At 70.3% G+C, this 229,168-nt stretch carries 201 protein-coding genes and 1 other RNA gene (2 of these 202 running past the window's edge); 87 read left to right on the top strand and 115 right to left on the bottom strand.

Going from position 1 to position 229,168, the window contains the following annotated elements:
* Positions 1–495, top strand: the 3' portion of a protein-coding gene (locus AC1DXT_RS07465; protein ID WP_477060828.1) for a class II glutamine amidotransferase. Its footprint begins 336 nt before the window's first position; the window shows 495 of its 831 coding nt (coding positions 337–831); the start codon falls outside the window, past its left edge; the stop codon is at positions 493–495.
* 4 nt (positions 496–499) lie between these two features.
* Here AC1DXT_RS07465 and AC1DXT_RS07460 read toward each other — a convergent pair whose 3' ends face one another.
* Positions 500–883 (bottom strand): VOC family protein, encoded by a 384-nt coding sequence (locus AC1DXT_RS07460; protein WP_477060691.1) that lies wholly within the window; start codon positions 881–883, stop codon positions 500–502.
* 62 nt (positions 884–945) lie between these two features.
* On the opposite strand from AC1DXT_RS07460, the gene AC1DXT_RS07455 reads away from it, so the two are divergent.
* The gene (locus AC1DXT_RS07455) at positions 946–1,746 is read left to right on the top strand and encodes an FAD binding domain-containing protein (protein ID WP_477060690.1); all 801 of its coding nucleotides are present in this window, start codon (positions 946–948) and stop codon (positions 1,744–1,746) included.
* The gene (locus AC1DXT_RS07450) at positions 1,743–4,436 is read left to right on the top strand and encodes a molybdopterin-dependent oxidoreductase (RefSeq protein ID WP_477060689.1); all 2,694 of its coding nucleotides are present in this window, start codon (positions 1,743–1,745) and stop codon (positions 4,434–4,436) included. The genes AC1DXT_RS07455 and AC1DXT_RS07450 overlap by 4 nt, the downstream gene beginning before the upstream one ends.
* 71 nt (positions 4,437–4,507) lie before the next feature.
* On the opposite strand, the gene AC1DXT_RS07445 is transcribed toward AC1DXT_RS07450, so the two are convergent.
* The 3 genes from AC1DXT_RS07445 to AC1DXT_RS07435 form a co-directional block, all read right to left on the bottom strand.
* Positions 4,508–5,509, bottom strand: coding sequence for an XdhC family protein (locus tag AC1DXT_RS07445; protein ID WP_477060688.1), 1,002 nt, complete (start codon positions 5,507–5,509; stop codon positions 4,508–4,510).
* 57 nt (positions 5,510–5,566) lie between these two features.
* A protein-coding gene (locus AC1DXT_RS07440) for an IS5 family transposase (protein ID WP_477060827.1) occupies positions 5,567–6,465 on the bottom strand; the annotation gives its coding sequence in 2 pieces (ribosomal slippage) (positions 5,567–6,375 and positions 6,375–6,465; 900 coding nt in all).
* 102 nt (positions 6,466–6,567) lie between these two features.
* Entirely contained in the window at positions 6,568–7,320 is a 753-nt protein-coding gene (locus AC1DXT_RS07435; RefSeq protein WP_477060687.1) for a class I SAM-dependent methyltransferase, read from the bottom strand.
* Positions 7,321–7,537: 217 nt separating this feature from the next.
* Here AC1DXT_RS07435 and pucL point away from each other — a divergent pair, with 217 nt between their 5' ends.
* On the top strand, positions 7,538–8,431 hold the full coding sequence (gene pucL, locus AC1DXT_RS07430) for a factor-independent urate hydroxylase (protein ID WP_477060686.1): 894 nt from the start codon (positions 7,538–7,540) through the stop codon (positions 8,429–8,431).
* Positions 8,432–8,471: 40 nt separating this feature from the next.
* On the top strand, positions 8,472–8,945 hold the full coding sequence (locus AC1DXT_RS07425) for a nucleoside deaminase (RefSeq protein ID WP_477060685.1): 474 nt from the start codon (positions 8,472–8,474) through the stop codon (positions 8,943–8,945).
* A 24-nt stretch (positions 8,946–8,969) separates the two neighbouring features.
* On the opposite strand, the gene uraH is transcribed toward AC1DXT_RS07425, so the two are convergent.
* Together uraH and AC1DXT_RS07415 are read right to left on the bottom strand one after the other, a co-directional pair.
* Entirely contained in the window at positions 8,970–9,302 is a 333-nt protein-coding gene (uraH, locus tag AC1DXT_RS07420; protein WP_477060684.1) for a hydroxyisourate hydrolase, read from the bottom strand.
* Positions 9,299–9,760 carry a 2-oxo-4-hydroxy-4-carboxy-5-ureidoimidazoline decarboxylase gene (locus tag AC1DXT_RS07415; RefSeq protein WP_477060683.1) on the bottom strand — a complete coding sequence of 154 codons (462 nt, stop codon included), beginning with the start codon at positions 9,758–9,760 and terminating at the stop codon, positions 9,299–9,301. Before AC1DXT_RS07415 ends, uraH begins: the two co-directional genes overlap by 4 nt.
* A 53-nt stretch (positions 9,761–9,813) precedes the next feature.
* Here AC1DXT_RS07415 and AC1DXT_RS07410 point away from each other — a divergent pair, with 53 nt between their 5' ends.
* Together AC1DXT_RS07410 and AC1DXT_RS07405 are read left to right on the top strand one after the other, a co-directional pair.
* Positions 9,814–10,362 carry a nucleotidyltransferase family protein gene (locus tag AC1DXT_RS07410; protein WP_477060682.1) on the top strand — a complete coding sequence of 183 codons (549 nt, stop codon included), beginning with the start codon at positions 9,814–9,816 and terminating at the stop codon, positions 10,360–10,362.
* 52 nt (positions 10,363–10,414) lie between these two features.
* Positions 10,415–10,795: a YciI family protein gene (locus AC1DXT_RS07405; RefSeq protein ID WP_477060681.1), complete on the top strand. Its 381-nt coding sequence runs from the start codon at positions 10,415–10,417 to the stop codon at positions 10,793–10,795.
* 180 nt (positions 10,796–10,975) lie between these two features.
* Here AC1DXT_RS07405 and AC1DXT_RS07400 read toward each other — a convergent pair whose 3' ends face one another.
* A complete protein-coding gene (locus tag AC1DXT_RS07400) occupies positions 10,976–11,350 on the bottom strand; it encodes a VOC family protein (protein ID WP_477060680.1) in 375 nt (124 codons plus the stop codon).
* A 41-nt stretch (positions 11,351–11,391) separates the two neighbouring features.
* On the opposite strand from AC1DXT_RS07400, the gene dinB reads away from it, so the two are divergent.
* Positions 11,392–12,573 (top strand): DNA polymerase IV, encoded by a 1,182-nt coding sequence (dinB, locus tag AC1DXT_RS07395; protein ID WP_477060679.1) that lies wholly within the window; start codon positions 11,392–11,394, stop codon positions 12,571–12,573.
* A 25-nt stretch (positions 12,574–12,598) separates the two neighbouring features.
* On the opposite strand, the gene AC1DXT_RS07390 is transcribed toward dinB, so the two are convergent.
* Complete coding sequence (locus tag AC1DXT_RS07390) at positions 12,599–13,645, bottom strand: class I SAM-dependent methyltransferase (RefSeq protein ID WP_477060678.1); 1,047 nt, start codon at positions 13,643–13,645, stop codon at positions 12,599–12,601.
* A gap of 121 nt (positions 13,646–13,766) precedes the next feature.
* Between AC1DXT_RS07390 and AC1DXT_RS07385 the strand changes: the two genes are divergently transcribed.
* From AC1DXT_RS07385 to AC1DXT_RS07365, 5 genes are all read left to right on the top strand, one after another.
* Positions 13,767–16,598, top strand: a complete 2,832-nt coding sequence (locus AC1DXT_RS07385) for an AfsR/SARP family transcriptional regulator (protein ID WP_477060677.1) — start codon at positions 13,767–13,769, stop codon at positions 16,596–16,598.
* A gap of 107 nt (positions 16,599–16,705) precedes the next feature.
* Complete coding sequence (locus tag AC1DXT_RS07380; protein ID WP_477060676.1) at positions 16,706–18,487, top strand: family 43 glycosylhydrolase; 1,782 nt, start codon at positions 16,706–16,708, stop codon at positions 18,485–18,487.
* A 65-nt stretch (positions 18,488–18,552) separates the two neighbouring features.
* Positions 18,553–19,425, top strand: coding sequence for an alpha/beta fold hydrolase (locus tag AC1DXT_RS07375; protein ID WP_477060675.1), 873 nt, complete (start codon positions 18,553–18,555; stop codon positions 19,423–19,425).
* Positions 19,426–19,453: 28 nt separating this feature from the next.
* Positions 19,454–19,756 carry a DUF5808 domain-containing protein gene (locus AC1DXT_RS07370; RefSeq protein WP_477060674.1) on the top strand — a complete coding sequence of 101 codons (303 nt, stop codon included), beginning with the start codon at positions 19,454–19,456 and terminating at the stop codon, positions 19,754–19,756.
* A gap of 61 nt (positions 19,757–19,817) precedes the next feature.
* On the top strand, positions 19,818–20,642 hold the full coding sequence (locus AC1DXT_RS07365; RefSeq protein ID WP_477060673.1) for an alpha/beta fold hydrolase: 825 nt from the start codon (positions 19,818–19,820) through the stop codon (positions 20,640–20,642).
* Positions 20,643–20,693: 51 nt separating this feature from the next.
* Here the strand turns inward: AC1DXT_RS07365 and AC1DXT_RS07360 are convergent, their stop codons facing one another.
* The 8 genes from AC1DXT_RS07360 to AC1DXT_RS07325 form a co-directional block, all read right to left on the bottom strand.
* On the bottom strand, positions 20,694–21,971 hold the full coding sequence (locus AC1DXT_RS07360; RefSeq protein ID WP_477060672.1) for an alkaline phosphatase: 1,278 nt from the start codon (positions 21,969–21,971) through the stop codon (positions 20,694–20,696).
* Positions 21,972–22,114: 143 nt separating this feature from the next.
* Positions 22,115–23,101 carry a class I mannose-6-phosphate isomerase gene (locus AC1DXT_RS07355; protein ID WP_477060671.1) on the bottom strand — a complete coding sequence of 329 codons (987 nt, stop codon included), beginning with the start codon at positions 23,099–23,101 and terminating at the stop codon, positions 22,115–22,117.
* Complete coding sequence (locus tag AC1DXT_RS07350; protein WP_477060670.1) at positions 23,101–24,042, bottom strand: DUF4432 family protein; 942 nt, start codon at positions 24,040–24,042, stop codon at positions 23,101–23,103. The genes AC1DXT_RS07355 and AC1DXT_RS07350 overlap by 1 nt, the downstream gene beginning before the upstream one ends.
* The gene (locus tag AC1DXT_RS07345; RefSeq protein WP_477060669.1) at positions 24,039–25,229 is read right to left on the bottom strand and encodes an ADP-dependent glucokinase/phosphofructokinase; all 1,191 of its coding nucleotides are present in this window, start codon (positions 25,227–25,229) and stop codon (positions 24,039–24,041) included. Before AC1DXT_RS07345 ends, AC1DXT_RS07350 begins: the two co-directional genes overlap by 4 nt.
* A 37-nt stretch (positions 25,230–25,266) precedes the next feature.
* A complete protein-coding gene (locus AC1DXT_RS07340) occupies positions 25,267–26,127 on the bottom strand; it encodes a ketose-bisphosphate aldolase (RefSeq protein ID WP_477060668.1) in 861 nt (286 codons plus the stop codon).
* Positions 26,128–26,179: 52 nt separating this feature from the next.
* Positions 26,180–27,064, bottom strand: coding sequence for a carbohydrate ABC transporter permease (locus tag AC1DXT_RS07335; RefSeq protein WP_477060667.1), 885 nt, complete (start codon positions 27,062–27,064; stop codon positions 26,180–26,182).
* A gap of 1 nt (position 27,065) precedes the next feature.
* A complete protein-coding gene (locus AC1DXT_RS07330; protein WP_477060826.1) occupies positions 27,066–28,031 on the bottom strand; it encodes a carbohydrate ABC transporter permease in 966 nt (321 codons plus the stop codon).
* A gap of 80 nt (positions 28,032–28,111) precedes the next feature.
* The gene (locus AC1DXT_RS07325) at positions 28,112–29,398 is read right to left on the bottom strand and encodes an ABC transporter substrate-binding protein (protein WP_477060666.1); all 1,287 of its coding nucleotides are present in this window, start codon (positions 29,396–29,398) and stop codon (positions 28,112–28,114) included.
* 273 nt (positions 29,399–29,671) lie between these two features.
* On the opposite strand from AC1DXT_RS07325, the gene AC1DXT_RS07320 reads away from it, so the two are divergent.
* A complete protein-coding gene (locus tag AC1DXT_RS07320; protein ID WP_477060665.1) occupies positions 29,672–30,490 on the top strand; it encodes a DeoR/GlpR family DNA-binding transcription regulator in 819 nt (272 codons plus the stop codon).
* On the opposite strand, the gene AC1DXT_RS07315 is transcribed toward AC1DXT_RS07320, so the two are convergent.
* The 8 genes from AC1DXT_RS07315 to AC1DXT_RS07280 form a co-directional block, all read right to left on the bottom strand.
* The gene (locus AC1DXT_RS07315; RefSeq protein WP_477060664.1) at positions 30,468–31,508 is read right to left on the bottom strand and encodes a LacI family DNA-binding transcriptional regulator; all 1,041 of its coding nucleotides are present in this window, start codon (positions 31,506–31,508) and stop codon (positions 30,468–30,470) included. The genes AC1DXT_RS07320 and AC1DXT_RS07315 overlap by 23 nt on opposite strands.
* A gap of 34 nt (positions 31,509–31,542) precedes the next feature.
* On the bottom strand, positions 31,543–33,825 hold the full coding sequence (locus tag AC1DXT_RS07310) for a beta-xylosidase/alpha-l-arabinosidase (RefSeq protein WP_477060663.1): 2,283 nt from the start codon (positions 33,823–33,825) through the stop codon (positions 31,543–31,545).
* Between the two features lie 22 nt (positions 33,826–33,847).
* Complete coding sequence (locus AC1DXT_RS07305; protein ID WP_477060662.1) at positions 33,848–34,225, bottom strand: tautomerase family protein; 378 nt, start codon at positions 34,223–34,225, stop codon at positions 33,848–33,850.
* Entirely contained in the window at positions 34,225–35,298 is a 1,074-nt protein-coding gene (locus tag AC1DXT_RS07300) for a Gfo/Idh/MocA family protein (protein WP_477060661.1), read from the bottom strand. The genes AC1DXT_RS07305 and AC1DXT_RS07300 overlap by 1 nt, the downstream gene beginning before the upstream one ends.
* A 72-nt stretch (positions 35,299–35,370) precedes the next feature.
* A complete protein-coding gene (locus AC1DXT_RS07295) occupies positions 35,371–36,126 on the bottom strand; it encodes an SDR family NAD(P)-dependent oxidoreductase (protein WP_477060660.1) in 756 nt (251 codons plus the stop codon).
* Positions 36,127–36,170: 44 nt separating this feature from the next.
* Entirely contained in the window at positions 36,171–36,959 is a 789-nt protein-coding gene (locus AC1DXT_RS07290) for a carbohydrate ABC transporter permease (protein ID WP_477060659.1), read from the bottom strand.
* Positions 36,960–36,963: 4 nt separating this feature from the next.
* Positions 36,964–37,827, bottom strand: coding sequence for a carbohydrate ABC transporter permease (locus tag AC1DXT_RS07285; protein WP_477060658.1), 864 nt, complete (start codon positions 37,825–37,827; stop codon positions 36,964–36,966).
* A gap of 146 nt (positions 37,828–37,973) precedes the next feature.
* Positions 37,974–39,491: an ABC transporter substrate-binding protein gene (locus tag AC1DXT_RS07280; RefSeq protein ID WP_477060657.1), complete on the bottom strand. Its 1,518-nt coding sequence runs from the start codon at positions 39,489–39,491 to the stop codon at positions 37,974–37,976.
* Positions 39,492–39,608: 117 nt separating this feature from the next.
* Here AC1DXT_RS07280 and AC1DXT_RS07275 point away from each other — a divergent pair, with 117 nt between their 5' ends.
* On the top strand, positions 39,609–40,622 hold the full coding sequence (locus AC1DXT_RS07275; protein ID WP_477060656.1) for a LacI family DNA-binding transcriptional regulator: 1,014 nt from the start codon (positions 39,609–39,611) through the stop codon (positions 40,620–40,622).
* A 24-nt stretch (positions 40,623–40,646) separates the two neighbouring features.
* On the opposite strand, the gene AC1DXT_RS07270 is transcribed toward AC1DXT_RS07275, so the two are convergent.
* The 6 genes from AC1DXT_RS07270 to AC1DXT_RS07245 form a co-directional block, all read right to left on the bottom strand.
* A complete protein-coding gene (locus AC1DXT_RS07270; protein WP_477060655.1) occupies positions 40,647–42,167 on the bottom strand; it encodes an alpha/beta fold hydrolase in 1,521 nt (506 codons plus the stop codon).
* 179 nt (positions 42,168–42,346) lie between these two features.
* Positions 42,347–43,150: an HpcH/HpaI aldolase/citrate lyase family protein gene (locus AC1DXT_RS07265; RefSeq protein WP_477060654.1), complete on the bottom strand. Its 804-nt coding sequence runs from the start codon at positions 43,148–43,150 to the stop codon at positions 42,347–42,349.
* Positions 43,138–43,605: a MaoC family dehydratase gene (locus AC1DXT_RS07260; protein ID WP_477060653.1), complete on the bottom strand. Its 468-nt coding sequence runs from the start codon at positions 43,603–43,605 to the stop codon at positions 43,138–43,140. The genes AC1DXT_RS07265 and AC1DXT_RS07260 overlap by 13 nt, the downstream gene beginning before the upstream one ends.
* On the bottom strand, positions 43,602–44,792 hold the full coding sequence (locus tag AC1DXT_RS07255; protein WP_477060652.1) for an acyl-CoA dehydrogenase family protein: 1,191 nt from the start codon (positions 44,790–44,792) through the stop codon (positions 43,602–43,604). Before AC1DXT_RS07255 ends, AC1DXT_RS07260 begins: the two co-directional genes overlap by 4 nt.
* On the bottom strand, positions 44,789–46,708 hold the full coding sequence (locus AC1DXT_RS07250; RefSeq protein WP_477060651.1) for an acetyl/propionyl/methylcrotonyl-CoA carboxylase subunit alpha: 1,920 nt from the start codon (positions 46,706–46,708) through the stop codon (positions 44,789–44,791). Before AC1DXT_RS07250 ends, AC1DXT_RS07255 begins: the two co-directional genes overlap by 4 nt.
* Before the next feature lie 5 nt (positions 46,709–46,713).
* Positions 46,714–48,312 (bottom strand): carboxyl transferase domain-containing protein, encoded by a 1,599-nt coding sequence (locus AC1DXT_RS07245; protein ID WP_477060650.1) that lies wholly within the window; start codon positions 48,310–48,312, stop codon positions 46,714–46,716.
* Between the two features lie 109 nt (positions 48,313–48,421).
* Here AC1DXT_RS07245 and AC1DXT_RS07240 point away from each other — a divergent pair, with 109 nt between their 5' ends.
* On the top strand, positions 48,422–49,012 hold the full coding sequence (locus AC1DXT_RS07240; protein WP_477060649.1) for an SACE_7040 family transcriptional regulator: 591 nt from the start codon (positions 48,422–48,424) through the stop codon (positions 49,010–49,012).
* 33 nt (positions 49,013–49,045) lie between these two features.
* On the opposite strand, the gene AC1DXT_RS07235 is transcribed toward AC1DXT_RS07240, so the two are convergent.
* Genes AC1DXT_RS07235 through pdhA form a run of 3 tightly spaced genes read right to left on the bottom strand, consistent with a single transcriptional unit; the run spans position 49,046 to position 52,586 of the window.
* Complete coding sequence (locus AC1DXT_RS07235; protein WP_477060648.1) at positions 49,046–50,461, bottom strand: dihydrolipoamide acetyltransferase family protein; 1,416 nt, start codon at positions 50,459–50,461, stop codon at positions 49,046–49,048.
* Positions 50,458–51,465: an alpha-ketoacid dehydrogenase subunit beta gene (locus tag AC1DXT_RS07230; RefSeq protein WP_477060647.1), complete on the bottom strand. Its 1,008-nt coding sequence runs from the start codon at positions 51,463–51,465 to the stop codon at positions 50,458–50,460. Before AC1DXT_RS07230 ends, AC1DXT_RS07235 begins: the two co-directional genes overlap by 4 nt.
* Positions 51,465–52,586, bottom strand: a complete 1,122-nt coding sequence (pdhA, locus tag AC1DXT_RS07225; RefSeq protein WP_477060646.1) for a pyruvate dehydrogenase (acetyl-transferring) E1 component subunit alpha — start codon at positions 52,584–52,586, stop codon at positions 51,465–51,467. The genes AC1DXT_RS07230 and pdhA overlap by 1 nt, the downstream gene beginning before the upstream one ends.
* Positions 52,587–52,744: 158 nt before the next feature.
* Between pdhA and AC1DXT_RS07220 the strand changes: the two genes are divergently transcribed.
* Genes AC1DXT_RS07220 through AC1DXT_RS07210 form a run of 3 tightly spaced genes read left to right on the top strand, consistent with a single transcriptional unit; the run spans position 52,745 to position 55,340 of the window.
* Positions 52,745–53,509, top strand: a complete 765-nt coding sequence (locus AC1DXT_RS07220; protein WP_477060645.1) for a CoA transferase subunit A — start codon at positions 52,745–52,747, stop codon at positions 53,507–53,509.
* Positions 53,506–54,147, top strand: coding sequence for a CoA transferase subunit B (locus AC1DXT_RS07215; RefSeq protein ID WP_477060644.1), 642 nt, complete (start codon positions 53,506–53,508; stop codon positions 54,145–54,147). The genes AC1DXT_RS07220 and AC1DXT_RS07215 overlap by 4 nt, the downstream gene beginning before the upstream one ends.
* Positions 54,144–55,340, top strand: coding sequence for an acetyl-CoA C-acetyltransferase (locus tag AC1DXT_RS07210; protein ID WP_477060643.1), 1,197 nt, complete (start codon positions 54,144–54,146; stop codon positions 55,338–55,340). The genes AC1DXT_RS07215 and AC1DXT_RS07210 overlap by 4 nt, the downstream gene beginning before the upstream one ends.
* Positions 55,341–55,393: 53 nt before the next feature.
* Here the strand turns inward: AC1DXT_RS07210 and AC1DXT_RS07205 are convergent, their stop codons facing one another.
* Positions 55,394–55,837: a hypothetical protein gene (locus tag AC1DXT_RS07205; RefSeq protein WP_477060642.1), complete on the bottom strand. Its 444-nt coding sequence runs from the start codon at positions 55,835–55,837 to the stop codon at positions 55,394–55,396.
* Positions 55,838–55,998: 161 nt separating this feature from the next.
* On the opposite strand from AC1DXT_RS07205, the gene AC1DXT_RS07200 reads away from it, so the two are divergent.
* Positions 55,999–57,717 (top strand): phospholipase D family protein, encoded by a 1,719-nt coding sequence (locus tag AC1DXT_RS07200; RefSeq protein WP_477060641.1) that lies wholly within the window; start codon positions 55,999–56,001, stop codon positions 57,715–57,717.
* A gap of 58 nt (positions 57,718–57,775) precedes the next feature.
* On the opposite strand, the gene AC1DXT_RS07195 is transcribed toward AC1DXT_RS07200, so the two are convergent.
* Complete coding sequence (locus AC1DXT_RS07195; protein WP_477060640.1) at positions 57,776–58,393, bottom strand: CGNR zinc finger domain-containing protein; 618 nt, start codon at positions 58,391–58,393, stop codon at positions 57,776–57,778.
* Between the two features lie 88 nt (positions 58,394–58,481).
* On the opposite strand from AC1DXT_RS07195, the gene AC1DXT_RS07190 reads away from it, so the two are divergent.
* Together AC1DXT_RS07190 and AC1DXT_RS07185 are read left to right on the top strand one after the other, a co-directional pair.
* Positions 58,482–58,679 (top strand): hypothetical protein, encoded by a 198-nt coding sequence (locus tag AC1DXT_RS07190; RefSeq protein WP_477060639.1) that lies wholly within the window; start codon positions 58,482–58,484, stop codon positions 58,677–58,679.
* Positions 58,680–59,183: 504 nt separating this feature from the next.
* Positions 59,184–63,485 carry an nSTAND1 domain-containing NTPase gene (locus tag AC1DXT_RS07185; RefSeq protein ID WP_477060638.1) on the top strand — a complete coding sequence of 1,434 codons (4,302 nt, stop codon included), beginning with the start codon at positions 59,184–59,186 and terminating at the stop codon, positions 63,483–63,485.
* Positions 63,486–63,546: 61 nt separating this feature from the next.
* On the opposite strand, the gene AC1DXT_RS07180 is transcribed toward AC1DXT_RS07185, so the two are convergent.
* Positions 63,547–64,443, bottom strand: coding sequence for an SDR family oxidoreductase (locus AC1DXT_RS07180; protein WP_477060825.1), 897 nt, complete (start codon positions 64,441–64,443; stop codon positions 63,547–63,549).
* A 154-nt stretch (positions 64,444–64,597) separates the two neighbouring features.
* Here AC1DXT_RS07180 and AC1DXT_RS07175 point away from each other — a divergent pair, with 154 nt between their 5' ends.
* From AC1DXT_RS07175 to AC1DXT_RS07165, 3 genes are read left to right on the top strand one after another with little or no spacing between them, the layout of a single operon-like run.
* A complete protein-coding gene (locus tag AC1DXT_RS07175; protein WP_477060637.1) occupies positions 64,598–65,293 on the top strand; it encodes an MSMEG_4193 family putative phosphomutase in 696 nt (231 codons plus the stop codon).
* A 10-nt stretch (positions 65,294–65,303) separates the two neighbouring features.
* Positions 65,304–65,831 (top strand): DUF3090 domain-containing protein, encoded by a 528-nt coding sequence (locus AC1DXT_RS07170; protein ID WP_477060636.1) that lies wholly within the window; start codon positions 65,304–65,306, stop codon positions 65,829–65,831.
* Positions 65,822–66,580 carry an SCO1664 family protein gene (locus AC1DXT_RS07165; protein WP_477060635.1) on the top strand — a complete coding sequence of 253 codons (759 nt, stop codon included), beginning with the start codon at positions 65,822–65,824 and terminating at the stop codon, positions 66,578–66,580. The genes AC1DXT_RS07170 and AC1DXT_RS07165 overlap by 10 nt, the downstream gene beginning before the upstream one ends.
* Here the strand turns inward: AC1DXT_RS07165 and AC1DXT_RS07160 are convergent.
* Complete coding sequence (locus tag AC1DXT_RS07160; protein ID WP_477060634.1) at positions 66,577–67,797, bottom strand: ROK family transcriptional regulator; 1,221 nt, start codon at positions 67,795–67,797, stop codon at positions 66,577–66,579. The genes AC1DXT_RS07165 and AC1DXT_RS07160 overlap by 4 nt on opposite strands.
* A gap of 75 nt (positions 67,798–67,872) precedes the next feature.
* On the opposite strand from AC1DXT_RS07160, the gene AC1DXT_RS07155 reads away from it, so the two are divergent.
* The 4 genes from AC1DXT_RS07155 to AC1DXT_RS07140 are packed head-to-tail and all read left to right on the top strand — an operon-like array spanning position 67,873 to position 72,717.
* Positions 67,873–69,534 (top strand): glycoside hydrolase family 13 protein, encoded by a 1,662-nt coding sequence (locus tag AC1DXT_RS07155; RefSeq protein WP_477060824.1) that lies wholly within the window; start codon positions 67,873–67,875, stop codon positions 69,532–69,534.
* 44 nt (positions 69,535–69,578) lie between these two features.
* Positions 69,579–70,862: an ABC transporter substrate-binding protein gene (locus AC1DXT_RS07150; RefSeq protein ID WP_477060633.1), complete on the top strand. Its 1,284-nt coding sequence runs from the start codon at positions 69,579–69,581 to the stop codon at positions 70,860–70,862.
* Positions 70,863–70,891: 29 nt separating this feature from the next.
* Positions 70,892–71,818, top strand: a complete 927-nt coding sequence (locus AC1DXT_RS07145) for a carbohydrate ABC transporter permease (RefSeq protein WP_477060632.1) — start codon at positions 70,892–70,894, stop codon at positions 71,816–71,818.
* Positions 71,818–72,717, top strand: coding sequence for a carbohydrate ABC transporter permease (locus tag AC1DXT_RS07140; protein WP_477060631.1), 900 nt, complete (start codon positions 71,818–71,820; stop codon positions 72,715–72,717). The genes AC1DXT_RS07145 and AC1DXT_RS07140 overlap by 1 nt, the downstream gene beginning before the upstream one ends.
* A gap of 10 nt (positions 72,718–72,727) precedes the next feature.
* Here AC1DXT_RS07140 and AC1DXT_RS07135 read toward each other — a convergent pair whose 3' ends face one another.
* Together AC1DXT_RS07135 and AC1DXT_RS07130 are read right to left on the bottom strand one after the other, a co-directional pair.
* Positions 72,728–74,704 (bottom strand): vWA domain-containing protein, encoded by a 1,977-nt coding sequence (locus AC1DXT_RS07135; protein WP_477060630.1) that lies wholly within the window; start codon positions 74,702–74,704, stop codon positions 72,728–72,730.
* Positions 74,697–76,082: a MoxR family ATPase gene (locus tag AC1DXT_RS07130; RefSeq protein WP_477060629.1), complete on the bottom strand. Its 1,386-nt coding sequence runs from the start codon at positions 76,080–76,082 to the stop codon at positions 74,697–74,699. The genes AC1DXT_RS07135 and AC1DXT_RS07130 overlap by 8 nt, the downstream gene beginning before the upstream one ends.
* A 99-nt stretch (positions 76,083–76,181) precedes the next feature.
* Here AC1DXT_RS07130 and AC1DXT_RS07125 point away from each other — a divergent pair, with 99 nt between their 5' ends.
* A complete protein-coding gene (locus AC1DXT_RS07125; RefSeq protein WP_477060628.1) occupies positions 76,182–76,634 on the top strand; it encodes a hypothetical protein in 453 nt (150 codons plus the stop codon).
* Here the strand turns inward: AC1DXT_RS07125 and AC1DXT_RS07120 are convergent.
* Positions 76,616–77,770: a class I SAM-dependent methyltransferase gene (locus tag AC1DXT_RS07120; protein ID WP_477060627.1), complete on the bottom strand. Its 1,155-nt coding sequence runs from the start codon at positions 77,768–77,770 to the stop codon at positions 76,616–76,618. The two genes, AC1DXT_RS07125 and AC1DXT_RS07120, sit on opposite strands and share 19 nt — an antisense overlap.
* Before the next feature lie 75 nt (positions 77,771–77,845).
* Between AC1DXT_RS07120 and AC1DXT_RS07115 the strand changes: the two genes are divergently transcribed.
* Positions 77,846–79,387 (top strand): carboxylesterase/lipase family protein, encoded by a 1,542-nt coding sequence (locus AC1DXT_RS07115; protein ID WP_477060626.1) that lies wholly within the window; start codon positions 77,846–77,848, stop codon positions 79,385–79,387.
* Between the two features lie 2 nt (positions 79,388–79,389).
* Positions 79,390–80,169, top strand: a complete 780-nt coding sequence (locus AC1DXT_RS07110) for a 2-oxo acid dehydrogenase subunit E2 (protein WP_477060625.1) — start codon at positions 79,390–79,392, stop codon at positions 80,167–80,169.
* 244 nt (positions 80,170–80,413) lie between these two features.
* Here the strand turns inward: AC1DXT_RS07110 and AC1DXT_RS07105 are convergent, their stop codons facing one another.
* The 3 genes from AC1DXT_RS07105 to AC1DXT_RS07095 form a co-directional block, all read right to left on the bottom strand.
* Positions 80,414–81,832, bottom strand: a complete 1,419-nt coding sequence (locus AC1DXT_RS07105) for a tetratricopeptide repeat protein (RefSeq protein WP_477060624.1) — start codon at positions 81,830–81,832, stop codon at positions 80,414–80,416.
* Between the two features lie 101 nt (positions 81,833–81,933).
* On the bottom strand, positions 81,934–82,611 hold the full coding sequence (locus AC1DXT_RS07100; protein ID WP_477060623.1) for a hypothetical protein: 678 nt from the start codon (positions 82,609–82,611) through the stop codon (positions 81,934–81,936).
* Positions 82,612–84,320: 1,709 nt separating this feature from the next.
* On the bottom strand, positions 84,321–87,395 hold the full coding sequence (locus tag AC1DXT_RS07095; RefSeq protein WP_477060622.1) for an eCIS core domain-containing protein: 3,075 nt from the start codon (positions 87,393–87,395) through the stop codon (positions 84,321–84,323).
* A gap of 407 nt (positions 87,396–87,802) precedes the next feature.
* Between AC1DXT_RS07095 and AC1DXT_RS07090 the strand changes: the two genes are divergently transcribed.
* On the top strand, positions 87,803–88,765 hold the full coding sequence (locus tag AC1DXT_RS07090) for an outer membrane protein assembly factor BamB family protein (RefSeq protein WP_477060621.1): 963 nt from the start codon (positions 87,803–87,805) through the stop codon (positions 88,763–88,765).
* Positions 88,766–89,026: 261 nt separating this feature from the next.
* Here the strand turns inward: AC1DXT_RS07090 and AC1DXT_RS07085 are convergent, their stop codons facing one another.
* Both AC1DXT_RS07085 and AC1DXT_RS07080 read right to left on the bottom strand, forming a co-directional pair.
* Complete coding sequence (locus AC1DXT_RS07085) at positions 89,027–89,668, bottom strand: class I SAM-dependent methyltransferase (protein ID WP_477060620.1); 642 nt, start codon at positions 89,666–89,668, stop codon at positions 89,027–89,029.
* Positions 89,669–90,318: 650 nt separating this feature from the next.
* On the bottom strand, positions 90,319–90,795 hold the full coding sequence (locus AC1DXT_RS07080; RefSeq protein ID WP_477060619.1) for a DUF6841 family protein: 477 nt from the start codon (positions 90,793–90,795) through the stop codon (positions 90,319–90,321).
* A 155-nt stretch (positions 90,796–90,950) separates the two neighbouring features.
* Between AC1DXT_RS07080 and AC1DXT_RS07075 the strand changes: the two genes are divergently transcribed.
* Positions 90,951–91,772: an alpha/beta fold hydrolase gene (locus AC1DXT_RS07075; protein ID WP_477060618.1), complete on the top strand. Its 822-nt coding sequence runs from the start codon at positions 90,951–90,953 to the stop codon at positions 91,770–91,772.
* Between the two features lie 23 nt (positions 91,773–91,795).
* Here AC1DXT_RS07075 and AC1DXT_RS07070 read toward each other — a convergent pair whose 3' ends face one another.
* The 5 genes from AC1DXT_RS07070 to AC1DXT_RS07050 all read right to left on the bottom strand — a co-directional run bounded on the left by AC1DXT_RS07070 (position 91,796) and on the right by AC1DXT_RS07050 (position 96,174).
* Positions 91,796–92,311: an MmyB family transcriptional regulator gene (locus tag AC1DXT_RS07070; RefSeq protein ID WP_477060617.1), complete on the bottom strand. Its 516-nt coding sequence runs from the start codon at positions 92,309–92,311 to the stop codon at positions 91,796–91,798.
* Positions 92,312–92,341: 30 nt separating this feature from the next.
* Positions 92,342–93,196: a helix-turn-helix domain-containing protein gene (locus AC1DXT_RS07065; RefSeq protein ID WP_477060616.1), complete on the bottom strand. Its 855-nt coding sequence runs from the start codon at positions 93,194–93,196 to the stop codon at positions 92,342–92,344.
* 83 nt (positions 93,197–93,279) lie between these two features.
* On the bottom strand, positions 93,280–94,137 hold the full coding sequence (locus AC1DXT_RS07060) for an alpha/beta fold hydrolase (RefSeq protein WP_477060615.1): 858 nt from the start codon (positions 94,135–94,137) through the stop codon (positions 93,280–93,282).
* Between the two features lie 118 nt (positions 94,138–94,255).
* Positions 94,256–94,954 carry an SDR family oxidoreductase gene (locus tag AC1DXT_RS07055; RefSeq protein ID WP_477060614.1) on the bottom strand — a complete coding sequence of 233 codons (699 nt, stop codon included), beginning with the start codon at positions 94,952–94,954 and terminating at the stop codon, positions 94,256–94,258.
* Positions 94,951–96,174, bottom strand: a complete 1,224-nt coding sequence (locus tag AC1DXT_RS07050) for an MFS transporter (protein ID WP_477060613.1) — start codon at positions 96,172–96,174, stop codon at positions 94,951–94,953. Before AC1DXT_RS07050 ends, AC1DXT_RS07055 begins: the two co-directional genes overlap by 4 nt.
* Positions 96,175–96,258: 84 nt before the next feature.
* On the opposite strand from AC1DXT_RS07050, the gene AC1DXT_RS07045 reads away from it, so the two are divergent.
* Positions 96,259–96,777, top strand: a complete 519-nt coding sequence (locus tag AC1DXT_RS07045; RefSeq protein WP_477060612.1) for a winged helix-turn-helix transcriptional regulator — start codon at positions 96,259–96,261, stop codon at positions 96,775–96,777.
* A gap of 253 nt (positions 96,778–97,030) precedes the next feature.
* Here the strand turns inward: AC1DXT_RS07045 and AC1DXT_RS07040 are convergent, their stop codons facing one another.
* The 3 genes from AC1DXT_RS07040 to AC1DXT_RS07030 all read right to left on the bottom strand — a co-directional run bounded on the left by AC1DXT_RS07040 (position 97,031) and on the right by AC1DXT_RS07030 (position 100,078).
* Complete coding sequence (locus AC1DXT_RS07040) at positions 97,031–97,816, bottom strand: SGNH/GDSL hydrolase family protein (protein WP_477060611.1); 786 nt, start codon at positions 97,814–97,816, stop codon at positions 97,031–97,033.
* Between the two features lie 100 nt (positions 97,817–97,916).
* Positions 97,917–98,978, bottom strand: coding sequence for an alpha/beta hydrolase (locus AC1DXT_RS07035; RefSeq protein ID WP_477060610.1), 1,062 nt, complete (start codon positions 98,976–98,978; stop codon positions 97,917–97,919).
* A gap of 605 nt (positions 98,979–99,583) precedes the next feature.
* Complete coding sequence (locus AC1DXT_RS07030) at positions 99,584–100,078, bottom strand: hypothetical protein (protein ID WP_477060609.1); 495 nt, start codon at positions 100,076–100,078, stop codon at positions 99,584–99,586.
* 232 nt (positions 100,079–100,310) lie between these two features.
* Between AC1DXT_RS07030 and AC1DXT_RS07025 the strand changes: the two genes are divergently transcribed.
* Together AC1DXT_RS07025 and AC1DXT_RS07020 are read left to right on the top strand one after the other, a co-directional pair.
* A complete protein-coding gene (locus AC1DXT_RS07025) occupies positions 100,311–101,270 on the top strand; it encodes a hypothetical protein (RefSeq protein WP_477060608.1) in 960 nt (319 codons plus the stop codon).
* Positions 101,271–101,754: 484 nt separating this feature from the next.
* Entirely contained in the window at positions 101,755–102,354 is a 600-nt protein-coding gene (locus AC1DXT_RS07020) for an SRA domain-containing endonuclease (protein ID WP_477060607.1), read from the top strand.
* Positions 102,355–102,429: 75 nt separating this feature from the next.
* Here the strand turns inward: AC1DXT_RS07020 and AC1DXT_RS07015 are convergent, their stop codons facing one another.
* Positions 102,430–102,636, bottom strand: coding sequence for an IS3 family transposase (locus AC1DXT_RS07015; protein WP_477060606.1), 207 nt, complete (start codon positions 102,634–102,636; stop codon positions 102,430–102,432).
* Positions 102,637–102,788: 152 nt separating this feature from the next.
* On the opposite strand from AC1DXT_RS07015, the gene AC1DXT_RS07010 reads away from it, so the two are divergent.
* Both AC1DXT_RS07010 and AC1DXT_RS07005 read left to right on the top strand, forming a co-directional pair.
* Positions 102,789–103,109, top strand: a complete 321-nt coding sequence (locus AC1DXT_RS07010; protein WP_456788336.1) for a hypothetical protein — start codon at positions 102,789–102,791, stop codon at positions 103,107–103,109.
* A gap of 226 nt (positions 103,110–103,335) precedes the next feature.
* Complete coding sequence (locus AC1DXT_RS07005; protein WP_477060605.1) at positions 103,336–104,226, top strand: hypothetical protein; 891 nt, start codon at positions 103,336–103,338, stop codon at positions 104,224–104,226.
* Positions 104,227–104,362: 136 nt separating this feature from the next.
* Here the strand turns inward: AC1DXT_RS07005 and AC1DXT_RS07000 are convergent, their stop codons facing one another.
* Positions 104,363–105,064 (bottom strand): hypothetical protein, encoded by a 702-nt coding sequence (locus tag AC1DXT_RS07000; RefSeq protein ID WP_477060604.1) that lies wholly within the window; start codon positions 105,062–105,064, stop codon positions 104,363–104,365.
* Positions 105,065–105,117: 53 nt separating this feature from the next.
* Entirely contained in the window at positions 105,118–105,384 is a 267-nt protein-coding gene (locus tag AC1DXT_RS06995) for an NrtR DNA-binding winged helix domain-containing protein (RefSeq protein ID WP_477060603.1), read from the bottom strand.
* Positions 105,385–105,645: 261 nt separating this feature from the next.
* Here AC1DXT_RS06995 and AC1DXT_RS06990 point away from each other — a divergent pair, with 261 nt between their 5' ends.
* Positions 105,646–106,308: an HAD-IA family hydrolase gene (locus AC1DXT_RS06990; protein WP_477060602.1), complete on the top strand. Its 663-nt coding sequence runs from the start codon at positions 105,646–105,648 to the stop codon at positions 106,306–106,308.
* Between the two features lie 76 nt (positions 106,309–106,384).
* Here AC1DXT_RS06990 and AC1DXT_RS06985 read toward each other — a convergent pair whose 3' ends face one another.
* Positions 106,385–107,701, bottom strand: coding sequence for an ISL3 family transposase (locus tag AC1DXT_RS06985; RefSeq protein ID WP_477060601.1), 1,317 nt, complete (start codon positions 107,699–107,701; stop codon positions 106,385–106,387).
* Between the two features lie 97 nt (positions 107,702–107,798).
* Here AC1DXT_RS06985 and AC1DXT_RS06980 point away from each other — a divergent pair, with 97 nt between their 5' ends.
* The gene (locus tag AC1DXT_RS06980; RefSeq protein WP_477060600.1) at positions 107,799–108,635 is read left to right on the top strand and encodes a class I SAM-dependent methyltransferase; all 837 of its coding nucleotides are present in this window, start codon (positions 107,799–107,801) and stop codon (positions 108,633–108,635) included.
* Between the two features lie 193 nt (positions 108,636–108,828).
* Here AC1DXT_RS06980 and AC1DXT_RS06975 read toward each other — a convergent pair whose 3' ends face one another.
* From AC1DXT_RS06975 to AC1DXT_RS06920, 12 genes are all read right to left on the bottom strand, one after another.
* Positions 108,829–109,185, bottom strand: coding sequence for a hypothetical protein (locus AC1DXT_RS06975; RefSeq protein ID WP_477060599.1), 357 nt, complete (start codon positions 109,183–109,185; stop codon positions 108,829–108,831).
* A 444-nt stretch (positions 109,186–109,629) separates the two neighbouring features.
* Positions 109,630–114,525 (bottom strand): ATP-binding protein, encoded by a 4,896-nt coding sequence (locus AC1DXT_RS06970; RefSeq protein ID WP_477060598.1) that lies wholly within the window; start codon positions 114,523–114,525, stop codon positions 109,630–109,632.
* Positions 114,522–116,141: a methylation-associated defense system protein MAD7 family protein gene (locus tag AC1DXT_RS06965; RefSeq protein ID WP_477060597.1), complete on the bottom strand. Its 1,620-nt coding sequence runs from the start codon at positions 116,139–116,141 to the stop codon at positions 114,522–114,524. The genes AC1DXT_RS06970 and AC1DXT_RS06965 overlap by 4 nt, the downstream gene beginning before the upstream one ends.
* The gene (locus tag AC1DXT_RS06960) at positions 116,138–119,929 is read right to left on the bottom strand and encodes a protein kinase domain-containing protein (RefSeq protein WP_477060596.1); all 3,792 of its coding nucleotides are present in this window, start codon (positions 119,927–119,929) and stop codon (positions 116,138–116,140) included. Before AC1DXT_RS06960 ends, AC1DXT_RS06965 begins: the two co-directional genes overlap by 4 nt.
* 2 nt (positions 119,930–119,931) lie before the next feature.
* Complete coding sequence (locus AC1DXT_RS06955; RefSeq protein WP_477060595.1) at positions 119,932–121,581, bottom strand: 3'-5' exonuclease; 1,650 nt, start codon at positions 121,579–121,581, stop codon at positions 119,932–119,934.
* 844 nt (positions 121,582–122,425) lie between these two features.
* Complete coding sequence (locus AC1DXT_RS06950; RefSeq protein ID WP_477060594.1) at positions 122,426–123,661, bottom strand: TIGR02679 family protein; 1,236 nt, start codon at positions 123,659–123,661, stop codon at positions 122,426–122,428.
* Positions 123,658–127,611: a TIGR02680 family protein gene (locus tag AC1DXT_RS06945; protein ID WP_477060593.1), complete on the bottom strand. Its 3,954-nt coding sequence runs from the start codon at positions 127,609–127,611 to the stop codon at positions 123,658–123,660. Before AC1DXT_RS06945 ends, AC1DXT_RS06950 begins: the two co-directional genes overlap by 4 nt.
* Positions 127,611–128,975, bottom strand: a complete 1,365-nt coding sequence (locus tag AC1DXT_RS06940) for a TIGR02678 family protein (protein WP_477060592.1) — start codon at positions 128,973–128,975, stop codon at positions 127,611–127,613. The genes AC1DXT_RS06945 and AC1DXT_RS06940 overlap by 1 nt, the downstream gene beginning before the upstream one ends.
* Complete coding sequence (locus tag AC1DXT_RS06935) at positions 128,972–130,537, bottom strand: TIGR02677 family protein (protein WP_477060591.1); 1,566 nt, start codon at positions 130,535–130,537, stop codon at positions 128,972–128,974. The genes AC1DXT_RS06940 and AC1DXT_RS06935 overlap by 4 nt, the downstream gene beginning before the upstream one ends.
* A 459-nt stretch (positions 130,538–130,996) precedes the next feature.
* Complete coding sequence (locus AC1DXT_RS06930) at positions 130,997–131,299, bottom strand: helix-turn-helix domain-containing protein (protein ID WP_477060590.1); 303 nt, start codon at positions 131,297–131,299, stop codon at positions 130,997–130,999.
* Positions 131,300–131,684: 385 nt separating this feature from the next.
* Positions 131,685–132,143, bottom strand: a complete 459-nt coding sequence (locus tag AC1DXT_RS06925; RefSeq protein WP_477060589.1) for a hypothetical protein — start codon at positions 132,141–132,143, stop codon at positions 131,685–131,687.
* 322 nt (positions 132,144–132,465) lie between these two features.
* Positions 132,466–132,657: a hypothetical protein gene (locus tag AC1DXT_RS06920; RefSeq protein ID WP_477060588.1), complete on the bottom strand. Its 192-nt coding sequence runs from the start codon at positions 132,655–132,657 to the stop codon at positions 132,466–132,468.
* A 482-nt stretch (positions 132,658–133,139) separates the two neighbouring features.
* Between AC1DXT_RS06920 and AC1DXT_RS06915 the strand changes: the two genes are divergently transcribed.
* The 22 genes from AC1DXT_RS06915 (at position 133,140) to AC1DXT_RS06810 (ending at position 155,047) form a co-directional block, all read left to right on the top strand.
* A complete protein-coding gene (locus AC1DXT_RS06915; protein ID WP_477060587.1) occupies positions 133,140–134,090 on the top strand; it encodes a hypothetical protein in 951 nt (316 codons plus the stop codon).
* A gap of 363 nt (positions 134,091–134,453) precedes the next feature.
* Positions 134,454–134,882 (top strand): hypothetical protein, encoded by a 429-nt coding sequence (locus AC1DXT_RS06910; protein WP_477060586.1) that lies wholly within the window; start codon positions 134,454–134,456, stop codon positions 134,880–134,882.
* Positions 134,876–135,769, top strand: coding sequence for a hypothetical protein (locus tag AC1DXT_RS06905; RefSeq protein WP_477060585.1), 894 nt, complete (start codon positions 134,876–134,878; stop codon positions 135,767–135,769). The genes AC1DXT_RS06910 and AC1DXT_RS06905 overlap by 7 nt, the downstream gene beginning before the upstream one ends.
* Before the next feature lie 165 nt (positions 135,770–135,934).
* Complete coding sequence (locus AC1DXT_RS06900) at positions 135,935–136,486, top strand: SAF domain-containing protein (protein WP_477060584.1); 552 nt, start codon at positions 135,935–135,937, stop codon at positions 136,484–136,486.
* Between the two features lie 38 nt (positions 136,487–136,524).
* A complete protein-coding gene (locus AC1DXT_RS06895; protein WP_477060583.1) occupies positions 136,525–137,244 on the top strand; it encodes a hypothetical protein in 720 nt (239 codons plus the stop codon).
* A 104-nt stretch (positions 137,245–137,348) separates the two neighbouring features.
* Entirely contained in the window at positions 137,349–138,689 is a 1,341-nt protein-coding gene (locus tag AC1DXT_RS06890) for a CpaF family protein (RefSeq protein WP_477060582.1), read from the top strand.
* Positions 138,686–139,546 (top strand): type II secretion system F family protein, encoded by an 861-nt coding sequence (locus tag AC1DXT_RS06885; RefSeq protein WP_477060581.1) that lies wholly within the window; start codon positions 138,686–138,688, stop codon positions 139,544–139,546. Before AC1DXT_RS06890 ends, AC1DXT_RS06885 begins: the two co-directional genes overlap by 4 nt.
* Positions 139,543–140,439, top strand: coding sequence for a type II secretion system F family protein (locus tag AC1DXT_RS06880; RefSeq protein WP_477060580.1), 897 nt, complete (start codon positions 139,543–139,545; stop codon positions 140,437–140,439). Before AC1DXT_RS06885 ends, AC1DXT_RS06880 begins: the two co-directional genes overlap by 4 nt.
* A gap of 29 nt (positions 140,440–140,468) precedes the next feature.
* A complete protein-coding gene (locus tag AC1DXT_RS06875) occupies positions 140,469–140,669 on the top strand; it encodes a hypothetical protein (protein ID WP_477060579.1) in 201 nt (66 codons plus the stop codon).
* A 2-nt stretch (positions 140,670–140,671) separates the two neighbouring features.
* A complete protein-coding gene (locus AC1DXT_RS06870; RefSeq protein ID WP_477060578.1) occupies positions 140,672–141,064 on the top strand; it encodes a TadE/TadG family type IV pilus assembly protein in 393 nt (130 codons plus the stop codon).
* Positions 141,061–141,489, top strand: coding sequence for a TadE/TadG family type IV pilus assembly protein (locus AC1DXT_RS06865; protein ID WP_477060577.1), 429 nt, complete (start codon positions 141,061–141,063; stop codon positions 141,487–141,489). The genes AC1DXT_RS06870 and AC1DXT_RS06865 overlap by 4 nt, the downstream gene beginning before the upstream one ends.
* Positions 141,486–141,941, top strand: a complete 456-nt coding sequence (locus AC1DXT_RS06860) for a pilus assembly protein TadG-related protein (protein ID WP_477060576.1) — start codon at positions 141,486–141,488, stop codon at positions 141,939–141,941. The genes AC1DXT_RS06865 and AC1DXT_RS06860 overlap by 4 nt, the downstream gene beginning before the upstream one ends.
* Positions 141,938–144,904, top strand: coding sequence for a LysM peptidoglycan-binding domain-containing protein (locus AC1DXT_RS06855; RefSeq protein WP_477060575.1), 2,967 nt, complete (start codon positions 141,938–141,940; stop codon positions 144,902–144,904). The genes AC1DXT_RS06860 and AC1DXT_RS06855 overlap by 4 nt, the downstream gene beginning before the upstream one ends.
* A gap of 143 nt (positions 144,905–145,047) precedes the next feature.
* Positions 145,048–145,350, top strand: coding sequence for a DUF6112 family protein (locus AC1DXT_RS06850; RefSeq protein ID WP_477060574.1), 303 nt, complete (start codon positions 145,048–145,050; stop codon positions 145,348–145,350).
* Position 145,351: 1 nt separating this feature from the next.
* Positions 145,352–146,467 carry a hypothetical protein gene (locus AC1DXT_RS06845; protein WP_477060573.1) on the top strand — a complete coding sequence of 372 codons (1,116 nt, stop codon included), beginning with the start codon at positions 145,352–145,354 and terminating at the stop codon, positions 146,465–146,467.
* Positions 146,468–146,529: 62 nt separating this feature from the next.
* Positions 146,530–147,894: an SCO6880 family protein gene (locus tag AC1DXT_RS06840; protein WP_477060572.1), complete on the top strand. Its 1,365-nt coding sequence runs from the start codon at positions 146,530–146,532 to the stop codon at positions 147,892–147,894.
* Complete coding sequence (locus tag AC1DXT_RS06835) at positions 147,891–149,198, top strand: ATP-binding protein (RefSeq protein ID WP_477060571.1); 1,308 nt, start codon at positions 147,891–147,893, stop codon at positions 149,196–149,198. The genes AC1DXT_RS06840 and AC1DXT_RS06835 overlap by 4 nt, the downstream gene beginning before the upstream one ends.
* Before the next feature lie 5 nt (positions 149,199–149,203).
* On the top strand, positions 149,204–150,301 hold the full coding sequence (locus AC1DXT_RS06830) for a DnaB-like helicase N-terminal domain-containing protein (RefSeq protein WP_477060570.1): 1,098 nt from the start codon (positions 149,204–149,206) through the stop codon (positions 150,299–150,301).
* A 47-nt stretch (positions 150,302–150,348) separates the two neighbouring features.
* Entirely contained in the window at positions 150,349–152,106 is a 1,758-nt protein-coding gene (locus AC1DXT_RS06825) for a type IV secretory system conjugative DNA transfer family protein (protein ID WP_477060569.1), read from the top strand.
* The gene (locus AC1DXT_RS06820) at positions 152,103–153,317 is read left to right on the top strand and encodes a lytic transglycosylase domain-containing protein (protein WP_477060568.1); all 1,215 of its coding nucleotides are present in this window, start codon (positions 152,103–152,105) and stop codon (positions 153,315–153,317) included. Before AC1DXT_RS06825 ends, AC1DXT_RS06820 begins: the two co-directional genes overlap by 4 nt.
* A gap of 3 nt (positions 153,318–153,320) precedes the next feature.
* Complete coding sequence (locus tag AC1DXT_RS06815) at positions 153,321–154,295, top strand: ArdC-like ssDNA-binding domain-containing protein (RefSeq protein WP_477060567.1); 975 nt, start codon at positions 153,321–153,323, stop codon at positions 154,293–154,295.
* Positions 154,296–154,483: 188 nt separating this feature from the next.
* Complete coding sequence (locus AC1DXT_RS06810) at positions 154,484–155,047, top strand: wax ester/triacylglycerol synthase domain-containing protein (RefSeq protein WP_477060823.1); 564 nt, start codon at positions 154,484–154,486, stop codon at positions 155,045–155,047.
* Here AC1DXT_RS06810 and AC1DXT_RS06805 read toward each other — a convergent pair.
* Complete coding sequence (locus tag AC1DXT_RS06805) at positions 154,941–156,110, bottom strand: hypothetical protein (RefSeq protein WP_477060566.1); 1,170 nt, start codon at positions 156,108–156,110, stop codon at positions 154,941–154,943. The genes AC1DXT_RS06810 and AC1DXT_RS06805 overlap by 107 nt on opposite strands.
* Before the next feature lie 342 nt (positions 156,111–156,452).
* Between AC1DXT_RS06805 and AC1DXT_RS06800 the strand changes: the two genes are divergently transcribed.
* The gene (locus AC1DXT_RS06800; protein ID WP_477060565.1) at positions 156,453–157,172 is read left to right on the top strand and encodes a hypothetical protein; all 720 of its coding nucleotides are present in this window, start codon (positions 156,453–156,455) and stop codon (positions 157,170–157,172) included.
* A 94-nt stretch (positions 157,173–157,266) separates the two neighbouring features.
* Here the strand turns inward: AC1DXT_RS06800 and AC1DXT_RS06795 are convergent, their stop codons facing one another.
* From AC1DXT_RS06795 to mobF, 3 genes are all read right to left on the bottom strand, one after another.
* The gene (locus AC1DXT_RS06795; protein WP_477060564.1) at positions 157,267–158,133 is read right to left on the bottom strand and encodes a hypothetical protein; all 867 of its coding nucleotides are present in this window, start codon (positions 158,131–158,133) and stop codon (positions 157,267–157,269) included.
* A 589-nt stretch (positions 158,134–158,722) separates the two neighbouring features.
* Positions 158,723–159,118, bottom strand: a complete 396-nt coding sequence (locus AC1DXT_RS06790) for a hypothetical protein (RefSeq protein WP_477060563.1) — start codon at positions 159,116–159,118, stop codon at positions 158,723–158,725.
* On the bottom strand, positions 159,115–162,666 hold the full coding sequence (gene mobF / locus AC1DXT_RS06785) for a MobF family relaxase (protein WP_477060822.1): 3,552 nt from the start codon (positions 162,664–162,666) through the stop codon (positions 159,115–159,117). The genes AC1DXT_RS06790 and mobF overlap by 4 nt, the downstream gene beginning before the upstream one ends.
* 303 nt (positions 162,667–162,969) lie before the next feature.
* On the opposite strand from mobF, the gene AC1DXT_RS06780 reads away from it, so the two are divergent.
* Together AC1DXT_RS06780 and AC1DXT_RS06775 are read left to right on the top strand one after the other, a co-directional pair.
* Positions 162,970–163,395 carry a hypothetical protein gene (locus AC1DXT_RS06780; protein ID WP_477060562.1) on the top strand — a complete coding sequence of 142 codons (426 nt, stop codon included), beginning with the start codon at positions 162,970–162,972 and terminating at the stop codon, positions 163,393–163,395.
* Positions 163,392–164,750 carry a hypothetical protein gene (locus tag AC1DXT_RS06775; RefSeq protein ID WP_477060561.1) on the top strand — a complete coding sequence of 453 codons (1,359 nt, stop codon included), beginning with the start codon at positions 163,392–163,394 and terminating at the stop codon, positions 164,748–164,750. Before AC1DXT_RS06780 ends, AC1DXT_RS06775 begins: the two co-directional genes overlap by 4 nt.
* A gap of 233 nt (positions 164,751–164,983) precedes the next feature.
* On the opposite strand, the gene AC1DXT_RS06770 is transcribed toward AC1DXT_RS06775, so the two are convergent.
* The 26 genes from AC1DXT_RS06770 to AC1DXT_RS06645 form a co-directional block, all read right to left on the bottom strand.
* Positions 164,984–167,686 carry a hypothetical protein gene (locus tag AC1DXT_RS06770; protein ID WP_477060560.1) on the bottom strand — a complete coding sequence of 901 codons (2,703 nt, stop codon included), beginning with the start codon at positions 167,684–167,686 and terminating at the stop codon, positions 164,984–164,986.
* On the bottom strand, positions 167,683–170,181 hold the full coding sequence (locus tag AC1DXT_RS06765) for a site-specific DNA-methyltransferase (protein ID WP_477060559.1): 2,499 nt from the start codon (positions 170,179–170,181) through the stop codon (positions 167,683–167,685). The genes AC1DXT_RS06770 and AC1DXT_RS06765 overlap by 4 nt, the downstream gene beginning before the upstream one ends.
* A 150-nt stretch (positions 170,182–170,331) precedes the next feature.
* Positions 170,332–171,522, bottom strand: coding sequence for a tyrosine-type recombinase/integrase (locus AC1DXT_RS06760; protein ID WP_477060558.1), 1,191 nt, complete (start codon positions 171,520–171,522; stop codon positions 170,332–170,334).
* Positions 171,523–171,598: 76 nt separating this feature from the next.
* Positions 171,599–171,965, bottom strand: a transfer-messenger RNA (tmRNA) gene (gene ssrA / locus AC1DXT_RS06755).
* Positions 171,966–172,044: 79 nt separating this feature from the next.
* Entirely contained in the window at positions 172,045–173,232 is a 1,188-nt protein-coding gene (locus tag AC1DXT_RS06750; protein ID WP_477060557.1) for a S1C family serine protease, read from the bottom strand.
* Positions 173,233–173,395: 163 nt separating this feature from the next.
* A complete protein-coding gene (locus AC1DXT_RS06745) occupies positions 173,396–174,292 on the bottom strand; it encodes a methyl-accepting chemotaxis protein (protein WP_477060556.1) in 897 nt (298 codons plus the stop codon).
* The gene (locus AC1DXT_RS06740; protein WP_477060555.1) at positions 174,289–174,840 is read right to left on the bottom strand and encodes a PAS domain-containing protein; all 552 of its coding nucleotides are present in this window, start codon (positions 174,838–174,840) and stop codon (positions 174,289–174,291) included. The genes AC1DXT_RS06745 and AC1DXT_RS06740 overlap by 4 nt, the downstream gene beginning before the upstream one ends.
* 72 nt (positions 174,841–174,912) lie before the next feature.
* The gene (locus AC1DXT_RS06735) at positions 174,913–175,968 is read right to left on the bottom strand and encodes an ATP-dependent DNA ligase (RefSeq protein WP_477060554.1); all 1,056 of its coding nucleotides are present in this window, start codon (positions 175,966–175,968) and stop codon (positions 174,913–174,915) included.
* Between the two features lie 11 nt (positions 175,969–175,979).
* Positions 175,980–177,827, bottom strand: a complete 1,848-nt coding sequence (locus tag AC1DXT_RS06730; RefSeq protein WP_477060553.1) for a DUF2207 domain-containing protein — start codon at positions 177,825–177,827, stop codon at positions 175,980–175,982.
* On the bottom strand, positions 177,824–178,294 hold the full coding sequence (gene smpB, locus AC1DXT_RS06725; protein WP_056096649.1) for an SsrA-binding protein SmpB: 471 nt from the start codon (positions 178,292–178,294) through the stop codon (positions 177,824–177,826). The genes AC1DXT_RS06730 and smpB overlap by 4 nt, the downstream gene beginning before the upstream one ends.
* A gap of 70 nt (positions 178,295–178,364) precedes the next feature.
* Entirely contained in the window at positions 178,365–179,660 is a 1,296-nt protein-coding gene (locus tag AC1DXT_RS06720; protein WP_477060552.1) for a peptidoglycan DD-metalloendopeptidase family protein, read from the bottom strand.
* Positions 179,661–179,662: 2 nt separating this feature from the next.
* Complete coding sequence (ftsX, locus tag AC1DXT_RS06715) at positions 179,663–180,577, bottom strand: permease-like cell division protein FtsX (protein WP_477060551.1); 915 nt, start codon at positions 180,575–180,577, stop codon at positions 179,663–179,665.
* The gene (ftsE, locus tag AC1DXT_RS06710; protein ID WP_056096656.1) at positions 180,577–181,266 is read right to left on the bottom strand and encodes a cell division ATP-binding protein FtsE; all 690 of its coding nucleotides are present in this window, start codon (positions 181,264–181,266) and stop codon (positions 180,577–180,579) included. Before ftsE ends, ftsX begins: the two co-directional genes overlap by 1 nt.
* 169 nt (positions 181,267–181,435) lie before the next feature.
* The gene (locus AC1DXT_RS06705) at positions 181,436–182,221 is read right to left on the bottom strand and encodes an ATP-binding cassette domain-containing protein (RefSeq protein WP_477060550.1); all 786 of its coding nucleotides are present in this window, start codon (positions 182,219–182,221) and stop codon (positions 181,436–181,438) included.
* Positions 182,222–182,294: 73 nt separating this feature from the next.
* Positions 182,295–183,506 carry an ROK family transcriptional regulator gene (locus AC1DXT_RS06700; protein WP_477060549.1) on the bottom strand — a complete coding sequence of 404 codons (1,212 nt, stop codon included), beginning with the start codon at positions 183,504–183,506 and terminating at the stop codon, positions 182,295–182,297.
* 45 nt (positions 183,507–183,551) lie between these two features.
* Positions 183,552–184,784, bottom strand: coding sequence for a multiple monosaccharide ABC transporter permease (mmsB, locus tag AC1DXT_RS06695; RefSeq protein ID WP_477060548.1), 1,233 nt, complete (start codon positions 184,782–184,784; stop codon positions 183,552–183,554).
* Complete coding sequence (mmsA, locus tag AC1DXT_RS06690; protein ID WP_056096667.1) at positions 184,781–186,328, bottom strand: multiple monosaccharide ABC transporter ATP-binding protein; 1,548 nt, start codon at positions 186,326–186,328, stop codon at positions 184,781–184,783. The genes mmsB and mmsA overlap by 4 nt, the downstream gene beginning before the upstream one ends.
* A gap of 94 nt (positions 186,329–186,422) precedes the next feature.
* A complete protein-coding gene (gene chvE, locus AC1DXT_RS06685; protein ID WP_477060547.1) occupies positions 186,423–187,550 on the bottom strand; it encodes a multiple monosaccharide ABC transporter substrate-binding protein in 1,128 nt (375 codons plus the stop codon).
* Between the two features lie 237 nt (positions 187,551–187,787).
* The gene (prfB, locus tag AC1DXT_RS06680) at positions 187,788–188,903 is read right to left on the bottom strand and encodes a peptide chain release factor 2 (RefSeq protein WP_477060546.1); all 1,116 of its coding nucleotides are present in this window, start codon (positions 188,901–188,903) and stop codon (positions 187,788–187,790) included.
* 54 nt (positions 188,904–188,957) lie between these two features.
* The gene (locus AC1DXT_RS06675) at positions 188,958–189,422 is read right to left on the bottom strand and encodes a pilus assembly protein TadG-related protein (RefSeq protein WP_477060545.1); all 465 of its coding nucleotides are present in this window, start codon (positions 189,420–189,422) and stop codon (positions 188,958–188,960) included.
* Positions 189,419–189,847, bottom strand: a complete 429-nt coding sequence (locus tag AC1DXT_RS06670; protein WP_477060544.1) for a pilus assembly protein — start codon at positions 189,845–189,847, stop codon at positions 189,419–189,421. Before AC1DXT_RS06670 ends, AC1DXT_RS06675 begins: the two co-directional genes overlap by 4 nt.
* Entirely contained in the window at positions 189,844–190,194 is a 351-nt protein-coding gene (locus AC1DXT_RS06665; protein WP_477060821.1) for a TadE family protein, read from the bottom strand. The genes AC1DXT_RS06670 and AC1DXT_RS06665 overlap by 4 nt, the downstream gene beginning before the upstream one ends.
* 20 nt (positions 190,195–190,214) lie before the next feature.
* Positions 190,215–190,409, bottom strand: a complete 195-nt coding sequence (locus tag AC1DXT_RS06660; RefSeq protein WP_477060820.1) for a hypothetical protein — start codon at positions 190,407–190,409, stop codon at positions 190,215–190,217.
* A 123-nt stretch (positions 190,410–190,532) separates the two neighbouring features.
* Entirely contained in the window at positions 190,533–191,465 is a 933-nt protein-coding gene (locus tag AC1DXT_RS06655; protein ID WP_477060543.1) for a type II secretion system F family protein, read from the bottom strand.
* Entirely contained in the window at positions 191,462–192,325 is an 864-nt protein-coding gene (locus AC1DXT_RS06650; RefSeq protein ID WP_477060542.1) for a type II secretion system F family protein, read from the bottom strand. Before AC1DXT_RS06650 ends, AC1DXT_RS06655 begins: the two co-directional genes overlap by 4 nt.
* On the bottom strand, positions 192,325–193,551 hold the full coding sequence (locus AC1DXT_RS06645; RefSeq protein WP_477060541.1) for a CpaF family protein: 1,227 nt from the start codon (positions 193,549–193,551) through the stop codon (positions 192,325–192,327). Before AC1DXT_RS06645 ends, AC1DXT_RS06650 begins: the two co-directional genes overlap by 1 nt.
* A 340-nt stretch (positions 193,552–193,891) precedes the next feature.
* Between AC1DXT_RS06645 and AC1DXT_RS06640 the strand changes: the two genes are divergently transcribed.
* Together AC1DXT_RS06640 and AC1DXT_RS06635 are read left to right on the top strand one after the other, a co-directional pair.
* Complete coding sequence (locus tag AC1DXT_RS06640) at positions 193,892–194,848, top strand: hypothetical protein (RefSeq protein WP_477060540.1); 957 nt, start codon at positions 193,892–193,894, stop codon at positions 194,846–194,848.
* A 64-nt stretch (positions 194,849–194,912) separates the two neighbouring features.
* A complete protein-coding gene (locus AC1DXT_RS06635) occupies positions 194,913–195,833 on the top strand; it encodes an aldose 1-epimerase family protein (protein ID WP_477060539.1) in 921 nt (306 codons plus the stop codon).
* 16 nt (positions 195,834–195,849) lie between these two features.
* On the opposite strand, the gene AC1DXT_RS06630 is transcribed toward AC1DXT_RS06635, so the two are convergent.
* The 3 genes from AC1DXT_RS06630 to AC1DXT_RS06620 form a co-directional block, all read right to left on the bottom strand.
* Positions 195,850–197,055, bottom strand: coding sequence for a M15 family metallopeptidase (locus AC1DXT_RS06630; protein WP_477060538.1), 1,206 nt, complete (start codon positions 197,053–197,055; stop codon positions 195,850–195,852).
* A 250-nt stretch (positions 197,056–197,305) separates the two neighbouring features.
* A complete protein-coding gene (locus AC1DXT_RS06625) occupies positions 197,306–198,349 on the bottom strand; it encodes a hemolysin family protein (RefSeq protein ID WP_477060537.1) in 1,044 nt (347 codons plus the stop codon).
* Positions 198,346–199,665 carry a hemolysin family protein gene (locus AC1DXT_RS06620; RefSeq protein ID WP_477060536.1) on the bottom strand — a complete coding sequence of 440 codons (1,320 nt, stop codon included), beginning with the start codon at positions 199,663–199,665 and terminating at the stop codon, positions 198,346–198,348. The genes AC1DXT_RS06625 and AC1DXT_RS06620 overlap by 4 nt, the downstream gene beginning before the upstream one ends.
* Before the next feature lie 257 nt (positions 199,666–199,922).
* On the opposite strand from AC1DXT_RS06620, the gene AC1DXT_RS06615 reads away from it, so the two are divergent.
* From AC1DXT_RS06615 to AC1DXT_RS06595, 5 genes are all read left to right on the top strand, one after another.
* Positions 199,923–200,705 carry a response regulator transcription factor gene (locus tag AC1DXT_RS06615; protein ID WP_477060535.1) on the top strand — a complete coding sequence of 261 codons (783 nt, stop codon included), beginning with the start codon at positions 199,923–199,925 and terminating at the stop codon, positions 200,703–200,705.
* Entirely contained in the window at positions 200,702–201,778 is a 1,077-nt protein-coding gene (locus tag AC1DXT_RS06610) for a sensor histidine kinase (RefSeq protein ID WP_477060534.1), read from the top strand. The genes AC1DXT_RS06615 and AC1DXT_RS06610 overlap by 4 nt, the downstream gene beginning before the upstream one ends.
* Positions 201,779–201,816: 38 nt before the next feature.
* Positions 201,817–202,731 carry an ABC transporter ATP-binding protein gene (locus AC1DXT_RS06605; RefSeq protein WP_477060533.1) on the top strand — a complete coding sequence of 305 codons (915 nt, stop codon included), beginning with the start codon at positions 201,817–201,819 and terminating at the stop codon, positions 202,729–202,731.
* Positions 202,731–203,540, top strand: coding sequence for an ABC transporter permease (locus tag AC1DXT_RS06600; protein ID WP_477060532.1), 810 nt, complete (start codon positions 202,731–202,733; stop codon positions 203,538–203,540). Before AC1DXT_RS06605 ends, AC1DXT_RS06600 begins: the two co-directional genes overlap by 1 nt.
* A gap of 275 nt (positions 203,541–203,815) precedes the next feature.
* Entirely contained in the window at positions 203,816–207,565 is a 3,750-nt protein-coding gene (locus AC1DXT_RS06595) for a multifunctional oxoglutarate decarboxylase/oxoglutarate dehydrogenase thiamine pyrophosphate-binding subunit/dihydrolipoyllysine-residue succinyltransferase subunit (protein ID WP_477060531.1), read from the top strand.
* A 51-nt stretch (positions 207,566–207,616) separates the two neighbouring features.
* On the opposite strand, the gene AC1DXT_RS06590 is transcribed toward AC1DXT_RS06595, so the two are convergent.
* The gene (locus AC1DXT_RS06590) at positions 207,617–208,573 is read right to left on the bottom strand and encodes a GlxA family transcriptional regulator (RefSeq protein WP_477060530.1); all 957 of its coding nucleotides are present in this window, start codon (positions 208,571–208,573) and stop codon (positions 207,617–207,619) included.
* A gap of 93 nt (positions 208,574–208,666) precedes the next feature.
* Between AC1DXT_RS06590 and AC1DXT_RS06585 the strand changes: the two genes are divergently transcribed.
* A complete protein-coding gene (locus tag AC1DXT_RS06585) occupies positions 208,667–208,837 on the top strand; it encodes a hypothetical protein (RefSeq protein ID WP_477060529.1) in 171 nt (56 codons plus the stop codon).
* 116 nt (positions 208,838–208,953) lie between these two features.
* Complete coding sequence (locus AC1DXT_RS06580; RefSeq protein WP_477060528.1) at positions 208,954–209,553, top strand: GDSL-type esterase/lipase family protein; 600 nt, start codon at positions 208,954–208,956, stop codon at positions 209,551–209,553.
* Positions 209,554–209,573: 20 nt separating this feature from the next.
* Here the strand turns inward: AC1DXT_RS06580 and AC1DXT_RS06575 are convergent, their stop codons facing one another.
* The 3 genes from AC1DXT_RS06575 to AC1DXT_RS06565 all read right to left on the bottom strand — a co-directional run bounded on the left by AC1DXT_RS06575 (position 209,574) and on the right by AC1DXT_RS06565 (position 212,238).
* Positions 209,574–210,185, bottom strand: a complete 612-nt coding sequence (locus tag AC1DXT_RS06575; protein ID WP_477060819.1) for a PadR family transcriptional regulator — start codon at positions 210,183–210,185, stop codon at positions 209,574–209,576.
* Between the two features lie 2 nt (positions 210,186–210,187).
* Positions 210,188–211,003 carry a DUF4097 family beta strand repeat-containing protein gene (locus AC1DXT_RS06570; protein WP_477060527.1) on the bottom strand — a complete coding sequence of 272 codons (816 nt, stop codon included), beginning with the start codon at positions 211,001–211,003 and terminating at the stop codon, positions 210,188–210,190.
* A gap of 146 nt (positions 211,004–211,149) precedes the next feature.
* The gene (locus AC1DXT_RS06565) at positions 211,150–212,238 is read right to left on the bottom strand and encodes a type IV pilus twitching motility protein PilT (protein ID WP_477060526.1); all 1,089 of its coding nucleotides are present in this window, start codon (positions 212,236–212,238) and stop codon (positions 211,150–211,152) included.
* 120 nt (positions 212,239–212,358) lie between these two features.
* Between AC1DXT_RS06565 and AC1DXT_RS06560 the strand changes: the two genes are divergently transcribed.
* Positions 212,359–212,433 (top strand): 50S ribosomal protein bL37, encoded by a 75-nt coding sequence (locus AC1DXT_RS06560; protein WP_155859599.1) that lies wholly within the window; start codon positions 212,359–212,361, stop codon positions 212,431–212,433.
* A gap of 71 nt (positions 212,434–212,504) precedes the next feature.
* On the opposite strand, the gene rsrA is transcribed toward AC1DXT_RS06560, so the two are convergent.
* Complete coding sequence (rsrA, locus tag AC1DXT_RS06555; protein ID WP_056096731.1) at positions 212,505–212,777, bottom strand: mycothiol system anti-sigma-R factor; 273 nt, start codon at positions 212,775–212,777, stop codon at positions 212,505–212,507.
* Positions 212,774–213,577 carry a sigma-70 family RNA polymerase sigma factor gene (locus AC1DXT_RS06550; RefSeq protein ID WP_477060525.1) on the bottom strand — a complete coding sequence of 268 codons (804 nt, stop codon included), beginning with the start codon at positions 213,575–213,577 and terminating at the stop codon, positions 212,774–212,776. The genes rsrA and AC1DXT_RS06550 overlap by 4 nt, the downstream gene beginning before the upstream one ends.
* Before the next feature lie 86 nt (positions 213,578–213,663).
* On the opposite strand from AC1DXT_RS06550, the gene AC1DXT_RS06545 reads away from it, so the two are divergent.
* Genes AC1DXT_RS06545 through AC1DXT_RS06520 form a run of 6 tightly spaced genes read left to right on the top strand, consistent with a single transcriptional unit; the run spans position 213,664 to position 218,747 of the window.
* Positions 213,664–214,209, top strand: coding sequence for a ferritin (locus AC1DXT_RS06545; protein WP_477060524.1), 546 nt, complete (start codon positions 213,664–213,666; stop codon positions 214,207–214,209).
* Positions 214,210–214,220: 11 nt separating this feature from the next.
* Complete coding sequence (locus tag AC1DXT_RS06540) at positions 214,221–214,733, top strand: DoxX family protein (RefSeq protein WP_477060523.1); 513 nt, start codon at positions 214,221–214,223, stop codon at positions 214,731–214,733.
* Between the two features lie 53 nt (positions 214,734–214,786).
* A complete protein-coding gene (aroA, locus tag AC1DXT_RS06535; protein ID WP_477060522.1) occupies positions 214,787–216,067 on the top strand; it encodes a 3-phosphoshikimate 1-carboxyvinyltransferase in 1,281 nt (426 codons plus the stop codon).
* On the top strand, positions 216,067–217,143 hold the full coding sequence (gene rsgA, locus AC1DXT_RS06530; protein ID WP_477060521.1) for a ribosome small subunit-dependent GTPase A: 1,077 nt from the start codon (positions 216,067–216,069) through the stop codon (positions 217,141–217,143). Before aroA ends, rsgA begins: the two co-directional genes overlap by 1 nt.
* A gap of 31 nt (positions 217,144–217,174) precedes the next feature.
* A complete protein-coding gene (gene hisN, locus AC1DXT_RS06525; protein WP_477060520.1) occupies positions 217,175–217,978 on the top strand; it encodes a histidinol-phosphatase in 804 nt (267 codons plus the stop codon).
* A 28-nt stretch (positions 217,979–218,006) separates the two neighbouring features.
* Positions 218,007–218,747: a class I SAM-dependent methyltransferase gene (locus tag AC1DXT_RS06520; RefSeq protein ID WP_477060519.1), complete on the top strand. Its 741-nt coding sequence runs from the start codon at positions 218,007–218,009 to the stop codon at positions 218,745–218,747.
* Here the strand turns inward: AC1DXT_RS06520 and AC1DXT_RS06515 are convergent.
* The 4 genes from AC1DXT_RS06515 to AC1DXT_RS06500 form a co-directional block, all read right to left on the bottom strand.
* Positions 218,744–219,472 carry an HAD family hydrolase gene (locus tag AC1DXT_RS06515; protein ID WP_477060518.1) on the bottom strand — a complete coding sequence of 243 codons (729 nt, stop codon included), beginning with the start codon at positions 219,470–219,472 and terminating at the stop codon, positions 218,744–218,746. The genes AC1DXT_RS06520 and AC1DXT_RS06515 overlap by 4 nt on opposite strands.
* Complete coding sequence (gltX, locus tag AC1DXT_RS06510; RefSeq protein WP_477060517.1) at positions 219,472–220,968, bottom strand: glutamate--tRNA ligase; 1,497 nt, start codon at positions 220,966–220,968, stop codon at positions 219,472–219,474. The genes AC1DXT_RS06515 and gltX overlap by 1 nt, the downstream gene beginning before the upstream one ends.
* Before the next feature lie 74 nt (positions 220,969–221,042).
* Complete coding sequence (locus AC1DXT_RS06505; protein WP_477060516.1) at positions 221,043–221,828, bottom strand: fumarylacetoacetate hydrolase family protein; 786 nt, start codon at positions 221,826–221,828, stop codon at positions 221,043–221,045.
* A gap of 14 nt (positions 221,829–221,842) precedes the next feature.
* Positions 221,843–222,664 (bottom strand): methyltransferase domain-containing protein, encoded by an 822-nt coding sequence (locus AC1DXT_RS06500; RefSeq protein ID WP_477060515.1) that lies wholly within the window; start codon positions 222,662–222,664, stop codon positions 221,843–221,845.
* Positions 222,665–222,756: 92 nt separating this feature from the next.
* Here AC1DXT_RS06500 and AC1DXT_RS06495 point away from each other — a divergent pair, with 92 nt between their 5' ends.
* Complete coding sequence (locus tag AC1DXT_RS06495; RefSeq protein ID WP_477060514.1) at positions 222,757–223,821, top strand: DUF418 domain-containing protein; 1,065 nt, start codon at positions 222,757–222,759, stop codon at positions 223,819–223,821.
* On the opposite strand, the gene AC1DXT_RS06490 is transcribed toward AC1DXT_RS06495, so the two are convergent.
* From AC1DXT_RS06490 to AC1DXT_RS06480, 3 genes are all read right to left on the bottom strand, one after another.
* Positions 223,806–225,191 carry a hypothetical protein gene (locus AC1DXT_RS06490; protein ID WP_477060513.1) on the bottom strand — a complete coding sequence of 462 codons (1,386 nt, stop codon included), beginning with the start codon at positions 225,189–225,191 and terminating at the stop codon, positions 223,806–223,808. The two genes, AC1DXT_RS06495 and AC1DXT_RS06490, sit on opposite strands and share 16 nt — an antisense overlap.
* Positions 225,181–225,735, bottom strand: coding sequence for an RNA polymerase sigma factor (locus tag AC1DXT_RS06485; RefSeq protein ID WP_477060512.1), 555 nt, complete (start codon positions 225,733–225,735; stop codon positions 225,181–225,183). The genes AC1DXT_RS06490 and AC1DXT_RS06485 overlap by 11 nt, the downstream gene beginning before the upstream one ends.
* Before the next feature lie 73 nt (positions 225,736–225,808).
* Positions 225,809–226,195, bottom strand: coding sequence for a DUF1304 domain-containing protein (locus AC1DXT_RS06480; protein WP_477060511.1), 387 nt, complete (start codon positions 226,193–226,195; stop codon positions 225,809–225,811).
* Positions 226,196–226,230: 35 nt separating this feature from the next.
* Here AC1DXT_RS06480 and AC1DXT_RS06475 point away from each other — a divergent pair, with 35 nt between their 5' ends.
* The 4 genes from AC1DXT_RS06475 to AC1DXT_RS06460 all read left to right on the top strand — a co-directional run.
* The gene (locus AC1DXT_RS06475) at positions 226,231–227,130 is read left to right on the top strand and encodes a 3-methyladenine DNA glycosylase (RefSeq protein ID WP_477060510.1); all 900 of its coding nucleotides are present in this window, start codon (positions 226,231–226,233) and stop codon (positions 227,128–227,130) included.
* A gap of 78 nt (positions 227,131–227,208) precedes the next feature.
* The gene (gene pnuC, locus AC1DXT_RS06470; protein WP_477060818.1) at positions 227,209–227,904 is read left to right on the top strand and encodes a nicotinamide riboside transporter PnuC; all 696 of its coding nucleotides are present in this window, start codon (positions 227,209–227,211) and stop codon (positions 227,902–227,904) included.
* Complete coding sequence (locus AC1DXT_RS06465; protein WP_477060509.1) at positions 227,901–228,980, top strand: AAA family ATPase; 1,080 nt, start codon at positions 227,901–227,903, stop codon at positions 228,978–228,980. Before pnuC ends, AC1DXT_RS06465 begins: the two co-directional genes overlap by 4 nt.
* A protein-coding gene (locus tag AC1DXT_RS06460) for an NUDIX hydrolase (RefSeq protein WP_477060508.1) crosses the window boundary here: on the top strand, positions 228,977–229,168 show its 5' portion. Its footprint extends 474 nt past the window's final position; only the first 192 of its 666 coding nucleotides appear in the window; its start codon is at positions 228,977–228,979; its stop codon lies beyond the right edge, outside the window. The genes AC1DXT_RS06465 and AC1DXT_RS06460 overlap by 4 nt, the downstream gene beginning before the upstream one ends.

The raw sequence follows: 229,168 nt of genomic DNA, 5'->3' as shown, positions 1-229,168 counted from the left end.
AACGGGCTGCTCGCCGGGTTCTCCGCCATGAAGCGCGACCTCGTGCTGGCCATCGACCCCGAGCTGTTCCCCCTCGTCGAGGGGTCGACCGACTCCGAGGTCCTCTTCTACCTCGCGCTCACGTTCGGCCTCGAGGACGACCCGCCCACCGCGGTCGCCCGTGCGGTCGGGCTGGTCGAGGAGGTCGGCCGGACGCACGGCATCGCGTTCCCGGTGCAGATGACGGTCGCCACCAGCGACGGGACCCGGGTCTGGGCGTTCCGGTACTCCACGGAGGGCCAGAGCCGTTCTCTCTTCCGGAACACCGACGTCGCGGTGCTGCGGCAGCAGTACCCGGAGAACCCGGTGCTGCACCGCCTCGCGGACACGACCCGGATCGTCGTCTCCGAGCCGCTGGGTGACCTCAAGGGCGCGTGGCACGAGGTGCCGGAGAGCAGCTGCCTCGTCATCGAGGACGGACGCGAGGAGCTGCAGCCGTTCCAGCCCGCGGTGTAGCGGCTCAGCGGTCCAGGCACAGGCAGAAAGGGTGCCCGGAGGGGTCCGCGTAGACGCGGAACGGGTCCTCCGGGTGCCCCTCCTCCTCGGGCGTGCCGGTGAGCGGCCGCGCGCCGAGCCGCACCGCCTCCTCGTGGCCGACGGCGAGGTCGGTGACCTCGAGGTCCAGGTGCACGATCGCGCCAGCACGCCACGCCGGGACGGTGGCGTCCGAGCGCTGGAACCCGATCCGGACCGGCCGCGCGGGGTCGACGATCAGGAGGTACTCGTCACCCTCGGGGTCCGGCTCCTCGTGTCCCGGCGCCCACTCCCAGCGCAGGAGGCGTCGGTAGAACTCGGCGAGCTCGCGGGGGTCGGCGCAGTCCACGGTCGGTTGGCGCAGGTGCATGCGTCCGACGCTAAGGGCTACGTCACACGCCGGACACCTGTATACGGTTCACTCGGCAGACCATGGACCTGACCTCGCTGGACCGCATCCGAGCGGCGCACGACCGGACCGAGCTCGCGCTCGGCCCCCGCAGCGCGCCCCTGGCCGGCGGCACGTGGCTGTTCTCCGAGCTGCAGCCGCACCTCGAGGAGCTGGTCGACCTCACGACCCTCGGCTGGCCGGCCGTCGAGGTGTCCTCCTCCGGGCTCGTGCTCGCTGCCACCTGCACCATCCGGACTCTCGTGGACCTGCCCCCGGTGCCGGGATGGCGCTCGCAGCACCTGGTCGCGCGGTGCGCCCGGTCGCTGGTGGCGTCGGAGAAGATCTGGGACTGGGCCACGGTCGGCGGGAACCTCTGCGTGGCGCTCCCGGCGGGCGCGATGACGTCGCTCACCGTGGCGCTCGACGCCACAGCGGTGGTGTGGACGCCGGACGGCGGGGAGCGTCGGGAGCCCGTCGCGTCGTTCGTCACGGGGGTGCGGACCACGACGCTGGGACCCGGTGAGGTGCTCCGCGCGGTGACGGTCCCCGCGGAGGTCCTCGCGCAGCCGACCGCGTTCCGCCGCGTCGCGCTGACCAGGCACGGGCGCTCCGGGGCGATCGTCGTCGGGCGCCGCGAGCCCGACGGGGGCCTCGTCGTGACGCTCACCGCGGGCGTGACGCATCCCCACCGGCTCGCGTTCCCGGGTCTGCCGGGGGCCGACGAGCTCCGCGCCGCGATCGAGCAGGTCGACGACTGGTACGACGACCCGCACGGCGCCCCGGACTGGCGTCGGGCGATGACGCTCCGGCTGGCCGAGCAGATCCGGGAGGAGCTCGCATGAGGTTCGAGGTGAACGGCGCACCCGTCGAGGCGGAGCCGGCCCCCGGTCAGGTGCTGCGGACCCTGCTGCGCGAGCAGGGGCACGTCGAGGTGAAGAAGGGCTGCGACTCGGGCGACTGCGGCGCCTGCACGGTCCTGCTGGACGGCAGGCCCACCCACTCCTGCCTGGTCCCCGCGTACCGGGCGGAGGGTCGCGCCGTGACCACGGTGTCCGGGCTGGATCCATCGGTCGGCCAGGCGTTCGTGGACGCCGCCGCGTTCCAGTGCGGGTTCTGCACGGCCGGCCTGGTCACGACGGTCGCCGGGCTGGACCTCAGGACGGACGACGAGGAGACCGCGCGGCTGCTCAAGGGCAACCTCTGCCGCTGCACCGGCTACCGCTCGATCTGCGACGCCGTGGCCCGCCGGTGCAACACCGTGGACCCGCTGGCCGGTCAGGACGCCGGCCGCTCGGTGCGCTCCCCCGCGGCGCACCGGATCGTCACCGGCCGCGAACCGTTCACCCTCGACGTGCCGGCCACCGACCTGGCGCACCTCGCCGTGCTGGGCAGCCCGCACGCGCACGCCCGGATCGTGTCCATCGACGCCTCCGCCGCCCTGCGCGCGCCCGGCGTCCTCGCCGTGCTGACCCACGAGGACTCCCCCGCGACGCTCTTCTCGACCGCCCGGCACGAGTCCCGCCTCGACGACCCCGACGACACCCGCGTGCTCGACCCCGTGCTCCGGTTCCACGGCCAGCGGGTGGCCGTCGTGGTGGCCGAGTCCCTGCGGGAGGCATCGCGGGCGCTGGCCCTGATCGAGGTCGAGTACGAGGTCCTCCCCGCGGTCGTCGACCCGGCGGCCGCGCGGGAGCCGGGCGCGCCCCTGGTCCACGGCGACAAGGGGCCCGAGTCGCGGATCTCCGAGCCGGGACGCAACGTCGTCGCGCAGCTGCACGCCGAGATGGGGTCCGTGAGCGCCGCGCTGGCGTCGTCGGCGCACCGCGTGAGCGGCACCTTCCGCACCAGCCGCGTGTCGCACACGGCCATGGAGACGCACGCGACCCGCGGCTGGCTCGACGAGGACGGCCGGCTCGTCCTGCGCACCAGCACGCAGGTGCCGTACCTGGTCCGCGACGAGATCGCGCACATCTTCGACCTCGATCCCGCGCGCGTCCGGGTGCTCACGGGTCGCGTCGGCGGCGGGTTCGGCGGCAAGCAGGAGCTGCTCACGGAGGACGTCGTCACGCTCGCGGTCCTGCGCACCGGCCGCGCGGTCCAGTACGAGATGAGCCGCGCCGACGAGTTCACCATCGTGCCCACCCGGCACCCGGTCCGCGTCGAGGTGGAGCTCGGTGCGGATGCCGACGGCGTGCTGACCGCCATGCGCATCGACGTGCTGAACAACACCGGCGCGTACGGCAACCACGGACCGGGCGTGATGTTCCACGGCGTCTCCGAGTCGATGGCCGTGTACCGGTGCGCGAACAAGCGGGTCGACGCCGAGTCCGTCTACACCCACACAGTGCCGTCAGGAGCGTTCCGCGGGTACGGCCTGGGACAGATCATCTTCGCGATCGAGTCGGCCATGGACGATCTCGCGCGGTCCGTCGGCATCGACGCGTTCGAGCTGCGGCGCCGCAACGTCGTCGTCCCCGGGGACCGCCTGCTGGTGGTCGACGCCGAGGAGAAGGGCGACCTGGACATGCACTCGTACGGCATGGACCAGTGCCTCGACCTGGTGCAGGCGGCGCTGGCCGACCGGTCGGCGGACCTTCCCGCGCCGCCCGGCACGCTCGTCGGCTCGGGGATGGCCGTCGCCATGATCGCGACCATCGCGCCGCGCGGGCACTACGCCGAGGCGACGGTCCGGCTGCTCGACGACGGCCGGTACCAGGCGAGCATCGGCACCACCGAGTTCGGCAACGGCACCACGACCGTGCACGGCCAGCTGGTCGCGCAGGCGCTCGGCACCACCGTCGACCGCATCGTCATCGCACAGTCCGACACCGACGTGGCCGGGTACGACACCGGCGCCTTCGGGTCCGCCGGCGTCGTCGTCGCCGGGCTCGCCCTGCACCGCGCGGCGCTGCAGCTGCGCGCCAAGATCCTGTCCGCGGCGGCCGCGCTGCGCGACCACCCCAGCGACGAGCCCCGCACCTGGGACTCGAAGGACCTCGCCCCGGACTCGGCGAGCGGCGTGTCGCTGACCGAGATCGCGCGGGCCGTCCCCGGGCTCACGGGCCAGGGCAGCCACGACGGCACGCCCCGGTCGGTCGCGTTCAACGTGCACGGCTTCCGGGTCGCCGTCGACCCGTCGACGGGCGAGGTGACCATCCTGCGCTCGGTTCAGGCGGTCGACGCCGGCACGGTCCTGCACCCCGAGCAGCTGCGCGGTCAGGTCGAGGGCGGCACCGGCCAGGCGATCGGCACGGCGCTGTACGAGGAGATGCGGCTCGACACCGAGGGCCGCGTGACCACCGCCTCGTTCCGCAGCTACCACGTGCCGCAGATGGTCGACCTGCCCCGCACCGAGGTCCTCTTCGCGCAGACCAGCGACGACCTCGGACCCCTGGGCGCCAAGTCCATGAGCGAGGCCCCGTACAACCCGGTCGCCCCCGCCCTCGCCAACGCCATCCACGACGCCCTGGGCATCCGCCCGCACGAGCTCCCCATGTCCGCCGACCGCCTCTGGCGCCTCCTGCAGCACTGACCCTCGCGGTGGAGGACCCTGTCCGTCCGCACGTCCGCGCGTCCGGACGACCGAATCCGCGGACGTTCCGGTCAGGAGTGCGGTGCTCGGGGGCGGTGGATCGGGCCGGCCAGGTCGGTCAGCGGAAGGCCCGTGGCTCCCGCGCGCGACGCCAGCACCTCCGCGAGCACCGACACCGCGGTCTCGCCCGGCGTCGACGCACCGACATCCAGCCCGATCGGCGCGCGCAGCCGGCTGAGCTCGTCGTCGGTGACGCCCCGCTCCACCAGCTCCGCCAGCCGCCGGTCCTGCGTCCGCCGCGACCCCATCGCGCCCACGTAGCCGGCGCCGGACCGCAGCGCGGCGAGCACCAGGTCGGCGTCGAACCGGTCGTCGTGCGCCATCACGCAGACCACGTCGCGACCGCCGAGACTCTGCTGCGCGAGGTGCCGGACGGGCCAGTCGACGATCACCTCGTCGGCAGCCGGGTGGCGCCGCGGGGTGGCCAGCACCGCGCGGGCGTCGCACACCGTCACGCGGTAGCCCGCGGCCCGGGCCACGACGGCGAGCGCGGCGGAGAACTCGAGCGCTCCGTAGACGACCATCCGCGGCGGGGCCGACGCGACCTCGACGAACACCTCGACGCCGCCGTCGGGACCCATGACCCGCACGAGGCCCGACCGCTCGACGTGCGGCAGCCGATCGGGCAGCGGCCCGTCGAGGGCGGTCGCCATGACGGCGTCGTCCCCGCGCGCCGCCGCAGCCAGCAGCGGCACGTCCTCGGGACCGACCAGGCGGGCGTGCACGCGGAGCACCCCGCCGCAGGTCAGACCGACGGCGAACGCGTCCTCGTCGGTCACGCCGAACTCCTGGAGCCCGGGCGCGCCACCATCGAGCACGGAGGTACAGAGCTCGTACAGCGCGCCCTCGACGCACCCGCCGGCGACGCTCCCCACGGCCGCGCCCGTGTCGTCCACCGCCATCGATGTCCCGACGACCGTCGGGGCGCTGCCCGTCATCGACACGACCGTGGCGACCGCGACCCGGTGGCCGGCACTCAGCGTGGCCAGCAGGCGGTCTGCGATCTCGAGCACGGCCGTCACCTCCCGGACTCAGGGCGCTCGCGGGTGCGCTCGCAGGGTGCGACGAGCCTAGGACGTGTCTCCGAAAGGTGCGCGCAGCCAGGCAAGGATGGCCGCAATGACTGCGCCGCCGCGGTAGACGGTGGCGAGTTTGTCGTAGCGGGTCGCCAGACCGCGCCAGTGCTTCAGGGCGTTGAACGACCGTTCGACGACGTTGCGGCCGCGGTAGGCGAGGGCGTCGTAGGTGACCGGCCGGCCGCCGCGTGAGCCGCGGGGCTTGCGATTTCCCTGCTGGTCGCAGGGCTCTGGGATCACCGCGATGATTCCGCGACGGCGGACTTCGGCGCGGCTCGCCCGTGAGGAGTAGGCCTTGTCTGCGAGCACCGAGTCGGGGCGGGTCCGCGGTCGGCCCGGCCCCAGGCGCGGGACCCGGATCGCGTTCAAGACCGGCAGGCACATCGGAGCGTCGTCGCCCTGCCCCGGCCCGACGAGCACCACCAGCGGGCGGCCCATGCCGTCGACGGCGTGGTGGACCTTGGTGGATAGCCCGGCCCGGGAGCGGCCGATCGCATGGTCAGGCGGCTCGAGTCTCTGATTCATGTGATTCGCCTGGGCCCCCGTGGTGCGGGGCAGGGTCGCGGCGTGTTGATGGGTGCGGTTGATCGTGGAGTCGATGCTCACCGACCAGTCGATCTGACCGGCTGCATCGGCCTGCGCAAGCAGCCGGGTCAAGACTGAGTCCCAGGTCCCATCGATGCTGAACCGCCGGTGACGCTTCCAGACCGTTTGCCATGGCCCGAACTCAGCCGGCAGATCGCGCCACGCGACCCCGGTTCGATACCGGTAGACGATCCCCTCTAGGAGCTGACGGTGATCACGAACGGGCGGCCCTGCCGGCCGTCAATGGACGGGAGTAGAGGCGCGATCTGCTCCCACTGGGCATCACTGAGCGCTGCGCGACGAGACACCACGACAGCAGCAGCGAGCTCGAGGCCGAAGTCACGGGGGCTCGCGGCCTCGACCCGCCGCCGGTGACCCGTTCGGCTCGACCACGTCCGGTCTGGCCGCTGCTATGCGTGCGCCAGGAAGGCGGTGAACTCCTCACCGGGCTCGCCTTCGGCAAAGGCCCTCGGTGGCTCGATATTCCGAACGGTTAAGCCAGCCTCCGACGCGAGCTCGGTGATGGTGCGCCTGGTCTGCCAGTGGATCACCCATTCACGGTCGACTCGCTCCGGCGGACCGGTGGTGGGGATCCGCTCGTAGGTCACTGCGGTCCGTCGGGTACGAGTTGGCAGGTCGTAGTCCTCGGACACCGGTGTGTAGCGAAGGACGGCGCCGGTGTCGTCGAAGGCTTCGCGGGCTGTCCCGAGCTGTTCGACGGGCGTGGGCCCTGCAACCCACAGGGGAACCATGACCGTGCCGTCCGGCGCAAGGTGGCGACCGAAGACCTGGAGCGCGCGCAGCGCCACCTTGTCATCGGGGAGCAGCTGGAAGGTCGGGCCGGCCAGGTATATCGACCGGTACTGCCGGTCGAGGTCCATCTCTTCCATCCGCGCCACGGAGAGCCTGACGTCCAGTCCCTGCTGCCGGGCCGCCGCCCGCGCTTGGTCGATCATGTCCCGCGAGGAGTCGACGCCGTCGACGTCGAGCCCCTCGTTGACCAGGTCGAGCAGTGGCTGACCGGCGCCGCACCCAACTTCCAGACCTGGCTGGCCGTGCGCCCGTACGAACGCGGCGTACCGGGCGGGATCGAAGGTCTGAGCCTTCAGTGCCGAGTAGGCCTGAACGACAAGGCCGGTGTAGAAGTCTGCGGGATCGGTCACGCGGTGGTACCTCCACGGGTTGGTAGTCGAGCGCGCATCATCGAAGCATCCCAAGCCGTCGAGCAAGCCGGAGTGCCTATCTGGACGAGTTGGGAGACACGTCCTAGACCGCCGTCGAACGGCCGCGAGTACCGTCGACTGCGCGGGGCACCTCGTCCTCACCGGCGTCCCGGGAGGAGGAAACGCGCGTGTCACATCACCCAGGCACACTGCGGCAATGACCGCCCGACTACACGCCCACCAGTACGGCAAGGCCGAGACGCGCGTGGTGCGGATCGAGCGCGACTCGCCGCGCCACGAGATCCGCGACCTGAACGTCTCGACGGCCCTGCGCGGCGACTTCGCGGCCGCCTACCTCGACGGCGACCAGTCGGCGGTGCTGCCCACGGACACGCAGAAGAACATGTCGTTCGTCTTCGCCAAGACGCACGGGATCGACTCGCCGGAGCAGTTCGCGACGCTGCTCGCGCGGCACTTCGTCGACCACGTCGCTCCCGTCTCCGGTGCTCGGGTGGACGTCGAGGAGTACGCCTGGGTGCGCGCCGTGGTGGACGGCGCCGAGCACGACCACACGTGGGTCCGCAGCGGGCAGGAGGTGCGGACGGCGTCCGTCACCACCGACGACGCCGGCGCGACCGTCATCGCCGGCCTGCGCGACCTCACGGTGCTGAAGTCGACGGCGTCGGAGTTCCGGGGGTTCCTGCGCGACGAGTTCACGACGCTCGTCGACGCCGACGACCGCGTGCTGGCCACGTCGCTGACCGTGCAGTGGCGCTACGCGAGCACCGACCTCGACTTCGACGCGACCTACGCCGCCGTCCGTTCCGTGATCCTCTCGACGTTCGCGTCGGAGCACTCGCTCGCCCTGCAGCAGACCCTCTGGCAGATGGGCGAGGCGGTGCTCCACACCGTCGCCCAGGTGGTGGAGGTCCGCATCGCCGCACCCAACAAGCACCACTTCCTGGCCGACCTGAGCCCGTTCGGGCTCCCGAACCCGGGCGAGGTCTTCTTCGCCGCCGACCGGCCGTACGGCCTGATCGAGGCGGTGGTCGTGCGCGAGGGCGCCCCCGATGCGGGCGATGCATGGATCCGTTCGGTGGGCGCACCGTGACGCGCACCAACCGTCCCACCGCGACCCTGGGAGGTGGCGCATGAGCCCCGACGACGAGAGCTGGCTGTCCCAGGCGGTCGCCCTCGCGACCGCCAACGTGGCCGACGGCGGCGGTCCGTTCGGCGCGGTCGTCGTGCGCGACGGCGAGGTGATCGCGGTCGGCCAGAACCGCGTCACACGCGACAACGACCCCACCGCGCACGCCGAGGTCCAGGCGATCCGTGCGGCGTGCCGAGCGATCGAGAACTTCTCACTCGCGGGCGCCACGGTCTACTCCTCGTGCGAGCCGTGCCCCCTGTGCATCGCCGCCTGCCTCTGGGCCCGGGTCGACCGGGTCGTCTTCGCCGCCGACAGGACCGACGCCGCGCGTGCAGGATTCGATGACCGGGCCTTCTACGAGCTGTTCGCCAGCCACCGCGACACCTGGCCGATGCCCGTCGACAACCACCGGGTTCCCAACGCGTCCGAGCCCATGGACGCCTGGCTGGCCCGCGGCGCGCGCATCGAGTACTGACCTCGGGCCGCTCGGCTGCCCGCCCTAGCTCCCCCGGTACGTCGAGTACGCGAACGGGCTCAACAGCAGCGGCACGTGATAATGCCCGCCATCCACCACGTCGAACACCACCACCACCTCCGGGTGGAACCCCACCTGCCCGGTCGCCGCGAAGTACGCAGCGGTGTCGAACGTGAACCGGTACCGCCCGGGCGCGACGTGATCAGGCCCCAGGGATCGGGCGCGCCCGTCGTCGTCGGTGACCCCCGAGGCCAGGTCCGTCCACTGCCCGGCGTCGAACGCCGAGAGACGGACCGGCACCCCCGCCGCGGGCCGCCCGAGCGCAGTGTCCAGGACGTGCGTCGTCAGCTGGCTCATGACGCGAACAGGGTGCGCAGGCGCAGGAGCGCGATCTGGCGGAGCTGGTCGGCGACCTCGGCGGACTCGGCGCCGTCGGTGAGCTGGAGCCGTCGGTGGAGCTCGGCCAGGATCTCGGGCCGGCTGCGACCGGCGGCGCGGATCAGGAAGATGCGACCGAACCGCTCCTCGTAGGCACGGTTGCCGTCGGCCATCGCGGCGACGAGTGCGGGGTCGTCGGTGGTGGACGCGGCCTGCTCGGTTGCGGAGAGCCCGGTCGACCTCTCCCCGATGCGGGGGTGGGCGCCGAGCGCCTCGTCGACCTCGGCCGGGCTCAACGAGCGAGCCGCGAGGTCACCGACCCCGACGAGCGCGTCGACCGAGGGGTACGGGCAGCCCGACGCGACCTCGTCGACCCACCGGGCGACGTGCAGCGCGGTGGCGAGCCGCTCGCGGGTGTCAGGTCCGTCGTCGATCATCCAAGCCGCCCTCCGGTAGCGCTCCGCACTCGCGCACTGGCACCGTACGGGACGTGCCTCCCACCCACGCAAGCCTCTGCGGGATCGTGCTCGCCGCGGGCGCGGGCACGCGGCGTGGCGGCCCCAAGGCCCTGGTGGTCCCCTGGCTCGCCGACGCCACCCACCTGCTGCTCGACGGAGGCTGCGACCACGTCGTGGTGGTCCTCGGCGCGGCGGCACACGAGGCGCGGGCACTCGTGCCCGACGACGAGCGGGTCATCGTGGTCGTCGCCGAACGCTGGGCGGACGGCCTCGCGGAGTCGCTGCGCACCGGGCTCGCTCACGCCACCGGCGACGCGGCCGTCGTGACCCTGGTCGACCTGCCGGGCACCCCGGTCGACGTGGTCCGTCGGCTGCTGGCCGCCGACGGGGAGCTCAGGCAAGCCGTCTACCAGGGCAGGCCCGGACATCCGGTGGTCATCGCCGCCGACCACTGGCTGCCCCTCGCGGCCACCCTGCGCGGCGATCGCGGCGCCCGCGGCTACCTGGTGCGGCACGGCGTCGTCGAGGTCGAGTGCGGCGATCTGCACGACGGACTCGACGAGGACGTGTCGAGAACGTGAGGCCCCGCGCGTCAACCCCCCGACAGCACCCCGCAACCCCAGGAGGCACCCCGTGAAGTACCTCATCCTCATCCACTCGAACCCCAAGCCGTGGGCGCACCCGACGTCCCGGTTCACCGACGAGGGCCGCGCGCTGCCCGTCGCCGAGCACGAGGCGGCCGACCGGCAGTTCGACTCCCTGCTCGGCGAGCTCTCCGCCAGCGCCGAGCTGGTCACCGCGGAGGCCCTGGCCGACCCCGGGTCCGCCACGGTCTACCGCTGGCGCAGCGGTAGCTCGCTGGCGAGCGAGGGGCCCTACGCGGAGACGCAGGAGCACCTGGCGGGGTTCTTCCTCGTCGACTGCGCGTCCCGCGAGCGCGCGGAGGAGGTCGCCGCGCAGTTCGCCGGGCCCGGGAGCGTCGCGGAGCTGCGGCCGGCGTACGTCTGGGAGTGACGGGGGGCCCTTCGTCCCACCTGTCGAGACACCGGCAGGTGGACGATCGGGAGCGTGAACGCACCGTGGTGGCGACTGGCAGCAGAACGTGAGCAGACGAAGGAGTGCGGGACCGTCGTGGTCGACCGCACGGACGACGCCTCGGACCTCCTCCCCCCGTTCTACGACTGACCCGTCGCGTCACACGGTCTTCGAGCGCGTCTCGAACTCCTCGGAGACCGGCGGCAGCAGGCAGAACACCAGGCCGACCGGGTCCGCCATGACGGCGTAGTCGTCGTAGCGCGTGCGCAGGGTGGCGCCGAGCCCCTCCAACCGCGCGATCTCGGCCTCGAGGTCGTCCGTCTCGATGTCGAGGTGGTAGCGCGGCGTCGGGTCGTCCCCGATGTCCTGGGTCGCCACGTGCGGCAGCGAGGCGGCGTCCCGGAGCCCGACGAAGGGCTCGTCCGGGACCGGGTGGGGCGTCGCGGCGAGGGCGCCCGACCAGAACGCCGTGACCGCGTCGACGTCCTTCGAGGGAGCGTCGATGATGACCTCCCGGAGCATGATCCGGTGCATGACGGCACCCTAGTGTCAGAGGTACGTTCGAACATGTGTTCGTGCGCTCCACGATCCTGCATGCCGACCTCGACGCGTTCTACGCGTCCGTCGAGCAGCGCGACGACCCCCGCCTGCGCAACCGCCCGATCGCGGTCGGCGGCGGGGTGGTTCTGGCCTGCTCGTACGAGGCCAAGCGCCGCGGCGTGAAGACCGCGATGGGCGGTCGGCAGGCGCGCGCGCTGTGCCCGGACCTCATCATCGTGCGGCCGCGGTTCGACGCGTACGTCGAGGCGAGCAAGGCCGTGTTCGAGCTCTTCCGGCAGACGACCCCGATGGTCCAGGGCGTCTCCATCGACGAGGCGTTCCTCGACGTCGCCGGCCTGCACCGGATCGACGTCGCACCGGTGGACATCGGGGCACGGCTGCGCGCCCAGGTCCGCGACGTCGTCGGGCTCCCCATCACCGTCGGGGTGGCACGGACGCCGTTCCTGGCCAAGGTGGCGTCGCGGGTGGCCAAGCCGGACGGGCTGCTGCTGGTGCTCCCGGCCGACGAGGACTCCTTCCTGCACCCGTTGCCCGTCGAGCTGCTCTGGGGCGTCGGTGCGGTGACCGCCGCGAAGCTGCACGCGTACGGGCTGTTCACCGCCGGCGACGTCGCCGCGCTCCCGCGCTCGGTGCTCACCGGCACGCTCGGCCCGGCCGCCGGTGCCCACCTGTACGCGGTGGTGCACGGTCTGACCCCGGCGCGCGTGGTGGTGGGCCAGTCGCGCGGGTCGATCGGGGCGCAGCGCGCGATCGGGCACGGTCCGCACGATCCCACGTTCGTCCGGGCGGCCCTGCTCGGGCTCGTCGACCGGGTGTGCCGGCGGATGCGCAAGGCGGACCGGATCGCGCGGACGGTGGTGCTCCGGCTGCGTTTCGAGGACTACACGAAGGCCACGYGCTCGCGCTCGTTCGCCACCGGCACGGACTCCTCGGAGGACATCGCGGCCGCGGCCCTCGGCCTCCTGGACGCCGCCGGTCCGCTGATCCGCGAGCGCGGGATCACGCTGGTCGGCGTCGCGCTGACGGGCCTCTCGTCCGACGAGTTCGTGCAGCTCGCGCTGCCGCTGGACCACCCCGACCACGGCGGGCTCGACGAGGCCGTGGACGCCGTCGCCCTGCGCTTCGGCACGCAGGCGGTCGTGCGCGCGAGCCTGCTGCGCCGGGGCGAGGGGATCGCGGTGCCGCTCCTCGAGTGAGGACGGCCCCACGATCCCCCCGGTGTCACGGCCGGATCTCGTACGCGACGTTCAGCGCGCTCGTCGCGGCCCGACGGAAGCGGGTGAACCCCGCCGCCGCGGCGATCTCCCGGATCGCGGTCTCCCCCGCCTGCGCACCCAGCGCGTAGCCACCGGGCTGCGAGAGGCTGTTCGGCACGCACAGGAACAGCGACCCGGCGTAGTACAGCCGACCGACCGGGTGGAGGTTCTCCTCCAGCGCGTCGGACGCGGCGGGCTCCACCACCAGCCACGTGCCGTCCTCCGCGAGCGCGGACCGCACCCGCCGGGCGGCGGCGACGGGGTCGCCCATGTCGTGCAGGGCGTCGAACGTCGTCACGAGGTCGTACCCGGAGCCGCTGAAGTCCTGCGCGGTCGCCACCTCGAAGCCGACGCGACCGGTCACCCCGGCCTCGGCCGCCTTCTTGCGCGCGAGCTCGACGGACTCCCGGTGGTAGTCGGACCCGAGCACCCGGGTCCGCGGGAACGCCTGCGCCATGAGCACCGACGTCGAGCCGAGCCCGCAGCCGATGTCGGCGACGCGTCCGCCGTCGACCAGCTTCTGCTCGACGCCCTCGAGCGCCGGGATCCACGTCGGGATCAGCTCGGCCACGTAGCCGGGGCGGTAGAACGCGTCGCAGCCGACGAACACGTCCTCGTGGTGCTCGTGCCAGCCGACACCGGCGCCCGTGCGGAACGCCTCGGTGAGCTGCGGCTCGGCGCGCAGGTACCCGACCCCGGCGACGAACGCAGCCGACACGTTCGGGCCGTCGGGGTCTGCGAGGCAGTACGCCTGCTCCTCGGTGAGCGAGAACTGCGCGGTTGCCGGGTCGTACGTGACGTAGCCGCCGGCCGCCTGGTTGCGCAGCCACTCGGTCAGGTAGCGCTGGTCGTACCCGGTCCGCTCGGCGAACCCCTCGGCCGTCGCGGGGCCGTCGGCCAGCGCGCCGTACAGCCCGAGCCGGTGGCCGATCACGACCGCGCCCGCGGAGCCCGTCGCCCCCATGTCCGTGATGACCTGGCCGAGGAAAGCCCGCACCTTGTCGTGGTCCATCTGTCCTTCTCCTTCGTCTGTGCCCGGCCGGTCGCCGGGATGGGACGAGGCTCGCGGGAGCCGCTGTCACCGCGCTGTCACGGCCTGTCTCCGCGCTGACAGGCCGGGCATACTGGCGTCCATGAGCGCGACGGTCCCGTCGGTGCCGTTGCGGGTGGACGTGCTCGGCCCCCTCCAGGTGCAGGTGGACGGCGTCGTGGTGGACGTGCCAGGGCCCCGGCGCCGAGCAGTCCTCGCCCTGCTCGCCCTGGCCGAGGGACGCGCGATCACGGCCGACCTCCTGGTCGACGCCCTGTGGCCGACCGAGCCGCCGGAGTCCGCGCGCCAGGCGATCCAGACCCACGTCTCCCGGCTGCGCGCCCACCTCGGACCCGCCGCGGACAGGCTCGAGACGAGTCCGGGCGCGTACCGGCTCCGGCTCGGCGCCTCCGAGCTCGACCTCGCGCACGCGCGTTCGCTGCTGTCGAGCGCCAGGTCCCGGTCGACGCACGACCCGGGCGGCGCGCTGGCCCAGCTGCGCGAGGCGCACGCCCTGTGGCGAGGACCGGTCCTGGCCGACCTCGCGGACGTGGCGCCGGTCGCCGTGTCGATCGAGGAGTGCGCACGGTTGCGGCGGGAGGTCACCGACGCCCTCGTGGCGAGCGCGGTCGATGCGGGCCGGGCCGCCGACGTCGTCGACCTGGCGACCAGCACGTATGCCGCGGACCCGTTGCGCGAGTCGGCGGCGGTGCAGCTCATGCGGACGCTGGCCGCCGTCGCGCGGCCGGCGGAGGCGCTCCAGGTCGGCCGTGAGCTGCGGCAGCGGCTGGCGGACGAGACCGGCCTCGACCCCTCACCGGCGGTCGGGGAGCTCGAACGCGTGATCGCGGGCGGCGGCCCCGGGCGTGCGCCGGGTCCCTCGCTCGCCGCGCGACCGCCGACCCGGCTCATCGGACGCGCCGCCGAGGTGGCCGCACTCCACCGCGTGCTGGCCGACGAGCGCCTGGTCACGCTCGTCGGCACCGGTGGCGTCGGCAAGACGCGGGTGGCCCTCGAGGTCGTCACCCGCGCGCCRGCGGTGACCGTCCTGCTCCTTGCCCCGGTGACCGACCCGGAGGCCCTGCCCAGCGCCCTGGCGGCTGCGCTGCAGCTCGACGTCGTGCAGGGCGACGTGCTCGAGGCGTGCACGGCCGTGCTCAACAGCCAGCCCGGGATCCTCCTCGTCGACAACTGCGAGCACCTGCTCGACGCGGTGCGGGACCTGCTCGCCGTCGTCCTGCCCGCCTGCCCCCGGCTGACCGCGCTGGCCACGAGCCGCGAGCCGCTCGGCCTGCCCGGCGAGCACACGGTGCGCCTCGCTCCCCTCCCGCTGCCGGGGGCAGACGGCGACCCCGCGCACGTCGCGTCCGTCGCCCTCTTCCTCGAGCGGGCGGCCCGGGTGCGCGCCGATCCCGCGGGCTCCGCAGCGGAGCTGGCTCTGGTGGCCGACATCGTGCGACGGCTGGACGGCGTACCCCTCGCCATCGAGCTGGCCGCCAGCCGCCTGTCGGCGTTCTCGCTGCGCGACCTCCACGACCGCCTGGACCGTTCCCTGGACCTGCTGGGCTCGGGACGACCCTCCGGGGACGCCCGGCACCGCACCCTGCGCTCGACCGTGGAGTGGTCCTACCGGCTGCTCACCCCGGACGAGCAGCGACTGTTCCGGCACGTCGCGCCGTTCGTCGACGGGCTGGACCTCGAGTCCGCGGAGTGGCTGGCCGGCGACCTCGGGCTGCCCGGCGACCCCGGCGCCATGCTCTCCCGGCTGGTCGACGCCTCGATGGTCGACGCCCACTTCGAGGTGCGGACGCGCTACCGGATGCTGGAGACGCTGCGGGCGTTCGGTCTCGACCGGATCGGCGCGGCCGGGGAGGACGACGAGTCGGCTGACCGCATGCTGCGCTGGGGCGTCCGGCTCGCCACGAGCATCGAGGCCGGCCTGGCCGGGGAGGACGAGCCCGACGCGGACGCGATGCTGCGCCGCGAGCGTGCCAATCTGCGTGCGGTGTGGCAGCTGGCGCGCGGCCGAGGGGCGGTGGACGCGGCCGCCCACGTCGTCGTCTCCCTGTACGGCGCGATCGCCTACCGCGACCTCCTCGAGATCCGCGCCTGGGCCGAGGAGCTGGCTGCCGACCCGGTCCTCACCGGCCACCCGCGCGCCTCCGGCGTCCTCGGCGCCGCGGCCGAGGCCGCCTACCAGCGCGGCGACCTCGAGAGGGCCGCCACCCTCGCTCGCACCGGTGTCGAGCAGGCGACGGACGACCTCGGCCGCTGGTACTGCCACGTCCCGTGGTCGGTCGTCGCCCTGGCCCGGGGCAGCTTCGCCGAGGCCATGGAGCACGCCCGGGCCGCGACGGACCTCTCGCCGCGCCCCGACCCGTCGGGCGTGGCGGCGCTCGCCGCGCTCTACTCCGGCGACCCGGCGCGAGCACGCTCGCTGCGCGACGACGCCCTGGCCGGCGCGGTCTCCCCCACCGAGCGCGCGTGGGCCACCTACGTCGCCGGGGAGATCGAGAACGCCACCGACCACGCCGATGCGGCGGAACACCACTACCGCCACGCCGTCGAGCTGGCCCGCGGCTCGGGCGCCACCTTCCTGGTCGGCGTCGCGACCGTCGGCCTGCTCACCGCCCTGTCGGACCAGGGACGGGTCGAGGACGCGCTGCGCGGCTACCGCGACGTGATCCGGTACTTCGCGCGGACGGGCAACTGGACGCACCTGTGGGCCACTCTGCGGAACCTCGCCGACCTCCTGCGCCAGACCGGCGACGACGATGCCGCACGCCTGCTCTCGACCGCCGCCGACGCAGCCCCGGACGCGCCGGCCGTCGGGCCGGCCGCGGCCGCCATCCCCTCGGCGGGTGCCGGGACGCCCGTGACCCGAGCAGCCGTGCTCGACGCGGCTCTGACGGCGATCGCCGGGCGCGTCGGCTAGCGGAACCGGTCCGCGATCCACATTCCGGACATCATGTACATCGTTGTAGAACGGTGCCAGGATGAACGCGGCCGACCCCACGACGATGTGGAAGACGAGGATTTCCGATGAGACGCACGCCCCTGTCCCTGGTCCTGCTGGTGATCGCCGCCCTGCTCGGGCTGGTCGCCCCCGCCACCGCGGCGACCGCCGGTGGACACACCCCGTCGCCGGCCACCCGCCCGGTCGACCCCATCGCGCACGACCCGACGATGGTCAAGGAGAAGGGCTGGTACTACGTCGCGATCACCGGTGACGCCGCGTTCGACGACACCTACCTCCCGCTCAAGCGCTCCCGCGACCTGGTGCACTGGGAGGAGCTCGGGCCCGTGCTCACCGAGCTGCCGGCCTGGGTCCTCGAGTCGCTCGGCGTGACGGAGGCGCCGCGCGACGCCTGGGCGCCCGACCTCAGCTGGTCCGGCACCGAGTGGCGGCTGTACTACGCAGTCTCCCAGTTCGGCACCAACAACTCGGTCATCGGACTGCTCACCTCGCCGACCTTGGCGAACCCGCGGTGGGAGGACCAGGGCCTCGTCGTCCGCTCGCAGCCGGGCGTCGACACGTTCAACGCCATCGACCCGAACCTCGTCACGGACGCCGACGGCGGCACCTGGCTCTCGTTCGGCTCGTTCTTCTCCGGCATCCACCTCGTGCCGCTCGACGCCACGACCGGCACGCCGGTCGCCGGCGAGCAGCCCGTCGCGATCGCCCGTCGCGCGTTCCCGCCGAACGCCGAGGAGAACCCGACGATCGCGTTCCACGACGGCTACTACTACCTGTTCGTGTCCTGGGACTACTGCTGCCGCAGCGTGGAGAGCGACTACCGGACCATGGTCGGCCGCTCGCCGAGCCTGACCGGCCCGTACGTCGACGCCGACGGCGTGCCGCTGCTCGACGCCAAGGGCGGCACCGAGGTCCTGCGCGGCTACAACGAGTTCGTCGGCGCCGGCGGCGGCGACCTGCTGATGGACAAGAACGGCCGCACCGGGTACTTCGTGAACCACTACTACGACGCGACGGACGGCGGCGCACCCCGCCTGAACGTCCGGAAGCTCACCTGGGGACGGGACGGGTGGCCGGTGATCAGCGACCCGATCAACCCGAGCCGCGCGATCGGCCACGGCGATCCCTTCGTGCAGATCGTCCCGCGCGACGGCACCGCGGTCGTCGAGAACGCCGGCTGCGGCTACGAGGGCGCCAACATCGCGCTCTGGACCGACCTCGACAACGCGTGCCAGCAGTGGCAGCTGTCCGACCGTGGCACCGGCACCCGGATCCTCAACCGGTTCAGCAACAACGTGGCCGAGGTGGGCGCCTGCACCAACGTCGACGGTGGCAACGTGGCCCAGTGGGGCTGGCTCGGGTTCCTGCCGAACAACTACTGCCAGCGCTGGAGCTTCTCCGCCGCGGGCGACGGCTGGACCACCGTGGCCAGCATCCTGCCCGGCAACCGGGCGTGGACGGTCCAGGGCGGTCCCGTCGCGGGCAGCAACCTCGCGATCAGCTCCCCGACCGGCGGCGCGGACCAGCAGTTCCGGTTCGAGCCCGTCGGCGAGGTGCTGCTGGCCGACCCGACGGACCAGACGACCCTCACCGCGCCGCGCGCGCACACGGGTGCGGTCACGTTCCGGCCGCGCGACGAGCGCGCCCGTCAGACGTGGGTCCTCGAGCCGGTGGCCGGGACCGCCGGGTACACCGTGCGCACCACCGAGCGGGGCGGTTGCCTCGGCACGGACCTCCGGCTCGTCCACACGGGGTGCGGCACCTGGACCCTGAGCCCGACGGACGACGGCACATGGTCGCTGAGCAGCGCCGGAACCACCCAGGCGGTGCGGCTGCTGCTGCCCTGACCCTCGACCGGACGCGGTCGGGGCCCCGATACTGGCAGGGGCCTCGACCGCATCCGGAGGATCACATGACGACCGCCACGACCCACACCCTGGACGTGCCCGGAGCCACGCTCACCTATGACGTCCGCGGCCCGCTCCCCCCGGCGGACGGCCGCCCGCCGCTGCTGCTCATCGCGCAGCCCATGGACGCGTCCGGGTTCGGCACGCTCGCCTCGTACTTCCCGGACCGGACCGTGGTCACGTACGACCCGCGTGGCCTCGGCCGGAGCACGCGCAGCGACGGTGAGACCGCGAACACCCCGCAGCAGCAGGCCGACGACCTGCACCGGCTCATCGCCGAGCTCGGCGGGACCGTCGACCTCCTCGGCAGCAGCGGGGGCGCGGTCACCGGGCTGCACCTGGTCTCCGCGCACCCCGACGACGTCCGCACCTTCGTCGCGCACGAGCCGCCCCTGCTGGGCGTGCTGCCGGATGCCCAGGAGGCGTTCTCCGCGGAGAAGAAGGTCCAGGACGCGTACCACCAGCGCGGCTGGGGCGCGGGCATGGCGGCGTTCATCGCGCTGACGTCCTGGGAGGGCGAGCTCACCGACGACTTCGGCTCCGAGCTGCCCGACCCGGCCGGCTTCGGTCTGCCGACCGGCGACGACGGGTCCCGCGCCGACCCGCTGCTGTCCGGCATCTCCAACGCGATCACGGCCTACCAGCCGGACGTCCCGGCGCTCACCGCGGCGTCGACGCGCGTGGTGGTCGCCGCCGGCATCGAGAGCACGGGCACGCTCACCTGGCGCACCTCGTCCGCGCTCGCCGACGAGCTCGACCAGGAGCTCACCGTCTTCCCCAGCAACCACGGCGGGTTCCTGGGCGACGAGTACGGGCAGCCGGGGCAGCCGGAGGCGTTCGCCGCCAGGCTGCGCGAGGTGCTCGAGGCTGCGCGCTGATCAGGAGAGGTCCAACGAAGGAGTCGACATGGCAACGCACGACGAGGACAGCAGTGGGCTCGACCTCCAGAAGCTGATCCGCCTGATCACCCTGGCCCTGGCCGTCGCCGCCGTGGTCAAGGAGCTGCGGCGCCCCGCGGAGGAGCGCGAGTGGCACGGCCAGGTGGCGGGGTTCGTCCCCTACGACTTCCGGGTGCCGACGGTGGCGCGGTTCAAGGAGCGCATGTGGGACCCCGAGGGCGCCCACGTGATCAGCCCGCGCGTGTTCGGAGTCGGCTGGACGCTGAACGCCGGCCGCATCGTGGAGCTCGTCCGGCAGCGGGTGACCTAGGCAACCGGGCGGTGCCCGCTTAGTCTCGGATGACCGTTCCCGAGCTCCCGGAGGGTCACCCATGGGCACGATCACGACGACCGACGGCACCAAGATCTTCTACAAGGACTGGGGGTCAGGACAGCCGCTCGTCTTCAGCCACGGCTGGCCGCTCTCGGCCGACGACTGGGACACCCAGCTGCTGTTCTTCCTCCAGCACGGCTACCGCGTCATCGCGCACGACCGCCGCGGCCACGGCCGGTCCACGCAGACGAGCGACGGCCACGACATGGACCACTACGCCGACGACCTGGCCGCCCTGACCGAGCACCTCGACCTGCACGACGCCGTCCACATCGGCCACTCCACCGGCGGCGGCGAGGTCGTGCACTACATCGCCCGGCACGGCGAGAGCCGCGTCGCCAAGGCGGTCCTGATCAGCGCGGTGCCGCCGATCATGGTCCAGACCGACGCCAACCCCGGTGGCCTGCCGAAGGCCGTGTTCGACGGGCTGCAGGAGCAGGTGGCCACCAACCGGTCGAACTTCTACCGGGCCCTGGCCGCCACCGAGTTCTACGGCTTCAACCGGCCCGGCCGCGACCCGTCCGAGGCGATCATCGAGAACTGGTGGCGCCAGGGGATGATGGGCGGCGCCAAGGCGCACTACGACGGCATCGTCGCGTTCTCGCAGACCGACTTCACCGAGGACCTGAAGAAGATCACCGTCCCCGTGCTCGTCATGCACGGCGACGACGACCAGGTGGTCCCCTACGCCGACTCCGCACCGCTCTCAGCGCAGCTGCTGCAGAACGGCACCCTGAAGACCTATCCCGGGTTCCCGCACGGTATGCCGACCACCGAGGCCGCGACGATCAACGCGGACCTGCTGGAGTTCCTCCAGTCCTGAGCACGGACGACGAGGGCGGCTGCACGTCTGCACAGCCGCCCTCGTCGTGCGTCAGCGCCGGCCGCGCATCGCGTCCAGGACCACCGTGAACACGTCGGTGTTGTCCTGCGACCGCGCCAGCCGCTCGGCCCCCGGCCCCTCGGCGGTCAGCGGCGTCGCGGCGCCCGTGTGCCCGCTCGTCGTCCAGTCGATCGTGAACTGCAGGTCGCTGTTCGCGATCGGGAACGGCCCGTCCTCGAGACTCTGCAGGACGCCGGGGACGGTGCTCGTCGGGTCGCCCGACTCGTCGCTCGACGAGACGTTCTCGATGGCCAGCCCACCGGTCTCGTGGTCACCGACCACGACGACCAGGGTGCCGGGGTGCGACGCGGCGAACTGCCGGACCAGGGCCACCGTGGCGTCGAGGGCCTGACCGGCCTTCAGGGTGAGCGCGGCGTTGTTGGCGTGCTCCATCTCGTCGATGGCCTCCTCCTCGACCAGGAGGAAGAAGCCCCGCCGGTCCTGGGAGAGCACCTCGAGGGCCTTCGCCGTCATGTCCGTCAGCGGCACCACCGGCGCGTACTCGTCGCCCTGCCCCTCGGGGAACTGCTCGAACATCTCCTCGTTGGCGAACAGCCCGAGGATCTTCTCGGAGTCCGTCGCCGCGAGCTCCGCAGGGGTGCTGACGTAGTCGTAGCCGGCACCCTCGGCCAGCTCGACCAGGTTGCCGATGGTGCTCTTGCTCACCTCCGGACGCGGGTCCGCCGGGTCGTCCGGGTAGGCCCCCGGATCGCCCACGGGGTACCACCAGTCCTCGCCGCCGCCGAGGATGACGTCCGGCTGCGTGACCTCGATGAACTGGCGCGCGATCTCGCTCTGGTCGCCGCGGTCGGGCACGTGCGAGCCGAACGCGGCGGGTGTGGCGTCCGTCACCTGCGCCGTCGACACCAGTCCCGTCGACTTGCGCAGATCGTTCGCGTACTCGAGCAGCGTCTTCACCGGGGTGCCGTCGACATCCACGGACACGGCCCCGTTGTACGTGCGCACGCCCGCGGCGAACGCCGTCGCACCGGCGGCGGAGTCGGTGACCGCCTCCTCCGGGTCCGCCGAGTCGGTGTGCGTCCACCCCGCGTACCGCAGCGAGTCCATCTCCAGCTGGCCGTCCTGACCGACGGTCGCGAGCCGCGTGGCCTCCCTCGCCGCGATGCTCAGGCCGTCGCCGACCATGAAGATCACGTTCTTGGCCACCACGCGGTCGTTGCCGCGTCCGCGGTCGACGCCGTCACCGCCCGTCGCGACCCCGCCCGTCACCAGCCCGGCCGCAAGCACCGCGGCGCCGCCGGCTCCCATCCATGTGCGTCGTGAGCTGAGCATCTCTGCCGTCCCTCGGTCGAACTTCGCTGTTCACCTTGACGTCGGCCGGAGCATCCCCCGTGCCGCCCATCGTTCGACCGAACGGGTGAGAGTGCAACGCGAGTCGGTGAACTCGCAGGTCAGGGCCGCGGCGGGCGGCAGACGACCACCTGGAGATCGCCGCCCTCGAGCGCGACCGGCCCGACGGCGGCGGGGAGCAGGACCGTCTGACCGGACCGCAGCGGCGACGACTCCCCACCCGCCACGACGACTCCGTCGCCCGCGACGACGACGAGCACCGCGAGACCGGCGTCGAGCGCACGCGCACCGGTCCACCGCTCCACCCGGAAGAACGCCGACGCCTCCGGGAGCAGGTCCCCCGACGACGCCGCGGTCGCGCCCCGCAGCCGGGCGATCTCGTCGGCGGTCCAACCGCGCCGGTCCACCGCCGCGAGCGCGACGTCGAACCCCAGCCCGAGGTGCCCGTCGGCGGCCCCGTCGATCTCGAACCCGGACCACTCCAGCAGGATCGACAGGTCGGTCGGCTCCTGGAGCTCGACGACGAACGCACCCTCGCCGATCGCGTGCGGGAGGCCGGCGGGGACCAGCACCGCGTCGCCGGCGTCGAGGTCGAGCACGTGCATCGCGTCGAGCATCGCGTCGGTGTCCTGCGTCCGCACCCAGCCGGCCAGCTCGTCGACGCCGACGTCCCGCGTGAACCCCAGGTGCACGCGGGCGGGCTCGAGCACCACCCACGCCTCGGTCTTGCCGTGCGCGAGCCCGAGGTGCTCGGCGGCGAACGGGACGTCCGGGTGCGCGTGCACCGGCAGACGCTGACCGGCGTCGAGCAGCTTGACCAGCAGGGCCGGGTCGGAGCCGAACGCGGCGACGTGCTCGGCGCCCAGCCAGTCCACCGGGTCGGCGTCGACCGCGTCGCGGAGCAGCCGGCCGTCGGGGAGCACGGTCAGGCCGACCGGTTCCTGCCCGAACACGCAGGTCGCCGATCCCACCCAGTCCTCGGGCTCGTGGCTGGCCGCCGGTCCGGCGCCGCGGAACTGGGCGATCTGACGTCCCCCGGCGTAGAACCGGTCGGCAGGCTGGTTGGCGGGCAGGTAGAGCGGCTTCATCAGAGCCCTTCGATCGCGATGCGGACACCCGTGCGCCAGGTCGCGCCGGGCTCGAGCACGGGGGCGCCGGCGTGCGGCTGGTCCCGCGCCGGGCCGAACAGGGGCGCGTTGGTGGGCTCGACGCCGAGCACGTACGCGCCACGGGCGGGCCAGCTCCAGGTGCACAGCCGGGGCAGTGTCGCGCCGGTCCAGGTGACGACGACGTCGGGGAGCTCCTCGTCGCCGACGAGCGTCGCACGCGCGCCCCGCACGCCGAGGTGCTCGGCGACCACGGGCGCGAGACCGGGCGCCGGCTCCGGGGTGACCAGCGGGTGCCGACCCTCCGGGAGCGGTTCGCGGACCACCCACTCGTCCGCGTCGACGTGCAGGCGCGCACCGGGGCGCAGGAGCGGCGCGCCGAGGTTGACGTGGTAGAGCAGCGGGACGCCGACCGGCTCGTCCCCGACGTTGCGGACGACGTCGCTGACCTCGACCGCCGGGACACCGGTCGTCGCCAGGATCGACCGCTCGACCAGGATGCGTGGACCACCCAGCGAGGTGTGCGCGACCGTGCCCGTCACGCACACCTGCCAGGCGTCCCCCAGCCGCTCCCGCGACCAGTGCACGTCGGTCGCAGGAGTGAGGTGGTGGGTGCCGTGCTGGCCCGACGACCCGCGCGGCTCGCCGATGTTGTCGGGACCGCACGTGGCGAGCAGCCCGCCGAGGAAGCGCGACTCCCAGTCCCTCCCCGGGCCCGGGTCGACGGGGTTCGGGGAGCGCCACGCGACCGGCGTCGAACCCCACCACGTGGCACCGAGGTCGAGGCCACGGTCCGGCAGGACGTCGAACGCGAGGCCTCCGGCCAGCCGCACGGCGATCACGCCACCCCGCACCTCGACGCTCGCGAGCGCCTCCGGCTGGGAGATCCGGCCGTCGTCGGTCAGCTCGGCCCAGGCGGTCATCGCCGGTCCAGCGCTGCGAGGAAGCCGCCGACGAACGAGTCGCCGAGCCCGATCGTCGTCGGCGCCGCGACGTCGCTCAGGTCGAGCGCGGGCACCACGCACGCGTCGGCGCCCAGCAGGTCCGCCACCTCGGCGGCGACCCGCTGCCCCACCGCCGGTGCGGTCATGGCGCGCGTGGCGGCGTAGTCGTCCGCGGTGAACCCGTCCCCCAGCCGGTACCGGGTGCTGGCCATCGTGATCCCCCCGACGAGGGCCGGACGCAGCGCGACCGCCCGCTGCCCGACCGCGAGCGCCCAGTACTTGGTGTGCACCACGAGCGTCGGCGCGGGGACGAGCGCGTGCAGCTCCTCCACGGCCTTCGCCACCGTGGGCGCGTCGAGCAGGTCCACCGGGCGGCCGAGGTAGGCCTGCATCTCGTCCTCGTTCAGGCTGTAGACGTCGGCGGCCCACACCATCTCGTCGCGGACCCGCCGGCTCAGCGCCGGTACGTGGTAGCCCGCGTCCTCGAACACGACGAGGGCGTCCGGCGGGAGCACGCGCATGGCCTCGCGCACCTGCGTCAGGCGGGACTCCAGGGTGGCCGGGTCCTGGATGACGTTGAAGGACGAGAGCAGGAAGACGTCCGCCGTGCGCAGCGCCTCCGGCAGGTCGGCGGCGATGCGCAGCTCGCGGTGTGGCGGGTCGTTGGCGTAGATGATCCGGTTGGGGTGCGGGGCCACCAGCTCGGCGTCACCCACCCGCACCCGCGCCCCGGCGGGGTACTGCACGATCAGGTGCGGGTCGAGGGAGTCGCGCTCGGCGCTCGACACGTAGTCGACCGACGCGGGCAGCAGCCGACGGACGTTGTCGTCGATCGAGACCAGGTGCATCGTGCTCGGCACCCCGAGCACATCCATCGCGATCGCCGCCCGCACGCACGTCCCCCCGAGCGTGACCTCCTTGGTGAAGCGCGCGGCGAGCTCCTCGACGATGTCGGAGGAGGCGACGAACCGCTCTCCCCCGACACCGTCGCGGACGAATGCGAGCAGGCTCCGCACGAGGTCGCGCACCGACTCGACCGGGGCCGCCAGGTCGAGGTCCTCAGGACCGATCCGGTGCTCCGCGGCCAGCTGCTCCAGCACGGCCGCGTCCCAGCGGATCTCGTAGTCCACCGTGCCGCCCATGCCCAGCACGAACCTCGTGCTCATCGGTCGCCTGCTCCTCGTGTCGTGGTCGTGCGGGTGATCAGTACAGGTCGGCCTTGCCGGCCGCGTCGAACAGGTGGATCTTCTGCGCGGCGACCTCCTGCATCGCGGCGATGCACGGCGGCTGGATCGAGTTGGGCTCACGCAGCGAGGTGTCCGCCAGGACCTCCCGCATCTTGTCGTGGTACGCCACCTTGATGTCGCTCGAGATGTTGATCTTGTTGACCCCGAGCTTGACCGACTGACCGATCTCGTCGTCCGGGTTGCCCGAGCCGCCGTGCAGCACCAGCGGGATGGGCAGGAGCGCCTTGATCTCCTGCAGCAGGTCGAGCTTCAGCTGGGGGGTCACGTGCTTCGGGTACAGGCCGTGCGCGGTGCCGATGGCGATCGCGAGGCTGTCCACGCCGGTGCGCTGGACGTACTCGACGGCCTCGGCGGGGTCGGTGAACGCGATCTGGTCGACGAGCACGCCGTCCTCCGCCTGCTCGTCGAGCTTGCCGATGGTGCCCAGCTCGCCCTCGACCGACAGGCCGACCGCGTGCGCGGTGTCGACGACCTTCTTGGTGATCGCGACGTTGTCCTCGAACGGCTGCATCGACGCGTCGATCATGGCCGACGTGAACCCGAGCTGGATCGCCAGGAGCACCTGCTCGTAGGTGCCGCCGTGGTCCCAGTGGATCGCGACCGGCACCGACGACCGGTGCGCGCGCTGGATGAGCGCGGCGAGCGCGTCACCACCGATGTGCGAGACCTCGTCGGGGTGGATCGCCACGATCAGCGGGGCGTTCAGCTTCTCGGAGATCTCGAAGATCCCCTTGCCCATCGCGTAGTCGCTGATGTTGAAGGCGGGGATGGCGAAGTAATTCTCGTTCGCCACCGCGAGCAGGTCTCGGCCGTTCATCAACATGGTGTGTCAACTTTCCTGTGTGTGTGTTTCTGAGGATTGGGGGGTACTAGATCTTCACRGCGCCGGCGGTCATCCCCCCGATGAAGTAGCGCTGGAAGAAGAGGAAGAGGAGCAGCACGGGAATGCACCCGAGAATGCTCATCGCCATCATCTCGTTCCATTCGTACGAGTGCTGGCCCATGAGGAGCTGGATGCCGATGGGAACCGTGCGCATGTCTTCGGTCCTGGTCAGCGTGAGCGCGAACAGGAACTCGTTCCAGCAGATCATGAACGTGTACACGCCGACCGACACCAGACCGGGCACCGAGATGGGCATGAGAATGCGCCACAATGCGGTCAGCGGACCGGCCCCGTCCACCTTGACGGCCTCGTCCAATTCCTTGGGGAGCGTGTTGAAATAGCCCGTCATCATGATGATCGCGTAAGGCAGCGTGAACACCATGTAGGTGAGGATCAGGCCCTGGTAGGTGTTGTAGAGCTTGAGCGCCACGACGAGCCCGAAGTACGGGATCAGCAACGTGATGGGCGGGACGGCCTGGACGGAGACGACGACCACGTTGATGGTCTTCTTGCCCCAGAACTCGTACCGGCTGAACGCGTACGCCGCGTGTACCGCGACGATCAGCGACAGGGCGGTCACCGCGAGCGCGATGACGTAGCTGTTGAAGAAGAACCGCAGCTTGGTCGGGTCGGTGAGGATCGTCGTGTACGCGTCGAACGAGAAGCCGGGCGTGATCAGGCGCGGCGGGAACTCGAAGATCTCCGGGTTCGACTTGAACGAGCTGGAGAGCATCCACACCACGGGCAGCGCCGAGAAGCAGGCGCCGAGGACCAGGGCGGCGACGATCGCCACCTTCTTGCCGGTGTGCTTGGGCGGTGTGCGCAGCGCGGGGCGCTCCGCGGTGACCGCCGGGGTGGCCAGCGTGGTCATCTCAGTCCCTCGCCTTCTGGTGCCGCACGTAGAAGAACGCGAGAACCATCGACATGAGGAGCACGAGGACCGCGGACGCGGAGGCGACGGAGAACTCGTACTCGGTGAACGCGAGCTTGTACGTGAACGTGGAGAGCACCTCGGTGGAGTTGATGGGTCCTCCACCGGTCGTCATCCAGATGAGCGCGAACTGCTGCGTCGTCCAGATGAAGTCCAGGAGCGCCATCGAGATGATGATCGGCTTCAGCTGCGGGAGCGTGACGTTGCGGAACTGCGCCAGTGCGCCCGCGCCGTCGACCTTCGCCGCCTCGTACAGGTCGCGGGGAATGCCCTGCAGGCCGGCCAGCAGCGAGATCATGAAGAACGGGTAGCCCGACCAGATGTTGATGAACGTGACGGCCGCCAGCGCGGTCGACGGGTTGGCCAGCCACTCGGTGTTGCCGTCGGTGATCCCGGTGGTGCCGAGCAGGTAGTTGATGACCCCGTTCGGGCTGAGCAGCAGCCGCCACAGCACCGCCACGATCGCCACCGTGAACAGCCACGGGAGGATGTAGAGCACCCGGAAGAACGCCTTGCTCCGGTTGCCCAGCAGGGGCGAGTTCAGCAGCAGGGCGAACGCCAGGCCGATCACGAAGTGCACGACCACCGACGAGATGGTGAACACGAGCGTGTTGCGCACCGCGGTGAAGAACACCGGGTCGGTGAGCACCTCGACGTAGTTCTCGAAGCCGACGAACGCGGGGTTCTTGTTGGTGATCACCCGGTCGAGCAGCGAGTAGCTGACGACCATGATGATCGGCGTGACCATCAGGATGATCAGGAGGACGCCGGTGGGGCTGAGGAATCCGTAGGGCGTCAGCGTGCGCTTGATCCGGCCGATGGTGCGCGTCCGGGCGGAGTCTGCACCCGGGGGCGGGGCGGCCTTGGTGGGCCGGGCCTCCGCTTCGGGGCTGGTGGTCTGTGACATGGACACGGGGCTCTCTCCCTGAGGGGGTGGGCCGCGCCGGAGGCGTGTCCGGCGCGGCCCGGGTGTTCCGGGCTGGTGGCCTAGAACTCCTCTTCCCACTTGGTCTGGGCCGCGGCAAGCGCGTCCTGCATCGACTGCTGGCCGTCGAGCGCCTTCTGGAACTCCTCGCCGAAGTCGCGCATGAGCTGCTCGGCCACGGGCAGGCCGGTGAACTCGTTGGCCGGGAAGCCCGACTGGTAGATCTCGAACGCGGTGCCGAACAGCTCGTCCTCCTCGACGAAGTCGGGGACGGAGGTCGTGTTGCCGGGGAACGCGTTGGCGATCGACGACAGCTCGCTGTTGGTCTCCTCGCTCATGAGGAACTCGACGAGCTTGAACGCCTCGGCCTTGTGCTCCGAGTTCTCGGCGATGCCGATGCCCCACGAGGCGTAGGGGATGCCGCGCTCGCCGGTGTACCCGTCCTCGGCCGGGATCGCCGAGATGCTGAAGTTCAGGTCCGGGTTGGACTCGCGGATCAGGTTCACGTGGGCGAGCGAGTCGATCATCATGCCGACCCGGCCGTTGCTGAACTCCTCGACCTTGTCCTGCTCCTTCATGGTGAAGGAGCCGGGGGCGATGACGCCGGCGTCCCACAGGTCCTGGATGTAGTCCGTGGCGCTGGTGACGTCCTCGTTGTCCGTGAGTGCGGGCTGGCCGTCCTTGAGCATCGAGCCGCCGGACGCCCACACCCACGACATGACGTCGTTCTGGATCCCGTTGGGAGCCTCGAGCGAGAGCGGGAGCACCCATCCGTGGGCTTCGCCGCTGGTGACCTTGGCCGCGGCGTCCGCGAACTCCGAGCGGTTGGTGGGCGGTGCCGTCACGCCGGCCTGGGCCAGCAGGTCGTCGTTGGTGAACATCGGATAGACGAAGTTCACCACCGGGATCATGTACGTCTTGCCGTCGACCTGGACCTGGCTGGCCAGCTGCGACTCGTCGTAGCCCGCCTCCGACATGACCGCGGACAGGTCGGTGATCGCGCCCTGGTCGGCGAAGTCGCTGACCCACGCGCCGTCGAGGCCGACGACGTCCGACATGGTGCCGGCGGCCGCGCCCGCGACCACCTGCTCCTTGGTGGAGGCGTACGGGCCTGACAGCAGGTCGACCGTGATGCCGGGGTTCTCGGCCTCGAACTTGTCCATCAGCTCGCGGAAGGCGCCGTCGGGGAGCTCGGGCTCCCACCACTGCGAGAACTCGAGAGTGACGTCACCCCCCGAGTCGCCGTCGCCGTCCGAGCTGGACCCGCCGCCCCCTGAGCAGGCCGCGAGCGCGAGTGCCGTAACACCGGTGAGTGCAATGAAGCGTCCAACGTGAGCGCCCTTGCTCATGACTCTCCCCATCCTCGGAATCTGCCGCTTCGTGCGACTGTCTGCGCACTTCTGCGTGTTTCCGCCAACGTAGACCCGTGGATCTGCGTCGTCAAGCCGTGCTTGCGACTCGCAACCACTCCGTGACCTGAGGGCCGAGCGTGCCTCGGCACGAGATCTACCTGCTGGTTCGCATCTGAACTGGGCAGACGTCTGATAGAGGACGCCTGTACCCCGCTCGTGCGGGCCTGCGAGTTCTCGCACAAACCCGCAAACGTGTGCTTCAGTACTCCCATGTCAGCGACCACCGACGGCACGTCACGGCGCCTCCCCGCGGGCCGCAAGGCCGACCTCGCGGCGTACGTCGCCGAGCAGGGACAGGTGACCGTCGCCAACCTCGCCGAGCGGTTCGACGTCTCCGCCGACACCATCCGGCGCGACCTCGACGCCCTCGACGCCGACGGTGTCCTCATCCGCACGCACGGCGGCGCGATCAGCCCGCAGGCCGTCCCCCGCCCGGACACCGGCGTGGATGTCCGCCTGCGCCTGCAGACGTCGGCGAAGGACCAGATCGGCGCGCTGGCCGCGGGCCTGGTGCGCGACGGGGCCGCGCTCATGATCAATGCCGGCACGACGACGCTGGCGGTCGCGCGCCACCTCTCCGAGCACCGGGATCTCACGGTCGCGACCAACTCGCTGCGCATGCCGACCGAGATCAACCCGCTCGCGTTCCGCGACCTCTACGTGTTCGGTGGCGTCGTCCGGCTGAGCGCGCAGGGCACCATCGGCGCCGTCGCGTTCCCCACCGAGAGCGGCGCGGACCGCGACATCCGCTGCGATCTCGCGCTCATCGGCGTCGGGGCGGTCAGCGCCGACGCGGGCTACTCCACCAGCAACCTCGGCGAGGCCGCGATGATGAGCGCGATGATGGACCGGTCCGCCAAGGTCGCCGTCCTCGCCGACTCCAGCAAGTTCGGCCGCCGGCTGTTCGCGCAGATCGCCGAGCTGGGCCGCGCGGACTACCTGGTGACCGACGCTCCCCCGCCGCAGGACCTCGCAGCCGCGCTGGAGTCCGCAGGAGTCGAGGTCGTCATGCCGGCCGACGCCGGCTGAGCCGCTCCGCCTCGGGAGCAGCGGGCCGCGGCGGCGCGCTCGACCCGCGCGCGACCAGCTCCGTCGGCAGGTGCACGTGACCGATCGTCGGCGGATCGGCGCCGAGGAGACGCAGCAGGAGCAGGACCGCCTCGGCGCCCATCCGGCGCAGGGGCTGGCTCACTGTCGTGAGCGGAGGGTGTGTCTGGCCCGCTTCCGGGATGTCGTCGTAACCGACGACGGAGAGCTCGTCGGGGACGCGGACCCCGAGGCGGGCCGCCGCGTCCATCACTCCGAGCGCCGACAGGTCGTTGGCTGCGAAGATGGCGGTCGGTGGTCGTCGCGCGGACAGCATCCGGATCGCCGGTCCGACGGCCAGCTCCCGTCGGAACCCGCCGACCGCCACCAGCCGAGGATCGACCTCGATCCCCGCGCCGGCCATCGCGGACCGGAAGCCCGCCTCGCGCAGCCGCGACGACGCGACCTCGGGGCTCCCGCCCAGGAACCCGACGCGCTCGTGGCCGAGCGCAACGAGATGTCTCGTGGCGCGGACCGCCCCGGCGAAGCTGTCGGAGTCGACCGTCGCCATGCCCTCGGGCCGCGCGTGGTGCTCGATGGCCACCACCGGGATGTGGCGTCGCGGGTCGGGCATCGTCGGCGCGACGATGATCAGGCCGTCGATCAGCGTGCTCCCCAGCGCGGAGATTCCCCGCTGCTCCCAGCCAGGCACGAATGGCGACCGTGGCCGGCTGGTGAGGGCGAGCAACCCGTACTCCGTGGTGGCCAACGCCGCGGAGGCGCCCTGAAGGATCTCGCAGCTGAAGGAGTCGAACTCCGCGACCAGCAGCCCGACGACGCCGGCACGGGCGGAACGCAGGGACCTCGCGGCGAGGCTCGGCTCGAACTCGAGACGCCGCATCACCTGACGCACCCGGACCGCGGTCGACGTGGACACCCCCGCGCGGTCGTTGAGCACCCGCGAGACCGTCGTGATCGAGACACCGGACTGCCGCGCGACGTCATTGATGGTGGCCCTCACGTGCGCACCGACCGGAGCGCCGGGGCCCGCGCGATCACCGGCGGTCGATGCGGACGCGCACCTGCCGTGGGTCCGCCGTGGTGACCCGGTGCACGTCGCCGGTGAGCTCGACCGCCGCCTCGGTCTCGCGCACCTCGCACGACGCGCCGACCCACAGCTCGACGACCCCGGGCTCGACGGCCCGGACCAGGTCACGCCCGCTGAACGCCAGCCGCTGCGTGGGCACCGAGAGCCGGACCACCGCCGTCTCGCCCGGATCCAGCTCGAGCCGCGCGTACCCCAGCAGCTGCGCGACCGGTCGCGTGATCGACGCGACGGGGTCGTGGCCGTAGAGCTGGACGACATCCGCACCCGCCCGGTCACCGGTGTTGGTCACGCGGACGCTGACCTCGATCATGCCGTCGGTGGCGACAGGCGCCGCGACCGTCAGGTCCTGGTGCACGAACGTGGTGTACGAGAGGCCGAAACCGAACGGGCGGGCGGGCGTGGGGTCGAGGTTCGAGACCGACGACAAGGCGCCCAGCGGCGGGTGCAGGTAGGAGTACGGCTGGGTGTCGCCCGAGCGCGGGATGCTGACCGGAAGCCGACCCGACGGGTTGACCCGCCCGCTGAGGACGCCCGCGATGGCCGCCCCGCCCTCCTCGCCCGGGAAGAAGGCCTGCACCACGGCCGCGCAGGAGTCGAGGGCCCACCCCACGGCGTACGGGCGACCGGTCACCAGCACGAGGACGACGGGCGTACCAGTCTGCAGCACGGCCTCGACCAGCTCTCGCTGCACGCCGGGCAGCTCGAGGTCGTCCGCGTCGCAGCCCTCTCCCGACGTGCCACGCCCGAAGAGCCCCGCACGGTCGCCCACCACCACGACGGCGACGTCCGCGTCGCGCGCAGCCGCCACGGCGTCCGGGATGCCCGTGCGGTCGGGTCCGTCCACCGTGCACCCCTCGGCGAACACGACGTGGGTGCTCGGCCGCTCGGTGCGCAGGGCGTCCAGGACGGTAGGCACGTCGATGCCGAGCTGCACCTCGGGGTGATGGACCAGGACGTGGTTGGCGAACGAGTAGCAGCCGAACAGTGCCGTCGCACGGTCGGCGTTCGGGCCGATCACCGCCAGGCGGGCGGTCGGCGCAAGCGGGAGCGTGCCGTCGTTCGAGAGCAGGATCACGCCCTCCTGGGCGATCCGTGCGGCGAGCGCGCGGTGCTCGACCGGGTCGAGGGTCCCCGGGTCGGGCTCCGGCTCGTCGAACCGCGAGTCGAGGAGCCCGAGCTCGGCCTTCTGCCGCAGCACGCGCACGACGGCGCGGTCGACGAGGGCCTCGTCGACGACTCCGGCGCGCACGGCGACCTCCAGCGGCGCGAGGTAGGCATTGCCCGTGGGCAGCTCGACGTCGACGCCAGCGGTCAGTGCCTGCGCGGCCGCGTCCCCGAGATCGGCCGCCACGCCGTGGAGAGACTGGAGGAACGCCACACCGAAGTAGTCGGCGACCACGACGCCGTCGAACCCCCAGCGCTCCCGCAGGATGCCTGTCAGCAGGGCCGAGTCGGCGGCGGCGGGCAGGCCGTCGACCTCGGCGTACGAGTGCATGACCGATCGGGCGCCGCCGTCCAGGACCGCCATCTCGAACGGCGGCAGCAGGACGTCGGCGACCTCGCGGGGACCGGCGTGCACCGGGGCCAGGTTGCGGCCGGCGCGGGATGCCGAGTACCCGACGAAGTGCTTGAGCGTCGCGACGACTCCCGCGTCCTGCAGGCCCTGGACGTAGCCGGTCGCCACCGACCCGACGAGATAGGGGTCCTCACCGATGCACTCCTCGACGCGACCCCAGCGCGCGTCGCGAACGACGTCGAGTACCGGGGCGAGCCCCTGATGGACGCCGAGCGACCGCATGGACGCCCCGATCGCTCGTCCCATCTCGCGCACGAGGTCGGGGTCGAACGACGCCCCCCACATGAGGGGAGCCGGGAACGTCGTGGCCCGCCACGCCGCCAACCCCGTCAGGCACTCCTCGTGCACGACCGCGGGGATGCCGGTCCGTGTGTGCTCGACGAGCCAGCGCTGCCGCTCGCGCAGCGATCGCGCGGCAGCAACGGGCTCCACGGGTGCCGTGCCGTAGAACCGCGTGATCTGCCCGATGCCGTGACGGGCGAACTCCTCGAACGGCGGGGAGTCGTCGACCATCGCCGCCTGCATCGGCGCGACGCCCTCGCCCGAGCCGGCATCGACCCAGACACCGACGAGCTGCGCCAGCTTCTCCTCGAGCGTCATCCCCGCGAGCAGCGCCACGGCACGGTCCGTCGCGTCCTGCACCTGAGTCGTCATCGTCTCTCGTCCGATCTCGTCGTCAGTGGCTCTCGCGGGCCCCGCGCGCGCCCGGGTACCAGTCCTCGAGCTGGTTCTCCGTCACGGCGATGAACACGTCGTCCGGCCGGACGCCCTCCGCCTCGAGGTGCCTGGCGACGGCCTCGTACATGGCCCGCTTCTGCGCGACGCCGTACATGCGGACCATGAGGATGCGGATGTAGACGACGTCGCGGCGCTCGCCCCCGAGGTAGTGGGGGTCGGCGATGATGCCGTCGGCCGGCAGCGGGTGGATCACCTGGAACCGGTCCTCGACGTCCATGCCCAGACCCTCGACGAGCCCGGCGTTGACGGCGTCGGCGTAGGCCCGCCGCGTGGCGGCCGGGACGGTGTCCGCGACCTCGATCGTGACGAGCGGCATCAGACCCAGACCTCCTTGGCGACGCGGACGTCCGCGCCGGTACGTGCGGACTCTTCGATGGCCAGGCCCAGCGCGTGGTCCTGGCAGGCTTGCGCGAGCGGGTAGGGCGCGGACCCCTCACCCCGGACCCATCGACCCATCGCCGCCAGGTGGCTGGCGACCGCGATGTCGTCCTCGGAGAGCCGGGTGCCGACCCAGGGGTTCGTGTAGACGACGCGTCCGTCGAACGAGGCGTGCACGACGTCGTTGCCCTCGAGGTTCATGTCCACACCGGTGCGGCGGTAGACGATCGGCGAGGTGACCGGCCCGGCCGGGGTGAGCCGTGTGACGGTGTCGTCGACGATCTCGCCGAGAGAGCCACGCACGACGATCCGGCGGCTGCGCAGCGGGTTCCACCACTGGTTGTCGACGAAGTCGTACAGGCCCATACGCCCGTCGCCGAAGTCCAGCGTCGCGATCGTCGTGGTCCGGGGCGAAGGCTGCGGATCGGTGACCCAGCCGTCGAAGGTCAGCGGGTCCACCAGCGGCGCCTGGAACGTGCGTGCCGTGACCGTCGTGTCGTCCATGTCGACGTCCAGGAACGCCCGCACCAGCGAGACCGCGTGGTAGAGGTGCGTGGAGGCGATCTCCACCGACGTCGCGGCGCCGATCACCCCCTCTCGCACGACGGCGAGCCGGGACGCGTGGCCGGGCATGAGCGCGTACTGCTCCCCCACCTGCACCAGCCCGGACTCGCCGACGTCCTGCCACAGCGAGCGCAGACCCTCCAGGTCGGGGGCCGGCGGCGTCTCCGCCAGGACGTCCACCCCGGCGGCGACGAGCTCGCGCACCACGTCCGGCATCGCCGGCCACGACACGGCTGCCACGACGAACTCCGGCTCGAGCGCCAGCACGTCGGAGATGCTCTGCACACTGGGTACACCCCACCGCGCCGTGATGCGCTCCCCCTCGGCCGCCGACTGCGTGACGACACCCACCACCTGCAGCCGGTCCGGGGCCGCCTGAGCGACCCGGAGGTGGAACTCGGAGCGCCAACCGCTCCCGATGACGGCAAATCTCACTGGATCGTGCACCAGACGTACTTCCTCTCGACTGTCCTGTGCGCCGCCGGGACCCGGCGGCGTCGTGCGGCGACCGACCAGCGGTCAGACCTGGCTCATCCCGCCGTCGACCACCAGCTCGGCGCCGGCGACGTAGCTCGACTCGTCCGAGGCGAGGAACAGCACCGCCGCCGCGACCTCCTCGGGGCGCCCGACCCGACCGACCGGGATCATCGCGACGACGTCACGCTCGACGTCCTCGCTGCCCCCGGTGAACTGGGCGAACCCGGCGGTCGCGGTCGGACCCGGACTGATCGCGTTGGCGCGGATGCGCCGCGTGCGCAGCTCCGCGGTCACGGTCCTGGCGAGCGATCGCACCGCAGCCTTGGTCGCGTTGTAGACCGCATGGCCGGGGCCACCGTTGTGTCCCGCGATCGACGACGTGAGCACGATCGTGCCGCCGTCGCGCATCAGGGGGACGACCTTCTGCACGGTGAAGAACGTGCCGCGGAAGTTCAGGTCGGCGACGGTGTCGAACGCTTCGGCGGACGTCTCCGCGACGTCGGTGGGGACGACGTCGCGGCCGGCGTTGGCCACGAGCACATCCACCGGCCGGCCCGCGGCCCGCAGCAGCCCCGCCAGGACGTCGAGGTCGGCGAGGTTGCTCGCATCGCCTCGGACGCCCGTGACGCGCGGCCCCAGGTCGGCCACGGTGTCGTCGATCTGCTCCTGGGACGGCGACGTGACCACCACGTCGGCCCCCTCGGCCACGAACCGCGCGGCCACCGCGCGCCCGATCCCGGCCGTCCCCGCGGTGACGACCGCGAGCCGACCGTCCAGCTGTCCGGTTCCGTGCGTCATCGCGAGGTCCTCCGTGGTCGGGGTGTCTGTCGGTCCGGGTCCGTTCACTTCAGGGCCCCCGCCGCCAGGCCGCGCTCGAAGTACTTCTGCAGGAGCAGGTACGCCACGATCACGGGCACGGCGGTGATCACCGCGGCGGCGAGCACGCCCGTCTGGTCGTTCGTGTACTGGCTCGTGAAGAACGACGGCAGCAGGGTGACCACCTGCTTGTCCGGGTCGTTGAGCATCAGCATCGGCAGCAGGTAGGCGTTCCACGCGTTGATGAGCGTGAGCACCACGATCGCGGCGGCGATCGGACGGGTCAGCGGGAGCACGATGCTCCAGAACACCTGCCGGATGTTCGCGCCGTCGACGCGGGCGGCCTCCATGAGCTCGTTGGGCACGCCCGCCAGGAAGTTGCGCGCCAGCAGGACGGTGAAGGGCACCTGCAACGCCGCCAGAGGCAGGATCACCGCGATGAGCTCGTTGTACATGTCGAACGTCGAGGCGGTGACGAACAGCGGCGTGAGCAGCACGGCCTCCGGCATGGTCAGAGCGGCGACGAGGATCCAGAACCAGATCTCCTTGCCCGCGATCCGCAGCTTGGCGAAGCCGAACGCGGCGAGCATGGTGCAGACGTAGACGATGGCGATCGTTGCGGCCGCGATGAGGATGCTGTTCCGGAAGTACGTCCCGACGACCCCCGTGGCGAACACCTTCTGGTAGTTGCCGATACCGCGGCCGGCCAGCGACCCCGCGACCATCGCGACCAGGGGCGCGAGGAACGGCAGGACGAGGACGGTGGCGATCAGCTGCAGCACGATGCGGGTGCTGCGACGGCGTGTGTCGAACACGGCGCTATCTCCCTTCGGCGCGGCGGTTGCGGATGCTCATGAGCACGCCTCCGCCGATGGCGAGGACCAGGAGGGCGACGGAGATCGCGGCCGCGTAGCCGAAGTGCTTCTCCTGCACCATCGTCTGGTAGATGTACGTGCCCAGGAACTCGGTCCCGTGGTTCGGTCCGCCCTTGGTGACCAGGTACGGGACGTCGAAGGTCTTGAGCGCGCCGATCAGCCCGAGCATCGCCAGCGCGGCCGTCGTGCCCTTGCACATCGGCCACACGATCGAGCGCAGGGTGCGGACGGCCCCGGCCCCGTCGATCCGTGCGGCCTCGAGGACCTCAGGGTCGATCTGCCCCATCGCGGCGTAGAAGAGGATGAACGTCAGACCGGTCCACTGCCAGATCGTGATCGCCATCACGACGGCCATCGCGGTCCCCGGCTCCGCGAGCCACGGCCTGGCGAGCGCGTCCAGCCCGAGGTGGTCGAGGAGCCAGTTGAACTGGCCGTCGGCGTCGAAGACCTGCCGGAACACCGGCGCCATGGTGGCGGGGGCCAAGACGGTCGGCACGAAGATGAGGACCTTGTAGACCGCCCCCAGCCGCAGGCGCGAGTGCAGCAGCGCGGCGAACACGAACCCGAGCAGCGTCTGCACCGTGAACGTGATGACGAAGAAGTAGGCCGTGTGCCAGATGGCTCGCCAGAACACGGGATCGGCGACCATCTGGGTGTAGTTGCTCGCCCCCACGTGCTCGGGGGTGCTCAGGATGAAGCCGTTCCAGTCCAGCGTGGAGACGTACCCGGTGTACCCGATGGAGAAGTAGACGAGGCCCACGACCAGGACGACCGCGGGCAGGATCCACGGAAGCCCGGGTGCCTGCATGTGACGCTTCCTGGGAGCCCCGCCCCCGCCCCCGCCGGGGCGGCCGGTCGTGGAGACCGGCCTCCCCGACGGGAGCTGCGTCGTCGTTGCTGCGTTCATGGCTGCCTACGACCGTCCCTGCCGGGTGGCCGTCGCGGTGCGGGTGCTCACTTCTCCTGCTCCTGCACGCCCTGCGGGATCGCCAGCGCGTCCTCGGAGGTCATCGACCCCGACGCCACGCCGATCAAGGCGTCGCGCAGCGCGCTGTTGAGGTCGGCGCTCACCGTCGCGAACCGGGGCTCGCTCGCGGCGCCGGCCGCCTCGGTGTAGGCCTGCAGCGCGTCGCGCTGGGAGGCCGGGTCGACCAGGTCGATCGTGTCCCACGCCGGGGTGATTCCCTTGAGCGCCGGGATGTCGTTCAGGGTGTTGGCGACGGCCTGCTGCCCGACCGTGCTGGTCGTCAGCCACAGGGCGAAGGTCGTCGCTGCTGCCTGCTCGTCCGAGCGGGCGCTCACGGCGAGGCCGTAGTCGGCGTCCCCGAACATCGATCCGGTGTGCCCCGTGCCCGCCAGGTCAGGGAACTCGATCGGCGTCATGGTGATGGGCGTCGGGCTTCCGACACCGGCCGCCTCCATCGCGGCGACCATGCTGTCCTTGACGGCGTACTGGGTGTACCAGGTGCCCATCATGACCATCGCGTACTCGCCCGACATGAAGGCGTTGTTGGCGTCCGGGTACTGCTGCAGGCCGACGGCGCCCTCCTGCATGATCCCGTCGTCGAAGAGGCCCTTCCACAGGTCCATCGCCGTCACGAGCTCCGGATCGGTCCAGGCGATCTCACCCTGGGTCGCCTTGATGTACGAGCCCGGGTCGACGTTGTTCGCGATCGCCTGGAACGTGTCCATGTCGAACGCCCACTGGCCGGCGCCCTGGACGAAGCAGCCCTGGCCGTTCGACTCGAGCGTCGCGCAGACGTCCTTCCACTCGGCGAGCGTGGTCGGCGCGGCGAGTCCGAACTGGTCGAAGATGCCCTGGTTGATCCAGAGGCCGCCCGAGTACACGGCTCCCGCGGACAGTGCCACCAGCTTGTCGCCGACCGTGAGGCCGTCGACGCCCGCGGGTGCGAGCTTGTCCCGCCAGTCGCTGCCGAGCGCTCCCTCGACCGCGGAGGTGAGGTCGATCGCGCCACCCTCGTAGGTCTGGACGCCGCCGTTCGCGGAGCCGGGGGCGAGGTTGAAGACGTCCGGTCCGTCGCTCGAGGTGATCGCGGGGCTCAGCACCGAGTCGTAGGAGTCGATCGGCTTCGAGACGAACTCGACGTTGATGTCGGGGTACTCCTCGTTGAACGCCGCGATGAGCTTGTCGGCGTTGGTCTTGTCCGGGGTCCAGCCCCACCAGGTGATGTCACCCGAGGTGGCCGAGCCGGGCGCGCTTGCTGCGTCGGGGCTGCCCGAGCACGCGCTGAGGCCCACGAGGGCGAGGCCGAGCGCGGCGGCGACCGCGATGCGGCGGCCTCGTAGCGTCGTCGTTGACGTCCGCATGACTGTTCTCCAGTTCTGCTCGTCCTCGGTGGACGGGCGTGTGGGGGTGGTGATCGAGACCTGGGCGTCCGGGGCCCTCAGCAGCGGCTCGGCCGCTGGTGCCGGGTGTGTCTCGACGAGCTGCACGCCGCGTCCCTGACCCACCACGTCCACCTGCCCTCGTCGTCGAGTGCGAAAGTTTCTAGCAACTTTCGTTTGCGCTTACGATAGGTCGTGGACGCGCACTCGTCAACGTGCGGGCAGGACAGGACGGGGATCGGGATGAGCGGCAAGGCAGTGACGATCGCGGACGTGGCCGCGGCGGCAGGCGTCTCGGTGCCGACGGTGTCCAAGGTCCTCAACGGCCGGAAGGGCGTCTCGGTGGCGACCCGGCGGGAGGTCGAGCGGCTCCTCGTCGAGCACGGGTACGAGCGCAGGGAGCGGCAGAGCCAGGGCAGCGGGCTGGTCGACTTCGTGATCAGCGGGCTCGAGACCCAGTGGGCGACTGCGCTCCTGCGAGGAGCACAGGCCGAGGCCGCGCGCTGGGGTGCCGACCTCGTCGTCACCACGACGCACGGGAATCCCGTCGGCACTCCCGACTGGCTCGACCACCTCGCCGAGCGGGGGTCCGACGGCGTCGTGCTCGTCGTGTCGGAGCTGCTCCCGGCCGGCCGGGACGAGCTGGCCCGCCTGCGGATGCCGGTCGTGCTCGTCGACCCTGTCGGAACCGGGGACCCGTCGCTGGCGACCGTCGCGGCGACCGACTGGGCGGGTGGCCGCGACGCCACCGAGCACCTGATCGCGCTGGGGCACCGCCGCATCGGGATGATCACCGGCCCGATCGAGCAGGTCTGCCACCGGGACCGCCTCGACGGGTACCGGGCGGCGCTGCAGCACGCGGGCATCGACTTCGACCCCGCGCTCGTTCGGCACGGGGACTCGCTGGTCGAGGGTGGGCGCACCCGGTCCCGTGAGCTGCTGGACCTCGCCGACCCGCCGACGGCGATCCTCTCCGGCTCGGACGAGCAGGCCTACGGCGTCTACCAGACGGCCCGCGCCCGCGGCATCCAGATCCCGGAGGACCTCTCCGTCGTCGGGTTCGACGACGTGGAGCTGTGTCAGTGGGTCTCGCCGCAGCTGACGACCGTGCGGCAGCCACTCGCCGAGATGGCGCGCGAGGCGACGCGGATGGTGATCGAGATGTCGCGCGACGGGTCGTCGCCGACGCGCCGGCTCGAGCTGGCCACGTCCGTCATCGAGCGGGAGTCGACGGCGCCTCCGCGCGCGACCGCGTAGGCGCGGGCGCCCGGCACCACCTCGTCAGCGGTCCACCACGAGCGGCAGCACCTCGTCCACCAGCAGCCGGTCGACGGCGTCGGCCTGCTCGAACGCCACCGCGTGCGCGGCGTCCTGGAACGTGACGAGCCGCTTCGTCGGCGCCTCCAGCGCCGCGTACCACTCGAGGGCGAGGTCGCGCCGGCCGTCCAGCTCCGCAGCCCCGTCGAGCACGAACACCGGGACCTCCAGCCGCGGCACCTCTCGGCGCAGGTCCAGGCCCTGGATCTGCGGGTACATCACCGCGAAGGTGTCCATCAACCCCCGGAGCACGTCCACCTTGTCGACGAGCGTGTACTCGACGCCCTTGACACCGAACGCGTCCAGCCGGGAGGCGTCGCCGCGTGCCACGTAGCCCTCGGACGGCATGTACGACCCGTAGAGGTACTCGTAGGCGAGCATGACGTCGGCGTTCGCCCAGGGCAGGTCGGCGTAGGGCGGCTCCCCGATCCGCTCGGTCAGGTCCGCGACCGCCTGGTCGTCGGTCCGCTCCGCGTACGCGACGAGGTCGCGGTAGATCCGCCGGTCCGTCTCGGTGACGTCGACCATCTGACCGCTGCCGAGGTAGGCGTGGAACAGGTCGGGCCGCCGCTCGACCGCCAGGACGCCGAGGATCGTGCCCCAGGACTCTCCCATGAGGATGACCTTGTCCTCGTCGAACCGCGCTCGGAGGTACAGGGTGAGGTCGATGACGTCGGCGACCGCCCGGTCGAGCGTGGCCTCCTCGGTGGGCAGGAGCGCGGCATAGGACGTGCCGTTGCCCCGCTGGTCGAAGGTCGCGAACACCACGTCGTCGACCCAGGGCTCGGACAGGGCCCGGGCCAGCGCGAGGTCGGACTGCCCGGGACCGCCGGACAGGTACAGCAGCACCGGGGCATCGGGGTCGGCGGCCCGGACCATCACCGTGTGGGGATCGCCGCCGAGGGCGACCGTGTCGAGCGTCGCGATGCTTCCAGGCACGATCTCGCCGCCGGCGTCGCGTACCGGCGGGGTGCCGGCGGGCAGCGCCACGACGACGGCCAGCCCGAGAGTGAGCACCCCGACCACCGCGGTGCCGAGCCTGCCGTCCCGCCGTCGCGTCCTGCCTGCTCCGACGCGTGCGCCGAGGATCATCGGCAGGACGAGCAGCAGCGCGGTGACCCCTCGGCCGAGGACGAGCGCAGCCAGGCCCCACATCGAGTCGATCCGGACGTCGTGCACGGTGGGGAGCAGCACGTCGCTGCGGGCGATCTCGATCGCAGCGACGTGCACGACGGCCAGCGGGACGACGACCCACGCGGAGCGGACGACGAGCCCGCCGACGAGGCCCAGTCCGGCGCCGGTCGCCATGACGACCAGGGCGCCGAGCGCGGACACGGGACCGAGCGGTGCGACCTGGCCGGTCAGCAACCCGGTCAGGGCGGCCAGCACGAGCACGCCCGCGAGCGGTGCCCAGCGCCGGACCCCCGTCCTCGGCAGCGGGCCGCCGGTCGACTCCGCGCGGACGGGGTTCATCGTGCTGGCCATGATCGCCTCCGCGGCCCCGGCCGGCTCGTGTGCGGGCCTCGCTGCCCGGCATCGACGCGCCGACCGGTCCCCTTCCAGCCTGCTCAGCAGCATCGCCCGTACCAGGGTCGGTGGTCCCGAGTCGATCGGCGATGACGTGGTGACGCGACGCGGCGGAACATCCCGCAGGTGCACGCGCCTCAGTCGTGCACCGCGCGGCGCAGCACCTCCTGCGCGTGCTTGAGCACCGGGCCGTCGACCAGCTGCCCCTCCCACCGGAACGCCCCGTGCTGCCCGATCGCGGCGGCGAGCACGGCACGCGCCCGCTCGACCTCGGCCACACCGGGCCGGTAGGCGGCCCGGACCACCTCGACCTGCGACGGGTGGATGCACGCCGTGGCGGTGAACCCGCAGGCCGCGGCGTCGGCCGCCTCCGCCGCGAGCCCGTCGACGTCGTCGATGTCCAGGTGCACCGCGTCGATGGCTGCCTTCCCGAACGCGCCGGCTGCCAGCAGCACGGCGGAACGCGCGTGCATCGCCACGTCGCGGTACGCCCCGGACGGTCCCCGGCTGGACGTCCCGCCCAGCGACGCGACAAGGTCCTCGGCACCCCACATGAGCCCGACGACGTTCGGCTCGGCTGCGATCGACGCCACATTGACCACGCCGGCCGCGGTCTCGATGAGCGCGACGACCTCGTAGCCCGCGAGCGCGCGGACGTCGTCTGCGGACGAGGTCTTGGCCAGCATCACGGCGCGGTACGGCGTCTGCGCCAGCGCGCGCAGGTCGTCGTCGAGGTCGGGAGCGGGGTTCACGCGGACGATCGTGCGCGCGGGGTCCAGCGGGACGGTGGCGAGCAGGGATCGCGCGGACGCCTTGGCGTCGGGGTTGACCGCGTCCTCCAGGTCGAGGATCACGGAGTCGGCGCGGGCCGCGGCCTTCTCGTACCGGTCGGGACGGTCCGCCGGACAGAAGAGCAGCGCAGGGCCTCTCACGGGCGGCACCAGAACAGGACGGAGCGTGTCGCGACGGCGACGACGACGTCGTCCTGGTTCACGCCGGTGTGCTCGAGCGTGACGACACCCTGTCCGGGGCGCGACGACGAGAGCCGCTTGTCCGTCACCACCGTCGACGAGTAGAGCGTGTCGCCATGGAACAGCGGGTGCGGGAACCGGACGTCGGTGAACCCGAGGTTCGCGACGATCGTCCCCTGGGTCAGCTGCGCCACGGAGCTCCCGACCAGCACGGCCAGCGTCATCATCGAGTTCACCAGCCGCTGCCCGAACGGCTGCTCCGCGGACCACGCGGCGTCGAGGTGGAGCGCCTGCGGGTTCATGGTCAGCGTCGAGAACAGGACGTTGTCGGCCTCGGTCATCGTGCGTCCGGGGCGGTGCACGTACCGGACGTCGAGCTCGAGCTCGTCGTAGTACAGCCCCCGCTGCTCCACGTCGCGCGTCATCGAGGCGCCCCCGAGAAGGTGCCCGTCGAGAAGCCCAGCTCGCGCGCGATCACCATGAGCTGCACCTGCGTGGTGCCCTCCCCGATCTCCAGGATCTTCGAGTCGCGGTAGTGCCGGGCCACCGGGTTCTCGTTCATCACGCCGTACCCGCCGAAGATCTGCGTCGCGTCCCGGGCGTTGTCCATCGCCGCCTCGCTGCCGATGAGCTTGGCCAGGCTGGCCTCGAGCTTGAACGGCTGCCCGGCGACGAGCCTGCGGGCGGCGTCGAGCCACGCGAGCCGGGCGGAGTGCACGCGAGCCTCCATCCGGGCGATCGTGAACGCGATGTGCTGGTTGTCGCCGATCGGGTGGCCGAACACGTTCCGGCTCTTGGCGTACCGCATGGCCTCCTCGAGGCAGCCCTGCGCAGCCCCGGTGCACAGGGCGGCGAACGCGACGCGGCCCTCGTCGAGCGTCTGGATGAACTGCGCGAAGCCGCGGCCGCGCTCCCCGAGCAGGTTCGCCTCGGGCACGCGCACGTCGTCGAACCGCAGCGGGTGGGTGTCGGACGTGTGCCAGCCGACCTTGTCGTACGCGGGCAGCACGGTGAGGCCCGGCGTGCCGCTCGGCACCAGGATCGCGGTGAGCTCCTTCTTCACCGAGCCGTCCTCGCGCACGCTCTCGCCCGTGACCGCGGTGATCGTGATGAGCCGCGTGATCTTCGAGCCCGAGTTGGTGATGAACTGCTTGGTCCCGTCGATCACCCACTGACCGTCCTCGAGGCGCGCGGTGGTCTTGGTGCCGGCGGCGTCGGACCCGGCCTCGGCCTCCGTCAGCCCGAAGGCCGCGAGCGCCTCTCCGCGCGCGAGCATCGGGATCCACTCCTGCTTCTGCGCCTCGGTCCCGCTGCGCCACACCGGCATCGCGCCCAGCCCGACCCCGGCCTCGAGCGTCACGGCGATCGACTGGTCCACGCGCGCCAGCTGCTCGACCGCCAGGCACAGGTCCACGTAGTCGCGGCCCTGCCCGCCGTACTCGACGGGGAACGGCAGGCCGAACAGCCCCATCTCCCCCATCTGGCCGAGGATCTCGTAGGGCAGCTCCCGCTTGGTGTCGTACTCGTACGCGGCGGGCGCGACGACGGTGTCGGCGAAGTCCCGCACCTCGTCGCGGAGCTTCTGCTGCTCGGGGGTGAGGTCGTAGGTCATGCCGGTGTCCCTTCGTCGGGGTGGCCGGTGATGGTGGCCACCACGTGGTCGAGTGCCACCCGGTCGGTCGGTCGGACCGTGAGGGTGACGATGCCGTCGCTGGGCGCGACGACCCGGTGCTCCATCTTCATCGCCTCGATGGTGAGGAGGTTCTGGCCCGCGACCACCTGGTCGCCGGTGCGCACGTCGACCGAGACGACGATGCCGGGCATCGGCGAGCGCACCTCCGGGTCGGCGGGACGGGTGCCGCGGGTGAGAGCGGCGAGCTCGTCGGCGAGGCGCTCGACGCGGCTGCGGAAGCGCAGCTCAGAGGTGCCGACCCAGGTGACCGGGCCGTCCGAGACGAGGCGCAGCGGGTGCACCACGCCGTCGACCTCGAGCGCCACGGCGGAGGGTCCGGTGCGTTCGAGTGCCGCGTGGACGGGCGCGTCGTCGCCGACGGTCACGGTCGCGTCCTCGGGCGGACCGAGCACCACCACCTCGACGTCTCCGACCTCGTAACGCACGGGGCGGGGATCTCCGAGGCGCCAGCCGTCCACCCCCCAGGGGCCGACGGGTGCCGGGTGGCGGGCGAGGACCGCGGCGAGGATCGGGGTGTCGGCCGTCGCAGGAGTCAGTCGTCCGAGCAGCCCGGTCTCCAACCGACCGGCCCGCACGTCGGGGTCGGCCAGCACCTGCCGCAGGAACGCGAGGTTGGTCCGGACGCCGAGCACGGTGGTGCCAGCCAGCGCCCGGTCCAGGCGGGCGAGCGCCGTGGCCCGGTCAGGTCCCCACGCGATCACCTTGGCCAGCATCGGGTCGTAGCTGGACCCGATCTCCAGACCGGCGTACAGGGAGCTGTCGACGCGGATCCCCTCGCCGGTCGGCTCGTCGAGCACGCGCACGGTCCCGGTGCTCGGCAGGAACTCCCGGAGGGGGTCCTCGGCGTAGACGCGCGCCTCGATCGCGTGACCGGTCAGGCGCACGTCGGCCTGCTGCACGGCCAACGGCTCCCCCGCGGCGATCCGCAGCTGCCACTCCACCAGGTCCAGGCCGGTGACCAGCTCGGTGACCGGGTGCTCCACCTGCAACCGCGTGTTCATCTCCATGAAGAAGAACTCCGTCGGCGCCTCGTCGGACACCAGGAACTCCACGGTCCCGGCGCCGACGTAGCCGACGCTCCGCGCCACCTCGCACGCGGCCGCGCCGATCCGCTCCCTCGTGGTGGCGTCCAGCAGCGGCGACGGCGCCTCCTCGACGACCTTCTGGTGCCGGCGCTGCAGCGAGCACTCGCGCTCGCCGAGGTGGATGACGTTGCCCACGGTGTCGGCGAGCAGCTGCACCTCGATGTGCCGCGGGGTCCGGACCAGTCGCTCGATCAGCAGGGTGTCGTCCCCGAACGCCGCGGCGGCCACCCGACGGGCGCCGGCGAGGGCGTCGGCCAGGTCCTCGGCACGCTCGACGACCGTCATGCCCTTGCCGCCCCCACCCGCGGACGGCTTGACCAGCAGCGGGTACCCGACACGGTCCGCGTCCGCGGCGCCGGTCGACGACGACCCCGGGATCACCGGCACCCCCGCGGCCGACACGTGCTCCTTCGCGCGGATCTTGTCGCCCATGAGCTCCAGCGCCTTGACCCCGGGCCCGACGAAGACGACGCCCGCCGCCTCGCACGCCCGCGCGAGGTCCGCGTTCTCGGAGAGGAACCCGTACCCCGGGTGGATCGCGTCCGCGCGTGCCGTGCGCGCGGCGTCGAGCACCGCGTCGATGGACAGGTAGGAGTCGATGCGGATCGCGACGTCCGCTCGCTCGACGTGGAGCGCGCGGCGGTCCGCGTCGGTGAACACCGCCACCGAGCGGATCCCGAGCTTCCGGAGGGTCGCGACGATCCGGCAGGCGATCTCCCCCCGGTTCGCCACGAGCACGGTCCCGAACATGGCGCTCACATCCGGAAGAGCCCGAAGCGGGGCTCTCCGAGGGGGACGCCGGCGCACACGTCGAGGGCCATGCCGAGGATCCGCCGGGTGTCCGCGGGGTCGATGATCCCGTCGTCCCACAGCCGCGCGGTCGAGTAGTAGGGGCTCCCCTGCGTCTCGTACTGCTCCCGCAGCGGGGCCTTGAAGGCTTCCTCGTCCTCGGCGGACCACTGCTCGCCCAGCTGCTCGCGGCGGACGGTGGCCAGCACCGACGACGCCTGCGCGCCGCCCATGACCGAGATCCGGCTCGCGGGCCACATCCACAGGAACCGTGGGCCGTACGCCCGCCCGCACATGGAGTAGTTGCCGGCCCCGAACGAGCCGCCGATCACGACCGTCAGCTTGGGCACCCGGGTGGTCGCCACGGCGGTCACCATCTTGGCGCCGTGCTTCGCGATCCCCCCGGCCTCGTAGTCGCGGCCGACCATGAACCCGGAGATGTTCTGCAGGAACACCAGCGGGATCCCCCGCTGGTCGCACAGCTCGATGAAGTGCGCGCCCTTGACCGCCGACTCGCTGAACAGCACCCCGTTGTTGGCGACGATCCCCACCGGGTGCCCGTGCAGCCGCGCGAACCCGGTGACCAGCGTGGTGCCGTACTCGCGCTTGAACTCGTGCAGCTCGCTGCCGTCGACCAGCCGCGCGACCACCTCGTGCACGTCGTACCCGGTCTGCAGGTCGGTCGGCACGACCCCGTACAGCTGGGCCTCGTCGACCTTCGGCGGCCGGCTCTCGTGGACCTCCCAGGCGGTCTCGCGGGGCACGGGCAGGGTCGCGACGATGTCGCGCACGATCTGCAGCGCGTGCGCGTCGTTCTCCGCCAGGTGGTCGGTGACCCCGGAGACGCGCGAGTGGAGCTCCCCGCCGCCGAGGTCCTCGGCCGTGACCACCTCGCCGGTCGCGGCCTTCACCAGCGGCGGGCCGCCGAGGAAGATCGTGCCCTGGCCGCGCACGATCACGGTCTCGTCGCTCATCGCCGGCACGTAGGCGCCGCCGGCCGTGCAGGAGCCCATCACGCACGCGACCTGCGGGATCCCCTCGGCGGACATCCGGGCCTGGTTGAAGAAGATCCGGCCGAAGTGGTCGCGGTCCGGGAACACCTCGTCCTGCATCGGCAGGAACGCGCCGCCGGAGTCGACCAGGTAGATGCACGGCAGCCGGTTCTCGAGCGCGATCTCCTGCGCGCGCAGGTGCTTCTTCACCGTCAGCGGGTAGTACGTGCCGCCCTTCACGGTCGCGTCGTTGGACAGGACCATGACATGCCGGCCGTGCACCAGTCCGATCCCCGCGATCACCCCGGCGCCCGGGGCCTCGCCGTCGTAGAGCTCGTGCGCCGCCAGCGGTGCGACCTCGAGGAACGGGCTCCCGTCGTCGAGCAGCACGTCGATCCGCTCCCGCGGCAGCAGCTTGCCGCGGGCCACGTGCCGCTCCCGCGAGCGCAGCGGACCGCCCTCGGCCGCGGTGCGCAGCCGGTCCCGGAGCTCGGCGACGAGGGCGCGCTGGGCCCGTTCGTTCGCGACGAACGCGTCCGCCGCGGGGTCGGCCGTCGTGCTGAGCATCTCCATCGACGCTGTCTCCACGGGGGTGGTGGGAGAGACGAACTGAGTTAGTGATTACTAACTGAAAGGAGGCTAGTGTTCGATCACGTCGTTGTCCATGGAGGAGCGCGAGTCGATGTCCGAGGCCCCCACGACCGCCCGCGTCCGCGCCAAGGCCGAACGCCGCAGCGCGCTGCTGTCGGAGGCCGCCCGGCTGTTCGCCGGCCACGGGTTCGACGGGGTCTCGATCGAGGACCTGGGCTCGTCGGTCGGCGTCAGCGGGCCCGCCGTCTACCGCCACTTCCCCAGCAAGCAGGCCGTGCTCGCGGCGCTGCTCGTCGGGGTCAGCCAGGGGCTGCTGGACGGCGGCCGCTCGGTCGTCGACTCGGCCGGGGACGACGCCTCCGCAGCCCTGCGCGCGCTCGTGCGGTTCCACGTCGACTTCGCGCTGCGCGACCCCGACGTGATCCGCGTGCAGGACCGGAGCCTGCCCGCGCTCGGCCCGCAGGACCGCGAGTCGGTCCGTGACCTGCAGCGTCGCTACATCGAGCTGTGGGTCGACGTGCTCGCGCGGCTCAGCCCGACCACCGACCGCGCCGAGCTGCGCCTGCGGGCCCAGGCGACGTTCGGGCTGCTCAACTCGACCCCGCACAGCGCGCGGTCGGTGACGGCGGCCCGCACACGGGCAGTGCTGGAGCAGATGGCGCTGGCCGCCCTCGGCCGATGAGGTCGACGTAGCTCATCGGCCCCCTCGCGAGGCCTAGACCATGCTGAGGGCGACCCCGGGCCGCGCGAGGATCGCCCCCACGTCGGCGAGGAACCGCGCGGCCTCGGCCCCGTCCACCAGCCGGTGGTCGAACGACAGGCTGAGCGTCATCACGCTGCGCAGCGCGAGCTGGTCCTGGAACTCCCACGGCCGACGCCGGATCGCGCCCATCGCCAGGATCGCCGCCTGTCCCGGGACCAGGATCGGCGTGCCGGTGTCGACGCCGAACACCCCGATGTTCGTGATCGTGATCGTCCCGCCGGCCAGGTCCGCGGGCGTCGACGTCCCCGCCCGCGCACTCTCGGTCAGCGCACCGATCGCGTCCGCCAGGTCGGGCAGCCGCAGGCGGTCCGCGTCCTTGATGCTCGGCACCAGCAGCCCCCGCGGGGTGGCCGCGGCGATGCCCAGGTTGACGTAGCCGAACTGGACGATCTCCCCCGCAGCCTCGTCCCAGTGCGCGTTGAGAGACGGGTTGCGACCGAGCGCGATCGTCACCGCCTTGGCGACGAGCGTGAGGATCGAGATCCGGTGGCCCTGCAGGGCACGATCGGACGCGAACGCCTCCAGCAGGTCGAGCGTCGGCGTGACGTCGACCGTCAGCGACGTCGAGGCGTGCGGAGCCGTGAACGCGCTGGCCACCATCGCGGCGGCCGTCTGCTTGCGCACCCCCGCGATCGGGGTCCGGACCTCGCGCGCGGACTCGTCGCGGCGGGGCGTCGGCGTCGTCTCGACAGGCCTGGCCAGGCCGGGGCGGTGCGCGGCGGACAACGCGTCGGGCCGCCGAGCCGCCGGCGAGACGTCCACACCGGACACCGCCCGGAGGACGTCCTCCCGCGTGATCATCCCGTCCTTGCCCGAGCCCTCCATCTTGTTCAGGTCGACCCCCAGGTCGTGCGCGAGCTTGCGCACCGGCGGCAGCACCCTCGGCCCGATGCGACCGCCCGCCAGGGCGAGACCGACCTCGTCGGCGGCCGCGTGCGCCGCGGTCCAGTCCTCCGACTTCGACCGGCGGCGAGGTCGCGACGACCCCTCGACCAGGGGCCCGTACCCGACGAGCACGGCGGTCCGCTCGGGCGCGGCGGGCTCGGCCTCCGCGTCGGTCTCCGCCGCGGGCACAGTTGCGGGCTGCGAGGTCGGTGCCGTCGAGGGCGTGGCATCCACCGGCGCCTCCACCGCGATCGTCAGCAGCGCGGTCCCCACGGGCACGGTCGCCCCCGGCTCGACGAGCAGCTCGGCGACCACCCCGGCGTACGGCGACGGCAGCTGGACCAGCGCCTTCGCGGTCTCCACCTCGGCGATCACCTGGTTGAGCTCGACGGTGTCGCCCACGGCGACGGTCCACTCCACGAGGTCGGACTCGGTGAGCCCCTCGCCCAGGTCCGGCAGCGTCACGGTCTGGATCGTGGTCATGACGCCCTCCATCCGGTCAGGGAGTGCTGTCTGCCCATCACGCGGTCGACGGCATCGAGGATCTTGTCGAGGTCGGGCAGGAAGTGCTCCTCGAGCTTCGCGGCGGGGTACGGGGTGTCGAACCCGGTCACGCGCACGGGGGCCGACTTGAGGACGTCGAAGCAGCGGTCGGTGATGCTCGCGATGATCTCGGCGCCCAGACCACCGCTGGCCTGGGCCTCGTGCGTCACGACGAGCCGGCCGGTCTTGCGCACGGAGGCCTCAAGCGTGTCGACGTCGATCGGCGAGAGCGAGCGCAGGTCCACCACCTCGACCGACAGCCCGTCGTCCTGCGCGGCCAGTGCGGCGTCGCGCGCGGTGATGACGAGCGGGCCGTAGGTGGCGAGCGTGACGTCGGTGCCCTCGACGACGACGCGTGCGCGGTCGAGCAGCGGGACGTCGTCGAACGACTCGTCGACCTCGCCCTTGACCCAGTAGCGCCGCTTCGGCTCGAAGAACACCACGGGGTCGTCGCACGCGATCGCCTGGCGGATCATCGTGTGCGCGTCCTGCGGGCTCGCGCAGGTGACCACGCGCAGACCCGGCGTGTGGGCGAAGTAGGCCTCGGGCGACTCGGAGTGGTGCTCGACCGCCCCGATGCCGCCGCCGTACGGGATCCGGACGGTGATCGGCATGCGGACCGCGCCCCCGGTCCGGTAGTGGATCCGCGCCACCTGCGTGACCAGCTGGTCGACGGCCGGGTACACGAACCCGTCGAACTGGATCTCCACGACCGGCCGGTACCCCCGGTACGCCAGGCCGACGGCCACGCCCATGATCCCGGACTCCGCGAGCGGGGTGTCCATGACGCGGTCGGCGCCGAAGTCGCGCTGGAGCCCGTCGGTCACCCGGAACACTCCCCCGAGGGTGCCGATGTCCTCGCCGAGGAGCACCACCGTGGGGTCGTCGTCGAGCGCGTGCCGCAGGCCGGAGTTCAGCGCCGCGGCCAGGGTCATCGTGGTCATCACGCCTCCTCGTCGAACATCGCGAGGTAGGCGGCGTACTGGCTGCGCTGCCGTTCGAGGGCGGGCGTGGGGTCCACGAACACGTCCTCGAAGACGCTCAGCGGCTCGGGGACCGGCAGCCCGTAGCAGCCGCTGCGCATCGCCGCGGCGAACGCCTCGGCCTTCTCCTTGATCTGGGAGGTCCGCTCCTCGGACAGCGCGTCGCGCGTGTGCAGCAGCCGTTCGAGCCGGGCGATCGGGTCCTTGGCGGCCCAGAGCGCCTTGTCCTCGGGGTTCACGTACCGGGTGGGGTCGTCGGACGTGGTGTGCGGGCCCATCCGGTAGGTGACCGCCTCGATGAACGTGGGGCCGTCGCCGCGTCGAGCCCGGTCGAGGGCGGAGCGCGTGGCGGCCATCACCGCGAGGACGTCGTTGCCGTCCACCCGGATGCCGGGGATGCCGTAGCCGGCCGCGCGGTCCGCGATCGGGCGCTGCGCCTGCAGGCCCACCGGCTCGGAGATCGCCCACTGGTTGTTCTGGCAGAAGAAGATCACCGGGGCGTGGAACGTCGCGGCGAAGACCATGRCCTCGTGCACGTCGCCCTTGCTGGTGGCGCCGTCGCCGAAGTACGCGACGGCTACCGAGTCGACGCCGTCCTTGACGCAGCCGAGCGCGTACCCGGTGGCGTGCAGGGTCTGCGAGCCGATCATCACCTGCGGCGTCGCCATCCCGATCGCGCGCGGGTCCCAGCCCGCCAGCGCGGTGCCCCGCCAGACGCGCATGAGGTCGGTCGGCTGGGCGCCCCGGCAGTACGCGACGCCGTTCTCGCGGTAGCTGCTGAACACGAAGTCGTCGCTGCGCAGGGCGCGGGCGGAGCCGATCTGCGCCGCCTCCTGGCCCAGGAGCGGGGGCCACAGCCCGAGCTGTCCCTGTCGCTGCAGCGCGACCGCCTCGGTGTCGAAGCGGCGCACGACGACCATGTCCTCGTAGAGGGCTTCGAGCTGCTCCTCGTCGACGTCGGCGATCCACGGGTCGTACTCCGGGTCTGCTCGACGGACGCCGTCGGGGGTCACCAGCTGCAGCGCTTCCGCCTGCTGATGGGTGGGCAGGGCACGGCTGGGTGACACATCTGCACGCAACATGTTTCGCTCCGTTGTGGTGGCGGAACCGTCGCTCTCGTGAAGCTAGGCCCCATTGCCTGATGTCCCGCCAGGGTAAGTCCGCAAGGGACCTTGTGCCCATGGGCTGGCGCGAGTGTCGACCGGTCGGCGCACAATGACCTCGTCGACAGGAGGCAAGAATGGACAAGGTCGTCCAGTCCGCCGTCGAGGCGGTAGCCGACATCCCCGACGGGGCGACCCTCGCGGTCGGTGGGTTCGGCTTGTGCGGTATCCCGAGCGTGCTGATCCACGCTCTGCTCGACTCCGGCGTCCAGGACCTGGAGGTGGTGAGCAACAACTGCGGCGTGGACGACTGGGGGCTCGGCCTGCTGCTGCAGGCGGGTCGTATCCGGCGCATCATCGCCTCGTACGTGGGCGAGAACAAGGAGTTCGCGCGGCAGTACCTGGCCGGGGAGCTCGAGGTGGAGCTGACCCCGCAGGGCACCCTCGCCGAGCGTCTTCGTGCAGGTGGGAGCGGGATCGCGGCGTTCTACACCAGGACCGGGGTGGGGACGTTGGTGGCCTCCGGGGGGCTGCCGTGGCGGTACTCCCCCGACGGTTCGGTGCTCGTCTCGTCGCCCCCCAAGCCGGTCGAGACGTTCTCCGTGCGAGGGGTCTCGCACGAGTTCGTGCGCGAGGAGGCGATCACTGCGGACTTCGCTCTGGTGCGCGCCGCGGCCGGTGACCGACTCGGGAACCTGGTCTTCCACGCCTCAGCGCGGAACTTCAACCCGCTGTGCGCAGCGGCCGGCGCCGTGACGATCGCGGAGGTCGAAGAGCTCGTTCCCGTCGGGACTCTGGACCCCGATGCGATCCATCTGCCGGGGATCTTCGTGGACCGCGTGGTCCCACTTTCACCCGCCGAGGTCGCCGACAAGCGCATCGAGCGGAGGACGGTCTCATGAGCCTCACGCGTGAGCAGATGGCGGCGCGGGCGGCGCTGGAGCTGTCCGACGGGTCGTACGTGAACCTCGGGATCGGACTTCCGACGCTCGTACCCGGGTTCGTCCCGCCGGGAGTCTCGGTCGTCCTGCAGTCGGAGAACGGGGTGCTCGGGGTGGGGCCGTACCCCTCCGACGACGCCGTCGATCCCGACCTCATCAACGCCGGCAAGGAGACCATCACGATCGCTGCCGGCGCGTCGTACTTCGACTCGGCGACCTCCTTCGCCATGATCCGCGGCGGCAAGGTCGACGTCGCGATCCTCGGGGCCATGCAGGTCTCCGTCGGCGGCGACATCGCCAACTGGATGATCCCCGGGAAGATGGTCAAGGGCATGGGTGGCGCGATGGACCTCGTGCACGGGGCGAAGCGGATCGTGGTCCTCATGGAGCACGTGGCACGCGACGGGTCGGCGAAGATCCTGCCGGAGTGCACGCTGCCGCTGACGGGGGTCGGGGTGGTGGATCGGATCATCACTGACCTGGCGGTCCTGGATGTCACCCCGGACGGGCTGGTCCTTCGGGAGTGCGCGCCCGGGGTGTCCGTCGACGAGGTCCTGGCGGCGACCTCGATGGTTCCACTGGAGGTGGTGCTCTCATGACTACGGACCGCGAGGTCGTGATCGTGTCCTTCGCGCGGACGCCGATGGCTCGCCTGAACGGCGCGCTCTCGTCCCTGTCCGCCGCATCGCTGGGTGCCGTCGCGATCCGCGGCGCCCTGTCGCGGGCCGGGGTCGATCCCGGTGACGTGGACCAGGTCCTCATGGGCCAGGTCGTGCAGGCCGGCGCCGGCCAGAACCCCGCCCGGCAGGCGGCCGTGAAGGCCGGCATCCCGTGGACCGTGCCGGCGACGACGATCAACAAGGTCTGCCTCAGCGGGCTGACCGCGATCATCGACGCCGCCCGGATGATCCGGCTCGGCGAGGCGTCGATCGTGGTGGCCGGCGGGCAGGAGTCGATGAGCCAGGCGCCGCACCTGCTGCCCGGATCGCGTCGGGGGTGGACCTACGGGGACATCCAGGCGGTGGACTCCTTGGCGTTCGACGGGCTGACCGACGCGTTCGACCGGGAGTCGATGGGGTCGTCGACCGAGCGCGGGAACAAGGCGCTGTCGATCCCGCGGGAGGCGCAGGACGCCGTGGCCGTGGCGAGCCACCGGCGGGCCTCCGAGGCCGCGTCCTCCGGCGTGTTCGCCGACGAGATCGTGCCGGTGGAGGTGCCCCAGCGCCGGGGCGACCCCGTGGTCGTGTCGGCGGACGAAGGCCTTCGGCCCGAGACGTCCTTGGAGTCGCTGGCGGCGCTGCAGCCCGCCTTCTCGGCCGACGGGACGATCACGGCGGGCAACGCGTCACCCCTGACCGACGGGGCCGCCGCCGTCGTGGTGATGGCACGGGAGGTCGTCGAGGAACGCGGGCTCGCGTGGCTCGCGACCGTCGGTGCGTCCGGGCAGGTGGCTGGGCCGGACAACTCGCTCCACTCGCAGCCGTCGGCGGCCATCTCGGCTGCGCTGGCGCGGGGTGGCTGGGACCTGTCGACCGTGGACTTCCTCGAGATCAACGAGGCGTTCGGCTCCGTGGTGGTGCAGTCGCTCGGCGATCTCGCCTATCCGCTGGAGCAGACGAACCTGCACGGCGGCGCGATCGCGCTCGGGCACCCGATCGGGGCGTCGGGGGCGCGGTTGGCCGGCCACGCCGCGGCTGAGCTGGCACGGCGGGGACACGGACGCGCGGCCGTCTCCCTGTGCGGCGGAGGCGGGCAGGGCGAGGCGCTGCTGCTCTCCCGCGACCGAGCGTGACCGACAGGCGTCCGAACGTCGGCGTGGGGCGGTGAAGGAGGAGCCGATCGACGCTACTTGTCGCGCGGGTGCTTCGGCGTCGCCACGGCCTTGGCAGCACGGCGCGCGTCGTTGCGCTCGTGCGCGGCCTCGGAGATCGCCTGGCCGTCCACGCCGCCCTCGTGCGCCTGCGTCGACACCCACGCACCGAAGCTGTCGGCCGGAGGCCCGTCTGCGTCGGCGGCACCGTCCACGGCATCCTCGGAGTCGTCTGCCGCATCGTCCGACGGTGCGACGGTCGGTTCGACGACCGGGACCTCCGTGGGCTCCGTCGTCGGTTCGGCTGTCGGTTCGTCGGTGGGCGAGACGACCACCTGGTCACCGCCGTCGTCGACCGCCGAGTCGGCGATCGCGGGGGCGACAGCCACACCGACCGCACCCACGGCGACGGCCAGCCCGATGCCGACCTTCGCGACCAGGTTGCGGCGCGGGAACCTGGACCGGGGGGTGCTGCCCATGGCGAACTCCTTCGTCGAGCCCGTACGAACGCCGTCATGACGGCGGAGCGGGCAGGTCGTGCACCACGATCATCGGCACGCGCGCGCACCTGGGCCAGCCCCGTCACCCGTTCGCCCAGCGCGTGCACCCGCGGACCACGAGGTCGCGAGGTCGAGCTCGGGTGCCGGTCTCGCGCGTGGCCGGCCGCCGCCACGTGTGCGAGTTTTGTCCCGTGCACCGCTTCGCGCTCACCGCGCTCAGCCTCAGGTCGCACCTGCGTCGCGCGACCCGGTCCGGGGTGCGCCTGCCGGCGATCGCCGCAGGGCGCACCGAGCTGGGCTGGTTCCTCACCGGACCGCAGCGCGGCAACGATGCGACGAGGATCCGGCCCTGGACCGAGGGCAACGCGGTGCGCCCGCTCGTGCACGGTTACACGTACTTCGCCGTCCTCGCCGAGGCGCTGGCACGGGCGGGCCAGAACGACGTGGTGCTCTTCACCGACTGGCGCGGGGATCCCGACGAACAGCTGACCGACAGTGGCGAGACGGTCACCGAGGCGCTGTCGGCGGCCGTGCTCCGCGGCGCGCTCGTCAAGGGTCTGGTGTGGCGTTCACACATCGACAGCCTGCGGTTCTCGAACGAGGAGAACCGCAACCTCTCCGAGAGCCTCAACGACGTCGGCGGCGAGGTGCTGCTCGACCAGCGCGTACGCGCCGTCGGCAGCCACCACCAGAAGTTCGTCGTCATCCGCCACCCGGAGCGGCCGGCGGACGACGTCGCCCTGCTCGGCGGGATCGACCTGGCGCGCGGGAGGCGGGACGACGCCGACCACCGCGGCGATCCCCAGGCCGTGCCGTTCGCCCACCAGTACGGGCCGCGGCCGCCGTGGCACGACGTCCACGTCCAGATCCGCGGCCCGGCCGTCCGCGACGTCGAGGACGTGTTCCGGGAGCGGTGGGAGGACCCGGCCGCACTGTCCCGGCTGCCGTGGCAGGTGGTCCCGGACCTGGCGCACGGGGAGGACCGACGGCCCAGCCTGCTCCCGCCGCCGAGCCCGGACCCGCCTGCTGCCGGCACCTGCGCGGTCCAGCTCCTGCGCACCTACCCGCACCGCCGTCCCGCGTACCCGTTCGCGCCCGGCGGCGAGCGCAGCACCGCCCGCGGGTACGCCAAGGCCCTGCGGCGAGCCCGGCGCCTCGTCTACGTGGAGGACCAGTACCTCTGGTCGGCCGAGGTCGCGCACGTGTTCGCCGCCGCCCTGCGCCGCGAGCCCCGGTTGCACCTGATCGCGGTCGTCCCCCGGTTTCCGGACGAGGACTCCCGCCTGGGCCTGCCGCCGGTGCGGCTCGGCCACGCTCGAGCCCTGCAGATCGTGCGCGCCGCCGGTGGCGACCGCGTCCAGGTCGTCGACGTCGAGAACCACGACGGTGACCCCGTCTACGTGCACTCCAAGGTCTGCGTCATCGACGACGTCTGGGCCACCGTGGGCAGCGACAACTTCAACCGTCGGTCGTGGACCCACGACTCCGAGCTCACCGCGGCGATCCTCGACTCGCGCCGGGACGGACGGGAGCCGCGCGACCCCGCGGGTCTGGGCGACGGTGCCCGCCGCTTCGCGCGCGAGCTCCGGCTCGAGCTGTGCCGCGAGCATCTCGATCGCGACGACGACGAAGGGCTGATCGACCCCGACGACGCGTTCGAGGCCGTCCGTTCGAGCGCGGCGGCCCTCGACGCCTGGCACGACGGCGGCCGCTCGGGCCCGCGCCCGCCCGGCCGGCTGCGGGCGCACCACGCCGTGCAGCTCCCCCTCTGGCAGCGCCTGCTCGCGGCTCCGGTGTACGACCTCGTCGTGGATCCCGACGGGCGGCCGCGGTGGATGCAGGTGCGCGGAGAGCACTGAACACCTGCCGTCGCGGCCGACAGCGCGATGACGCCGCGCGAGCTGGAGGCGCTGCGGCCTACCGCAGCGGCTTGGTGGCCTGAGCGGGACGGCTCGCGCGGCGGCGCTCGGTGAGCCGCTTCGACTTCGCCTGGTTGCCGCAGTCGGCCATGCTGCACCACCGGCGGCTGCCGTTCTTCGAGGTGTCGACGAACAGGTACTGACAGCCGTCCTGTGACGCGCACGCCTTGACCCGGCCGAGCGCGCCGCTCGTCGCCAGCTCGACCGCCGACCGCGCGACCAGCCAGCGCGGGAGCTGCAGGTCCGGGTCCCACGTCCAGCGCAGGCTGTCGTCGGCGCCCGGCGCGAGCCGGCCGTGCCGGAGCGCGTCGGTGAAGGCCTCCTGGACTGCCACGGTGTCCGCACGGCCGTGCGTCGCGCGTCCGTAGAACAGGGCGAACACGGCCTCGCGAAGGGCGCGGGCGCGGACCAGCTCCTGCGCGGCGGCCTCGGGGTCGGCGTCGGCGAGAGCCAGGAGTGCGTCCGAGTCCGCGGGCGACAGACCACCGGCGCGCGTCACCCAGTCGACCAGGTCGGCGTACGTCGCGAGGTAGTCCACCGGTTCGTCGAGGACGCGGCCGTCCACCGAGTTCGCGATGTCGAGGCACAGCGCGCCGCCGACGAGCTCCGGGACCATCTGCATTCTGCTGCCTCCATATCTTGTTTTGATGGTAGCGCACTCGTAGACTACCGGTATAACCCGTTTCACTGGTAGCGAGGTCATGATGATCGAGGGACTTGCGTTCGTCGGGACGAGGGCCACCTGGAACCTGGCGCACTCGGCGATGCCCGAGGCGCCGGTGGTGCCCGAGCTGGATCGGCCGCGGCGTCGGCACGTCGTACGGCCGCACGTCGCCCACGTCATGCGGTGGGTGGCCGAGCTGCTGGATCCGCGGGGCGGCCGAGCGGCCGTCTCCCACTGAGGGGTCGACTCACGGGGTCGGCGGAGCTCCGTCGGATCCGCACGGAGCCGGTACCCGGCCAGACTCGAACGGGTGTGGCGGGCATCGACCGAGCCAGCGCTCGCGTGCCAGGCGCGCCGCCTCTCTCTCCTGCGCCCACCGGGCCGCGACCTCACCGGACGGTGAGCACGGGATCGCCAGCCCGCACGACGGGGCGGCCGACGAGCTCGGTTCCGGCACCGGCGTTCCCCCGACCACGTCCGGCGGGTGGAGGACGAGGAAGGCCGAGACCGCCAGCACAGCCGCGGCGCCGGCGCGTCGAGCAGCGTGTCGTGGCGGCTCGGGCGAAGAAGTCGGCTCCGGTTCCTGCTCGAAGTCGAAGCTCAGCAAGGTCGTGACATGGGGACGTCGTGATCGGTTCATGCGACGACCGTCGGACCGGGCGGTATCAGGCCGTCGCTCCGCCGGTATACACCCGGTATGCGCGCGATTGACCGTCCCGGACAGCGGGAACACACTGCGGAGATGGCCGTCCGTGTGCTGGGGCCGATCGAGCTCGATGGCGTTGCGTCGTTGAGCCCCCGGGCGAGGACGGCCCTCTGCGCTCTGGTGCTGCGCCGCCCTCTCGCCGTCAGCCTCGACGAGCTCGCGGACGCCAGCTGGGGTCCGGACCCACCTGGCACGTGGCCGAAGCAGCTGCAGGCCACGATCGGTCACCTGCGCAAGGCCTTGCCGACGGGCGCGGTCATCACCTGCCAGGGCGGGTACCGGCTCGACCTGCCGCCCGGGGAGGTCGACGTCGACACGTTCGACGAGGGGGTCGCCCGCGCGCGTGCGTTCGCCGCATCCGGGGAGCCGGACCGCGCCGCGAGCGCGTTCAGTAGGTCGCTGGCGCTCTGGCGGGGAGACCCGTTCACGGAGCTGCGCGAGTGGTCCGGCGCCGCGAGCGAGGTGGCGCGGCTGAACGAGCTGCGGTCCACCTGCGAGGAGGACCTCCTCGACGCGCAGCTGGCCGCGGGCGAGCACCGCACGGTCGCGAGCGAGGCCCGCAAGCTGCTCGAACAGGACCCGCTCCGCGAACGGCGGTGGGCGATCCTGGCGCTGGCGCAGTACCGCTGCGGACGACAGGGAGATGCCCTGCTCACCCTGCGGGACGCCCGCCGGCACCTGGTCAGCGAGCTCGGTGTCGACCCGGGCGCACAGCTGACCGACCTGGAGCAGCAGATCCTCCACCACGACCCGAGGCTCGCTGCTGTCGAACCCGCGCCGGCCCGCCACCATGACTGCCCCTATCGAGGCCTCGCCGCGTTCGGCGTCGACGACAGCGAGAACTTCTTCGGTCGTACCGCCGAGACCGAGGTCTGCGTCACCCGCCTGCACGACCACCCGCTCCTCGTGATCGCGGGGCCGTCGGGAGCCGGCAAGAGCTCGTTGGCGCGCGCCGGCGTGGCCGCGGCACTCAGTCGCCACGGCGCTTCCCCCGTGGTCGTCATGCCGGGCCCGGACCCCGTCGGCACCCTCCGGGAGGCGCTCGGGAGCACCCCGGCGACGTCGGCCCTGGTGGTCGACCAGCTGGAAGACCTGTTCGTCGGCGGGTTCCGGGAGGACGTCGTCCGCGACTTCTGCCGCCTGCTCGCGGCCGCGACCGACGATCGCCTGGTCGTCGTCACCGTGCGGGCCGACCAGATCGCCGGGCTGAGCATCGACCGCCGTCTGGCGCAGCTGACCGAGAAGGGTCTGCACCTGGTCCGGCCGCTCACCGACGACGAGCTGCGGGACGTCATCGAGGAACCGGCCCGGCAGGCCGGCCTGCGGCTCGAGCACGGTCTGGTCGAGCTGCTCGTCAACGAGGCCGGCGACGGTGCCGGGTCGCTCCCGCTGCTCTCCCATGCCCTCGTCGAGACCTGGCGCCGACGCGACGGTTCGGTCTTGACCGTCGACGGCTATCGGGCGTCCGGTGGTATCTCCGCCGCCGTCGCGCAGACCGCCGAGCGCGTGTACCAGGGGTACTCGGCAGCGGACCGTGCCACGTGCCGCGCCCTGCTGCTGCGCCTGGTGACGCCGTCGGGCGACGGCGGTGCGATCCACCGTCGCCAACCCGTGCGTGCCCTGGGCCTCGACGGTGGCCGAGATCGCGTCATGAGTGACCTCGTCCGGGCGCGCCTCCTCACCGCCGACGAGGGCACGATCGAGATCGCGCACGAGTCGCTGGTGCGTGCCTGGCCCCGTCTGCGGACGTGGCTCGACGACGACGCGGCCGGCGTGCGCGTCCTGCGGCACCTGAACGCTGCCGCGGACGGTTGGGACACCCTCGGGCGCCCGGACGGCGAGCTGTACCGAGGGGCCCGCCTGGACGTGGCCCTCGAGTGGCGGACGACGACGAACCCCGACCTGACTGCCGACGAGCGCGACTTCCTCGACGCGGCACAGGCGCTTCGCCGGGCGGACGAGGACCAGCTCGCGCTGCGAGCGGCGCGCGACGCCCGGCAGAACCGTCGGCTGCGGACAGCCCTGTCGGGCGTGGTCGCCGTCCTCGTCCTGGCGATCGTGGCCGCCTCGGTGGCGGGCGTGAGCCGGTCGGACGCTGCCCGGGCGCGGGACGCCGCCGAGCTGCAGGTGCTGGTCAACCAGTCGATCGCGTTGCAGGCGACCAACCGCGACGCGGCGGCCCTGCTCGCCGTCGAGGCCTACCGCCGCGCACCCGGCGACGCGCACGCTCGCTCGGCGCTGCTGAGCACCTTCACCGCCGCCCCGGGCTTCGTGAGCTACCGACGCGTCCCCGACGCCGTACGCATCGCGGGGTCGACCGTCCCGGGGACCGCGACATCGATCGTCGTCGTGGATGCCCGCGCTCCCCAGCTGATCGAGACGGACGACGGCTCCATCATCCGCACCTTCGATCCAGTCGCGCCGTCGGACCAAGGGCCACGCCCGCTCGTGCGGGTCAGCGACGACGGCACCCGGGTGGCGATCCAGGCCGGCAGGTCCCTGACCGTCGACGAGATCGCCACCGGGACGCGGCTCCTCGGCCCGCTGACGACCGGACCAGTGGGTGGGCTAGCCATCGACCCGCACGGAGAGGTGGTCGTGACCGTCGCGGGCAACGACGGCTCCGTGACGTCGTGGCGGGTCGAGGACGGCGTCGTGCTCGCGACCGCCGAGAGCGCCGGGAAGGCCGCCGCAGCGTTCGACGGTTCGGGGCGGCTCGTCGTGGGTTCATCGGACGGCCCCGTCCGCGTGCTCGACCCGACCTCGCTCGTCACGCTGCGGACCATCGACACCCCGGCGCCGTCCGCCCAGAGGCGTCGCAGCGGAGTGGAAGGCACCCTGAACCAGTCGCCCGTCTACCAGCACCTCCCGGGCAGGCGCGCCGTCGTCGATGACCATGCCGTCGCTGCCGGGGACGACCTCGTCGTCCTGATCGGACCGTCCTCGATGCTGGCCGCCGCGCCGTCCACCGGGACGGTCGCGTGGACGGCCGACCTCGGAGCCGACGGCGGGGACTCGTGCTCGTGGGCCACCGTGGCTCTCGAGGCCGGCCTCGTGCTCTGCGGCGACCGGTTCGGAGTCGTGCGCGAACGCAGCCTCACCACCGGAGCCGAAAACGGGGTCGAGCTCGACATCCAGCGGGGCGACGTCGGGGAGCTGTCGGTCTCGCAGGGCGAGCTCGTCGTGTTCGGCGCCGGCGCGCCGGTGATCACGCGCTGGATGGTCGACGGGTCCGGCCCGGTGACGCGGCTCCTGGCCCGAGGCTCCGTGGCCGTCGCCGGGTACGACCCGGACGGCCGAATGTTCCTGACCGCGCGCCGACCCACGGACGCACAGAGCACGGCGGACCTCACGTCGTACGCGGTGTGGGACCCGCGCACGGACAGCCAGGTGCAGGCGTTGCCCGACTCGGTTGTCGGTGCCAAGTGGCTGTTCCGGGGCATCGTCACGGCCTACGTGCCGGGCGAGCACTTCCTGCACTCGATCGACGTGCAGACCGGCCAGGACGTACCGGGCGGCCTGCGCGTGCCCGACCACGCCAGGGAGATCTGGTCGGCCCCGTCGGGCGACCGCGCGTACGTGGTGATGACCGGCTGGCAGCTGTGGGAGGGCAGGAGAGACGCGCAGGAGTGGGATCCGGACCCGATCGACGGCCGCGACCAGGACGTCATCGACATGTCCGCGACCTCGGACGGCTCGCTGGTGGCGATCGCGCTCGAGGACGGAATCCAGGACCAGACCGGCTCGGTGTCCGCGGACTCCGGGACGACCACGGTCCTCCAGATGTACGACGGCCGCACCGGCAAGCCCCTCGGTCCGGCACGGCTCGGCGCCGACGCGGTCGCCCTGCGGGACGACGGACTGCTCGCAGTCGCCCGACGCGGCTCGATCTCRCTCGTCGACAGCGGGACCATGCAGACGCTCCGGGACCTGCCGGGCGCGCGCGGTGCCATCTCCAACCTGCAGTTCTCCGACGACGGCACCATCCTGATCGCCGCCGCCAACGACCAGAGCGTCAGCGTCTACGACGTGGACGCGGGGATCCGGCTCGGCGAGCCGATCCCGAGCTCCACACCCAGGTACCGGGAGGTCAGCGTGCCCGTCGGCACCTCGCTGCCGTACGGCACTCGCATCACCTACCCGGGCTACCTGCGCCCCGACGGCGCCGCCGTGCTGGTCACCGTCGCCCAGGGCGTCGCCGAGTGGGACCTCGACCCCGTCCACCTCAGCTCGGCCGCCTGCCGGGTCGCCGGTCGCAACCTCACCGAGGTCGAGTGGGCGACCTACGCCTCCGCGCTGGGTCCGTACCGCGCGACGTGTCGCACGGGACAAGGCTGACCTGTGTGCCGGCCCACGCGGCCGGGAACCACGGTCAGCGACCTCGGCTGCGGCCCGCACGTCACGGCACGTTCGCCCCGCCGTTGACGTTGATGACCTCCCCCACGACGAAGCTGGACTCCGGCGAGGCGAGGAACACGTACGCCGGCGCCTGCTCGACCGGCTGGCTGGTCCGGCCGAGCCACGACGACTCCCCGAAGCCGTTCAGCTTCTCGGTGGGCTGCCCGTCGGAGACCTGCAGCGGCGTCCACACGGGCCCGGGTGCCACCGCGTTCACGCGGATGCCACGAGGGGCGAGGTCGGCGGCGAGGGCCTTCGTGAAGCCGATGATCCCGAACTTCGTCGACGCGTAGTTGATGATCATCGGCGACGGGTTGTACCCCTGGACCGACGTGCTGTTGATGATCGTCGAGCCCGGGCCCAGGTGCGGCAGGGCGTCGCGCGTGATCCAGAACATCGCGTACAGGTTGGTCTGGATCGTGCGGTCCAGGTCGGCCTCGTCGAGCTCGTCGAAGCTCTGGTGGTAGACCTGGTGCGCCGCGTTGTTCACCAGGATGTCGAGCCCACCGAGGCCGTCGACCGCGTCGGCGACGAGGGACCGGCAGAACTCCCGGTCCCGGATGTCACCGGGGAGCAGGACCGCCGTGCGACCGGCCGCCCGCACGTGCTCCGCGATGGCCTCCGCGTCGACCTGCTCCTCGGGCAGGAAGCTGAGGGCCACGTCCGCACCCTCGCGCGCGAACGCGATGGCGACCGCCGCACCGATGCCCGAGTCGCCGCCGGTGATCAGCGCCTTGCGGCCGGGAAGACGACCCGTACCGCGGTAGCTGGTCTCACCGTGGTCCGCCTTGGGGTCGAGCTCCGCGTCGAGTCCCGGCAGCGGCTGCCACGAGGCGTGCGGCTTGATGTGCGCGTGGCGCTCGACGGGGTTGTCGAACGTGAGCTGATCGGGCGACATCGTCATCGTCATCTCCTTCACGGCGGGCAGATCGATAACGATATCGATCCTGTCCGGTGACGATAGCGGCGCCCTGTCAGACCCCGCTCGCGCGTCGCCGTTCCGTGAGCCTCCGCGACCTCGCCTGGTTCCCGCAGTGCCTAGGCTCCAGGGCATGGCCACAGTCATCCTCGTCCGGCACGGTCGGAGCACGGCGAACGTCGCGGGGATCCTGACCGGTCGGGCCGCAGGGGTGGATCTGGACGCAGTCGGGCGCAGCCAGGCCGAGCGCGCTGCCGAACGGATCGCGGCGGTGCCGGTGGTCGCGGTGATCTCGAGCCCCCTGGCGCGGTGCCGGCAGACGGCGCGGACCATCGCCGAGCGCCACGCGCTGCGGACGCGGCTCGAGCCCGGCATCGTCGAGTGCGACTACGGGCAGTGGCAGGGGCGACCGCTCAAGGAGCTCGCCCAGGAGCCGCTGTGGTCGGTGGTGCAGACCCGGCCGTCGGTCGCGGTGTTCCCGGGCGGCGAGTCGATGGCCACCATGCAGGCCCGGTCGGTGGAGGCGATCCGTCGGCTCGACGCGGAGCTGGAGGCGGAGCACGGTGCCGGCGCCGTGTGGGTGGCGGTGAGCCACGGAGACATCATCAAGTCCGTCCTCGCGGACGCGCTGGGCATGGGTCTCGACCTCTTCCAGCGCCTCGGCGTCAACCCCGGATCGGTCTCGATCATCAGGTACGGGACGACTCGCCCCGAGGTCGTGGCCACCAACACCGATTCCGGCGACCTCTCGTGGCTGGGCGCCGCCGGACCGGTCGGCGACGCGCAGGTGGGCGGCGGCGCCGGGCCGGAATCGGCTGCACGCTCCTAAAATGGGCACCATGCCGGCCCTTGTGCACCAGTTCGACTGGCCCGACCGTGTCGTCGTCGGGACCGTCGGCCCCCCAGGTTCCCGATCCTTCTACCTGCAGGTGCGCGACGGCGCCCGGAACACGAGCGTCGGGCTCGAGAAGGAGCAGTCCGCCGTGCTCGCCGAGAAGATCGACGAGATCCTCGACGCGCTGATGGCCGACGAGGGCAACCGGTTCAGCGTGCCCGCCGCCGCCCCCGCCGAGCTCGTCGACAACGAGCCTCTCGACCAGCCCGTCGAGGAGCAGTTCCGCACGGGGCTGCTGCGCCTGGGGTGGGACCCGTCGACCGCGCAGGTCGTCGTGGAGGCGTTCCCGCTGGACGAGACCGACGAGGAGGAGGCACCCGAACCCGAGGACGCGAGCGAGGTGCTCCTGGTCCGGATGCCGGTGGGGACCGCGCGGGCGTTCGTCCAGCGCACCCGGCAGGTGGTCCGGTCGGGCCGGCCGCTGTGCCCGCTGTGCGGCCAGCCGATCGACGACGGCCACGTGTGCAGCTGACCGACCTCCGCGCGGGTGAGCTCGAGCTCGTCGGGCGCATCACGGTCGCGTCGAACGCGACCTTCCTCGCGACGATCGGCGAGGCGCAGGTGGTCTACAAGCCGGTCGCCGGCGAGCGGCCCCTGTGGGACTTCCCCGACGGGACGCTGGCGAACCGGGAAGCGGCCGCGTACCTCGTCTCGGAGGCGTTCGAGTGGGACGTCGTACCGACCACCGTCCTGCGCGACGGTCCGCTCGGTCACGGCATGGTGCAGGTCTGGCAGGAACCCGACCCCGAGCAGGATCCGGTCGACCTCGTCCGGGCTCCCCGCGACGGCTGGCGCGCCGTGTTCGAGGGCGTGGACGAGGACGACCGGCGGGTGAGCCTGATCCACGAGGACTCCCCCGCGCTGCGCCGGATGGCCGTCTTCGACGTCGTCGTGAACAACGCCGACCGCAAGGGCGGCCACGTCCTGCCGATGCACGGCGGCCACCGCTACGGCGTCGACCACGGGGTCAGCTTCCACGTCGAGCACAAGCTGCGGACGGTCCTGTGGGGATGGCGAGGCGACTCGCTGGACCCCCCTGAGGTCGCGGGGGTCGAGCGGGTGCGCGCGGGCTTGGACGGCGACCTCGGTCGGGCCCTGTCCGAGCTGCTCAGCGGCGAGGAGCTGGAGGCGTTGGCGGACCGCTGCGACCGGCTGGTGCGCAACGGCGTCTTCCCCGGTCCGTCGGGCGCCATGCCGGCGTTCCCGTGGCCCTTCTTCTAGAGCACCCTGGCCGGTGCGATCTCCAGCGCATGCGCGCGCACGTGGTCCAGGGCTCGCTTGACGGCCCCGACGGTCACGATGTCGCGGCCCAGCTCCGACGCGAGGACCTCGATGCCCGGTGGGTCGACGTACCGGTCGAGGTCGCGCCGCACGAGCTCCAGCAGCGGCCCGCAGGACTCGGCGACGGCACCGGCGATGATGACGCGCTCCGGGTCGTAGATGCTTGCGAACGTCGCGACCACCCGCGCCAGGAGCGCCGCCACGTGCTCGACGACGCTGACCGCCAGAGGGTCCTCGTCCAGGGCGGCCGCGAAGACGCTCGCCGCGTCCAGCGTCGCGGGGTCCAGGTCCTGGAGCTGCGACGAGCCGGTCTGACCGTCCAGCCGGTGCAGCTGGGCGCGGGCGTCGGCGCGCACCACCGCCGCGATGCCGTCGGCTGACCCCACCCCCTCGACGAAGTCCAGGTAGCGCATCTCCCCCACGCCGCCGTGGGCACCGCGCAGCAGACGACCGTCGTCGACGACGCCCGCGCCGAACCGCTCGCCGGCGAGCAGAGTGACATGGCACCGCGCACCCGCCCCGTGCCCCCGCCAGTGCTCCGCCATCGCCGCCAGGTTCGCGTCGTTGTCGGTGAGCGTCGTCCAGCCGTGCCGGTCGCGCAGGTGGCGGGCGATGTCGGGGTTCATCAGCTCCCAGAACGGGTTGTCCTGGAACGTGGTGCGGCCGTCACGGTCCACGGGAGCAGGCACACCGACCGCCAGCGCCAGCACGCTCGGCGGCGACGCACCCGCGTCCTCGAGGGCGGCGAACGTGGCCTGTTCGATGAGGGCGAGCCGCCGGGCGACGGTCCCGTCCTCCGGCTCCACGGTCAGCACCGTGCTCGCGAGCGCGTCGCCCCGCAGGTCGGTCACGGTGGCGCTGATCCGGTGCTGACCGGCGTCGACGCCGACGACCACCCCGGCGCGCGCGTCGAACGCGTACCGGCGGGCGGGCCGTCCCTTGCGGTGGTCGTTCCCGGTGCGCTGGCTCTCCAGCTCCGTGACCCAGCCGTGCTCGATGAGCTCGTCGCACACGTCGTGCACGGTCGCCCGCGAGAGCCCTGTGGCCTCGATCAACGCCGATCCGGTGACCTCGTCGACGTCCCAGAGGTGCTCGAGCACCAGCCGCGCGCTGGCGTCGCGCAGGTGCCGCGACGCCACCGGAGTCCGGACAACCACTTGACCTCCTCGGTCGACGGTGCCACTTTAATGGCAGGTCTTAAATTTAGGACCTACATCAATACGGAGGAACGGGTGTCGACTCTGGCAGCAACCGGCAGCACGTCTGCCGGCCCACAGCAGCAGGACGCGGCCTGGTGGCGGCAGGCCGTCGTCTACCAGATCTACCCGCGCAGCTTCGCCGACTCCAACGGCGACGGCATCGGCGACCTGCGCGGCATCACCAGCAGGGTGGCCTACCTGCGCGAGCTGGGGGTCGACGCGGTGTGGCTGAGCCCCTTCTACCCGTCTGCGCTGGCCGACGGCGGCTACGACGTCGACGACTACCGGGCCGTCGACCCGCGCATCGGCACGCTGGAGGAGTTCGACGAGCTGCGCGCGGCCCTCCACGGCGCCGGCATCCGGCTCGTGGTCGACATCGTCCCCAACCACACCTCGAACCGGCACGTCTGGTTCCAGGAGGCGCTCGCCTCGCCTCCGGGCTCGAGGGCGCGTGAGCGCTACGTCTTCCGGCCGGGCCGCGGCGAGCGCGGCGAGCTCCCGCCGAGCGACTGGACGTCGATCTTCGGCGGCCCGGCGTGGGAGCCCGTCGGTGACGGCGAGTGGTACCTGCACCTGTTCGCCCCGGAGCAGCCCGACCTGAACTGGGCCGACGACGAGGTGCGCCAGGAGTTCCTCACCACGCTCAGGTTCTGGGCCGACCGGGGGGTCGACGGTTTCCGCATCGACGTCGCGCACGCACTGGCCAAGGACCTCACCGAGCCGCTCGCCAGCCAGGCGGAGCTGGACGCGGACATCTGGGGAGGCGCCCACCCGCTCCAGGACCGCGACGAGGTCCACGACATCTACCGCGAGTGGCGCAGGCTGTTCGACGAGTACGACCCGCCCCGCACCGCCGTCGCGGAGGCGTGGGTCCCCGCGCACCGGCGCTCCCGCTACGCCTCCCCCGACGGGCTGGGGCAGGCCTTCAACTTCGACCTGCTCGAGGCCGGCTGGGACGCGACGTCGTTCTCCGCGATCATCGACAAGAACCTCGCGCTCGCCCGCGAGTCCGGCGCCTCGTCCACCTGGGTGCTCTCCAACCACGACGTGGTGCGGCACGCCACCCGGTACGCGCTGCCCGAGGGCACCGACCTGAACGCGTGGCTCCTGCACGACGGCGCCGAGCCGCGCCCCGACGAGGAGCGCGGCCGCCGCCGGGCCCGTGCGGCGACCCTCCTCACCCTGGCCCTGCCCGGCTCCGCGTACCTGTACCAGGGCGAGGAGCTGGGCCTCCCGGAGGTCGCCGACCTGCCCGCGGACGTCCTGCAGGATCCGACGTTCCTGCGCTCCCGGGGTGCGCAGAAGGGGCGCGACGGCTGCCGGGTCCCGCTGCCGTGGGCCACGCAGGGTCCGACGCTCGGCTTCGGTGACCAGCGGGCGCACCTGCCGGTCCCCGCCGACTTCGATCGCTTCGCGGTCGAGACCCAGGCGTCAGACGAGGGCTCCACCCTGAGCTTCTACCGGCGAGCCCTGGCCGAGCGGCGGCGCCTGCAGACCAGCGAGGCGCTGGAGTGGCTGACGCCAGTTGCCCCTGGCGTCGTCGCGTTCGCGCGACCCGGCGGCTGGACGTCCGTCACCAACTTCGGGAGCTCCCCGGTGCCGCTGCCGGCAGGGCGGGTGGTCGTGTCGAGCTCGCCGCTCGACGCCCACGAGGTGCCCGCGGAGACCACTGTCTGGCTGCAACGCGACCACTGACGGCAACCCTGCCGTTCGATGACTTCACCAATGGAGGCGAAGGCATGACGTCCCAGACACCCCTCATGTCGGCCGAGCTGAGCCGACGGGGATTCCTTCGCGGCGTCGGGGTCGCGGGCGCCGGCCTCGCGCTCGCGTCGTGCGCCGGACCCGCAGGCTCCGGAACGACGGAGATCGTCTTCTACCAGTCGAAGCCGGAGGTGATCGGGTACTTCGACGAGCTCATCGAGCAGTTCCACCAGTCCCAGTCCCGGGTGCGCGTCCGCCACGACGCCGCGTCGAACCTGGCCGGCACGTTCGTGCGGGAGTCTCCGCCCGACATCGGCTGCCTCAACTACAACTTCGAGATCTCGCGCTACGTCGAACGTGGGGCGCTCAGCGACCTGGGCGACATGCCCGAGGCCGGCCGGATCCTCGACGAGCTGAAGCCCCTCATCGACGTCACGGCCACGTACCCGGACCGCACCAGCGTGATCCCGTACTCGCTGATGGCGGCGGCGGTGCTCTACAACCGGCAGATCTTCGCGGAGCACGACCTGACGGTCCCGACCACCTGGGCCGAGCTCATCGCCGCGTGCGACACCCTCGCAGCCGCCGGGGTCACCCCGCTGTACAGCACGTTCAAGGACCCGTGGACGATCGCGCAGGGCCACTTCGACTACTCGGTCGGCGGCACGGTCGACACCACGAAGTTCTTCAACCAGCTCAAGAGGCAGGGCACCAACGTCGGGCCCGACTCCCCCGTGTCGTTCGAGAAGCAGTTCCTCGCGCCGGTCCAGCAGATGCAGGAGCTCGTCCCGTACTCGCAGGACAACGCCGCGAGCCGCGGCTACGGGGACGGGAACCTCGCGTTCGCGAACGGCGAGGCCGCCATGTACCTGCAGGGCCCGTGGGCCATCGGCGAGATCGCGAAGTCGAACCCGGAGCTCGACGTCGGTGCGTTCCCCCTGCCGATGACGGACGACCCGGCGGACCGCAAGGTCCGGGTCAACATCGACCTCGCCCTGTGGATCCCGGAGCAGTCCACCAAGCAGGAAGCGGCGCGGGAGTTCCTGTCCTTCCTCATGCAGCCCGACGTCATCGACGCCTACAACGCCCACGCGCTGGGTTTCGGCGTGACCAAGGACGCGGCCCCGGTGACCAACGAGACGCTGGTGGAGCTCAAGGAGTACTACGACGACGCGGCCTTCTACCTGGGCGCGTCGCAGCTGGTCCCCCAGTCGATCCCGCTGCAGAACTACGCGCAGTCCCTCGCCTCCGGTGCCGACCCGGAGCCCATCCTGCGGACCCTCGACGCCGACTGGCGGCGCCTGGCCTTCCGTTCCTGACGACCTCGACCATCGAACGGAGACATCTCATGGCCACAGCAGCTGCCACCCGGCCGAGGAGCCGCGACGTCGTGGCACCGCCGCCGATGAAGGCGAGCCGCCCCCGGGTCAACCGGACGTTCTACCTGTTCCTGCTGCCCACGCTCGTCCTCTTCACGCTCTGCATCACCCTGCCCGCGATCATGGGCATCACCTTCAGCTTCACCGACTCGGTCGGCTTCGGGGAGTTCCAGTTCATCGGCCTGACCAACTACGTGGCGTTGTTCTCGGACCCGGCGATCCGCAGCTCGTACCTGTTCACGATCGGGTTCGCCCTCGTCACGGTGCTGCTGGTGAACCTCCTCGCGTTCCTCCTTGCCGTCGGCCTGACCGCCAAGATCCGGGGCAAGGTCGCGCTGCGCGCGGCGTTCGTGCTGCCCATGGTCATCTCGGGCATCGTCATCGCCTACGTCTTCAACTTCCTCTTCTCCAACTCGCTGCCGCAGCTCGGGCAGGCGGTAGGCATCACGGCCCTCGAGCAGAGCCTGCTGGCCAACCCCGACCTCGCCTGGGTGACGATCGTCATCGTCACGGCGTGGCAGGCGATCCCCAGCGCACTGCTCATCTACATCGCGGGGATCCTGTCGATCCCGGCCGAGGTCTACGAGGCGGCGTCGATGGACGGCGCGTCCCCGCTGCGACGCCTGGTCTCCATCACCCTGCCGCTCGTCGCGGGGTACGTCGTCATCAACCTGGTCATCGGCTTCAAGAACTTCCTGAACGCCTACGACATCATCGTCGGCCTGACCAACGGCGGTCCCGGCACGGCGACCCGCAGCGTCGCCATGACGATCTTCTCCGGCTTCACCGGCGGCGACTACGCCTACCAGATGGCCAACGCGACGATCTTCTTCCTCATCGCCGTGGTCCTCGCCGTGATCCAGCTACGCCTCAACCGCGGAAGGAGCGCGTTCTGATGACTGCCCAGACCCTGGTCACCACGACCCCCGCCCAGGTACCGGTCCGTCCCCGCCGGCGCTTCCTCGGCAAGGGAGGCGAGGACCGCCCGAGCTGGGGCACCACCCTCGTCCTCGTCCTGTGCACGCTGGCCGTCGTCGTGCCGCTCTACGCGACGGTGACGATGGCCTTCAAGACCACCGAGCAGTCCGTCGACGGGCAGGTCTTCTCCCTGCCGTCCCCGCTCAGCGTCGACGGGTTCGTCCAGGCGTGGGAGCTCACCGACTTCCCCCGCGCGTTCGCCATCTCGGTGTTCGTCACCGCGGTGACCGTCGTCGGCACCGTCATCCTCGCGGCCTTCGCGGCCTACGCCATCGCGCGCAACTGGGACCACAAGTTCTTCCGCTGGTCGTTCTTCTACCTGCTGGCGGCGATGTTCCTGCCGTTCCCCGTGCTCGCCCTGTCGCAGGTCAAGCTCACGGGGATGGTCGGCCTCGCCAACCCCGTCGGCGTGGCGCTCCTGCACGTGATGTTCCAGCTGTCGTTCAGCGTCCTGCTGTTCACGGCCTTCATCCGGGGCCTTCCCGAGGAGCTCGAGGAGAGCGCCCGGCTCGACGGCGCCACCACCTGGGTGGTGTTCCGGCGCATCGTGTTCCCGATGATGGCGCCCATGAGCGCGACCGTCGCGATCTTCGCGTTCCTCGCCTCCTGGAACGACTTCATGATGCCGTCGCTCATCACCGCCGACTCCACGCTGCAGACCCTCCCGGTGCTGCAGAACATCTTCCAGACCCAGTTCAGCAGCAACTACAACGTCGCGTTCGCCTCCTACCTCATGGCCATGACGCCCGCGATCATCGTGTACCTGTTCACGCAGCGCTGGGTGATGGCCGGAGTGACTCAGGGCGCGATCAAGTAGCGGATCACCACTAGTCGTCGCGACCCCAGCCCCCGAAGGCGCCGTTGCGGCGCGAGCTCAGGTAGGAGTCGATGACCGCCGCGCCCAGGTCGTCCGTCTCGGGTGCGACGACGGTGCCGCCCGCCCGCTTGGCCATCGCGTCGACGAAGCGTGCGAGACCGGGGTCGTCGCCGAGACGGAAGAAGGTCGTGCGTGCGCCCAGGCGCGCCGAGCCGTCGAGCTCGCGCACCGCCAGGGCGATCGTGATCGGGTTCGGCGGGTAGTCGAAGAACACCTCGCCGCTCGACTCCAGGTGGGACGTCGGCTCGCCGTCCGTGACGATGAGGAGCACGGGCTGAGCGTTCGGGTGCTTGCGGAAGTGCCGGTTGGCCAGCAGGAGCGCGTGGTGCAGGTTGGTGCCCTTCTCCCACTTCTCGTCGAGCCCGACGAGCGCCTCGATCTGCATGACCGACGCGGTGCGCCCGAAGCCGATCAGCTGCAGGTCGTCCCCGCGGAACCGGCTCGTGACCAGGGTGTGCAGCGCCAGCGCGGTGCGCTTCATCGGCACCCAGCGGCCCTCCATCGCCATCGAGAACGAGGTGTCGACGAGCAACGCCACACAGGCCTGGGTGCGCGCCTCGGTCTCCTGGACCTCGACGTCGTCGACCTGGATCGTGCGCGACCCGCGCGCCAGCGCGTTGGTGATCGTCCGGCTCACGTCCCACGGCTCGGTGTCCCCGAACACCCACGGGCGGGTGGATCCCGACGGCTCGCCGGCGGCACCGGAGCGCCGGACGTCGTGACCGCCGGTGCGGCCGGACATCGTGTCGGCGACGGCCTTGAGGACCGCCTTGCCCAGCTGGCGCATGGCCTTCGGCGTCAACGCCAGCTTGCCGTCCGAGCCGCGCCGCATCGTGCCCTCGTTCAGCGCCTTCTCCAGCCGCTGCAGGGTGCGAGCGTCGACGACCGCATCGTCGCCGAGCTGGCGCGCGAGCTTCTCCAGGTCGACGTCGTCCAGCTGGGAGCCCTGGTACGACTGCGCGAGCTGCTCGGCGAGCGCGTCGAGGTCGGCGAGGTCCTGGAACACGCCGGTGCCGTCGCCGAGCCCGAGCCCGTTCTCGCCGTCCATGCGCTCCGAGCTTCCCCAGTCCTCGCCGGGCCGCAGGGCTTTCAGGTTGTCGTCGAGCTGCCCCAGCGCGTCCATGAGGTCCGACGAGCCGAACGCCTGCTGGGCGAGCGCGTCGAGCTCGTCGCGCTGCTCCTGCGTCATCGAGTTCCGCATGCGTTGGGCGGCCGCGGCCCGTTGTGCGAGGGCGTCCAGGAGCTCGTCGAGGTTCTGCGGGTTCTCAGGGAAGTACTCGCCGTGCTTCGCCATGAAGTCGTCGAACTGCTCCGGGGTGTCCTCGCCGCGCTTCCGTGCGTCGAGCAGCCCGTTGAGGTCCGCGAGCATCTCGTTCAGCGCGGCCCGGTCGGCGTCGGTCGCGTTCTCCAGCGCCTGCTTCATGCCGGCGAAGCGCTGGTCGAGGATCTCCCGGCCCAGCAGGTCCTTGATCTTCTCGAACTCCGCCCGCGCCTCGCTGCTGCGCCAGTCGTACCCGTTGAGCTCGTTGACGGCGGCCGCGGGCGAGGACGGGAGGTTGTCGAGCTGCAGCTGCGCCAGGGCCCGGTCGCTCTCGTCCATGTCGACGTCGCGCGCCAGCTGCTTGCGCTCGGCGAGCACCGCCCGGTCGAGCAGCTCCTTGACCTGCTGCAGCGTGCCGTCGAGGTTGTTCTCGCGCGTCAGCGCCCTGCGCCGCTCGGCGACCCGTCGCGCCAGCTCGTCGAGACCCGCCTGGTCCCGGCCGCCGCGGCGCAGGAACTCGCGCATCGCCCGCTCGGGCGAGGAGCCCGCCATGACGTCCTGGCCGATGGCCTCCAGCGCCTCGGCCAGGTCGACCGGCGGCGCGAGCGGGTCCGGCCCGTCGACGTACGGGGTGTACCTCTTGAGGCGCCGATTCGGTCTAGCCATAGATCGTCTCGCCGCCTCCGGACTCCTTGCTGATCCGGCGGGACAGGTACAGGCCCTCCAGCGCGAGCTCGATCGCGGCCGCCCGCTCGCCGTCGTTCGTGGCGTCGAGCCGCTCGCAGATCTCGTCGTAGAGCTCGGACTCCCCGAGCGCAGGAAGCCCGGTCAGCACGTCGCGAGCCGTCACCTGCTCGCCGGTGGTCACCATCGCCCCGCCCTGGATCGCGTCGACCAGGAGGCTGAAGTCGATGCCTCGGAGGTGCGCGCGCACGGTCTCCGACGTGGCGGTGCGCAGCAGGTGGTCGAGGATCTCGTCCTCGCGCCCCTCCTCCCCCGACTCGAACTCGATCTTCCCCGCGAGGACATCCACCGCGGTCTCGAGGTCCACCGGCCGCGCGACCGCGTGGTCTTCGCCCTGCCGCGCAGCCCGGTGCAGAGCCGAAGCCGCGACGGTCTCCGCGCCCGCGATGGCGAACCTCGCACTCACCCCGCTGCGCTGGTCGACCGCGCTCGACTCCCGCAGCGCCCTGGTGAACCGGGCCAGGATCTCGATGAGATGGTCGGGAACCTCCGCGTGGAGGAGGGCCTCCTGGCGGATGACCGCGACCTCGTCGACCAGCTCGGTCGGGTAGTGCGTCCGGATCTCGGCGCCGAACCGGTCCTTCAGCGGCGTGATGATCCGCCCACGATTGGTGTAGTCCTCCGGGTTGGCCGTCGCCACCACGAGCACGTCGAGCGGCAGGCGCAGGACGTAGCCGCGGATCTGGATGTCGCGCTCCTCCATCACGTTGAGCATCGCTACCTGGATGCGCTCGGCGAGGTCGGGCAGCTCGTTGATGGCGACGATGCCACGGTGGCCCCGCGGCACCAGGCCGAAGTGGATCGTCTCCGGGTCACCGAGGGCACGCCCCTCGGCCACCTTCATGGGATCCACGTCGCCGATGAGGTCCGCGACGCTCGTGTCCGGCGTCGCAAGCTTCTCGACGTACCGCTCGTCGCGGTGGCGCCAGGTGACGGGGAGGCTGTCGCCCTGGTCGGCCGCCCGTCTCTTGCTCGCCGCGGTGATCGGCTCGAAGGGGTGCTCGCCGATCTCCGACCCCTCGATCACCGGGGACCACTCGTCGAGCAGGCCATGGAGGGTGCGCAGGAGTCGCGTCTTGCCCTGGCCGCGCTCGCCGAGCAGGACGATGTCGTGGCCGGCGATGAGGGCCCGCTCGAGCTGCGGGATGACGGTGTCGTCGAACCCGTGGATGCCGGGCCAGGGGTCGCGGCCGTCTCTGAGGGCGGCGAGGAGGTTGGTGCGGACTTCTTCGCGCACCGACGTGTGGACATGCCCGGAAGCGCGGAGCTCGCCGACAGTTGCGGCAGTGGGACGCATCATCCGGTCGAGAGTACGTCCGGTTCCGACCAGTTGCCGATGGAGAGCGGCCGGGGCAGGGTCGGTCCAGCAGATCCGATGCCGGGCCAGGGGGTGAGCGAGATGGCGAAGAAGAAGACGGGGGTCGCCCTGGCGGTCGCGTGGCCGTTGGCCAAGAAGGTGGCCGCCCAGGTCAGCGTGATCGTCGCCAACAACCCCGAGATCCAGAAGCGCCTCGAGAACCTGGGCAAGAAGTTCGCCGACGTCCAGCGGGCCCGCACTCCGGAGGCCAAGATCGCACGGGCGATGGACTCGGTCCGGGAGCAGGCTTCGATAGTCCTCGGTTCTGAGACTCAGGATGCCGAGTCCATCGCCTCGGTCCAGGCGGCGGGCTGGAAGCAGCGGGCGGACCAGGTCGACCGCGCCCTGCGGATCCTCCAGCACCAGCCTCGCAAGATGCAGAAGTCGCAGCTTCCCCGCATCGAGGCGATGGCGGACTCGCTCGTCGCGGAGGTTCTGACGTCGCTCATCGACGATGCGGTCGACGACTCGAAGGATCAGATCGGCGGGAGCTGAGCCGCGCGAGCGGAGACCGTGACGGTGAACTTCGGGTCGCGGCTGACCTGCCGGGTCGGCCCGACGACACGCTCCAGCGTCGGCCGGTAGCGCAGGTGCGAGTTCCACACCGCCCACAGCTCACCGCCGTCCTTGAGCACGCGCGCGGCTTCGGCGAAGAGCGTCCGGGCCACCCCGTCGTGGACCGCCGCACCGACGTGGAACGGCGGATTGAGCACGACAAGGTCGACACTCGCGTCCGGGACTGTCTCCGCACCGTCCGCGCGCACGACGACGACTCGACCCTCCAGACCGTTCGCGGCGACCGTTGCGCGGGCGGAGGCCACCGCGGCGGCGGACTCGTCGGTCGCGGTGACGGTCAGCCCCTCGTTCGCCCGTGCCAGCAGGACGGCCAGAACGCCCGTGCCGCAGCCGAGGTCGACGGCCTGGGCGATGTCCAGCGGCATCGCGTCGAGGTGCTGCAGCAACGCGCGCGTGCCGATGTCGATCCCCGTCCCGGCGAACGCGCCGCCGTGCGCGCACACGGTGATGCCGAGGTCGGGGTGCTCCTGGCGCTTCGGCCAACGCCGGCCGGCCGGGCGCGGTTCTGACGCCACCAGAACGCGCGACTTCTGTCGTGCCAGGTGCGCCTGCACGCTGGTGAAGTGGCGCCCGAGGACGTCGTTCATCGCGGTCGTCATGTGCTTGACCCGCCCGCCGGCGATGACCACGACCTCGGGGTCCGCGTGAGCGGCGATCAGGCCCGCGATCTCGTCGAGCGCATCGAGCGACCGCGGGAGCTGGAGCAGGACCACTCTCGCTTTGTCGAGGAGCTCGGGAGTCAGACCCAGCTGAGTGAACCCGCTCAGGCCGAGCCGCTCGGCGTTCGCGTGCAGTGCCCGCTCGCCGAGGAGGCGGTCCTGGTGGGTGYGGACCCCGGAGAGCCCGTGCCGCGCAATCGCACCGAGCGTCAACGCGCCGTGGTGGTCGCCGATCACGACGACGTCGCCCGCCGTCCTCTCCAGCGCCGGCGCGGCCTCGTCGAGGATCAGCCGGTCGCTCGCGTCGACCGCGTACAGGTTCGGCGCCTCGAGGTCGGGGTAGCGGCGGAGGTCGGCGAGCACGTCGGTCTCGTCATGTCCCGCAGCCGCATCCACGCCACCGAGGCTAACGGGCCTCCCCGGGACTTCCGCCCCTACCGGCGAGGCCTGGGCCGACGAAACCTGGTCGACATGGGTGCAACGGTCAAGACCGTTCAGGGCGTCCTGCGTGGCAGCGTCGCCGATGGCGTGTACGCGTTCCTGGGAGTCCCGTACGCCGCACCGCCCTTCGGTGCGAACCGGCTCCGACCCCCGCAGAGCGTCGAGCCCTGGAGCGGCGTGCGCGACGCCACGGCACCCGGCCCGGAGCCCCCGCAGGTCGCTCCGCCGGCCACCGGCGGAGCGAATGAGGACTGGCACGACGTCTCTGGCGCCTTCGCCGGCGTCGAGCGCGCCGCACCGTCGCAGGACTGCCTGAACCTCAACCTCTGGACGCCCGACCCCACGGCGACAGGCCTGCCGGTGGTGGTCTGGATCCAGGGCGGCATGTTCGAGCTCAGCTCGACCTCGGCCTACGACGGTGCGCACTTCGCCCGCGACGGCGTCGTCTGCGTCGTCGTCAACTGGCGCCCCGGCGCCGAGGGGTTCCTCTACCTCGGGGACGGCATCGCCAACCTCGGCCTGCTCGACCAGGTGGCCGCCCTGGAATGGGTGCAGGAGAACATCGACGCGTTCGGCGGCGACCCCGGCAACGTCACCGTCTTCGGCGAGTCCGCCGGCGCGATGAGCATCGGCACCCTGCTCGCGATGCCCCAGGCCAAGGGACTGTTCCGCCGGGCCATCCTGCAGAGCGGCGCGGCGCACCAGGTGACCCCGGCCGACGACGCGCGACGCATCGCCGGGTACCTGGCCGACATCCTCGGCGTGCCCCCGACCCGCCAGGCGATCGCGTCCGTCGGTGTGGATCGCCTGCTCGCGGCACAGGCCCAGCTGAAGACCGAGCTGCTCACCGACCCGGACCCGGAGCGCTGGGGCCAGGCGGTGGTCACCAGCACGATGCCGTGGCAGCCGGTCGTCGACGGGCAGGTCCTGCCTGGCTACCCCATCGACCAGATCGCGGCCGGTTCGGGCGGCGAGGTCGACGTCATCGTGGGCACGAACACCGACGACTGGAGGCTCTGGCTCCTGGTCAGCGGCGCCCTCGGCCAGATCACCGACGAGATCCTGACCGGCCCCGTCCGCGGGCACGGCTACCAGGCGCTGGCGGCCTACGGACTGGATCCGTCGGCAGCGCTCGACGCCTACCGGGACAGGTATCCGCAGGCCTCCCCCGGTGACCTGCTCGCGAACGTCCAGACCGACTGGTGGATGCGGGTGCCCGCCCTCCGCCTCGCCGAAGCCCGCACGCGCACCCCTGCGACCGGACGCACCTACATGTACGAGTTCGCCTGGGCCGCCCCCGGGCTCGGCGCGGTCCACGCCGTCGAGGTGCCCTTCGTCTTCGACACCGCGACTCCCGACGCGCCGCTGTTCGGCCCGATGCTCGGCGCCCACCCGCCGCAGGACCTCGCGCGTCTGATGCACGCCACGTGGATCGCCTTCGCCAGAACCGGTGATCCCGGCTGGCCCCCGTACGACCACCACCGCAGGGCCACGATGCGGTTCGACACCACCTCGGAGGTCGTCGACGACCCCCGGGCCTGGGAGCGGGCGCTCTGGGAGGGCATCCGCTGACCATGGCCTACGTCGTGCGGGCTGTGCCCCGGGACCGCCAGCCGATCCTGGACAGGCTGGCGGGCGCGAGCCGACGATTCCAGGTCCACGCCCTGCTCGAGCTCGACGTGACCGCCCCCATGGCGCGCATCGCCGCATCCGAGCCGCGTGTGTCGTGGACCGGCTTCGTCATCGCGAGCGTGGCACGGGCGGTCGCGATGCATCCCGAGGTGAACGCCCGCAAGGCCGGCAACGCGATCGTCTCCTTCGACCGCGTCGACATCGGCGCGACCGTGGAGCGGCACTGGCAGGGACGCACCGTGCTCGACGCCATCACGGTTGCTGACGCCGACCAGCAGTCCTGCATGGCGATCTCCCAGACCCTGCAACGAGCGAATTACGGACCGGGCGACGAGCACCGCCCGAGCGGGCTGATCGGGGCGCTGATACGGCTACCGGGACCTCTTCGACGGACTGCCATCCGTGTCGCCGCCACCAGACCCGACATCGCCGCCACCTTTGGCCCCGCAGTGGGAGTCACGTCGATCGGGATGTTCGCCGGCGGGTGGGGGTGGGCCATTCCGCTCGCACCCCTGACGGTGATCGCGACGGTGGGGCGCATCGCGGACCGCGCGGTCGTGCGCGACGGGGTCGTCGTTGTGCGGCCGATGCTGCCACTGACGTTGAGCTTTGACCACGGCGTGATCGACGGGGCACCCGCGGCGCGCTTCACCGAGAGCCTGAGCACTCTGATCGAGACTGGCGCAGCGCTTGAGGAGTTCGCACTTCCCGCCGAGCCTTGAGCACCTGCCGAGGGTTCACGTTCTGACTAACGTCCGCAATCCATGGGCATTGAGGCTGGCGGCTCAGTACCGGTTCCGTTCACTTGAGCGGTCACCATCCGCACCAGAAGACCGAAGTGCGCCCCTGCCCATAGAAATTCTCTCGAGGCAAGGGCCGCACGTCTTGTGCGTGGCGGTCACCTCCTAGCGACGCAGACTTGCGGTCCACTGGACCTGGGAGCGCGCGAAGCTCCCGCGCCTGCAGCTAGACAGATCGTGACGAGATCCACTCCTCGACGGCGTGTGCCATGGCAGCCTCATTGCGGTAGCCGCCCTGATTCAGAGCGACTGCGAGTGACCGCCAGAGCATCGGTTCCGCTGGCTCGAGAGCGAGGGCGACTGCCAGCTCGTCGATCCCGGCCTCCACGTCGCCGGCCAGATGGTGTGCGATGCCGAGCTCCTGATGAGCGGCAGACAGGTACGGGTATCGAGCGCACAGTTGAGACGCGCGACTCACCTGAGCGGCGAGGTCGTCGCCCGCTCCCTCGATAAGGGCCTTGAGCTCCGCGAGCACGACGTCTGGCGGTGAAGCCGTCATCTCGCCAGTCCGAGTGAATAGCGCGGCGGCCTCACCACCTCGGAACAGCAATGTCCAGGGAAGGATCTCGCTAGCGTCAAGCGACACCCAGCGAGGAGGCACGTCAGTAGCGATCTCGGGGTGCAGCACCTGATCGCGAACCTGGGACGGAACCACGAGTCGTTCAGCGCTCATCCGGGCCTCCCAATCGGACGGGAGCCTCGAACGATAGGCGGCGCCTACGCTGTCGGACATGGCCCTGACCGTCTCCCAGGTGGGAAAGGCAAACCCCGCGCGGCACGTGAGCTCGAAGCCGACTGCGTCCGCCTGAATCTCCTCCCACTGTCCAAGCAGGACCTGCAGGCCCGGGCCCGGCGTCGGCACATAGGTCCGCTGCAACGGCAGAAACAGAGTCAGCAGCGCCCCGAGTTGCACCTGCGCGGTAAACCACTCGCCAACTGAGCCGGCCTCGCGGGTCGTGACAACGGAACGGCTCGCGCGGGCGATGAGCGCTTCCAGCGCCGACCGACCTAATAGTGAGTCGCCCGCCACCACGTCGTCCAGCCAATCCAGGTGTAGGTCGGCTTGAAGAAATTCCGCTGGCGTCGTAGGGACCGCACCTCCAAAGAATGCCCCAACCACAAAGTCGGGATCTTGACTGACAGCTCCGGCCCGCATGATGACGTCGTAGACGTCGAAGACGCTCCCGGCGTTGCAGTAGCCCCACTCGAACAGGTCGACGACGAGGTCGACTGCTGCGGGAACGCCGTGCCGTGCCATCTGCCATGACGCGCAGCGAAGCAGTCGCGAGGAGAGAAGGCCCGAGTCCGTCACTGCCAGGTTCCAGTTCAGGAAGAGCGAGCGCGCCGCTTCAGCCGGGGGAAGAACCTGACCGGGCTCGCCCAGGTGACCCGCTGGACCGAGAGAAGGGGGCCAACTCCCGGTGTTGTAGCAATAGGGCGCCTTCACAGATGCGCGGAAGCGCAACTCTGCCGGTCCCTGTAGAGCCTCGAGCAGCGCCATTGTGAAGCCGGCGGCAGCGGTGAAGGTCGCGAACTGGTCCTCTTCCAAGGTTGATGCGCTGGCCAGGCGACCGAAGGTGGTCATCTCCTGGAGCAGTCCATCGGCAACCGGAATTACCGCGCGGGTGCAGTCCTCTCTGCCCGTCAATATCATCGCTTCGCTCCGATCCGGTCGCCAAGAGAGAGTCATACAAAGAGCCCCACCGCTGCGATGATGTCGCCGGCATTGGCTTTGACGTACCGATAGCCACTGATGAGCCACTGCCGGGGTGAACCGATCATGCCGCGCCGGAACGTCCTATTGGCTAGCTGACTTTTCACGGCGATGTGATTGATGAACTGGCGCCCAGTCGTCCCAGCGTCGGCTGCCCCCGCCACATCGACGAACAAGGCGCGAAGGTATTGCCTTAGCGCGGCCGCCGTCTCGTGATCTCCAAGAGGGAAGTAGATCGCCTCGTCCCCCGTCGAGAACCTGCGGAGAAAGGCGATCCCCGGGAGCGGCGGGGCCTCATTCGGGACGAAGAGATCTCGAAGCATCTCCTGAGCAGGGAGCGTGCCAGTATCGAGCTCGAGCCAGTCCAGGGATTCCACGTCCAGCGGACTCGGGAAGGGTGCCGGTCGTGCGGTGGTGAACAGAACGAGGACCCTCGCACCAGAGTCGGCTGCGAGCGTCCCCTCGGCGAGATAGTCGACGATCACGTGATCGGCACGCGGGTCGAACGCAAGAAATCCAAACGCGGTATAGCGCGTCTCGATCACCTCGAGATTGTTCCCCTCGAAGAGGATCGAAAGGTCCTCCACACTGCCGCTGAGGTGCTTCTCGGCGACCTGAGCGCCGACGATCTGCTCCGTCAGGGTCTGCAATGATAGGACGTACATCGCGCATCACACACCTTTGCTGGCGCTCCTGAACTCCTCAGATAAACACGCGCTGTCGACGCAGTTGCCGCAGGCATCAAACACGGCGTGGCTCGGCGTCCGCTCTTTCAGCGCCGCATGCATGCGTGCACACCACGGGAATCCGAGCACTTCGTTGCATTTCGAGGGGAGCGGGTCTCGCCGCTGCGAAGAATCCTCACGGTCGAGACTATCCCTGGCCGGAGGCGGCCTCAATAGTCAGCCCATAAGTCGGTTGAGACGGTACATGGGCGACGAATTCGCGGCAGAGACGCGGGCCGCCCTTGGACGCGTACATCAGCGAGTCGCTCGATGTGATCGAGACCTTGCTCGAGCGACTGCGGTGAGGCCCCCATGCAGGGCAGGCACGGTCAGTGCGGCCCTGAGGAAAGCGTCGCAGTCCACGGTCCATCGCTGCCAACTTCTGCCTCGCCCAGCCCGGGCCAAGGAGGCATCGTGGCCCCGATCGCGACGAGCGGGTCGCCTGGTGCTACGGAGACTTGGAACGCCGTGCCGACCGGAATGCTGATGCATACACCCGGTGCGACAACGAGGCCCTGCGAGTCTCCTGCTGTGCTGAGCCACATGCGCCCAGCGCCGGACATGAAGTACCACAGCTCGTCGACGGTGCGATGCCGGACGGTGGGCGACACCGACCCGGGTGGGAACGTGAAGTGTGCGAGACCGCCGTGCGGGGTGTCGAGGAGGACGCGCACGTCGCTCCCATCGGGCCCGATCGCGGTCGGTTCTTCGGGGAGTACCAGGCGGGTAGTCACGAGCACACTCCTTCGCCGTACGTCAGGCTCGGAACATCGTCCATGCTCCACCAGTGTGCTCGTCGTGCCGACGATCACGTCAGCCGCAGCCTGATCCCGTCCTGTCCGTCGTCGCCCTCACCCTTGAGGCTGCCTGCGGCGCCGCACGGATCCCGATCACTCCCGACGCGCGGTGGCGATCCAGGATCGTGAGCCGGAGCCGTTGAGAGCCGTCGGAAAGCCGTTGGTAGTGGGCTGCCACCTGCGCGATTGCTCTCGACCGACTCGGGCGAACCCCCTCGATTCGGGCTCGTCGGTTGACAGAGTCAACACGGCTCTGCGCGGTCAGCGTGGAGCCGCCGAAAAGCACTTCGACGGACCGAAACTCGGTCGCCGCGGTGGTGCCCGAAAGCCCGGAGCAGTAATCAGTTCCCGCCTACGGGCCATCGACGGCGACGTCGACTGGCCACTCATCGTCATCGGCCCGCCGCGCATCGAGCCTGTCGAGTCGAAGCTGGGGACATTGCCCGTTCGACGAACCACGACCGAGACGGGCAACTGCGGTCAGCGGACGAGTTCTCGAAGGTAGCCGACGAAGCCCCGGGAGCACGCCCCTCCCCACGCTGGTTGCCCGCCAGCTCCTCGACGAGGCTCAGCCGGCGATGTAGCCAAGGTTGCGCATCGCGTCGCGAAGGTCCGCTTCGTGGGTAGTGCGGTCCCAGCGCCTGACCTCCCGAAACGCGTCGGCCGCCGTTTGCCCACAACGTGAGGCCCGAGACGCTGCCGATGTCGCCGTGCTGTAGGCACCCACGGGCAACCTCGCGTGCTGCCATCGCTCGTCGACCCGTCACGGAGGCGCCGACGACGTCGGCGCCCTCGCTCGTCCGGGGCCTGCGACGGAGGCCGATGATGCCGAACGGCTCAGAAGCCGGTGATCGAGCCACCGCCAGACGGTGAATAGTCGGCGTTGAGCTGACGCAGCTGGACCCGCCCTGCGGCGAAGGCGGCTCGGATGGCTGCCTCGAGCGCCGGGTCCCCGAGGTTGAGGCGGCCGGGCTGGATCGCAGCCTGGAGCTCTGCACGCCAGGCGGGCCTCAAAGTGGTCGCCGGCGCCGGGAACTGCCCGATCGTCGACATCTTCACGTCCGTCGCGATGAGAGTCACCTGGCCGTTGGCGTCGACGCGTGCGGTGAAGAAGTCACCGCCTCGCACGTTCGCCCCGAGCGGCGCCTGCAGGCCGATCTCTCCCCTGCGCAGAGCCTCCCGCCAGCCCGCCGCCTCCGCCTCGTCGGCGCGCGGCCCGGTGATCACGGACCGGTCGGTCTGGGCCGAGGCCGAACGCTGACCGAGGACGGCACCGGAGAACGGGTCCGCCACGAGTCGTGCGGGGTTGACGAGGAACGCGCCGGACGAGATGCGAACGGCGGCCGCGGTGGGCGGCGCTGGCGTCGCGGGAGGTGCTGAAGCCTGCGCAGGTGCCGCCGCGGGGGCTGCCTGAGCCGGAGCAGCCTGCGCAGGTGCTGGCTGCGCCGCGGTCTGGGTCGCCGCGGTCTGGGTCGTCGGACGTGCGACGTATCCCGACGGGGTGCGGGGATCCGTCAGGTTGTATCCGCCGCCCGACTGGCCCATCCGGAACGCCGGCGCCGCGCTAAACAGGCCGAGGCCTGCGGCCAGCCCGTAGGCACGGGTGGTATTGCCGAGGGACTGACCCATCCGGTACAGGCGCGCCTCGGCGCCGGGATGCCCACGCGCGTCCAGCCGGAAGGACCGTTGCGGTCCGTTCTGACCCTGTTGGTTCGCGCGAGCCCGGCCGAGCGTGCCGACGGCCAGCGCGACGGCTCCCGCCTGCAGTGACTGCGACAGGTCGCCGGTCTGCGCATAGGTGACACCTCCGGCCGCGAGGCTCGGGGCACCCACGCCGACGGCGAACTGGGCGCCCGGTGAGGTGAGCGTCTGCGAGTACGTCCCGGCGGCGCCACCGAACAGGCCGAAGCCCAGGCCGGTAAGCCCACCACGCAGGGCCATGTCGCCGCGCGACGACCCCTCGGGCGGCTCCTGCAGGAGGCCGCCCGCGGTGCCGCTCAGGGCGCCGCCACCGCCCTGGGCGGCCATGCCGCGCCACAGGTTCTGCCCGAAGGTCAGCCCCTCTGCGCCGACCCCGAGGTTGCGTGCGAGACCGAGGCTGGCCCCGCCGCCGAGCCCGATCAGCGCGCCCTGGGTGCCTACCCGACTGCCCTCGGCGAGCCCCGCCTCGAGCGCCCGGTCCGCGCCGTTCCCGGCCAGCAGCTCACCGCCCGCCCCGCTGCCGAAGCCCAGCGTGTACCCGCCCACGCCGACCACGCCGCTCGTGCCGACCGCCGTCATTCCCGTCGCGAGCAGGCCGGTGGCGCCCGTGCCCGCGACACCGGCCGCCACCAACGGAGCGGCGACGATCGCGCCGATCGACAGCGCGATTGCGAAGGAGAGGTTCCGGGTGATCGTGAGCCCTTCCACGATGCCACCGGCGGTGTTGATCGCCGCCTCGATCCCATCGCGCACGATCTGGTTGGCCTGCCCTGCCTTCTCGACGGCGGTGAACACGGCGTCACCCATGTCGGCGAGCGAGCCTCGCTGCTGAGCGTTGCGGAAGCGACTCAGGGCGACGTTGGAGTCGCTGAGCGGGTCGAGCATGCGCGACTGGAGCTCGACGGGCTCCTCGCCGTTGAAGACGCTCACCACGAAGCCCACGTAGGGCTGCTCCTCGTAGTTGAGGCGCAGGTGCTCGCCCATGCGGTACGTGCTGCTCTCGTTAAGGTCCCGGGCCTGGCGTGCAGCCTCGGCAAGCGCCGCGAGCGCCTGCGCCCGCACCCGGTCGGCGACTTCCTGCGGGAACACCAGCAGCTCGCCCTCGTGCATGACGTACGCCATGCCGGGCTGCTCCTGGTAGGGGCGGATCGAGTCGATCGTCCGCAGGTTCGCGACCACGCCCGCCCGGTCTCCCGACGAGCTCGGGCTCAGCGCCCGCGCGAGGCGAGCCTGGCGACGCTCGGAGCTCGCCTGCGCCAGGTCGGCCTGGAGGCCGGGCGCTAGGCTTCCTAGCTCCTGTCGGAGGATCGCTCGGTCGTCGCGCGAGAGGTCGGGTCGCTGGAGCCACGACGTGATCCGGTCGACCTCCGCCCGGATCTCCGCGGGGTCCGTCGTCTGCGTGCTGGTCTGCTCGCGCAGGATCCGGGGCATCTCGGTCTGCGGCGGCAGCTCGGGCTCGGCCGCTGCCTGCCTCCCCCGCCTTCCGCGTCGACGCGGCCGCGGCCCGTCCTGGGCCGCCATCGCACCCTGGCGACGCGCGATCTCCGCCGTGAGCGCCTCCTTGGCGTCCTCCATTCGGTCGGTCTCGGGCGTGCTCGCTACCTGGCGGGAGATCCACTCGTCGACCTCGGTCAGCTCCTCGAGCAACGCGGAGTATCCGTAGTCACGCACGTTCGGCGTCGACTGCAGCCAGTCCGTCGCCGCGAACGCTATGTACTGGACACCCGTGCCGAGGACGTCCTCCCCGGCCAGACCCGCGCCGGCGTGGAAGCCGGCGTCGACCGCCCGTGCCTGTCGCTCGGCTTGGTCTGGGCTCGCCGAGCCAGGTTGGGTCTGCTGGGCGACGTGGACGAGCTCGTGCGCCACAAGGCGCTCGGGAAGCGGCCGGCCCTGGCCGACGGCAAGCGCGACGTCTCGGCCGACGGTAAACGCGGATGCGCCGGCCGCGCGCCCCGCGGCGCGCGCACGAGGGCCGATATGCAGCCGGACGCCCGAGAGGTCCGCACCCGTGACCCGCTCAGCCTCGGCCCTCAGCCCCGAGGCGACGGCCTCACCCGGCCCTTCGAGCGCGCGCGCAGCGAACCGGTCGAGCTCGTGGCGCATACCGGGCGTGCGGGCCTCGAGTCGGGCCGGCGAGTGCGGTCGTGGCGCGCGACCGGCGTCGCGCGACGGGGCCTGCTCAGGTATGGCGACCGCGTGCGCATACGTCACGGGGAGCTCCGTCCTGTCCCGAGAATCGTCTCGCCGTCGGTACCCGGGCACAACACCCGCGAGCCGCGCGCGCAGGCGTAGCTGCTCCGGTGCTCCCTTGCAGACCTGCCGCTCCTGCGCACCCCGGGAACCTCCACCCTGAGCCCAGACGGCACGACCGCCGCCGTCTCGGTCACCTCAGCCGATCCCTCGACCGACGACGTGGCGCCTCGTAGTCGGGAGGGCGTGGGTCGAGGGCACCTATTCGACCGGTGCATCGAGCCAGGAGCTCGAAGGGAGCCTCCTACCGGCACCAGACCTCAAGGTCGTCGAGGACGACGCCGTCGGGGACTTCCTCGACGTGGAGGTGGCGGGGATCGAAGACGATTTCGGGACCGCGCGCGGTGAGCACGCACATCGTCTGCCGCTTGGGTCTCCCCGCCTCCTCAGCGGCCGAGCTCCCGGCGCACGGCCCCGGATCCGAGGCCTGCTTGGTGGTGCTCGACGCGCAGACCGGGGAGAGGGTCAGCGATCGGAGCCTCGAGTACGGGTTCGGCACCGTGGAGACGCTCGGCTCCGACATCCTGGTGACGACCGTGCTCTCGGACGGACGCGTGCAGGTGACACGCGAGGACCCCCTGACCGGTCGGGTGCGCTGGACCGCCCGGAGCGAGCAACCGCTGCCCGGCGCCGGGTTTGGACGGGGGCCACACGCACCCGAGACGAGGACTGAGCACGGCGTCACCGTGGTGAGCGGTCCCCTAACGATGGCCCTGTCCGAAGACGGTGAGGTCCTGGGTGAGTGGCCGGCGGGAGACGGCCTGCGCCCGGTGGAGCTCGCCGACGGCCGATTCGTCGTGGGCACCCCGGACGTTCCGGGCACCCTCCCGTACGGCACCGTCTCTGCCTCCGATGCCGGGGATGGGTTCCCGATCGACGGTCCTCACCTCAGGCTCGCCGTCGACGACGGCTCGGCGAGCGACCTGCCGCTGACCACCAGCGCGAGCGCCACCGAGGTCGTCGCGCTCGACGCCCGGACCGGCGAGCCCCGATGGAGCGCGGAGGCGACGCCTGAGGACTGGGACCTCCTGCTGGACGACCGCCTGATCACCACCTTCGGGGACGACCTCGTCGCGGTGGACACCCGCACCGGCGAACGCCTGTGGACCGCTCCGGACGATCTGCGGGCCTGCCGTCCCCTGCTCACCGATGGTCACGCCGTCCTCGTCACGACCGGGTACGACGACCAGGAGCCGATCCTCACGGCGGTCGACGTCACTGACGGACGTGTGCTCTGGACGGCGGCGGGGCCTCCGGGCACCGTGGCGTTCTTCGAGATCGGCCGGCACCTCATCGCCCTGCAGCAGGAGCAGATGACCCGCCTGGGCTGATGCACGCCGGCGGCGAGCCGCCTGAACACCTGCCGGCTCTCGTCGTGGGGCGTCGCGTGCCGCGCCGGTCTGTCAGCGCGACGCGAACTGCACGATCGGCGTACACGCAACAGACCATCTTGGCCGACTCCGCGAGGGCTCGAAGAGCGGGGCCGGTTGCGGCGCGGTCTCTCACTGTGCGCTACCTCCAAGCGCGACTCCGGCAATCACTCGACCACTGCGCTCGCCCCAAGACCAGACCGGATATCTGGGCACGCCTGGTCATCGTTCGAACCCGACGACATCCCAGACCAGACCAGGATGACGGTAGCGAGGGGTCAGCCCCTGAGCTGTCAGGACGCCCTCCATGCCCGTGGGCGAATGCACGAAGGCGCGGAAGTCGTTGCGCCTCAGTCGTCGCAACTCGTTCTCACACCACAGCGCCACACGAGTCATCCCGTTGCGCGGTGGGTGGGAGAAGACCAGCAGCCGCCGGGCATGGCTACCTGCAGCCGCGAGCAGCCGTTCGTAATCCGGGTAGCAGCACACGACGCGGTGCAGCACGACCACGTCGGCCGGCTCGACGTCGTCCGGAGCCGTCGCGATGTCGAGGAACCGGCGCCTCACTTGTCCGGTCAATCCGGAATCTTCGAGCAGAAGTCGAGCCTCGTCTTCGTAGTTGGTCGAGATCTCTAGGTTCGTCGCCAAGGCCGCTCCGCCGCGTAGGAGCTCGATCTGGATCTGGCCTACGCCCCCGCCGATCTCCAGGACCGTGGCGCCCTCGATGCCGCGCTCGGTGAGAAACCCGACCAGCCGCTCCTCGACGCGAGTCAGGCCGCGCTTGCGGAACCGCTGCGCCATCTGGCGCGCGAACCGGTCAGTGAACGTGGCCTGATAGTCGCCTGGACCGCAGCAATCGCCCACTTTGAGAGTATCCGGCTGTTCGGTGTGACAACGCAATCGTCAGCGGGCTGCGGTCCTGAATGCGAAGACCGCGCGGGCCGTCCTGCTGACGCGTTGCTAGCCGTGCGTGCAACACATATCGGCACGCGTGGACCCCACCGGCAGTCCCTTCACCCGATAGCTCGGGCGACGGGCTCTAGGGCCTTCGAGGGCCACGCGCCAGGACTGAGCCGGACGCAGTCTGGCATTTCCGTTGAGAGCGCCAACCCATAGCCCCACAGACCGCGCAATTGCCGGTCGGGGCACGTACAAGGTGGAGGCGGCGGGAATCGAAAGCGATTCGGCGTCTGTTGACACGAAGTTGCAGGCGTCTGACCTGCGCGTTCGCTCGATCCGGACTGACGGCTCCTACGCAATCTAGGCCGTCTCGTTGACGTAGACAACGGGCGCTCGCTCGATCCCGGGCCTCCAGACGTTCCTTTCCGAGACCGGCTGCTTCAAACGGCAACCACACCCCTCAACTGCGATGCGCCGCTTTGCGCTAATGCCCCATCTGAAGTCGATCCGTGGCGCCAGAGCGGCGCTTCCATGTCCTCAGTTGACCTAGCGACCCCCTGCGCGGGGACCGATGCCGCCTGACGATCGGTCGAAGCGCGGATCGTCATTCAGCGTCAGCCGCGCACGACCGGCCAGACCCCGTCTAGCGTGTCCGCATCCGTGCCGTGGGTCTCGAAAGCAACGACGCGGATGCCGTCGAGTCGGCGCGCCACCACGAAGTGGACGGCCACACGCTCAATCTCGGAACCGTCGCCTCGTCGACGAGACCAGAGCGAGTCGATCGCCGCGCCGTCCCGGTTGAAGACGACCGTCCGGCGGTCGAGCACGACGCTGCCGCCGTAGCCCTCGGCATGAAGCCGATCGGTCATGGCCGCGAAGGCGCGCGCAACGTCTTGTTCGGTCTCTGCCAGCGTCGCCGGGCCTAGATCGTTCCCGACCCACAGCGGCGAGCCCCAGTACTCGGAGATGAATCGGGGGTCGTCCCCTCCGCCGACCCCGCGAATGAACGCGGGCATGTATCGGTCCTCGAACCACGAGCTGAACTCGGCGTACGCCTCATCCAGCTCCGGGCTCCTCCGTGCGTCGGTCATGATCCGGTCCCTTCGGTCGTCCTCCCATTCCAGTCGATCTCGTGCGGTCGAGGGTGTCCCCGGAAGGACCTTCTTCGGCGCGGACTGCGGTGCTTACGGTCACGCGGGGCCGCCGTCCGGGCGCCTCGCATCGCACACGACGAAAGGGAAGTCCGTTGTCCTTCTTCACGACATCAGACGGTGTAGAGCTCTACTACACCGAGCACGGCACAGGGACGCCGATCCTGCTGAGCCACGGTTGGCCCCTCAACTCGGACGCCTGGCAGCTCGAGCGCAAGCTGTTCGCCGACGCCGGATACCGCGTCATCGCGCATGACCGGCGAGGTCATGGGCGCTCGACGCCCACGTACTCCGGCAACGACATCGAGACCTACGCGAAGGATCTCGCGGAGCTCGTGGAGGCGCTGGACCTGCACGACCTGACCGTGGTCGGGCACTCGACCGGCGGCGGCGAGGTGATCAAGTACGCCGCGAAGTACGGGCAGGGCCGCGTGGTCAAGGTCGTCACTGCGGGCGGGATCCCACCGCTCATGCTGCAGACCGAGGCCAACCCCGAGGGGGCTCCGATCGAGGTGTTCGACGGCATCCGCCAGGGAACGGCGAGCGATCGAGCGCAGTACTTCTGGGAGCTCTCCGCTGCTTTCTACGGGACGAATCGTGAGGGCTCCGACATCTCGGAGGGGGTCCGTCGCGACTTCGTGCGGCAGGGGCTGGCGGGTGACCTCGCTGCTATGTACGACTGCATCAAGGCCTTCTCGGAGACCGATCAGACCGAGGACCTCGTCGCGCTGGACGTGCCCGTGCTCCTCCTGCACGGTGATGACGATCAGATCGTCCCGGTGCAGGCGGCCTCGGAGAAGGCGATCGGGCTGCTGAAGCACGGCTCCCTCAAGCTGTACCCCGGTCGGCCGCACGGCATCGCCGGCGGCTTCCAGACGGAGCTCGATCAGGACATCCTCGACTTCGTCCGCAGCTAGCCGGGGTTGGCCCGCCCGCCGGATCAGCGGGTCCCGTCGAGGAGACGGAGACGATCGGCCGTCTCCTCGTCCGACGGGCGTGCCAGCACCAGCGTCGCTCCGACGGTCCCCTCGACCGGAACACGCACGTACTCGAGACGCAACAAGCCGGCGACCTCGTGCTGCAGCGCGAGCACGCCGACCCGACGGGGCCGCTGGTCGCCGTCCCACGCGCGGGCGAAGCCCCGGCTCGTCGCGACGAGCTCACCGATCAGAGCCACGTACCGGTCGTCCTCCCGGAACCGGGCCAGCCCCTCGCGCATCAGCCCGGCGAGGTCGGCGTGTGACCCGATCGATCCGGCGCCGCGATCATTGGCGACCACGCCGATGCGGACGACATTCGCGCCGGTCGTCAGGCCGGGTTCGATCGCCCGGGCCATGGGACTGGCCGCGAGCACGTCAAGATGACGGTCGAGCAGCACGGCCGGTGGGCCCGACATGTGATCGACGAACCGACGGATCGAACCGAGCGCCCCGTGTACGTCGTCCGGGCCGGTCATCGCGCCTGCCGGCGAGCCGACACGACCCGGTCAAGCACTTGCCGAGGTGACGTGGTCGAAGTGTCGGGCGATCGAGGAGATCGCGGCCTGTGCCGCCTCGTCAGCGGGGTGGAAAGCAAGGACCGAGCAGCCGTCGATGGAGGGAACGTCGAGCGACTGGAAACGGAAAGTGAAACGGCCCAGCTCCTCGAGCGTGGAGCGAATGAGACCCTCGGCAAACGGCTGGCTGTCATGGCTGGCCCAGAGGCGCCGAAAGACGGGCTCACGGATGGACAGCCGGCCGACGATCTCTTGCAAGCGGACGTCGTCGGGATCGCATCGGAACCGCAGGTCCGCCACGACCCGCTCGGCCTTCTCGAGCCAGCCATCGGCAGTGTGGTCCTGCCGTTCGAACAGCCCAAGCACCAGGTTCGATCTCGGCGACAGCAGCCCCTCGTCCAGTACCTGCGCGATGTCGTTCGCGGCCACGATGTCGAGGTTGGAGTCGACCACAGCGACTGGGGTGAGCTGCCAGAAGTCCATGAGCGACCCCACGGCGCCATCGATGTCCGTCCTGCGGATGGGTAAGGCGCCCTGATTCTGCAGCTGGACGAGGCGCCGCATGTGCCGAAGGCCGAAGTCGCCCACCTGGAGCGCTCTGGCCAGCGCGCCGATGACCTGGTCGGAGGGTTGGCGGTCACGTCCCTGCTCGAGCCGCAGGTAGTAGTCCGTGCTCACCCCCGCCAGGTCGGCGACCTCCTGGCGACGGAGACCGCCGACGCGTCGGCCGCCGTAACGGAGGAGTCCTACGTCCTCAGGCTGGAGCACGCCGCGGCGTGCGCGCAGGTAGTCGCCGAGCAGCGAGCTCGTCCGCCTCGGACCGCGGGTGCCCTGCATGGTGGTCATCTCACCCTCCGATCTGCATCGCCGCTGAGGCTGACGCGCAGCACGTTGCGTGCGGGAGGTGACTCCGCACGCCACGCAGCTCGTCAGTCGGTCAAGAACGCGATCGTCTCTGCGGCGGCCTCGTCGGCGTACTGGAAGATCGATCCGTGTGAGGCGTTCGGGAAGATCCGGATGCGCGCGTTCGGGATGAGGCCAGCCATCGTGTGGCTCGCCTTGGTGGGGATCATGATGTCGTCGTCGCCCTGCAGGATGAGGGTCGGCTGCGTGATGCTGCGGAGGCGCTGGACAGCAGACCAGTCCTGAATGCCCCAGTCGAGCACCGCGGTGTACTGGGCGTTCTTCGCCTCGAGTGACGGCTGCTCGTCGCGGCCGTCCTGCCAGCCGTAGATCCGACCGAGCGAGGCCTGGCCGGCTGCCTGGCTCGTCTCGGTCGGCGCGTAGAAGACGTAGAGCACGCCTGCGGGGCCGGTCTCGTCGACCACGACGGCGTTGACGACGTCCTCGGACCAGCGCTCCATGCCGGGGGCTCCCTTCGGTCCTGTACCGGCGAGGATCAGCCGGTGCACGAGTGCCGGGCGGGACAGCGCGATCTCCTGCGCGACGAAGCCGCCGAGGGAGTATCCGAACAGGTCGATGCCGGTCAGGCCGAGAGCATCGATGAACGCGACCGCGTCCTCCGCCATCGCGCTGACCGTGTTCGGCGTCGTGCCGTCGGTGCCGCCGATGCCTGCGTTGTCGAACAGGATCACGTCGCGTTCTGCGGCGATGGCGTCGATCAGCTGCGGGTCCCAGTTGTCGACGTTCCCGCGGAAATGCTGCAGGAACACGACGGGTGTGCCGGTGGTGGTGCCCAGGCGCTTGTAGGCGTAGGTGACGCTGTTCGAGGCTGCGATGTGCTGCAGCGGGGTCGTGACGATGCTCGAGGTCGTGCCGGTGGTCATGGTGGCTTCCTTCGGTAGTTGGGGACTCAACTCGGGTTCGGCGCCAGGACTGTGTCGAAGGTGATGGAGAGGAAGGCGTCGACGGCCTCGCGTGAGCCCACCGCCTGAACGGCCCGAGCTAGGCGAGGCTGGGGTAGAGCGCCTCGAGCGGCCCTGACAACGCTCCGCGGACCTGGTGCGATGTCTCGTCCGCGAGGACCTCGTGGGCCCCCGATTCGAGACCGTCGTAGATCGCTGCGACGACGTCGGCCGGGTCGCCCTTCGGCGCGGTGACGTTCACGGTCATCGGGGTGTCGGTGTACCCGAGGTGGGCGCCGACGACCTGCGTCCCCTGACCCTGTAGCTCGAGGCGCAGGCTGTTGGTGAGGGACCAGAAGGCGGCCTTCGAGGCCGAGTAGGTCCCGCCGGTGGCCAGCCAGCTCAGGGCCGAGTGCACATCGATGATCGCGCCGCCGCCGTTGGCGGCGAGCGTCGGGGCGAGGGCCTGCACGAGCGCGACCTGCCCGAAGACGTTCGTCTCGAACAGCGCGCGCAGGTCCTGCAGGCTCACGGTCAGGACAGCGCCGGGGCCTGCGATCCCCGCGTTGTTGATCAGCACGGTGGTGTCGCCGGTGACGGCGGCGGCTGCCTCGATCGAACCGGTGTCGGTGATGTCGAGGGGCAGCGGAACGACTCGGGGATCGGTCCAGGTCTGCGGGTTCCGGGCGCTCGCGTAGACCTTCGCGGCTCCCCGGGCGAATTCCTGGTCGACGAACTCGCGGCCGAGGCCGCCGTTCGCTCCGGTGACGAGGACGACGGCGTCGTGCAGGGTGGTCATGGGGTGTTCCCTTCGAGAACCGGGTGGTGCGAAACCTTGGGGGCGGTGCCGGCCGTCGCCGACGGGTGACGGACGAGCAGGGCGGCGACGTAGCCGATCGCGAGGACGACGGGGACGCCGACCTCGAGCGCGGACTCCAGGCCGGCCCGTCGGGTCAGCTCTCCCAGGCCGAGGGCTGTGCCGGCCTGCAGCACGTAGCCGATGACGTAGGCCGCGGACAGGACCATGGCGCGATGGTCGGACGGCGCGCTCTGCGTGACCGCGCCGAGCCCGCCGGAGAACAGGAGGGCGTAGCCGGCGCCGCCGATCACGGACGAGAGCACGAACAGGGGCACGGATTGCTGCGAGCCGGCGACGATCAACGCTCCCAGTCCGATGGTCGCCAGGATCGGTCCCGCCAGGAGCGCCGTCCGCGCCGGAAGGCCGCGCGCAGCGATGGCCACGGCTCCGATCGCGACCGCCGACAGGGCGATCATCGCGCCGTCCACGAAGACGTTGCTCGAGCGGAGCAGGTCCCGGGCGATCTGGGCGCCGAGCGCGAGGTAGATCGCCCCCATGGAGTAGGCGGCGGCGACGCCGAGCGCGCCGGCCGTGAACCGCGTCCGCGCTGCGGCGGGAACCATCGGCCGCCGAGGCCTCCACGGCGGCTGGGCGGGGTCGCGTTGGTGGCGTGGCAGGAACCAGGAGAGCGCGAACGCCGCCGCCGTGGCCACGGCGAGCACCCAGAAGCTCAGGTGGAGGGCGTCGGGTGCGTACTGCACCAGGGCGCCCCCGACGAGGGCTGCGACGACCAGTCCCCCGGCGGTCGCGGCCGTGGTCGCCGACCCGGCGCGCTCCGGTCGCCGGGCGTTCTCGACCATCGCGGCGGTGGCCGGGCTCAGCGCGAAGCCGACGCCGACACCCATCAGCGCGCGCCCGACGAACGCCCAGCCGACGTCCGGGGCGAGCCCGAACGCGACCGATCCGGCCACCAGTGCCGCCAGGCCGACCAGGATCGTCGCGCGCCGCCCGATCGAGTCGGACAGGTTCCCGAAGATCACGAGCGTCGGGACGAGAGCCAACGGGTAGACGGCGAACATGGCGGAGGTCGTCGCCGTCGACAGTCCCCACGCGTCGGCGTACTGCGGGTAGACCACCGTCGGCGCGGCGCTCGCCCACAGGGCGATACCGGCGACTGCGGCCGCTGTAGCGAACGACCCACGGCGAGCGAGCTGGAACACGGGGCCACCTTCCGAGGCTGTGTTGGAGTCGCCAAGTTAGCATGCTTACTTGGTACTTCCAACCCAGAGCCCTAGACTGGGCCCATGACCGCACCTCTGACGTCTCGATGCTCGATCGCGAACAGCCTCGACGTGCTCGGGCAGAAGTGGTCGCTGCTGATCGTCCGCGAGGCGATGTGGGGCCGCACGCGCTTCTCGCAGTTCCGCGAACAGCTCGGGGTCGCTCCCGACGTGCTGACCGACCGGCTCGCGCGACTGGTCGACGCCGGCGTCCTGGAACGCAGCACCTACCGGGACGACGGCGCCCGCGAGCGGGAGGAGTACCTGCTCACGCCCGCCGGTCAGGCGCTGCGCCCGGTTCTGGCCGCGTTCACGCAGTGGGGCGACGAGTACCGCCGGACGGAGTTCGGTCCGGCGGCGACCTATGTCGAGGGTGCGACCGGGGAGCCGGTCGCGCTCGCCTTCGTGACGGCGTCGGGTCGGGTCGTCCCGACCCACGACGTCACGACCCTGCCCGGCCCGGGCGCCGCACGAGACAGCGTCTCCATCAATTCGCCCACTGGCTCACCTTGGCCGGCCCGGACGGCAACGAGTTCGACCTGATCGAGAGCACCAGGCGTCGAACGAGAACGGTGTTGGCCAGGGCTATGCCCTGGGCAGGGCAACCCCCAAGTACCGAGTCGCTTGTACGCATCGCGGATGCCGTCGCCGGCCTCGGTGCGGTGCAGCGGCGCCTCGGCGACAGTCACCGACGCATCGATGTGGATGTCCGTCCTAGTGGCTCCGTTCGTCATCGGGTGGGCTGCGAGGTCCGCTTCGATCCGGTGGTCCGAGCGATCGGTCGGACCTGTGCGGCTCAGTCGGATGGAGGTTCGGCGCGGAGGTGTTCCACGACCATCTCGGCCACCGCGTGCATGCCGGCGAGGTTCGGGTGGTATGCGGCGCCGCCGCGCAACGTCGGATGGAACCGACGCGTCCACGGGTCCGCCGACCATGCGTGGTGTTCCGCCGATGCGGTGGACACGTCGACGAACTCCGTACCCGTCGCTTGTGCCGCCGTCCGCATCACATCGGTGAGGCGCTCAGCGATGCCTCGGCCCCACTCCGCGACTGGTGCGGGCAGTACGCCCGTGTCCGTACCGCGGGGCGGTAGGAGGGTGAGGTAGCCGACCATCAGGATCCTGGCGTCCGGCGCGGTCGTGCGGAGGTCTGCCTGCAGCCCGACGAGCTCCCTCGTCAGGTCGGCGAACCGTCGGTCGGTCTCGGTCTGGCTCGTGAACTCCCGGACGCGAGACGGCCTCCGGAGGAGTTCGGCGAGCGGGGAGGGGAGGCTCGAGAGCGTCAGCGCGGGGAGATATCCGACGTCGTTGCCGCCGCCGGTGATCGTGACCAACGCGGTGTCCGGGGTGACCGCTGCTTGCTGAGCGGGCCGGCCGGCCGGCTCGCCGTGGCGCAGCTGCGCGACCGTCGCTCCGGAGAACGTGACGTCGGTGAGGTCCATCCCGAGATGCTCGGCGACGAGATGCGCATAGTTGCTCGCTGAGCGGCCCGCGGCGATAGGGCCCTTCACCCGCGGCCGCAGCCCCGGTCCGGCGCTGTAGGAGCTGCCGAGAGCGACGAAGCGTCGACCTTCGAGGCTCATCGGCCGATCACGACCAGCAGTACGTAGGCCACGGACGCGGAGAGCAGCCCGATGGCCACGAGTACAGCGACCCGGACCGCTCGACGTCCCGCTCGCGCCCTCATCGCGTCACCTGCGCGAGGAACGCGAGCGTGGCAGTGAGAGCGGAGCGCGCCTGCGGCGTGCTGAAGTCGAACTGGTACTCGTGTCCCAGACCGGTCCCCTTCGGCCAGAACAGCGTCGTGGTGGGCACAGCCCTCCCACGCAGTGCTGCAGCGAGCTCGGTCGCCTGCGTGCGGAACGGGTCTGCGTCGCCGACCGACACGAATGTCGGCGGATAGGCGGAGGTCGCCCCCATCGCGGAGGAGAGCTCGGCCGCGCGCGGGTCCTGCAGCCAGTCCCGATGACCGGTGTACGCCCAGAGGTAGGTACGAAGACCGGGGAAACCGGTCGTGCCCACGGTCTGCATGTCGTACAGCCCGCAAAACAACACGACTCCGCGCAGCCGCTCGTCAGCGACGGGGACAGCGATGCCGATGGCGCTCGCAAGCGCGGGGTCGGACTCCGCGGCGGCGGTCTCGCTCGCGATCTGCGCGCCAGCGGAATCGCCGCCGATCGTGAGCGCCAGCGGATTGCCGCCAAGGCCATCGGCGTGCGCGCGGAGGTAGTCGAGGGCAGCGGCCGCCTGCTGCACCTGCACCGGGTGCTGAGCGGTCGGCGCGAGCGTGTAGTCGAGGCTCCCGACGACGAAGCCGGATGATGCGAGGAGGATCGCGTAGTCGGCGACGGTCGCCGACGAGCTCGACACGAACCCACCGCCGTGCACCCAGAGGATCATCGGATGGCGGTCAGCGGAGCGACTCGCAGGTTCGTAGAGATCGAGGTGCGCCCCGGAGGCACCAAGGGCGACGCGGCGCATCGGCGCCACGGCTCTGCGGTCGGCGGCGAAACCGGCGGGCGGTACGACGAGCGGCTTCGCCTCGAACACCGACTTGATGATCAGTGCCCCGGGCTGCAGCGAGACCTGGTAGACGCCCGCGCCGATCAGTGCCCCGACGACGACCGCCACGAGAACGACGACCGCGCGACGGAGGCCTCGCGAGCCCCCGCGATACTCGCGGTCGAAGGCGGACCCGTAGTCCTTGCCTGGAGGAAACGTCAGATGCGTCCGCGTGTCGCTCATCCAACATCTCTCCCTCCGGCCGCACCGCTTGCGCCCGGAGTCATTCGACTCCTTGCGGCAGCGCCGTGCGTGTCCCTAGGGGGACCTCCTTCCGCGAGGCACTCGGTGCCTGCAGAGAGCCCAGCTAGCCTCGCCCCTCGGAACGAACCGGATCCGTCGACGGCGTGAACCAGCGGTGCCTCTGTTTCGCGCACTAGCGCAGGTCAGAGGCGTTGCCAAAGTGGAGGTGGCGGGAATCGAATGCGCCGGGAGCCGTCTGAAACCGTCGGTTTGGGGCTGCTACCTGCGGATTTGCTCTCGACCGTTGCGGGCGAATCTCGTCGATCCGGGCTCGTCCGTTGACAGGGTCAACGTGGCACCAGATCCCTCGGTCCCGAGGCCCGAAAACCGTCTCGCCGGGCCAAAAATGCGTGACTCGAGCTGCTGCACCAAATCCCGGAGTAGTGATCTGGTCCCGCCTACTTGAACCAGTGCATCTCGCGGCGACGAGTGCCTAGGTACCCTAGAATAAGCCAGCAAGCAGCGCCCTGATCGAGCGACGACGGCAACACTCTCCGTCCGGGCGCCGCGGCATCCGGCATGGACCATTTGTAGATGCACAGCGGCTACGGCAGAGACGTCGACCATCGCCTCGGCTCGCCGTCCGGGTCGTCACGCCAGTGCACAGTAACGGCCTTCGAGTTAAACCCGGCTGCACGGAGCAACGTCACCTTCACGCTTGCTCCCTCGTCGATCCGCGACCATGAATGATCCCCCGTGGCGTACGGCTCGACGTCGAACGCGAGGCTCACGTCAAATGCGGGCAGTGGTGAGCCGTTCGTCAGCGTGAAGGCCTGCTTTCCGCTCGACGAAACGAACCACGGCGATGCCGGCTTGATGGACGAGCCGCTCTCGGGGGCGGCATTCACCTGGACCCGCTCCAAGTCGGCCTGGCCCGCCCGCTGCTCTTCGATCTCAAGCAACCGGCGCGAGTATTCCGCCTGTGCCTCGGTCGCGACCGCCTGGCGTTGGGCAGCCGTACTCATCTCCCGGGAGTACCACGCTGCCCAAATCGAGGCGATGAGGGCCATCACCGACACAACGAACGCTGCGATCGCCATGGCCGGAGGTTACCGGTGAACACCACGCTCACCGCCGCGCTCGAGTTCGCCGCCGCTTAGCGAGCCTTGGAGCGTGGCGGACGTGCGGTTGAAGCGCTACAGCTTTTCCAGGTGCTCCAGCCGGCATCGACGTCCTCTCACCGACCGGCGAGACACAACCACCGCCTCGACCCCTCCCACCGCTTGACTGGGGTCATCGACACCACCGGCGCCGCCAGAGGATGCTGAAACGGTGAGCTTCGACGCGCCCGTTGCCGGGACCCCTGTCACCGTGAGCCCCGCGCGTCTGGAAGAGTCAGCACCGCTGGGACGCACCCAGCACGACTCGTGGGCGCGCACCCGCTTCGAGCTCCCTGCCTGCTGCGACACCAACCGGCTGCACCTACCCGCACAGCGCCCCAAGTTCGCCGTCCGAAACTACGGCACCGCCGATAACCACTGGGAACTCGGCATGAGCACCTGGCATATCCCTATCGGCGTCATGTGGTGGGAGTTCGACCACGTGCGCAGCACCCTGGCTGACCACGTCCACCATCCCGTCGACGAAGCCGAAGCGTTCACACTCCTCCACCAGCACGGCGTCCCCGCCACCTCCGACGGTGACTTCGCCGAAGCATGGGTTGGAGAACAGGTCGCACACGTCTTCGTCATCGACGATCCCTGGGCCGAACCCGCCAACCGCCCCACCATCTCCACTGGCAACGACCTACACTCCGTCGCGGACGACGCAGAGGCCGACCTCGAAGATGTCGTCGGCGCCATCGCTGGGTACGGCGAAGACGGCGATGGAAGCCTATTCACCAGAGAAGTACTCGACCTCTTCCCCGTAGCGGAGTACGCCAACCGGCTGCTCGTCCTGTCGAGCGTCAATGTCACGCCTGCGCTCCGCGGGAACGGCCTCGGCGGTTGGGGCGCCGCCCAAGCGATCGCAGCACTGGCGCCCCCCGGAACGCTCGTCGTCACTCATGCCGCTCCGCTCGGCTGGGGCGACATCATTCCTGACGTCGACTCCCGCACCGAACGCACCCCAGAAGAACGAGCACTACGGGCAGCAGAGCAGAAACGACTCGCAGCACACTGGCGCACCACCCTCGGGTTCACACCACTGCAGTCGAACCCGAACGTCCTCATCTGGCACACCGACTACGAGAACGACGCCCTACGCGCGCTCCACGCCCGCTACCCCGTCTGACTGCAAACTGCGCATAGAGCCTCATGAGCCAAGTGCGGGACATCCCGAGCACCCGATTCCCGCAGTTTCGGGGGTGCTGCCGACGACGGCTGTTGCGGCACGGTTCCGAGCAGTTAGCTCCGGGAATCCGTTCTTGGTCCGCCATTCGACGATGGTCTACGCGAGCAGTCCAGCTGTTGGGCTGCTCGCAGTGAGTGGCTCCCGTAAGAAGGTTGTGCCAGCCGCACTGTGAACCATCGCGCGCAGTCATGTACAGCCGGTAGTTCCTGTAGCTGCCAACGTCGAACGGTCTAGTGCATCGGCAGCACGCGAGCGAATGCACCTGAAGGGTGTGCCGGGCAGCGTCTTCGCACCGGCGGCGAACACACGCGGTCTAGTCAGGCCTTCGCGACCACGGGGAAAGTAGTTGACCCGCCGGAGAGAACGTGACATCGTTGACCCCGGGACAACTTATTGACCTGGAGGACACATGACAGACCAGCCCATGGCCGCGCTCGCGGCCAGCATCCATGCCGTCAAGGCCCTTGAGAGCGTCATCGCGATCCAAGTAGCCGAATGCCGTCGGGCAGGACACACCTGGAATGAGATCGCCGCCATCACCGGGGTCTCGAAGCCCACAGCCCTCAACAAGTGGAAAGACAAGACCGACATGACGAACACCACCACCACCAGCCCCCAGTGGACCCTGAGCCCCGGCGACCGGGTCCGGCGCCGGGACCTGCACCGCCACTTCGGCGGCAACATCCAGAGTGGGATCGCCCCGTGCCGGGACGGCGACCTCGTCCTCCTGTTCGCGAGCCCCAGGGGCGAGAACCACGGCTACACCGACGGCCCCAACGGCGACGGCACCTACCGCTACACCGGCGAGGGTCAGCGCGGCGACCAGACGATGACCCGCGGCAACCGGGCCATCCTGGACCACCGGGCGAACGGCAAGCAGCTGCAGCTGTTCGAGGGCGACGGCACGGGCTTCGTGACCTACGTCGGTGAGTTCGAGTACGACACCCACGGCATCGAGACCATCCCCGGCACCGGCGCGAGCGGCCAGCGCGACGGCATCATCTTCACATTGCGTCAGGTCTGACCGGCCCGCTCGGCGAAGACCTAAGAGGGTGGGTGCCATCGGCACCCACCCTTTCGCGATGCTGTCGCCCCGGGTTCAAGGGAGGCTCGCAACTGACGCTTCGACCTTCGCCGGAGCGGTGTTCTGACGGTAGTAGGTGCCTTCCAGTTCGGCGGGTCGGATCATGCCGATCTCGCCGTGCAGGCGTCGGTGGTTGAACCAGTCGATGTATTCGGCGATGGCGATCTCGAGGACGTCGAGCTCTGCCCCAGGCAGCAGAATTGCGACGAGGGTCTGATGCACGGATAGGTGACAGTGACACCTAACTGACCAGTTCTGTCACCCCGCTGCCACGAGGTTCACGACGCGCGTCGGTCTGGCCCCGCAGCCCTTTCCTGGCGGACCGCACTCGGCAGTCGCTACCTTGTAGAGGAGCCGAGACGAGGAGCTAAAGCATGGCCACGCGGTACGAGGGACGCGACGACTGCGCATTGGTCATCGATGGTGAAGAAGTCATCATCGAGCACCGAGACAACCCTCAGCCCGAAGTCCGGTTTGAGCAGTCACGCCTCAGCGCGGTCCACTTTGAGAAGGCCACCCGCTTTGTCAGCGGAATCCTCACCGTAGCGATCGACGGCAACGAGCTCATCGTTCCGACCGGCCTCAGCGTCGGCTTCGACCCGTGGACGATCGTGTTCAAGCACAAATCCAACGGCACATTCCTCGGGGCCCACCTCTGGCTCAAGCAGCTCGTAGAGCAGAACGCCGCGCGGTAGGTCGATCCCGGTGGGCTTCTCGGTCAAGCTGATGCCTGGTCTGCGAGTTGGTGTCTCGAGCCGCGGTGTTCGCACTTCGATGGGACCTCGCGTGGCCCGCGTACATATGGGCGCTGGAGGTCTCGGGGTTTCCACGGGTGCTGGCCCTGTCGGTTATTACAAGTCCCTTCGGGTCGGGGGTGGCGGCGCTCGTCGGCGAACCGGAACCTCTTCGGCCAACCAGCAGTTGGCTGCAGCCCGCGCCGCCCGCGCCTCGGACAAGGAGGCGACCGCCCACGCGCTCCATCAGCAGATCATCGCGATCTCGAACATCCACCGCGAAGGCTTCCCGCTCTCAACGCGCCCGCTCATTCCTATGCCTCCGCCAATTGACGCAGGACCGATCTTCGAGCGGCACGAGCAACTCGCCAAGGGCGCGACTCGCCCGTTCGGGCAGAAGCGCAAGGACGCACTTGCCGAGGCCCAACTAAACGCCGAGAAGGAGTTCCTCGCCGCCACCGCCACGCGGATGACGCAGCAAGAGCAAGCGCAGGGTGCGGCAGATGCAGTGTGGCGACTACTCGAGGCCTGCGACCCCGACATCACCCTCGACGTTCTCGCAGCGGCCTTCAGCAACAAYGACGCCGCCGCCGCCGCTGTGGGCATCACGGGCACTCAGGTGTCGCTCGTGGTGATCGTGCCGCCGGAAGCCGACGTGCCCGACTGGATGCCGACGACCACCCAGGCGGGCAACCTCAGTCTGAAGAGGTTGACCAAGGCCGAGCGTGCCCATCTCTACACGACCCTTGTGTGCGGACACCTGATCGTCACACTCAGGGAGGCGTTCGCTGTCGCCCCCGCACTCACGTCTGCCCAGATTGTCGCCGTACGTGCGACCCAACCAGATGTCTACGGCACCGTCCGCGCCGAAGCGATTCTGGCGGGCCATTGTGACCGGACGGCCCTTGAGGGCGTGCGGTGGCAGCGCGCCGAATCGGTTGAGGTCTTCAACGAATGCCTGACCTCGCGTTTGATCGTGCAGACCGGCGCATCAAGGGCGCTCCAGCCGATTCCGACCGCGGGCGAACCCGAGCTTGCTGCCCTGCTCGACGTGGTCAGGTTCGACCTGCGGCCCTGAATGCAGGGGACACCCGGCAATCGACCGGGAGGGGACAGCCGCACGCCGTCGTGGGGCGCTCCAAACGATCGTGGAAGGTCCAGCCCGACCTTGCCTGGAGGCCGAGGTGACGATGCTCGCGTCGTCTCGAACCGCGTCAGTTGCCGAGCAGGTGGACCGAGTGCTTGCCGACGTACAGCAAGCCCGTCTCGCGCGAACGGCGGTAGTCGCCCAGATAGCCGAGGCGACGGTTGAATGCTTCCACGCGCCAGGTGTCCGGCGTCACGTTCGGAAGCTCGTCCCATCGGCGGCGCAGGTCCTCGTAGAAGCCGGCTCCTCCGGTCACGTACAGCGCACGCCGCGCCTTTCGATCCACCACCACGAGTATGGAGCCTTTCCGGCCGTCCCGGATCGCCTCGGTCTCCGCGTCAATCGGTCCGAAGTGGGGCCCGTTCGTGTCCTCGATACGCATCGGGGAATCGTCTTGTTGTAGCTGCGCCCAGCGCATCCACTCGGCGGTGGGCTCCGCCGTCTGCCGGTCCACGTCGGCCAGCGAGTGCTGCAAGCTACGTGTCGCCCAGGCGATGTACTTGTCGAGGTGCCCGTCGTGGCCCCAGACCGCCTCGATGAAGGTGAGCGTCTCATCCTCGGAATCACGGCCGCCATCCGCCCACGCCCGAAGTCCCTTGCCGGGGTCGGACCAACCAAGACGCGCCACAAGAAGGTAGTGGAGGCCGTGCCAGTAGGCGAGGTACTGCTCGTGGTCGGTCTGCCAGCCTGCCGTTGTCGGCAGCACAGGTACGCGGCTGCCTGCGAGCGCGCGAAGGACGAGCTCGATCCCCCAGGAGTCATTGACCATGCCCTGAAGTTCTGTACCGACGAGTCGGAACCTATCTCCCACCCTGTTGGTGCTCACCGCGCGTCTCCGTCCTCGGAATCGACGCGCTGCTCGGCGCGCAGGTACAGCTCGGCGGGCTTGCCTCGTACGCCGCGAGGTGACTCTCCCGCGGCCCGCAGATGCCGAAGCATCGTTCGCCGGAACGTGTCGGCGACGAGTCGCTCGCCAATGACGTGCTCATGCAGGAGCCGGAGGTCACGGATGGCGAACGAGCCGTGTAGGAGGCGTAGGAACTTGTATTCGCCCGCTTCCGCCGCGTGCCCCAATGTATCGGCAGGCACATCCTCGGCGCGCTCGGCGACTGGACGATGTCGCCGAGGAACCGGTACCTCGAGGGGATCGCCGGCCTCGCGACCATCGACATATTCTGGCGCAGGTGCCAGCCAGACATTGCCGCTGCGATCACGACGCGGTTAACAGGCTCTTCACGATTGAGGGTGTTGGTGTAGGACGCTCAGGTCGCTCGGCAAGCAGATCGCTCGGCAGCAGTTCGTTCGGGCCGCGGCTCTCGCACCCCGGGCAACGCCCGTAGGTTGCTACGTATGCGCTTTGAGGTGGACGCGATCCTGTTCGACATCGACGGGACGTTGGTGGACTCGACCGCTGCGGTCGGGCGCACGTGGCGGGCATGGTCCGCTGCCCGCGGGATCGACGACTTGGCGGTCCTCCGGGTCTGTCACGGGCGCCGCTCGGAGGACACGGTGGCCGAGTTTCTGCCGAGCGACCAACGCGCCGCTGCGGTCGCTGAGCTCGAGCGGCTGGAGATGGCAGACCTCGATGACGTGATCGCGCTCCCCGCCACGCGAGACCTCTTGTCGCGCCTGCCATCCGATCGATGGGCCGCGGTGACGTCGGGTTCGCAACTGCTGATGCGTGCGCGGCTGGCCGCCGCGGGGCTGCCAGTGCCCGACGTGTTGGTAGCGGCAGAGGATGTCCGGCTGGGCAAGCCTGACCCGCAGGGATATCTGGACGCGGCCCGCCAGCTCGGCTTCAACCCTCGCCGGTGCCTCGTCGTGGAAGACGCACCGGCTGGCTTGGAGGCGGGACGTGCAGCGGGAGCGCACGTGCTCGGGGTGGCCACCTCCCATCCGGCCGACGACCTGAGCGCAGCGCACGTGGTCGTGCCCGACCTCGCAGCCTGCATCGTCGAGGTGACTGTCGAGGGCCTGGTCATCAGCACGGCAGCCGAGGATTCGGACAGGTAGGTGAGACGCCGCTCGTCTCACAAACTTTTCCCACCGCAGGTCCGAGCGCTGGGCACCGGACAACTCTGATGAGTTCCTACAGGTGTAGCCGCGGCCTGAACCCGCCGGTCTCGAGCAGGCTGCGGGCGATGTAGTGGGCGAGGTTGCGGAAGCCGAGGGCGGAGCCGCGCAGGTGCTCGAGCCTGCCGTTCACTGCCTCGGTCGGGCCGTTGCTGGTGCCGGGCCGGTCGAAGTACGCCAGGACGTCCTCGGCTCGCTTCTTCAGCGTCCGCCCCAGCGTGCGCAGCTCCGTGAGCGCGGCCGGGACGCCCGCGGACAGGTTGGTGATGATGCTGCTCATCTCTGCCCGTCCGGCGGCCCGGTCGGGGTGGCGGTAGGCGGCGATCATGCGCTGGTAGACACCCCAGGTGGCCTCGACGGCGACGTGGTCCTCGACTCCGAACAGGGCGGTCAAGCGCTGGTGCTGCCGGTCGGTGAGGAGGTCGGCGCCGGTGTGCAGGGTGCGGCGGGCCCGGTAGAGCGGGTCGTCCTTGCGGCCGCGGTGTCCGTGCAGGTCCTGCTGGACCCGGCGCCGGCACCGGTCGAGCGCGTCGCCGGCGAGGCGGACGACGTGGAAGGGGTCCATCACCGCCGTCGCTGCCGGCAGCTGTTCGGTGGTGGCGGTCTTGAATCCGGAGAACCCGTCCATCGCGACTACCTCCAGCCCGTCGCGCCAGGTCTTCGGCCGGTTCGCGAGCCACACCGTGAACGCCAGCTTGGAGCGGCCTTCGATCATGGCCAGCAGCCGCGACGGGCCGGTCCGGTCCCGGACCGGCGTCAGGTCGATGACGACCGTGACGAACTTGTCGCCGCGCCGCGTGTGCCGCCACACGTGCTCATCGACGCCGATCACCCGGACCCCGTCGAAGCGAGTCGGGTCGTCGAGCAGGACGGCCTGCCCCTCGGCGAGCACGGCGGTGTTGGCGGTGCTCCACGACACCGCGAGGGCCTCGGCGAGACGCGCGACGGTGAGGTGCTGGCAGACCAGCCCGACCAGCGCCCACCGCAGCGCGGTGCGGGTCAGCTTCGCCCGCGGCTCCGCGGCGCGGCTGGTGTCCTCGCGCCACACATGCCCGCAGCCAGCGCACCGGTAGCGGCGGATCGACAGCAGCAGCGTCGTCGGCCGCCAGCCCACCGGCTCGTGCGCCAGGCGACGGGTGACGGTGTCCCGCGGGCGACCCTCGCAGCCGCAGCGCCGGCACCAGCGGTCCGCCTCCTCGACCGCGTCGTCGGCGACCCGGCAGGCCAGCACCGCCCGATCCGGTCGGAGGTGCTGGCCGACCACCACCAGACCCAGCTCGTCGAGGCGGCAGAACGTCGTCACATCAGGGGTCGCGAAGGTAGCGTCAGGCACGTCGAGGTCTTCCTATCTAGCCTTGAGCCTCTCAGGAATTTGTCATACGAACGCCCTCAAGCCATCGACCGCGGGCGGCTCGGGAGGAGAACGAAACATGGCCGCAGCCGGTAACAAGGTCCAAGACCACTACGCCAGCGAGGGCATCGCAGCCCGCATCCTCGCTGCGCTTAGGGCGGCAGGAGGCAGCGAGGCGGGCCCGATTACGCCGGACGCCCTCGCCCCACTCGACCACTTCCACGGCCGGGGGCTGAAGGCGACAAAGGAGACGGTAGCGCTCCTCGAACCCCTCTCCGGCGAGCGCATCCTCGACATCGGCGGCGGGATCGGCGGACCGGCGCGGTGGACCGCGACGCACTTCGGTTGCCACGTGACCTCGCTCGACCTGACGCCGGAGTTCTGCCGCGCGGCGGAGGAGCTGAATGCCGCGACCGGCCTCTCGGATCGCGTGCGCGTGGTGGAGGGCAGCGCGACCGATCTGCCCTTCGAGGACGATGGGTTCGACCGAGCCTATTCCGAGAACGTGGCGATGAACATCGACGACAAGCGGCGCTTCTATGCCGAGGCGCTTCGTGTGCTTCGCCCCGGCGCGGTGTTCGCATTTTCCCACTACGGAGCCGGGCCGAAAGGCGAGCCCGACTACCCGCTGCCCTGGGCGGCAGGGCCGGGCACGAGCTTTTTGTGTTCGCCCGAGGAGACACGGGAGCAAGTTCTCACCGCGGGGTTCGAGATCGTGATCTTCCGGGACAAGACGGAGGAGGTCCTGCCGGACTTGCGGGAGAACCGCCGGCGGTTGGAGGAACACGGGCTGCCGCCGCTGGGGCTGCAGACGCTCATGGGCGAGCGGATTGGGGAATCTCAGATCAACGTGGCCCTGAGTGCGGACGAGGGCCGTTTGAGCGTACTTGAGGCCCTCGTCCGCAAGCCGGCCTAGCTAGGTGGGCAGTGTCGGAGCTCCCATCCTCGGGAGGGCTCGACCTCTACCCGGGCACCGACGCGCCGACCCCTCCGCGCTCCAGCCGGCCGCCGTCTACACCCTCAACTGGGAAGAGCCGGTTAACACCACTCGCAGTCGACGACGCCTGACGAGGCAACGGGACTTTCACCTGTTCAGCTGGTCGCCGCGGTCATGCGTCGGTTCCAGCGCCTTCGTCGTCGACCCGGGCGACGGGAGCAGCGGTAGCGGGCACGGATGGCTTCGCCGGCTCAGGAACTCCGAGCCCGACGCCGTCCAGCGCGCCATGAAGGGCCTCCGTGAGCTTTGACCGAGTGTCTTCGACGGCCTGCCCGTACGCGAGTTGTGCCGCGGCGCCGCCTGCGGAGCCGGCACGGTCGTACCCGCCCCACACCTCGACCCAGCGATACTCGCCGTTGCTGTTATCGATGCGCACAACCCAATATGTCGAACCATGCTTGCGGACGGTCCAGTACGTGCCATCGGCGGTGTAGTTCCGGTATCCGGTATTCGCCGGCTGCGTTGCCATCTTCGTAGTCTGTCAGCGAACAGAGTTGATCGAGCGGGAATCATTCGAACAGTTTCAAGATCGGATGGGCCGGGTTGGACTGACCTGCTCGGTGTGCCGACTCGCCCGAGCGTACGGTTGACCGTGGGGCACGCGGTGGTCCTCATCGCACGCGAGCCCGCCCTGGGAGGATGTAGTGGCAGTCCACAGGGCCAGGCTGGTCGTGCTAGTTCGCGCTCCAAGAGAGCCGGTAGAGCCGTTCCGACGCTGCAGGCGATCGCGGGTGCGTTTGCCTCCGTGAGGAGGTCGGCGGGTCGGCCACGACGAGTCCAATTCAGGCGGCCAAATCCGAAACGACCAGCATTGGGTAGTGACTCCGCATTAATTGTTCCAGCCGCCACGAACGCTTGCACTTCAACGATCCCAGAGCTACACGGTGTTCTCTCCGACGAGAAGCCGGGCAGGTCACTGCGACATGTAGACCTTCCGAGCTTGCGCGACGTCGGGAGTCGACACATACGCGACACCAACGTTGAGCTTCTCAATCTCCTGGCTAATATCGACGCCAGTTCGGCCCCGAAGAAAGTTGCTTACCTTCTTTGACGCGGGATAGTTTGTTCGGAAAACAATCTTTGTGCCGGCGTTCCCGAGGACGTCGCTGTGAAAGTCGTCCACATTCTGACTGGCAACGATCACACCAGCTCCGTACTTGCGGCCTTCCTTCATGATCTTTGGAAGCGTCACATCGCGTGCCATTCGGTGCGCTTCATCTAGGACAACTGCAAGCTTCATCGTCCCGTCCTGGTTCCACCGGAACATCTCCCGATACACTTTTCGCAAGATGAACGATGCGGCGACTCGTTGCACCTCCTCGGTTAGCTTACTAATGTCCACCACGAGCCCCCGCTTGTCGGCGGTCAAAATGTCGAACTTCGCATGGTCACCGGGAGCAAAAAGGCCGAAGTCGGTGAAAGCGCGAAGTCGGGCCACGGCGTTCTTTCCGGCCTGCTTCGACTCCACGTTGCCCAGGGCGCTGACGAAGTCCTCGATACCTGGAGTCGATGCACCGCGCTCCAGCCCATTCCAACCGTGCTCCTCGTATGCTTGCTGCAATGCGGTGTAGACGTGATCGCGTTGGATATCGCCGAGTGACGCTACGTGGGCGAGGATCTCCGCGATTTCCATCGCGTTCATGTTGATCGGGCGGCCCGCTTGCACGTCAGGCTCGAAGGGATTGAACGGGAGTCCCAACGCTGCATCGAGGATGGCAGCACCCTCCGGTGGAGATACCGCCATGTCTCCGTGGAAGTCGAACACCAGCGACGGAAGTCCCCCGACGACGAAGTCGCGAAGGATCTTTCGCGTCGTCACCGACTTCCCCTGGCCGGGGATACCAAGGATGAAGGCGTGCGGGCTACCTTTCGTGCTCACGCGCCAGCTCACCGTGCTGCCGCCGCTGTCCTCTCCGAGCGAGACGACAACCTCATTTGTGTTCTCATCTGCCAGGTCACTTTCGCTGGAAGACTTGGGGCCGCCCTGCGCGGATGGCTCCGCGTCGCGCGGCTCCGGTTCGGCCGGAACCGTGACGCTGCCGGCCGCCGGTGGACTGGCCTGGGAGAACTGCGACTCCACCAATTCTGCTTCGGCCGACACGTCAGCGGCTGGGACCACCACGTCGCTGGCTTCCACCGCTACAACGTCTGACTCCTCCCAGGGGGCTACGCTCCCCAGGTCGATCCTCGCCGCCCGCGTTGTCAGACCAACGTTCACTAGATCGGACGCCGTGATCACCGCCATCGGGGTGTCGCCGTACTTTTTCTTGAAACCTTTGTCGCCGTCGAGGCTAATGACGTAGCCCTGCGTCGTGATCACCGCCTGTTCGCCGTTCTCGTTCACGCGGTCAATATGGCGGTGGATATCACCGATTCGGTCGGGCGCGATGATCCCATTCGCAAAGGCGCGGTCCGCGTAGTAATGGAGCAGGCTCGTCAGACGCGCGCGCTGAAGCTCAGAATCGATCCGGGGCGGATCGGAGAAGAACCGAGACTCAAGCATGCGTTTCGTGTCCTCCACCTGATTAACGATGTGGTCGGCGAGCGCCTGAGGTAGGTGTGCCTCTTTGCGGGACTTCACCTCCACGCACTCGATCTTGAAGGAGCGCGGCCCGATCCTGACGAGCAGCAAGTCACAGCGACGTGCCTCACCGCTGTCACGGAGGGCAGCGCCGAAGATCTCGAGGTGGGCGTCCACCGGTACGACGATCAGGTCCTCGAGCTGACCGCGCGATTGCAGGTACACCACGAGGGCCGCGAGGGACACGGCCTCCCGCGCCCGGGTGGTGTCCTTGAGCAGACGCAATGCAAGTCGGCCGGACACGAGTGAGAGAGTCTCGAGGGCCCGCCCGACCGACTGGTCTACCCAGGCCAGGCCAAGCTCGTCCATCGCGCTATCGAGGAGCTGCTCGACTTCCTGCCGATGCGTGGTGGTGACCGTGAGTCGGTCGCCGATACCCTCCACGAAGTCTGGCGCGTAATCAAGGATGTACTGAGTGTCGACAACGCCGCTTCCGAACAGATCGACGCCTATATAGCGGTCGAGTCCGATGACCCAGTCCGCCCGCTCGTGGGCTTTGCGCACGAGCGTCTGACGATCCTCGTTGAGTACGACCGTCACTGTGGGGACGGAACCTTCTGGAGCGCCCGTGAACTTGGCGATCGCCCGCTGGTGGGTGCGGTGGACGACGCTGAGCTCCGACTCGCCGCCGCCAGCCGCGGGCCCAAGCGTCGGTGAGCTGACCCATCGCTTGGCCGTGCCGTCCGCCTGGTCGGCAACAGTCACGATGGGTACGAGCAGGTCGTGAAATGAGGGTTTGCGCTCACTCGGCTCGGTGAACCCCACCATCGGCTCGTACACGTCTTGAACGATTGCGAGGTGCGCGCTCGCCGTGTCACGCGAGACTTCGAGGAGGCCGCGAACGCTCAGCGACATGGCGGGCGAGAGGTGCGTTACATGCTTCGATGTATTGCGGGCTCGTAGTACCTCCTGGAGCCTAATGAGCGCCGGAACCGGCTCCACATAGGCAGCACTGTCGGAGTAAGCGACTATCTCGAGCCGATGGGGTTCGACGTCCTCCTCTTCCTCGATGAGATCAACCTGGACGTCCGTCGCCAACGCCCCGGCGACAAGGTCGCCGGACCCCGGGTTCACGGCGAGCAGGCGAAGTGCCTCCCCCGGCCTGTGCGCCTGCTCGTATGCGGCAATTCGCTCCGCCACGAGTGTGGACGACGCGCGCATGGTCGTCGACATCCGCTCAAGGTCCAAGACCGAACAGATCGCTTCAGCGGCGGAGTCGCGGTCCATCGAACCGGGGACGATGTAGAGGCCGGAGCCATATGTGAGCTCTTCGCTGTAGACGGCAATGTTGCCGTCGGCATCAGTGACGGTAAAGGGAAGGTTTGCGGGCACGACCTGCTTGACCAGTTCGATATCTAGGTGCGACGCGCGGGYCGAGTTCGGTTTTACTTCGGTGATTTCGCGTGCCCATCGGCGAAGCACGGCATCGTGATCTGCGATCCAGCCGAGTCGCAGTGGGTGGATCGGCAAGAGAATGACTGCCCGTACCCAGTTGTTGGCGCGCTTCACCTGAACGGACGCAGAGTCCATTAGCAACAGATGCCTTAACGCTTCTCCAGAGGCCTGCTCGAGTGCACGCTTGAAGGAGGCCGTGTACCCCTTTGCCATTGACCGGAGCTCGTCGGTCCAAGTCACCGACTCACCTGTGTTTCGGGAGCTGTCAGCTCCGAGTGCACCGAGAAAATCGGCACGGGCCTTCGCAAGCGCCTTGGGAAGTACCAGGTCCGGAGAGTCGGAGGTCCCTTTGTCTTCGAGCCGGGTGCCGTACACGCCGCGGAAGAGGTAATGCTTTGGGCTGTTGGGGCTCGAGACCGCATCCCGCTGCAGACGCACGAGCGTGTCACTCACCCGAACCTGGATCGATCTGCGGTTGCCGAGTCGCAGGCCGAAGACCTGACCATCGAGGTCCCACATGACCAGGTCTTCAGTGAGGTCATCCTGACCTGCCATCGCAGCCTGGAGTGCTGCTTCCGGAACGCTGACGGCAGCACGGCGCAGAGTCTTGACATCCGGCGCGTCCTTGATAGCAATCTGGAACCACTGGCTGTCAGCGAATGCGGGTTCTCCCGATTCGAGCGCGATCTCTTCACCGTGTTGCCCCAGCGGAGTTACAGACACGACGAACAATGTCCCGCTGTCGAGGTCGTCGGCGGACACCTCGACCTTGACCGTGCTCCGTCGCAGCGCGCCATTGACCTTTGTCTCGACGAGTGGTTCGGACTCGTCATCTCGAAGATCCTCGGGTTTGCGAACTTCGATTCGCCACTTGGCGATCGTGTCCACCCTATTCGGATTGGTCTTCCATTTCACCACCAGCGGCGCTGCACCGCCCTCCGGCACCTCCAGCACGAGCTGGTCGTCCGACCCAAGCTTGAGTTTGCTCGACTTGTCAAGCGTGCCGTCAGGTTTGACAAACGGGTCGATTTCTAGGGCAGTCAGGTGGTGGTGAACAGCATCTGCGAGCCGCCAATTCTCGAACGACAGACCCTGATCCTGTAGTGCCTCGGTCCAGATTCGGGGGTTCGCCAGCCGGGCACCGGCCTGATCCAGGTACTGACGCAACGGGGCGCGCCAAGCACCCTCTTCGAGCCCAGCGATCGTCAGCCGTTCGTCGATTGACGCGGCCGGCCTGGACGGCTGACTAATCGCGCTAGCCGTGCGCCGGTTCCGATCGAGCCTCGTCTCGACGTCTGCGCCGAGATCGGGAATCAGACCGATGCGCCAGAGGTTCTTACCGAACGCCTCGAAGGTTGGATCCACAACCAACTCACCCAGAAATTCGAGCCACGGTTCCTTTTGCTTACCGAGCCGCGACGCCTGTCGCGACGCAAGAGCCCGCACCGACTCCTGAGCAATTTGATCTCTGACGGCCGATTCAGCCCCTGCATACAAGCTAATCGCCTGTAAGCGTTCGAACGAATTATCGAGGGAGCTTGCGGCATGACCCTCCCCGGGGGGAACTAGGAGCAAGAGCGCCTTGGCCTTGCGATTGCGCAACTCGATTGCGCGTTCAGGCGCGATCTCGAATCCCCCGCCCGGCTTCGCCCGGAGGACGAACACATCAGCCACGGAGCCGAGCTCGTCTTGGAGCGATGGCGTGAGTTCGAGCGCGAGCTGCGCTTCGATGTCATCCACGCGTACGCAGTGACCAGCCTCAGTCCCCTCCATGTGCTTGACCAGCTCGTCACCCAAAGCGATCCTGACGATGTCGGATCCTGTCGCGCTCACAGCGACACCTCCTGTCGCTTAACCGCGCGAGGACGCGTGACGTATTGGGCGGAGAAGTCGTCGGACAACCCTGAGAAACACCCGAGAAGCTTGAGCTGTCGAGTGAACGCGGCAAGGTTCTCGGCCGCGCCGGCGCGAGCGGCCGCTGAGTCCAAGTCAGTCGGCGGTCGGTCGACGAGCACTCCGAACCTCGACTCCAGACGCGTGAGCACATCCCGCATCGGAAGGCTTCCGAGCACTGACGCTCCGTCATCGTCCGTGAAACAGAGACACAACAGCGTGGTTAGGAGCTCATCTGATGGTGCGTAGCGCCAGGTGGACCTGGCCCTGAGCACGCCAGCGAGCACACCGTACGACTTGGTTACACCACCGGTCGTATGGAACCACTTCACCTGGTTCTCAAGGCCCGACTTCCGAAGCCCTTCGACCAAAATCGCGGCGAGCTTGTCCGCATTGGATATGCCCGACGACTTGACGATTCCGTCGACGAACTCGTGCTCCTCTGACTCCGGATCCTGTGCGGCCAGGATCGAATTCAGTTGGAAGCCGATTCCGAAGGTCGTCCCCGCATCGTCTTTCAGGGAAACGTACCACTGTAGCAATTCCTGAGCATCAGCCTCTGCGGGCGGATGAATACCGCCGGCCGCAGCAACATTCCCGAGCTCACGAACGAGGAGACGGTCGCGGAACAATGTCCGGAGTATCTCGAGATCGCGGACTACGCATAGGCGAGATACTTCATCAGACGCACTTCCCTTACGTCGCACGAAGTCGACGTACATCTCGGTTGGATTCTGACTGAGGTCCACGTTCTCGCCGAGCATGAGACCGCGCAGCGCCCGCGCTGTGACTAATGGCAGCTGGAAGAGGCGGAAGCTTATGATCGCACTCAAATGCGCGAACGCCTCGGCGACCGGCATTGCAGGTCCGTACTGACGCAAGAACGCGACCACATCCCTCCCAAGCGGGTCCACGGCTTCGGGGACAGGCAATGGAGCGAAGGTCTTGTCCGTATTCTTGGCGTTCTGGCTGCCGACAAACCCCTCCAGGAACCTCAGGGCGAGGAGGGTATCAATATCGACGTTGCTCGTGCCGTCGTAGCGGGGCGCGTGCCAAGGAGCTTCGCCTAGCTCCACGCCGGTGCCGAAAGTATCCTTAAAGAGGTTCGCAACGCGCTTGGTGTCGTTCGGCGTGCCGCCGAGCACGCGCCACACGCTTTGATAGGTTAGTGCGTCGGCACGACGGTTCCGCGAAGCTGTTTTGGGCAAGCCGCTGCGATAAGCGGCAATTGTGAGCGGCCGAATGTAGCCCATCTGCGTTTGGTCACGGCGCTGGCCAGCTCGCTCCTCTCGCAGGATCGACGCGCGAATCCATCCGTCGAGTGCGTTTAGCCCGTCGTCGCCATCGAACCCCACAAGACTGTCGGAATGAAATAGCGTCTCCAGGTAGCGAACATATTCTTGCGTGTTTACTTTCGAGCTAGCATATAGGCCACGCTTCACGGCCATCTCGAGAATCCGCGTCAGCATCCGATCGATGTCCGTGTCATTGAGCTCGACAGGAAGCACGGTGGGAGTGACCAGGCTGTTCATTTCTTTGGGAAGGACGATCTTCACCTTGCAGCCTCCAGTTCGATACGCCCGCCAACGACTCGCGCAGAAACTACGGAGCCGGATGAGTCTACAATCTGGGCCGCGTGCGAAGGTTGGCGCTTGAGCTGATTGACAAAGCTGTCGATCTCCTGACGGATTGCCTCGGAGGCTGCATCGTTGACGATCTCGCCGTCCGCGGCACGAAGGATTACCTCTGCCGCGTCAAGGGTCAGGTTGAGTCTCTGACCAGAGGAATGCTCGACCACGATCGTGTCTGGCATCGTTTCGATGAATAGATCGCTCGAGCTCGGTGTGACAAGCGTGAACTTGTCCGCCGGCACGGTGTGGAGAATCGCCCAAGCTGCGCCGTCGGCGCCACTGCTCATCGCCAAGCCCTTGCCGGCGTAGCCGAAAGCTCCGACGATGCGGCTGATGCCGAGAAGTATCCGGTCCAGCGCTTCGACCCTGCCCACTCCGGTAAGCATCGTCAGGAATTCGTCGAAGTATCGGAAGACTCGTAGGTCGCGGAATCCGACCTCGTCCGACTCGACGGTGGCAACGTCGAAGTATATGGCCCGGGCAATCCGCTGCGGGCTGTTGAGAAATGCCTTGCGGGTGTCATCCTTAATCGAACGCCATAACCGGTCGACGGCCGGAGCTGCCACAGTCGCGGGGTCGAGACCCGCCCACTCGCCGATCAGATAGTCGTCAGATTCGCGGGAGAAGGCAAGATCGTAAGTGCCGGTACCGTCCCAGTACAGCGGGTTGAGATCGTTGCTCGCGTACGCGTGGATGTCCTCGCAGGTTCTATTCCCCGTGATCAACCATGCGATCGCGGAGCGGACGTCACGGAATGTCGCTCGTCTGCGTCGGCGCAGATGGCTGATCTGCATGAGTTCGTCAAATGCATTGCCCCCCTCATGTGCGAGCAGGTTGCGATTCGCAAGCAACGGGCAGATCTTCTGTGCAACACACGAGCCGCAGGCGCTCCACAGCGATTCGTCGGTCATCGTGTCAAGCACACGCCGTGCCAATCCGGCCTCGGATCCGGAGCCGGCGAGGGTCCGCCGCTTGAGGTCGACCAGCACGACCCCGCCATCGTCGTAGGGCAAACCCTCAAGCTGGTCCTTGATCGCGAACCACCACTCCTGAAAGTCGTGCGAGTTGTCGACAAAGAACTGAAGCATCCTGCCGTCGTTCACCGCGATGAGCGCGGTTGCCGCCTCACCCTCGAGGACCGGCAGGAGCGCGCGTCTTACCAGCTCGTCCGAAGTCAGGTTTCCATGGGACTCACTCGCGTCGAAGATCGAGTAGAAGGTGTGGCCGTCCAACTGAATGGCCCAACCCGCTGCGTCTTCGTACAGCACTGTCGCTCCGCGGTCGCGGAGGGCATCGCCGAGTTTGACCAAGACCGAGGTCTTTCCGTCGCCGGGGTTTCCGCTCAATAGCACGACCTGGAACTCGCGGTCAAGAACGCGCGGGAGCAGTTCGAGATCGAGAAGGGTCGGGACGTACGTCAAACTGGCAAATGCGTCGTCCAGGCCCCGGTTTCCCGCGTTACCGCCAGCAGCGGCCCTATACATCCGACGAATTGAGGCGACGTTGGGGTTAATCACCCGTTCCAGTTGGGCGGGAGACTCGCCTCCAGGATGTACTTTGGATCCCGTCGGCTTCTCAACGGGACGGGCACTGATCACCAGTTCTCGGAAATCGGAAGCGGAACTCGGGCGTTCGCTCGGTATCGCCACGAGTCCGCGCATCAACACTCTGAGAAGAAGGCTCCCCTCCTCTCCCCACGTCCTCATCTCTTCTTCCGTTGGAGCGTTGATCCGCAGTGCCCCGCCTTGGTACGTCGCTACCGATCGACCGAGCATGACGTAGGACATGGTCGCGGCGAAGCCAAACAGATCGGCAGCTGCGCTCGCAGTGCCACCCTTCATGACCTCGGGCGCAGCAAACTGCGGGCTCCACCCCTCGGCCTTCTCCCCGATCGGAACCGCCAGTCCGAAATCGATCAGCTTCGAGCTTCCGCTGCCATCCGTCTCAACGATGACATTCGATGGAGTCACATCCCCGTGAACTCGACCCTTCTTGTGTATGTAGGTGAGTGCCTCGAGCACATCCAGCGCAATCGTGCGAACTTCATCAACGCTCCGATCGATGCCGGAGTTGCTGAGACTCTCTCCAACCACATATTCGGAGACGAGGTATGCGGGAACAGAGTCCAGTCGCATGTCGAAGACGCGGCCACATTTTTCGTGATTCAGCTCATTCGCGGCAAGAAATTCCTGGCGGAGCTTTTCGGGGACGCTAGCATGAAATTGCTTCAGTACTCGCGTCAGATCCGTGTTCTTGTCGTAGACCTTCCAGGTGCGCGCAGATCCACCAATACCAAGTTCTTGGCTGATTTGGTATCGCCCGCCAACAAGGCCACCGACCTCGAACTCGTCCCCGGGCGAGTGATCAAGAACCGGCTCCGGCTTTACTGGAGGCAGCTCAATTGACGCCGACATCGAATGAGCGGAAGGGCGCTCCGACGGGTCGAAACTCAGTCCGGCAAGGAAACTCTGCGCCCACGGATAGGTGTTCGCGATTCTTTCACAGACTTGGTCGCGCTCCATTTCGGTGGCGTCTTCTCCGATGAGCCACGTCGAGAGTGCAAGCGTCAGGCTGTACACGTCGGACGCATAAGTTGCTAGCCCAACGTCGGCGACGGCTTCGGGCGCTCGGTAGTCCTCGCTAATATCGAAATCCACCCATGGTGCGATCGTGACTTCGCCGTTAATTCGCGCGAGGTGGAAATCGCTGAACTTGACAAGTCGATTCTTGCCAAGCCAAATCCTGCGGGGGTGTAGCGCCCGGTGCGTTAGCTCCTCTTCATGAACGTCTTTGAGCGCCTCGAACGCGTTCCGCACGACCACGGTCGCGTCGGCGACGCCTATGAAGCCGTTGTCCCGTACCGTTTTCGATGTGAGCATGTCCCGCTCGAGGGTCCATCCGATGGTCGGTGGTACCACGGGTACGACGTAGTATCCATGCGCCGGACTTTCGAAAGGCGGCAACGCGGCCCAGGTTCGCCCGAGTTCGGCGACTCTGTTGATCGCTTTGGTCTCGCGTGCGAGGTACTCCATCGGATCACCGAGCTGTTTCAACTGCTCGATCGGATAGCATTTTAGGACGACACGTTGGCCCGCATTGGATCGAGCGTCGAATGCCTTCTCCCTACCGGCGGCCGGAATCTGCGATAGGATCTTGTACTCACCAATACGATCCTTCTTCTCGGCGGACGAGAGACCATCGAGATAGCCGATTATCGACGGGCGGGCTGCCGCGAGAGCTGATTCCCTCTTATCAAGTTCCATCATTTCGTCGGCCGCAATCGGCAGTGGCCAGATTCGTTCATCACGTTCGTGGTTCTGTGCTGCTAGAACCTGGACATTGTCGTAGCTCAGAACGACGGCGGCGAGGACGCGTTTCCCTTTCAGTGCCGCATAGCCTTTTGCGCCATTTCTCAACAGACTTGCGAGCTTCTTGGCTACGGTCGCTACCTGCGCGACTGGCGAGTGACGGTATTCGCCCTTCACCTGCCAGTAGACGTCACCGACGATGATCGTCGGCCCCCACGCCTTCTCCTCAACGGTGAACACGAGGCCCTGCCCGACCACGATGAGGTCGACGTCGTCTTTGTTCGCGCCAGCAAGCTTGCGCCCTGCGTAGATGACCCACGAGTCTGGGAGATCCGCAGCGAGTCGCTCGGCCGATTTCCTCTCCCCCGGCCCGACGTACTCGTCCATGACCTTGAGCTCTGCCACCGCTAAGCCCCCTCGAAGTTGAAGTCATCCGGCCAAACCCACCTGCTCAAGGTCTCTTGGTCGAGGCCTCTTATTCGCTCAAGGAAGGCGTTGTCCTTCGAGTAGGTGATGACGAGCTGGTCCTTCGCCCTCGTCATACCGACGTAACCCGCCCGAGCCTGAATGACGGAGTCGCTACTGTTGTCATCCGGCAGGTCCTCGAGTCCGACGAGAAAGACGACGTCGAAGTCGAGTCCCTTCGCTGAGTGGACCGTCATGACCTTCACCGTTGGCTCGGTCAGGTCGAAGTCGTCTGACTGGTTGGCGTAAAGGCGTCGCTGGGGCACGTGGGCTGCGTCGAGCGCTATCGCAACCTTTCCCATGCGCCACTTGCGCGTCGCCAATACGCCAATATCTTGAGGTTTCCGCTCACCGCGACCGATTAGGTCCACGATATGCTTCGCAACCGCCTCGGCCTGCCCTGCCACGTTGTGGGCGAACACGAGATCGACGGGCTCTCCATCGAACGCAAGTTGTGATTGATCGACAGCGCTCGACGGGCTCATCGCAGACGTAACTGTCAGGATCTGGCGCGTGGACCGATAGGGCCGCTCCAGTTTCACGTACCGTACCGAATCCACCCCAGCGACTCCGCCGTCCAGTCCCAGTTCTCGCCCGTAGAGCGACTGCTTCGGGTCTCCAGCCAGTACGACTCCACCATGCCCGGGTTTGACAGTCGCGACGGCGAAGTCGATCCACGAACGGAAGAAGTCCTGAGCTTCATCGATCAAAATGGCGTCAATTGCTCGACTCGCTCGAAGTAGCGGTAGTGCGGCCGCGACGTCTGACTCGGYTACAATCTCATGTTCGAGCGAGACGCGGAATCCCAGCTTAGAAGCAAACTTGCCAAAAGTCRTCACTTCGATGTTCGGAAACGGGCCAACAAGCGACCGCAGGTACGGAACGAGCATATTGTTGAAACACAGGACTTGAATCTTCCAGTTCGGATGATCAAGCGCTATTTTCTTTGCGCGGGCGGCGATTACTAGTGTCTTGCCGCTCCCCGGCGGGCCAGTGACGATGACCGCGCCGCCCGAGTCGTCGAGGACGATGGACTCTTGCTCGCGATCGAGTCGCAATCGGACACCCGCACGGCCTTTCGCACCGGAGTCCTTCATCGACGAACGGATCGGTAGCTTGATTTCGAGCGCCGGGCGGTAGGCCGCGACGATGTCGGCTTGCGTTCGCTCATCAATTGGCCGGGGTCGAAGGCCGGCGACCCACACACCGCTGGCCGCGTCAGCCGCGGTCAAGAACTGCCTGTCAGACCCCGCCGCATGCGGATCGATGACCCGGCGTTCGATGGAGATCCTTCGAATCGCGGGGATCTCCTCACGGAGTAGCTCAACCTTGCGATTGAGGGCCGTGAGAGTTCTTGAAGGCTCTCCCTCAGCGAGGTCGAGCGCGAGAACGCCCTTTTCGGGGTGGTGAGCCACCAGCGTCGGTCGCGGACCAGTCGAATCTCGGTGCGCAACGAAGCCCATCCGCTCCAGCCCCAGCAGCGCTGACTCGACTGGATCTCCAGCAGCCTTCCGGCTGTGCCCCATCACACGCTCGCTCTCCGCGCCGGCGCACGGAACGCGCCTTGCCAGGTCCTGCTGACCGACCGCCACGAGCTTAGCTGCGCCTTCGAGTCGATCGGGTCGCGACACCGGACTATCACCCCCGAGAGTCGCACTGAAATGTCGGGACATCGGCGCTCGGGCTTTGGGATTTCGACCATGGTCTGGTCGATCCCCTGGGCAGCGTAGAAGGCGGTCTGGAGCTCGGTGGGCTACATGTCCCCGAGGTAGTCGTGCAGCCGTCGCTGTTGTTCCATCGGACCCGGCCCAGGCACCTGGACGTAGGGAAGTCTTCGAGTTCCTGAACCGCGGCCGAGCGCGACACCTGAGGCACCGGCCGGTCGACGCGCACCTTCATTCGAGTGCTGTGCTCGGCGCTTCTTCGGCACGTCGCCGCCTGGCCTTCCGGTCCGCTGCGACAGTACGCCGAGATTTCCGGTCGCGGCGGAGCGTGTCCCCTCATGTGCTCATCTGCGAGCCGCGAGAGAGGGGTCGCATCGTCTGCACGCAGACCAGACCCGCCGGCCCAGCAAGTCTTCGAGCGCCCACCGTGCTGTGCACCCGAGAGACTTAATGCACGTATTCGACGGCCAGTCGGATGTGTGACCTGGCCGGCTCGACCGTGGCGATCCAAATCAGTTGAACGCCCTCGGAGGCCGCGGGCACCGGGCTCTTCATGCATGACGTGTGATCGCTTTGTCCATCTGGTGGCGTCTGGCGCCGTCGCTAGCAAGAGTCATGTCGATCGGAGACCCGGGAGTGGATACCCAGTCCCGGCCCCGAGCGGCTCCGCTTGTCGAACACCTCCAGTGCGATCCGCTCGTTGACCCAGAGCGCTTCGCTCGCTACCAGTCCCACCAGGCGGCGCCAGGTCTTCCAGAGACCCGACCGACGTTCATGCGCCGACGATCCGAGCGGACCCTGACTGACCGGAAGTCGGCCGAAGGGATTCGACGAGGTCGGCCCGTAGCGTGTCCCACACGGTTTCCTCGAGGACGGCAATGCCGTGCAACCGCATCGCCTCGGCCAAGTCAGGGTCCCAGGACGCCGTTGACATGCGTCCGACCGGAGCTCCGTGCGCCGCGACCACCGCGAGGTAGTCGGCGGCTGACATCCGCCATGGCTCAGCGCCGGTCTGGCTGATCACGTGGTCGGCAATCCGCAGGCCCTCACCGTCGAGATCTCCGTGGTAGCGCAGGGAGTGTCGCTGCGCACGGAGGCCGACGAGCAGCTCGATTGCGGCGCCCGAGGGCCAGCCCGAGACACACACCATCGGTGCCGGCGCTCCGCCATGCTCGGAGCAGGCCATCGCAAGGATTGCCGGGTTCTCAACGACGAAGACGTCGCGTAGACCCGGCAGAAATGGGATTCCGGCTCGGACGTTCGCGAGAGTGAGGCTGACCGCGTGTCCAGCGTCAGAGCCGACTCGGCAGAGTCGGTCTGCGGTTGAGTTGCCCGTGGCGGCAAGCCCTGCGACCAGCACGGTCGACGACAGGTCGTCGTCGAGCACCCCGACCGTGCGCCAGAGGCTGCGACGCTCGGCTGTCCGGTCCGGCCGGGTGACACCGTGCCCGCGCGCGAGGGCGGCGAGCACGACGCCAGACAACGGCGTGTCGGCATCGAGGGCGTGCGTGTCGTTGAGCAGCCGCCCGGCGAACGCCGGCAGCGGCTCGCCCGGGGACGGTAGAGCCTCGAGCACGTCAAGCGCCCGGACAAGCAACGCCCGGGTGGCTTCGGTGGATCCGCGGATACCGGTGGTGCGGACGTCAGCGGCCCAGTCCTCGAGTCCTCGGGCGCACACCACGGGATGTGCCGAGAACCATGCCCACAACGCTGCGCGTTCGCCGGCCGCCGACGCGCGGGCCGCTCGCGCGTCACCGATCGGCCCGAACAGCTCCACGAGCACGACCTCGAGAGGGCGCCCGGTGAGCTCGCGTACCGCCAGGTCGACGTCGGCGAGCCGGAAAGAGGTGCCCGGTGCGGGACGTGCGGCCAGTCCGAACAGGTCCGCGATCGCCTCCTGCTGCGTCCGGTCCATCGCCGGTACCCGGACCCGGGTGACCGACGCACCGGTCGAGAGTCGTCGGTGGCACTCGCGCAGAAGGGGCTCGAGGCCGGGGGCGAGGGTCATGCGAACAGCACGTCGTCGTTGGGTTCCTCGACCAGCTCGTGTCCGGTCCAGACGAACCGCGTCGTCGTGACCGCGTCGTCGTCGTCCGCCCCGGCCGCGAGCGCGTGGATTGCGATCCCGGTGACCTCTGGGTACGTCGCCCACTCGTGGTCGGACGTGAGGACGAGGTCGAGGTCGAGTTCGCCTAGGAGCGCGAAGATCTGCCCGCGGTTGACGGAGTCGATTCCGACGAAGACCTCGTCGAGCAGGATCAGCCGAGGTGCCTGCGGCGTCGCCTCGTAGTGCGCCGCCAGGGCTGCGAACAGCGGGAGGTGCAGCGCGATCGCTTTCTCGCCGCCGGAGAGCACGCCGTGAGCTTGCCGCGTCAGTGTGCGCCAGCCATGGTCGTCGCCGCGGTTCATCTCGACCCGAAACTGGTGCCAGGCGGTGTAGTCGAAGACGGCCGCGAGCTGCTGCGCCCAGCTTCCGCCCAGGTCGTCGGCGCGCGTCTGGTCGATGCGCGCTCGGAAGAACGCGTGCAGCGCGTCGCGCTCCTCCTCGGCGAGGCGCGCCGGGTCTTTGAGCAGCAGTGCTTGCGCCTGCCGCAGGCTCCCGCCCTCCTCGTCGCGGACCTCCCAGCGCAGCCGCACCTGGACGTCGGAGGCCGTGCGAACGGTTGCCAGCCGGCGGTTCATCCGGTCGACGAGGTCGTGCGCGTCGCGGATGGTCGCAGACAGGTGACGGCGCGTGTCCCCGGTGAGGGCCTGCTCGAACAGCGATCGCTCGGCCTCGGTGATCTCCGCCTCTGCCCGGACCCGCTCGGCCTCGACCACGTCGAGGAGTTCGCGCATGCCGATCCGTCGCCCGGCCGTGCTGGCCGTCGGGACGACGAAGCCGTCAGCCTCGACCAGCTCCAGGAGCGCTCGCGAGCCCAGCCGCGGAGCAGTGTCGTAAAAGCGCTGCGAGAGGCGTGACTGCGCGCTCACCACGGTTTCCCGCTCACTGCTGGGCACGTCGCGGTCGATGCGTCGCGCGGCTTCCAGCACGGCACGCACACGATCCTCGGCGGCGAGGTCGACGACCGCACCGGCGTCGTGCGCGAGCGACGTCCGCAGGACCGAGACCAGCTCCTCGTTCACCTTCGAGCGGTGCGCCTTCGCACCCTCGTGCGCGTCCTCGGCGGACGCCGACCGCGCCTCAAGGGTCGCGACGGCTCTCACCGCGTCGGTGCTCGCACGCTCGCGCCGTGGGATGTCGGCACGGGTCTCCTCGATCGCGGTCTCGATCTCGCGCATCCGTGCGGCTGCACGCTCGTACCCGACGCCCAGATGCTCCTGCAGCGTGACGAGTCGGTCGACGAGCGCCGAGGCCTCGTTCCGGGTGTCGACGGCTCGAGTGGCGAACTCGTCGGCCCGGCTCGCATCGTCGTCGGCGCGCGTCCGCTCCTCGGTCGCGACTGCTGTCGCCATCACCGCCTCCCGGTCGGCCCGGACGAGCGCCTCCACGGCGCGCGACGTCTCCGCCAGCAGGACTCGCATCGTCGACAGGGCGGCCCTGCTCGTCGGCAGCGACAACCGGTCCGCCGCGAGCGTCAGCTCCTGTGCACGGTCCTCGACCACGCCCTGTGCGGCGTCGCGCTCCGATCGCGCGGATGTCGCGGTGCGTTCGCGCTCGGCGAGCACGGTTCGGCAGCGATCGACGGCACGGCGACCCGAGCGGATGTCCTCGTCGGCCGGGACCGACTCGGCCTCACGACGGGCGGCGTGCTCGCGTCCGTCGACGATCGCGATCTGCGCGGCGAGCTTGGCGATCTCCCGCGAGGCGTCGGCAACGTGATCCGCCACCGCAGCAAGGCGTGCCTGACGATTCCGCTCACGCGCGGCGGCGCCGACGAACTGTGCCTCCGGCTTCGACCACGAGCCGTGGGCCACGCCGAGCCGCCACCGACCGTCGAGCGACACCCACGACGGTCCGGGGTCGGTGTCCTGGGTCCCCAGCGCGACGGCGGCGAGCACCCTGTCGACGACGTCGGTGCCGGGGCCGGTGTCGGCTGCGGCGGTGTCGACGGCCAGGACGTCCGCGAGCGACGCCCCGCCGACGGCTGCCGACGGGCTGACGAGCACGTCGTGACCCTCGACCTGCACCGCTCCGGAGGGTGATACCCAGGCGTCCAGCAGACCGCTGGCCTCCAGAGCCGCCTCGAGCCCGGCTCTCTCGTTCTCGGACAGTGCTTCGTGGAAGTCGACGAGCTGCCACAGGGGCGCCCCGGGAACCGTGCCCCGCGTCGTCGTGCGGAACCGTGTCGCGGGTGGTGCGACCGGGCCGGCGGTCTCGAGGAGGTCCCGCTCCGCCACGAGGGCGTCGAGCCGCACGAACGTCTCGTCGTGCCGTCTGCCGAGCAGGGCACGCTCTACGGCAAGCCGGGCGATGTGCTCCCGCAGCAGAGCATCGACGAACGGGGGCACGCGCTCGTCGCGCAGGCTGGTCCGCACGTCGTCCCGCGTGGGCGACAGCTCCCGGCACGCGTCCGCCCAGGCGCCGAGGGCCTCGGCGAACTGCGTTGCCGCCTCGTCGAGCGTGCGCTCCGCTTCCTCCAGCGTGTGGGTGGCGTCGGTGACGTCGTCAGTCGCCTCCGCCAGCCGCTCGTCCCACCGGGCGCGGTCGGCCGCCGCATCGTCGTGGGCGTCGACGAGCCCGACGAGATCGTCGACCTGGCCCTGGCGCACGGCGAGGTGTGCCCGCAGGTCCTCCGGGCTGTCGGCGAGGTGCTCGACGTCGAGCTGCCTCGCCTTCTCGCGGAGCGATTCGTCGCTCCGCGTGCGTTCGGCCAGGGCGGCGGCCGCGTCGGCCTCGCGTGCGCGCGCGGCCTGCTCCGAGCGCTCCGCCCGTGCCGTCTCGACGTCCCGGTCGGCAGCGCTCACGCTGGCCGCACGTTCGGCTTCCTGCACGCGTCGCCGCAGCTCTTCGAGCTGCTCGCCGCTGCGATAGTCCTCCGAGCGCGAGAGCGTCTCGCGGTCCCCGTCGAGCGCTGCGAGTCGACGCCGTGCGTCGTCGTAGGCCGAACGGGCATCAGCGCGCTCCCGCTCGGCGGCCTCGAGCTGTTCGGCCCCGAGCCGCAGTACCCGCGAGGTGTTGTCGAACCGCGTCGCGGCAGCGGTTACCGCCCGTGCCCGTTCGTGCACGACGACGCGGCCATAGGCACGTGCCTGCTCGGACAGCGCCCGTGCGGCCTTGACCTCGTCGTCGAGACCAACGAGGTGGGCGCGTTGCTGGTCCAGTCGTTCGAACCCCTCGGCGAGCTCCTGGATCTGCGCGGCGTCGACCGGCGGCAGAGCGCTGGACAGGATCGAGGAGAGGGCCGTCGGGTCCAGGTGCTCGGAGAGCTTCGGGCGGCGCAGCTGCAGCAGCGCCAGGACCAGCGTGTCGAACCGGTCCGGGGTCATGGCGGGGAACAGCGTCTGCCGCACGGCCGTGCGGTAGTCCCCCGCGGTCGCGAAGACGGTGCCGCGACCGGCGAGCCGCTCTCGCAGGACCGCCGCGGTGAGCGGCGTCTGGTCCTCGGTCAGCTGGAAGTCGGCACCGACGCGCCCGTGCGCCAGGAAGTAGTCCACGCGGGGGCGCGTCTCCGAGCGGCTGGCCTGGAGCCGGGCGCCGATGGTCATGTGCGGCGAGTCCTGGTCGACACCCTGCGCCAGCTCCAGCCAGACGTAGCCGACTCGGGTGCTCCCGGATGTCCCCTGACCCATCAGGTTCCAGTGCATCGACCGCGCACCCTGCCCGAAGGTGGAGAGCCGGGAAGCCTGCAGGTTCGCATCGAACAGGAACGGCAGGAGCAGCTCGAGCGCCTTCGACTTGCCCGAGCCGTTCGGTCCGCGCAGCAGGAGTCGGCCCTCGTGGAACGTGAGGACCTCGTCGTAGTAGCGCCAGACGTTGAGGATCCCGGCGCGGGTGGGCTTCCAGCGCGTCGTCATCAGGTCGTCGAGCCTCCGGTTTCGCGGTCGTGGTCGGCGGCATCGCCATCGTCGTCGATCGAGAAGAGCTCGACGTCCTCGTATGTCACTCCCGGAGAGGACGCGACGGCGTGCCGTGCCGTGCGAGGTACCGCGTCGAGCGTCGCCGCACGGTACCGCTGGGCGGCGGGCAGGGCACTGACCGAGCCGTTGTGGAGGTCACCGAGGTGGTGCCGACGGAGCAGGTCGACCGCCTCGGTCAGGAGTCGGTTCGCACCATCGTCGTCCTGGTACGACCGGGCCCAGCCGCGGTTCGCAGCCAGTAGCTCCGCGACCACGTTGCGTAGGTCGGCGACCGCGGCGGCTTGGCGACCTGTTTCCGTGAGCATCGTCAGCAACCGCAGGGCCGCGAGCGACGGCGCGCCGTCTCCGGGGAAGACCTCGTCCGTGCTCCAACGGTCCGGATCGACGAGGAGCCACCCTTCGGCCCGCTCCTCGAGCACGAAACCCGCGATCTCCGCGGCCTGGCGCATGAGCTGCCGCCCGCTGATCGACTCGACATAGGCTCGCTGGTCGTCCGGGAGCCGGTCGCGGTACACGACCGGGTCGTCGAACAGTGCACGCATCACCTGGTGGCGGCGCCGACGGTTCTCGCGCGGGTCGACCCCGTCGCCGGCCCCGGAAGCGGACGCCGGGGGCACCTGGAATTCCGGCTCGGTCGCGAGGCCCGCCAAGATGCCCTCGAACCAGCCTGGCCCCGCACCCGGGTCCCCCGCGACCTGGCTCGCGCCGACAGGCGAGGAGGTCAGCAGGAACGTCGCGCCGGAGTCCACCTGGTACAGGACCGCCGAGCCGGCGTCGTCGGCGAACGCCTCGGAGCGCCCGTCGATCGCGACGATGGCACCGAGCGCTTCGAGCAGCAGCAGGGCGTCGACGAACGCTTTGCGGTGTTGGTGCCGGCCGGTGTCGAACGACGGCAGTTCGTCGTCGAGCGCGCAGGCGTGCACGACGGCGTCCGCGAGCTCGCCGAGCGCGGCGATCCGTCGTGTGACCAGCTCGGCGGCCAGGACGCACAGCAGCACGTACCGGAGCCGGTCGAACGGTGCACCCGAGCGCAGGCGCCTCGCGGGCCGGTCGTCCCCCTCGGCGAACGCTCCAGGGGCCACCTTGAGCAGCCGGACCACACCGCTGCGTGGCTGGACGTCGACCGACCACCCGAGAGTGCGGTCGAACCACTCCGTGACGGCGACGCGGCGACGACGCACGAGCTCGAAGTCCTCGGCCGCGCGCTCCTGACGAAGCGTCGGGGTCTTCAGGAGCACTCGGATGGCGCGTGCTGTCTCCTCGCGCTCGGTCAGCGCGAGCTGGTTCTGCAGGGTGCTCACGGGACCGCCACCGGCACGTCGTCGAGGTTAGGGCGCGTCGCCGGACCCGTCAGTGTGATCGTCAGCTCGAAGTCGGGGCAGTCGAGCGTCCCCGTCCGGGTGCGGAGGATCGCCCGCGAAGCGTCGGCAGGCTCCGCCAGCACGATTTCGACGCGCCCGTCCGCTGATCGAGCGCGTCGTTCCGCTGCCAACGGGGCGGACACCGCGCGGCCGATCAGGTCGACGAGCTGGCGGAACGGCTGCAGCTCGAGCTGCATGAGCGCGGACAGCCGGGTGCGGCCGTCCGTGCAGAGCGACTCCAGCGCGATGGCGGCGGCCTCGCGCTCCGCGCGCGCCTGCGCGGCACGCTCGCGACGCACGACCGCGACGTCCCGCACCTTGCCGGTGCGCGAGAACACCTCGGTGCGTCCCGACTCCCGCAGCGTGCGGGAGACAGGCACCGGTTCGGCATCCGCCCATCGCGTGCCGGGCTGCACGGTCTCCGGATCCAGGTGCTGCAGGTGGGCGTGCCGAGCCGAGCTCTGCCCGAACGCCACCCGCCAGAGCCGATGCATCGCCTCGTCGGTCGGGGCCGACGCGAACCACCGGGCCAGCTGGCGGAAGTCCGCCTCGGCGCTCGACGGCCGCCGGCGGGCAGCCCGCAGCCGCTCGATCACCTGAAGCAGCGCGACGATCGCGCGACGCCCGGTGGCACTCAGGTCCTCGATCCGGGGCCTCGAGCCATCGGTCGGCGCGAACCAGGAATCCAGCCCGGCCCAGCGCGCATCGGCCTGGCCAAGCCACTCCAGCTCGCGCTCCGGCGTGCGCAGGTGCGGAGGCAGCTCGGCACCGGCGAAGGCGCGCCCGAACAGTTCCTCGACCCCCGCATCGCGCACGCGACTCAGCGCCCTGCGCACGCGGGCGGCACGTTCGTCGAGCCGAGCGATGTACTCCTGCAGGTAGGTCACCGTTGACTGCTTGACCTGTAGGAACGTCGTCTCGTCGATGTTCTCGGACCGCAGCAGCCGCTGCAGCTCCCCGTTGAACTGCTTGACGTTGCCGGCGAGAGCCGCGAGGTGCCCTTCAAGCTCCTGGAGCCGCACGAAGATCCGGCGGTCGGTCGCCGGCTCGTCGGAGCCAGCCGGTCCGGCGGCGAGGTCCGCGAGCGCATCGAGCTTCTCCGCGATCGCGTCCAGCACAGCACTTTGCAGGGCACCAGTGGCAGCGAGTGCCTCCACCGTGGCGACATGCCCGGCAAGAGCCGCCTCCCCCGCTCGAGTCATGGCGTACTGAAGGTTGCGCCGCTCGTAGTCGCGAGCTGTGCGGTACCTCTCCGTGTGGTTCTGTCCGACGTCGAGCAGCTTCCAGCTCACCAGCTGGTCGAGCGTGGACGCGAGCTCCGCCTCGGCCAGCTCGTCCCGCCAGCCGACCGCGTGCAGGTGGACACGCACGTCGTCCGCAGTGAGCGACGTCACCATCCGGTCGCTGGCGTCCCCGAACGCGTAGAGGACCGCGGTGTAGGGGTCGAGGCGGTCGGACGTGGCGAACCGGAACAGCTCAGGGGGTAGCGGCGTGTAGCGCACGATCCTCCCCACGGGCCCCAAAAGGGGTCGGCGTTAGGCTAGCCGAGCACACCGACAAGCCTGTCCGGGACGGCGGGAGCGGGTTCCTTGCGCGCGCTTCGCCCGTCACCAACGCTGGTTCGCTGCCCCCTCGCTCGGGCTGCCAGCACGGCATGTCGGCGGCCTTTCGGTCGTGCCAGGGGGCCAATGACCCGCCGCGCGCCGTCATCGAGTGCGTTCATTCCTGTCGGGCTGCAAACGCTGGACAGCTGCCTCGTTCACCCCAGGTCCATCGGCAACGGGCGGCAATACCTGAAGGAGCCGCCTGAGCTCGGTTGTGGGAGGTCGAGCCACCCACTCGCCAGGGGATGCCGGGCGGGCGGGGAGCGCGGCTGGTCGTCCGCCCGGAGGTGCTTGCCGCGGGGAGGTGCCGACTCGATCGGCACGGCTCCAGCGGCCACCCCGAAGGACCGCCGAGTCTCAACGCACGTCGCCCTGCACATGCGGTCGATTCTGATGCGCGCGGATGGACTTTGAGGTCGCCCCAAGTGCCCGAAGGTCGACGGGCTGTGAGGCTGGCGGCTCGTTCCCTATTCCGTTCACCTGGACCGTCACCATCTTCACCAGCGCATCGAAATGCTCGGGCAGAAAGCGGATCCTGCCGCGACCCAGTCGAAGATGCGGGACTCGGCCGCGCCGAGCCTGCTCGCGCACCCACCAAGGGGAGGCTCCGAGCATCTGTGCAACCTCTTCGGGTGTCAGGGTGCTCTGGTCAAGGGACATGTCGCGGCTCCCTTCGTCGTCGTGATGCGGCCGCTACAGGACGGCAGCCGATAGCGCGTGACCTCCAAGACGATCCGCGCCATCGGTAGACCGACCGATCACATCAGCCCGACTCGTATCTCGGGTTGAGCGGTTCCGTCGGCCCATCGGCTGCGGCCCGCGGCAGCGGACTAACAGGATGTGTCCCTATTCGCCGGGCGGAATCCGAACGTCTGCGCTGGTCACGCGGATCTTGCAGGTCGTGGCGTACCCGAGTGACCTGGCCGACGAGCAGTGGTCGCTGCTTGAGCCCGTCCTGAGCCGGCCCGGGAAGCATGGTCGGCGGCCCGGTCCGGACCTTTGCCAGGTGGCTTTTGAGGGCGGTGCGGTGCGGGTCCAGGCGACTTCAGTCGTCACACAAGCACGCACCGCTGACCGAGAGCTCGGTCCAGCATGTCTGGCACTGCTGTCCTGCGAGATCGGCGGCCAATTCGGAGCGACTCGACTCGCCTCCCCAGCGCGTCCCCGCCTCCTGCCGTGCCAGTGCGGTCAGGACCAACTCCACGAGACGAGTGCTCGACACGGCCGACCCAGGCACACGGAGATAGGCGGTTGTGGAGGTCCGCTTCGGCTGCGCGTTTGTCCCGGGGTTCTGCACCGCGACGGTGTCCACCTGCAGCGGGTCAACAACGACGTCGGTGAACGTCTTGTTGAAATACGCGGCGATACGCCGACCTTCCGGGCGCACGCTGATGTACCCGGGTTTGACGTCGACGAGGGGTGTGTACTGCTCGAGCACGGCACGAAGTGCGGCTGCGTGCCGCGAGCCCATCCCGAACTCGTCAATCTGCTTACTGATGTCCATGGCGGTCTCTCATCTCGAAGCTGGTCGGAGGTGCAGCGGGACTTCTCAGAGACGCCACCTACACCCTCAGATCGGATGAGCTGCGGAACCAGGTCCGCTGGTCGCCCGATCCAATTGACTGTCTACCAGCGCTTGACCTGGACGCGGGGTCGCGACGTCCCTGGCTTGCCGGAGGTTTAGTGCAGCGGGTGCAGTTCCCGGGTCCCTGGGTCGGAACCGGCACCAGTCCAGCCACGGCAGGGCGCCGGGTCGCGACCAAGCACCGCCCGCCTCGCGGGTGTCAGGTCAAGGGGAGCCCGTGTGAGCCCAATTGGGGACACACTCAGTAAGTGAACCGCCTCGCCACGGCCGATGCCCACACCCACGCGAACCCTTCGCGCCCGCCCGGGTCGAGGTAGCGCACCCGCACTTGAGACGTCGTCCAGGCGACGGCGTGCCCGTCTGCCGCGAACGACTTGCCGCGCCCGCTCGTCACCCACACGACGACCGGCAGCGGCGTCTCGGGCTGCACCATGCGTTCGCCGGTGCGAGCCTCGGCGGGCGCATCGACGGGCTGCTCGTGGGTTGGCACCCGTTCGATAGCGCGACTAGAACGCACGTCCGAATCGTAGTCCTGTACCGACTTAGCGAGTCCGCTCCGGGACGCCGCTCGAGATCTGCCGGCATCGATCTGCGCCGTAGCCGTCTTCCGCGTCGTCCGTCCGCTCCCGGTTCGCGCCTGGATCGTCCACGGCAAGGGGCAAAACCTCGAGGTTGAGGTCTTCTCGAGGTTGAGGTCTTGCGGTCGGGTGGCGAGCCGCGCGCTCAACGTGCGCTACCTCGATGCCCGTGGCCGCGAGGACTTCGTCCGGATCTCGGCGGTGACATGGAGTAGTTGAGTCACCTGCCCAGCCCCGCGCCCCGCGTTTGCGACGTCGCAGGTCAATCGGCATGTGATCGACGCAGCTGCGCCGGGTGATCCATCGGCGCCATCGATAGACAAACGGATCACATCGCATGATCACTGACGCCGTGATCGATCTGTCTATCGCCTCTGAGAAACCTCGGTGCCGTTCACCCACGACACCGGAGGCGAGCATGACGACGACACCGCATACCGCACCCGAGCACGACGGCGCCGTCGTCCGGGACCGCGCAACGCTCCTGCAGATGCTCGACGCGATCGACGACGAGGGCTGGGACGGCCCTACCGGGACAACCTTGCTGAACTACCTGCGCGAGCGAGTCGTCCGGCCCTTGGCGATCAGCGTCGGCCTGCGAGGCGCCGCCGCGTCACAGGCCGAGTCCACCGCGTGGCAGGCGCTGTGGGTGGAGCTCACCAAGCCAGCGCTGCGGCGCGCCACCTCGCCGTGGGGCATCCTCGGGCAAGTCGCACGGCGGCAATTGCTCGGCGAGATCGTCGCCGCGCGGTTCGCGACGAACGACCGCCGCGCCTGGAAGCTCGAGGTCGCTTCCCGCGACGGCGCCGTCGGCACAACCGTGAGCCTCGACCTCCTGCTCGAGGCCGGCTGGGAACCGGCCACCGCCGACGACCCGGATGTGGGCGACCCATTCGAAGCCTCGGCGCTGACTGACGCAGCACAGCGCGCCCTCATGCTCGTCGGGTGGAGTGAGCAGCAGGCGAGGTCGATCCTTGCGACTGTGCTCGATGCGCCGACGACCCGGGTCGACGACCGCACCCAGTTCCCGGRTTGGCGAGCCATGGCGACCACGCTCGGCATCCCGGCCTGGCAGGCCCGTCGCCTCACGATCGCCCTGCGAGGTACGAGCGACTGGCCCGGCGTCCTGGCGCGGATCGTCGCCGAAGGGCCTGCCGTGGTCGAGTCCCCCATCGTCCGCACGGCCCTGATGGCGACCCGCCGACACTCCGACCGATCCCCGGTCCTGGCAGCGCGTCGCGCCGAGGAAGCACTGGTCGACGCCCTTCCACAGCGCCGTGCGAGCTGAGCCCCGTCCACAGATTCCGGGCGCGCGACTCGCGCGTTGCGCAATCTGTGGCACACCTATCCCCATGGAGACGCACTCAGTCACGGGTCGACTGACCTTTCCGACTCGCGTCCTTCACCCGTTTGGGTATGGAATGGGCGCTTCGACGCTGTCGTCGAGCGGCTTCCGTGCGAGCGGGGGCCGTACAGGGGCGGGTGTTTGCCGATGAGGAATCGACAGATCACCAAGGGGGCCGCGACCGCCACAGCGCTGATCGTCGTCGCGGCTCTACTCGGCGCGTGCACAGATCCCGGGCCCAGCCCCTCGCCCACACCGGTGGTCTCGACGCCAGCTCCGACTCCCACGCCCAGCCCGACTCCATCGGTGGACCCGACGATCGCGCAAGCCCAGGCCGCGATCCTCGAGGCGTACAAGGGCTACTGGGACGCCAAGATCGCGGCGTTCGCCGATCCGACGAAAGACCCGGGGCCTGAGCTCGAGAGGTTTGCTGTCGACAAGGCGTTTGCAGACGTGGTGTCGAGCGTCTTCACGTTTCGAGATTCGGGCATCGCCGTCACTGGTCAGCCCGTCCTCACGCCCACGGTTTCGGATGTGGAGATCGGCACCAGCGGCTCCGCCACGATCGTTGACTGCGTCGACGGAACGGAGTGGCAGCCCGTCTACACGGCGACGGGTGAGTCGGCCGCGGCACCCGGTCAGGTCCAGAAGCTCCTGACGACATCCACCGCCTACTTCTACGTCGACCACTGGACCATCCGAACGTCCAACGTCGATCGCGAAGCGCCATGCTGACGGCTCTCACCGGCGTTGCGGCGCTGATCGCGGGCCTGGCAACCGGAGCCGTGCCTTCCGGCGTGACTTGCGCACCCAACACCACCTTCTGCGTCATCGAGGTCGACCAACCGGGCCAGCCCGCTCCCCCGGCGGTCCCTGGCGGCAGCGACGTCGTAGTTCGCGAGTGCACGGTGTCGGGAACGGGCCGAGTCGTCCCCTGCCAGGGACCCCTCGGATGGTTCAACGACCGCGATGACTGCTACTGGCGGAAGCTCGAGCACCAGCCTGCCGAGACCGACATCATCTGGGGTGGTCACTATCCGGAGGGCGCCATCTACGCGGTTTCTTGCGCCGCGACGCACCCCGGAGGCGTCGACGGGTGGGTGTGGAGTCCGACGGACCCTCCCGGATATGGAGGGACGAGCGTGACGCCGGCTCAGCTGGCCCAGCAGGCATTGGCGCGAATGGCGCTGACCGGTCCGACGATCCGGATGACGATTGAGGGCGACGAGCACGGCTTGGTCGGTCTTCCGGTGTGGTTGTGGACCGAGGTGGGCCCGACGACGTGGGGGCCGAACTCGGCAACCGCTGCGGTCCCGGGGCTGTCCGTCACGGCCACGGCGCAGGCTCGCCAGATCGTCTGGGACATGGGCGATGGGCGCACGGAGACGTGCAAGAACCCGGGCACGCCGTACTACACCGGTGGTGTCACGTCGCCGACGTGTCAGCACATCTACGAGCAGTCTTCCGCCGGGCAGGCCAACGAGGCGTTCCCGGTGACTGCGACGTCGACGTGGGACGTGACGTGGACCGGTGGTGGCGCTTCGGGTGCGCTGACGGTGACGCGGCAGTCGACGGCGAGCGTTCGCATCGGTGAGATGCAGGTGCTCATCACCCAGGAGTAGTCACCGGCGGCGTGCCCGCCTGCAGGGGAGGTTGCCATGACGGCAACGAGTGAGAAGACCACGCTGAACGGGACGCCCGGCGGTGTCTCCGTTCGCGCACCGAGCGTCCTAGCCCCGCGAGGACGCCGCAGACCGGCGTTCGTGATCACGGGTGTCGTGATGATCGTGATCGGGGCGCTGGCCGCGGTGTGGTTGGTGTCGAGCTCGGGGCAACGGGTCGACGTACTCGTCCTGGCTCGTGACGTGCCCTACGGCGCGACGATCAGTCGCGACGACCTGACGACCACAGCCGTCTCGGTCGATGCGACCGTCGCGACCGTCCCGGCCAGGGACGTCAGCGAGATCGTCGGGCAGGTAGCTGCGACGTCGCTGACGAAGGGATCGCTGCTCGCCGCTTCCGAGGTGACCGCCACCGGGGTGGTGCCGCCGGATCAGGTCCTAGTGCCGCTGCCGTTGACGGTCGAGAAGGTGCCCGCCGGCGGGCTCGCGGCAGGCGAGGACGTCCTGGTCATTGATGCACCCCCGCAGGGCGCCGATGCAGTGCAAGGAAGCCCGCTCTCCTATTCGGCGACGGTCGTGCGGGTCGGGGCACCGGACATCAACGGTCTGGTGGTCGTCGACGTGGTCACGGACGCCGACGACGGGCCGGCGTTGGCCATGCGGGCGGCGACTGGCCGCTTCGCTCTGGTGGTGCTCCCTGCGCAGGGTGCGAAGTGAGCGTCGTGGCCGTGTGCTCCGCGCACGGCGGTCCCGGGGTGACGACGACGGCGCTCGCGATGACGTGGGTGTGGCCGCTTGTGCATCCGGACCGTCGTGTTCTGCTGGTTGACGCCGATCCGGCCGGCTCTGGTCTCCTGACGGGGTTTCTCCAGGCGGGTCTGCCTGGCACGGCCGGAGTCCTGGCGCTGGCGGCGACCCGCGGTCCGCTGTCGGTCGAGCAGGTCGTCGACTGTGCGGTGGCGATCGACGAGGATTCTGCGCGCATGGTCTTGGCGGGTGTCACGGATCCTCGGCAGGCCCGCCCGCTCGGCGCGATCTGGAGTGCGCTGATCGGTGCGTCGCGCGACCTGGGCTCGGTGGGAGTCGACGTGGTGGTCGACGTCGGGCGGTTGGGTCACCGGTACGAGCCCACTCCGCTGCTGGACGGCGCGGATGTCGTCGCGATCGTCGTGCGACCAGAGGTGGCCTCCGTGGTCCCGTCCGCCGCGGCCGTACGGACACTGCAGGAAGCACGAGCCGGCCGCGTCGCACCACTGGCTTTGGTGATCGGCGACGGCTACTCCCCCACCGAGATCGGCACCGCACTGGGCACCGGCAGGCCGGTGGTGGTCGCGCGAGATGCGTGGGCCGCAACCGCGTTCGCCACCGGGAGTGCGCAGGGATGGCGGTTCGAGCGGTCGCCGCTGCTCCGGTCGGCCCGCGGCGTCGTCGAGCGGCTCGCCGAACTGGCCCCGGCCCTGGCGGTGTCGTCGTGACCGGGCTGGACGAGACGACCCGACCTGGACCGGCCTCGAACGGGTTCGGCCCGACAGCCACTCATCTGGCGACCGCTGCCGGCCCGGTCCTGGCGGCGCCGGACATGTCGGTCGTCCGTGAGGTGCGCCGGGCCGTGGCCGATCGGTTGGCACAGCGTCTGCAGACCCAGCACGTCGAGTCCCCGGGTGCCCGCCGTGAGCTCGCGCGCTCGCTGGTTGCTGCCGAGCTGTCCGAGCGCGGTCGCGAACGGGTGCGCCGCGGCGAGGACTCGTGGCCGATCGATCTGGAGATGGCGACCTCACGCGCAGTGATGGCGGCCTTGTTCGGGTTGGGCCGACTGCAGCCGCTGATCGAGGACCCGGCGGTGGAGAACATCGAAGTCGACGGTCACGACACCGTCTGGGTGTCCTACGCCGATGGACGAGATGAGCGCGTCCCGCCGATCGCGGACTCGGATGCCGAGCTCATCGAGATCCTGCAGCTGCTCGCTGCCCGCACGGGCAACGCCGAGCGCACGTTCTCCTCGGCCCACCCGGCGCTGCACCTGCGACTCGAGGACGGCTCACGGCTGGCGGCCGTGGCCTGGACGACACCGAAACCGCACGTGGTGATCCGCCGGCACCGGGTGCGGGACGTCGACCTCGATGACTTGATCCGTCTCGGCACTCTCGACACCGCGTTAGCGCAGTTCTTGCGGGCGGCCGTGCGGGCGGGCAAGAACATCGTGGTCACGGGGCTGCAGAACGCTGGCAAGACGACCCTGATCCGGGCGTTGGCCAACGAGTTCGCTCCGATGGAGCGGTTCGCCACGATCGAGAAGGAGTACGAGCTCCACCTGCACGACCTGCCCCATCGCCATCCCCGGGTCGTGGCCTTGGAGGCTCGGGAGGGCTCCGCCGAGAAGGACGGGAGCGGCCGACGAGCTGGAGAGATCACGCTGTCCGACCTGGTGGTCGATGCGCTGCGGCTGAACCTGCGCCGGATCATCGTCGGTGAGGTCCGCGGCCCCGAGGTGCTGCCGATGCTCGAGGCGATGTCCACCGGCGACGGGTCCTTGTGCACGCTGCACTCCCGGTCCGCACAGCACGCCGTGGACCGCATCGTGACCCTGTGCCTGTCCGCCGGGGTCTCGATGACGGACACGTTCGCCTACCGACTCCTGGCCGGGTCGGTCGACCTGTTCGTACATATCGAGCTCCTCGACGACACCGCGACCGGGGGTCGCCGACACCGGTTCGTGTCCCAGGTGGTCGAGATCGTCGGCCTCGGCGAGACGAACCGCCCGGCCACGACGACCGTCTTCGGACCCGGCGCCGACGGTCGCGCCGTGCCGCTGCACCGCCCGCAGTGCCTATCCGACCTCGTTCGCGTCGGGTTCGACCCGTCCGTGCTCGACCAACGCAATGGCACGTGGACGAATCCGCTGGGCGGAGGACGGTCATGACACCTCTGCTCGCCGCTCTCAGCGGGGCCGTCCTCGTGGCAGGGGCACTGCTCGCTGCGATCGGGCTGCGACGCACCGAACCGGCGCCGGCGCGACCGCGACGCCGCCGGACCCGGCGCCCCGCCGAGGGGTGGTGGGATCGCTGGCGGTGGCCCATCGCGGCGGCAGCCGGGCTCCTGGCATGGGCCGTCACCCGCTGGCCTGTCGCCGCTCTGATCGTGGTGGCCGCCGTGATCGGGCTGCCATACCTCCTCGGGTCGGCGAAGGTCGCCGCCCGGGCAATCGATCGCGTCGAGGCCATCGAGGAATGGACCCGCCGCCTGGCCGATGTGCTGGCCACGGGGGTCGGTCTCGAGCAAGGGATCCTCGCGTCCGCCACGACCGCCCCGCCGCCGCTGGCTCGCGACGTGGGCGCACTGGTTGCGCGGATCTCCGCACGGTGGCCGACCGATCAGGCGTTGCGGGCCTTCGCCGACGATCTGAACGACGCCGCCGGCGACTTCGTCGTCGCCTCGCTCCTGCTGGCCTCCAGGCGCCGAGGCCCCGGCCTGTCGGGAGTGCTTACCGCGGTGGCCGGGTCCGTTTCGGACGAAGTGGCAGTGCGGCGCAGGGTCGAAGCCGAACGCGCCCGACCCCGCTCCACCGCGCGCCTCGTCACCCTGATCACCCTCGGTGTCGCGGGGCTACTGATGCTGAACGGCACCTACCTGCAGCCCTACAGCGACGGGCTGGGACAGCTCGTGCTGGCCGCGATCGCTGCCGCCTTCGCCGGGTGCCTGCTGTGGATCCGGGCACTGACCCTGACCCCACCCGAACCGCGCTTCCTGACCGGACATGACACCGGGGGTGGGTCATGACGCTGTGGATCGTGCTCCTCGCTGGTGCCCTGGTGGGCGGCGGGATCGTCGTCGCCGTGGCGGGCCTCTCCCCTGCCCGACCCGACCTCGTCACCGCCGTCGAGCGCCTCTTACCAGCACGCGGTCACGTCACCGCGGTATCGCCGATCGGAGCGCCTGGACCGCTCGGCTCGGTGCGGCGGGTGGTCCTTCCGCAGGCAGTCCAGACCTTCGGGCTGCGCCGCTACGCCGCCGACCTGAACATGCTCAACCAGCAGCCCGAGGACCTCGCCGCCCGCAAGATCGGGTACGGGCTCATCGGCCTGCTCTTCCCCGCCCTGATGTCCACCCTCATGCTCGCCGCCGGCGTCACCCTGCCATTCGTCGTCCCTGCCGTCGCAGGCCTGGCCCTGGGTGGCGTGTTCTTCATGCTCCCGGACGTCACGCTTCGCACCGAAGCAGCCAAGGCCCGGGCTTCCATGCGGGCGGCGACATGTGTGTTCCTCGAGCTGGTCGCGATGGAGCGGATCGCCGACGCCGGACCCACAGAAGCTCTCGACCGCGCCGCGGCCATCGGCGGCTCCGTCGAGTTCGCCCGCATCCGCGACGCACTCCTACGCGCCGAACTCGCCGGCGATCCGTCCTGGACCGGGCTGACCCACCTCGCCGAGACCACCGGTGTCACCGAGCTCGGCGACGTGGCCGACATCATGCGCATCGCCGGCCAGGACGGCGCCGCCATCTACGCGACACTGCGCGCCCGCGCCGCCTCGCTACGCACCCAGCTGCTCACCACCGCGACCGCGAAGGCCAACGCCGCCTCCGAACACATGGTCGTGCCCGTCTCCTTGCTCGGCCTGTGCTTCATGGCCCTGCTCGGCTACCCCGCCTTCGTGCGCATCCTCCTGAGCTGAACCACACCCTCGGACGAACGGAGAACGACATGGACACGCTCGTGATGCTGATCTTCCTCAACGGCTACGTGTCCGCCGCGCGGCACCAGATCCGTAACCGCGCCGGCGACGACACCGGCGCCTCAACCCTGGAGCTCGTCATCATCATCCTGGGGCTGATCGCCGTGGCAGGCACGCTCGTCGTAGCCATCACCGCGGCAGTCCAGCGCCGCGTCAACCAGATCACCTGACCATGCGCGACCGTCGGGACACCGGGTCGGCCAGCATCGAACTGGTCATCCTGTTCCCCGCCCTGCTGCTGGTGGTGACTGCGTTGATCCAGTACGCGCTCTGGTTCCACGCCCGCTCCCTCGCATTGGCCGCCGCCCAGGAGGGCGTTGCCGTCGCCCGCGCCTACGGCTCGACGCCGCAGGCCGGGCGAGACACCGCCCTGGCCTTTGTGCGCGACCATGGCGCGGACACCCTCACCGACGCCACCGCGATCGCCTCCACACCCGGACCCGGACACGTGCAAGTCGCCGTGACCGGACGATCGCTGTCGGTGATCCCCGGCACGCCGGGGATTCAGGTCAACCAGTCCGCCGACGGCCCCGTCGAACGCTTCACCACGGCGAACACACCATGAACCGCCAGCACGCGCACGACCGTGAGAACGGCTCGATCAGCGTCGAGCTCGCGATCCTGACCCCCGCCCTGATCCTGCTCCTCGGTGCCCTCGTGCTGGTCGGCCGAGTCGAGACCACGACAAGCGCGATCGAGCAAGCAGCCCGCTCCGCCGCCCGGGACGCCTCCCTGGCCCGAACCCAGGACGGCGCCCGCGCGGCCGCGACAGCCGCGGCCGCGCGCGAGCTCGCCAGCACGTCCTGCGTCGCCACTGCTGTCGCCGTGGACACGTCCGGGTTCTCTGCGCGCATCGGTCAGGACGCCGTCGTGACCGCGACTGTCAGCTGCACCGTGAGCTTCGCCGACCTCGCTGTCCCGGGCTTGCCCGGCGCACGCACGATGACCGCGCAAGCGACCTCGCCCCTCGACAGGTACCGCACACGATGACGACCCTCACTCGCCGCCTGCACGTCGCAACCGGACCCGAACACGAGGCCGGCTCAGTCACCGTGTTCGTGGCCATCAGCATGCTCGGGCTCCTCCTGCTGCTCGGCCTGGTCGCAGACGGCGGCGCGAAACTGCGCGCGACCCAACGCGCCGACGCCACCGCGGCCGAAGCGGCTCGCGCCGGCGGGCAGGCCCTCGACATCCCCAACGCCATCTCCGGATCCGGCATAAGAGTGGACCGAAGCATCGCCGTCGCCGCAGCGATCACCTACCTGCGCCAGGCAGGACACAACGGCACCGTCAGGGTCAGCGACGACCGCACCCGCCTGCTCGTCACCGTCACCGACACGGCCCCAACCGCGTTCCTCAACCTCATCGGCATCAGCACCCTGACCGTGACCGGGCACGCCGAAGCCTCACTCGTCGAAGGCATCACCGGAGGTGGCACATGACCGCGACCCTCACCCCCACCCACCGCGGTCCCGAAATCCTGCGCGCCCTCGGCGCGACCGTGCTGCTCCTGTTGTTCCTTCTCGGAGCGCCGATCGCGTTGATCGCGCTCGCACCCATCTACGTTCCGGAAACAGTTCCGACCCTCGCCGAGGTCGGGCACGCACTGACCTCCCCCGACGACGGCACCCTCCTCTTCGCCGTCCTGGCGTTGATCGGGTGGGTCGCGTGGGCAGCCTTCGCGGTCAGCGTCACCGCCGAGATCCTCGCCGGCCTGCGACGAGTCGCAACACCCTCGATCCCCCTGCTCGGATCAGCGCAATGGGCAGCATCCCGGCTGGTCGCCTCCGCCGCCGTCCTGCTCGCGCTCACGTCGACCGTCACCAGTCCGACCCCCGCGGCCGCCGCAACGGTCACTGCCACCCGTGCCGTCAATGACCGGCCAACGCTCGACACACCAACTCCAGCACCCCGGCACGCCGCGGAGCCCGAACCGACCGCGGCCGAGCAGCCGAACCGCGGCGCGGAGCTCCCGACCGTCATCGTCCAGCGCGGGGACACGCTGTGGGACATCGCCGAACGGCACCTCGGCGACGGCGCCCGCTTCACCGAGATCCAGGATCTGAACCTCGGCCGCCCCCAGGCCGATGGGACTGCCCTAAGCGACTCCCACTGGATCTACCCCGGCTGGGCGCTCCTGCTCCCGGCAGACGCCGCCGGCCTAGACCCGTCACGACCCCTCGAGCCCGCCGCACCGGTCCAGCCAGCGCCGAGCGAGGTCGTCGTCGAACCCGGCGACAGCCTCTGGAAGCTCGCCGAAAAGCACCTCGGCAACGGCGATCGCTACACCGAGATCTACGCCGCGAACGTCGGCAAGCCCCAGACCGACGGGACCACCCTCACCGATCCCAACCTCATCGAGCCCGGCTGGCACCTCACGGTCCCCGCCGGCCCGACCGTTGCCTCCGCCGCCGGTGCACCCGCCGCCCCGACCTCTCCGACTCCACCAAAGGCGCTGGAGCCCGCTCACCCCGCGCCGGGCCAGCCCATGACCGGTGACCCCGACGCCGCCACAGCAGTGCCCACCGCCAGCAGCAGCACGACGACTGAGCAGCCTGCTGCCCCGAAACCGCTCGGGCAAGCGGACGACGCTACAGCACATTCCGGCAGTCGAGCACCCCTGTTCATCGGGCTCTCCGCGGTAGCAGCGGCCGGCATCGTCGGCGAGCTCGGACGCCGCCGACACCTGCAGCACCGCGCACGACGCGTCGGCGAATCCATCCCCATGCCCACCCAAGGCACCCAGACCGCGGCAGTCGAGGACACACTGCGACGCGCAGCGACGCCGGTCACCTTGGCCCAGCTCCGGACCGCACTCCAGAACATCGACACCCGCTGCTACGCCGCCGAACGCGACCTCCCCCGGATCACCGCGATCTCCCTCAGCGAGCACACACTCTCGCTCCACCTGGAGTCCCCCGACCCCGAGCCTGTCCCCCCGTTCACCGCCACCGGTGTCACGTGGACCGCCTCGACAATCGAGGTAGCCGGCGACTCCCCGCTCGACAACAACGGTCACGCCGAGCCGTACCCGGCACTCGTTCCACTCGGGCACAGCGACGACGCCACGGTGCTGATCAATCTCGAAGCTGCCGGAACCCTGAGCATCCTCGGCGACGAACAAGCCGCCGACGACGCACTGCGCGCACTCGCGATCGAGATCGTGACCAGTGAACTGACCGGGCGCATCGCGTTGGTCGCCGACGAGTCCTTCGCCGATCTCGCTTCGGCATTCGAAGCCGCCCGCATGCACAGCACGCCCGACAACACCCGGACACGAACCGCCCGCGCCGACGCCATCGCGTCCGCCCTCGAGGACAGCGGCCTGACCGACAGCCTCGAAGCCCGCTCAGACCGGATCCTGGAGGACACCTGGCTGCCAGTCGTCTACCTCGAACGGACACCGAGCCGGGTTCCGCCGAGCGAACCATGGACCGGCTCGGTCCTGATCACTCGCGAACCCGCCACTGGTTGGACGCTCACCGTCAGCCCCGACGGCACGGCGGCCCTGGATGCCCTGGGCCTCACGCTTCGTGCTCAACGACTCAGCGCTGCGGACCTCGAGCAGGTGACGTCGTTGCTGCTGACGGCGCAACCACCCGTCGTCGCCGGGATCGCGTCCTCCGAGCGGCACGACCTCCGCGGCACCGACGCGCCAGGCGCCAACGAGATTGCCCGGACGATGTGCGAGACATCCGAGCCTCGGGCGGAGACTCTCCAACTCCAGGAGGGGCGCATCCGCGTGAACGTCCTCGGCCCAATTCAAGTCGAGGGCCTCACCAAGCCCGAGTCGACGCCACCACCACGCGCGATCGAGCTACTCGTGTACCTCGCACTGCGGCGCACAGCGAGTGGGCACGAGCTCGACGAGGTGTTCTGGCCAGGAAAGCGAGACGTCGCGGGCACTCGCAACACGTTCGTCTACCGAACCCGACAACTCGTCGGCGACGCCGCGCTGCCCACCATCCGGCGCGGCGAACCGTTGCACGTCACGGATGACGTCGCGACAGACTGGGCACTCTTCCAAGGACTCACGGCAGCCGCCCTGGCATCCGACGACGAACGAGTCGAGAACCTCACCGCGGCGCTGGAGCTCGTGCGCGGCCGTCCGTTCATCGGCATCGACGACGCGCACTACTCCTGGGCCGAGAACGACATTCAGGTGATGGTCGGCGCCATCTCTGACGCTGCTCACCTGCTCGCCCGGCTTCATCACGAGGCGGGCCGCTACGGCGAGGCGATCCAGGTCGCGACGCGCGGGTTGCTCGTCGAACCGATGTCCACCCTCCTCCAGCGGGACGCCCTCGACGCTGCCTCCGCGCGCGGAGACCACGAGGAGTACAGCCGACTGCGAGCCCGATTCGAGTCCCGCCTCGCAGAACTCGACCCAGACGCCGAGCTCTGAGCCGGCGGTCTGACGCCGGGGATCCCAGTCCTCTTGTTTGTACTCGCGATCTCGCGGGTTACGCACACTCTGGCGCACCTATAACCAGATGGCGCTGACGACCGGTGAGCGCCCATGGATCCCCGGGGTGCGCAATGGAACACGTGTCGATCAACGTCGGCAAGGTCATCGGCGCCGACCCGGGCATCACCCCGAACGAGACCGGTCTGCCGGGTTTGGCTGTCGTCAAGCAGCTGGTCGGGGCGCTGCTGACCTGGGGCCTGGTGGCCTGCGTTGCGGGCCTGGTGATCTCGGTGATCGTGTGGGCGGTGGCCCGCCAGCAGGGCAACTACGGGTACGCCTCGGGCGGGAAGACGGGGGTCCTCATCGCCGCCGGCGGTGCGCTGCTGATCGGCGGAGCCAACGCGATCGTGGCGTTCTTCTCCGGTTTGGGCGGGATGATCTGAGATGCCGGTCCCGGCACTCGACGCCTGCATCGGCCCGGCGGCCGCCGTCTGCGAGTCCGCGCAGGGCGCTGCGTCCGACTACGTGCTCGGCGGGCTCGGCGGCTCGTTCGTCGGTGGTGCGGAGCAGATAGGCCAGCTTGCGCTGGCTGCGCTGAGCTCGAGCACGTCGATCGACCTGAGCGTCGGCTGGTTCCGCGCGAACGTCGCGGTGATCGCCGCCATCGCCCTGCCGGTCGTCGTGGGGCTCTTCGTCGTTCAGGTGCTGACGTCCGTCCTCCGTCATGAGGCCGGCGGATTGGTGCGCGCCGTTATCGGGGTCGCGAAGGCGATGCTCGGTGCCGCGCTCGCCCTCGGCGTGACGCAGCTCGCGTTGACCGCGGTCGACGGGATCTGCGAGTACATCGCGTCAGCTGCCGGTCTGACCGTCAACGAGGCGGCATCGCAGTTCTTCGACTTCACCGCGCTTCTTGCACTCTCCCCCGCGTTGCAGATCCTGATCGGTCTGGCCCTCATGCTCGGGTTCGTCCTGCTGTGGGGCGTCCTGCTGTTCCGCAAGGCCGCGCTGGTTCTCGTCGCGGTCTTCGCGCCGATCGCCTTCGCGGGGTCGACGTGGGACCAGACCCGGGTGTGGACGCGGCGCTGGCTCGAGATCGTCGCGGCGTTGGTGTTCTCCAAGATCGTCATCGTCGTGGCGTTCGTCGTCGGCGCCTCCGCATTCACCGGCGCCGGACCCACCGAGCCCGGCGTCGCACCCACGCTGCCGGCCGACGGCGTCGCCGGGCTGTCGGACACGCTGGTCGGGATCCTGTTGCTCGCGATCGCGGTGTGGGCGCCGTGGCTGACTTGGCGGTTCGTGCACTGGTCCGGCATGGAGGCCGCTGGGGTCATGCACGCCAACGTCGCGGCCAACCCCATCAGCAAGGCAGCGCGCGGCGCGGCGACGACCACCCGTTACGCCGCGCAACAGGTCGCGATGTCGACGGTGACCGGAGGCATCGGCACGGCAGTGCGCGCTGCAGGCGCGGCGAAGGGGGCATCCGGTGGCCTCGCGGCGGGCGGGCCCAAGCCCACCCCTCCTCCGGCGGTGCCCGTGCCTGACCGGGGTGGCGCGCGATGAGCTCGCCGGAAGACACCTCCGGCACGTCAACGGTCCGGTTCGGTCGCCTGGAGAGCCGCGGCGTGCTGCTGGGGCTGTCCACGTCCCAGCTCGCCATGGTGGGTGTCGCGTTGCTCGTGGCGGTGGCTGCGGTGTTCTCCGCGGGCGCGGGCGGCTTCGCGGTCACGGCACCGGTGTGGTTGACGCTGCTCGTCGCGGGCACAGTCTCGGTTGCCGGCCGGCCGGTCGTCCGATGGGTGCCGCTGCTTGCGCAGTGGCAGGTGCGCAGGCTGACTCGGGCGACCACGGCGATCACCACGACCAGGGAGACGAGGGCCGCCCGCGACGTGCTCGTCCTTCCGGGCGTGACCGGTCACATGGAACTGATCCCCTGCGACGCTCTCAGGGCGACCCTCATCCTCAATCGGCGCGCTGGCGTGATCTGCGGGGTGCTGCGGGTCGCGGGTGCCGGATTCGTCCTGGACGACCCCGCAGCGCAGGAGCACAAGGTGGCCGGGTGGGGCCGTGTGCTGGCCGGGCTGTGCCAGCAGCCGGCGATCGTGCGGGTGCAGCTAATGGCGCGCACCGTCCCTGGCGGCTTGGCTCCTGCACGTCGGTGGTGGCGGGATCGCTGCATCTCCCCAATGACGGACCTGTCCGTGGCCCTGGCCGGACTGCTCGATGGCGGGTTCGTGCGACCACATGCGCGAGACACGCTCCTGGCGGTGGCGCTTCGCGCCCCGCGAGGTCGCCGCGCTCTGACGGCGGCCGACATCGCTGTCGTGGTCAAGCACCTGGACGCGGTCGCGACGTCGCTGATCGGCGCTGACCTCGCGCCGCAGGGGTGGCTTGGGCGCGAGGATCTGACGGCCGTGGTGCACAGCGCCTACGACCCGGAGGCCGCTGCTCGCGCCGAGGACGTGCCGCGGCCGTTCCCCGCTCCGATCGGCGTCGACGAGCAGTGGTCGTTTCTGCGAGCCGACGGTGCGGTGCACGCGACGTACTGGGTCACGGAGTGGCCGCGCAGCGACGCCCACCCCAGCTTCCTGCAGCCCTTGCTCCTCGGGGAGGCGACCCCCAGGACCCTGACCCTGATTGCCGAGCCCATCGCCACCGCCCGGGCACTGCGGGAGATCCGACGGAGCAAGGCCGAGCACATGGCCGACGCGGCTCAACGAACGCGCATCGGCCAGGTCGAAGCCGAGAGCACGCGAGCCGAGGTCGCCGATCTCGAGCGCCGCGAGGCCGAGATCGTGGCCGGCCACGGGGATCTGCGCTTCACCGGGCTGCTCACCGTGTCAGCGACCAGCGAGTCCGAGCTCGAGGAGCGCTGTGCCGCACTCGAGACCGCCGCAGCTCAGGCGATGTGCGAGGCGCGGCGCCTGTTCGGCCAGCAAGGGCAAGCGCACCTGGCAGCAGCACTGCCCTTGGCGAGGAGTGTGCTGTGACCGCGACGAGAACGCCGACGTTCCGTCGGGCTGTCGGGCGGTACCGCAGCGGTCCCAGGCTGCGGCTGCCGGCACACCGGGCGTCGTCGGCGACCCTGGCCGGTGCGTACCCGTTCCTCGTGTCGCCCTCGTGTGACGTCGGCGTCCCTGTGGGGCAGGACGCGCTGACCGGCGGGCCGTTCTGCTTCGACCCGTGGGCGCTGTACGGCGCTGGCCACCTGACGAACCCGAACGTGCTCCTGGCCGGGGTGATCGGGCAGGGCAAGTCCGCGCTGGCCAAGTCGCTCGCGATGCGCAGCATCACCGCAGGACGGTCCGTCTACGTGCCGGGCGACCCGAAGGGTGAGTGGGCCCCGGTCGCCGAGGCGATGGGCGGCACGGTGGTGCGGCTCGGGTCAGGACTGCCGGCCCGGCTCAACCCCTTGGACGCCCCAGAGGGCACAGAACCCCACGGACCGCGGATCCGCCTCCTTGCGGCTGTCGCCGCCCTGACAATCCGTCGCGAGCTCGGCGCCGCTGAGCTCGGCGCGCTGGACGCGGCCCTCACCTTGGCCGAACGCCGTCGCAGCTCACCCACGATCGGCGACGTCCTCGAGACGCTCGCCTCCCCCGACGCCTCGGCGGCGCGTTCGGACGGTGTCCGTGTCGCAGATCGATCGGCGGATGGTCGCGATGTCGCCCATGGGTTGCGCCGCCTCGTGCGCGGCGACCTGGCGGGACTCTTCGACGGGCCCTCGACCGAATGCCTCGATCCGCATGCACCCATGGTCGTGCTCGACCTGTCACGCCTGGGCTCCGACGAGGACGCGCTGGCACTGGCGATGACGTGCGCCTCGGCGTGGCTCGAAGGCGCACTACTGGTGTCGACCGCGAAGCGATGGGTCATCTACGACGAGGCGTGGCGGGTCCTTCGACACGCCGCACTGGTGCGCCGGATGCAGTCGCAATGGAAGCTCTCGCGCGCCCACGGCATCGCGAACCTCATGGTGCTGCACCGGCTCAGCGACCGGGACGCCATCGGCGAGCACGGCTCCGAGGCTCGCTCTCTGGCGCAGGGACTGCTGGCGGACTGCTCGACCCGCGTCATCTACCGGCAGGAGTCCGACCAGCTCGACGGCACCGCCACCGCGCTGGGCCTGACGCGGCCAGAACGGGACCTGCTGCCCGTGCTGCCGCGGGGCACCGGGCTGTGGAAGATGCCGCGCCGCACCCACGTCGTGCACCACGTCCTGCACCCCGTCGAGGTCGACGTCGTCGACACCGACTCCGCCATGCGCGACGACACCAAACACGAGGACCGGTGATCACCATGAACGACGACGCCATCATCCGGCTGTCCGAGCAAGCCGCCCTCGGCTCCGTCCTGCTGCACCCCGACACACTGGATGACATCCAGCGCTGGCTCCGGGCAGGCGACTTCGCCGACACCTGGCACGCCCAGGTCTTCACCACCATGCTCGAGCGGCGCGCCGCCGACGAGGCGATCGACCCCCAACGGATGGCCGACGCCCTCGTCGAGCGGCTCGGCACCCGACGGGCGAACCTGCCGCGGCTCGCGGACCTGCTGCACGTGACACCACCGCACCCCCAGGCCGTCACCTACGCGCGGATGGTGCTCGACGGCGGCCTACGTCGAGAGATCGCCGGCACCGGCGTGCTCCTGCGCGCGGCTGCCGTGCGGTGCGCATCGGATCGCATGTCACGCCCGATCTACGCGACCTGCAACGTCGTGGACGCCGCGATGGACTGCGCCGAGGCGAGATGGGCCAAGGCCACCGGCCAGCCACACGACGAGGTCGTCGTCCCGCTCGCCCTGCGGGCCGTGATGCGGAACACCGAGGCGCGGATGGGTGCCGACAAGTACCTGTCCGGGCACCCCGGCCGCGATGCCGGTTCCGAGCGCCGTAACCTCGTGGCTCTGATCGGCGCGCTCATCGCCCAGCCCGACCACATTCCGGGTGTCGCCGCATGGCTGGCACCCAACCGGGTCCCCGATCCCGGGTGGCGCGCCGTCTACGGGACTCTGCTCGAGCTCGCCGAGCTAGAGCAGCATGTCGACATCGTCACCGTCGCTTGGGCGACCCGCGCGCACGCCCACCACGAGCAAGGGGTCCCGGGACTGTCCGAGCTGCGGGCCGCCGTCGACGACGGCTGGTCCCGGCAGCTCGATCCCGCGATCCAAGCCGTCGCCGGCGACCAGGTACGGCACCTGGCCGATGCCGGCGCCGCGCAGCTCGTCGCCGGCGCCGCGAACCCCGGTGTGCTCGTCACCGACCTGGTCGACACCGGGCACCTGGTGACCGCTGCCCTGCGCCGCACGGCCGCGGCCATGCCGATCCAACCGGCCTACACCCCCGCGGCCGCCCCCGAGCTGCGCACCCAGCAGATCGAGTCGGTCTCCCGGTGAGGCCGACGCACCATGGACCGCGTCCCGGCACCGCGGGCGGCCCGGACATGACGACGTGGGCGATGACGGCCGGCGCCGCCGTCCTCGTCCTGGCCGCGGTCCTGTGGTCCGGAGCGGCCCTTGCCTGCGTCCTGACCGGTCGCCCGCCCCCGACCGCGGGACTGCTCACCGCGCTCAGCGCGATCACGCACCCCGGCGACCCAGCCTCGGTGTGGCCCCGCCCGTCCGCGCTGCCCGGCCCCGTGGCGTATTGGGCCGGGACCGCGCTGGCCGCGGCAGCCTGGGTCTGCGTCGTGTGGGGCATCTGGTGGGTGTGGCGCCGCCTCGGGACCACGAGCGACGGGCGTGCTGGTGCGCTGCGAGACCTGCCGGGGATGGCAGCGCCCCGTGCCGTGCACGCCGTCGCGGGTCAGCGGAGCCTGCGCGGCCGCGCGTCGGTCGTGCGCCCGTCCCTTGACCGGTCCGCCACCCCGCAGCAGGTGGGGTTCCGGCTTGGGCGGCTTCGCGGCCGCGACCTGTGGTGCACCGTGGAGGACTCCGCCCTGCTCGTCGGACCACCTCGGATGGGCAAGGGCCTGCACGTGGTCATCCCCTGGGTGCTGGACGCCCCAGGACCGGTCGTTGCCACGTCCACCCGCCCGGACACGCTCGCCGTCACGCTGCGAGCTCGTCGAACCAGGGGTCCGGTCGCGATCTTCGACCCGCAGTGCCTCGCCGGTCTGCCCGGCGGGCTGGCCTGGTCACCCGTGCGCGGCTGCGAGACTCCCCGCACCGCCCTGGTCCGAGCGCGCGGGCTGGCTGCCGGCGCGGGCTTTGGTCGCACCGTGTCCGACTCCGACTTCTGGGCCGGACAGACCGAGACCGCCCTGCGCTGCCTGCTCCACGCCGCCGCCCTCGACAACAGGCGCGCCGTCGACCTGTACCGCTGGTCCCTCAACCCGGCCCTGGCCGAGGACGCCGTCACCATCCTCAACCACAGCGCCGCGGCCGCGGACGGCTGGGCCGACGCCCTCGAAGCTTCCATCCACTCCGACCCCCGCACCCGCGACTCCATATGGCTCGGCGTCCGCCAATCCCTGGCGGCCCTCGCCGATCCCGACGTCCTGGCCGCCGTCGACCCAAAGCGCGACGAGTCCTTCGACCCCACGACGTTCCTGCGAGAGTCCGGCACGCTCTACCTGCTGGCCTCCGCGGTCGCCTCCGGATCTTGCGCACCGTTGGTCGCGGCGTTCGTCGAAGACATCACTGAGACCGCCCGCGCCCTGGCTGCGCGCTCCCCCGGCGCCCGTCTCGACCCACCCCTGCTGCTCGCCCTCGATGAGATCGCCAACCTCACCCCGCTGCCGTCACTGCCCTCGCTGATGGCCGAAGGCGGCGGCTCCGGCATCACCACCCTGGCCGTCCTGCAGTCCCTGGCCCAAGCCCGCGCCCGCTGGGGCGAACACGCCGCAGACGCGATCTGGGACGCCGCGACCGTCAAGATCGTCCTGGGTGGACTGGCCAAGTACCGCGACCTCGACGACGTCGCCCGCCTCGTCGGGGAGGTCGACGAGCTCACCGAGACCCGCTCCCGCGGCCGCGCCGGCGAACACTCCTCGTCGACGTCCGTGCGAACCGTCCCGGTCATGCCGGCCTCGGTGCTGCGGACCTTGCCGTTCGGCGCCGGGGTGCTGCTGCTCCGCCAGACCAAACCCACCGTCATCGACCTGGCCGCCTGGACGGCGCGACGTGACGCAGCCGACCTCCACGCCGACCAGAAGGCCGTCGAGCACGCCACCGCCACCGGAACGGCGGTCCCCGCATGATCAAGCTCGCACTCGGCACGCTCGGGTTCCTCGCCGTCCCGACCATCGCCATCGTCACCGCCGTCGCCGTCGGCGGAACGGCCAGCGCGTGTATCACCAGCTCCGCCGGCAGCCCACTCGCCGACGACGCACCCATCCCGGCCACCGCTCGTGCCTGGATCGCCGAGACGAAGGCGACTTGCCCCGACCTGCCCGAGACCTGGATCGCGGCCGTCATGGCCCAAGAGTCCGGGTTCCGACCCGACGCCCACGCCGACGACTCCAACGGCGGCACCTGGGGACTGCTGCAGATGAACGCCTCCATCTGGCGCGCGCACTACAGCCACCCCTGGCACGCCGACCTCGACCACAACCGCACGCCCGACATCGAGGACCCCGCCACCCACGCCCGCGTCGGCGGCACCTACCTGTGCGCACGACTCGACGGCGTCCGCAGCATCCGCGAACAACACCCGGAGTGGGCATCCTCGAACATCCCGATCCTCGACGCCCTCGTCATCGCACACAACGCCGGCGAATCCCGCCTGCGCACCTACCCCACCATCCCCGCCATCACCGCCCAGTTCGTCGCCAACGTCCGCGAGCGCATGACCGAGTGGTCCGCCGACGCCGTGTCCGGCGCCGTCCCCGAACTCGCCAACCCCGACCTCACCGCAGCGGTCACCCCGGTGGACGGATCACCAGCGACCGGATGCGCAGTCCCGATCGGCAGCGGCGAAGTTGCCGTCCCACCCGGCACCCCAGCCGACGTCGCGACCGCCGTCCGCAACGGCCTGGCCTACGTCGGGGTCACCTCCGGCTGGCGACAGCTGTGCGACCGGCTCGCCTGCCGCGCCTACGGCTACGTCGGGTCCGGGTTCACCTCCGCGAAAGCGCACTGGACCGAGATGCTCGCCACCGGGCACGCCCACCCGGCCGACGCCTGCCCACCGCTGGGCGCGTTCACGTTCTGGAACACCGGGCGACCGTTCGGCCACGCCTCCCTGGTCGTGCAAGCCGACCCCGGCTGCGACCCCACCAAGATCCTGCTTACCGCCAACGAGGTCTTCGACTCCGCCACCGGCAACCATGGCGGGGTCTACCTGATCAGCTTCGCCCGCCTGTCCTCGATGTACCTGCACGGCAACGGCTACCTCGGCTGGTCCAACCCCATCTGCAAAGGCGCACTCCTGCCCGCCGGCACCGCCCACCCCGCACCCTCGGGGCGATAGGCCATGTCGAGCCTCACCGTCCCGTCCAGCGAAGAACGTCTGGCTGCGCTGCACGACAAGCTCATCACCGCGGTGGCCGACCTCGTGCACTCGGACCGCTGGCGGCAGATGCTCATCGCCGCAGCCCGCTTCCCGACCTACTCCCCGTCCAACGTGCTGCTCATCGCCTCCCAACGCCCCAACGCCACCCGCGTCGCCGGCATCCGCACCTGGAACAACCTGGGACGCCGCGTCAACAAGGGTGCACGCGGCATCGCGATCCTCGCCCCCTGCACCTACCGATCCGCAACCACCGACGGCGAGGTGCCAACCCGCGATGGTGAACCGATCGCGGCGCGCCCGGCGGATCCGGATCCGGTCTCCATGCGTGAGCTGCGCGGCTTCCGCGTGGTGCACGTCTTCGACGTCAGCCAGACCGACGGTGCTCCGCTCCCCACCGTCGAGCCGCACTTGCTGACAGGAGACGCACCGCAGCACCTCTGGGCGCACCTCGCGGCTCTGGTCGCCGACGACGGGTTCACCCTCGAGCGCGGTCCATGCCCACCGGGGGCCAACGGCTACACCGCCTACCGCACCAACACCGTGCGCATCCGTGACGACGTCGAACCCGCACAAGGGACCAAGACGCTGGCCCACGAACTCGGGCACATCCGCGCCGACCACGAGCACCGCTTCCCCGAGTACGCCAGCAGTGCGCAGTGCCGCGGACGCGCCGAGGTCGAAGCCGAGTCAATCGCGTACCTGGTGGCCGCCACCGCCGGCATGGACACCGCGAACTACTCCCTGCCCTACATCGCCGGCTGGTGTGAGGGCCGCCCCGACCTGCTGCGAGACTCGGCCACGCAGGTGCTGATCGCGGCGCGCTCGATCGGGTCTCCCGACGCCCCTGACAGCAGAGTCGAACCTCCTGCACACCTGGCAGTAGGCGACTTTCGGGACTTATCCCCGGCGAGCCTCGACGGACTCGATCACCGGTAGCGCGTGCCCGACCATGCGCGTCGCGCGTGGCTCGGTCGGTTCAGCGCCGTTGGCGCTCCCGCATTTCAGTCGAGGCGAAGCCGTTTCGCGCGCCAGAACCCCGGAGCGATGCGATGCGACGGCTGTCGGGACCTACGGCTCTGACCCTGACGAGCCGGTCCGTCGAGACTGACCCTGTTATGTAACGGCTGACGGTCTTCGACCGGGCGGAGCTCGCGACGGACGTCGGGCCGAACCCGCGGCACATCACGGTGCTGTTGGTCCTCGGCGGACCGGCGCCGGACGTCGCCGAGGTGCGTCGCCGCCTTGAGCGCGCGCTCGAGAGGCAACCGCGCCTCACGGCCCGGGTGCACCGGCCAGAAGGATCGTTCCGGGCGCCGACGTGGGAGGTCGATGCGGTCGACCTCACCCGGCACGTCGTCCACCGGACAGTGCCGGGTGCCGAACCGCTCACGATCGCCGTCGAGGACCTCGCGCAACCGCTTTCATGCGGACCGCCCGGCGTGGCGGCTCACCGTCCTGGAAATCGGCGACGACGCACGGTCGCCGAGCCACCTGGAGAGCAGCGGCTGCCATTGATCGGCACGGCGGCCTCCGCGCCGTCTCGCTCTCCTGTCCGGCGAGCCGCGCTTCGTGCGATGGTCGTCACGCCATCGAGATCTCCTGGCGGGCGGTGTTCAGAGCAAGGTCGAGAAACTCGATCTCTTCGGGCGTTCCGTCGTAAAGGCGGTCGGCGACTGTGGGGTCCTTGATGGGCGCCAACGGCAGGGCGATCACGGTCGCGAGGTTGATCAGAATCTTGGCCAACCGCGCCGACACGGTGTCGCCGGAAGTCGGAGGGGTGTCGATTGCTGAACCCTTCGATGGGGCGTTGCCGCCGACAACTTCGGTTCGGATGGCGGTCCTCTTGGCGGTTTCGCTGTCCGCGACGAGGGCGTCGACACGGACCTCACCCACAGTGACGATCGTTTCGACTGCGGACGCGCGGCTCGCGACGCGCGCGATCACCTCCGCATTCCAGAGCTGGCTCGCCTCCACACGGTCGAGCTCGGCGGACTGCTCGCGTTGCTTGCTCAGCATGCGCGGACCCGCCTTGATCAACGCGAGCCCACCGATCGTGACGGCTGCGAGACCGACGATGCCCGTCAGGAGCGCCACGCCACCAGCCATCCCCATGCCGCCAACGCTGAGGGCGCCGCCGCCGAGCCACGCCAGGGTCGCTGATGTCGCGGCCGCGCCTGATAGCGCCGAGATCGCGGTGCCCGTCGACGCCGTCGCGAAGGCCGCCACGGTCGCGAACGTGGCAGCGGCAGCTCCCGCCCCAACCGCAGCCCCACCAGCACCAGCGGCCCCAGCGCGTCCGAGCATCAACGTCAGATCACCTGCCAGGCGGTACCGGTGGCTGCGCAGCGCGTCCTCCGGGGAGGCCGCCAGGTCATCGGGCTCTGATCCACGGATCTCCTTGAGGGCTGCAATCGCGCTCTCAGGATCTGAGGCCTCGATTGCCTGCATGGTCTTGATTCCCAATGCTCGTCCACGTTCGGCGCTCTCTTCGAGCCGTCCCAGCGCGCTGCGCAGGAGCTCTGTCAGCGCGCGGTTCTGCTCGGTGACCTTCTTGGCCCGTGCGGCGTTGTCACGCATGACGGACGTTGCCTGGACCAGAGCGGGTGCGGTGTTGCGTGCCCGCCCCACATCGCATGCCTCCTTCAGCTGCCGACGACCCGACTCGGGTGAGGAGTCGAACAAGAGCTCCGCGTACGCGTCGAGTTGCTCGTCGTGAATGGGCCGCTGACCGCGCTCGATCTTCTTGACCATCGCCTCGCTGTACGGCTCGCCCCTTCCGTCTTCGCTGGCCGCTCGGGCAGCGAGTGCGGACTGGAACGCGGTTGTCGTCGCGTACTTCGCCCGGCGCCTGGTGGTCACGAGTTCGGCGAGCTCTCGGTACCGCGTGGCGGACAGATCAACGTTGTCCTCAGTTTGTCCCGACATGGTGGGCAATCTACCGCGACCCGAGCGCTACGAGCGGGTGAAACGCGATGTGGCGCTTGACGCGAGCCGTCGAACGGGTGGATCGTCCGTGTCCAAGACAACACGGGACAACGTTAAGTTGTCCCTGGACAAGACAGGAATCGGACAATGACAACTTTTGATGCGTCGATGAACTTGCAGGGTCTGCTCACGCGGGCATTCGACACCGCACTGACGACGGGAGGATCACACGCAGTCGAGACCGTTGCGGCGGTTCGCGCAAGGCGCCCAGAACGGTCGCCCGAGCAGGTCCGCAAGCTGATCGAGAAGCGCTACATGGCGACCGTTGCAAGCAGCGGAGCCGTTGCAGGGGGCATCCCCATTCCCGGCGTGGGCGTCGCGGCATCAGTCCTCGACGCGGTCGGGTTCGTCGGACTGAGTGTCCGGCTGGTCTTGATCGAATCCGCGCTCGCGGGCGACCCGCTCGATGATGTGGACCGCCTCCGGACACTCGCGCTCGGCGCGATGATCGGACAGGGTGCGTTCGGTGTCATCCAGGAGGCGAGCAAGCGGACCGGCAAGTACTGGGGCGTCAAGGCGGCCAGAGCGGTCCCACTCGAGACCATTCGAGCGATCAACAACGTCCTCGGTCCCGACTTTGTGACCCGCTATGGGACCCGCCAGGGCATCATCGTGCTCGGCAAGGCGTTCCCCGCTGGATTCGGAGCGTTGCTCGGCGCGGGCGGCAACGCGGCCCTGGGTGCCGCAGTCATCAAGGGTGCGCACCTACTGTGCGGGCCGACCGTCGAGGCGTGGGATGAGGTTGTTGTTGCGGCGGACTCGACGCTCGCGTTCTTCAACCGGTCGAGGCCTGGCGACGATGGCGACCTGATGCCCGCGGCCGCGTGACGGGCATTGCACTGGGGTGACGGGAGCTGGGTGCCGCGTGTCGACCGCCCGGCGCCGGCCGCTGCGGGCCGGAGCGCAAGCGTTCACTACAGCTTCAGCGCAGCCGCTGCTCGGTGACGTTGATCTCGATCGGCGGGACGTTGCCTGCCAACCGCTGCCCGGCGAGTAAGTACTGCATCCCAAGCCGGTCGATGTCCCGGTTCGCCATCGGACCCAGCCACACCTCGGTCACAGGGTGCAGCCCTGCCTCGGGTTGCACCTCCGTGTATGGGCGGATGGTGCCCTCGACAACGCGGGTTCGGGCGATGCGCTCCTCCCTCGTGCTTGCGAACACCAGCCGTGCTTCCTGCTCACTTTCGAAGGCTGGGCTCTTGAGGTGGGCGGCGAGGTGGTCGAACCACCGGGCTGCAAGCGGTTGGTCCAAGCTGCCGTCCTGCGCGGCGCGGATTGCAGATTGGAACATGTTCTCGATCAGCTGGGACGCCTCCGTCGGGTCGTACACCACCTTCCGCCATCTGGCGGTCACGTGCTTGGGATGCGCTCCGGGAAGCAACTGGACCGCCCAAGTCACGGGGCGTAGACCGAGGCTGTAGTGGCCGTACAAGCGGTACTGGTCGAGATGGTCCGATCGGGTCGATGCCGAAAGCACGTAGCTCTGTGGCGCGTCCAGCCAGCGTGGATGGTTGAACACCTCGTCGATGACGGCCGCCAGAGCAGCAGGCTTGCTCTCGAGAATCTCCTCGCGCTCGCGCCATTGCGCCGCGATCAGTTGACGCCCATACAGTCGCTCGTTCGGATCGTTCATCGTCTCGATGTGGGACGCGAACAGCGTCTTGGTCTCGATGATCGCGTGCGCCGCAGCGGCGGACGTGTAGTGGAACACGGGCCTGGTGACCAGCGTCGGCAGCGAAGCTTGAGCGTAGGGATGGTCCGCGAAGATGCTCGGAAGGTCGTCGCCCATGCCTGGACAGTAGCGACCGGAGCCGGCCCTCGATGAGAGCCTCGTCGCCGCCCTGTTCCGTGCCTGGACGTTGTGCTCGGGGCCGGTTCGCGACCTTGAGCCGGATCAGGCGATCGCGCGGAGCCCGAACTTGCGGACGACGCGACGCGCTGGGACGGCCTGCACTCTCGCAGCTCGTCGCCACGCTGACGTCAGCGGCTCATCGCGCCACGCGTTCGGTCAGAACGGCCTCGGAGGCGCGAACCAGCGTCTCGAGTCGCTCGTCGAACTCGGCAAGCCGGTGGATGCCCTTGCTCGACGCCCCGGTGAAGGTTTTCACCGGCGGGAATGACGTCGGCCTCGAGGTCGGCCGGCACGAGGATGAGCCAGGTCGTCCAGGCTCTGTGCCGCGAGCCGTTTGTGTTCGTGCTGAAGGCTCGCGACATCGTTGGCTTCGTGACGCCTGCGGACGTTGGCTCTGCGCCAGCGCGGACCCACTACCACCTCTTGCTGGCGGGCCTTGAAGTCTCCGTCGCGCGACTGCTCCGAGGGTCGCGGCGCAGCGACCTTCGCCGCCTGCGTCACCTCGACACGGTTATAGGAGACACGCCTAGAGCGAACGGTGCGTGTCCGGCCGGCATCCGGTTCGAGCGACCCAGTCAGCGATTCGTACGCGGGCGACGGCGAAGCGTTCGTGCCAGTTCAAGGGGGCATCGGGGACCGCGCTCGTCGAGAACGCGCCCTGCCATGCGAGCTGCAAGGCGGACAGTTCCTCGATGAGTTCTGGGTGCTGAGTCCAGCACGGCGGTACGACACGGTGGTCAAGCCGGTAGCGCTCGGCGAGCCAGGTCACCCAGACGTCGAGGTCCTCGAGCAGTAGCTCTTGCTCGGCTGCGGTGAACGCGGACCAGACGATCGGGGTGGGCGGGCCGATCGGCGCCGGAAAGGTGCGCTGAGGAAAGAACCCCGGCCGGGCAGTCGGTGCCCTGCGCCTCGTTCGGCTCATCGGATCGCAACTCCTCGGGTCGCGGTGCTCTGAGTCGGGTCGGCCGGCGCCCTTGCCGGACCCTGCGGTAGCTGCGACCGCTGTTCGTCCAGGTGGGCGACGGTGGCGGTGATCTCCGCGAGCCAGGCGCCTCGTGCGCGCGGGTCGCGCGGTTCTGGGCCGAGCCGCTCGAGCCAGGCCGGCTGCTCGGCGAGCACGGCGTCGGTCAGTGCGGCCGCTCGTTGGGCGATCAGGTGCTCAATGGTGGTGAGAATCGCGAGGCCGTCGTGATCGAGGCCGGCGCTGCTGCTCGCTGCTGGGACTTCCTGGGGGTTCTCGGCGTGTGCGCGCAGCCAGCGGCTTGCCTCTCTGGTCAGAGCCTCGACCGAGGCGTCGGCCGTCGCGGCGTCGACCAGTTCGGCGACGATGGTGGCGGGATCGGGGGTGAGGGTGGCGACCCGATCGAGTGTCGTGAACAGCGTTCCTGCCTCGGGTGTGGTCCGCAGGTTCTGGATGGCCTCGGCGCGAAGTCCCGCACGATCCAGCGCCTTGGTCCATCGGTGCCGGGACGCTTCGGCGAGCAGGGTTCGGCGGATGGGTTCCAGCCTGTGCATCGAGTCGGCTGCCTGCTGCTCGGCGGCGATCTGTGCCGTGGCTGACTGCTCGGCGCTGGGCGTCGCGATGATCGCGGCCAGCACGTCGTGGCCGGCGATGTTGGTCGGGGCGTCGGGCAGGTCGTCGCATTGGGGGTCGACGGCGTCCAGCGCGACGTAGACGTGGTTGGCGTGTCGTCCGCGTGTCATCGCGACGTACAGGTTCTCGCGAGCCATGCCGGGGTGGGCCAGCACGTGCGTGTGGTCGACGGTGATTCCCTGGGCGCGGTGGGTGGTGCTGGCGTACCCGAGCTCGACGTCCTGCGCGACGTAGTCAGCGGGGAGCAGCACCGATGCCGCCCCCTCGCCGGCGGCGGATCGTGTCCGCGAGGCGGTCAGTGATCCGTCGGGGTGGGTGTGCGTGACGGTCCAGAGGTCCCCGTTGCGCACGTAGGAGTGGGGGCCGGCGCCCGCCAGGCGGAGGGTGCGCTCGTTGCGGCGGGTGACTATCCGGTCCCCCACGCCGATCCGTTCGCCGGATGTCGAGGCGACGCCGTCGCCGGTCACGAGTCCGTCGGCCACGCGGTCGCGGTGGGCTCGGGCGTTCAGCGCGGCGACGGTCCGGGCGTCGGGTGCGATCAGGAGCGCGTCGACGCCGTCCTCGACGTCGGTCGCCCACGCCGTGTAGGCGTCCTCGAGCATCGCCTCGGCGGCTCCGGCGTGCACCCGGTCGTGCTCGACGTACTCCTCGACCACCCTGGGATCCCCATCGCGAAGGCCCAGACTGGCCGCGGCTTCCCACGGGTGGCTGAACCGCCACAAGGACGTGAGCCGCGCAGGGTGCGTGCGGTCGGCCAGCAACGCGAACGCCCCACCCGCGTCGACCGCGGACAGCTGCCCGTGGTCCCCGACCAGCAGCACCTTCGCCCCCGCCGTCCCCGCCTGAGTGACGAGGGTGTCCAGGGTGAGCGTCCCCGCGAGGGATGCTTCGTCGACGATCACGAGTTGGCCTGCCCGCATGGACCATCGGGCGCTCTCGCGGGCTTGCGCTGCCAAGGCTGTCTCGATCGTCCGCAACGCTCGCACGTCCCCGTCACGCGCCGCCCGATCGCGGGCGACGGTCAGCCGGGTGGTGAGGGCGGCGCGCCGTCCGGCTCCCTGGCCGGTGGACTCAAAGGTCCACTTGGCCGTGTTCTCGCATGCGATACCCAGTGCCCGGGCCAACTCCGCGGCGGCGGACGACGACGGTGCCAGCCCGATGACCGCACCGCGCCCGTACGAGTGTTCCCATGCCCGACGCACGCCGCGCAGGGTGGTGGTCTTCCCCGAGCCAGCCGGCCCAACGAGCACGTCGAGGCGGCGCGCGGAGGTCGCGACCTGTCGCACGACGTCCACCTGGTCCGGCGCGAGCCGTGTGTGGCCGTCTGAGGCGGCCACGACCAGCGCGGCCATGGACGTCGCCGGACCATCGGCAAATGCCGCTGTGAGCAGGCGGGCTTCGGCGTCGAGGACTCGCCGGTCGGTGAACCGCTCCTCGTTCGGGCGGTCGAAGACCGAGGCCCCGTCCGGACGTTGATACCCCGGCCCGGTCTCGAACAGGGCGGGTGYTGCCGTCGAGATTCCGTCGCGCAAGGCGGCGCTCGTCACCGAGTCGAGCAGCGAGAGTCGGTCGGTCACGCTGGCCATCGCGAACCCGCGAGTCACCCGCGCTGCTTCGGCGAGCACGTTCCACCGGGTCCAGGTCGAGCGGCGCTCCATCACCCCGGCCAGCACCACCTGTGCCACCCGCTCGACCACCTCCGCCGGCACCGCCGCGGCACCAATTGGGACGCTGTGTTCTCGCCGAAGGGCGGCGGTCGTGAGCTGCTCCGGGCTCCGCCCGGTCAGGGCGGCCGCGCGGGTGCGCCATGTTGCCAGCAGCTCGCCCAGGGGGCGGACGTGCTTGCTCGGTCGCGTGGCACGGGTGACCTGTTGGCGGAGCCGCGTGATTTCGATCCGGTTCGGTGTTCGCCCGTGCGCGGCGGCGAACCGGGCGACCTCGTCGGTCATCGCCTCGTCGATGCGGGTGGATCGGGTCGAGAACTCCCCCATCAGCGCGTCGGCGACGCCGTCGACCTCGAGCCGTGGGCTGCGTCGCGCCCCGCGGTGTCGCCACCCCCACCGCACGGGCAATCGCCGCGCCAGTTCGTCGGCCATCAGCGCGTCGTACACCTCCGAGATCGCGACCGTCGCATGGTGCAGCGCCCGCGAGTCCAGCGACCTCCACGCCCCGTCTGGCCCCTGCACCTTGTTCGCGACCACCAGGTGCGTGTGCAGGTTGGGGTCCCCGGCCCTGGAGTCCCAGTGATCGAACGCGACCGCGATCGCGCCCTGCGTCGGCTCTTGCCGACACCCCCCGTGACCGGTCCGCGTGTACAGAGCCCGGTCCTCGAGAAACGCCAACGCCTGGTCGACCGCAGCCCGGTGCGCCGCCAGGACGGTGGCCTGCGTGCGGTCGTCGGCGACCGCCCACAGCGTGGAGACCGACTTCGGTGGCGTGAACGTCAGATCGAACCCCGCCACGGCCTTCGGTGCACCGCGCGCGAGCTCGACCCGTGTGATCGCGTCGATCGCTGCCCGCCGCGCCCCGGCATCCAACCCCTCGGGCAGTGCGTCCACTTGGGCAGCAACCCTCTTAGCCACGGGGTCCCCGGTCACGTAAGCCCGGCCGAGCGGCACGCCCGTCGCCGGGTCGCACCCTTTCCCGAAGAGCCGGGCCATGGGTTGCTCGTCCACCACATCACCACGCTCGATTCCGATGGCGTCCGCTCCCCCGACGCCGCGCAGACCCGACCCGAGCCACCTGCCGGGCGGGTTTCCGGACGCGGTGTAGTAGGCCGTCAACGACGTCGAACCGGCACGGTCGCAGTCCCCGGACGCGGTGTGCCGCAACAGGTACTGATAGCCGGCGCCGGCAGTCAGCCGGTGCAGCGTCATCACCATGACGCCGCACCGATCGGACTTCGAGGCGTGAGTTCCATGCCGTGTAGTGCGCCCGTTCCCGCGTAACCCGCGAGCCCGAGCTCGTGTGATCGACCTTTGGTGCCAGAGGTGTCATGGCCCAATTCCCTTCCTCACGACCCTCGTCGAGTCCGTCGCTGGTCGATCTCGCGTCTTGCGCACTCTCTGGCGCACCTACTCGTGTGAGCCGGCGTCATCCACACATCCGATCGATCGATCGGATGTGCTGCGAGGCACGGATCACGGTGGAGGGACCACGAGAGGAGGGAGGCGACGGGGATGAGCGCAACATGGGAGGCGCCGGCGCGGGCGCTCATCGAGCGGGCCGAGACCAGCTGGGAAGGGCTGTGGTCGCTGCTCTACGCGACCAGTCACGCCACGTTGAAGCTGAGTCTCGGCGTTCCGCTGTCCACCGGAGTGGATCTGACGTTTGCGGCGATGGACATCCGCGAAGCCCGCGACGAGCTTGAGTGGATTGACGACGGGCTCGTCGAACGCGGCGCCCCCGTCGACCTCGGCGTCCTCCGACCTACCGACGATGTCGACGCGGCGCGACTCGTCCTGGACCGACTCCTCGAGGCGGCACTCGACCGAGCCAGTCGCCTCGCCGACGGGGCGACCGACGTCGAACAGTTCGCCTGCTTGACCCGGGTAGCCAGCAAGCTCTTCACCGCTCGGACCGCGATCCTCGGCCGCGTGCCGTGACTACCTACGGCGACCTCGTCACGAAGGCGGCGCAGTGCATTCACGAGGGCAGCGCCCGAACCCAGCATCAGCGCTTCGACTCGATCGACGAGGCGTACGAGGCGCTCATCGGCTACCACGCGGTGCTTGACGCGATCGAGCGCCACGTGCGCTCATTGGCCGACCTACATCGCGTCGGCACTCTCTACGGCGTGCCGCCCGGGCTCGTGACCGGCGATCCCGTCGAGTACGCCGCTGTGCAGATGGTCGACTCGATCCCAGTGCTCGAGGACAAGGATCGTCGACTCCCCTACCTCCCCGGACCGAATGGCCACCCCTGGGCTCAGGCTTCGCGCCTCCTGCGCGCCGGCACCGACCTGCTCGCTACCCACCTGGACCCTGACGGGTTCCCCCGCACCCCCGATGCCGCCACCGTTACCGATTTCGATGCCCGACGAGTCGGTCTGGCTCGGATCGCCGACCTGGCCGGCGCGCTGCTCTCCGGCGAGACGACGTTGACCCTGCGCGCCGGCCAGGCAGGTCTCTCGTGGTGGCGGCTGCGTCGCTGGCTTCCGGGGATGGAAGAGGCGAGGGCATGGGCCTCGCGAGCGACCGCCGCGGCACACGGGCGCAGCGGTGGGGGCGCCTTGGACGCGATCACCGTGGCCAACGCCCAGATCCGCACGCACGACCAACTGGCTGAGATCTCCGACCGGCTGGGGCAGGTGCGCAACGCGGCGTGGATGAACGCTCGCGAGCCGGATCGCTCCATCGTGACGCTGCGCGACTTCGCGCTGGTCGGACTTGTCGCTAACGCTACGGCGGCCACGATCCACACACGCGCCGACCCGCGGCCTTTCGTTCGCGTGGCACGACAGTGGCAGTCGCTGATCATTAGCCTGCGGCATCTCCTCGCGCCCGGGCTTCCCAACCCGGTGGTACACGCCGCGGTCCCTCAGCTGCGGCGCCTGTTGGGCGACATCGCGATGCCCGAGCCAGGAACTGTTCGTGCTCGCGGTGCGTTCGAAATCCGCTCTTCCCACGCTGCGATCCAGGGTGCCGTCGCCGTCAGCAAGGAGATCGCCGACTGGAACGCCACGAGCTTTCGGACCATGGCTGCATCCGGTCAGATTCACGTCCGCGCCCGCGATTTGACCGGTGACGAGGTCACCAATTCCCCCGCACTCGTCCGCGCCAAACTCGATGGTGCTGTCGTCCCTGTGCCCGACGTGATCCGGGACGCCATCCTCACTCAGTACCGCCACACCCGACACCGCCAACAGACTCCCGCCGAGCTGCCAACTGCGGCTTCTACCTACGACCGACCTGCTCTGGAGCGGGGGCAATGGTGGTCGGAAGCCAGCAGAATTCCGTAATTTTGCACCTTCCGACGAGGAGTACGGTTCTTGCGCAACCCCTACATTGTTCGCGTCGACCAGTCGAACGTTTCGTGACCGACAAAGAATTGCGCGGACCGACGTGACGACGTCTACGACGTCAGGTGCGAGGCACGAGTAGTGCTCGGACGCCGGTCGGCGTCGGCGTTGAACGCGGCTAGGTGCGCCGGGTTGTGCGGCATGCGCGGACGGTAGCAGCCCGTCGCGCCTGGCTAGAGCTCCGCGAGATGCGTCTTGAGGTCGTTGGCGTCGTAGGCGATGTGGTGAGTCCAGATCCCGAGGCCACCCCAGGTGTTGACGGCAGCGACCCAGCGCCGGGCAGCCGTCGCCTTCGCGTCGTCCTTCTCGTCGGCCTCACCCTTGCCTTCGAGCAGCACGTGTCGCCCGTCGGTGAGCCGAACCACGAAGTCGGGGCGGTAGCGATGGGTGTTGCCGAAGTAGAGGTACGGGATCTCGAGGAACAGCCTGTGGTTCTTGACCCATGCCTGGACCTTGGGGTGCTCGTCGAGGACGGCGCAGATCTTGCGTTCGAGGCCGGAGTCGACCACGGCGTGCGACAGGTGGCTGCGGCTGGTTGGCACGCACTTGTCGGTGGGCGAATTGAAGTTCACGGCATCGGTCGAACCGATGGGCTCGTACTCGTCGAGCGCCGGCAGGAATCGCTCCGGTCCCTGGCCGGGCCGCAGGGCGGCGCCGATGCGCTCCCGCAGGACAGTCAGGTAGCGCAGGTTGCAGATCTCGCGCGGGTCGACGTCGCCCACGTAGTCGACCTTCCCACCCTCGTCGAGCGGGCGGATGACCTGCTCGGCCGCGGCGAGAGCCTGCGGGAACAACCAGGGCCGGTTGTACGGCGCGATCAGACCGGCCGCGACTCTGTACTGCAGGCGCTGCAGCCGGAAGTTGCGGTAGGCGCGGTCACGGTCCTGGACCTCACCGCCCATGCCGCCGCGGGGGTTGCCTAGGTCGAACTCGACCCATGTGTCGGTCGGGTCGAAGCGTGAGGTCACCCGCACGGGCTCGATCGCGTCGAGGTCGATGTCGAGCGTGTCCTGGATATCGGGGACGATCTGCACCAGGCGCGGGAACTTGATGCGCAGCTCGCCGCGGTCGGCGACGGTGTGCACGTTGGTGTACGCCGGTGGAGGGCTCGGCTTGCCGGTGCCACCCTTGGCGATCGGCAGCAGCTGGAACGGGACTCCGTACACGTCGACGTACTCGGGCTGGGACAGGTCGGAGTAGTCAGAGCGGCGCAGGCCGCGGCCCACGACCTGCTCGCAAAGCAGCTGAGACGCGAAGGCGCGGAGCCCGAGGATCTGGGTGACGTTGCGGGCGTCCCAGCCCTCGGAGAGCATCGCAACCGAGACCAGGCAGCGGATCTGCTCGCCGGGCTTTCCGGGCTTGCCGACGGTGGCGACAATCTCGCGCAGATGTTCGGCCTCGCTCGTAGCGGATGCCTCTGCGATGGCCAGCGCGTCGGAGTCGATACGGATCGTCATTGGGGGGCGGCCCTTGCGGTTGACGAGCTCGTCGGATGCTTCGCCCAGGTCGGCGATGTGCCGCTCGAGGAGCCGAGCGGTGTTGGTGTCGTGGCAGATGATCACCATCGCCGGCGGGATGTCGCGGCCGGCGGCCTGCCAGGTCTCCAACGTCGCTTCCCAGGCGCCGGCGAGCTGCTTGAGGGGGCCGTCAGCTTCGGCGAGGTAGTCGGTCAGTGGGTGGGAGTCGTGGTCGAGCTCGGTGCGCTTGGGCAGCGACTTCTTGATGTGCGTCCACAGGTTGCGGTACTTCGGGATCGCCTCACCGGTGTTGTCCTCGGTGGGTGTGCGGGGGATCTTGACGAGGCCGGCCTCGATCGCGTCGACGAGCCCGAAGTCGGACACGACCCACTCGAAGGGTGCCCAGGCGCGGTCCTTGAACATGCCCGGGTACATCGGGGTCGCGGACGCGTCGACGCACACGGTGATGCCGCGGGCATTGTGGATCCGCTCGAGGCCGTCGATCCATACGGTCGCCTCACGGGCGTCCTCGGCCTCGGCACCAGAGACGCTAACACCGGTCGGGAACCGGTAGGCGTGGTGTGCCTCGTCGTTGAGGATCATGACCCGGCCCGACGTGCGCAGCCCTGTGAGTACTCGCCGGCAGAACGCGGTGTCGGACTCGCGGCCGCGGCGCACGACCGAACGCTTCGGGTCCTCCCGGGGGGCGAGCTGGTGCCAGTTCGCGACCTGCACGTGGAGCTGGCCGAGCAGAGTGGAGAACTTTGGCGGGACCAGGTGGAAGTCGACGTATAGCGACTCCGGGTGCTTCGGGTCTAGGCCGCCCGCACCGGCCAACCGGTCCTTGACGGTGAGGTTCGGGGCCATCACAAGGAACTGGTCGGTGAACCGGTCGTCGCGGGGACGAGTCAGCCGGTTGAACCCCGACCACGCGATGAGCATCGACATCACCAGGGTCTTGCCGCCGCCGGTGGCGATCTTGACGGCCCAGCGCCGGTAGGCCTCCCCGGAGGCGGGCACCTCGACCCCGACGGTGAGCTCGGCAGGTGCTTCAGCCAGGAACGCGATGGTCTCGACCGCTTCCTGCTGGCAGAAGAACGGGCGGCGGTTGATCGTCTGCCGCTCCGGGTCGAACCAGAACGCGAATAGGTCCCGTGTGACAGTCGTGGCACCCCGGTACCCGGCCTCGCGCCACGACCGCACGCGGCCGCGCAGGTCGTTGACGAGCTCGAGCGGGATCAGGTCGTCCGTGAGCTTGAGCTGCCCGTCAGGGGACGCGGCCAGATAGCCGGCGGTCCGCCTCCCTTCACGCTTGACTGGCTTCAGCTCGCCGAAGTGCCAGTACTGCGCCGGTTCGGCGAACGGGTCGTTGATGATCGGATTCGCGTCGACGATCACGCCCGGTGCCTGAACGGTCATGCGGTGGCCTCGATGTCGCGCACGAGCTCGGCGGCGTTGCCATCCTGGGCGATGACCCGCACGGCGATCCGGGAGTGCTCCCCCAGGTCGAAGGGCAGCGACTGCCAGCCGTGGAGCTCCTCGATCAGGTCGTAGTCGACGGTGCCACGCAGGGTCTGCTGGATCTTCTTCCAGCCGTCGCTGACCGGGAAGAACGCCTGGCTGACGCGGAACACCATGCCGTCGTAGTCCTCGTCGAGGAACCACGCCTGAACGCCTGACGTGCCGAAAGACGTGACGTCCCCGGTGGCCGCGTCGTACGCGTCGACTCCGTTCACCGTGACGCGCAGCCCCTTGTCAGCGTCGGTGGCGACGTCCACGTCCGGGGAGGCGTAAAGCCGGAACGTCTGGGACGAGGTGGTGTTCTTCAGCAGGTCTCCCACCAGCAGGTCAGGGTTGGCCAGCAGGAGCGCCACGTCAGTTCCGCCGACCTTGCCGGTGCCGAGCCGGTCCTGCGCATCGGCGGCAACCGCGAAGCCGGCGAAAACGACCAGGTCGTACCCGATCGCTTCACGCAGCGCGTCGGAGACCTGCGCCATCGTGACCGCGCCGAACTTCGGTCCCAGAGAGATACCCACCCTGACGCGGCGCTCACCGAGGTCGGCCAACGCGGAGGCCTGGATGGCGCCGGCAGACTCGAGTTGCTCGAGCTGCTCGAGCTTGAGCGGCTTGGCGCCCGGTCTCGGGACACCCTGCGTGCCGAGCGCGCGCAGGAGGACCTCGACGTGGCCAGCGGTCGCATCCTGCTCGACACGCTCTGCCTGCGAAGGCGCCGGGTCGATGGGGTTGACCGCGTACCGCGAGAGTGCCTCGACCGTGAACGGGCCAGAGACGCGCACTGTCTTTGGCACCACAATTGGTTCATCCCAAAGGGTGACCTTTTCTGGTTCCTCGCCGCGGGCGATGGAGCGCAGTGTGACGCGGTCCAGGGTGCGGTGCTGCAGGCCGCCGTCGACGCCTCGCTGCTGGTCCAGCAACTTGTAGTAGTCGAACTTGGCTGTCAAGAGCCGCTCGCGAGCGATGGCCATCGCCACACGCGAAGTGTCGATAGTGATCCAGCGGCGCCCGTATTGCTCCGCGACGAAAGCCGTCGTTCCCGAGCCGCACGTGGGGTCAAGCACGAGATCGCCAGGATCGGTGGTCATCAGGACACAGCGCGCGACCACCTTGGCTGCCGTCTGAACGACGTAACGCTTCTCGGGCACCGCTCCGATGGCGTCGGTCCACACGTTGCCGAGCGCGGAGCCCGAGAAGTCGTCGAGGTATCGAACGTAGCGAAGGGTGTTTCCCGAGGCCACCACTCGGTTGGCCTCAATCAGGCCGGCAAAACCTTGGATGCTCGTCTTCCAGACGTTCGTTGCACTCGGCCGGAACTCTCGGCCCTGGAAGGTCACAGGGAACTGCCCATTCGGCCAGGGGTTCCCGGCTTGCGAGCTAAGGCTCGTTGCCTGGAAGGCCCGCGCGCCTTCAGGAAGTCCTGACTCACGTTCCTGGGGTGTTATGCGGCGCCGGGTGCCGTCCGCTAGCTCCAGAGACGAATACGCCACGGCGCCGGGCGAGTCCTTGCCCCGCGTGGTGTAGAGCTGGCGGTACTTCAGATTGCCATGATCCCTCGCATACCAGACGAGATAGTTCGCCATGGATGGCAGGCTCAACAGTTCTCCCTGTGCCCCCCCTCCACTCGTGGTGACGACTGTGATCTGGCTGACGAAGTTCTCGGCTCCGAAGATCTCGTCGAGGAGCGTCCGAACCCGGTGGACGTTCTCCTCACCGATCTGCACGAAGATCGAACCAGAGTCGGTGAGGAGCTCATGGGCGACCCGGAACCGGTCACGCAGGTAGGTCAGGTAGGAGTGCGTGCCGAGCTCCCAGGTGTCGCGGTAGGCCTGGATCATCTCCGGCTCGCGGGTCAGCGACTCATCTTTGCCGTCGCGCACGTTGCGGTCGGAGATGTTCGGCTGGAAGTTCGACTGGTACTTAATGCCGTACGGCGGGTCGATGAAGACGCATTGCACTTTGCCGGCCAGCCGCTCGCGCTCGAGCAGGCTCGTCATCACAATCAGCGAGTCGCCCAGGACCATGCGGTTCGACCAGTCCAGGTTGTGCTGGTAGAACTCCACGGCTGCCGTTGGGTCGAGCGTGTCGAGGTCGAACAGGGGCTGCTGCAGGCGCTGACGTCGCACCGAGCCGATGATCTTCTGCGCGGACAGCTCCTCGTGGACGTGCACCGACGGTGCCGGGATGTCGACCGTCTCCCGCTCGGCCTTTCCGGCCCAGACCAGCTGTGGGTCGAGGTGTGGGTCGTAGGCGAGCGTCTTGACCGGAGTTGGGTCTCGATCGAGGTGCGCCAGGCCGCTCGGAGGGTTGTTGCTCCGCTTCGCCTGCGAGTGTTCGTAGTCGTCGACCGGGGTCGTACGGTTGGCTGCTTCTCCACTGCGTGCTCGCCCTTGTGCCACGCTCGGACTGTATCTAGGTTGAGGCGACCAGTCGCGGTACCGCACCGTGCAGAGGGCCCAATCCGGCTAACTTTCCGAGCGGCGAGACCGGGCGTCGTTCGGCCCAGCGTCGCACCTGTGCCGACCGCCAAGGTGATTGATGACTCTTGGTCAATCGGCCGTGGAGCGCGTGCCCGGCAATATGAGCCCACCAAGAGCTCGCCCAGCCGCGGCCGCCGCGGACGCCTGTTGGTCCGGGAGCAGATGAGCGTAGGTCTCAGTGGTTGTGGTGATCGACTCATGGCCAAGGCGTCGCTGTAGCACGAACAGATCCGTTCCGGCCGCGATCATCCATGAAGCGTGCGTGTGTCGCAGGTCGTGTACTCGCGGACGCCGCGAAAGCCGTGGGACGTCGGGGTCCGGCATGCCGTCGATGCCGACGGGCCGCGTTGCGGCGTCCAACGCCGGCGTCCACGTCGTCGTCCAGAACCGTGACGAGGAGATCTGTTGACCGACGGTGTTCGTGAAGAGGAGGGCATCCGAAGCCTTCCCAGCGGCCAACGGCATCAAGACGTCAACCAGCTCCTCAGGAAGCGAGACCGTCCGCCGGGCACGCTTGGTCTTCGGCGGACCGACGTACCAATGACGGTCGCCATCACGTTTCCACGCCTTCGTGACGCGCAGTGTCGGCGGGCTGGCGCACAGGTCGAGGTCGCCGGGGGTCAGCGCCGTCGCCTCGCCCCATCGCAAGCCGGTAGCGACGAGCAACAAGACCAAGGCCTGGTAGTGAGGCGGGACGTGAGAGAGCAGGAGCGCGAACTCGTCGCGAGTCAGAACGGTCATCTCGTCTTGTGTCAGCTGCGACTTGGGGAGCTGCACGCCAACGCACGGGTTGTCGGCTCGGTACCCAAGTCGGACAGCGGTCGACATCGACGCCGAGAAGAGCCCGTGGACATTGGCGATCGTCTTGGGCGAAAGCCCGCGATCGCTCATGGAGCGCACCCAACCGGCTACGTGCCGGTACGAGATCACGGCGACGGGATACGACCCGAGGGTCGGCGCGATGTGATGGACCAGCTGCGCGCGGTAACTGGCACGGGTGTCCGGGCCCACGGCCGTCAGCAGGTCGATGTGCTCCGAGATCGCCTCCTCGACCGACGGACCGCGATGTCGGACTGAGTCCGCTATCCGGGCAGCCTCGTCAGTGTGCCCACCGGTCACCTCGAGGAGGTGCTTCGCGACGCGGGCGTCGTTCTCGTCGTCATAGGTCAGCGAGCTCTGCCGCTTCGTGTCCGGGTCGCGCCACAGCACCGCGAACGACCGTGTCCCGTCGGCCCTTACCCGCTCACGAATGGAGGCCATGGATACGAAAATAGCCCCCCGTGTCAACGGAAGGCTAGATTCGTGTCAACACGACCTGCGTTTCCCCAGGTCAGATGGGTGGAGGTGGCGGGAATCGAACCCGCGTCCGGTGACGCAGTACCAGGGATTCTCCGGGTGCAGCCTGCTGTGATTTTCTCGGCCCCCACGGTCACACAGGCAAGCCGTGGACGGGCTCAGTCAGCTAAAAGTCCCGGCAATCGCACTGACGACGATTACCAGCAGTGGCTCTCTAGATGACGCTGGTTACTGAGTCGAGAGCGTACTCAGGCCAACGGACTTCGGGACTCGCTCAGGCGGCGAGGGCGAAGTCGGTGCGGTTTGTATTGGCACCTATTGGTTTGCACGGAGCGTTGACGAGATAACCGTGCGTCCTCGACCCGCTTCTCCTGGTTCGACGATCACCGTCGAAACCGATCACCCCCATGTTCAGTTATCAAGCACCGGCCGGAGCCAGTCCGACCAGCCTACCTCTCAACGGCAGGCTGGTCGTCCTCATTCCGGTCAGTCGGCCGGTCCGGCGATCAGGGTGACCGGCGCGGACGCCGAGGCACCAGAGGACGCAACCGTCCAGGTCAGGGTCACGGTGTCGCCAGGCGAGTAGGTGGCGAGCAGGTCGGAGAGGGATGACGCCGAGGAAACCGCGACACCGTCCACCGCGGTGATCACGTCGCCGGCCGCGAGACCAGAGGATGCGGCCGGCGTGCCCTCCAGCACTCCAGCGACCGAACCATCCGGGGCCACCGAGATCCCCAGGAACGCCGGGTACCCGATCGTCACGGTGTCGGAGGCGACCCCGGACTGGATCTGGTTCGCGATCACCAGCGCGTCCTCGATGTCGATCGCGAACGCCACCGTGTCCACGGTGCTGCTGGAGGCGGCGGTCGTCATGCCGATGACCTCGCCCTCGTCGTCGAACACCGGGCCGCCCGAGTCGCCGGGCACGACAGCCGCGGAGAACTCGATCAACCCGGAGAGGGTCTCGGCCGACGAGCCGTCCGTCGACGCCGTCATCGTCTGGTCCAGCGCGGTCACGCTGCCGACCGCCGCAAGCAGGTCTCCCCCGCCCTCCGCGTTGCCGACCGCCGTCACCGCGTCGCCGACCGTCGCGCCGCTGTCGTCGTCCAGGGCGACCGTGGCCAGCCCCGATGCGCCCTCGAGCTGCAGGAGCGCGACGTCCGACGAGGCATCGGTGCCGACGACGGTGGCGACATACGAAGCACCGGTCGACTCGATGGTCACCTCGATGGACGTCGAGCCCTCGATCACGTGGTTGTTGGTGAGCACCAGCCCGTTCGCCGTCAGCACCATGCCGGTGCCCGCCGCCGACGCGTTCTGGTAGCCGAGGGTCGTGGTGATGGTGACGACGCCGACCTGCTGATCCGCGCTCGCCTCACTGGCGGCCGCTTGGTCAGAGGTGGACGGAGAACTGCCCCAGGACGGCGGGACGAACGACGGAACCTCGGCCGTCGGCGGCTCGTACGCCGCCCCCTCGACCGTCGACGCCGCCGCGTTGTCGGTGTCGGACGACGCCTGGGCCGCGGCGATCAGGCCGCCGGTCACCCCACCGGCCAGCAGGCCGAGGGCGAGTGCGCCACCCGCGGCACCGAAGGCGAGGCCGCGACGGACGACGGGCTTCGTCGGGACGGCGACACCGCCGATTGCCGACGAGGACCCCACGCCCTCCGGCACCGAAGCCCCCGACCCCTCCACAGGAGCGTCCGACGCTCCCGAAACCTGCTGCTCGTCCATGGCTCTGACCTCCCCGACGGCCCCCGTCTGGCGCCGTCAAGGACCAGAGAACGCCCCGGACCCGAGAGGTCGCTGGAGTGTTCCCGTGCGCAGCCTGTGGACCTCAGTGCTGGGCGGCGAACTGCGAGATGTCGCCGTGCAGCATCTCGGCCAGCTCCGACAGGCCCTGGGGTCCTCCGGCCGCTTGGGCGATCCCGCCCACCTGGTCGTTCATCTCGTGGATCGCGCCCGAGACGCGGCCGATGGCCTGGACGGCCCGGTCGGTGGCGGCGCGGGACGCGTCGACCTGGGCGGTGATGTCGTCGGACGAGCGCGCGGACTCGTCGGCCAAGGTCTTGACCTCGGCGGCGACCACGGCGAAGCCGCGCCCGAACTCCCCGGCGCGGGCCGCCTCGATGGTGGCGTTGAGGGCCAGCAGGCGCGTCTGCGAGGCGACGTTCTTGATGAGCCGCACGGCCTGCTGGATCTCCTGGGCCGACTGCTCGAGCGCCTCGACGGTGCTCAGGGCCGCGGTGGCCTCGTCGACCCCCGCCTGCGCCGACTCAGCGAGCACCTGAGCGGACGCGCCCAGCTCGGTCGAGGCGGCCGCGACGTGCACCGACACCTCGACCGCCTTGTCCACCATGAGCTGGCGGGTGGAGGTCTGCTCCGCCAGCGACGCGGCGGAGAGCTCCATGGTGTCGCGCGCGGTGTTGATGCGCTGCGCCCCGTCGCGGAACGTGCCCGGCATGCCGCGCACCAGGAACTGCCGGTGGAACCGACCCTCGGCGGCTGCGGTGAGCGATGCACCCGACTCGCGGACGAACGCGTCCATGACGTCGAGGCTGCGGTTGACGTCGTCGCGCAGGGCGGCCAGCTCGGGCGGACCGTCCAGGGGGTCGACGCGCACCTCGAGGTCGCCGTCGGCCACGCGCGCGAACGCGGCGGACAGGGCGGCGACGGCGCGGCGGTAGCTGTCGAGCTCGCCGGTGTCGGGCGTCTCGACCTGGGTGCGCCTCATCGGGTCACCAGCTCGTCGGTCGTCGCGAGGCTCCACACGAGCTCGTCGTAGGTCATCTCCCGCGTCGCCAGCTCGGCCTCCAGCAGCAGGCCGGAGGCCCGCATCGCGTCAGTCGGCCTCGCGTGCTTCGCCTCCTCGGCGCGCAGGCGGCGGTACAGCGCGTCGGCCGCGCGGACCGCGCCGCGGTCCGGGAGACGGCGGTTGGAGTGGTAGCCGACGAGCGACCCGGAGGCCGTCCGCGACGGCGTGACGTGCGCGAACACCCAGAAGTGGGCGCCGTCGGCGGCGAGGTTGTTCACGTACGCGAAGATCTCCTGGCCCGCCTCGATGGTCTCCCACATGACCTTGAAGATGATGCGGGGCATGTCGGGGTGGCGGATCACGCTGTGCGGCTTCCCGATCAGGCCGGCCTCGGCATACCCCGACACGCGCAGGAACACCGGGTTGGCGTACGTGAGCCGACCCTTGGCGTCGGTCTTGGACACGATGATCTCGTCGTCGCCGAAGGTGCGCTCGACACCCGTCGGGACAACGCTCGAAACGCGCACGCGGCACTGCCTTCGCTCAAGTTCGGCCAACCGTCGACCGACACATCGGCGGCGTCACCGCGGAAGTGAGGATCAGCTGGTCGCCAGCACGTCCTTCAGCGCGTACGACACCGGCTCCTCGAGCTGCGCGTAGGTGCACGACGACGGGTCCCGGTCCGGGCGCCAGCGGCGGAACTGCGCGGTGTGCCGGAACCGGTCGCCCTCCATGTGGTCGTAGGCGACCTCGACCACCAGGGTCGGCGACAGGGGCACGAACGACAGGTCCTTCCCCGCGGACCAGCGGCTCCCCGCCGCCTCCCGAGGCGTCCGGCCGAGTGCGGAGTAGTCCCACGGGTGCCCCTCCAGCGGCACCACCAGGGGCGCGAGCTCCGTCACCAGCTCCCGGCGACGCGCCATCGGGAACGATGCCGCCACACCCACGGACGCGAGCGTTCCGGAGGAGTTGTACAGCCCCAGCAGCAGCGACCCGACGGCGTCGTCGCCGGACTTGTGCGGCCGGTACCCGGCGACCACGCAGTCGGCGGTCCGCTCGTGCTTGATCTTCTGCATCGTCCGCTTGCCGGGCTCGTACAACCCCGCGGGGTCCTTGGCGACGACGCCATCCAGCCCCGCGCCCTCGAACTGCGAGAACCACTGCGTCGCGACATCGAGGGACGACGTCTGGGCGGTGATCGAGATCGGTCCGCCCGGCGTGACCAACGACGAGAGCACCGCACGCCGCTCCGAGAAGGGCCGAGACATGAGGTCCTCGTCGCCAACGGAAAGCACGTCGAAGAGCACCAGCAGCGCGGGCGTCTCGACGGAGAGCAGCCGCACGCGCGACTCCGCCGGGTGCACCCGCTGCAGCAGCGCGTCGAAGTCGAGCCCGCTGTGCGACGACGACGGCACGATGATCTCGCCGTCGACCACACACCGCTCAGGCAGGTAGGACAGCACCGCAGCAACGATCTCCGGGAAGTACCGCTGCATCGGCTTGGTGTTCCGCGAGCCGATCTCAACAGAATCCCCGTCGCGGAACACGATCGCGCGGAACCCGTCCCACTTGGGCTCGTACAGCTTCCCGGGCGGGATGGACGGCGCCGACTTGGAGAGCATCGGGTCCACGGGCGGCATCACCGGCAGCTTCATGGCCACCAGTCTTACCAGCCCCCACCCCCACCGCCGCCGACGCCACCGCCGGAGAACCCGCCGCTGAACCCGGACCCGCCCGACGAACCGGGGGTCGGCGCGGAGATCGCCTCGGTCGCCACGGACTGGAACCGGTCCAGCGACGACGCGAACGCGGTCGCCCAGTAGATGTTCGCTCCCGGGTAGTAGCCGCCGACGTACCAGCCCGGCTGATCCACGAAACGACCCTGAGCAGCGAGCTCGGAGAACACGCGCGCCCACCGGTCAGCCAGCCCGAACACGATCGCGTAGGGCAGGTACCGGCTGAAGATGTCCTCGCCCTCCTCGAACCGCAGCTGGTTCGCCTCGGCGGTGGCCAGGTAGCGGCGGAACCCGAGGGACTGCGCCAGCACGGCGGTGCCGTCCTCGGTGCGGGCGGGGGCGGCCTTGCCCAGGAGCGTGACGAGGATGCCCACGACGACCAGCGCGATCGGCACCAGCGCGAGCCCGCCCACGGACAGGCCGGCGCCGAACACGGCGAACGTCAGGATCACGCCGAGGATGGCGAGCGCGATCCCGGCGCCGTACCACCTGGCGCGGACGTGCTTGGGGTTCGCCCGGAACCAGCCTGAGGCAGTCACATGGTCGTAGAGGCCGTCCTGGACCTTGGCCATCGAGGCGGCGAACGTGGTCTTCAGGTCGGAGAGCTTGACCGACGTCGAGGCGGCGAAGATCGAGGACAGCAGCTCGTCCTCGTACGGCAGCAGCGAGCCGTCCTTGTTCTTCAGCTGCACCAGGGTCCAGTCCTTGGCCTTCTTCTTCGGGTTGGACCGCGGCACCTCCTCGATGCGCAGCCAGCCCCGCACGGCCAGGTCCACCAGCGTGGCGGTGACGTCGACGGGGTCGGCCTTCTCGTCAAGGAGCGTGCCCATCTCCCCCGGTCGCACGCCCGCGGGCGGCTGGAACTGCACGGAGACGACCTCGCGACGATCGCGGAAGCCCGTCGCCGCGCCCGGCTGGTTGTCGGCGGGACGCAGCCCCGGGGTCAGTCCGAGGTAGGCCTTGTCGCGGCCCACCCGGCGCACCCGGAGGAAGGCCAGGACGCCGCCGCCGACGAGCACCAGCAGGGCGACGATCCCGAACGCGGAGGTCGGCCGCACGGGGGCCAGCGGGTCGGGCTTGTCGACGAGGATCGGCTCCACCCCGGGGAACGTCCCGGCCGGCCAGCCGGTCACGGTGGAGAACTCGTCGCCCAGGGGCACCAGGTCCTGCGTGAAGGAGGAGGTCGAACCGGAGAACGTGGACGAGGTGCACCCGGTGGTGGACCCGTACGGTCCGGCGAAGCAGACGGCACCCTCGACCGCGGCGGGCCCGTCGACCGCCACCGTCAGGTCGCCCAGCGGGATCTCCCAGCCGGCGCCGATGACGTTCCAGTAGAGCTCGTCGCCGGAGTGCTGCTCGTTCGCGGGGTTGAGCAACCCGTCGACCGTGTACTCCACGTGGTACGTCTGCACGCCGGAGACGTCGTCGATGTCCTCGTCGCCGATGCGCAGGATCAGCGCGCTGCCGGTGGACTCCTCGTTCACCTGGTCCGGCGCTCCAGAAGCAGACGACGCCGAGATGTCGGTGTACTCGAACGCGCGATCCAGCGTCTCGTCGTAGTAGACCCTCGTCGGCAGGCTGAGGAACGGTCCGTGACCGGGGTCGTCGCCGAAGTCGAAGTCGAAGTCGAGCGTGACCCGCATGGTGCCGTCGACGGCCAGGGAGGCTGTGACGTCGTACCGCGTGATCTCCCGGCCGCTCGTCTGGTCGGGGACGGCAGCGGCCGTCAGGGCGACGACGAGACCGAGTGCCAGCAGGACCGCGCGCAGGGCCCTCACAGGTCGCGCTTCTCGCGGATGGCCCGGGTGGCCTCGAGGTTGTCCTGCCGCTCGCGCAGCGCCTGCCGCTTGTCCCACTCGCGCTTGCCGCGGGCCAGCGCGATCTCCACCTTGGCGCGGCCGTCGAGGAAGTACAGGGACAGCGGGATGATCGTCTGCCCCTTCTCCCGCGTGCGGGACTCGAGGCGGTCGATCTCCGAGCGGTGCAGCAGCAGCTTCCGCTTGCGGCGGGGCGCGTGGTTGGTCCAGGTGCCCTGCGAGTACTCGGGGATGTGCACGCCCTCGAGCCACAGCTCGCCGTTGGTCACCTCGCACCAGCCGTCCACCAGCGAGGCCCGGCCCATCCGCAGCGCCTTGACCTCGGTGCCGCTGAGCACCATGCCGGCCTCGAACACGTCCTCGATGACGTAGTCGTGCCGGGCCTTCCGGTTCGAGGCGACGACCTTGCGCCCGACATCCTTGGCCACGGTGGTCGAACCTCGTTCCTTAGCGCGCGAATGGTGCGGGTCGAGACTACCTGCCGGGCGCCATCCGAAATCAGAGACCGAGGAGCGGGCGAGGGTTCACGGTCCCGCCGTTCACATAGACCTCGAAGTGCAGGTGGCAGGCGGCCGACGTGCCGGTGTTGCCGGACCGCCCGATCAGCTGGCCCCGCTCGACCGTCTGCCCGGAGCTGACCGCGAAGCTGGTGAGGTGGTTGTAGCTGGCCGACAGGGCGTTCCCGTTGACGAACCCACTGTCGATCATCACCTGGTTGCCGAAGCCGTACCGCGCCTTGGCCCACGTGACCGTGCCCGAACGGCCGGCATAGATCGGGGTGTTGCAGTAGGTGCGCAGGTCGATGCCGGCGTGCAGTCGCGTGTAGTGCAGCGTCGGGTGGAACCGCATGCCGTACTCGGAGGTCACGTAGATCGGGTTGACGCTGGTCGGGTTGCCGAACAGGGCGTTGCCGATGGGACCGGCCGGGCCGTGCGGTTTGCCGGCTGCGGCGTCGCGGGCCTTCTGGGCGGCGATCGCGGCCTGGAGCTCGTTCTGGATCGCTGCCGCCTCGGCGTCGGCCTGTGCCAGCTGCGCCTCTAGGGCCGCGCGCTGGGCGTCCAGGGACGCCTGCTGCTGCACCTGCTGCGCGAGCAGGGCGTCCAGCGACGCCTTCGCCGCGGCCGCGGCCGCCTTGGCCGCGTCGGCCTCGACCACCTTCTGGTCGGCCTCCGCCTTGAGCTGGGCGATCTTCTCCTTGACCGCGCCGAGGCGCGCCTCGGCGTTCTTGTTGGCCGACTCGGCCGCCCGGAGCTGGTCGAGGATCTGCGCCTGCGTGCGCAGCGCCGTCGCCATGAGGCCGTACCGCTGCACGAAGTCGTCGGTGCTCTGCGCGTCCAGGATGACGTCGACGCCGGAGACGCCGCCGCCGTCCTTGTACGCCTCGCGGGCCATCTGACCGATCGCGGCGCGCATCTGCGCGGCGTACTCGGCGTCCTGCGTGATCGTCGTGGTGATCGTCGCCTGCTGGTCCTCGGCGTCGACCAGCCGGGCCGCGATGATCGCCGCCTCGCGCTGCGCCTTCTCCAGCGCCGCCTTGGCCTCGTCGAGCACGGCCTGCGCGGCGGGGATCTTCGCCTGCGTGTCCGCCAGCTGCATCGCCAGGGCCTGGAGGTTGGCGTCGACGCCCTCCATCGCGGCCTCGGTGTCGTCGCGCGCCTTCGCGATCGCGGCCTTCTGCGCCTCGGCTGCCTTGCGCCGGTCGTCGATCTTGTCGGCGTAGGCCGGCGCGGTGAAGAGCGCGGTGACCATGAGGACGAGCACGACGAGGAACGCGGGCATCCGCAGACGGCGCACGATCACACCTTCGTGTAGCGGCTGAGAGTGACCAGGGACGAGATCGCGGCGAGCAGGATCGCCACCGCGATGAGGATGGGTGCCACGGCGAGCACGTCGGACGTGTTCACGTACGGGATCCACGCCGCCTGCTCACCGAGCCAGTCGTCGATCAGGTAGCCGACGCCGAGCCACAGCGCACCGACGGCCAGCAGGGCGCCGATCGTCGCGGCGATCGCGCCCTCGAGCATGAACGGCAGCTGGATGAACACGGTCGACGCCCCGACCAGGCGCATGATCCCCGTCTCGCGACGACGGCTCAGCGCGGACAGCCGGATGGTCGTCGTGATGAGCAGCACCGCGGCCAGGAGCATCACCGCGGCGAGCCCACCGGCCAGCAGGGTCGCGTTGTTGAGCACCGAGAAGAGCCGGTCGAACAGCCGCTGCTGGTCCTTGACCTCCTCGACGCCGGGCCGCCCCGAGACCACCTCGGCGACCACCGGGTACTGCTCGGGGTCGGTGAGCTTGATCCGGTAGGAGGAGTTCATGTCGTCGACCGTCGCGGCCGACGCCCAGAACTGGTCCTTGAACTGCTCCTGGAAGGCCGCGAACGCCTGTTCCTTGGTCTCGGTGTAGACCTTCTCGACGTACGGCTTGACCTCGGGCGACGCGAGCGCCGCCTGGATGTCGGCCTTCTGCTCGTCGGTCACCTCGCCGCTCGCGCAGGTGGGCTCCGTGGAGTTCTGCGGGCAGAGGAAGACCGAGACCTCGACCTTGTCGTACCAGTCGTCCTTCATCTTGCCGATCTGCGTCTGCAGCAGTGCGGCGGCGCCGACGAAGGTGAGCGACACGAAGGTCACGAGGATGACGGAGATCGTCATCGAGAGGTTGCGACGAAGGCCCAGGCCGATCTCGGAGAGGATGAACTGGAGGCGCATCAGCGGTCCGACCCGTAGACGCCGCGCGACTGGTCACGCACCATCGCGCCGGTGGACAGCTCGATGACGCGCTTGCGCATCTGGTCGACGATCTCGTCGTCGTGCGTCGCCATCACGACCGTGGTGCCCGTGCGGTTGATCCGGTCGAGCAGGCGCATGATCCCCAGGGACGTCGTCGGGTCGAGGTTTCCCGTGGGCTCGTCGCACAGCAGGATGTTCGGGCGGTTGACGAACGCGCGCGCGATGGCCACGCGCTGCTGCTCGCCGCCGGACAGCTCGTGCGGACGACGCTTCTCCTTGCCGGCCAGGCCGACCATCTCGAGCGTGTCCGGCACGGTGGTGAGGATGTGGTGCCGTGGCTTGCCGATCACCTGGAGCGCGAACGCCACGTTCTCGAACACCGTCTTGTTGGGCAGGAGGCGGAAGTCCTGGAACACGGCGCCGATCTGGCGGCGCAGCGTCGGCACCTTCCACGACGACAGCGTGCCCAGCTCCTTGCCGGCGACGAACACGCGGCCGGCGGAGGCCCGCTCCTCGCGCAGCACGAGGCGCAGGAACGTGGACTTGCCGGACCCGGACGCGCCGACGAGGAAGACGAACTCGCCCCGCTCGACATCCAGGGACACGCGGTCCAGCGCCGGTCGTGCGCCGCGGGCGTAGACCTTGGTGACATTCTCGAATCTGATCACGGTGCTCGAAGGGGCCAGGTTCGGGGATGGACTTCACGCACGGGCACTACTGCTGGCCTTGTCGAGAGTAGGCAACGGACCCACCCCCACCCGGTGGTGACACGCCGCAGGGGAACCTGTGAACTGCAGCGGCCCCCGGACAGGTCGGGCAAAGCCCGCGAAACGCCCGTCAGTGCAGGGTCGGCAGGAACGCCCTCGGGTCCGGTTCGCGGGTCGGCGGCGCGCCGGTGATCGCGGCGAGGATCGCCTCGTGGCTGACCGTCGCGGCGTCGAACACCCCGTTGTTGCGGCCGTGCCGGAGCACGACGATCCGGTCGGACACCGCGCGGACGTCGTTCATGTTGTGGCTGATGAGGACGACGGCGAGCCCGAGGTCGCGCAGGCGCTCGATGTGCGTGAGCACCTCGGCGGTCTGCGACACCGACAGCGAGGCCGTCGGCTCGTCGAGCACCACGATCCTGGGCCTGCCGATCAGCGTGCGGGCGATCGCGACGGACTGGCGCTGCCCCTTGGACAACGTGGACAGCGGCGACTTGACCGACGGGATCCGGCTGTTCAGGTCGCGCAGGACCTTCCGGGCGATCTGCTCCATGGTCTCGTCGTCCCGCACCCGACCTCTGTGCAGCTCGCGGCCGAGGAACAGGTTCGAGGTCACGTCCAGGTTGTCGGCCAGCGCCAGCTCCTGGAACACCGTCGCGATGCCGAGCGCGTGCGCCGCGATGGGCGACGGGATGGTGACCGTCTCGCCGGCGATCTCGATGAGCCCCGTGTCCGGGACGAGCACGCCCGAGATCATCTTGGCGACCGTCGACTTCCCGGCGCCGTTGTCGCCGACGAGCGCGACGACCTCGTGCGCGTAGACGTCGAGGTCGACGTCGACCAGCGCCTCCACCGCACCGAAACGCTTGCCCAGACCCCTCAGCGACAGCAGGGGCACGTCATTGGCCGTGCTCATCGCCTCTCACCTGCTCCCCGTCGGGCACGTGACACGTGCAGTGAATCTTCCACCATGTGAGGCGTCGATCGCGTCATTGCGCCGCTCCGACCCCGACCGGCGTCTGGTCGTCGTCGACGCGGAGCGGCAGGGCGGTCGACTGGAGGGCCAGCACCAGGGCGCCGATCACCTCGGCCCGGGACCCCAGCGAGGCGGCGACGACCTCGAGCGGGGCGATCTGGTTCAGCAGCACGTTCCTGCGGACGGCCTCGCGCAGGGGCCGCAGCAGCAGCTCCCCCGTCTCCGCCAGCTCGCCGCCCACGACGACCAGCTGCGGGTTGACCGCGACGCCGAGCCCCGCGACGACCATCCCGATCATGGCGCCGGCCTCCGCGACCACCTTGCCGCAGCGCTCGTCGCCGTCGATCGCGCGCTGCACCACGTCGCGCAGCGCCAGCGGACCGGAGCTCACGCGGAGCCGGTCGATGAGTGCCGAGGCGCCGACGACGGTGTCGAGACAGCCGCGGTTGCCGCACCGGCACAGCTCGCCCGGGAACGCGACCTGCACGTGCCCGATCTCGCCCGCGGTGCCGGCGACGCCTCGATGGACCTGGCCGTTGATGACGATCCCGGCACCAGTGCCGTAGGACGCGCGCACGAACACGCTGTCGCTGTACTGCCGCGCCGCACCGAGCGTGCTCTCGGCGATCGCGCCGAGGTTGGCGTCGTTGTCCACGTACACCGGCCGGCCCAGCCGCTTGGAGAGCACCTGGCCGATGTGCACGGTGTCCCAGCCGGGCATGATGCCGCGCACCGAGACCATGCCCGTGGACACGTCGACCGGCGCGGGAAGGCCCACACCCAGCCCGACGACGTCGTCGAGCGAGGCCCCCACCCGCTCGACCAGGTCGACGACGAGCAGGGCCACGCGGTCCAGGCTCGTGTCCACCCGGTGGTCCGCCGGCAGCGGGAGGGTCTGCTCCGCGATGACCTGGTGGCTGAAGTCCCCGAGCACCAGCCGCAGGTGCCGGTGCCCGATCTGCACGCCGGCCGCCAGACCGACGCGGCGGGCGAGCGTGACCATCTGGGCACGCCGCCCGCTGCGGGTGGTCGTGGCGGTGTCGACGACGCCGGCAGCCAGGAGCTCCCGGACGATCGTCGACACCGTCGCCTGCGACAGACCTGTTGCCTCGGCGAGCTCGACCTGCGTGAGCCCGCCGTACCGCTTGACCGTCTCGACGACGAGGTTGCGGTTCGCGTCGCGCAGGGACGACTGGGAGCCGGCTGCGGGTGCTCGCCTGCTCACCGTGCGAACCTAGTGCAACTCGTCGTCCATCGATTCATCGCCTCGCTAGCGCGTCCCCGCCCGACGCTTGTTGATCAGGTCGAACGCCACGGCGAACAGGAGCACGAGGCCCTTGATCGCCATCTGCCAGGACGGGTCGACCGACAGGATCGACAGGCCCATGTTGAGCACGCCCATGATGAGCGCACCGACGATCGCTCCCGAGATCCGGCCGATGCCGCCCGTGACGGCGGCGCCACCGATGAAGCACGCGGCGATGGCATCGAGCTCGAAGTTCTGCCCGGCCGACGCGATGGCGGCACCGGCGCGGGCCGTGGTGACGATCGCGGCCGCTCCGGCGAGCACACCCATGTTGACGAAGATCCAGAAGTCGACCCGACGGGTGTCCACGCCCGACAGGCTCGCGGCGAGGCGGTTGCCGCCGATCGCGTAGATGTGCCGGCCGAACACCGTGCGCCCCATGAGGAACGTGTAGGCGACGATGAGCACCCCGACGATCACGAGCACGGTCGGCGTGCCGCCCGCGGAGAACGACAGGATGACCGTGAGGACGCCGATACCGATCGACACGAGCGCGAGCTTGGTGGCGAACAGGCCCACCGGCTCGACGTACAGCTCGTGCTTGCGCAGCGAACGGCGGGCTCGGACCTGCGAGACCACGATCGCCCCGATGGCCAGGATGCCGATGACGATCGTGACGACGTCCATGTTGTTGGCATAGCCCAAGAAGTTCGGCAGCGACCCCTTCGAGATCGCGATGAACTGCGACGGCAGGCCGGCGACGGTCTCACCGACGATGACGAGCGCGAGCCCGCGGAAGATGAGCATGCCGGCCAGCGTCACGATGAACGCCGGGATCCCGACGTACGCGACCCAGTACCCCTGCCACGCGCCGACGACACCGCCGACCGCGAGCCCGAGCAGGACGGCGACCAGCCAGGGCAGCCCCATGTCTCGCATGCTCACGGCGACGATGCCACCGACGAACGCGACCACGGAGCCGACCGACAGGTCGATGTGCCCGGCGACGATGACCATGACCATGCCGATGGCCAGGATCATCACGTAGGCGTTCTGCTGGAACAGCGCCGCGACGTTGTTGGCGAGCAGCAGCTTGCCGTCGGTCAGCACCTGGAAGAGCAGCACGATCACGACGAGCGCGCCGAAGATGCCGTACTGGCGCGCGTTGCCGCCGAGGCCGGCCATCCGCTGTCCGAGCGGCACGCGGGCCTGAGCTCCCGGAGGCGCTGCAGGGGCGGGGTTGAGGTCGGTAGTCATCGGGGGGTCACGTCCTTCTCCATGGTCATGTACTGCATGAGGCGCTCCTGCGTGGCATCGGCGCGGGCGACCTCGCCCGTCACACGGCCCTGGCTGAGGGCGTAGATGCGGTCGCAGATGCCGATCAGCTCGGGCAGCTCAGAGGAGATGACGATGACGCCCTTCCCCTCGTCCGCGAGCCGGTTGATGATCGTGTAGATCTCGTACTTGGCGCCCACGTCGATACCTCGGGTGGGCTCGTCGAGGATGAGCACGTCGGGATCGGCGTAGATCCACTTGCTCAGCACGACCTTCTGCTGGTTGCCGCCGGACAGCTTGCCCACGAGGGCGGAGACCGTCGGCGTCTTGATGTTGAGGTCGCGTCGGTACTGCTCGGCGACCTTCTCCTCGGCGGTCCGGTCGACGACACCCCAGCGTGCGAGCTTGCCCAGCGCGGACGCCGAGACGTTGTGCTGGATGGTGTCGATGAGGTTGAGGCCGAACCGCTTGCGGTCCTCCGTCGCGTACGCGATGCCGTGCCTGATGGCCGCACCCACGTTGCGCAGCTCCACCTGCTTGCCGTCCTTGAAGGCCCGGCCGGAGATCCGTGCACCGTAGCTGCGCCCGAACAGGCTCATCGCGAGCTCCGTGCGGCCCGCGCCCATGAGGCCGGCGATGCCGACGATCTCCCCGCGGCGCACGTCGATCGACGCGTTGTCGACCACCTTGCGCGCCTGGTCGATCGGGTGGTGCACCGTCCATTCCTCGATCCGGAGCACCTCCTCACCGATCGTGGAGACGTGGTCGGGGAACCGGTTGTCGAGCGAACGGCCGACCATCCCACGGATGATCCGCTCCTCGGTGACCGCGTCGTCCCCGTGCATCTCGAGGGTCTCGATGGTCTTGCCGTCGCGGATGATCGTCGTGGTGTCGGCGACCGCCTCGATCTCGTTGAGCTTGTGGCTGATGATGATCGACGTGATCCCGTGCTCCTTGAGGCTCCGGATCAGGCCGAGCAGGTGAGCGCTGTCCTCGTCGTTCAGCGCCGCGGTGGGCTCGTCGAGGATGAGCAGCTTGACCTCCTTGGAGAGCGCCTTCGCGATCTCCACGAGCTGCTGCTTGCCGACGCCGATGTCCACGATCTTGGTGTCGGGACGCTCGTCCAGGCCCACGCGGGCGAGGAGCTTGGCGGCCTCCGAGTTGGTCTTGTTCCAGTCGACGACGCCCCGCTCCGCCTGCTCGTTGCCGAGGAAGATGTTCTCGGCGATCGACAGGAACGGGCTCAGCGCGAGCTCCTGATGGATGATGACGACGCCGTGGCGCTCCGAGTCGCGGATGCCGCGGAACTCGACGGGCTCGCCGCTCAGGACGATCTCCCCCTCGTAGGTCCCGTGCGGGTAGACGCCCGACAGGATCTTCATGAGGGTGGACTTTCCAGCGCCGTTCTCGCCGCAGATCGCGTGGATCTCGCCGGCGCGGACCGACAGGTTCACGTCCTGCAGCGCGATGACTCCGGGGAACCGCTTCGTGATGTCCCGCATCTCGAGGATGTGGTCAGTGCTCATGCTTCCTCACAGGTGTGTCGTCAGGCGGGCCGCCGAGCGCCGGCCCGTGCAGGTGTTCGCACGGACCGGCGGTCAGCAGCACTCTCCGAGTGGGTCAGAGACCCAGGTCGGAGGCCTCGTAGAAGCCGGACTCGACGAGCACCGACTCGACGGTGTCCGGCGTGACGACCTGCGGGTCCAGGAGGTACGTCGGGACGACCTTGTTGCCGTTGTCGTAGGTCTCCTCGTCGTTGACGTCGACCGTGTCGCCGTCGACGATCTGCTGGATCATCTTGGCGACCTGGTCACCCAGCGCGCGGGTGTCCTTCCAGACCGACATGGACTGCTTGCCAGCCAGCATGTTGAGCACGTTCGCCTGGTCGGCGTCCTGCCCGGTCAGCACCGGGTAGTCCGGACCCGGGGCGTAGCCCGCGCCCTCGAGCGCCTGGGCGATGCCCAGCGCGAGCGAGTCGTTGGGCGACAGGACGACGTTGACCTTCTGGCCGCCGCCGTAGAACGAGTTCAGGCGGTTCTCCATCTCGGCCTGGGCGGTGTCGGAGCCCCAGCCCTGGATGCCGATGCTGGCCCAGTCGTCGTTGCTCGCGGGCGCCTTGCCCGACGGGACGACGAGCTTCCCGGACTCCACGTAGGGCAGGAGGATGTCCCACGCACCGGAGAAGAAGAACTTCGCGTTGTTGTCGTCCGGCGAGCCGGCGAAGGGCTCGAGGTTGAACGGGCCCGCGGCGTTCTCGAGGTCGAGAGCGTCGACGATGAACTCGCCCTGGAGCGTGCCGACCTTCTCGTTGTCGAACGTGGCGTAGTAGTCCACGTTCGGGGTGTCGTTGATGAGGCGGTCGTACGCGATGACCTTAACGTCGTTCGTCGCGGCCTGCTCGAGGACCGGCGCGAGCGCCGTGCCGTCGATCGAGGCGATCACGAGGACCTTCGCGCCCTGGTTGATCATGTTCTCGAGCTGGGTGATCTGCTGGTCCACCTTGTTGTCGGCGTACTGCAGCGTCGTCTCGTAGCCCGCCTCCTTGAGGAGCTCCTCGAGGTGCGCACCGTCACGGTTCCACCGCTCGAGGCTCTTGGTCGGCATCGCGATGCCGATCAGGGTGTCCTCGGCCGCTGCGCTGCCCGTGGGCTCGTCAGCTGCGTCCCGCTCCTGGCTGCAGGCGGAGAGGCCGATCACCAGGCCAGCCGTGGCGATGCCGACGGCCACCTTCTTCCATGCAAATGACATCGTTGTCCGCTCTCTCGTTGCACCGTCCGGCCTGCGGCGCCGGGGCATCTGTGCCCCGGCGGCCCGAGCGGGACCGTCTCTGGTCCTGCCGGTCCGATGGCCGGTCATGTCGGTTGAATTCAAGACCTGAAGACTAGGAAAGCGCAAGTGCCGTTACCAACCCGTGTCCTGCGGGGGTTTGAGAGCGTTTTCCGGAGGACCTAGGACCTATAACTTCGGCCTCCGAAGACAGGCGAATCAGGCAGAGGCGTTGTCGAGGGACCGGCGCCAGCGGATGCCGGCCTCGATGAAGTCGTCGATGTCGCCGTCGAAGACCGCCGCGGGGTTGCCCACCTCGTGCTCGGTGCGCAGGTCCTTGACCATCTGGTACGGCTGCAGGACGTAGGAGCGCATCTGGTCTCCCCAGCTCGCCTTCACGTCGCCCGCGAGGGCCTTCTTCTTCGCGTCCTCCTCTGCCTTGCGGACCAGGAGGAGGCGGGACTGCAGGACCCGGAGCGCCGCGGCGCGGTTCTGGATCTGCGACTTCTCGTTCTGCATCGACACGACGATGCCGGTCGGGATGTGCGTCATGCGGACCGCCGAGTCGGTGGTGTTGACCGACTGGCCGCCCGGGCCCGACGAGCGGAAGACGTCGACCTTGATCTCCGACTCGGGGATGTCGATCGAGTCGTTCGACTCGATGAGCGGGATCACCTCGACGGCCGCGAAGCTCGTCTGGCGCCGGCCCTGGTTGTCGAACGGCGAGATGCGGACCAGCCGGTGGGTGCCGGCCTCGACGGACAGGTTGCCGAACGCGTACGGCACCTTGACCTCGAACGTCGCCGACTTCAGGCCGGCCTCCTCCGCGTAGGACGTGTCGAGCACGGTGGTCGGGTAGCCGTGCCGCTCGGCCCAGCGCAGGTACATGCGCAGGAGCATCTCCGCGAAGTCCGCGGCGTCGACGCCACCGGCACCCGCGCGGATGGTCACCACGGCCTCGCGCTGGTCGTACTCCCCCGCCAGCAGCGTGCGGACCTCGAGCTCGCCCAGGTCCTTCTTGATCTTCAGCAGGTCGGCCTCGGCCTCGGCGAGCGTGTCCTCGTCGTCCTCCTCGGCGGCCATCTCGACCAGCGTCTCGAGGTCGTCGATCCGCCCGTCGAGCTTGCTCATCCGGTCCAGCTCCGCCTGCGTCGCCGAGAGCGCGCTGGTGATCTTCTGCGCGGCGTCCGGGTCGTCCCACAGGTCGGGGGCCGACGCCTGCTCCGACAGCTGCGCCACCTTGGCCTCGAGCGCGGTCGGGTCGCTCACCGCCTGGATGGTGCCCAGGGTGGTGCGCAGATCACGGATTGCGGTGGGGAAGTCGGTGGTGGCCACAACCGTCCAGGCTACCGGGTCCGCGCTCCCCGCTCCTCCCCCGGAGGGCACCCGTCACGAGCCGCGCGCGACCGACTCCGCCTCGAGCGCGATCCCGTCGGACCACGGCGCGAGCACCCAGCTGACCAGCACCGGCCGGGCGACCGCACCGAGCTGCACGTGCGCCGAACGGCCGTCGGTCGTCGACGCGGAGAGCACGGCGAACTCGTCCCACGCAGCAGCCGCGTCCGGGTTGTCGCGCAGGTAGCGGTCGACGGCGGCGCGCACCGACGCGTCGGTCAGCGGCACCCCCTCCGTCGCCGGGTCCCCCTGGCCGGCGTCCGGCGCGAAGTACTGGTCGTCGCCGACCGCGTCGGCCGCCTCGAGCGCGAGCACGTCCGCGAGCGCGAGCAGCCGTTTGCGCTCCAGGTGCACGCCCGCGGCGGACACCACGACCGTGATGAGCAGCAGGGCGACCACCACGAACCCGAGCGTGAGGATCATCACCTGGCCGCGGTCGTCCTCGGGTCCGACCCTCATCGCGTCGCCCGGTACGTGTCCACCGGCGCGACCCGCTCGGCGCTCACCGGCACCTCGAGCGGGACGACGTCGCGCACGAACCCCGGCACGAAGGGCAGCGGCACCCGCACGTCGATCCGGGCCGCGACATCGCTGCCGGGCGCCAGGCACGGCGTCGTCGAGCAGGTGAGCGTGAGGGCCTCGGCCGGGTCGTCGTCGAAGCCCTGGTCCCGCAGGGCGATCCCCACCGCGGCGACCGCGCGCTCGGCGCCCTCGTCGGCACGGTCGGCGACGACGTACGTGCGCGCCGCCTCGCGCGCGGCACCCTCCGCGGCGAACGTCGCGGCCTCGATGCGGCCCAGCACGAGCACCAGGTAGACCAGCGGCACCAGCAGGACGAGCGAGAGCCCGAGGAACTCGACGACCGAGCTGCCCTCGTCGTTCACGGCACCTCGACCAGGGCGTGGCCGTGGACCGTGAGGGATCCGGCAGGGCCGACGAGCCCGACGAGAGGGAGCGGCGCCTCGACCCGGACCTCGACGACCTCGAGCCCGTCCAGCGTGGTCCGCGTCGCGCTCACGCCCTGGGCGTACGCCGACGACAGCGACTGCGCGATCAGGACCCGCGAACGCTCGGCCGCGTCGCCGGGGTCGTGGCCCGCCAGCGCACCGTAGCGAGCACCCTCGGAGGCCGAGTCGACCAGCGTGTTCCGCACGTGCAGCACGATGGTCAGCTGGAGCACCGCGACGAACAGGACCGTCACGAGCCCGCCGACGAGCGCGAAGTCGACGATCGCGGATCCGGCGTCCGACGTCAGGGCGCCTTGACGCTGTTGATGGCGTCCTCGAACACCCGCCCCAGGGCGTCCCCGGCGATGATCCACAGTGCGGTCACCAGCCCGGCCGTCATGAGCGTGACCAGCACCCAGCCCGGGACGTCGCCCCGCTCGGCGCCCCCGGCCGCGACGCGCCTCTGGACCCGGCCCCACGCGGTCGCGCCCCACACCAACGAGCCCCACAGCAGCGCGCCGGTGCGCGAGGGCGGCCGGTCGTCCGTGCTCTCGGTGCCGCTCGTCATCGGTTCTCCCTTCGTCGGACGCCGCTCGGGCGCCGTGCCACGTTCCCCCGCGGGTCACAGACCGACCCGCAGGACCACCGTCGAGGGGAAGACGGCGAAGACGACGGTCACCGGGAGGATCAGGAAGACCACCGGGACCATCATCAGCACCTCCTTGCGCCCACCGGTCTCCATCAGCGTCCGGCGCCCCTCCTCCCGGACGTCCTGCGCCTGCGCCCGGAGCACGTCCGCCAGCGGCGTGCCCCGCTCCACCGCCACGGCGACGCCCTCCGCGAAGCGGGCGAGCGCGGTGAGCCCGGTCCGGTCTGCCAGGTTGTCGAGCGCGACGGTCAGTGGTGCGCCCGCTCGCGCGTCCGCGAGGGTGCGGGCCAGCTCGGCCGAGAGCTCGCCGTGCGTGCTCCGCACCACCCGCTCCAGGGCGCCGACCGCGCCCTCCCCGGCGCCGACCGCGAGGGCGAGCAGCTCCGCGATCGTCGGCAGCTCCGTGAGCATCCGGGACTCGCGCGCCTGCAGCTCCCGCGTCAACGCCCAGTCGCGCGCGAGCACGCCGACCAGCCCGCAGAGCGCGACCAGCACGACCAGCGCGACGACACCCGCACCCCGCGTCGCCGCCAGGAGGAGCGCGAGCGCCAGGCCACCGGCGAGGCCCAGGACCCCCCAGACCACCTGCCCGGCACGGAACTGCTCCACGGTCTCCGGCCGGCCTGCGCGCGACAGGCGGCGGCGCAGCTCCGACGTGGGCGAGCCCAGACGGGTGACGAGCCGGACGGCGTCGGCCATCACCGGGGCGACGAGCCGCTCGACCGTGGCGAACGGACCCCGGACGGTGGGCGCCCGGAGCAGCCCCGAGGACGTGGGCTGCGGTCGCAGGTAGGGCGCGAGCCGCTGGTCCAGCGTGATGCGGCGGGCGCGCAGCCGGAGCCAGACGATCACCAGGCCGAGTCCCCCGAGCAACCCGATGAGCGCGCCCGTGACGATCGGGGTCATCGCAGCACCCGCGGGTCGTCGGGGAGCCGCGCGATGCGCAGCATGACCAGGTACGCGACCACGGTGCACGCGCCGCCGACGACGAGGACCGCGAAGCCGGCCGGGGTGTCGTAGGCGCTCGCGGCCTCCGGTCGGGTGGCCAGGAGCGCGAGGACGATCCACGGAGCCGCGACCGCGAGGCGTGCCGCGTACACGGTCCAGCTCTGCCGCGCCTCGAGCTCACCGCGCGTCCGCACGTCCTCGCGCAGGAACGATGCCAGGGTGCGGAGCAGCCGACCGAGGTCCGTGCCGCCGACGTCGCGGGTCAGCCGCAGCGCCTCGATGATCCGGTCGGCGACCGGGTCGGCGAGGCGGGCCTTGAGCAGGTCGAGGCACTCCCCGAATCGACCCGTCGCCCGGTAGTCCTCGGCGAACGCGGTGAACGCCTCGCGCAGCTCGACCGGACCGCGCTCCCCGATCTGGGCGACCGCCTCGGGCAGCGCCAGCCCCGCGCGGATGCCTGAGCCCAGGTGGTCGACCACCTCGGGCCAGAGCTGCCGGAGCCGGGCTCGCCGCCGACGCGCGCGCGAGCGGACGACCGCCCAGGGAGCCATGGCCGCGAACACCGCGAAGCAGAGCGCGATCGACGGGATCCGCGTGAGCGCCGTCCCGACGAGCAGGACGACGAGCCCGAGCAGGACGCTGGTCAGCAGCAGCCCGTGCGGTGTCACGCCGGTGACTCCCGCCTGGACGAGGGTGTCCTGCGTGCGGGCGTGCCAGCCGACCCTGCGCGCCGACCTGGGGCGCCGAGGCTCCGCCCAGAACGACCACCAGATGCACGCGACCCCGGCCCCGAGCAGGAGTCCGACCACGACCCCCATCAGGCCCGACCTCGCAGGAGCGCCGACAGGTCGGTCCCCGTCCGGGCGAACCGCTCGGGGTGCGGCGGGTAGCCGTCCGCCCGCGCCAGGTGCCCGTCGCGCGCGTGGAAGATGTCGGCGGTCTCGACGATCCCCTGCTCGACGCGGCCCGGCACCGCGACGATCTCCCGCACCAGCCGCCGCCCGCTGCCGTCGAGGTCCAGGTGCACCACGAGATCCACCGCGGACGCGACCGTGGGCACCACGAACCGATCGGACACGTTCTCCCCCGCCAGCAGCGGCAGGGTGCAGAGCTTGGTCAGCGCCTCGCGCGCCGAGTTCGCGTGGATGGTGCACATGGCCGGCACGCCCGCGTTCAGCGCGATCAGCAGGTCGAGCGCCTCCGCCTCCCGCACCTCACCGACGAGCAGCCGGTTGGGGCGCATCCGCAGCGCCTCCTTGACCAGCCGCCGCAGCGGGATCTCCCCCGTCCCCTCGAGGCTGGGCTGGCGGCACTGCATGGCCACCCAGTCGCGCGCGACGAGCCGCAGCTCGAAGACCTCCTCGCACGTGATGACCCGCTCGCGCGCAGGGATGGCGCCCGCGAGCGCGTTGAGCATCGTGGTCTTGCCGGCCTGCGTGCCTCCCGACACCAGCACGTTCAGCCCGGCCCGGACGGACGCCTGCAGGAACGCCGCCGCGTGCGGGGTCAGGGTGCCGAGGCCGACGAGGTCGTCGAGCGTCGTCGCGCGGACCACGTACTTGCGGATGTTCACCGACCAGTGCCGCCGCGTGACGTCCGGGATCACCGCGTGCAGCCGCTCCCCGCCCGGCAGGCTCGCGTCGACGAACGGGCTGGACAGGTCCAGCCGTCGCCCGGAGACCTTGAGCATCTTCTCGACGAGGTCGCGGACCTGGCCGTCCGTGAGGATGGTCGTGGTCAGCTCGGCCTCCCCGCGCCGCGCGACGAACACCTGCGTCGGGGAGTTGATCCATATCTCCTCGACGTCCGGGTCGTCGAGGTACTTCTGCAGCGGACCGAGCCCGGCGACCGCGTCGACCACCGACTTGTGCGCCGCGACCGCGTCCACGAGCGGCGGGACGGCGCCGACGACCGAGCGCTCGTCGTAGTCGGCGATGGCGTCCGAGACCAGCGCGACGACCCCCGGCCGGTCCCGCACCGGGTCGAGCCCTCGCCGCCGGATGAGCTCGCGCACCTCGGTCTCGAGGATCGCCACACCGTCCACCGGTGTCCCCTCCTCGCGTCATGGGTGTCCGGTTCATCCGTCATGTCCGGTTGCACTGGCCGGAACCCTAGGGGACGACGCCGGGGCCGCACACCACGCTGTCCACAGACAGGACGCCGTTCACCCGCACGAAGGACCCGCGTGGGACCTCGGGCCCATGCCCGAGGCAACCGGATACGCGACAATTGTCATAACGCGAGCAGGGAGAGAGCGGACGCGGTCGACGACCCGTCCCACTCCACCACCCGGGCCCCCAGCTGAGGCCCGCCGGTTCCCGCCGTCGTCATCATCACCCGTTCCGCACACCTCGAGGCGCCGTTGCGCGCCCGAAAGGAGCTCCATGCACCCCCGCACCCTCGGTGCCGCTGCCCTGACGGCGGCACTCGTCCTCCTCCCGACGGCTGCACACGCCGGCGGCTCCGACAGCCCGACCCCCTACACGGTCACCGCCGAGGGCGTGACACTCCCCGCGGGCACCACGTTCGAGGCGAACGGCCACCTCAACTACCGCGTGACCGCGCTCGACGGCTCCGGCCAGCGGACCTTCAACGTGCACCAGTCCGTGCCGCACAACGGGGTCTGGCCCCGTGCGGCGTACGTCGGCAAGGACTACTACGCCTGGGCCGACCACCCGTCGTTCGCGGCTGCGTTCCCCGACGGGCACTGCGTCACCTGGGTGCAGATCAGCGGCGTCAACGAGCACTTCGGTGAGGGCGGCCAGGCGCCGGTCTGCACCGACCCGGTCGACCCGGTGGACCCCGTCGACCCCGTCGACCCCGTCGAGCCCGTGGACCCGACAGAGCCAGTTGACCCCGTCGAGCCGGGAGAGCCGGTCGACCCCGTCGACCCCATCGACCCCGTCGAGCCCGTCGAGCCCGTGGACCCGACAGAGCCGGTCGAGCCGGTCGAGCCGGTCGAGCCGGTCGAGCCGGTCGACCCCATCGACCCCATCGACCCCATCGAGCCCGTGGAACCCGTGGAACCCGTGGAACCCGTGGAGCCCGTGGACCCGACAGTGCCCGGTGAGCCGGTGACACCGGTCGAGCCCGTCGAACCCGTGGACCCCGCGACCCCGGTGAACCCCGCCACACCGGTCACTCCACACCCGACGACCTTCGCGGAGCTCCTCGCCACGGATCCCCCGTTCACGAGCGAGGTCCTGGCGGCGCCGCACGTCCGGCTCGCGTCGACCGGGTTCTCGACCCGCACCGCGCTCGTGCTGGGGGCCGTCGCGCTGGTCGGCGGAACGACCCTCGTCGTCCTGTCCCGCATGCGGGATGACGACACCGACGCCTGACCGCCGGGCCGGACACATGACCTCGTTCCCACGGGTCCTGGGTCCGGCCCGCTAGCGTGTGAGCGTGTCCACGACCCTCACCGCACCCCTGCCGACCGGCCGCCAGCACGTCCTCGAGCTCGGCGGCCAGCGCGCCGTCATCACGGCCGTCGGTGCCAGCATCCGCTCGTACTCCGTCGACGGCAGGGACGTCGTCCTGCCGTTCGACGAGGCCGAGATCCCCCCGGCCTTCTCGGGTGCGGTCCTCGCACCGTGGCCGAACCGGCTGCGCGACGGTGTCTTCGGCTACGAGGGTCACACGTACGAGGTTCCGCTGACCGAGCACGCGCGGCAGACGGCGCTGCACGGTCTCGTCGCGCACACCACGTTCGAGACGACCGACGCCGACGCCACCTCGGTCACCCTCGAGCACGTCGTCGTCCCCACCCACGGATACCCCTGGCCGGTGCGCGTGCGGCTCACGTACACGCTCACCGAGGCCGGCCTGCACGTGCGGGCGGAGGGCACCAACCTGGGCACGACGACGGCGCCGTACGGCATCGGGTTCCACCCGTGGTTGTCCCCCGGCGGCGCCGAGGTCGACGACTGCACGCTCCGGGTGGACGCGTCCCGGCACGTGACGGTCGACGAGCGACTGCTCCCGACAGGGGCAGAGCGGGTGGACGGGGACTACGACCTGAGGGAGCCGCGCTCGCTCAAGGGGCTCGACCTGGACGACGCCTGGATCGACGTCCTGCGCGACGCGGCGGGGTTGTCCTGGATCCGCCTCGGCTGCCCGGACGGACGCACCGTCGCGCTCTGGGCGGGCGGTGCGACCCAGGCGTGGCAGGTGTGCACGGGCGACACCGTGGCGCACATCGAGCGGCGGGGCGTCGCTGCCGAGCCGATGACGTGCATCGCCGACGCGTTCCGCACGGGCGACGACCTGGTGCACCTGGCGCCCGGCGCCAGCCACACGATCACCTGGGGTCTAGCGCTGCTCTGAGGACCGAGGGGCGGCCTCAGCCGTCGTAGTACTCGCCGTCCTGCTGGACGCCCTTGGTGAACTCCCAGTGCCACTTCTCGAAGGGGCCGCTGCCGCCCGGCTGCGCCCAGGCGGGGTTCTCCCAGCCGTAGGTCGGGCCGTTCTCGGTGATCCAGCGCCACTTCACGCCGGACGTCTGGTCCTGGCAGAGGTCCACGGCGAGGCCCCAGCCGTGGTTGCTCTTGCCGGGGGCCGCCGCGAGGCCGCCCTTCTGCGCCTTGACGGCCCGCTGCGCCGCGAGCGTCCGGTAGCCGGAGCTGAGGCAGAGGTCGCCGCCGAACCGCGCGGCGAAGGCCTGGTTGAACTCGGCGAGCGAGACGGCCGCGTCGGCGCGCAGCTGCGTGTGGTTGTCCCAGAGCGTGCACAGGTCGGCGACCTTGAGCAGCCCGTTCTGGCCGGCCGGCCGCAGCGAGCCGTCGCACCCGGGGAGCGCGGACCGCTCCTCCGTTCGACTGGCGGCGGCCAGGCCGCGAGCCTGCAGGGCGCCGTCCGCGGACACCAGGGACGACGGGGGCAGTGCGGAGAGCGACGATCCGGCCAGCGCCGAGACGGTGGTCGGCAGGGTGGAGTCGGCGAGCGCGTCGGAGCCGAACGCCGACGGGCCGGTCACGACGCCCTGGCTCACCGGGATCACGACGGTGATGCCCGCGAGCACGCCCAGCACGCTGAGCCGGGCCGCGGTCCTCGTGGGTCGGCGGGTGCGGCGGCTGACGGTGCCGTGCGGGACTCCGGCGAGCTCGGGGACGTCATCGACCGCCTCGGCAGCGGCGGGCGGTGCCGGTGCGGGGTCGGGGGTCGCGACTGCCGGTGCGCCGGCCCATGCCTCGGGCGGGGCGGGCCACTCGATGGTCGCGACCGGTGCCGCCGGTGCCGCGGAGCGGACCTGGTGCGCGGGGATCGTCTGGGTGAAGGAGGCCGCGGTGCGCTGCTGGAACGAGGGTGCGGCAGGTGTGGAGGCCCAGGCGGACCGGGCCGTCTGCGCGCGGGCGGCCGGCACCGCGAACGCCTCGGTCACGGGCGTCGGAGCGGGAGTCGGAGCGGGCGCCGGGTGCGCCCACGTCGGCACCTGGTGGGCGGCTGTCGGGGAGTCCGGATCCGGTCGCGGGGCGGTCACCGGGGTGGGCTCAGAAGCGGCCCGCCGCTCGGCCTCCCGGAGGCTGCGGCGGGTCGGCGGTGCCGTCATGGGCTCCTCGCTGTGCGACCCCACGACACCTCCAGTCGTCCACACGTCTCTGATCTGCCGCGACGTCGTCGTCGGGCGCGCTGTACGCAACCCGGCGTCGTGCGGTCACGAAACCATAACGGCTCGTGGACCCGCTTCCAAGTCTCTGGACATCCGTCCAGTGCACGGACCGGACAAACCCGGCGACACGCTGAGCGACACGCCGACGTCGGACACGTGATCCGCACATCCGGACCAGTGACACGAGTGATCAGAACAGTTGGCCCCGCTGCATCGCGTCGCGGACCTCGCCGACCAGCTCCTCCAGGATGTCCTCGAGGAAGACGACTCCGACGGTCTGCCCGGCCTCGTCGACGCGAGCCAGGTGCGACCCGGAGCGCTGCATGGCCGCGAGCGCGTCCTCGACCTCGTCGTCCGGGCCGACGACCGCCAGCGAGCGGACCCGCCAGGCGGGCACGGGCGTGCTGCGCGAGTCCTCGTCGGCGTACAGGACGTCCTTCAGGTGCAGGTACCCGGTGGGCGCCCCGTCCGCGTCGACCACGGGGAACCGGCTGAACCCGGTCCGCGCGACGAGCTTCTCGACGTCCTCGGGCGTGCTGCCCACCCCCACGGTGACCAGCTCGTCTGTCCGGATCATGACGTCGTGCGCGGTGCGGTCGGAGAACTCGAGCGCGCCGGCGAGCAGCCCCTGCTCGTCCTCGAGGAGCCCCTCCGCCTGCGACCGCTCGACGATCGACTGGACCTCCTGCGCGGTGAACGCGGAGGCGACCTCGTCCTTCGGCTCGATCCCGAACAGCCGGAGCGCATGGTTGGCGATCCAGTTGAGCCCGGTGATCACCGGGCGCACCACGCGGGCGATCCACACGAGCGGCGGGCCGAACAGGAGGACCGCGCGGTCGGGGCCGGCGACGGCGAGGTTCTTGGGCACCATCTCACCGAGCACCACGTGCAGGTACACCACGATCGCGAGCGCGACCACGAACGCGATCGGGTGCGTGAGGTCCTCGCTCACGCCCAGCGCGTGCAGCGGCGCCTCGATCAGGTGCGCGATGGCCGGCTCGGCGACCACGCCCAGGCTCGTCGAGCACACGGTGATGCCCAGCTGGGCGCACGCGAGCATGAGCGAGACGTGCTCCATCGCCCACAGGACGGTGATCGCGCGGCGGTCGCCCTCGCGGGCGAGGGGCTCGATCGCGCTCCGCCGCGCCGAGATGATGGCGAACTCGGCGCCGACGAAGAAGGCGTTGGCGGCCAGCAGCAGGACCCCGACGACCAGGGCGAGGCTCGAGCTCATGACTCCTCCCCGTCGTCCGGCGCCGCGGGGCGCACCCGCACCCGCTCCACGCGTCGTCCGGCCATGGCCTCGACCTGGATCTGGACCCCCTCGACGACGATCTCGTCACCGTCCGCCGGGATGCGGCCGAGCACGAACATCAGGAGCCCGCCGAGGGTCTCGTAGGGTCCGTCGGCCGGGACGTGCAGCCCGGTGACCTCCACCAGCTCGTCGGGCCGCAGCACGCCGGGCAGCAGCCACGAGCCGTCCGCCGAGCGGGCGGTCGAGGTGCGACGCCGGTCGTGCTCGTCGGCGACGTCCCCGACCAGCTCCTCGACGACGTCCTCGAGCGTCACGACGCCCGAGGTGCCGCCGTACTCGTCGACGACGACGGCCATCTGCAGGCCCTGCTCCCGCAGCTCGACCAGCAGCGGGCCCAGGTGCACCGTCTCGGGCACGCGAGGCGCATCGACCATGAGGGCGGCCGCCGGCACCTCGGCGCGGCGCTCGTACGGCACGGCGATCGCGCGGCGCAGGTGCACGAGCCCGACGATGTCGTCGCTCGAGTCCCCGATCACCGGGAAGCGGGAGTGCCCGGTGCGGCGGGCCAGGTCGATGACGTCGGACGCCGGGTCCTCGCGCCGGACCACCACCAGACGCAGCCGGTCCGTCATCACGTCGACGGCCGTCAGCTCGGTGAACTCGATCGAGTTGGTGAGCAGGGTCGCCGTGGACTCGTCGAGGGTCCCCACCTCGGCCGAGCGGCGCACGAGCGCGGCGAGCTCCTGCGGCGAGCGCCCGCCCGAGAGCTCCTCACGCGGCTCGATCCCGACGCTGCGCAGCAAGGCGTTGGCGCTGCCGTTGAACACGGTGATGAGCGGACGCAGGGCGCTGGTGAACCCGCTCTGCAGCGGGGCGACCATGCGCGCGGTGGGCAGCGGCCGGCTGATCGCGAGGTTCTTGGGGATGAGCTCGCCGACGACCATCGAGAAGCCGTTGACCAGGACGATCGCGAGCACCCCCGCGACGATGCCGCCGATCGCCTGACCGAGCGCCGACTCCTGCAGGGGGAGGCGCAGCAGCCGCACCACGGCGGGCTGCGTGGTGTACCCGAGCAGGATGGTGGTCAGGGTGATGCCGAGCTGGGCGCCCGAGAGCTCGGTGGACAGCCGCCGGAGCGCCTTGAGGACGGACTGGCTGCGCCGGTCGTCCGGGGCCGCCTGGCCCTCGACGAGGCCCGGGTCCAGGGTCACCAGCGAGAACTCGCTGGCGACGAACACCGCGGTGCCGAGGGTGAGCAGCACCCCAAGGCCCACGAGGAGCCATTCGATCAGCACGCGGCGCTGCCCTTCAAAGGGCGGGAGCCACGGCGAACGCCGACCCGGAGGTCGGCGCTGGTGGGGATCCCCGGAGGGAGTGAGAAGAGGAAGAGGTGGCCGGCATGGTCTCCCCCGGGCTCATCGGCCCGGGCGGGACGCCGGCAGCGACTTGAGCTGCTCATGGTGGGCTCGATCATACGGGCGACCCGGCGACTCCACCCGGCGCGTCCACGGATCGGGGCGTCATCGTGGCGAGCCTGTGCCACGCTGGCGGCATGGCGAACGTGAGCGGTGGGCCGACGACGCCCGGCGGTGCAGCCGGCACGACGGTCCTGGTGGTGGAGGACGAGCCGGCGATCGCGCAGGCGATCGTGCATCGTCTGTCCGCGGAGGGCTGGACGGTCGAGTCGGTGGGCGACGGGCTCAGCGGGGTCAGCGCGGCGTCGCGGCTGCGCCCGGACGTGGTGGTGCTGGACGTGATGCTCCCCGGGATCGACGGGCTCGAGGTGTGCCGGCGCATCCAGGCCGAGCGCCCCGTCCCCGTCCTCATGCTCACCGCCCGCGACGACGAGACGGACATGCTCATCGGCCTGGGCGTCGGCGCCGACGACTACATGACCAAGCCGTTCTCGATGCGGGAGCTGGTGGCGCGCACGAAGGCGCTGCTGCGGCGCACCGAGCGCGCCACGCGCGCCGCCGAGATGGCCTCCGCCGAGCAGCCCGACCCGCCGCTGGTGCTGGGCGACGTCACGGTGGACCGGGCCCAGCGCCGGGTCCTGCGGGGCGAGACCGAGGTGCACCTGACCCCGACGGAGTTCGACCTGCTGCTCGCCCTCGCGGCGACGCCCCGCACGGTCCTCACGCGCGAGCGGCTCCTCGCGGAGGTCTGGGACTGGGTCGATGCCAGCGGCACCCGCACGGTCGACTCCCACATCAAGGCGCTGCGCCGCAAGCTCGGGCCGGACCTGATCCGCACGGTGCACGGCGTCGGCTACGCGTTCGAGCCGAACGACGGCACCGGTGACGCCGGCGGGGCGACGGTCCCCGAGGGCGCGTGAACGCACCCCGGCACGTCCGCGGCGAGTTCGCCCGCTCGCGGCTCCCGGACGTCCGGCCGCTCGATCGCCTGAGCTCGATCAAGATCAAGCTCGGCGTCCTCGTCGCGGCCACCGTGACGGCAGCCGCGTTCATCACGTGGTTCGGGCTGTACAACCACCTGGGCCCGTCGCGGACGCTCCCGATCGCGATCGTGGGGTCGCTCATCGTGACGCAGCTGCTGGCGCGGGGCATGACGTCGCCGCTGCGGGAGATGACCTTCGCGGCCCGACGGATGGCCTCCGGCGACTACAGCCGCCGGGTGCGGGCCACCAGCCTCGACGAGGTGGGGCAGCTGGCGGACGCGTTCAACACGATGGCCGACGACCTGGAGCAGGCCGACCTGTTCCGGCGCGAGCTCGTGGCCAACGTCTCGCACGAGCTGCGCACGCCGGTGACCGCGCTGCAGGCTCAGCTGGAGAACATCGTCGACGGGGTGACGGAGGCCGACCCCGCCACCATGCAGGCCGCGCTGGCGCAGACGGAGCGCCTCGGCCGGCTCGTCACGTACCTGCTCGACCTGTCGCGGCTGGAGGCGGGCGACGTCCCGCTCGAGGTCGCCACCGTGCGGCTCCAGGACTTCCTCGAGGAGGCGGCGAAGGGCGCCATGCTCGTCGGCGCGACGAAGCGGCTGCGCTTCCCCGTGGTGGTCGAGCCCCCAGACCTCACGGTGCCGGCCGACCCGGACCGGCTGCACCAGGTGGTCGCGAACCTGCTGCACAACGCGGTCCGGCACTCCCCCGACGACGACGAGGTCCGGCTCGAGGCGTCGCGGGTGGGCACGGACGTGCGGATCGACGTGGTCGACCACGGCCCGGGCATCGCGCGGGAGCAGCGGCCGCACGTCTTCGAGCGGTTCGTCCGGGGCAACACCCCTGCGCTCACGGGCCAGGCGTCGACGGGCGGAACGGGTCTGGGGCTCGCGATCGTCCGGTGGGCCGTCGAGCTGCACGGGGGCCGGATCGAGGTCGCGGACACCGAGGTGGGCTGCACGATGCGCGTCACGCTCCCCGCGACCAGCCCGGCGCTCAAATAGCCGAGTTCTCCTCCGGCCAGAACACTAGGGTCGGGCGCATGACGACCGACGGCACGATCCTCGTCGACCACCTCTCCAAGTCGTTCGGGCCCGTCCGTGCCGTCGACGACCTCTCCTTCCAGGTCGCTCCCGGTCGCGTCACGGGGTTCCTCGGACCGAACGGCGCCGGGAAGACCACCACGCTGCGCATGCTGCTCGGCCTGGTGCGGCCGACCGCGGGTGCCGCGACCATCGGCGGCCAGTCCTACGGCCAGATCCGCCGCCCGCTGCGCACCGTCGGCGCCGCCCTCGAGGCCGCGAGCTTCCACCCCGGCCGCACGGCACTCGACCACCTCCGGCTCTACACCCCGCAGGTCGGCGTCCCCGACGCGCGCGCAGCGCAGGTGCTCGAGCTCGTGGGCCTCTCGGAGGCAGCCCACCGCCGCGTCGGGGGGTTCTCGCTCGGCATGCGGCAGCGGCTCGCGCTGGCCACCACCCTGCTCGGCGACCCGCGCGTGCTCCTGCTCGACGAGCCGGCCAACGGACTCGACCCGGAGGGGATCCGCTGGCTGCGCGGGTTCCTGCGCGCGCTGGCCGCGGAGGGCCGCACGGTCCTGGTGTCGAGCCACGTCCTGTCCGAGGTCGAGCAGACCGTGGACGACGTCGTGATCATCGCCCGCGGCCGGCTCGCGCACGCCTCGTCGCTGGCCGAGCTGGCCGGCATGGCCCGCGTGCAGGTGCGCGCGGTGTCCCCCGACGCGGCCGCGCTCGCCGCCCTCGTGGACCGGTCCGCGTGGACCCGCACGGACGCGGGCGACCCCCGGGTGGCGGACCTGTGGGACGTCGACGCCGCCACGGTCGGTGCGGCCGCGTTCGCCGCCGGCGTGGAGCTGCACGAGCTGTCCAGCCGCGACCCAGGGCTCGAAGGACTGTTCCTGCAGCTGGTGGGCTCCGTCGAGTCGGCGGTGGCCTGATGCGCGCCGCGCTGGTCACCGAGTACCGCAAGCTCGTCACCACCCGCCTGTGGTGGATCCTCCTGCTGGCCATGGCCGTCTACATGGCGTTCCTGGCGGCCGTGCTCGGGTGGGGGATCACGCAGGGCGGCGGAATGACCAGCGGCACCGGCCAGGACGACCTGGTGCTGGCGCCCGACGCCGTCGTGCGGGCGGTCTACACGATCGCCGTGACGTTCGGCTACGTCTTCCCGCTGGTCGTCGGCGCGCTGGCCGTCGCCTCCGAGTTCCGGCACCAGACGATCACGCCCACCCTGCTCGCGGAGCCGCGCCGGACCGTCCTGGTGTCCGCCAAGGTGATCTCCGCAGGCGTCCTCGGCCTCGTCTACGGGCTCGTCGGCACGCTCGCCGCGGTCGGCGCCGGCGCTGCCGTGCTGACGCTGCTGGACAAGCCCACGTTCCTCGACCAGGCCTCGACCTGGCGGACGATCGGGCTGTCGGTGCTGGCTCTGGCCCTGTGGGCGATCGTCGGCGTGGGGTTCGGCTCGGTGCTCACCAACCAGGTCGCCGTGATCGTCGTGGTGCTGGCCTTCACGCAGTTCGTCGAGCCGGTCCTGCGGTTCGTGCTCGGGCTGACCAGCTGGGGGGCAGGCATCTCCGCGTACCTGCCGGGTGCGGCCGGGGAGGCGATCTCCGGCGGCAGCTTCTACTCGGAGACCGGTGTCGGCACCCTCCTCGAGTGGTGGCAGGGCGCACTCGTGCTCCTCGCGTACGGCCTCGGGCTGGCCCTCGTGGGGCGCCTGACGACGTTCCGCCGCGACATCACGTGACCGCGTGCACCCGCCGTGAGCGGGTGTGCACAAGCATGACCTCGCAGGGGTGCCGACAACCCCACCTTGAGGTCCCCCGAACTGGCACGTTGCCCCGTGTTGACCCGGGTGTGCTGACCAGGTGAAGACGGCTGCGGATACGTCCCGAACAGCCGTCCTGAGGCGGGGCCGAGCGCTCGCAGGCCGTAGTGTTGTCATCAACAGAAGTGGCAACCCAACCAGCAAAGGCGCGGTCGCGGACCGCAGCGGAAGTGGGCGATCCCAGCGTGACCCAGATGGCGGATCCTGACTCGACGCGTGCCGTTTTCGGCGCCAACGAGTGGCTCGTGGACGAGCTGTTCGAGCAGTACCAGAGGGACAAGAACTCGGTCGACCCGGCGTGGTGGGACTTCTTCGAGGGCTACAAGCCCGAGGACGCCTCCGCCAACGGATCGGCTCCCGCTCCCGCAGCGGTGAACGGCACCCCGGCGACGAAGCCGACGCCGGTCCAGGTCGCCCCGGCCCCCGCGCCGGCCGCGCCTCCCGTGGCCCCCGCCCAGCCGGCCACCTTCGTCGAGCCGCCCGCGGTGACGTCGCCCATCGCCACCGCGCAGCCGGCCACCGCGCCCTACGCCCAGGTGGCGCAGCGCAGCTCCGCCGCCGACGAGGCCGAGGCCGCCGACGACATCCAGAAGCTGCGCGGCCCCGCCGCGCGCGTGGTGACCAACATGGAGGCCTCGCTCGAGGTCCCGACCGCCACGTCCGTGCGTGCCGTCCCGGCCAAGCTCATGGTCGACAACCGCATCGTCATCAACAACCACCTCGCCCGTGGTCGCGGCGGAAAGATCTCGTTCACGCACCTCATCGGCTTCGCGCTGGTCGAGGCGCTGGCGGAGATGCCGGCGATGAACACCTCCTACACGCTGCACGACGACAAGCCGAGCGTCCTGACGCCCGCGCACGTCAACGTGGGCATCGCGATCGACCTGGCGAAGCCCGACGGCACGCGCCAGCTGCTCGTCCCGTCGATCAAGAAGTCCGACACGCTGGACTTCGCCGGGTTCTGGACCGCCTACGAGGACGTCGTCCGTCGTGCGCGCGGCAACAAGCTCACCGTCGAGGACTTCGCGGGGACCACGATCTCGCTGACCAACCCGGGCACGATCGGCACGGTTCACTCGGTCCCGCGCCTGATGCAGGGCCAGGGCACGATCATCGGCGTCGGCGCCATGGACTACCCCGCGGAGTTCGCCGGGACGTCCGAGGACGCGCTGAACAAGATGGGCGTGTCGAAGGTGCTCACCCTCACCTCGACCTACGACCACCGGATCATCCAGGGCGCCCAGTCGGGCGACTTCCTGCGCATCATCGGCCGCAAGCTGCTCGGCGAGGACGGGTTCTACGACCGCGTGTTCGCGTCGCTGCGCGTGCCGTACGAGCCGGTCCGCTGGGTGCGCGAGGCCGCCGACCCCGACGCCGAGGCCATCAAGCCCGCGCGCATCGCGGAGCTCATCCACTCCTACCGGTCGCGCGGCCACCTCATGGCCGACACCGACCCCCTGGCCTACCGCCAGCGCAAGCACCCCGACCTGGACGTGCAGACCCACGGGCTGACGCTCTGGGACCTGGACCGCTCGTTCCCCACGGGCGGCTTCACGGGCAAGCCCCGCGCCAAGCTGCGCGAGGTCCTCGGCCTGCTGCGCGACTCGTACTGCCGCACGGTGGGCAGCGAGTACATGCACCTGCAGGACCCGCGCCAGCGCAAGTGGCTCCAGGAGCGCCTCGAGTCCGGCTACGCCCGCACCCCGCGCGAGGACCAGCTGCGCATCCTGCGCCGCCTCAACGCTGCGGAGGCCTTCGAGACCTTCCTGCAGACCAAGTACGTCGGGCAGAAGCGGTTCTCGCTCGAGGGTGGCGAGTCGGTCATCCCCCTGCTCGACGCGATCCTGTCCAAGGCCGCCAACAACGGTCTCGACGAGGTCGGCATCGGCATGGCCCACCGCGGCCGGCTGAACATCCTGGCCAACATCGCCGGCAAGTCCTACGCGCAGATCTTCCGCGAGTTCGAGGGCAACCAGGACCCCAAGTCGGTCCAGGGCTCGGGCGACGTCAAGTACCACCTGGGCACCGAGGGCACGTTCACCGCCGAGTCCGGCGCGACGACCGCGGTGTACCTGGCCGCCAACCCGTCGCACCTCGAGGCGGTCGACCCGGTGCTCGAGGGCATCGTGCGCGCCAAGCAGGACCGCATCGACCTCGGTGGCGACGGCTTCTCCGTGCTGCCGATCCTCATCCACGGTGACGCGGCGTTCGCCGGCCAGGGCGTCGTGTTCGAGACGCTCAACCTGGCGCAGCTGCGCGGGTACCGCACCGGCGGCACCATCCACCTGATCATCAACAACCAGGTCGGCTTCACCACGGGCCCGTCGTCGTCGCGCTCCTCGCAGTACGCGACCGATGTGGCCAAGGGCCTGCAGGTGCCGATCTTCCACGTCAACGGGGACGACCCCGAGGCGTGCGTGCGGGTGGCCGAGCTGGCGTTCGAGTACCGCGAGCAGTTCGACCGCGACGTCATCATCGACATGGTCTGCTACCGCCGCCGCGGTCACAACGAGGGCGACGACCCCTCGATGACGCAGCCGCTCATGTACAACCTCATCGAGGCCAAGCGCTCCGTCCGCAAGCTCTACACCGAGACGCTGGTGGCGCGCGGGGACCTCACGATCTCCGACGCCGAGCAGGCGCTGCAGGACTACCAGTCGCAGCTGGAGCGGGTGTTCACCGAGACGCGCGAGGACGGGTACCTGCCCGCCCCTCCCGAGGCCGAGGCCGTCAAGGGCCTGGAGCGCCCGGAGTCGCAGCTCGAGGACGCCGGCGTCATGGTCGGCTGGAAGACCGCCGTCGACGCCGGCACGCTGGAGCGCATCGGCCGCGCGCACGTGCGCCCGCCGGAGGGCTTCACCGTCCACCCCAAGCTGGCGCAGCTGCTGGCCAAGCGCGAGGCGATGACCCGCGAGGGCGGCATCGACTGGGGCTACGGCGAGCTGCTCGCGTTCGGCTCCCTGCTCGTCGAGGGCACTCCCGTCCGGCTGGCCGGGCAGGACTCGCGGCGCGGCACCTTCGTGCAGCGGCACGCGGTCATGCACGACCGCGAGACCGGTGCCGAGTGGACTCCCCTGCTCTACCTGTCGGCCGACCAGGCGAAGTTCTGGGTCTACGACTCGTCGCTCTCGGAGTACGCCGCGCTCGGGTTCGAGTACGGCTACTCGGTCGAGCGTCCCGACGCCCTGGTGCTCTGGGAGGCGCAGTTCGGCGACTTCGTCAACGGCGCCCAGACGATCATCGACGAGTTCATCTCGTCGGCCGAGCAGAAGTGGGCGCAGCGGTCGTCGGTCGTGCTCCTCCTGCCGCACGGGTACGAGGGCCAGGGGCCGGACCACTCGTCGGCGCGCATCGAGCGGTTCCTGCAGCTCGCGGCCGAGGACAACATGACGATCGCGCAGCCGTCGACCCCCGCGTCGCACTTCCACCTGCTGCGACGTCAGGCCTACGCCCGGCCGCGTCGCCCGCTCGTAGTGTTCACCCCGAAGTCGATGCTGCGCCTCAAGTCGGCGTCCTCGGACGTGCAGGACTTCACGACCGGCACCTTCCGCACGGTCATCGGCGACCAGCTCGCGGCCGCCAAGGCCGGGCAGGTCACCCGCGTGCTGCTCTGCTCGGGCAAGGTCTACTGGGACCTGCTCGCGCACCGCGTGAAGACGGGCGACGAGCACACGGCCATCGTCCGCCTGGAGCAGCTCTACCCCCTCGACGCGGAGGCGGTCCGCGCCGCGGTCGCGCCGTTCGACGGGGCCGAGCTGGTGTGGGTGCAGGACGAGCCGCGCAACCAGGGCCCGTGGACGTTCCTGTCCATGCACCTGCCGCAGCTGCTGAGCCGCACGCTCCGGGTGGTGTCCCGCAAGGAGTCGGCGTCGCCGGCTGCCGGGTCCGCCAAGAAGCACCAGGCGCAGCAGGCCAACCTCGTCGAGACCGCCTTCCAGCGCTGACCTCCGGTCGACCGGGAGCCGCACCCCCACCGGGGTGCGGCTCCCGTCGTCTCAGCCGACCGGTGCCGGGGCGAACGTGCGCCGGTACGCCTGCGGGCTGGTGCCGAGCGTGCGGGCGAAGTGGTGCCGGAGCACCGCGGCGGTACCGAACCCGCACAGCCGGGCGATCTCCTCGATGCTCGCGTCGGAGCGTTCGAGCATCTCCTGCGCCCGGACCACGCGCTGCCGGGTGACCCAGGCGGCGGGCGTCGTCCCGGTCTCGGCCCGGAACCGTCGGGCGAACGTCCGCTCGGAGACGAAGGCGCGGGCGGCCAGGTCCGGCACGCTGAGCTCCTCCTCGAGGTTCTCCATCATCCAGGCGAGCAGCGGGGCCAGGGTGTCGGCGTCGCAGGGCAGCGGGGTGTCGACGTACTGGGCCTGTCCGCCGTCGCGATGCGGAGGGACGACCATCCGACGGGCGATGGCCGACGCCGCCGCGGCACCCAGCTCGCGGCGCACCAGGTGCAGGCAGGCGTCGATGCCGGCGGCCGTGCCGGCGCTGGTGATGACGTGCTCGTCGTCGACGTAGAGGACGGCGGGGTTGAGCCGCGCCCGCGGGAACCTCCTGCTCATCTCGTCGGTGTACATCCAGTGCGTCGTGCACTGCCGACCGTCGAGCAGGCCGGCGTACCCGAGCGCGAACGAGCCGCTGCAGATGCTGAGCACCCAGGCGCCCCGCTCGTGCGCGGCCCGCAGGGCGTCGAGCACCACCTCGGGCACGTCGTCGGTGTCGCCGTAGGCAGGGACGATCACCAGGTCGACGTCGCGGGTCGCCTCCAGGCCGTGCTCCACGACGATGGAGTAGCCGGCGCCCTTCGTCGGCACGATCCCGGGCTCGATGCCGCAGAGCGTGAACTCGAAGCACGGCCCGCCGGTGTCCCGGCGGTCGATGCCGAAGACCTCGCAGGCCACCCCGAGCTCGAAGGGGGCGACGTTCGGCAGGGCGATGGCGGCCACGGATCGGAGCATGCGGCCAGCATCGGCACGATGTGGCGGAATGTCAACGGTCAGCGTCAGTCCTGCCACTCGTGGCGCGTTCTGGCCGGGCGGAGACTTTCTGCCATGACCACCGTATGGATCGTCCTCGCACTCGCCAGCGCGGCCTGGCTGGTCGCCCGCCTCGTCGTCACGGTCCGCCGGGACGGCCTGGGCAGCGCCCGGCCCCCGGCCTCCCACGCCGACTGGTCGGACACGGCGTCCGGCCTGCCGAGCCACCCGTACCGCAGCGCCTGACACCTCCCGCCCGCTCGCGACAGGCCCGCCGATGAACCGGCGGGCGCTACCGCAGCCTGAGACACTGTGCGGCGACGGCCGTCGCACGACGGGTCGGACGGCGAGAGGTGAGGCGTGTGGGCGAGCTGCCGCTGAGGCTGGCGGTGGTCGGCGACGAGCTCGTGGCCGGCGCGGGCGACCCCAAGGGGCTCGGCTGGGTCGGTCGGGTGACGGCCAGGACACCGACGCCGGACACCCTCACCGTGCTGACGCTCGCCGTCCCCGGCGAGACGAGCACCGCCCTGGGCGCCCGGTGGGACGAGGAGGTCACCCGTCGCCTGTCCCCCGAGGCCGACAACCGGCTCGTCGTCGCCCTCGGCCGGGCCGACGTCGCCGCGGGCCTCTCGCTCGCGCGCAGCCGGCTCAACCTCGCGAACATCCTCGACGTCGCCGACCAGCGCCGGATCCCCGCGTTCGTCGTCGGCCCACCCCCGGGCGGCACCGCCGACGCCGACAAGCTGGCCGACCTGTCAGCCGCGTACGCGGATGTGGCGACCCGGCGTCGGGTGCCCTTCGTCGACATGTACACGCCCCTGGCCGCCCACGACCAGTGGCTGGGCGACCTCGCCGCGGGCGACGGGATCCTGCCAGGACAGGCCGGGTACGGCCTGATGGCCTGGCTGGTCCTGCACACCGGCTGGCACGCCTGGCTCGGCCTGCCCGACGACGGCGCCTGACAGCCAGCGGACCCAGAGCGTCATCTCAACGTGCCGCGGACGGCGGTCAGCGCGGAGTCCAGCACGGTCCGCAGGGTGTCGAGCGTGAGCTGCTCCACGGCCCCACGGGCGTCGGCCCGGCGCAGGTCCGCGCGGATCTCGTCGCGGAACCGCTGGATCATCGCCTCGGCGTCCTTGGACCGGACGTGCGACGCGAGCCGCGGGTCGTCCGGGACGTCGCCGGTGGTGTGCGGGACCGCCGCGGCACGGGCCTGCTGGGCGGCCGCGGCGAGGTCGGCGCGCAGTCCGCGCATGGACCCGCGCACGTCCTCGCGCACCTGGGCGGCGCGCTCCCGGACCGACTCCGCGATCCCCTCCTCGAGGTGGCCCAGCTCGGCACGCCGCGCGTTCAGCTCGGCGTAGCCAGCCTCCGTGAGCGCGTAGGTGCTCTTGCGCTCTTCGTCGACCCGCTGGACCAGGCCCTCCTCCTCGAGGCGGGCGAGCCGGGGGTAGACCGTGCCCGGGCTCGGCCGGTAGGTGCCCCCGAAGCGGTCCGAGAGCGCCGTGATGAGCTCGTAGCCGTGCTTGGGCCCGCTCTCCAGGAGCGACAGCAGGTAGAGGCGCAGCTGTCCGTGCGCGAAGACCGGCGCCATCATCACGCGACCCCGGTCCCTGCGCCGCGCAGCACCGTGAGGTGCCCCGACACCGTGGTGGAGGAGACGAAGCACGCCCCGTCACCCGTGCGGAGATCGACCTTCCGATGCCCCGGCGACGTGCCCTTGTACTCCTCGCCGTCCACGACGAGCCGCCCCGAGACGGACTGACCCTTCACCTGGACGCCCTTGCCCGCGGGCAGGCGGACCGTGACGTCGCCGGAGACCGTCGTCGCCGTCACGCTGGAGGTCCCGGACGTCACGTCCAGCGTCAGCGAGCCGGACACCGAGTTGGCCTGCACCAGGCTCAGCTCCCCCGACGCCGCGAGCTCGCCCGAGACCGAGTTGAGCTTGAGGTCCCCACGGTGGTCGCGCACGACGATCTCGCCCGAGACGGTGTTGGCGCTCAGGCGCCCGACGGTGCCGTCGGTGATGAGCGTGCCCGAGACGGTGGACACCGACGCGTCCTCCGCCACGCCGGCGAGCAGGCCGTCGGCGCTCACGGTGCCGACCTTCGCGCGGATGCCGCGCGGGATCGCGATGTGCACGTCGGCGCGGTCCTTGCCGCGGAAATTGCGGAACTTCTCGAGGAACCCGTCCCAGCCGCCCAGCGTGAACTGGTAGCCGACCCGGAGCTCGCCGTCGGACAGGCTGACCTCCAGCGGCCGGCCGTCGACGTCGTGCACCTCGATCCGCGCGCCGGGCCCGTCGTGCGCGACGACGTCGACGCGTCCGCCCACCAGCTGCACCCGGAGGTCCGTGACCGACTCGATCTCGATGATCTGCGGGCCGGCGACGACCCAGGACTCGCTCGCCATGATGCTCTCCTCATTCGCGATATATCTCGTGTCTGGAGACACGTTATATCGCGTTCCGCTCCCGCGCAAGAACTCACGTCATATCGCGTCTGCGGACACGACAGAGCCCGTGACCGCGGGCGGTCACGGGCTCTGTCGGTGGGAGATCAGGACACGAGGCCGGCCTGCCGCAGCTCGACCGTCAGGTCGTGTGGGCTGGTCGACACCGAGAGCGCCTCGTCGTAGGTGATCGCGTCGTCCCGGACCAGCTGGAAGAGGTGCTGGTCGAACGTCTGCATCTTGTAGAAGTCGCCCTCGCGGATGAGGTCGATCAGCGGCGGGGCGTCCTCGGGGTCCAGGATCGCGTCGCGCGTGCGGCCGGTGTTGACCATGACCTCGATGGCCGGACGACGACCCGTGCCGTTCGCCAGCCGGACCAGGCGCTGGGACACCACGCCGCGCAACGCCTGGGCGAGCGCGATGCGGACCTGCTTCTGCTCGTGCGGCGGGAAGAAGTCGATGATGCGGTTGACCGTCTCGGCCGCGTCGATGGTGTGCAGCGTGGACAGGACCAGGTGACCGGTCTCGGCCGCGGACAGCGCCGCGCGGACCGTCTCCACGTCGCGCATCTCGCCGACGAGGATGACGTCCGGGTCCTGGCGCATCGCGGCACGCAGGGCGACCGTGAAGTCGGCCGTGTCCTGGCGCACCTCTCGCTGGGACACGATCGACTTCTTGTCGTGGTGCAGGATCTCGATCGGGTCCTCGATGGTGACGATGTTGACCTCGCGCAGCGTGTTGATGAGGTCGACCATCGAGGCCAGGGTCGTCGTCTTGCCGGAGCCGGTCGGACCGGTCACCAGCACGAGCCCGCGGGGCTCCAGCGCCAGCTCGCCGATGACCTCGGGCAGGGACAGCTCGGCGAGCGACTGGGCCCCGACGGCCACCCGGCGGAACACCAGGCCGTACGTGCCGCGCGCCTGGTAGGCGTTGACGCGGAACCGCCCGACACCGGACACGGAGTACGCGAAGTCCGCCTCCTTGTGCTCGCGGAACGCGTCCACCAGGTCGTCGGGCAGGACCTCTTCGAGCATGCGCTCGGTGTCCGCCGGCTTGAGGTCGGGGACCTGCAGCTTGCGCAGCCGGCCGTCGACGCGCACGCGGGGCGCGGAACCGACCTTGCAGTGCAGGTCGGATCCGCCCGTGCTCGCGAGGGCGTGCAGGAACGGGATGACGGACTGTGTCGGCTGGCTCACGCACTGGATATCGGACGTCGGCGCCCCGCACTTGAGGGCGCGAGAGATGTGGGACGATGGAGACGAGTCCGGCGAGCAGCACGGGCGCCGACCCCCCGTACGTCGACGAAGGAAGATCCCATGAGCAAGCGAGGCCGCAAGCGCCGTTCCCGCAAGGGCAGCGCCGCGAACCACGGCAACCGTCCCAACGCCTGAGCGTTCGGAGAACGGGAAGGCCCGGAGCAGCAGCTGCTGCACCGGGCCTTCGTCGTTCGGGTCTGCGGCGCTCAGTCGAGCGTGACGCGCATGACGGTCAGCTGCTCGTGGATCTTCAGCCGCAGGTGCTCCGGCGCGGCCTCCTGGCAGCCGCGCTTCACGATCGTCTTCACCACGACGTCGACGTCGTACTCCTCCAGGCAGCCCTCGCACTCGGCGAGGTGCGCCCGGACAGTCTCGGCGTCGGGCGCCCCGAGCTCCGCGTCGAGGTACTCCCAGAGCCGGTCCAGAGCGTCTGCGCAGTTGTTGCCGCAGTTGCCCGCTGACAGGTCACTCTCGTTCATCGTTCGCCCTCCGGCGCGGTCGGGGCCACCGCGACCAGACCACGCCCGCGGGCGTAGTCCGACAGCAGGTCGCGCAGCTGTGCGCGGCCGCGGTGCAACCGGGACATCACCGTCCCGATCGGCGTCCCCATGATCTCGGCGATCTCCTTGTACGCGAAGCCCTCGACGTCCGCGAGGTACACCGCGATCCGGAACTCCTCCGGCAGACGCTGCAGGGCGTCCTTGACGTCGGAGTCCGGGAGGTGGTCGAGCGCCTCGGCCTCGGCAGACCGAAGGCCCCTCGACGTGTGCGACTCGGCGCGGGCCAGCTGCCAGTCCTCGATCTCCTCGGAGCGGGACTGCTGCGGCTCGCGCTGCTTCTTGCGGTACGAGTTGATGTACGTGTTGGTGAGGATGCGGTACAGCCACGCCTTGAGGTTGGTGCCCGGGCGGTACTGGTGGAACGCGGCGAACGCCTTGGCGAACGTCTCCTGCACCAGGTCCTCGGCGTCGGCCGGGTTGCGCGTCATCCGCAGGGCAGCGCCGTACAGCTGGTCCAGGTAGACCAGCGCCTCGGCCTCGAACCTCTCGGTCCGTGCAGCGTCGCCCTCGGACTCGGGCGCGCGGTTCGTGTCCTCGCTCATCGCGGACGAGCCTAGTCCCGGAGTCTGAGGACCACCGACCGGCGTGGGCCACGACACATTCACCCCGGACGCCTGCATCTGCGCGGGCCACTGGGCGGGAAGGGTGTCTACGGGGGTACCGACCGCCCACCCGGTCACGGGAGGCGTCGCAGCGCGCGTCTCGGTAGCACAGCTCATGGTGGCCACAACGGCAGGACGCTGCGGACCATTCCCGCTGCCGCACACGCGTCGCCAGCGCCGCACCCGCGCACTAGGTTGGCGGCATGACGACGACTGCCGCGGACTCCACCTTCCTGCGCCTGCTCCGTGAGCAGATCGGCCACGAGTTCGACGCCCACCAGCAGTACGTGGCGATCGCCGTGTGGTTCGACGGGCAGGACCTCCCCCAGCTGGCCCGGCACTACTACCGGCAGGCGATCGAGGAGCGCAACCACGCGCTGATGATCGTGCAGTACCTGCTGGACCGGGACCTGCACGTCGAGATCCCCGCCGGCAGCTCCGTGCGCAACGGCTTCACCCAGGTCACCGAGCCCATCGGCCTGGCCCTCCAGCAGGAGAAGCAGGTCACCTCGCAGATCGAGGCGATCTTCGCGGCCGCCCGCGCCGAGGGCGACGCCCTGGGCGAGCAGTTCCTGCTCTGGTTCCTCAAGGAGCAGGTGGAGGAAGTCGCCTCGGCGACCACGCTGCTCACCGTCGCCACGCGTGCCGGCGACAACCTGTTCGACCTCGAGAACTATGTCGCCCGCGAGCAGATCGGCGACGGTGGCGAGTCCGCCGACGCGCCGTCCGCCGCCGGCGGCGCCCTGTAGGAGGAGCTGCCGTGCTGCTGCGCCGAATCGCGCGTCCCCTGTTCGCCTCGTGGTTCGTCACCGAGGGTCTCGACGTCGTCCGGCACCCCGCCGCGCACGCCGCCGACGCCCGAGGGGCGCTGACGACGCTGCGCCGCCGGCTGCCCGAGCCCGCGCTGTCCGGCCCGGCCGGAGACGTGCTGGGCCGCGAGCTCAGCGACCGGCAGCTGACCACGATCGTCCAGGCGCACGGTGCCGCGCTGGCCGCGGCCGGGGTGCTGCTCGCGGTCGGCAAGGCACCGCGCACGGCCGCGCTCGCGCTCGCGGCCCTGACGGCTCCGCTCGTCCTGCTCAACCTGCCCACCAAGCGCGTCAAGGGCGAGGACCCGCTGCTGCGGCGCGCCCGTCGCGACAAGCTCGTGCGCGCGCTCGCGTTCACCGGTGGTGCCCTGATCGCCGGTGTCGACCTCGAGGGCCGCCCGGGGATCAGCTGGCGCGTGCAGAAGGCGCGCTCCGAGCACGCAGCGGCGAAGGCCTCCGACTGAGAGGGCCTGAGACGCTCACAGTGCCCGTCGGCACCCCCGATAGCCTGGGTGCCATGGACCTGTGGACCGCACCGCTCGCCGACGCCCCCCTGGACGCGCTCGTCGAGGTGCCCGGCTCCAAGTCCCTGACCAACCGCTACCTGGTCCTCGCCGCGCTGGCCGACTCCCCCGGCCGCCTACGCGGTGCACTGCGGTCACGGGACACGCGTCTGATGGCGGCCGCACTCACCGGCCTGGGCGCACGGATCGACGAGGACGGCAGCGACTGGGTGGTCACGCCCGGCCCGGTCCAGGGGTCGACCGCCGTCCATTGCGGTCTCGCGGGGACCGTCATGCGGTTCCTGCCCGCTGTCGCGGCGCTCGCCAACGGCCCGGTCCGGTTCGACGGCGACGACTCGGCCCTCGCCCGGCCGATGGGGCCGGTGCTGACTGCGCTGCGCACGCTGGGGGTGCGCGTCGAGGAGCACGGCGAGCCCGGGCACCTCCCGTTCACGGTGCACGGGCACGGCTCCGTGCTCGGAGGTCAGGTCGACGTGGACGCGTCCGCGTCCAGCCAGTTCGTCTCCGGGCTGCTGCTCGCCGCCGCGAGGTTCGAGCGCGGCCTGACCCTGCGGCACACCGGCCGGACGCTGCCGAGCCTGCCGCACATCGAGATGACGGTCGCCCTCCTGCGCGAGGCCGGCGTCCACGTGGACGACTCGCGGCCTGCGATCTGGCAGGTGGCGCCGGGTCGGATCACCGGCCGCGACGTGCGCGTCGAGCCGGACCTGTCCAACGCGGCCCCGTTCCTGTGCGCGGCCCTCGTGGCCGGCGGAACAGTGCGCGTGCCGGGCTGGCCGACGCAGACGACGCAGCCCGGGGGCCTGCTGCCCGGGATCCTGGAGCGGATGGGCGCCACCACACGCGTCGACGGTGACCTGCTGAGCGTCACCGGCACCGGCGCGGTCCGTGGCGTCGACCTGGACCTGCACGCGGCCGGCGAGATCGCGCCGACCATCGCCGGGCTCGCCACCCTGGCCGACTCCCCCACGCGGCTGCGGGGCATCGCCCACCTGCGCGGGCACGAGACCGACCGGCTCGCCGCGCTGGCCGCCGAGATCACGCGTCTGGGCGGGCAGGCGGAGCAGACCTCCGACGGGCTGGTCATCACGCCACGCCCGCTGTCGGGGGGAACCTGGCACACGTACGAGGACCACCGGATGGCCACCGCGGGCGCTCTCATCGGGCTGCGGGTCCCGGGCGTGGAGGTCGAGGACGTCGCGACGACCGCCAAGACGATCCCCGACTTCGTCGGGCTCTGGGGCGGCATGCTCGGATCGGCCGTGCTGGCCTGATGGGTGCCCGGCGCTACGACGAGCGGGACGTCCGCATCCGTCCCGGTCGCGGCTCGCGCCCGCGGACCAAGCAGCGCCCCGAGCACGCCGACGCCGAGGTCGCCCTGGTCACCGCCGTCGACCGCGGTCGCTACGCGATCCTCGTCGACCCCGACGGCCCCGACGAGCGCGTGGCGATCGCGATGAAGGCCCGGGAGCTCGGCCGCGACCGCGTGGTGCCGGGTGACCGGGTGGACATCGTCGGGGACACGTCCGGCGACGACGGCTCCCTGTCCCGGATCGTGCGGATCGGCGAGCGTCGGACGGTGCTGCGGCGGACCGCGGACGACACCGACCCGATCGAGCGGATCATCGTCGCCAACGCGGACCAGCTGGTGATCGTCACCGCGCTGGCCGACCCCGAGCCGCGCACGCGCATGATCGACCGCTGCGTCGCCGCGGCCTACGACGCGCGCATGGACGCCCTGCTGGCCCTGACCAAGGCGGACCTGGCGGATCCCGCGGAGCTGGTCGGGATGTACGCGCCGATCGGCGTCGAGGTGGTGGTGACCAGCGCGGAGAAGTCCGTCGGCGGCCGGATCATCCACGGCCTCGACGACGTGCGAGCGGCGCTGGAGGGCAAGACGTCGGTGCTGGTCGGGCACTCGGGCGTCGGGAAGTCGACGCTGGTGAACGCGCTGGTCCCGGGCACGTACCGGGCCGTGGGTGTGGTGAACGACGTCACCGGCCGCGGTCGGCACACCTCAAGCTCCGCGGTGGCGCTGCGCGTTCCCGGGACGTCGAAGCCCACGTGGGTCATCGACACGCCCGGCGTACGGTCGTTCGGGCTCGCACACGTCGACCCGCAGCACCTGCTCGGCGCGTTCGCGGACCTCGCGGAGGTCGCCGAGGAGTGCCCGCGCGGGTGCACCCACGCGGACGACGCCCCGGACTGCGCGCTCGACGACTGGGTCGCCGCCGCGCCGGACGAGCCGACCCGCGAGGCGCGCGCCGCCCGCGTCGAGTCGTTCCGCCGTCTCCTGGCCAGCCGCCTGGGCAGCGGAGATCCGGACAACCGGGAGCCCGCACGTCCCTGACGTGCACCGACGAACCACTACCGTGTCGGGCATGAGCCTGCGACCCGGGTACGACGACGACCTGCGCCTCGCCCACGTGATCGCGGACCAGGTGGACTCGCTGACCATGTCGCGGTTCAAGGCGCAGGACCTGCGGGTGGAGACGAAGCCCGACCTCACGCCGGTGTCCGACGCCGACAAGACCGCCGAGGAGATCGTCCGCGGTCAGCTGTCCCGGGCGCGACCGCGGGACGCGGTGCACGGCGAGGAGATGGGCGACACCGGCCACGGGCCGCGCCGGTGGATCATCGACCCGATCGACGGGACCAAGAACTTCGTCCGCGGCGTGCCCGTGTGGGCCACGCTCATCGGGCTGCTGGACGGCGACCAGGTGGTCGTCGGCCTGGTCAGCGCCCCCGCGCTCGGTCGGCGCTGGTGGGCGGCGCAGGGCAACGGCGCGTGGACCGGGAAGTCGCTGGCCGCCGCCAGCCAGCTGCACGTCTCCCAGGTCGACCGCCTCGAGGACGCCTCGCTGTCGTACTCGTCGCTGAGCGGCTGGGAGGAGCGCGGGCAGCTGGATGCGTTCCTGAACCTGACCCGGCGGACGTGGCGGACGCGTGCGTACGGCGACTTCTGGTCGCACGTGCTGGTCGCGGAGGGCGCGGTGGACCTGTCCGCGGAGCCGGAGCTGTCGCTGCACGACATGGCGGCGCTCGTCCCGATCGTCACCGAGGCCGGCGGCACGTTCACCTCGATCCGCGGGGTGCCCGGCCCGTTCGGCGGGTCCGCGCTGGTGTCCAACGGGCGGCTCCACCAGGCCGCGTTGGAGTACCTGGACCCGCTGCCGGAGGCGTGACACCTCCCGTCGCGGCACGATCGGTGCCATGAGCACCGACGACCGCGACGACCGCGCCGCCTCGTTCGACCGGGCCGCAGCCGTCTACCAGGCCACCCGGCCCAGCTACCCCGACGAGGCGGTCCGATGGGCCGTCCCCCCGGACGCGCGCGACGTCGTGGACCTCGCGGCCGGGACCGGCAAGCTCACCGAACGGCTCGTCGCGCTCGGGTGGCACGTCGTCGCCGTGGAGCCGTCCGACGCGATGCGGGCGGAGCTGGCGGCCGCCCTTCCGGACGTCGAGGCGCTGCCCGGGACGGCCGAGCACCTCGGTCTGCCCGATGAGTCGGTGGACGCCGTGACCATCGCGCAGGCCTGGCACTGGGTGGACCCACCCGCGGCCTCCGCGGAGATCGCCCGCGTCCTGCGGCCCGGCGGTCAGGTGGCGCCGATCTGGAACGTGCGCGACCAGTCGACCGACTGGGTGGCGCGCTGGACCGAGATCGTGCACCGCGGGGACAGCCTGGAGACCAGCTACCGCGACCCGATGCTCGGCGACGCGTTCACCGAGCCGGAGCACGCCACGTTCCCCTGGACCCAGCGGCTGCGCGCCGCGGACCTGCGCACCCTCGCCGCCAGCCGCAGCCACCTGATCCTGCTCCCGGCCGACGAGCGAGACGCGCTCCTCGACGAGATCGATCGGCTCGTCGCCGCCCATCCGGACCTGCGCGGACGCGAGTGGATCGAGGTGCCGTACCGGACCGAGTGCTACCGGGCGCGGCTGCGCTAGAGCCCGAGAACCCCCGGGAGCTGGTCGAGGGACTCGATCCCGACGACGTCTGCCGCAACGATCTCCGCGTCCGTCAGCGCGAGCCGGCGCCCACCGGGACGGTCCACCCAGATGCCCAGCAGTCCCGCCTCCCGCGCCGCCACGGCGTCGACGTCGAGCTCGTCGCCCACGTAGGCGGTGCGCTCGGGAGAGGTGCCGAGCCGGCGGCACGCCTCGACGAAGACGCGAGGGTCGGGCTTGCCGAAGCCGAGGGTGTCGACGCCGACGAGCATGGGCACGCGCTCGAGCAGCGACACCCGCTCGAGCTTGATCGTCTGGAGCTCGACGGACGCGTTGGACAGCGCGCCCACCGCGAGGCCGGCGGCAAGGAGCTTGTCCAGGACGGCCTCGACATCCTCGTGCGCGGTCCACGCGTCCGCGAACGCACCCTGGAACGCCTCGTCCCAGACCGCGAACGCGTCAGCGTCCAGCACCGGTCCCCCGAACTGCGCGTGCAGCTCGTTGGCCCGCGTCATCCGCTGCTCGACGAAGCCGACCTCGCCGCGCGTGTACGCCGCGTAGTGGCCGCCGACGTCCGCGCGCCAGACCCTCACCAGCTCGTCGTACCGGTCGTGCGGCAGGTCCGGCAGGTACTCGCGCGCGAGCGCGGACAGGGCGTGACCGAACGCGCCGCGGGTGTCGACGAGCGTGTCGTCGATGTCGAACAGGACCCCGTCGACCCGCATCAGAGCGTGGCGCGCAGGGCAGCGATCCGCGCGAGCGTGGACTCCTTGCCCAGGATCTCCATCGACTCGAACAGGGGCGGGGACACGCGTCGTCCGCTGAGCGCGACGCGCAGCGGCGTGAACGCGAACCGGGGCTTGATGCCGAGCCCGTCGACCAGCGCAGACTGCAGCGCCTCCTGGGTGCCGGTCGTCGTGAACTCGGTGAGGGCTTCGAGCGCGGCCGCGGCGGCGTCGAGGACGGCCGGGGACTCCTCGCGCAGCGCGCCGCGGGCGTCGTCGGCGATCTGGAGGGCGCCGTCCGCGACGAACAGGAACCCGAGCATGCCCTCGGCCTCGCCCAGCAACGTGATGCGCTCCTGGATGAGCGGCGCGCCCGCGTCGAGGAGGGCACGGTGCTCTGGCGAGAGGTCCGCGTAGGAGTCGGTCGGCACCAGGCCCGCGCGGTGCAGGTACGGCACCAGCCGGTCGCGGAAGTCCTCGGGCGCCAGCAGCCGCACGTGCGCGGAGTTGATCGCCTCGGCCTTCTTCACGTCGAACCGCGCCGGGTTGGGGTTGACGTCCGCCGCGTCGAACGCGGCCGTCATCTCCTCCATCGAGAAGATGTCGCGGTCCGGGCCGATCGACCAGCCGAGCAGTGCCAGGTAGTTGAGCAGGCCCTCGGGCGTGAAGCCGCGGTCGCGGTGCAGGAACAGGTTGGACTCGGGGTCGCGCTTGGACAGCTTCTTGTTTCCCTCGCCCAGGACCGACGGCAGGTGCCCGAAGACCGGCGCCCCGGAGCCGACGCCGATCGCTTCCAGCGCCTGGTAGAGCGCGATCTGGCGGGGCGTCGACGAGAGCAGGTCCTCCCCGCGCAGCACGTGCGTGATTCCCATGAGCGCGTCGTCCACCGGGTTGACCAGCGTGTACAGGGGCTGGCCGTTGGCGCGGACGATGACGAAGTCCGGCACCGAGCCCGCCTTGAACGTGACCTCGCCGCGCACCAGGTCGTCGAAGGAGAGGTCCGCGTCGGGCATCCGCAGACGCAGGACCGGCTCGCGGCCCTCGGCCCGGAACGCGGCCTTCTGCTCGTCGGTCAGGTCGCGGTCGACGCCGTCGTAGCCCAGCTTCGGGTCCAGGCCGGCCGCCTTGTGGCGCGCCTCGATCTCCTCGGGCGTGGAGAACGACTCGTACGCGTGCCCGCCCTCGACCAGGCGGCGGGCGACGTCCGCGTACAGGTCCATCCGCTGCGACTGCCGGTACGGCTCGTGCGGCCCGCCGACCTCGACACCCTCGTCCCAGTCCAGACCGAGCCAGCGCAGCGCGTCCAGGAGCTGCAGGTACGACTCCTGCGAGTCGCGCGCCGCGTCGGTGTCCTCGATCCGGAACACGAAGGTGCCGCCCGTGTGGCGCGCGTACGCCCAGTTGAACAGAGCCGTGCGGATGAGGCCGACGTGCGGCGTCCCGGTGGGCGAGGGGCAGAAGCGGACGCGTACAGCAGAGCCGGTGGGAGAAGTCACGGCCTCAAGGTTAGTGGCGGCGCAGCACGGGTTGCGCAGCACGCTCGTCCTTCCGCCGCAGCCGGCGTGGAGACTTAGTGGCGGCGCAGCACGGGGTTGCGCAGGGTGCCGATCTCCTCGACCTCGACCTCGACGATGTCCCGGTCCACGATCGGGCTCACGCCCGCGGGGGTGCCGGTGAGGATCAGGTCGCCGGGCAGGAGCGTGAACACCTCGGACACGTACGAGACGAGGTAGGCCGCGTCGAAGATCATCTGCGACGTGCGGCCGTCCTGCTTGGGCACGCCGTTGACGCGGGCGCGGACGTACAGGTCGTCGACGTCCAGGCCCGGCACGATCCAGGGGCCGATCGGGCAGGAGCCGTCGAAGCCCTTGGCCCGCGTCCACTGCAGGTCGGCCTTCTGGACGTCGCGCGCGGTGACGTCGTTGGCCACGGTGTAGCCGAACACGTGGTCCAGGGCGCGGTCCGGCGTGACGTCCTTGGTGACCTTGCCGATGACGATCGCCAGCTCGGCCTCGTGCTCGACGTGCTCGGTCCAGTCGGGCAGGACGATCGGGTCGTCGGGGCCGATCACGGAGGTGTTGGGCTTGAGGAACAGCAGCGGGGCGGGCGGGAGGTCGTTGCCCATCTCGGCGGCGTGCTCGGCGTAGTTGCGGCCCACCCCGATGATCTTGGAGCGTGGGATGACCGGCGCCAGCAGGCGGACGCTGTCGTCGTCGAGCCGGATCTGCTCACCCGTGGGCTGCACCGGCGTGTAGAGCGGGTCTCCCGTGATGACCACGAGCTCCTCGGAGCCGGGTGCTCCGTCGATCAGGGCGTAGCGGGGGTCTCCCCCGGTGGTGAACCTTGCGATGCGCACGTCGCAACCCTAGTTCAGGCGCGAGCGAGCACCTCGCCGTGCAGCACCGCGAACCAGCCGTCGGGCTGGGTGCCCCACTCGCGCCAGGCGTCGGCCAGCAGCTCGAGGCCGACCTCGTCGGCCAGGCCGTGGGCGATGGCCTGCGCGGCGAAGTTCGAGGCCACGGAGCGGTCCGCCCACAGCCCCGCCCACCACGTGCGGTCCTCCGGGGTGGCGTAGCACCAGACGCCCGCGCTGGGCACGATCCCGGCCGGGTCGAAGCCGGCCTCGCGGACCCAGGAGAGCAGCTTGCGGCCGGCGTTCGCGTCGGCCTTGTTGGCCTGCGTGACCTCGTGGTAGAGCGCGAGCCACTCGTCCAGGCCCTGCGACTCCGGGTACCAGGTCATGCCGGAGTAGTCGGCGTCGCGGAGCGCGACGATGCCGCCGGGCCTGGTGACGCGACGCATCTCCCGCAGCGCGGCGATGGGGTCCGTGAGGTGCTGGAGCACCTGGTGCGCGTGCACGACGTCGAAGGCGTCGTCCTCGAACGGCAGGCCGTAGGCGTCGGCCACCTGGAACGTCACGTTGTCCGCGCCCGCGTCCGCGGCGGCCTTCTGGGCGATCTCCACCACGGCGGCAGAGGAGTCGACGCCGACGACCTCGCCGGGCTCGATCCGGGCCGCCAGGTCGATGGTCACCGAGCCCGGACCGCACCCCACGTCGAGCAGGCGCGTCCCCGGGACGAGGGCCGGCAGCAGGTACGCGGCGGAGTTCTCGGCGGTGCGCCAGCGGTGCGAGCGCAGCACGGACTCGTGGTGCCCGTGGGTGTACACGTCGGGGTGCGTCGGGGAGTTCACATCTGAGGGTAATCATCCGAGAGCCCAACAGTTCAATAACCGGGACGAACCGTTTCGACATGCGAGATTCCCCGGCTCGCTAGCATCCGTGCATGCGCCGCATCGTGGGGATCGACGTCGCCCGGGGCCTCGCCGTCCTCGGCATGATGACCGCGCACGTCGGTCCCGACGACCACGGACCGGTCCCGCCCGGCGGCTTCTCGCAGCTCGCGGACGGGCGGCCCGCGGCGCTGTTCGTGGTGCTGGCGGGCGTCTCGCTCGCCCTGCTCTCGGGCAGCTCCGTACCTGTCGTCGGCACCCGGCTGGTCCAGGCGCGCGTGCGGATCCTGGTGCGGGCCCTGCTCCTGTTCGCCCTCGGGGAGCTGCTCATCCTGCTCGCGACGCCGGTCGTCGTGATCCTGCCGACCTACGGGCTCCTGTTCGCGATCGGCTGCGTCGCGCTGCGCTGGTCCCGGGCGGCCCTGCTCACCGCCGCGGGCGTCGTCGCCGTCATCGGGCCTCCGCTCGGCCAGGGCATCGCCGCGAGCCTCGAGGGTGCCCGGCCGACGGTGCTCGCCCAGATCACTGTCGGCCACTACTACCCGGCGATCGTGTGGACGGCGTACCTGCTGGTCGGGCTCGCGATCGGCCGCAGCGACCTGCGCGCGGCGCGGCTACGAGGTCTCGGAGCGCTCGTCGGCGTCGGCCTGGTGGTCCTCGGGCACGGCGGCTCGTGGGTGGCGATGCACGTCCTGGGCTGGCCCGAGGCGCTGGCGACGACCGAGCCGCACTCGTCGACGACGTTCGAGGTGGTCGGCAACGTCGGTGTCGCCCTGCTGGTCATCGCCGGCTGCCTCGTGGTCGCCGACCGGTGGCCCCGGGTGCTCGCCCCGCTGGCGGCCGTCGGGGCGCTGGCGCTCACCGCGTACACGGTGCACATCGTGGTCATCGCCGCCCTCGGGCAGGGCGTCGTCTACCAGGCGACCCTCGGGGTGTGGCTTGCGTTCGTCCTCACGACCATCGGGCTGTGCTGGCTCTGGGCCGTCTCGGTCGGGCGCGGGCCGTTCGAGTGGGCGCTGCACCGGGTGTCGACGAAAGCCGCGGACATCGCCCCGGACGACCTCCCGCCGTCACCCCCGCGCTCCGACACGGACCGCGCCGGTCAGGCGCACTCGTAGACGACGTTGGCGGCGTCGGACCGCATGCCCAGCAGCCACTCGCCGGCCGGACCCTGCAGCGCGAACAGCGCGTTCGCCTCGAGGAACGCCGCGTCGGTGGTGTACGCGTAGCCCGCTGCGGCGCCGTGCACGGCCCCGTACTCGTCGCCCTGCACACCCTCGGGCGCGAGGGTCGACGAGTTGTCCTCGTGCCACGCCCGCACCGCCCGCGAGACCGGGTTCCCGCCGGCCACCGGCACGTACACCCGGTGCCCGTCCGGCGTCGTCCCGGCGGGGCGCCAGTCCGCGGCCACGTGGGCGTCCTCCTGCGAGTACGTCGTCGCGACGCAGCGCTGCCCGCCGGGCGCCGTGGTCACGTCCGGGTCGTCGTACTCGTCCGCAGGGTCGGGTGCTCCACGCGCGACGCCGTCGTCCCACCGGATCGCCGTGAAGTCCCCGGCCGGGACGTCGCCCGGTTGGAGCCGGAGGAACGTGCCCAACGGCGTCAGGATCCCGTAGGTGAGGTTGGTCAGCCCCGGCACCGACGACTCCCGCACCCGGACCGTGAGCGCGACCGGGCCGGGCTCGCGCAGGCCCCGCTGCTCGAACGTGTCGTCCATGAACGGGTCGGCGTCGCCGTAGAGCGAGGACGAGTAGAAGGGAGACGCGACGGTGCTCGTCGTCGTCACCCGGAAGTCGTCTCCCAGGTCGATCGACGTCGGCAGCGTCAGCGTGTCGTAGAACGTCTCCTCGTCCCGCACGACCCCTGGAGGAAGGGAGATGTTCACCTCGGAGGCGCACGGGTCCGAGGAGCGCGCGCTCGGGCACGCGATCAGCCGCGCACCCAGCGCGTCCACCTCGTAGAGGCCGCTGACGATCCACGATCCGAGCTGCTCGTAGGTCGTCAGGTAGATCGAGGCCTCTCCCCGCGTCCCCACGAGGTAGGCCGGAGCAGGGTCGCCCTCGTTGATCCGCAGCGCCTCGACGTCCGGCACGAGCGTGGGTATCTGCCACACCTCGCCCGTTCGCGGCGCGGTGAGCCGAGCGATCACGGTGGCATCGTCGATCGACTCCGCCCGGGTCACCGGCCCGGTCGGAGTCGGGGCCGTCGTGGGAGTCGGGCTCGGCGTCGTGGTGGGGGTCGGCGTGACCGTCGGGGTCACGACGGGCACCACCGGCTCCGGCGACTGCTGGCCCAGCCCGAACCACAGGCCGACCCCGAGCACGCCCACCACGCCGACGCCCGCGAACGACTCGGCCGTCCGCCGCGTGATCCGGCGGCGACGGGCCGCCGACCGGACCACGCCAAGCCGGCCGCCGTCCAGCACCGGCGCAGCACCCTCGATCTCGTCGGACGCCCGAGCCAGCAGGGCGTGCAGGTCATCGGTCACGACGCACCTCCGTCGGAGTCAGCTGGTTGACGGGGATCCGCTCCACCGCGACCGCCGTGCTGCCGAGCTCGGCGTTCAGCCGCGCGAGCCCGTCGGACGTGTAGCGCTTGACCGCGCCCTCGGACAGACCCAGCACGGTTGCGGTCTCCGCCACCGACAGGTCCTCCATCTGTCGCAGGACCACGCACGCGCGCTCCCGCGGGCTGAGGCTGGCGAGCGCCCGCACCACGTCCGCGCCCGGCAGCCGGTCCTCGTGCTCGACGGCATCGGGAACCTGCGCCGCCGCCCGGGCGAGCAGGCGTGCCTCGCGCGTCTTGCGCCGGCCGGCGTCGATCGCGCGAGACGCGATGGCCCGGCGAACGTAGGCCTCGGCCTGCTCGACGGACCCGAACCGCGCACGGCCCGAGAACGCCGAGATCAGCGACTCCTGCACGAGGTCCTGCGCATCGGACGGCGAGGCCGACACCAGCGTCGCGTGCGCGACCAGACGCTGATAACGCTCGCGCGCGACCTGCTCCAGCAGGTCCTCCCACCGTCTGCTCACGCACCACGCTCCCTGTCCGCGTCTCCTGAACCCATAACGCCTGTCGCCCCTGACGGCGTTGGGGTCGGGGTTGCTAGGCGAGGAGGGCAGCCACCGAGAACACCACGGCGAGCAGCGGGAACGCGCCCTGCGTCGCGGCGGCACGAGCCATCGAGCGGTTCGTCGCGACGAGCACCAGGGCGGCGGCGAGCATCGAGCCGCACGCCAGCAGGATCAGTGCGAGACCGACGGTCTCCTCGCCGGCCAGGGCGAGCACCACCCCGACGAGGGCACCGATCGCGAGGAACAGGTTGTAGAAGCCCTGGTTGTACGCCCAGGGCTTCACCGCGGGGACGTCCTCGGTGCGCGTCTGGAACCGCGCGTGGACGTCCGGGCGCTCGAAGAGCACCGACTCGTACGCGAAGAACAGGACGTGCAGCAGGGCGGCGAGGACGGCGAAGACAGACGCGACGATGATCACGAGGGCAGTCTGGCAGGCTCGCCTACCCTGGAGGCATGTCCGTGACCGCTCCCCCCGCGCTCGATGCGGCGACGTGGCAGTCGCTCGCGGAGGCGCACGCGGCGCGCGCMGACGCGTTCACCGCCGGCCGCCGGGAGCGTCGTTCGCGCCAGCAGAAGCACGCCATCGAGGACTTCCTGTTCGAGTACTACCCGGTCACGCCCGCCGTCCTGCGCCGCTGGCACCCCGGGGTCGGTGTCGCGCTGGAGAGCCCCGCCCCGCACGCCGGCTGGCGCTGGTACCGGACGTCGGACGACGGCACCGTGACGCTCGACGCCGACGCGTTCGTGGCCGACCGCGGGGACGCCGTCCGGTTCATCCACGGCCTGCTGACCGCCACGCTCGGCCGTCCGGCGCTCACCGGCTGCTTCGGCCTGCACGAGTGGGCGATGGTGTACCGGGAGACCGACGAGCACCGCCACCCGCTCCCCCTGCGGCTCGGGTCGGCCGGCACCGACGCCGTCGTCGAGGCCCACAGGATCCGCTGCACGCACTTCGACGCCTACCGGTTCTTCACCCCCGAGGCGGTCGACCGCAACACGCTCCGGCCCACACGCGACTCGACGGGCGCGATGGAGCAACCGGGGTGTCTTCACGCAGCCATGGATTGTTACAAGTGGGCAAGCAAGCTCGGTCCGCTCGTGGCCGGCGAGCTGCTGCTCGACTGCTTCGAGCTCGCGATGGAGGTCCGGTACACCGACATGGCGGCATCCCCGTACGACTTCACGTCGTACGACCTGGCAGCGATCAGGATCGAGACGCCCGAAGGCAAGGCCGAGTACGTCCGCCGCCAGCGCGACTACGCCATGCGGTCGAATGGGCTGCGCGAGCGACTGCTGGAGGCCTGCCAGGTCGCGCTGACCGGGCATCGGACGAGTGAATCGAGCAATGTTTAACGCAGAACTGCGCTAAGTCGCCTACAGTGAGGTCATCGCGGAGCGCGATGACTCAGACGGAGGCCGACGCGCGTGTCTATGCAGACGGACATCGACACAACGTCCGATGGGCGTACCGGCCGGACGGGCTCCGCCCGGCGCGACTTGCTGGTCGCGATCGGTGCCGCCGCACTCCTCACCCCGGCGAGCTACGCGCTCGGCCGTCTTGCCGGATGGAGCTCCGAGGTCGAGTGGCTCGAGGTACTCGCGGTGGCGACGTCGTACGCCAGCACCGCACTCTGCATCCTCCAGCGCAGGTTCAACTACGTCTTCGGGGCCGTGAGCACCGTCCTGTACGCGGCGCTGTTCCTTCGGCACGGCCTGATCGCCTCGGCCCTGCTCAACCTGTACCTGACCCCGCAGCTCGTCTACGGCTGGTTCCGTTGGCGCCGGGACGCCAAGACTCGACCCGTGACGTGGCTCGTCAACGAACGGCGATGGATCCCGGCGTACGTCGGTGTGACGGTCGCGGCGTACGTCGGAGGCGTCTGGCTCGTCGGCCTTCTCGGCGGGCAGCTTGCCTGGGCGGACTCGGCGATCTTCGCAGGCTCGGTCCTGGCCCAGTTCCTGCTCGACAACAAGCGCATCGAGACGTGGTTCGTGTGGATAGGCGTGAACGTCATCGCAGTCTGGACCTACCTCGCGTCCGGACTCGTCGTCGCAGGCATTCAGTACGTCCTGTTCATCGCCACAGCCGTGCTCGGCTTCGCTGCGTGGCGCCGGAGCATGCGATGAACGAGCGCGCGTGGGTGCTCGTGACCGCACTCCCTCCGACGACTGGTCACGGGGACCTGATCTCTTTCGCCGCCCGGGCCGCGCAGGTCGTCCATGTGGTGCTGTGCACGCAGCCCAGCGAGCCGCTCACGGAGGAACGTCATGCGGCGCTGCTCGCCCTGGCTCGAAGGCCCGACCTCGGCCGTGCCGTCGTCGTGCACCGCATCCACGAGGAGCTGCCGCAGGAGCCGGCGGACGCGCCCGACTTCTGGGCGATGTGGCGCGGCCTCCTCCGTGACCTCGGCGCCCGGCGTGGTGACCTCGTCGTGGCGTCCGAGCCCTACGGCGCCGACCTCGCGTCGGCGATCGGCGGCCAGTTCCTTCCCTACGATCCGTGCCGCCTCGTCAATCCGGCGAAGGCCACACGAGTGCGCGACCACGCGATCGAAGCGTTCTCGGACCTACTCCCTGAGTTCCAGCCGTACCTGCGCAAGCGGGTCACGTTGTTCGGTGCCGAGTCCGTCGGCAAGACGACGATGACCGGGCGACTGGACGAGCTGGGTCTCGCCGTGGCGCTTCCAGAGTGGGCCCGTCCGTACCTCGAGCTCGACGTCGTCGGTCCCGACGTCAGCGCCGAGAAGATGCACACGATCTGGCGGGGCCAGCTCGCCCAGCAGCTGGCCGCGGAGGCGATCGCGTCCCGCCACGGCAGGCCGTTCATCGCCCAGGACACCGACCTCTTCTCCACGATCGGGTACTGGCTGCTCAAGGGCGCGGAGTTCGGTGAGCCCGAAGTGCCGCCCGCACTTTGGGCCGACGCAGCCAAGAACGCCAGCGACCTGTACATCGTCCTCGGCCAGGACGCCGTGCCCTTCGAGGCCGATCCCCTTCGATACGGCGGCGACCGGCGGGAGTCCGCCGACGCGTTCTGGGTCGACCTGTGCGAACGCGCCGGTCTGAACTGGGTGCTCGTGGACGAGGCCGACACCGCCGCGCGCGAGGACCGGGTCGTGGCGGAACTCCGACGAGTGTTCGGTGCCCCGCTCGACCATCGACGCCGAGGGCGCGAGTACGAGGCCGCCGGTGATCGCGCATGACGCTCGCTCGCGACGCCTCGGGCAGGTCACTCGAGGACTACCCGCGCCCGTCGGTGGCTGTGGACACCGCGGTCCTGACCGTCGATCGGGGACAGCTCTGCGTCCTGCTCGTTCGACCCACGGGCTCGGAGCCCACTGCGGCGTGGCGGCTCCCAGGCACGTTCCTCCACCCCGGAGAGACGCTGTCG

The organism is Cellulomonas sp. P1_G12_2 (assembly GCF_056405535.1).
The sequence above is the reverse complement of the archived record's forward strand: the minus strand, read 5'-3'. Positions and strand labels throughout refer to the sequence as shown.

What these genes read in the sequence shown, in the direction of transcription:
- AC1DXT_RS07425 (WP_477060685.1), top strand. Translation starts at nt 8,472, where the DNA reads ATGAGCCCCGACGACGAGAGCTGGCTGTCCCAGGCGGTCGCCCTCGCG.
- AC1DXT_RS06990 (WP_477060602.1), top strand. Translation starts at nt 105,646, where the DNA reads ATGCGCTTTGAGGTGGACGCGATCCTGTTCGACATCGACGGGACGTTG.
- AC1DXT_RS07150 (WP_477060633.1), top strand. Translation starts at nt 69,579, where the DNA reads ATGACGTCCCAGACACCCCTCATGTCGGCCGAGCTGAGCCGACGGGGA.
- AC1DXT_RS07230 (WP_477060647.1), bottom strand. Translation starts at nt 51,465, where the DNA reads ATGACCACGATGACCCTGGCCGCGGCGCTGAACTCCGGCCTGCGGCAC.
- AC1DXT_RS07365 (WP_477060673.1), top strand. Translation starts at nt 19,818, where the DNA reads ATGGGCACGATCACGACGACCGACGGCACCAAGATCTTCTACAAGGAC.
- AC1DXT_RS07400 (WP_477060680.1), bottom strand. Translation starts at nt 11,350, where the DNA reads ATGCACCGGATCATGCTCCGGGAGGTCATCATCGACGCTCCCTCGAAG.
- AC1DXT_RS07180 (WP_477060825.1), bottom strand. Translation starts at nt 64,443, where the DNA reads ATGTCGCCCGATCAGCTCACGTTCGACAACCCCGTCGAGCGCCACGCG.
- AC1DXT_RS07455 (WP_477060690.1), top strand. Translation starts at nt 946, where the DNA reads ATGGACCTGACCTCGCTGGACCGCATCCGAGCGGCGCACGACCGGACC.
- AC1DXT_RS07035 (WP_477060610.1), bottom strand. Translation starts at nt 98,978, where the DNA reads ATGAGCGACACGCGGACGCATCTGACGTTTCCTCCAGGCAAGGACTAC.
- AC1DXT_RS06855 (WP_477060575.1), top strand. Translation starts at nt 141,938, where the DNA reads ATGACCGCGACCCTCACCCCCACCCACCGCGGTCCCGAAATCCTGCGC.
- AC1DXT_RS07450 (WP_477060689.1), top strand. Translation starts at nt 1,743, where the DNA reads ATGAGGTTCGAGGTGAACGGCGCACCCGTCGAGGCGGAGCCGGCCCCC.
- AC1DXT_RS06570 (WP_477060527.1), bottom strand. Translation starts at nt 211,003, where the DNA reads ATGGCGAGCGAGTCCTGGGTCGTCGCCGGCCCGCAGATCATCGAGATC.
- AC1DXT_RS06515 (WP_477060518.1), bottom strand. Translation starts at nt 219,472, where the DNA reads ATGCGGGTCGACGGGGTCCTGTTCGACATCGACGACACGCTCGTCGAC.
- AC1DXT_RS06905 (WP_477060585.1), top strand. Translation starts at nt 134,876, where the DNA reads ATGCTGACGGCTCTCACCGGCGTTGCGGCGCTGATCGCGGGCCTGGCA.
- AC1DXT_RS06735 (WP_477060554.1), bottom strand. Translation starts at nt 175,968, where the DNA reads ATGAAGCTGCCGGTGATGCCGCCCGTGGACCCGATGCTCTCCAAGTCG.
- AC1DXT_RS06615 (WP_477060535.1), top strand. Translation starts at nt 199,923, where the DNA reads ATGGCGAACGTGAGCGGTGGGCCGACGACGCCCGGCGGTGCAGCCGGC.
- mmsA (WP_056096667.1), bottom strand. Translation starts at nt 186,328, where the DNA reads ATGAGCACTGACCACATCCTCGAGATGCGGGACATCACGAAGCGGTTC.
- AC1DXT_RS07000 (WP_477060604.1), bottom strand. Translation starts at nt 105,064, where the DNA reads ATGGTCAATGACTCCTGGGGGATCGAGCTCGTCCTTCGCGCGCTCGCA.
- AC1DXT_RS06815 (WP_477060567.1), top strand. Translation starts at nt 153,321, where the DNA reads ATGTCGAGCCTCACCGTCCCGTCCAGCGAAGAACGTCTGGCTGCGCTG.
- AC1DXT_RS07080 (WP_477060619.1), bottom strand. Translation starts at nt 90,795, where the DNA reads ATGACCGACGCACGGAGGAGCCCGGAGCTGGATGAGGCGTACGCCGAG.
- AC1DXT_RS07370 (WP_477060674.1), top strand. Translation starts at nt 19,454, where the DNA reads ATGGCAACGCACGACGAGGACAGCAGTGGGCTCGACCTCCAGAAGCTG.
- AC1DXT_RS06820 (WP_477060568.1), top strand. Translation starts at nt 152,103, where the DNA reads ATGATCAAGCTCGCACTCGGCACGCTCGGGTTCCTCGCCGTCCCGACC.
- AC1DXT_RS07115 (WP_477060626.1), top strand. Translation starts at nt 77,846, where the DNA reads ATGGGTGCAACGGTCAAGACCGTTCAGGGCGTCCTGCGTGGCAGCGTC.
- AC1DXT_RS06875 (WP_477060579.1), top strand. Translation starts at nt 140,469, where the DNA reads ATGGACACGCTCGTGATGCTGATCTTCCTCAACGGCTACGTGTCCGCC.
- AC1DXT_RS07390 (WP_477060678.1), bottom strand. Translation starts at nt 13,645, where the DNA reads ATGGACCACGACAAGGTGCGGGCTTTCCTCGGCCAGGTCATCACGGAC.
- uraH (WP_477060684.1), bottom strand. Translation starts at nt 9,302, where the DNA reads ATGAGCCAGCTGACGACGCACGTCCTGGACACTGCGCTCGGGCGGCCC.
- AC1DXT_RS06575 (WP_477060819.1), bottom strand. Translation starts at nt 210,185, where the DNA reads ATGGCGCCGGTCTTCGCGCACGGACAGCTGCGCCTCTACCTGCTGTCG.
- AC1DXT_RS07275 (WP_477060656.1), top strand. Translation starts at nt 39,609, where the DNA reads ATGAGCGGCAAGGCAGTGACGATCGCGGACGTGGCCGCGGCGGCAGGC.
- AC1DXT_RS06495 (WP_477060514.1), top strand. Translation starts at nt 222,757, where the DNA reads ATGCGCCGCATCGTGGGGATCGACGTCGCCCGGGGCCTCGCCGTCCTC.
- rsgA (WP_477060521.1), top strand. Translation starts at nt 216,067, where the DNA reads ATGGGTGCCCGGCGCTACGACGAGCGGGACGTCCGCATCCGTCCCGGT.
- AC1DXT_RS07220 (WP_477060645.1), top strand. Translation starts at nt 52,745, where the DNA reads ATGGACAAGGTCGTCCAGTCCGCCGTCGAGGCGGTAGCCGACATCCCC.
- AC1DXT_RS07270 (WP_477060655.1), bottom strand. Translation starts at nt 42,167, where the DNA reads ATGGCCAGCACGATGAACCCCGTCCGCGCGGAGTCGACCGGCGGCCCG.
- AC1DXT_RS07375 (WP_477060675.1), top strand. Translation starts at nt 18,553, where the DNA reads ATGACGACCGCCACGACCCACACCCTGGACGTGCCCGGAGCCACGCTC.
- AC1DXT_RS07345 (WP_477060669.1), bottom strand. Translation starts at nt 25,229, where the DNA reads ATGAGCACGAGGTTCGTGCTGGGCATGGGCGGCACGGTGGACTACGAG.
- AC1DXT_RS07205 (WP_477060642.1), bottom strand. Translation starts at nt 55,837, where the DNA reads ATGGGCAGCACCCCCCGGTCCAGGTTCCCGCGCCGCAACCTGGTCGCG.
- AC1DXT_RS06705 (WP_477060550.1), bottom strand. Translation starts at nt 182,221, where the DNA reads ATGAGCACGGCCAATGACGTGCCCCTGCTGTCGCTGAGGGGTCTGGGC.
- AC1DXT_RS06930 (WP_477060590.1), bottom strand. Translation starts at nt 131,299, where the DNA reads ATGTCCCTTGACCAGAGCACCCTGACACCCGAAGAGGTTGCACAGATG.
- AC1DXT_RS07360 (WP_477060672.1), bottom strand. Translation starts at nt 21,971, where the DNA reads ATGGGAGCCGGCGGCGCCGCGGTGCTTGCGGCCGGGCTGGTGACGGGC.
- AC1DXT_RS06770 (WP_477060560.1), bottom strand. Translation starts at nt 167,686, where the DNA reads ATGACCGTTCAGGCACCGGGCGTGATCGTCGACGCGAATCCGATCATC.
- AC1DXT_RS07145 (WP_477060632.1), top strand. Translation starts at nt 70,892, where the DNA reads ATGGCCACAGCAGCTGCCACCCGGCCGAGGAGCCGCGACGTCGTGGCA.
- AC1DXT_RS07195 (WP_477060640.1), bottom strand. Translation starts at nt 58,393, where the DNA reads ATGGTCCCGGAGCTCGTCGGCGGCGCGCTGTGCCTCGACATCGCGAAC.
- AC1DXT_RS07140 (WP_477060631.1), top strand. Translation starts at nt 71,818, where the DNA reads ATGACTGCCCAGACCCTGGTCACCACGACCCCCGCCCAGGTACCGGTC.
- AC1DXT_RS07170 (WP_477060636.1), top strand. Translation starts at nt 65,304, where the DNA reads ATGCCGGCCCTTGTGCACCAGTTCGACTGGCCCGACCGTGTCGTCGTC.
- AC1DXT_RS07325 (WP_477060666.1), bottom strand. Translation starts at nt 29,398, where the DNA reads ATGAGCAAGGGCGCTCACGTTGGACGCTTCATTGCACTCACCGGTGTT.
- AC1DXT_RS06975 (WP_477060599.1), bottom strand. Translation starts at nt 109,185, where the DNA reads ATGGCAACGCAGCCGGCGAATACCGGATACCGGAACTACACCGCCGAT.
- AC1DXT_RS07260 (WP_477060653.1), bottom strand. Translation starts at nt 43,605, where the DNA reads ATGACGCGCGACGTGGAGCAGCGGGGGCTGTACTACGACGAGCTCGAG.
- AC1DXT_RS07340 (WP_477060668.1), bottom strand. Translation starts at nt 26,127, where the DNA reads ATGAACGGCCGAGACCTGCTCGCGGTGGCGAACGAGAATTACTTCGCC.
- AC1DXT_RS06655 (WP_477060543.1), bottom strand. Translation starts at nt 191,465, where the DNA reads ATGACCCCGATCGTCACGGGCGCGCTCATCGGGTTGCTCGGGGGACTC.
- AC1DXT_RS07255 (WP_477060652.1), bottom strand. Translation starts at nt 44,792, where the DNA reads ATGACCTACGACCTCACCCCCGAGCAGCAGAAGCTCCGCGACGAGGTG.
- AC1DXT_RS06520 (WP_477060519.1), top strand. Translation starts at nt 218,007, where the DNA reads ATGAGCACCGACGACCGCGACGACCGCGCCGCCTCGTTCGACCGGGCC.
- AC1DXT_RS06600 (WP_477060532.1), top strand. Translation starts at nt 202,731, where the DNA reads ATGCGCGCCGCGCTGGTCACCGAGTACCGCAAGCTCGTCACCACCCGC.
- AC1DXT_RS07010 (WP_456788336.1), top strand. Translation starts at nt 102,789, where the DNA reads ATGGCCACGCGGTACGAGGGACGCGACGACTGCGCATTGGTCATCGAT.
- AC1DXT_RS06885 (WP_477060581.1), top strand. Translation starts at nt 138,686, where the DNA reads ATGACACCTCTGCTCGCCGCTCTCAGCGGGGCCGTCCTCGTGGCAGGG.
- AC1DXT_RS06865 (WP_477060577.1), top strand. Translation starts at nt 141,061, where the DNA reads ATGAACCGCCAGCACGCGCACGACCGTGAGAACGGCTCGATCAGCGTC.
- AC1DXT_RS06780 (WP_477060562.1), top strand. Translation starts at nt 162,970, where the DNA reads ATGAGCGCAACATGGGAGGCGCCGGCGCGGGCGCTCATCGAGCGGGCC.
- AC1DXT_RS06880 (WP_477060580.1), top strand. Translation starts at nt 139,543, where the DNA reads ATGACGCTGTGGATCGTGCTCCTCGCTGGTGCCCTGGTGGGCGGCGGG.
- pucL (WP_477060686.1), top strand. Translation starts at nt 7,538, where the DNA reads ATGACCGCCCGACTACACGCCCACCAGTACGGCAAGGCCGAGACGCGC.
- AC1DXT_RS06585 (WP_477060529.1), top strand. Translation starts at nt 208,667, where the DNA reads ATGACCACCGTATGGATCGTCCTCGCACTCGCCAGCGCGGCCTGGCTG.
- AC1DXT_RS06605 (WP_477060533.1), top strand. Translation starts at nt 201,817, where the DNA reads ATGACGACCGACGGCACGATCCTCGTCGACCACCTCTCCAAGTCGTTC.
- AC1DXT_RS07235 (WP_477060648.1), bottom strand. Translation starts at nt 50,461, where the DNA reads ATGACCACGATCCAGACCGTGACGCTGCCGGACCTGGGCGAGGGGCTC.
- AC1DXT_RS06640 (WP_477060540.1), top strand. Translation starts at nt 193,892, where the DNA reads ATGCACCCCCGCACCCTCGGTGCCGCTGCCCTGACGGCGGCACTCGTC.
- AC1DXT_RS07070 (WP_477060617.1), bottom strand. Translation starts at nt 92,311, where the DNA reads ATGACCGGCCCGGACGACGTACACGGGGCGCTCGGTTCGATCCGTCGG.
- AC1DXT_RS07060 (WP_477060615.1), bottom strand. Translation starts at nt 94,137, where the DNA reads ATGACCACCGGCACGACCTCGAGCATCGTCACGACCCCGCTGCAGCAC.
- rsrA (WP_056096731.1), bottom strand. Translation starts at nt 212,777, where the DNA reads ATGAACGAGAGTGACCTGTCAGCGGGCAACTGCGGCAACAACTGCGCA.
- AC1DXT_RS07175 (WP_477060637.1), top strand. Translation starts at nt 64,598, where the DNA reads ATGGCCACAGTCATCCTCGTCCGGCACGGTCGGAGCACGGCGAACGTC.
- AC1DXT_RS07320 (WP_477060665.1), top strand. Translation starts at nt 29,672, where the DNA reads ATGTCAGCGACCACCGACGGCACGTCACGGCGCCTCCCCGCGGGCCGC.
- AC1DXT_RS06590 (WP_477060530.1), bottom strand. Translation starts at nt 208,573, where the DNA reads ATGCTCCGATCCGTGGCCGCCATCGCCCTGCCGAACGTCGCCCCCTTC.
- ftsX (WP_477060551.1), bottom strand. Translation starts at nt 180,577, where the DNA reads ATGCGCCTCCAGTTCATCCTCTCCGAGATCGGCCTGGGCCTTCGTCGC.
- mmsB (WP_477060548.1), bottom strand. Translation starts at nt 184,784, where the DNA reads ATGACTACCGACCTCAACCCCGCCCCTGCAGCGCCTCCGGGAGCTCAG.
- AC1DXT_RS06625 (WP_477060537.1), bottom strand. Translation starts at nt 198,349, where the DNA reads ATGAGCTCGAGCCTCGCCCTGGTCGTCGGGGTCCTGCTGCTGGCCGCC.
- pnuC (WP_477060818.1), top strand. Translation starts at nt 227,209, where the DNA reads ATGCAGACGGACATCGACACAACGTCCGATGGGCGTACCGGCCGGACG.
- AC1DXT_RS07380 (WP_477060676.1), top strand. Translation starts at nt 16,706, where the DNA reads ATGAGACGCACGCCCCTGTCCCTGGTCCTGCTGGTGATCGCCGCCCTG.
- AC1DXT_RS06830 (WP_477060570.1), top strand. Translation starts at nt 149,204, where the DNA reads ATGAACGACGACGCCATCATCCGGCTGTCCGAGCAAGCCGCCCTCGGC.
- AC1DXT_RS07285 (WP_477060658.1), bottom strand. Translation starts at nt 37,827, where the DNA reads ATGCAGGCACCCGGGCTTCCGTGGATCCTGCCCGCGGTCGTCCTGGTC.
- AC1DXT_RS06805 (WP_477060566.1), bottom strand. Translation starts at nt 156,110, where the DNA reads ATGGTCAAGAAGATCGAGCGCGGTCAGCGGCCCATTCACGACGAGCAA.
- AC1DXT_RS06790 (WP_477060563.1), bottom strand. Translation starts at nt 159,118, where the DNA reads ATGAGCCGAACGAGGCGCAGGGCACCGACTGCCCGGCCGGGGTTCTTT.
- AC1DXT_RS07245 (WP_477060650.1), bottom strand. Translation starts at nt 48,312, where the DNA reads ATGGAGATGCTCAGCACGACGGCCGACCCCGCGGCGGACGCGTTCGTC.
- AC1DXT_RS07210 (WP_477060643.1), top strand. Translation starts at nt 54,144, where the DNA reads ATGACTACGGACCGCGAGGTCGTGATCGTGTCCTTCGCGCGGACGCCG.
- AC1DXT_RS06890 (WP_477060582.1), top strand. Translation starts at nt 137,349, where the DNA reads ATGTCGGTCGTCCGTGAGGTGCGCCGGGCCGTGGCCGATCGGTTGGCA.
- AC1DXT_RS07330 (WP_477060826.1), bottom strand. Translation starts at nt 28,031, where the DNA reads ATGTCACAGACCACCAGCCCCGAAGCGGAGGCCCGGCCCACCAAGGCC.
- AC1DXT_RS07190 (WP_477060639.1), top strand. Translation starts at nt 58,482, where the DNA reads ATGATCGAGGGACTTGCGTTCGTCGGGACGAGGGCCACCTGGAACCTG.
- AC1DXT_RS07040 (WP_477060611.1), bottom strand. Translation starts at nt 97,816, where the DNA reads ATGAGCCTCGAAGGTCGACGCTTCGTCGCTCTCGGCAGCTCCTACAGC.
- AC1DXT_RS06980 (WP_477060600.1), top strand. Translation starts at nt 107,799, where the DNA reads ATGGCCGCAGCCGGTAACAAGGTCCAAGACCACTACGCCAGCGAGGGC.
- AC1DXT_RS06800 (WP_477060565.1), top strand. Translation starts at nt 156,453, where the DNA reads ATGAACTTGCAGGGTCTGCTCACGCGGGCATTCGACACCGCACTGACG.
- AC1DXT_RS07215 (WP_477060644.1), top strand. Translation starts at nt 53,506, where the DNA reads ATGAGCCTCACGCGTGAGCAGATGGCGGCGCGGGCGGCGCTGGAGCTG.
- aroA (WP_477060522.1), top strand. Translation starts at nt 214,787, where the DNA reads ATGGACCTGTGGACCGCACCGCTCGCCGACGCCCCCCTGGACGCGCTC.
- AC1DXT_RS06860 (WP_477060576.1), top strand. Translation starts at nt 141,486, where the DNA reads ATGACGACCCTCACTCGCCGCCTGCACGTCGCAACCGGACCCGAACAC.
- AC1DXT_RS07055 (WP_477060614.1), bottom strand. Translation starts at nt 94,954, where the DNA reads ATGACCACCCTGCACGACGCCGTCGTCCTCGTCACCGGAGCGAACGGC.
- AC1DXT_RS06675 (WP_477060545.1), bottom strand. Translation starts at nt 189,422, where the DNA reads ATGAGGGTCGGACCCGAGGACGACCGCGGCCAGGTGATGATCCTCACG.
- AC1DXT_RS07250 (WP_477060651.1), bottom strand. Translation starts at nt 46,708, where the DNA reads ATGTTCGGGACCGTGCTCGTGGCGAACCGGGGGGAGATCGCCTGCCGG.
- AC1DXT_RS06595 (WP_477060531.1), top strand. Translation starts at nt 203,816, where the DNA reads ATGGCGGATCCTGACTCGACGCGTGCCGTTTTCGGCGCCAACGAGTGG.
- AC1DXT_RS07020 (WP_477060607.1), top strand. Translation starts at nt 101,755, where the DNA reads ATGGCCGCGCTCGCGGCCAGCATCCATGCCGTCAAGGCCCTTGAGAGC.
- AC1DXT_RS07045 (WP_477060612.1), top strand. Translation starts at nt 96,259, where the DNA reads ATGACCGCACCTCTGACGTCTCGATGCTCGATCGCGAACAGCCTCGAC.
- AC1DXT_RS06925 (WP_477060589.1), bottom strand. Translation starts at nt 132,143, where the DNA reads ATGGACATCAGTAAGCAGATTGACGAGTTCGGGATGGGCTCGCGGCAC.
- AC1DXT_RS07295 (WP_477060660.1), bottom strand. Translation starts at nt 36,126, where the DNA reads ATGACGCACGGAACCGGACAGCTGGACGGTCGGCTCGCGGTCGTCACC.
- AC1DXT_RS06550 (WP_477060525.1), bottom strand. Translation starts at nt 213,577, where the DNA reads ATGAGCTGTGCTACCGAGACGCGCGCTGCGACGCCTCCCGTGACCGGG.
- AC1DXT_RS07415 (WP_477060683.1), bottom strand. Translation starts at nt 9,760, where the DNA reads ATGATCGACGACGGACCTGACACCCGCGAGCGGCTCGCCACCGCGCTG.
- AC1DXT_RS07030 (WP_477060609.1), bottom strand. Translation starts at nt 100,078, where the DNA reads ATGGCGATCGCAGCGTTCGTTGTGTCGGTGATGGCCCTCATCGCCTCG.
- AC1DXT_RS06760 (WP_477060558.1), bottom strand. Translation starts at nt 171,522, where the DNA reads ATGGCCTCCATTCGTGAGCGGGTAAGGGCCGACGGGACACGGTCGTTC.
- AC1DXT_RS06945 (WP_477060593.1), bottom strand. Translation starts at nt 127,611, where the DNA reads ATGACGACGCGCTGGAAGCCCACCCGCGCCGGGATCCTCAACGTCTGG.
- AC1DXT_RS06465 (WP_477060509.1), top strand. Translation starts at nt 227,901, where the DNA reads ATGAACGAGCGCGCGTGGGTGCTCGTGACCGCACTCCCTCCGACGACT.
- AC1DXT_RS06920 (WP_477060588.1), bottom strand. Translation starts at nt 132,657, where the DNA reads ATGGTGCAGCCCGAGACGCCGCTGCCGGTCGTCGTGTGGGTGACGAGC.
- AC1DXT_RS07110 (WP_477060625.1), top strand. Translation starts at nt 79,390, where the DNA reads ATGGCCTACGTCGTGCGGGCTGTGCCCCGGGACCGCCAGCCGATCCTG.
- AC1DXT_RS07310 (WP_477060663.1), bottom strand. Translation starts at nt 33,825, where the DNA reads ATGACGACTCAGGTGCAGGACGCGACGGACCGTGCCGTGGCGCTGCTC.
- AC1DXT_RS06950 (WP_477060594.1), bottom strand. Translation starts at nt 123,661, where the DNA reads ATGACCCTCGCCCCCGGCCTCGAGCCCCTTCTGCGCGAGTGCCACCGA.
- AC1DXT_RS07135 (WP_477060630.1), bottom strand. Translation starts at nt 74,704, where the DNA reads ATGGCTAGACCGAATCGGCGCCTCAAGAGGTACACCCCGTACGTCGAC.
- AC1DXT_RS07305 (WP_477060662.1), bottom strand. Translation starts at nt 34,225, where the DNA reads ATGCCGCTCGTCACGATCGAGGTCGCGGACACCGTCCCGGCCGCCACG.
- AC1DXT_RS07240 (WP_477060649.1), top strand. Translation starts at nt 48,422, where the DNA reads ATGTCCGAGGCCCCCACGACCGCCCGCGTCCGCGCCAAGGCCGAACGC.
- AC1DXT_RS07355 (WP_477060671.1), bottom strand. Translation starts at nt 23,101, where the DNA reads ATGAAGCCGCTCTACCTGCCCGCCAACCAGCCTGCCGACCGGTTCTAC.
- hisN (WP_477060520.1), top strand. Translation starts at nt 217,175, where the DNA reads ATGAGCCTGCGACCCGGGTACGACGACGACCTGCGCCTCGCCCACGTG.
- AC1DXT_RS06825 (WP_477060569.1), top strand. Translation starts at nt 150,349, where the DNA reads ATGACGACGTGGGCGATGACGGCCGGCGCCGCCGTCCTCGTCCTGGCC.
- AC1DXT_RS06795 (WP_477060564.1), bottom strand. Translation starts at nt 158,133, where the DNA reads ATGGGCGACGACCTTCCGAGCATCTTCGCGGACCATCCCTACGCTCAA.
- AC1DXT_RS06745 (WP_477060556.1), bottom strand. Translation starts at nt 174,292, where the DNA reads ATGAGGCGCACCCAGGTCGAGACGCCCGACACCGGCGAGCTCGACAGC.
- AC1DXT_RS07350 (WP_477060670.1), bottom strand. Translation starts at nt 24,042, where the DNA reads ATGACCGCCTGGGCCGAGCTGACCGACGACGGCCGGATCTCCCAGCCG.
- AC1DXT_RS07065 (WP_477060616.1), bottom strand. Translation starts at nt 93,196, where the DNA reads ATGACCACCATGCAGGGCACCCGCGGTCCGAGGCGGACGAGCTCGCTG.
- chvE (WP_477060547.1), bottom strand. Translation starts at nt 187,550, where the DNA reads ATGTCATTTGCATGGAAGAAGGTGGCCGTCGGCATCGCCACGGCTGGC.
- AC1DXT_RS07130 (WP_477060629.1), bottom strand. Translation starts at nt 76,082, where the DNA reads ATGATGCGTCCCACTGCCGCAACTGTCGGCGAGCTCCGCGCTTCCGGG.
- AC1DXT_RS07105 (WP_477060624.1), bottom strand. Translation starts at nt 81,832, where the DNA reads ATGACCACCTTCGGTCGCCTGGCCAGCGCATCAACCTTGGAAGAGGAC.
- AC1DXT_RS07125 (WP_477060628.1), top strand. Translation starts at nt 76,182, where the DNA reads ATGGCGAAGAAGAAGACGGGGGTCGCCCTGGCGGTCGCGTGGCCGTTG.
- AC1DXT_RS06870 (WP_477060578.1), top strand. Translation starts at nt 140,672, where the DNA reads ATGCGCGACCGTCGGGACACCGGGTCGGCCAGCATCGAACTGGTCATC.
- AC1DXT_RS06545 (WP_477060524.1), top strand. Translation starts at nt 213,664, where the DNA reads ATGACGACGACTGCCGCGGACTCCACCTTCCTGCGCCTGCTCCGTGAG.
- AC1DXT_RS06630 (WP_477060538.1), bottom strand. Translation starts at nt 197,055, where the DNA reads ATGACGGCACCGCCGACCCGCCGCAGCCTCCGGGAGGCCGAGCGGCGG.
- AC1DXT_RS06845 (WP_477060573.1), top strand. Translation starts at nt 145,352, where the DNA reads ATGCCGGTCCCGGCACTCGACGCCTGCATCGGCCCGGCGGCCGCCGTC.
- AC1DXT_RS06650 (WP_477060542.1), bottom strand. Translation starts at nt 192,325, where the DNA reads ATGGGGGTCGTGGTCGGACTCCTGCTCGGGGCCGGGGTCGCGTGCATC.
- AC1DXT_RS07460 (WP_477060691.1), bottom strand. Translation starts at nt 883, where the DNA reads ATGCACCTGCGCCAACCGACCGTGGACTGCGCCGACCCCCGCGAGCTC.